The organism is Maribacter flavus (assembly GCF_008386635.1).
Taxonomy (GTDB): Bacteria; Bacteroidota; Bacteroidia; order Flavobacteriales; family Flavobacteriaceae; genus Maribacter; species Maribacter flavus.
In genome coordinates this window covers 173,015-403,700 of record NZ_VUOE01000002.1, presented here as the reverse complement: position 1 = coordinate 403,700, position 230,686 = coordinate 173,015, and the positions used below count along the sequence as shown (strand labels likewise).

The 230,686-nt window shown below is 41.6% G+C and carries 195 protein-coding genes and 3 tRNA genes (2 of these 198 cut by a window edge); 96 read left to right on the top strand and 102 right to left on the bottom strand.

The window, feature by feature from the left end:
- From F0361_RS12050 to F0361_RS12035, 4 genes are all read right to left on the bottom strand, one after another.
- Window positions 1–74, bottom strand: partial view of a hypothetical protein gene (locus F0361_RS12050; protein ID WP_154918842.1) — the beginning only. Its footprint begins 109 nt before the window's first position; only the first 74 of its 183 coding nucleotides appear in the window; it begins with the start codon at window positions 72–74; its stop codon lies beyond the left edge, outside the window.
- A 188-nt stretch (window positions 75–262) separates the two neighbouring features.
- Window positions 263–655 carry a hypothetical protein gene (locus F0361_RS12045; protein ID WP_154918841.1) on the bottom strand — a complete coding sequence of 131 codons (393 nt, stop codon included), beginning with the start codon at window positions 653–655 and terminating at the stop codon, window positions 263–265.
- Window positions 656–778: 123 nt separating this feature from the next.
- Window positions 779–1,306, bottom strand: coding sequence for a DinB family protein (locus F0361_RS12040; RefSeq protein WP_154918840.1), 528 nt, complete (start codon window positions 1,304–1,306; stop codon window positions 779–781).
- Between the two features lie 111 nt (window positions 1,307–1,417).
- On the bottom strand, window positions 1,418–2,248 hold the full coding sequence (locus F0361_RS12035; RefSeq protein WP_154918839.1) for an alpha/beta fold hydrolase: 831 nt from the start codon (window positions 2,246–2,248) through the stop codon (window positions 1,418–1,420).
- 105 nt (window positions 2,249–2,353) lie between these two features.
- On the opposite strand from F0361_RS12035, the gene F0361_RS12030 reads away from it, so the two are divergent.
- Window positions 2,354–2,959 carry an FMN-binding negative transcriptional regulator gene (locus F0361_RS12030; RefSeq protein ID WP_154920237.1) on the top strand — a complete coding sequence of 202 codons (606 nt, stop codon included), beginning with the start codon at window positions 2,354–2,356 and terminating at the stop codon, window positions 2,957–2,959.
- 2 nt (window positions 2,960–2,961) lie between these two features.
- Window positions 2,962–4,320, top strand: a complete 1,359-nt coding sequence (locus tag F0361_RS12025; protein WP_154918838.1) for a glycoside hydrolase family 113 — start codon at window positions 2,962–2,964, stop codon at window positions 4,318–4,320.
- Between the two features lie 86 nt (window positions 4,321–4,406).
- Here F0361_RS12025 and F0361_RS12020 read toward each other — a convergent pair whose 3' ends face one another.
- Window positions 4,407–5,459: an NAD(P)-dependent alcohol dehydrogenase gene (locus tag F0361_RS12020; RefSeq protein ID WP_154918837.1), complete on the bottom strand. Its 1,053-nt coding sequence runs from the start codon at window positions 5,457–5,459 to the stop codon at window positions 4,407–4,409.
- Window positions 5,460–5,618: 159 nt separating this feature from the next.
- Here F0361_RS12020 and F0361_RS12015 point away from each other — a divergent pair, with 159 nt between their 5' ends.
- Complete coding sequence (locus tag F0361_RS12015) at window positions 5,619–6,104, top strand: DoxX family protein (protein WP_154918836.1); 486 nt, start codon at window positions 5,619–5,621, stop codon at window positions 6,102–6,104.
- Here the strand turns inward: F0361_RS12015 and F0361_RS12010 are convergent.
- Window positions 6,101–8,260 carry a TonB-dependent receptor gene (locus tag F0361_RS12010; RefSeq protein WP_154918835.1) on the bottom strand — a complete coding sequence of 720 codons (2,160 nt, stop codon included), beginning with the start codon at window positions 8,258–8,260 and terminating at the stop codon, window positions 6,101–6,103. The genes F0361_RS12015 and F0361_RS12010 overlap by 4 nt on opposite strands.
- A gap of 217 nt (window positions 8,261–8,477) precedes the next feature.
- Here F0361_RS12010 and F0361_RS12005 point away from each other — a divergent pair, with 217 nt between their 5' ends.
- Both F0361_RS12005 and F0361_RS12000 read left to right on the top strand, forming a co-directional pair.
- Window positions 8,478–8,897: a DUF2141 domain-containing protein gene (locus F0361_RS12005; RefSeq protein WP_154918834.1), complete on the top strand. Its 420-nt coding sequence runs from the start codon at window positions 8,478–8,480 to the stop codon at window positions 8,895–8,897.
- A gap of 55 nt (window positions 8,898–8,952) precedes the next feature.
- Window positions 8,953–9,357 carry an iron chaperone gene (locus F0361_RS12000; RefSeq protein WP_246160878.1) on the top strand — a complete coding sequence of 135 codons (405 nt, stop codon included), beginning with the start codon at window positions 8,953–8,955 and terminating at the stop codon, window positions 9,355–9,357.
- Between the two features lie 23 nt (window positions 9,358–9,380).
- On the opposite strand, the gene F0361_RS11995 is transcribed toward F0361_RS12000, so the two are convergent.
- Window positions 9,381–9,860: a Dps family protein gene (locus F0361_RS11995; protein WP_154918833.1), complete on the bottom strand. Its 480-nt coding sequence runs from the start codon at window positions 9,858–9,860 to the stop codon at window positions 9,381–9,383.
- 122 nt (window positions 9,861–9,982) lie between these two features.
- On the opposite strand from F0361_RS11995, the gene F0361_RS11990 reads away from it, so the two are divergent.
- On the top strand, window positions 9,983–10,921 hold the full coding sequence (locus F0361_RS11990) for a LysR substrate-binding domain-containing protein (protein ID WP_154918832.1): 939 nt from the start codon (window positions 9,983–9,985) through the stop codon (window positions 10,919–10,921).
- Between the two features lie 78 nt (window positions 10,922–10,999).
- Here F0361_RS11990 and F0361_RS11985 read toward each other — a convergent pair whose 3' ends face one another.
- Complete coding sequence (locus tag F0361_RS11985; protein ID WP_138258500.1) at window positions 11,000–11,197, bottom strand: hypothetical protein; 198 nt, start codon at window positions 11,195–11,197, stop codon at window positions 11,000–11,002.
- A 185-nt stretch (window positions 11,198–11,382) separates the two neighbouring features.
- Between F0361_RS11985 and F0361_RS11980 the strand changes: the two genes are divergently transcribed.
- The gene (locus F0361_RS11980; RefSeq protein ID WP_154918831.1) at window positions 11,383–12,651 is read left to right on the top strand and encodes a D-alanyl-D-alanine carboxypeptidase/D-alanyl-D-alanine-endopeptidase; all 1,269 of its coding nucleotides are present in this window, start codon (window positions 11,383–11,385) and stop codon (window positions 12,649–12,651) included.
- A 148-nt stretch (window positions 12,652–12,799) separates the two neighbouring features.
- Here the strand turns inward: F0361_RS11980 and F0361_RS11975 are convergent, their stop codons facing one another.
- Window positions 12,800–13,387, bottom strand: coding sequence for an NUDIX domain-containing protein (locus F0361_RS11975; RefSeq protein ID WP_154918830.1), 588 nt, complete (start codon window positions 13,385–13,387; stop codon window positions 12,800–12,802).
- 73 nt (window positions 13,388–13,460) lie between these two features.
- Here F0361_RS11975 and F0361_RS11970 point away from each other — a divergent pair, with 73 nt between their 5' ends.
- Genes F0361_RS11970 through F0361_RS11955 form a run of 4 tightly spaced genes read left to right on the top strand, consistent with a single transcriptional unit; the run spans window position 13,461 to window position 17,973 of the window.
- A complete protein-coding gene (locus F0361_RS11970) occupies window positions 13,461–15,167 on the top strand; it encodes a DUF885 family protein (RefSeq protein WP_154918829.1) in 1,707 nt (568 codons plus the stop codon).
- A gap of 3 nt (window positions 15,168–15,170) precedes the next feature.
- A complete protein-coding gene (locus F0361_RS11965) occupies window positions 15,171–16,214 on the top strand; it encodes an aldo/keto reductase (protein WP_154918828.1) in 1,044 nt (347 codons plus the stop codon).
- 2 nt (window positions 16,215–16,216) lie between these two features.
- Complete coding sequence (locus F0361_RS11960) at window positions 16,217–17,617, top strand: Na+/H+ antiporter NhaC family protein (protein WP_154918827.1); 1,401 nt, start codon at window positions 16,217–16,219, stop codon at window positions 17,615–17,617.
- 2 nt (window positions 17,618–17,619) lie between these two features.
- A complete protein-coding gene (locus F0361_RS11955; protein ID WP_211361169.1) occupies window positions 17,620–17,973 on the top strand; it encodes a TIGR04076 family protein in 354 nt (117 codons plus the stop codon).
- A gap of 241 nt (window positions 17,974–18,214) precedes the next feature.
- On the opposite strand, the gene F0361_RS11950 is transcribed toward F0361_RS11955, so the two are convergent.
- Together F0361_RS11950 and F0361_RS11945 are read right to left on the bottom strand one after the other, a co-directional pair.
- Window positions 18,215–18,808 carry a gluconate 2-dehydrogenase subunit 3 family protein gene (locus tag F0361_RS11950; RefSeq protein ID WP_154918826.1) on the bottom strand — a complete coding sequence of 198 codons (594 nt, stop codon included), beginning with the start codon at window positions 18,806–18,808 and terminating at the stop codon, window positions 18,215–18,217.
- A gap of 4 nt (window positions 18,809–18,812) precedes the next feature.
- Window positions 18,813–20,513 (bottom strand): GMC oxidoreductase, encoded by a 1,701-nt coding sequence (locus F0361_RS11945; RefSeq protein WP_154918825.1) that lies wholly within the window; start codon window positions 20,511–20,513, stop codon window positions 18,813–18,815.
- Window positions 20,514–20,626: 113 nt separating this feature from the next.
- Between F0361_RS11945 and F0361_RS11940 the strand changes: the two genes are divergently transcribed.
- Window positions 20,627–22,195, top strand: coding sequence for a M81 family metallopeptidase (locus F0361_RS11940; RefSeq protein ID WP_154918824.1), 1,569 nt, complete (start codon window positions 20,627–20,629; stop codon window positions 22,193–22,195).
- A gap of 3 nt (window positions 22,196–22,198) precedes the next feature.
- Here the strand turns inward: F0361_RS11940 and F0361_RS11935 are convergent, their stop codons facing one another.
- The 3 genes from F0361_RS11935 to F0361_RS11925 all read right to left on the bottom strand — a co-directional run bounded on the left by F0361_RS11935 (window position 22,199) and on the right by F0361_RS11925 (window position 24,533).
- A complete protein-coding gene (locus tag F0361_RS11935) occupies window positions 22,199–22,852 on the bottom strand; it encodes a DUF2461 domain-containing protein (protein WP_154918823.1) in 654 nt (217 codons plus the stop codon).
- A 242-nt stretch (window positions 22,853–23,094) separates the two neighbouring features.
- Window positions 23,095–23,892 carry a TIGR00266 family protein gene (locus F0361_RS11930; RefSeq protein WP_138258511.1) on the bottom strand — a complete coding sequence of 266 codons (798 nt, stop codon included), beginning with the start codon at window positions 23,890–23,892 and terminating at the stop codon, window positions 23,095–23,097.
- A 185-nt stretch (window positions 23,893–24,077) separates the two neighbouring features.
- Window positions 24,078–24,533 (bottom strand): DUF4442 domain-containing protein, encoded by a 456-nt coding sequence (locus F0361_RS11925; RefSeq protein WP_154918822.1) that lies wholly within the window; start codon window positions 24,531–24,533, stop codon window positions 24,078–24,080.
- A gap of 194 nt (window positions 24,534–24,727) precedes the next feature.
- Between F0361_RS11925 and F0361_RS11920 the strand changes: the two genes are divergently transcribed.
- The 8 genes from F0361_RS11920 (at window position 24,728) to F0361_RS11885 (ending at window position 31,611) form a co-directional block, all read left to right on the top strand.
- Complete coding sequence (locus tag F0361_RS11920) at window positions 24,728–25,210, top strand: DUF4870 domain-containing protein (protein WP_138258513.1); 483 nt, start codon at window positions 24,728–24,730, stop codon at window positions 25,208–25,210.
- Window positions 25,210–25,662, top strand: a complete 453-nt coding sequence (locus F0361_RS11915; RefSeq protein ID WP_154918821.1) for a nuclear transport factor 2 family protein — start codon at window positions 25,210–25,212, stop codon at window positions 25,660–25,662. The genes F0361_RS11920 and F0361_RS11915 overlap by 1 nt, the downstream gene beginning before the upstream one ends.
- A 184-nt stretch (window positions 25,663–25,846) precedes the next feature.
- On the top strand, window positions 25,847–26,182 hold the full coding sequence (locus F0361_RS11910) for a PadR family transcriptional regulator (RefSeq protein ID WP_099545205.1): 336 nt from the start codon (window positions 25,847–25,849) through the stop codon (window positions 26,180–26,182).
- A 2-nt stretch (window positions 26,183–26,184) separates the two neighbouring features.
- Window positions 26,185–28,005: a PspC domain-containing protein gene (locus F0361_RS11905; protein ID WP_154918820.1), complete on the top strand. Its 1,821-nt coding sequence runs from the start codon at window positions 26,185–26,187 to the stop codon at window positions 28,003–28,005.
- A 120-nt stretch (window positions 28,006–28,125) separates the two neighbouring features.
- Window positions 28,126–28,857, top strand: a complete 732-nt coding sequence (locus F0361_RS11900) for a head GIN domain-containing protein (protein ID WP_154918819.1) — start codon at window positions 28,126–28,128, stop codon at window positions 28,855–28,857.
- Window positions 28,858–28,986: 129 nt separating this feature from the next.
- Window positions 28,987–29,997, top strand: coding sequence for a dipeptide epimerase (locus F0361_RS11895; RefSeq protein ID WP_154918818.1), 1,011 nt, complete (start codon window positions 28,987–28,989; stop codon window positions 29,995–29,997).
- A 5-nt stretch (window positions 29,998–30,002) separates the two neighbouring features.
- Window positions 30,003–31,052, top strand: a complete 1,050-nt coding sequence (locus F0361_RS11890; protein WP_154918817.1) for a PLP-dependent aminotransferase family protein — start codon at window positions 30,003–30,005, stop codon at window positions 31,050–31,052.
- Window positions 31,053–31,164: 112 nt separating this feature from the next.
- Window positions 31,165–31,611: a hypothetical protein gene (locus F0361_RS11885; protein WP_138258519.1), complete on the top strand. Its 447-nt coding sequence runs from the start codon at window positions 31,165–31,167 to the stop codon at window positions 31,609–31,611.
- A gap of 68 nt (window positions 31,612–31,679) precedes the next feature.
- On the opposite strand, the gene trxB is transcribed toward F0361_RS11885, so the two are convergent.
- Window positions 31,680–32,663: a thioredoxin-disulfide reductase gene (trxB, locus tag F0361_RS11880; RefSeq protein ID WP_154918816.1), complete on the bottom strand. Its 984-nt coding sequence runs from the start codon at window positions 32,661–32,663 to the stop codon at window positions 31,680–31,682.
- Between the two features lie 193 nt (window positions 32,664–32,856).
- Between trxB and F0361_RS11875 the strand changes: the two genes are divergently transcribed.
- On the top strand, window positions 32,857–33,555 hold the full coding sequence (locus F0361_RS11875) for a LytR/AlgR family response regulator transcription factor (RefSeq protein ID WP_154918815.1): 699 nt from the start codon (window positions 32,857–32,859) through the stop codon (window positions 33,553–33,555).
- A 6-nt stretch (window positions 33,556–33,561) separates the two neighbouring features.
- On the opposite strand, the gene F0361_RS11870 is transcribed toward F0361_RS11875, so the two are convergent.
- From F0361_RS11870 to F0361_RS11855, 4 genes are all read right to left on the bottom strand, one after another.
- On the bottom strand, window positions 33,562–34,689 hold the full coding sequence (locus tag F0361_RS11870) for a formylglycine-generating enzyme family protein (RefSeq protein ID WP_154918814.1): 1,128 nt from the start codon (window positions 34,687–34,689) through the stop codon (window positions 33,562–33,564).
- 222 nt (window positions 34,690–34,911) lie between these two features.
- The gene (gene fsa, locus F0361_RS11865; protein WP_138258523.1) at window positions 34,912–35,565 is read right to left on the bottom strand and encodes a fructose-6-phosphate aldolase; all 654 of its coding nucleotides are present in this window, start codon (window positions 35,563–35,565) and stop codon (window positions 34,912–34,914) included.
- 11 nt (window positions 35,566–35,576) lie between these two features.
- On the bottom strand, window positions 35,577–37,610 hold the full coding sequence (locus F0361_RS11860) for a transketolase family protein (protein ID WP_154918813.1): 2,034 nt from the start codon (window positions 37,608–37,610) through the stop codon (window positions 35,577–35,579).
- A 234-nt stretch (window positions 37,611–37,844) separates the two neighbouring features.
- Complete coding sequence (locus F0361_RS11855; protein ID WP_154918812.1) at window positions 37,845–38,405, bottom strand: YceI family protein; 561 nt, start codon at window positions 38,403–38,405, stop codon at window positions 37,845–37,847.
- Window positions 38,406–38,747: 342 nt separating this feature from the next.
- Between F0361_RS11855 and F0361_RS11850 the strand changes: the two genes are divergently transcribed.
- The gene (locus F0361_RS11850) at window positions 38,748–39,614 is read left to right on the top strand and encodes an MBL fold metallo-hydrolase (RefSeq protein ID WP_170258001.1); all 867 of its coding nucleotides are present in this window, start codon (window positions 38,748–38,750) and stop codon (window positions 39,612–39,614) included.
- A 12-nt stretch (window positions 39,615–39,626) separates the two neighbouring features.
- Entirely contained in the window at window positions 39,627–40,511 is an 885-nt protein-coding gene (locus F0361_RS11845; RefSeq protein ID WP_154918811.1) for a dienelactone hydrolase family protein, read from the top strand.
- On the opposite strand, the gene F0361_RS11840 is transcribed toward F0361_RS11845, so the two are convergent.
- Genes F0361_RS11840 through F0361_RS11830 form a run of 3 tightly spaced genes read right to left on the bottom strand, consistent with a single transcriptional unit; the run spans window position 40,508 to window position 47,302 of the window.
- Entirely contained in the window at window positions 40,508–41,398 is an 891-nt protein-coding gene (locus F0361_RS11840; protein ID WP_154918810.1) for a transglutaminase family protein, read from the bottom strand. The genes F0361_RS11845 and F0361_RS11840 overlap by 4 nt on opposite strands.
- 2 nt (window positions 41,399–41,400) lie before the next feature.
- Window positions 41,401–43,965, bottom strand: a complete 2,565-nt coding sequence (locus tag F0361_RS11835; protein WP_154918809.1) for a circularly permuted type 2 ATP-grasp protein — start codon at window positions 43,963–43,965, stop codon at window positions 41,401–41,403.
- 13 nt (window positions 43,966–43,978) lie between these two features.
- Window positions 43,979–47,302: a transglutaminase family protein gene (locus tag F0361_RS11830; RefSeq protein ID WP_154918808.1), complete on the bottom strand. Its 3,324-nt coding sequence runs from the start codon at window positions 47,300–47,302 to the stop codon at window positions 43,979–43,981.
- Between the two features lie 298 nt (window positions 47,303–47,600).
- Here F0361_RS11830 and F0361_RS11825 point away from each other — a divergent pair, with 298 nt between their 5' ends.
- The 10 genes from F0361_RS11825 (at window position 47,601) to F0361_RS11780 (ending at window position 56,123) form a co-directional block, all read left to right on the top strand.
- Entirely contained in the window at window positions 47,601–48,401 is an 801-nt protein-coding gene (locus tag F0361_RS11825; RefSeq protein ID WP_211361168.1) for a 3-keto-disaccharide hydrolase, read from the top strand.
- A gap of 23 nt (window positions 48,402–48,424) precedes the next feature.
- The gene (locus tag F0361_RS11820) at window positions 48,425–48,784 is read left to right on the top strand and encodes a DUF2200 domain-containing protein (protein ID WP_154918807.1); all 360 of its coding nucleotides are present in this window, start codon (window positions 48,425–48,427) and stop codon (window positions 48,782–48,784) included.
- 146 nt (window positions 48,785–48,930) lie between these two features.
- A complete protein-coding gene (locus F0361_RS11815) occupies window positions 48,931–49,320 on the top strand; it encodes a DUF983 domain-containing protein (protein WP_154918806.1) in 390 nt (129 codons plus the stop codon).
- Between the two features lie 8 nt (window positions 49,321–49,328).
- Window positions 49,329–49,961 carry a Crp/Fnr family transcriptional regulator gene (locus tag F0361_RS11810; protein ID WP_138258532.1) on the top strand — a complete coding sequence of 211 codons (633 nt, stop codon included), beginning with the start codon at window positions 49,329–49,331 and terminating at the stop codon, window positions 49,959–49,961.
- A 72-nt stretch (window positions 49,962–50,033) separates the two neighbouring features.
- Window positions 50,034–50,846, top strand: a complete 813-nt coding sequence (locus tag F0361_RS11805; protein WP_154918805.1) for a sulfite exporter TauE/SafE family protein — start codon at window positions 50,034–50,036, stop codon at window positions 50,844–50,846.
- Between the two features lie 127 nt (window positions 50,847–50,973).
- The gene (locus F0361_RS11800) at window positions 50,974–52,389 is read left to right on the top strand and encodes an MBL fold metallo-hydrolase (RefSeq protein ID WP_154918804.1); all 1,416 of its coding nucleotides are present in this window, start codon (window positions 50,974–50,976) and stop codon (window positions 52,387–52,389) included.
- Window positions 52,390–52,602: 213 nt separating this feature from the next.
- Window positions 52,603–54,012 (top strand): MBL fold metallo-hydrolase, encoded by a 1,410-nt coding sequence (locus F0361_RS11795; RefSeq protein ID WP_154918803.1) that lies wholly within the window; start codon window positions 52,603–52,605, stop codon window positions 54,010–54,012.
- Between the two features lie 335 nt (window positions 54,013–54,347).
- Entirely contained in the window at window positions 54,348–54,695 is a 348-nt protein-coding gene (locus F0361_RS11790) for a rhodanese-like domain-containing protein (protein WP_154918802.1), read from the top strand.
- Window positions 54,696–54,714: 19 nt separating this feature from the next.
- On the top strand, window positions 54,715–54,981 hold the full coding sequence (locus F0361_RS11785; RefSeq protein WP_154918801.1) for a heavy-metal-associated domain-containing protein: 267 nt from the start codon (window positions 54,715–54,717) through the stop codon (window positions 54,979–54,981).
- 137 nt (window positions 54,982–55,118) lie between these two features.
- Window positions 55,119–56,123 carry a c-type heme family protein gene (locus F0361_RS11780; protein ID WP_154918800.1) on the top strand — a complete coding sequence of 335 codons (1,005 nt, stop codon included), beginning with the start codon at window positions 55,119–55,121 and terminating at the stop codon, window positions 56,121–56,123.
- Between the two features lie 152 nt (window positions 56,124–56,275).
- On the opposite strand, the gene F0361_RS11775 is transcribed toward F0361_RS11780, so the two are convergent.
- The gene (locus F0361_RS11775) at window positions 56,276–57,127 is read right to left on the bottom strand and encodes a universal stress protein (protein ID WP_161598235.1); all 852 of its coding nucleotides are present in this window, start codon (window positions 57,125–57,127) and stop codon (window positions 56,276–56,278) included.
- Between the two features lie 157 nt (window positions 57,128–57,284).
- Window positions 57,285–58,166, bottom strand: a complete 882-nt coding sequence (locus F0361_RS11770; RefSeq protein WP_154918798.1) for a sterol desaturase family protein — start codon at window positions 58,164–58,166, stop codon at window positions 57,285–57,287.
- A gap of 202 nt (window positions 58,167–58,368) precedes the next feature.
- Between F0361_RS11770 and F0361_RS11765 the strand changes: the two genes are divergently transcribed.
- Both F0361_RS11765 and F0361_RS11760 read left to right on the top strand, forming a co-directional pair.
- Window positions 58,369–58,572: a YgaP family membrane protein gene (locus F0361_RS11765; protein WP_154918797.1), complete on the top strand. Its 204-nt coding sequence runs from the start codon at window positions 58,369–58,371 to the stop codon at window positions 58,570–58,572.
- Between the two features lie 157 nt (window positions 58,573–58,729).
- Window positions 58,730–60,037, top strand: coding sequence for an NAD(P)/FAD-dependent oxidoreductase (locus F0361_RS11760; RefSeq protein ID WP_154918796.1), 1,308 nt, complete (start codon window positions 58,730–58,732; stop codon window positions 60,035–60,037).
- Window positions 60,038–60,109: 72 nt separating this feature from the next.
- On the opposite strand, the gene F0361_RS11755 is transcribed toward F0361_RS11760, so the two are convergent.
- The gene (locus tag F0361_RS11755) at window positions 60,110–61,447 is read right to left on the bottom strand and encodes an OprD family outer membrane porin (protein ID WP_154918795.1); all 1,338 of its coding nucleotides are present in this window, start codon (window positions 61,445–61,447) and stop codon (window positions 60,110–60,112) included.
- A gap of 6 nt (window positions 61,448–61,453) precedes the next feature.
- Window positions 61,454–62,494, bottom strand: a complete 1,041-nt coding sequence (locus tag F0361_RS11750) for a c-type cytochrome (protein ID WP_154918794.1) — start codon at window positions 62,492–62,494, stop codon at window positions 61,454–61,456.
- Between the two features lie 198 nt (window positions 62,495–62,692).
- Here F0361_RS11750 and F0361_RS11745 point away from each other — a divergent pair, with 198 nt between their 5' ends.
- Window positions 62,693–63,220 carry a DsrE family protein gene (locus F0361_RS11745; protein WP_161598234.1) on the top strand — a complete coding sequence of 176 codons (528 nt, stop codon included), beginning with the start codon at window positions 62,693–62,695 and terminating at the stop codon, window positions 63,218–63,220.
- Between the two features lie 8 nt (window positions 63,221–63,228).
- The gene (locus F0361_RS11740) at window positions 63,229–63,825 is read left to right on the top strand and encodes a class I SAM-dependent methyltransferase (protein WP_154918792.1); all 597 of its coding nucleotides are present in this window, start codon (window positions 63,229–63,231) and stop codon (window positions 63,823–63,825) included.
- Window positions 63,826–63,882: 57 nt separating this feature from the next.
- Here F0361_RS11740 and F0361_RS11735 read toward each other — a convergent pair whose 3' ends face one another.
- Together F0361_RS11735 and F0361_RS11730 are read right to left on the bottom strand one after the other, a co-directional pair.
- Window positions 63,883–66,177: a TonB-dependent receptor gene (locus F0361_RS11735; protein ID WP_154918791.1), complete on the bottom strand. Its 2,295-nt coding sequence runs from the start codon at window positions 66,175–66,177 to the stop codon at window positions 63,883–63,885.
- Window positions 66,178–66,253: 76 nt separating this feature from the next.
- On the bottom strand, window positions 66,254–66,631 hold the full coding sequence (locus F0361_RS11730) for a hypothetical protein (protein ID WP_154918790.1): 378 nt from the start codon (window positions 66,629–66,631) through the stop codon (window positions 66,254–66,256).
- 195 nt (window positions 66,632–66,826) lie between these two features.
- On the opposite strand from F0361_RS11730, the gene F0361_RS11725 reads away from it, so the two are divergent.
- The 11 genes from F0361_RS11725 (at window position 66,827) to F0361_RS11680 (ending at window position 80,231) form a co-directional block, all read left to right on the top strand.
- Window positions 66,827–67,492: a peroxiredoxin gene (locus F0361_RS11725; RefSeq protein WP_138258549.1), complete on the top strand. Its 666-nt coding sequence runs from the start codon at window positions 66,827–66,829 to the stop codon at window positions 67,490–67,492.
- A 160-nt stretch (window positions 67,493–67,652) separates the two neighbouring features.
- Window positions 67,653–69,008 (top strand): cytochrome ubiquinol oxidase subunit I, encoded by a 1,356-nt coding sequence (locus F0361_RS11720; protein ID WP_154918789.1) that lies wholly within the window; start codon window positions 67,653–67,655, stop codon window positions 69,006–69,008.
- Window positions 69,009–69,018: 10 nt separating this feature from the next.
- A complete protein-coding gene (gene cydB / locus F0361_RS11715) occupies window positions 69,019–70,056 on the top strand; it encodes a cytochrome d ubiquinol oxidase subunit II (RefSeq protein WP_154918788.1) in 1,038 nt (345 codons plus the stop codon).
- 116 nt (window positions 70,057–70,172) lie between these two features.
- Window positions 70,173–71,627: an NAD(P)/FAD-dependent oxidoreductase gene (locus F0361_RS11710; protein ID WP_154918787.1), complete on the top strand. Its 1,455-nt coding sequence runs from the start codon at window positions 70,173–70,175 to the stop codon at window positions 71,625–71,627.
- Window positions 71,628–71,662: 35 nt separating this feature from the next.
- Window positions 71,663–71,800, top strand: coding sequence for a hypothetical protein (locus F0361_RS18720; protein WP_161598233.1), 138 nt, complete (start codon window positions 71,663–71,665; stop codon window positions 71,798–71,800).
- A gap of 218 nt (window positions 71,801–72,018) precedes the next feature.
- Entirely contained in the window at window positions 72,019–72,576 is a 558-nt protein-coding gene (locus F0361_RS11705; protein WP_154918786.1) for a YeeE/YedE family protein, read from the top strand.
- Between the two features lie 3 nt (window positions 72,577–72,579).
- Window positions 72,580–72,993 carry a DUF6691 family protein gene (locus tag F0361_RS11700; RefSeq protein ID WP_138258554.1) on the top strand — a complete coding sequence of 138 codons (414 nt, stop codon included), beginning with the start codon at window positions 72,580–72,582 and terminating at the stop codon, window positions 72,991–72,993.
- Window positions 72,994–73,142: 149 nt separating this feature from the next.
- Complete coding sequence (locus tag F0361_RS11695; protein WP_138258555.1) at window positions 73,143–73,985, top strand: universal stress protein; 843 nt, start codon at window positions 73,143–73,145, stop codon at window positions 73,983–73,985.
- A 407-nt stretch (window positions 73,986–74,392) separates the two neighbouring features.
- A complete protein-coding gene (locus F0361_RS11690) occupies window positions 74,393–77,482 on the top strand; it encodes a hypothetical protein (RefSeq protein WP_154918785.1) in 3,090 nt (1,029 codons plus the stop codon).
- Between the two features lie 2 nt (window positions 77,483–77,484).
- Window positions 77,485–78,708 (top strand): hypothetical protein, encoded by a 1,224-nt coding sequence (locus F0361_RS11685; protein ID WP_154918784.1) that lies wholly within the window; start codon window positions 77,485–77,487, stop codon window positions 78,706–78,708.
- Window positions 78,705–80,231, top strand: a complete 1,527-nt coding sequence (locus tag F0361_RS11680; RefSeq protein ID WP_154918783.1) for a glycoside hydrolase family 2 TIM barrel-domain containing protein — start codon at window positions 78,705–78,707, stop codon at window positions 80,229–80,231. The genes F0361_RS11685 and F0361_RS11680 overlap by 4 nt, the downstream gene beginning before the upstream one ends.
- A 51-nt stretch (window positions 80,232–80,282) precedes the next feature.
- Here F0361_RS11680 and F0361_RS11675 read toward each other — a convergent pair whose 3' ends face one another.
- The 3 genes from F0361_RS11675 to F0361_RS11665 are packed head-to-tail and all read right to left on the bottom strand — an operon-like array spanning window position 80,283 to window position 83,991.
- Window positions 80,283–81,512 (bottom strand): glycosyltransferase, encoded by a 1,230-nt coding sequence (locus tag F0361_RS11675; RefSeq protein WP_154918782.1) that lies wholly within the window; start codon window positions 81,510–81,512, stop codon window positions 80,283–80,285.
- A gap of 20 nt (window positions 81,513–81,532) precedes the next feature.
- On the bottom strand, window positions 81,533–82,810 hold the full coding sequence (locus F0361_RS11670) for an oligosaccharide flippase family protein (RefSeq protein ID WP_154918781.1): 1,278 nt from the start codon (window positions 82,808–82,810) through the stop codon (window positions 81,533–81,535).
- 38 nt (window positions 82,811–82,848) lie between these two features.
- Window positions 82,849–83,991, bottom strand: a complete 1,143-nt coding sequence (locus tag F0361_RS11665) for a response regulator (RefSeq protein WP_154918780.1) — start codon at window positions 83,989–83,991, stop codon at window positions 82,849–82,851.
- A 588-nt stretch (window positions 83,992–84,579) separates the two neighbouring features.
- Here F0361_RS11665 and F0361_RS11660 point away from each other — a divergent pair.
- The gene (locus F0361_RS11660; protein WP_246160877.1) at window positions 84,580–86,601 is read left to right on the top strand and encodes a tetratricopeptide repeat protein; all 2,022 of its coding nucleotides are present in this window, start codon (window positions 84,580–84,582) and stop codon (window positions 86,599–86,601) included.
- Window positions 86,602–87,180: 579 nt separating this feature from the next.
- Here F0361_RS11660 and F0361_RS11655 read toward each other — a convergent pair.
- The 7 genes from F0361_RS11655 to F0361_RS11625 form a co-directional block, all read right to left on the bottom strand.
- Window positions 87,181–87,891, bottom strand: coding sequence for a LytR/AlgR family response regulator transcription factor (locus tag F0361_RS11655; protein WP_138258563.1), 711 nt, complete (start codon window positions 87,889–87,891; stop codon window positions 87,181–87,183).
- A gap of 2 nt (window positions 87,892–87,893) precedes the next feature.
- Window positions 87,894–88,214 (bottom strand): Hpt domain-containing protein, encoded by a 321-nt coding sequence (locus F0361_RS11650; protein WP_154918778.1) that lies wholly within the window; start codon window positions 88,212–88,214, stop codon window positions 87,894–87,896.
- A gap of 1 nt (window position 88,215) precedes the next feature.
- Window positions 88,216–89,274, bottom strand: coding sequence for a sensor histidine kinase (locus tag F0361_RS11645; RefSeq protein WP_154918777.1), 1,059 nt, complete (start codon window positions 89,272–89,274; stop codon window positions 88,216–88,218).
- On the bottom strand, window positions 89,274–90,404 hold the full coding sequence (locus tag F0361_RS11640; RefSeq protein ID WP_154918776.1) for an FIST signal transduction protein: 1,131 nt from the start codon (window positions 90,402–90,404) through the stop codon (window positions 89,274–89,276). Before F0361_RS11640 ends, F0361_RS11645 begins: the two co-directional genes overlap by 1 nt.
- Window positions 90,361–92,775, bottom strand: a complete 2,415-nt coding sequence (locus tag F0361_RS11635; protein WP_154918775.1) for a PAS domain S-box protein — start codon at window positions 92,773–92,775, stop codon at window positions 90,361–90,363. The genes F0361_RS11640 and F0361_RS11635 overlap by 44 nt, the downstream gene beginning before the upstream one ends.
- The gene (locus F0361_RS11630; protein WP_154918774.1) at window positions 92,768–93,310 is read right to left on the bottom strand and encodes a heme NO-binding domain-containing protein; all 543 of its coding nucleotides are present in this window, start codon (window positions 93,308–93,310) and stop codon (window positions 92,768–92,770) included. Before F0361_RS11630 ends, F0361_RS11635 begins: the two co-directional genes overlap by 8 nt.
- Window positions 93,311–93,387: 77 nt before the next feature.
- Window positions 93,388–93,789, bottom strand: a complete 402-nt coding sequence (locus F0361_RS11625; protein WP_138258569.1) for a response regulator — start codon at window positions 93,787–93,789, stop codon at window positions 93,388–93,390.
- 293 nt (window positions 93,790–94,082) lie between these two features.
- Here F0361_RS11625 and F0361_RS11620 point away from each other — a divergent pair, with 293 nt between their 5' ends.
- From F0361_RS11620 to F0361_RS11570, 11 genes are all read left to right on the top strand, one after another.
- Complete coding sequence (locus F0361_RS11620; protein WP_154918773.1) at window positions 94,083–95,558, top strand: sensor histidine kinase; 1,476 nt, start codon at window positions 94,083–94,085, stop codon at window positions 95,556–95,558.
- Between the two features lie 179 nt (window positions 95,559–95,737).
- Window positions 95,738–97,510, top strand: coding sequence for a helix-turn-helix domain-containing protein (locus F0361_RS11615; protein ID WP_154918772.1), 1,773 nt, complete (start codon window positions 95,738–95,740; stop codon window positions 97,508–97,510).
- Between the two features lie 100 nt (window positions 97,511–97,610).
- Window positions 97,611–98,690 carry a serine hydrolase domain-containing protein gene (locus F0361_RS11610; protein WP_154918771.1) on the top strand — a complete coding sequence of 360 codons (1,080 nt, stop codon included), beginning with the start codon at window positions 97,611–97,613 and terminating at the stop codon, window positions 98,688–98,690.
- A 21-nt stretch (window positions 98,691–98,711) separates the two neighbouring features.
- Complete coding sequence (locus F0361_RS11605) at window positions 98,712–99,170, top strand: hypothetical protein (RefSeq protein ID WP_154918770.1); 459 nt, start codon at window positions 98,712–98,714, stop codon at window positions 99,168–99,170.
- Window positions 99,171–99,195: 25 nt separating this feature from the next.
- Window positions 99,196–100,068 carry an SDR family oxidoreductase gene (locus F0361_RS11600; protein WP_154918769.1) on the top strand — a complete coding sequence of 291 codons (873 nt, stop codon included), beginning with the start codon at window positions 99,196–99,198 and terminating at the stop codon, window positions 100,066–100,068.
- Window positions 100,065–100,451, top strand: coding sequence for a hypothetical protein (locus F0361_RS11595; RefSeq protein WP_154918768.1), 387 nt, complete (start codon window positions 100,065–100,067; stop codon window positions 100,449–100,451). The genes F0361_RS11600 and F0361_RS11595 overlap by 4 nt, the downstream gene beginning before the upstream one ends.
- Window positions 100,448–101,065 (top strand): CatB-related O-acetyltransferase, encoded by a 618-nt coding sequence (locus F0361_RS11590; RefSeq protein ID WP_154918767.1) that lies wholly within the window; start codon window positions 100,448–100,450, stop codon window positions 101,063–101,065. Before F0361_RS11595 ends, F0361_RS11590 begins: the two co-directional genes overlap by 4 nt.
- 217 nt (window positions 101,066–101,282) lie before the next feature.
- Window positions 101,283–101,927 carry a hypothetical protein gene (locus tag F0361_RS11585; protein WP_154918766.1) on the top strand — a complete coding sequence of 215 codons (645 nt, stop codon included), beginning with the start codon at window positions 101,283–101,285 and terminating at the stop codon, window positions 101,925–101,927.
- A gap of 91 nt (window positions 101,928–102,018) precedes the next feature.
- A complete protein-coding gene (locus F0361_RS11580; protein WP_154918765.1) occupies window positions 102,019–102,978 on the top strand; it encodes an alpha/beta fold hydrolase in 960 nt (319 codons plus the stop codon).
- Between the two features lie 162 nt (window positions 102,979–103,140).
- Complete coding sequence (locus tag F0361_RS11575) at window positions 103,141–103,746, top strand: hypothetical protein (RefSeq protein WP_154918764.1); 606 nt, start codon at window positions 103,141–103,143, stop codon at window positions 103,744–103,746.
- A 26-nt stretch (window positions 103,747–103,772) separates the two neighbouring features.
- Window positions 103,773–104,930, top strand: a complete 1,158-nt coding sequence (locus tag F0361_RS11570; protein ID WP_246160876.1) for a serine hydrolase domain-containing protein — start codon at window positions 103,773–103,775, stop codon at window positions 104,928–104,930.
- A 73-nt stretch (window positions 104,931–105,003) separates the two neighbouring features.
- Here F0361_RS11570 and F0361_RS11565 read toward each other — a convergent pair whose 3' ends face one another.
- Window positions 105,004–105,954: a DUF4382 domain-containing protein gene (locus F0361_RS11565; RefSeq protein WP_154918763.1), complete on the bottom strand. Its 951-nt coding sequence runs from the start codon at window positions 105,952–105,954 to the stop codon at window positions 105,004–105,006.
- 363 nt (window positions 105,955–106,317) lie between these two features.
- Between F0361_RS11565 and F0361_RS11560 the strand changes: the two genes are divergently transcribed.
- On the top strand, window positions 106,318–107,118 hold the full coding sequence (locus F0361_RS11560; protein ID WP_154918762.1) for a membrane metalloprotease: 801 nt from the start codon (window positions 106,318–106,320) through the stop codon (window positions 107,116–107,118).
- A gap of 628 nt (window positions 107,119–107,746) precedes the next feature.
- On the opposite strand, the gene F0361_RS11555 is transcribed toward F0361_RS11560, so the two are convergent.
- The 3 genes from F0361_RS11555 to F0361_RS11545 all read right to left on the bottom strand — a co-directional run bounded on the left by F0361_RS11555 (window position 107,747) and on the right by F0361_RS11545 (window position 109,664).
- Window positions 107,747–107,820 (bottom strand) — tRNA-Pro (locus tag F0361_RS11555).
- Between the two features lie 196 nt (window positions 107,821–108,016).
- Window positions 108,017–108,931 (bottom strand): alpha/beta hydrolase, encoded by a 915-nt coding sequence (locus F0361_RS11550; protein ID WP_154918761.1) that lies wholly within the window; start codon window positions 108,929–108,931, stop codon window positions 108,017–108,019.
- 19 nt (window positions 108,932–108,950) lie between these two features.
- Entirely contained in the window at window positions 108,951–109,664 is a 714-nt protein-coding gene (locus F0361_RS11545; protein ID WP_154918760.1) for a M15 family metallopeptidase, read from the bottom strand.
- Window positions 109,665–109,806: 142 nt separating this feature from the next.
- Between F0361_RS11545 and F0361_RS11540 the strand changes: the two genes are divergently transcribed.
- Genes F0361_RS11540 through F0361_RS11530 form a run of 3 tightly spaced genes read left to right on the top strand, consistent with a single transcriptional unit; the run spans window position 109,807 to window position 113,790 of the window.
- Window positions 109,807–110,928 (top strand): glycoside hydrolase family 130 protein, encoded by a 1,122-nt coding sequence (locus tag F0361_RS11540; RefSeq protein WP_154918759.1) that lies wholly within the window; start codon window positions 109,807–109,809, stop codon window positions 110,926–110,928.
- Between the two features lie 55 nt (window positions 110,929–110,983).
- On the top strand, window positions 110,984–112,762 hold the full coding sequence (locus tag F0361_RS11535) for an arylsulfatase (RefSeq protein ID WP_154918758.1): 1,779 nt from the start codon (window positions 110,984–110,986) through the stop codon (window positions 112,760–112,762).
- A 38-nt stretch (window positions 112,763–112,800) separates the two neighbouring features.
- Complete coding sequence (locus F0361_RS11530) at window positions 112,801–113,790, top strand: sugar phosphate isomerase/epimerase family protein (protein WP_154918757.1); 990 nt, start codon at window positions 112,801–112,803, stop codon at window positions 113,788–113,790.
- Here F0361_RS11530 and F0361_RS11525 read toward each other — a convergent pair whose 3' ends face one another.
- The 5 genes from F0361_RS11525 to F0361_RS11505 all read right to left on the bottom strand — a co-directional run bounded on the left by F0361_RS11525 (window position 113,791) and on the right by F0361_RS11505 (window position 120,312).
- On the bottom strand, window positions 113,791–115,416 hold the full coding sequence (locus tag F0361_RS11525; RefSeq protein ID WP_154918756.1) for a sulfatase family protein: 1,626 nt from the start codon (window positions 115,414–115,416) through the stop codon (window positions 113,791–113,793).
- 99 nt (window positions 115,417–115,515) lie between these two features.
- The gene (locus tag F0361_RS11520; RefSeq protein WP_154918755.1) at window positions 115,516–116,334 is read right to left on the bottom strand and encodes a sugar phosphate isomerase/epimerase family protein; all 819 of its coding nucleotides are present in this window, start codon (window positions 116,332–116,334) and stop codon (window positions 115,516–115,518) included.
- 11 nt (window positions 116,335–116,345) lie between these two features.
- Window positions 116,346–117,068, bottom strand: a complete 723-nt coding sequence (locus tag F0361_RS11515) for a gluconate 2-dehydrogenase subunit 3 family protein (RefSeq protein WP_154918754.1) — start codon at window positions 117,066–117,068, stop codon at window positions 116,346–116,348.
- Between the two features lie 4 nt (window positions 117,069–117,072).
- Entirely contained in the window at window positions 117,073–118,794 is a 1,722-nt protein-coding gene (locus F0361_RS11510) for a GMC family oxidoreductase (RefSeq protein WP_125222756.1), read from the bottom strand.
- Between the two features lie 141 nt (window positions 118,795–118,935).
- Entirely contained in the window at window positions 118,936–120,312 is a 1,377-nt protein-coding gene (locus F0361_RS11505) for a sialate O-acetylesterase (protein WP_154918753.1), read from the bottom strand.
- A gap of 144 nt (window positions 120,313–120,456) precedes the next feature.
- Between F0361_RS11505 and F0361_RS11500 the strand changes: the two genes are divergently transcribed.
- Window positions 120,457–121,833, top strand: a complete 1,377-nt coding sequence (locus F0361_RS11500) for a Gfo/Idh/MocA family protein (RefSeq protein ID WP_154918752.1) — start codon at window positions 120,457–120,459, stop codon at window positions 121,831–121,833.
- Here F0361_RS11500 and F0361_RS11495 read toward each other — a convergent pair whose 3' ends face one another.
- From F0361_RS11495 to F0361_RS11470, 6 genes are all read right to left on the bottom strand, one after another.
- A complete protein-coding gene (locus F0361_RS11495) occupies window positions 121,834–122,850 on the bottom strand; it encodes a LacI family DNA-binding transcriptional regulator (protein ID WP_154918751.1) in 1,017 nt (338 codons plus the stop codon).
- A gap of 154 nt (window positions 122,851–123,004) precedes the next feature.
- Window positions 123,005–124,321 carry a xylose isomerase gene (gene xylA, locus F0361_RS11490; protein ID WP_154918750.1) on the bottom strand — a complete coding sequence of 439 codons (1,317 nt, stop codon included), beginning with the start codon at window positions 124,319–124,321 and terminating at the stop codon, window positions 123,005–123,007.
- Window positions 124,322–124,342: 21 nt separating this feature from the next.
- Window positions 124,343–125,824: a xylulokinase gene (locus tag F0361_RS11485; protein ID WP_154918749.1), complete on the bottom strand. Its 1,482-nt coding sequence runs from the start codon at window positions 125,822–125,824 to the stop codon at window positions 124,343–124,345.
- A 269-nt stretch (window positions 125,825–126,093) separates the two neighbouring features.
- Window positions 126,094–126,714, bottom strand: coding sequence for a response regulator transcription factor (locus tag F0361_RS11480; RefSeq protein ID WP_138258596.1), 621 nt, complete (start codon window positions 126,712–126,714; stop codon window positions 126,094–126,096).
- 627 nt (window positions 126,715–127,341) lie between these two features.
- Window positions 127,342–129,054 carry a PorP/SprF family type IX secretion system membrane protein gene (locus F0361_RS11475; RefSeq protein WP_154918748.1) on the bottom strand — a complete coding sequence of 571 codons (1,713 nt, stop codon included), beginning with the start codon at window positions 129,052–129,054 and terminating at the stop codon, window positions 127,342–127,344.
- Window positions 129,055–129,185: 131 nt separating this feature from the next.
- Entirely contained in the window at window positions 129,186–130,439 is a 1,254-nt protein-coding gene (locus tag F0361_RS11470; protein ID WP_154918747.1) for a TolB family protein, read from the bottom strand.
- 262 nt (window positions 130,440–130,701) lie between these two features.
- On the opposite strand from F0361_RS11470, the gene F0361_RS11465 reads away from it, so the two are divergent.
- Entirely contained in the window at window positions 130,702–130,893 is a 192-nt protein-coding gene (locus tag F0361_RS11465) for a hypothetical protein (protein ID WP_154918746.1), read from the top strand.
- A gap of 174 nt (window positions 130,894–131,067) precedes the next feature.
- On the opposite strand, the gene F0361_RS11460 is transcribed toward F0361_RS11465, so the two are convergent.
- The 5 genes from F0361_RS11460 to F0361_RS11440 all read right to left on the bottom strand — a co-directional run bounded on the left by F0361_RS11460 (window position 131,068) and on the right by F0361_RS11440 (window position 134,918).
- Window positions 131,068–131,733 (bottom strand): Rossmann-fold NAD(P)-binding domain-containing protein, encoded by a 666-nt coding sequence (locus F0361_RS11460; RefSeq protein WP_154918745.1) that lies wholly within the window; start codon window positions 131,731–131,733, stop codon window positions 131,068–131,070.
- 3 nt (window positions 131,734–131,736) lie between these two features.
- Window positions 131,737–132,144 (bottom strand): hypothetical protein, encoded by a 408-nt coding sequence (locus F0361_RS11455; protein ID WP_154918744.1) that lies wholly within the window; start codon window positions 132,142–132,144, stop codon window positions 131,737–131,739.
- 14 nt (window positions 132,145–132,158) lie between these two features.
- Window positions 132,159–133,082, bottom strand: a complete 924-nt coding sequence (locus tag F0361_RS11450) for a helix-turn-helix domain-containing protein (protein ID WP_246160875.1) — start codon at window positions 133,080–133,082, stop codon at window positions 132,159–132,161.
- A gap of 55 nt (window positions 133,083–133,137) precedes the next feature.
- On the bottom strand, window positions 133,138–133,962 hold the full coding sequence (locus F0361_RS11445; protein ID WP_154918742.1) for an SDR family oxidoreductase: 825 nt from the start codon (window positions 133,960–133,962) through the stop codon (window positions 133,138–133,140).
- A gap of 125 nt (window positions 133,963–134,087) precedes the next feature.
- Window positions 134,088–134,918 carry a DMT family transporter gene (locus F0361_RS11440; protein WP_262713842.1) on the bottom strand — a complete coding sequence of 277 codons (831 nt, stop codon included), beginning with the start codon at window positions 134,916–134,918 and terminating at the stop codon, window positions 134,088–134,090.
- Window positions 134,919–135,181: 263 nt separating this feature from the next.
- On the opposite strand from F0361_RS11440, the gene F0361_RS18845 reads away from it, so the two are divergent.
- Complete coding sequence (locus tag F0361_RS18845) at window positions 135,182–137,164, top strand: alpha/beta hydrolase-fold protein (protein WP_211361167.1); 1,983 nt, start codon at window positions 135,182–135,184, stop codon at window positions 137,162–137,164.
- 18 nt (window positions 137,165–137,182) lie between these two features.
- Window positions 137,183–138,703, top strand: a complete 1,521-nt coding sequence (locus tag F0361_RS11430; protein ID WP_154918741.1) for a carboxylesterase/lipase family protein — start codon at window positions 137,183–137,185, stop codon at window positions 138,701–138,703.
- A 233-nt stretch (window positions 138,704–138,936) separates the two neighbouring features.
- Here the strand turns inward: F0361_RS11430 and F0361_RS11425 are convergent, their stop codons facing one another.
- From F0361_RS11425 to F0361_RS11380, 10 genes are all read right to left on the bottom strand, one after another.
- Window positions 138,937–140,742: a ribonucleoside-diphosphate reductase subunit alpha gene (locus F0361_RS11425; RefSeq protein ID WP_154918740.1), complete on the bottom strand. Its 1,806-nt coding sequence runs from the start codon at window positions 140,740–140,742 to the stop codon at window positions 138,937–138,939.
- Between the two features lies 1 nt (window position 140,743).
- Window positions 140,744–142,018, bottom strand: coding sequence for a ribonucleotide-diphosphate reductase subunit beta (locus F0361_RS11420; protein ID WP_138258602.1), 1,275 nt, complete (start codon window positions 142,016–142,018; stop codon window positions 140,744–140,746).
- Between the two features lie 695 nt (window positions 142,019–142,713).
- Window positions 142,714–144,141 carry a DUF1593 domain-containing protein gene (locus tag F0361_RS11415; protein ID WP_154918739.1) on the bottom strand — a complete coding sequence of 476 codons (1,428 nt, stop codon included), beginning with the start codon at window positions 144,139–144,141 and terminating at the stop codon, window positions 142,714–142,716.
- Window positions 144,142–144,338: 197 nt separating this feature from the next.
- A complete protein-coding gene (locus F0361_RS11410) occupies window positions 144,339–145,508 on the bottom strand; it encodes a type II restriction endonuclease (RefSeq protein ID WP_154918738.1) in 1,170 nt (389 codons plus the stop codon).
- Window positions 145,465–146,706: a DNA (cytosine-5-)-methyltransferase gene (gene dcm, locus F0361_RS11405; protein WP_154918737.1), complete on the bottom strand. Its 1,242-nt coding sequence runs from the start codon at window positions 146,704–146,706 to the stop codon at window positions 145,465–145,467. The genes F0361_RS11410 and dcm overlap by 44 nt, the downstream gene beginning before the upstream one ends.
- Before the next feature lie 676 nt (window positions 146,707–147,382).
- On the bottom strand, window positions 147,383–147,823 hold the full coding sequence (locus F0361_RS11400) for a nuclear transport factor 2 family protein (protein ID WP_154918736.1): 441 nt from the start codon (window positions 147,821–147,823) through the stop codon (window positions 147,383–147,385).
- A gap of 339 nt (window positions 147,824–148,162) precedes the next feature.
- Window positions 148,163–150,031, bottom strand: coding sequence for a feruloyl-CoA synthase (locus tag F0361_RS11395; protein ID WP_154918735.1), 1,869 nt, complete (start codon window positions 150,029–150,031; stop codon window positions 148,163–148,165).
- Between the two features lie 62 nt (window positions 150,032–150,093).
- Window positions 150,094–150,462 carry a DUF7009 family protein gene (locus F0361_RS11390; protein WP_154918734.1) on the bottom strand — a complete coding sequence of 123 codons (369 nt, stop codon included), beginning with the start codon at window positions 150,460–150,462 and terminating at the stop codon, window positions 150,094–150,096.
- A 4-nt stretch (window positions 150,463–150,466) separates the two neighbouring features.
- Window positions 150,467–151,051: a precorrin-2 dehydrogenase/sirohydrochlorin ferrochelatase family protein gene (locus tag F0361_RS11385; protein ID WP_138258606.1), complete on the bottom strand. Its 585-nt coding sequence runs from the start codon at window positions 151,049–151,051 to the stop codon at window positions 150,467–150,469.
- Between the two features lie 20 nt (window positions 151,052–151,071).
- Window positions 151,072–151,659: a DUF4202 domain-containing protein gene (locus tag F0361_RS11380; protein WP_154918733.1), complete on the bottom strand. Its 588-nt coding sequence runs from the start codon at window positions 151,657–151,659 to the stop codon at window positions 151,072–151,074.
- Window positions 151,660–151,931: 272 nt separating this feature from the next.
- Here F0361_RS11380 and F0361_RS11375 point away from each other — a divergent pair, with 272 nt between their 5' ends.
- The 4 genes from F0361_RS11375 (at window position 151,932) to F0361_RS11360 (ending at window position 158,240) form a co-directional block, all read left to right on the top strand.
- Entirely contained in the window at window positions 151,932–153,425 is a 1,494-nt protein-coding gene (locus F0361_RS11375; RefSeq protein WP_246160874.1) for a DUF1593 domain-containing protein, read from the top strand.
- A gap of 144 nt (window positions 153,426–153,569) precedes the next feature.
- Window positions 153,570–155,501 carry a tetratricopeptide repeat-containing sensor histidine kinase gene (locus F0361_RS11370; protein ID WP_154918732.1) on the top strand — a complete coding sequence of 644 codons (1,932 nt, stop codon included), beginning with the start codon at window positions 153,570–153,572 and terminating at the stop codon, window positions 155,499–155,501.
- A 32-nt stretch (window positions 155,502–155,533) separates the two neighbouring features.
- Window positions 155,534–155,752: a hypothetical protein gene (locus F0361_RS11365; protein ID WP_154918731.1), complete on the top strand. Its 219-nt coding sequence runs from the start codon at window positions 155,534–155,536 to the stop codon at window positions 155,750–155,752.
- Window positions 155,753–156,065: 313 nt separating this feature from the next.
- Entirely contained in the window at window positions 156,066–158,240 is a 2,175-nt protein-coding gene (locus F0361_RS11360; protein ID WP_154918730.1) for an alpha-glucuronidase family glycosyl hydrolase, read from the top strand.
- Between the two features lie 243 nt (window positions 158,241–158,483).
- On the opposite strand, the gene F0361_RS11355 is transcribed toward F0361_RS11360, so the two are convergent.
- From F0361_RS11355 to F0361_RS11345, 3 genes are all read right to left on the bottom strand, one after another.
- A tRNA-Pro gene (locus F0361_RS11355) sits at window positions 158,484–158,558 on the bottom strand.
- Window positions 158,559–158,584: 26 nt separating this feature from the next.
- Window positions 158,585–158,668: transfer RNA gene (locus F0361_RS11350), tRNA-Ser, on the bottom strand.
- Window positions 158,669–158,778: 110 nt separating this feature from the next.
- The gene (locus F0361_RS11345; RefSeq protein WP_154918729.1) at window positions 158,779–160,815 is read right to left on the bottom strand and encodes an HD family phosphohydrolase; all 2,037 of its coding nucleotides are present in this window, start codon (window positions 160,813–160,815) and stop codon (window positions 158,779–158,781) included.
- Between the two features lie 298 nt (window positions 160,816–161,113).
- Here F0361_RS11345 and F0361_RS11340 point away from each other — a divergent pair, with 298 nt between their 5' ends.
- Window positions 161,114–162,289 carry an acetyl-CoA C-acyltransferase gene (locus F0361_RS11340; RefSeq protein ID WP_154918728.1) on the top strand — a complete coding sequence of 392 codons (1,176 nt, stop codon included), beginning with the start codon at window positions 161,114–161,116 and terminating at the stop codon, window positions 162,287–162,289.
- A 16-nt stretch (window positions 162,290–162,305) separates the two neighbouring features.
- Window positions 162,306–163,055, top strand: coding sequence for a C40 family peptidase (locus F0361_RS11335; protein WP_154918727.1), 750 nt, complete (start codon window positions 162,306–162,308; stop codon window positions 163,053–163,055).
- Window positions 163,056–163,110: 55 nt separating this feature from the next.
- Here the strand turns inward: F0361_RS11335 and F0361_RS11330 are convergent, their stop codons facing one another.
- Complete coding sequence (locus F0361_RS11330) at window positions 163,111–164,373, bottom strand: tetratricopeptide repeat protein (RefSeq protein WP_154918726.1); 1,263 nt, start codon at window positions 164,371–164,373, stop codon at window positions 163,111–163,113.
- Between the two features lie 72 nt (window positions 164,374–164,445).
- Window positions 164,446–166,935 (bottom strand): DNA gyrase subunit A, encoded by a 2,490-nt coding sequence (gene gyrA / locus F0361_RS11325; RefSeq protein ID WP_138258628.1) that lies wholly within the window; start codon window positions 166,933–166,935, stop codon window positions 164,446–164,448.
- 258 nt (window positions 166,936–167,193) lie between these two features.
- Here gyrA and F0361_RS11320 point away from each other — a divergent pair, with 258 nt between their 5' ends.
- Window positions 167,194–169,746, top strand: a complete 2,553-nt coding sequence (locus F0361_RS11320; protein ID WP_154918725.1) for an ATP-dependent Clp protease ATP-binding subunit — start codon at window positions 167,194–167,196, stop codon at window positions 169,744–169,746.
- A 208-nt stretch (window positions 169,747–169,954) separates the two neighbouring features.
- Window positions 169,955–170,356, top strand: coding sequence for an STAS/SEC14 domain-containing protein (locus tag F0361_RS11315; RefSeq protein WP_154918724.1), 402 nt, complete (start codon window positions 169,955–169,957; stop codon window positions 170,354–170,356).
- A gap of 4 nt (window positions 170,357–170,360) precedes the next feature.
- Here the strand turns inward: F0361_RS11315 and F0361_RS11310 are convergent, their stop codons facing one another.
- Window positions 170,361–171,902, bottom strand: a complete 1,542-nt coding sequence (locus F0361_RS11310; RefSeq protein WP_154918723.1) for an NAD(P)H-hydrate dehydratase — start codon at window positions 171,900–171,902, stop codon at window positions 170,361–170,363.
- Between the two features lie 258 nt (window positions 171,903–172,160).
- On the opposite strand from F0361_RS11310, the gene thrA reads away from it, so the two are divergent.
- The 3 genes from thrA to thrC are packed head-to-tail and all read left to right on the top strand — an operon-like array spanning window position 172,161 to window position 176,853.
- A complete protein-coding gene (gene thrA / locus F0361_RS11305; protein WP_154918722.1) occupies window positions 172,161–174,602 on the top strand; it encodes a bifunctional aspartate kinase/homoserine dehydrogenase I in 2,442 nt (813 codons plus the stop codon).
- Window positions 174,603–174,604: 2 nt separating this feature from the next.
- Window positions 174,605–175,525 (top strand): homoserine kinase, encoded by a 921-nt coding sequence (locus F0361_RS11300; RefSeq protein ID WP_154918721.1) that lies wholly within the window; start codon window positions 174,605–174,607, stop codon window positions 175,523–175,525.
- Window positions 175,526–175,557: 32 nt separating this feature from the next.
- Window positions 175,558–176,853 (top strand): threonine synthase, encoded by a 1,296-nt coding sequence (gene thrC, locus F0361_RS11295; RefSeq protein WP_154918720.1) that lies wholly within the window; start codon window positions 175,558–175,560, stop codon window positions 176,851–176,853.
- Here thrC and F0361_RS11290 read toward each other — a convergent pair.
- Window positions 176,850–178,460, bottom strand: coding sequence for an aminopeptidase P N-terminal domain-containing protein (locus F0361_RS11290; protein WP_154918719.1), 1,611 nt, complete (start codon window positions 178,458–178,460; stop codon window positions 176,850–176,852). The genes thrC and F0361_RS11290 overlap by 4 nt on opposite strands.
- A gap of 126 nt (window positions 178,461–178,586) precedes the next feature.
- On the opposite strand from F0361_RS11290, the gene gcvT reads away from it, so the two are divergent.
- The 5 genes from gcvT to F0361_RS11265 all read left to right on the top strand — a co-directional run bounded on the left by gcvT (window position 178,587) and on the right by F0361_RS11265 (window position 182,491).
- The gene (gene gcvT / locus F0361_RS11285) at window positions 178,587–179,672 is read left to right on the top strand and encodes a glycine cleavage system aminomethyltransferase GcvT (protein ID WP_154918718.1); all 1,086 of its coding nucleotides are present in this window, start codon (window positions 178,587–178,589) and stop codon (window positions 179,670–179,672) included.
- A complete protein-coding gene (locus F0361_RS11280) occupies window positions 179,673–180,587 on the top strand; it encodes a glutaminase (protein ID WP_154918717.1) in 915 nt (304 codons plus the stop codon).
- 1 nt (window position 180,588) lies between these two features.
- Window positions 180,589–181,410 (top strand): sugar nucleotide-binding protein, encoded by an 822-nt coding sequence (locus F0361_RS11275; RefSeq protein ID WP_154918716.1) that lies wholly within the window; start codon window positions 180,589–180,591, stop codon window positions 181,408–181,410.
- A gap of 6 nt (window positions 181,411–181,416) precedes the next feature.
- Complete coding sequence (locus F0361_RS11270; RefSeq protein WP_138258637.1) at window positions 181,417–181,704, top strand: 4a-hydroxytetrahydrobiopterin dehydratase; 288 nt, start codon at window positions 181,417–181,419, stop codon at window positions 181,702–181,704.
- 79 nt (window positions 181,705–181,783) lie between these two features.
- Window positions 181,784–182,491, top strand: coding sequence for a YebC/PmpR family DNA-binding transcriptional regulator (locus tag F0361_RS11265; protein WP_154918715.1), 708 nt, complete (start codon window positions 181,784–181,786; stop codon window positions 182,489–182,491).
- Between the two features lie 492 nt (window positions 182,492–182,983).
- On the opposite strand, the gene F0361_RS11260 is transcribed toward F0361_RS11265, so the two are convergent.
- The 8 genes from F0361_RS11260 to F0361_RS11225 form a co-directional block, all read right to left on the bottom strand.
- Window positions 182,984–184,117, bottom strand: coding sequence for a type II secretion system F family protein (locus F0361_RS11260; RefSeq protein ID WP_154918714.1), 1,134 nt, complete (start codon window positions 184,115–184,117; stop codon window positions 182,984–182,986).
- The gene (locus F0361_RS11255) at window positions 184,117–184,584 is read right to left on the bottom strand and encodes a PulJ/GspJ family protein (protein WP_154918713.1); all 468 of its coding nucleotides are present in this window, start codon (window positions 184,582–184,584) and stop codon (window positions 184,117–184,119) included. The genes F0361_RS11260 and F0361_RS11255 overlap by 1 nt, the downstream gene beginning before the upstream one ends.
- Window positions 184,565–184,909, bottom strand: a complete 345-nt coding sequence (locus F0361_RS11250; protein ID WP_154918712.1) for a hypothetical protein — start codon at window positions 184,907–184,909, stop codon at window positions 184,565–184,567. Before F0361_RS11250 ends, F0361_RS11255 begins: the two co-directional genes overlap by 20 nt.
- Window positions 184,897–186,189 carry a hypothetical protein gene (locus F0361_RS11245; protein WP_154918711.1) on the bottom strand — a complete coding sequence of 431 codons (1,293 nt, stop codon included), beginning with the start codon at window positions 186,187–186,189 and terminating at the stop codon, window positions 184,897–184,899. The genes F0361_RS11250 and F0361_RS11245 overlap by 13 nt, the downstream gene beginning before the upstream one ends.
- Window positions 186,186–186,653 carry a hypothetical protein gene (locus F0361_RS11240; protein WP_154918710.1) on the bottom strand — a complete coding sequence of 156 codons (468 nt, stop codon included), beginning with the start codon at window positions 186,651–186,653 and terminating at the stop codon, window positions 186,186–186,188. The genes F0361_RS11245 and F0361_RS11240 overlap by 4 nt, the downstream gene beginning before the upstream one ends.
- Before the next feature lie 8 nt (window positions 186,654–186,661).
- Window positions 186,662–187,054: a hypothetical protein gene (locus F0361_RS11235; protein ID WP_154918709.1), complete on the bottom strand. Its 393-nt coding sequence runs from the start codon at window positions 187,052–187,054 to the stop codon at window positions 186,662–186,664.
- A 1-nt stretch (window position 187,055) separates the two neighbouring features.
- Window positions 187,056–187,772, bottom strand: coding sequence for a hypothetical protein (locus F0361_RS11230; RefSeq protein ID WP_154918708.1), 717 nt, complete (start codon window positions 187,770–187,772; stop codon window positions 187,056–187,058).
- Window positions 187,773–187,851: 79 nt separating this feature from the next.
- Window positions 187,852–191,427: a T9SS type B sorting domain-containing protein gene (locus F0361_RS11225; protein WP_154918707.1), complete on the bottom strand. Its 3,576-nt coding sequence runs from the start codon at window positions 191,425–191,427 to the stop codon at window positions 187,852–187,854.
- Between the two features lie 169 nt (window positions 191,428–191,596).
- On the opposite strand from F0361_RS11225, the gene F0361_RS11220 reads away from it, so the two are divergent.
- Window positions 191,597–192,187 carry a hypothetical protein gene (locus F0361_RS11220; protein ID WP_154918706.1) on the top strand — a complete coding sequence of 197 codons (591 nt, stop codon included), beginning with the start codon at window positions 191,597–191,599 and terminating at the stop codon, window positions 192,185–192,187.
- Window positions 192,188–192,230: 43 nt separating this feature from the next.
- Here F0361_RS11220 and F0361_RS11215 read toward each other — a convergent pair whose 3' ends face one another.
- The 4 genes from F0361_RS11215 to F0361_RS11200 form a co-directional block, all read right to left on the bottom strand.
- Window positions 192,231–192,701 (bottom strand): hypothetical protein, encoded by a 471-nt coding sequence (locus F0361_RS11215; RefSeq protein ID WP_154918705.1) that lies wholly within the window; start codon window positions 192,699–192,701, stop codon window positions 192,231–192,233.
- Between the two features lie 2 nt (window positions 192,702–192,703).
- Window positions 192,704–193,786, bottom strand: coding sequence for an RHS repeat-associated core domain-containing protein (locus F0361_RS11210; RefSeq protein WP_154918704.1), 1,083 nt, complete (start codon window positions 193,784–193,786; stop codon window positions 192,704–192,706).
- Window positions 193,787–193,795: 9 nt separating this feature from the next.
- The gene (locus tag F0361_RS11205) at window positions 193,796–194,155 is read right to left on the bottom strand and encodes a hypothetical protein (protein WP_154918703.1); all 360 of its coding nucleotides are present in this window, start codon (window positions 194,153–194,155) and stop codon (window positions 193,796–193,798) included.
- A 121-nt stretch (window positions 194,156–194,276) separates the two neighbouring features.
- Window positions 194,277–194,477 (bottom strand): hypothetical protein, encoded by a 201-nt coding sequence (locus F0361_RS11200; protein ID WP_154918702.1) that lies wholly within the window; start codon window positions 194,475–194,477, stop codon window positions 194,277–194,279.
- Window positions 194,478–195,035: 558 nt separating this feature from the next.
- On the opposite strand from F0361_RS11200, the gene F0361_RS18840 reads away from it, so the two are divergent.
- Together F0361_RS18840 and F0361_RS11195 are read left to right on the top strand one after the other, a co-directional pair.
- Window positions 195,036–195,194, top strand: coding sequence for a hypothetical protein (locus F0361_RS18840; protein ID WP_211361166.1), 159 nt, complete (start codon window positions 195,036–195,038; stop codon window positions 195,192–195,194).
- A gap of 1,489 nt (window positions 195,195–196,683) precedes the next feature.
- On the top strand, window positions 196,684–196,872 hold the full coding sequence (locus tag F0361_RS11195; protein WP_154918701.1) for a hypothetical protein: 189 nt from the start codon (window positions 196,684–196,686) through the stop codon (window positions 196,870–196,872).
- A gap of 77 nt (window positions 196,873–196,949) precedes the next feature.
- Here F0361_RS11195 and F0361_RS11190 read toward each other — a convergent pair whose 3' ends face one another.
- The 4 genes from F0361_RS11190 to F0361_RS11175 are packed head-to-tail and all read right to left on the bottom strand — an operon-like array spanning window position 196,950 to window position 207,073.
- Window positions 196,950–197,414: a hypothetical protein gene (locus F0361_RS11190; protein ID WP_154918700.1), complete on the bottom strand. Its 465-nt coding sequence runs from the start codon at window positions 197,412–197,414 to the stop codon at window positions 196,950–196,952.
- Window positions 197,415–197,420: 6 nt separating this feature from the next.
- Window positions 197,421–202,925: a DUF6443 domain-containing protein gene (locus tag F0361_RS11185; RefSeq protein ID WP_154918699.1), complete on the bottom strand. Its 5,505-nt coding sequence runs from the start codon at window positions 202,923–202,925 to the stop codon at window positions 197,421–197,423.
- 20 nt (window positions 202,926–202,945) lie between these two features.
- Entirely contained in the window at window positions 202,946–203,410 is a 465-nt protein-coding gene (locus F0361_RS11180; protein ID WP_154918698.1) for a lipocalin family protein, read from the bottom strand.
- 15 nt (window positions 203,411–203,425) lie between these two features.
- A complete protein-coding gene (locus F0361_RS11175) occupies window positions 203,426–207,073 on the bottom strand; it encodes an RHS repeat domain-containing protein (RefSeq protein ID WP_154918697.1) in 3,648 nt (1,215 codons plus the stop codon).
- Window positions 207,074–207,451: 378 nt separating this feature from the next.
- Here F0361_RS11175 and F0361_RS11170 point away from each other — a divergent pair, with 378 nt between their 5' ends.
- From F0361_RS11170 to F0361_RS11130, 9 genes are all read left to right on the top strand, one after another.
- Window positions 207,452–208,114 carry a response regulator gene (locus F0361_RS11170; protein WP_154918696.1) on the top strand — a complete coding sequence of 221 codons (663 nt, stop codon included), beginning with the start codon at window positions 207,452–207,454 and terminating at the stop codon, window positions 208,112–208,114.
- 90 nt (window positions 208,115–208,204) lie between these two features.
- Window positions 208,205–208,618 (top strand): general secretion pathway protein GspG, encoded by a 414-nt coding sequence (locus F0361_RS11165; protein ID WP_154918695.1) that lies wholly within the window; start codon window positions 208,205–208,207, stop codon window positions 208,616–208,618.
- On the top strand, window positions 208,615–209,100 hold the full coding sequence (locus tag F0361_RS11160; RefSeq protein ID WP_154918694.1) for a hypothetical protein: 486 nt from the start codon (window positions 208,615–208,617) through the stop codon (window positions 209,098–209,100). The genes F0361_RS11165 and F0361_RS11160 overlap by 4 nt, the downstream gene beginning before the upstream one ends.
- A gap of 1 nt (window position 209,101) precedes the next feature.
- Window positions 209,102–210,514 carry a GspE/PulE family protein gene (locus tag F0361_RS11155; RefSeq protein WP_154918693.1) on the top strand — a complete coding sequence of 471 codons (1,413 nt, stop codon included), beginning with the start codon at window positions 209,102–209,104 and terminating at the stop codon, window positions 210,512–210,514.
- Window positions 210,515–210,539: 25 nt separating this feature from the next.
- Window positions 210,540–212,711 (top strand): type II secretion system protein GspD, encoded by a 2,172-nt coding sequence (locus F0361_RS11150; RefSeq protein ID WP_154918692.1) that lies wholly within the window; start codon window positions 210,540–210,542, stop codon window positions 212,709–212,711.
- A gap of 14 nt (window positions 212,712–212,725) precedes the next feature.
- Window positions 212,726–213,919, top strand: coding sequence for a hypothetical protein (locus tag F0361_RS11145; RefSeq protein ID WP_154918691.1), 1,194 nt, complete (start codon window positions 212,726–212,728; stop codon window positions 213,917–213,919).
- A complete protein-coding gene (locus F0361_RS11140; protein WP_154918690.1) occupies window positions 213,906–214,418 on the top strand; it encodes a hypothetical protein in 513 nt (170 codons plus the stop codon). The genes F0361_RS11145 and F0361_RS11140 overlap by 14 nt, the downstream gene beginning before the upstream one ends.
- A gap of 385 nt (window positions 214,419–214,803) precedes the next feature.
- A complete protein-coding gene (locus tag F0361_RS11135) occupies window positions 214,804–215,715 on the top strand; it encodes a hypothetical protein (protein WP_154918689.1) in 912 nt (303 codons plus the stop codon).
- Between the two features lie 157 nt (window positions 215,716–215,872).
- Window positions 215,873–216,727 (top strand): hypothetical protein, encoded by an 855-nt coding sequence (locus tag F0361_RS11130; RefSeq protein ID WP_154918688.1) that lies wholly within the window; start codon window positions 215,873–215,875, stop codon window positions 216,725–216,727.
- A gap of 8 nt (window positions 216,728–216,735) precedes the next feature.
- On the opposite strand, the gene F0361_RS11125 is transcribed toward F0361_RS11130, so the two are convergent.
- The 11 genes from F0361_RS11125 to F0361_RS11075 form a co-directional block, all read right to left on the bottom strand.
- Window positions 216,736–218,355, bottom strand: a complete 1,620-nt coding sequence (locus F0361_RS11125; RefSeq protein WP_154918687.1) for a glucosamine inositolphosphorylceramide transferase family protein — start codon at window positions 218,353–218,355, stop codon at window positions 216,736–216,738.
- Between the two features lie 80 nt (window positions 218,356–218,435).
- On the bottom strand, window positions 218,436–220,751 hold the full coding sequence (locus F0361_RS11120; RefSeq protein ID WP_154918686.1) for a GumC family protein: 2,316 nt from the start codon (window positions 220,749–220,751) through the stop codon (window positions 218,436–218,438).
- Between the two features lie 165 nt (window positions 220,752–220,916).
- A complete protein-coding gene (wecB, locus tag F0361_RS11115; RefSeq protein ID WP_154918685.1) occupies window positions 220,917–222,014 on the bottom strand; it encodes a non-hydrolyzing UDP-N-acetylglucosamine 2-epimerase in 1,098 nt (365 codons plus the stop codon).
- Window positions 222,015–222,046: 32 nt separating this feature from the next.
- A complete protein-coding gene (locus tag F0361_RS11110) occupies window positions 222,047–222,940 on the bottom strand; it encodes a polysaccharide deacetylase family protein (RefSeq protein ID WP_154918684.1) in 894 nt (297 codons plus the stop codon).
- On the bottom strand, window positions 222,941–223,948 hold the full coding sequence (locus F0361_RS11105; RefSeq protein ID WP_154918683.1) for a GNAT family N-acetyltransferase: 1,008 nt from the start codon (window positions 223,946–223,948) through the stop codon (window positions 222,941–222,943).
- A gap of 27 nt (window positions 223,949–223,975) precedes the next feature.
- Entirely contained in the window at window positions 223,976–224,953 is a 978-nt protein-coding gene (locus F0361_RS11100; protein ID WP_154918682.1) for a GNAT family N-acetyltransferase, read from the bottom strand.
- On the bottom strand, window positions 224,950–225,672 hold the full coding sequence (locus tag F0361_RS11095; protein WP_246160873.1) for a WecB/TagA/CpsF family glycosyltransferase: 723 nt from the start codon (window positions 225,670–225,672) through the stop codon (window positions 224,950–224,952). Before F0361_RS11095 ends, F0361_RS11100 begins: the two co-directional genes overlap by 4 nt.
- Window positions 225,659–227,503: an asparagine synthase (glutamine-hydrolyzing) gene (asnB, locus tag F0361_RS11090; RefSeq protein ID WP_154918681.1), complete on the bottom strand. Its 1,845-nt coding sequence runs from the start codon at window positions 227,501–227,503 to the stop codon at window positions 225,659–225,661. The genes F0361_RS11095 and asnB overlap by 14 nt, the downstream gene beginning before the upstream one ends.
- 207 nt (window positions 227,504–227,710) lie before the next feature.
- Window positions 227,711–228,883, bottom strand: a complete 1,173-nt coding sequence (locus F0361_RS11085; RefSeq protein WP_154918680.1) for a hypothetical protein — start codon at window positions 228,881–228,883, stop codon at window positions 227,711–227,713.
- Window positions 228,884–228,951: 68 nt separating this feature from the next.
- The gene (locus tag F0361_RS11080; protein ID WP_154918679.1) at window positions 228,952–230,052 is read right to left on the bottom strand and encodes a polysaccharide deacetylase family protein; all 1,101 of its coding nucleotides are present in this window, start codon (window positions 230,050–230,052) and stop codon (window positions 228,952–228,954) included.
- Between the two features lie 29 nt (window positions 230,053–230,081).
- Window positions 230,082–230,686, bottom strand: partial view of a hypothetical protein gene (locus F0361_RS11075; protein WP_154918678.1) — the 3' portion only. 397 nt of this gene lie beyond the right edge of the window; the window shows 605 of its 1,002 coding nt (coding positions 398–1,002); the start codon falls outside the window, past its right edge; the stop codon is at window positions 230,082–230,084.

Genomic DNA, 230,686 nt, shown 5'->3' with positions numbered 1-230,686 from the left:
AAATGGAGATAAACACCCAATGCGATGCTTAAAATTCCAATTGCAAAAAGTAGATTTTGAGCAGGTTTTTTCATAAAGAATCTTTAATGGGTTAAAAACAAGTATGCCCTTTTGGGATAGGTGGATTGAATTGCTTGATTACAATGTTAGTTTATCTATAATTAAATCTCAAAATACCCCATAATTTTTTGATTCTGGCCAAAACTTGAAACTTTCTTTCAAATCTAATTTTTGGCATGATAGAAGGAAGATTTGCCTTAGGTCATTCTTGCACTAGGGAAGCATCGGTAAGTATAAGAGCATATGCTCCCTCCAATTCTGAGAGTGCATTAAAACGCCATACATCATCCACTATGGGCTGTTGTTCATAGGTTTTAATTAAGTCGCCATTTTCTGCCTTTCGGTAGAGAATTACCTTATCAAAAGCAATACCGCTGGACGGTTTCACAAATACGACCCAATCCACTACAGAACCTATAAATTGTTTTGTACCCTCTTTAATAACTACTTCACCGGCAGTTTCTGATATCCATATCAATTCAGTACTTGAATCGTTTTGAATATAAAACTCAGTACGTAAAACAGGTTCATCGTCAGACTCACATTGGGTGGACATTAAAAGGGGTGCCAAGAACAACACGTATATTTTCTTCATGGGACAACAAGTTTAACCTTATACAACTTAGTTCTTAAAACACTATCTAAAAACGTAAAAAAATTGTTATAAATACAAAAATTTAGAAATACGAAAGCTAAGATCCGGCGGCACTGCGAATGTTCAATTCCTCCTTTGTAGTCCAAAGTCATAAGGTGCATCCACCAATCGCTTGATAGTTGCCATTTGCCCGCAATGCCACATGGTATGTTTTATGTTCCAATCGATGACCTCAAACTTGGTTTTGGCCACGGGGTGTGGTACTTTGGTCGGTTCCACGGGTTGCCACAGGTCGGATTCTGACAACGAGTTGATGACCTCCAAGGATGTGTTTTGCATCCGTTGTAAATCGGACCAAAGGGCAGCTGGGGTCCAGGTTCCCTTCATTTCTTTTGCAAACGTATCGTAGCCACATAATTTGGTATACGATCGTAGGTCCAATTTTTCCAAAAGTTCCGGTAAATGCCCCACCGTGGTCATGATGGAATGGTAGTAGATACTCACGACCAGATGACCTATCTGCCAGCTAAGATTTGAGCCTAAAGCTTCGGGGATGATTTCCCATTTCTCGGCAGGAACGGAATCCATTAATTTATGGGTCCAATCATAGGCCGTTTCCGTTTGTTTATTGAGGATTTCAAGTTCGGACATTTGAATTGATTTACCAATCAAAGATATTTAAACTATTGTTTATGAATTAATTATAATTTTAATAAAAAAGAGCCTCTTAAAAAGGCCCTTTTTGCTTCTTAGGTATCCCACTTATCCTTTAAGGAAAGAAATCAAAATTTCGTTCAGCTCCTTCGCATGGGTGATGTTCAATCCATGGGGCGCACCTTTGATAATTTCATACGTATTATCAGCTATACCCTTGGCAGCCTGCTCCGCCGAAGTTTCAATAGGTACTGTACTATCGGCATCACCGTGTACGATCAATGTAGGTACGTCCACATTCTTGAGTTCCGATCTAAAATCGGTGTGCATCCATGCCAAGGCAGCCTGTATGGTACCTCTAGGCGAGGCATGCGAGGCCACGATAAAGTCATATTCCAATTGTCCCTCGCTGACCTTGTTCTTATTATCGTCATAATTGTAAAATCCTTTGTGAAAGGTCTTCAAGAATCCAACTCGATCTTTCTGCAAAGCATCCTTGATATTGTCCAAGACATTTTCGGGCACCCCGGCCGGATTATCGTCCTTCTTTTTTACCAATGGAATGATGGAACTAATCAGGGCGGCCTTGGCAATCTTATCGCTTCCATAATCCGTCAAATAACGCACCACTTCGCCCCCGCCCATGGAGAAACCTACAATAATGGCATCCGTCAGTTCCAGTTTCTCAATAATTGTATGCAGGTCACTGGCCAGGGCGGAATAGTCGTAATCGCCCCAAGGTGCGGAGGAAATTCCAAAACCCCTGCGGTCATAGGATATACAACGGTATCCTTCTTCAACGATTTTCCAAACCTGTTGCTCCCACGACTTTCGGCTCAAAGGCCAACCGTGAATTAAAATAACCGGTTGTCCTTCCCCGTAGTCCTCATAAAATATGTCAACAATTTCCTTTCCTTTTTTGTTCGTTATAAATGGCATCTTAGTTCTATTTTAAGTTTGGAGTAAAGTACCCTTTAAAAATAAATTTGCTTAACGCGTTCACTTAGATTGTTACCTGAATCAATGTTTTGCTACTTTTATGGTATGTATACGCCCAAACACTATAAAAACGAGGACCTTGCTAGCGTAAAGGAATTTATAAAAGCGAACAGCTTTGGAATTTTGGTAAATCAGGTCGATGGAAAACCTTGGGCCACCCATATACCCATGGAATTGGATACCGATGCCGATGGAAACGAGGCACTGGTGACCCATATAGCTAAGGCCAACCCTCAGTGGCGACATTTTACGGAGACTGATGAAGTGCTTTGCATCTTTAACGGTCCCCATTCCTACGTGTCCTCCTCTTGGTATGCCGATGAAGAAGTACCAACTTGGAACTATATCGCCGTGCATGTATACGGTCGAATCCGTATTTTATCGGAAGATGAAGTGTTGGCCTCCATGCATCGATTGGTGGACAAATATGAAAAGGATTCCAAGCATCCCATTTCGTTGCACGAGATGTCCCCAAAGACCCTGGCACAGATACGCGGTGTAGTCGGATTTAAAATTTTGATTACTGACATCCAGGCAACCTATAAATTGTCACAAGGTAGGGAACACGACCATTCCAAGATCATATCGGAGTTGAAGGATCGTGATGCGGGTGCCAGGGCAATTGCGGTTGAAATGGAAAAAAAGACGTAACAATGCAAAAGCGCGGTATACATTTGGTTTCGCTCTACCTATTCCTATGGGTAGCAACGTTTGTATATTTCCTGGTCCGGTTTTCCCGAAGAAATGAAAGCCTTTCTGAATATATCTCCTTTTTCTTTGAACTGGCCTCCCGCAAGTTCATCCTCATAGGTTTCCACATCCTTTTTCTACTTTGTTGCTTGCTTTATTTAGTACTTGTCCATTTTGTAAATGTGGGCAGAAAAAAAGGTAGTCGTACCGCGTGGCGTCAATTTTCATTCCGATTTTTACTGCCCATCGTTTTTCTGGTCGTTGGTTTTAAAACAGTGGTCTTCATCAATGCCAATGAGGGACATGATTTTCAATGGGACCATAGCGCCATGAACACATCGGTGAAGGCAAATCATTATTATGAAATTGACAAAAAGCACAGGGGCGCGAGTGTCTTTGGTTGGTCGGACAACAATACGGAAGCCATAGCGAATCTGATAAAAGCAAACGTGGAGTGGGTGGCCATCGTTCCCTTTTTACATCAGGAAAACGAAAGGACCTCCCAGATGGACGTTCCGGTATCCATGGAAACCTACAGCCGAAGGGATTCCAGCATCGTGAGGGCCATCAACGACCTGCACAATAAAAGACTCCACGTGCACTTAAAACCCCATTTATGGATGAACGAAGGTTGGCGGGCCAACATCCAATTAAAGGATGACCATGCTTGGGACCAATGGTTTGAAAGTTACCGAAAAAACATGCTCAAGTATGCCAAAATAGCCCAAGAAACGAACACGGAACTATTTTGTGTGGGAACGGAACTAAAAACTTCCATCAAGAAACAACCCGAAAAATGGAGATCAATCATTTCGGAAATCCGTACCCTGTATGATGGCAAACTCACCTACGCCGCCAACTGGCACGACGAATATGAGCACATCGATTTTTGGGACCAACTGGACTATATTGGCATACAGGCCTATTTCCCACTTACCAAAGAGGAGCATCCCACTTTGGAGAGCATCGAAAAAGGCTGGGACAAACATTTGGCCGCTTTGGAGGCCGTTCATAAAAAATATGGAAAACCCGTCCTTTTTACGGAAGTGGGCTATAAAAGTACCCCCGATGCTACCATAAAACCATGGGAATGGGGTTCCTATTTTAATAAGTATACCATGAAGAAATCAGACCAGACCCAACAACTGGCCTATGAGGCCATGTTCAAAAAGAATTGGGACAAGCCTTGGTTTGCGGGCATTTATGTCTGGGAATGGCAAAATAGGACCACTGCGGAAAGTGCAAAAACCGACCTTGATTTCTCCCCTCGTTTTAAACCTGCCGAAAATGTGATTGCCAAGTGGTTTGGTAAAAAACCTTAATCACACATTAAGACAATGGAGGTAGTAATAAATAAAAAAGACGGTTAAGGACCGTCTTTTTTATTTCTGAATGCTTCGTTCCTGAATCAGCTTTCCTTAAGCGATTTCATGTCGATAACGAATCGATATTTCACATCCGATTTTTGCAAACGGTCGTACGCTTCATTGATATCCTGGATATTAATCATTTCAATATCGCTCACCACGTTATGATCGCCACAGAAGTCGAGCATTTCCTGTGTTTCCTTTATACCGCCAATCAATGAACCTGCAATACTTTTTCTTCCCATGATCAATCCGCCGCCATGCAAAGGATCCAAAGGTTCCACAGCCCCAACGATGACCATACTGGCATCGCGCTTCAACAGGTTCAAATAAGGGTTCATGTCATGCCCAACGGGAATGGTGTTCAAAAGAAAGTCGAAGCTGCCTGCGTGTTTTTTCATTTCGTCTTCGTCTTTTGAAATGAGAACTTCATCCGCCCCCAATTTTTTGGCATCACTACTCTTGTCTGGAGAGGTGGTGATCATGACCGTATGGGCACCCATGGCATGGGCGAACTTGATACCCATATGGCCCAAACCTCCTAAACCGATCACGCCCACCTTATCACCCTTCTTTACCCCCCAATGGGCCAACGGGGAATAGGTAGTAATTCCCGCGCAAAGTAGCGGAGCGGCCGCTTTGGCATCCAAATTTTCAGGAATTCGCAATACAAAATCCTTATCGACCACAATGCTTTCCGAATACCCCCCAAAAGTATGTCCACCAAGGTGTTTATCCTTACTATTGTAGGTCATGGTGGCGCCATTCTCACAAAATTGTTCCAAATCATCCTTACATGAGCTACACGTTTTGCAGGAGTCTACCATACAGCCCACGCCCACCAAATCGCCTTTCTTAAAATTGGAAACGTTCTCTCCTACTTCCACGACTTTTCCAATGATTTCATGCCCGGGAACCACGGGATATTGGGAATTTTTCCAGTCGTTGCGTACCTGATGTAAATCGCTATGGCAAACCCCACAATATAGAATATCGATTTTGATATCATCAGGGGTGATATTCCGCCTATTTATTTCAAAAGGTTTTAAATCCGCCTCCTTTGAAGAAGCTGCGTATGCTTTTAGTGCCGTCATTGTTTGTGCTTTAATTTTTGTAAAGTTGAAAAAAATAAAGGGAGTTCGTTGATCTATATGCTAAAATCGTGGATGCATATTGTTCAAATTTCGTTTTACAATTCCTAAAATTTTGTTAAATTAAACTTAAGCTAACTTTTATTAATCAAACACTGACAGATGGTCCGTGTACGACAATTTTTCAAGAAAATTTTAAAACCTTACGAAGTGCAGGGAATACTTCCCAATATATTGTTATTACTTCCTAGGGTCATAATGGGCTGTTTATTAACCTTTATTTTCTCCAAGGAACTACTTGGCACCCCATGGGCAGATGAAGGTTTAGAGCTTTTACAGGTGGCGCCCTGGTTTGTGGAAAAAGTATCGAATTTTGGTATTCCCTTTAGTCTTATGCCAAAAACCTTTGCTTGGTCTGCAGGTTATACAACAGCCATGGGAGGTATTTTGTTGATTATGGGTGCAAATACCAGAATCACCGCCTTTTTTATCATTTGTATGATGCTGATAACCATCCTTTTTAGATCATGGGACGGCAGTTGGGATATTCTCCCCGTATTCAGCTTCTTTTGTTTCGGACTTTTCTTTTTGGGCTTTGGCGCCGGAAAATATAGTTTTGATTACTATTTTTCCAGATATGTTCTTTAGAGGTTGTTCAACTGATTGCTATTGTTATCCTGGCTGATGGTCCAAAAGAAACCGACAAAAAAGAAGGTATCCGCATTTGGACGGATGGTACGTCTTTCAAAAAACCCCAGATCATTGGGTGAATCCGCATATTGATATCCATTAACATTGTTGAATCCTGCCACATTGCTGATTGAAAAGTATAGGATTTTCTGTTGGGACAGTAAATAGGCCCAATTGATGCTCAAATTGTTAAAGGGTTTGGTTTTTTCACTTAGGTATTCGGTTTTGTTGGGGTCGTTGTACGGTCTTCCGGAACCATAATTGTACGAAAACCCTACCTGGGAACGCAAATCCTCCACCCAATATTTGGTAACCAGCGAGAAACTATGTTTAGGTGCAAAATTGGGAGTGGCCCTTTCCCTGAAATTTCGGTAATCCCTTTCGGTGTCCAAAAAGGAATAGGAAATCCAGTAGTCCAAGTTTTCGATACTTTTATTGTCCCGCCAGAAAAGGTCCAGCCCCGTTGCATAGCCGCCTCCGTTGTTATTGAATACGGAATTGAACCCGGGCATATCCGTATTGAACTTCACCAATCCGTCATAATTCTTATAATACCCCTCCGCCCTAAAGGTTTTCCCGTTATCCAAGTATTGATAATTTAGGATGTAGTGCGACGTTTTTTCGGCCTCTAGGTTCTGGTCAAACTTCAGGTACTCAGACCATGGGTTTTGATAGAAGTCCCCATAAGCCAACGAAAATTGTCCCTTTTCGCCACTTTTATAGGCCAATGAAAATCGGGGTGAGAGCGTGGTCTGGTCCAATAGCGCGCTGTGCTCCATGCGTCCGCCCAATTTCATGGCAAACCGATTGCTGAAGTAGACATCCGTTTCCGCAAAACCGGCCCATAATCCGTCGTCAAAACCATATTGAAAGGGGGCTACTCCAGCACTGCCGAAACTTTCATCAAAGTCTTGCACAAAATATTCCGTACCAAAATTCAATTGGAGTCGGTTCGTAAAGCTCTTTCCCATTTTGGCCTTGAGGTGTACGGCGGTTTCCTTGGAGTCAATCGCATTGTTCAGCACATTGATATCGTTGGTATCATTGGAGATACTTGCGCCCGTGGTAAGCGTCCATTCCTTATCGAAAAAATGTTTGTAGGAAGCGTTCAAGTACAAATTGTTGTTTTTCAGACTAAAAGGCACAAATTCCTCAAAATTGATATCGGCCTGCGCAATGTCCAAATTGGAATGATTGAAACCCGTATACAGCTTGAACATACTTTTGTCCCCCAGACTACGAAACACGGCCTCCCCGGAAATGGACTCAAAAGGTTTGTTCCATCGCATATCCTGATCGGAAGGTACCAACACTTGGTACGGGGCCAAATTGATATAATTGGCATTGATGCTCAGGGATTCTTGACCCCAAATTTCGGTATGGCCCAGTCCACCACCAACGGACATAAGGGAAATATCCGTCTTTTCCTGATCCGGGATATCCGTAGTGTTCAACAAAAGTACACTGGAAAGTGCCTGACCGTATTCCGCGGAATATCCACCGGTACTAAAGGTAATCCCCTTGAACAAAAAGGGGGAAAATCTACCCCGTGTAGGAATATTGTTCGCAGTGGCATTGAAAGGCTGAAAAACCCGTAGGCCATCAATGAAGACTTGGGTTTCCCCGGCGGCACCTCCCCGTACGAACAACCTACCGTCCTCGTTTACGGTACTGGTTCCTGGAAGCGTTTGTAGGGCGGCCACAAAATCGCCTGCAGCCCCTGCCGTGGTAACGATATCCAAAGGTTTTAATACCGAAGCCTTTGAATTGTCGCCCGCCTTGAAACTCCCGGCAGTTAGGGTAACCCCTGTAAGTTCGTTCAAAGCTTCGTACAAGGTTATCTTAAGGTCCTTCAAATAGGAAACGTCCCCCGCTTGGGAATACGTTTCATAGGAAAGCATGGAAACCAGTAAGTGCTGTGTGCCCGTTTCGGTGGTTTCAAAACTGAAACTACCTTGGGCATCCGTAGAGGCACCGTCATAGGTTCCTTCCAAATAAACATTTGCGCCTTCTATTGGACTGTTCTTTGCATCCAGCACCACTCCAGATACTACGGTTTGTGCAAAGGTCCCTGAGGTAATTAGTATGCATATAAACTGATATAAAATTCTCATGATGTTTTTATTCCGATTGATTACGGCACAAAACTCCCCAAATGGAAAAAGTTGTCAAACTTGGCTTGACCGAAGTGTGGAATTTCCCACCTGAACTGTTCCAAAAAAACAGGTCAACAACTCACTCCAAAAATTCAACAATTGGGTAGGTGCGTTTTTTTTGTGGTTTGGATATAACGCAATTTTGAGGCATCGAATAACTTTAAAAACCGAAAACATGAAAAAATTAGGATTTATTTTAGGATTGGTACTGACAAGCGTAATGACCGGATATGCCCAAGAAAAAAAGGGCGTAAACATTACCGTAACCATTGAAAACGTACTGTCAAGCGAAGGACAGGTCATTGGTTCCCTGCACTCCGCCGATACCTTTATGAAAGGGGCCGGAATCCAAAATCAAAGTGTGGATGCAAGCACAGGTGAAGTGACACTTACCTTTACCGATGTTGAACCCGGCACCTTTGCACTTATGTTGATGCACGATGCCAACGGCAACCAACGTATGGATTTTGAGCCAACAGGTATGCCCAAGGAAAGTTACGCCACAACAGGGGAATTGACCTATGGTCCTCCTAGTTTTGAAAGTTCCAAGTTTGAGGTAGTCGATACCGATTTGGAATTCAGGATACGGTTCTAAAATAAAACAGCGATCATAAACAAAAAGACTTCCATTTGGAGGTCTTCTTTATGGAATGAATTTCCTAATTTTAAATCTATATCCTAGATGGCACCTTCCTATTCCAACCATGATCAAGGCTTCCGATTTTGAGAGCTATGTTGCCCATTTTCCTATAGAAATACAGGAGCAATTACGGGTACTGCAGAAACTGGTCAAAGAAACCGCTCCTCAGGCCGTGGAAGGAATAAGTTATGGAATACCGGCGTACAAACTGAACGGGAAGCCTTTGGTATACTTCGCGGCCCATAAGAAGCATTTTGGGTTTTATGCCACCCCTTCCGCATATGCGGCATTTGAGACGGAATTGGCAGGCTACAATAAAGGGAAAGGTTCCGTTCAGTTTCCCTTTGACGAAAAACTTCCTTTGGGGCTCATAAAAAAAATGGTCAGTTATAAAGTTCGAGAACTTAATAACTGACCAATTCGCATGCTTTATACCCATTAAATGTCTTCTGCCAGCCAAGCCTTCATCATCCAAACCGTTTTTTCCTGTTCCGTAATGAAGTCGCTCATCATGGAATTAGTTCCTTCATCATCAGCCTCGCCCGAGACTTTTAAAATACCTCTTTCGATACTTAGCAATTCCTTTAACGAATTGACAATCAAACGAATTGCTTCATCATCCTTGGTAATATTCTTGCCTACAGGTACCGAGGCCATATCAATGTAGTCCTCGAAAGTATGCATAGGAACACCGCCCAAGGTTAATATACGCTCTGCCAACATATCTACTTTAGCGTTTGCGTCGGTGTATAACTCTTCAAACTTTAAGTGCAAGTCAAAGAATCTTTTGCCCTTAATATTCCAATGTATTCCACGTAAGTTTTGATAATACCTTTGAAAATTGGCCAAAAGCAAATTTAAATCCTTACTAATCTCTTCGGATTTGTCGGTTTCTAAGCCTATACTATTTAATTTCATATCTGTTTATTTATATATTAAGTTATCAATTACAATACTAAGTATAAAGATATTGAATAAAAATGACGATAGTCATAAATAATATTGATAGTTTTAATACCTTTATCATTAAAATCGTTAGCATGACAATTACCCAATTAAGATACGTATTGGCAGTCGCGGAATATCAAAACTTCACCTTGGCGGCAGAGAAAAGCTTCGTGACACAGCCTACTTTAAGTATGCAGGTTCAAAAACTTGAGGATGAGTTGGATGTACAAATTTTTGACCGTGGAAAAAAACCGATTTCGGTGACAGAAGTCGGCCAAAAAATTGTGGCCCAGGCAAAGAATATCGTCAACGAGGCTAACAGGATCAAGGATATTGTTGACCAGGAAAAAGGATATATTGGTGGTGATTACACCGTGGGCATCATCCCTACCATTATGCCCACCTTGTTGCCCATGTTCCTAAAAACCTTCATCAACAAATACCCAAAGGTGAACCTCATCATCAAGGAGCAGAATACCGAAACCCTGATCGAAAATCTCCAGGACGGCCATTTGGACGCTGCAATTGCCGCCACGCCCTTGGAGGTGGACACTATCATAGAGAGACCGCTATACTATGAACCCTTTGTGGGCTACGTCCCTAAAAATCACAGGTTGGGCAGTTATTCGACCTTGGAAGTAGAAGATCTGGATGTATCCGATATATTATTATTACAGGACGGCCATTGCTTCCGGGAAGGCGTATTAAACCTCTGCAAAGCTCCAAAAAAATTGGGCGGTGACCACTTTCAATTACAGAGTGGAAGCTTTGAGACCTTGATCAACCTGTCCAATGAAGGCCTTGGTATGACCTTACTTCCATTTCTAAATACCTTGGAATTGGAAGCAGATAAAAAAGAGAACCTAAAGTACTTTAAGGAACCATCCCCGGCACGGGAAGTAAGCCTAATTTATCATAAAAGCGAACTGAAAATACAAATTACGGAAGCCCTGCGAGATGTTATTTCTGGAGTGGTTCGTGGGGCCATTGCTTTTCAGGACGTAAAAATCATAAGCCCCCTAAACAAGTAATCAAATTCAAAGTGGTGGTTAGTAAACCTAGTTTATCCTCTTGGTTCAAAAAAAAGCCACTTTTCAGTGGCTTTTCGATTATTTATTAAGATACATTAAACTTGGTCTAAGTTCCGGTTTGTCATCTACGAAAGACTCCAACCAGACCTTTAATTCGGCTACCTCCTCGGGCAGCAATCTCTCAAGGGCCTTTTTAAGCTCCTTGTAAAACAATTTGGCATCAAAACTAACCTTTTGGAGTACCGTCTTACTGTACTCCAACATTGTTCTTTTCATCTAAACACGTTTTTAAATTAGTTGTTGTGTAAATTTAAACCCCAAAGCGAATATAAAATTGCATTCAAAAAGTTAAAATCGATTAAAAAATGTTAAACCGTCTTTGGAAATTTATTTTAGGAAAATACAAAAAGTAAAAACTATATCCTAAAATATTGGATAACAATAAAATACATAATAGTTACATGCGAAAAATATCCCTGCTATTGTTGCTCTCAGCCCTTGTATTTGGTTGCGCCAGCGTTAAAAAAAGAACGGAAAAATCGATTGGTACAACCTTGAATTCCCCTTTTTTTGATAACCAATTTACCGGGTTATTAGTCCTTGACCCAATTGCAAAGGATACCCTATATAGTTATAACAGCGACAAATATTTTACGCCGGCCAGTAACACCAAAATCTTCACCTTGTACACGGCCCTAAAAACATTGCCAAAACAGGCACCTGCACTTAGGTATCTTCAAAAAAACGACACTCTATTTTTTGAAGGAACGGGCGATCCCTCCTTGCTGCACCATTACCTAAAGGACAGTACAGCCTATTCGTTCTTAAAAAACAGCATAAATCTGGCATACCACTACTCCAACTTTCAGGATACGAGGATGGGTCCGGGATGGTCTTGGGACGATTTTGCTTGGTATTATTCCCCGGAGCGAAGTGCTCTACCTATTTTTGGAAATACGGTGATGATCTATGATACTCCGGATTATAAAGTAACTCCTGCCTATTTTAAGGACAGTGTGTTGCAAATCCAACATTCATGGAACCGAGAAGAGAAAAGGAACCTCTTTTATTTTGATTCGGCCGAAAGGGATTCCCTTGAAATTCCTTTTATAACCGATGCCAATACGGTTAAAAGTGTTTTGGAAGGTTTGTTTGCTAGGCCGATAACCTTGATCAATGAAATGCCCAAGGGGGAAAAGAAAACCCTTTACGGCATCGAGATGGATTCCTTGTATGTCCGACTCATGCATGAAAGTGATAATTTTATTGCCGAACAGTTGCTAATCATGGCCTCTGGCGTATTGACGGATACCCTGAACTCGGAAAATGCCCGAAACCATATCTTAAAAAACCAATTGAAGGACCTTCCCCAGCAACCCCGTTGGGTGGACGGCTCGGGATTATCAAGATACAACCTGTTTACGCCCAAATCCATGGTGTATGTGTTAAACGAGTTGTATCAAGAAGTTCCCGAAGAACGTCTTTTCAGTATTTTTCCAGCGGGCGGTGTTTCGGGTACGTTGAACTCTTGGTATGGCGGAGAGGAAGCGCCGTACATCTTTGCAAAGTCGGGAAGCTTGGGCAATAACTACTGTTTGAGCGGGTATCTCAGGACCAAAAAAGGCCGTTTGTTGATTTTTAGTTATATGAACAATCACTTTAGGCACTCCCCATCCGAAGTGAAAGAGCGAATGCAAACTATTTTTGAGGTACTACGGGAGGGGTATTAGGTGCTGGCTTTTAGCAATTAGCAATTAGCAATTAGCAATTAGCAAAAAAACACTTTTCATTTTTGTTTTTTTCAATTCCAACCTGCAACTTGAAACTTGAAACTAAAGACTATGAACTTTTAACTTTAAACTCCTAATCCCTAACTCCTTATACCCTTAACAACTTATTTAGCTGCGCATACTGCAACAGCATCACGGTCTTGGCATCGCGAATTTCACCTGTTACCATCATTTGCAAGGCCTTTTCGAAGGGAATTTCAAGAACTTCAATATTTTCGGTCTCATGTTCGGCACCGCCACCCTCTTCAATTTTCATGGCGTCTTCGTAGGCACCAACGAACAGATAGAGTTTTTGGGTCACGGAACCCGGGCACATATAGGTGACCAATACCTGCGTCACTTCGGTCAGTTGATAGCCCGTTTCCTCAAGGATTTCCTTTAAGATGCACTCTTCCGGGGTGAGTCCGTCCAGCAAACCCGCACAGACCTCCACCATCATTCCGTTCGTATTCCCATTGACATAGGTGGGCATCCTAAATTGGCGGGTAAGCACCACGGTCCCTTTATTGGTATTGTAGAGCAGGACGGCGGCACCATCGCCACAGTCATAGGATTCCCGTTTTTGAACCTCCCAGCTGCCATCGAACTTCTGATATTCAAAAGTGTATTTGTTAAGGGTGTACCAATTATCGGAAAGTATTTCGTGTTCAATATTTTTTATTCTGCTGTTTTCCATGTGCTAAATTTAACGAACATAATCCGCATAAATTGCTATCTTTCTCAACTAGACCAAACCTGTTTTTTATGCTATGAGGACCCAATTCGGCCATTGGCTATTATGTTTCCTATTTAATTTCTCCGTCTCAGCGCAAGATTTGGGGGAACGCTACCTAGCTGCTTGGAAGGCATTTTATCCTTCCGAAGCATTGGAAGCGGGTATGCGACCTTCTGTATTTCAATATGAGGACCTATCCCAAGAAAATATAAAACAATGGATTGGCTTCAACGAAAACTTTTTGGTCCTAATTGCCCAACCCACTGCCAATATTGACCCTAAAGACGGCAGGTTGTTACGTGTTCAGGCCCAATCGGAAATCGATACCTGGAAAAACCTCGCCAGACACACCCATTCCCTAAACTTGTATGCGAAGCTCATTTTGGATGCTATCCCATCGGTGGCAAAGGCCGATTATCTTCTGGACAACGAAAAAGTAGATATTATTTGCCATCGGCTTATAGCCATTGAAAAATTGGCGTCGGCTGCACAAATAAACCTGAAAAACGTTTCAAAAATCGATTTGGAGAGCGGTCTGGAAAATTTATCCGATGCGCTCACCTATCTATCGCAAGACAAGTATGAAAATTTGGGTTGGGATCAAATCTCCCAACTTTGTCCGGAAATGGCGAACGCGATAAAGAGTATCGAAGCCTTAAAAACTTTTGCCTTAGAAAGCTTGAAGGATACTTCGCTGCCCGATACTTCCATATTGGGAAAACAGGAATACGACCGAAGGTTAAAATTATATACGGACAGCGAACTGACTTCGACCGAATTGGCCCAAATGGCCCTTGACGAAATTGAATCGGTACGGAAACTCATCGCTCAAGTGTCCACACAGTACCTTATTGAGACCTATCCCACAAAAAACCTTCCTAAAACCGACTTGGAGATTATTGGTTCGGCCTTTGCCGATATGGAAAAGGACGCCCCTTTGAACAGTACGGATTATCTGGAATTTTGGCAAGAGCTGGCCGATAGGGCCGTTGATTTTATCGCAGCAAATGATATTGCCACCTTACCTAAAAATCAGACCCTACGCATTCAAACAGCGCCTGAAAGTGCAGGTCCCGCGGCCCGCATTGGTTGGGTGGCAAGTGCGCCACCGTTCGACCCCAACCCCATGACCACGCTCAATTTGCCTTCCATTCCGGATACCCTGCCCCAACAGGAACAGGTCGATTTTTGGGCTTCCTTCAACAAGCCCTTTAACCGTATGATCGTCATCCATGAGCTTTTTCCAGGGCATTACATGCAATTAAAAATCAGTCGGGAAACCCCACACCCCGTTCGATTGCTCTTTCCTTACGGGATTTATATCGAGGGTTGGGCCACATTTACGGAAAAAGTCCTCTTGGACGCAGGCTGGGAGGCTGAAAATAAACTCACTCTTTTGGCGCATCTGCGAAAACGCTTGGAAAATGCAAATAGGGCCTACACCTCCGTGCAGGTTCACTGTAACGGATGGAACCAGGAGCAGGTTTTAAAATTCTCCACCGAAACTTCCTTACTGGCCCCACAGTTCGCCAAAAGTCTTTGGGGGCGGATCATTAACAGCCCCTTGCAGCTTACCTCCTATTATTTGGGAGGGGCCCAATTCACCCAACTACTAAAAACGGAGAAAGAACGCCTTGGAGACAAGTTCAATTTGAAATTTTTTATGGATACCATTTTGAAATCAGGTCCCATACCCATCGACGAATTCTATGATATATTTGAAAAAACGAGCCCAAACTAAGCAATGGAACGAATAGCATTACAACCCGGATATACGATTTCAAGGGTAATCAAAGGTGGGTGGCACTTGGCTGGTGGTCATGGCACTATCTCCGAGGAGCAGGCCTTGGCCGATATGCGACACTTCGTGAAAGCGGGCATCACCACGTTTGATTGTGCCGATATTTATACCGGTGTGGAAGAGCTTATTGGCAAATTCCGAAAAAAATACGAAGCTGAATTCCGCTCGGGAGAGTTGTCGCCCCTTCAGATACACACCAAATATGTGCCGGATTACAAAGTCTTGGCAACGCTCAAAAAAGAGGATACAATCCGCATAATCGATCGTTCGCTCAAGCGCCTAGGTGTCGAGCGATTGGACCTGGTACAATTTGCGTGGTGGGATTACCAATTCCCAAAATATTTGGAAACTGCCGTCCACCTTTCGGAATTGCAAAAAAGCGGAAAAATACGATTTCTAGGGGTTACCAATTTTGATACGAAGCGCATTCAGGAAATACTTGATGCCGGTGTAACCATCGCATCGAATCAGGTGCAATATTCCGTATTGGACCATCGGGTGGAAAAGAACATGACCGCCCTTGCCCAAAAACACCATATTCCCTACCTCTGCTACGGCACCGTGGCCGGTGGATTTCTGAGCGACCGATATCTGAATGCACCGGACCCTGTTCCACCCTATGAAAATCGTTCCTTGACCAAATACCGATTGATCATTGACGAGTTTGGCGGATATGAACTCTTTCAGGAAGCCTTGCGGACACTTAAAAGAATTTCCGACCAATATGCGGTTGGAATCGCCGAAGTCGCATGTAAATATATCCTACAAAAGCCGATGGTAGGCGGGGTCATCGTAGGTGCCCGAAACCGGAATCATCTAGATAAACTCAAGAAATTGGACAGTTTTACCTTAACCCGGCATGACCTTGTCAAAATAGAAGCAATTGTTTCCCGAAGCAAAGGCCCCAACGGGCCCTTCTATGAATTGGAGCGCGACAAGACAGGCAAGCACGGTTCCATCATGAAGTACAACCTAAACGAGGACTAGCTTTGAAACTGGACGAAACACAGGAAGCGCTTCCTAAAATTGGGTTTTACGGTGGTACCTTAGGCACCTTATTGCCCTTTTTCGTCTTTGTTTCTGGAGTGATAATCATAGCACTTTCGGGAGCTCCGGACGAGCGTGGATTTTGGCCGGTACTGATGCTTTCCCTAGGCTTAGGTCTTATTTTATGTAAGGACAAAACCGCGTTTTCCCACGTGGTCATTTCAGGAATGTCCCAAAAAATAGTGATGATCATGATCACCGCTTGGATGTTGGCCTCCATAATAGGTGTACTTATGACGCTTACAGGTTTTGTAGAGGCGCTTATATGGCTTTCCGATCAGGTAAAACTTTCGGGTCCAGGGTTCATTATCGCTACCTTCCTCATTTGTTGCATTGTTTCTTTATCTACAGGTTCGAGTTTTGCAACCATATTGATTTGCAGCCCCCTGCTCTACCCAACTGGCGGTGTTTTAGGAGCACATTTGCCCACCTTGGCCGGAGCGATTTTGGGCGGAGCGACCTTTGGGGATTTTATTGCTCCAATTTCGGACACGACCATCGCCAGTGCCTTGAGTCAGGATGCAGAAATTGGCAAGGCCATTAAAAGCCGATTAAAATATATTCTGCCCGCCAGTTTGTTCGCCTTGGCAGCTTTTAGTTTCATGGCTTTCAACCATAACGTGGGTTCGAACAATGTGAATATTGGTGCCTTGGGAAGTCCTAAAGGACTCCCTATGATGTTGGTGCCTTCATTCATCATCTATCTTTTTTTAAAGGGAAAACATCTTTTGCACGGCCTTTTGATGGGATTACTCTTTGGAACCATATTAAGCCTGGCATTCGGACTTTTGAATCTTGAAAACGTAATTTCCTTGGACTTGGAAAATTTTACGACCAAGAGCTTTGTAATCGTTGGTATCAATAGGGCCGTGGGACTCAGTTTTTTTACCATACTCTTAATGGGCCAGGTAGCGACCTTAAAGGCCAGCGGACTTATGAACCGTTTGGTGGATTTTGCAGCAGCCAAGGCCAAAACCCAAAAGCATGCGGAAAGTTGGATAGTCACCGTAATGAGTTTGGCCGTACTTCTCACCACGCATAGCATTGTAGCGATTCTAATGGTATCCGACTTTACAAAAAAAACGGGCGAGCGTTTGGGAGTTTCCAAAATACGGCGTGCCAATCTTTTGAGCTTGATCGCCTGCATATTCCCCTTTGTAATACCTTATTTCATTCCCGTAATCTTGATGGCGAACATGACCAAAACGGGTCAACAATACGATATTCCGCAAGTAAGTCCCTTAGAAGTAGGATTGTTCAATTTCGTGTCCTGGGGCCTTTTGATTATGACACTCATAACCTTAATCTTTGGTTGGGGAAAATTTAACGAAAGACAAAATTAAAGATGACAACAGAAAATGAATTGAGAGATGATCAGTTTGAACTCTATGATTTAACCATAGTCGTTGAGAGTATTGGCGGTAATTGCACCTGTTCTATGAAAGTCGGGGATAAGTTTCACCTAAAAGGCGGAAAACTCTCTATGCCAGATAAATCCGATTTTTGTTTGTACGCCCTACAATCCACCCTTCCCCTCTTACCCACCAAACAGCGAAAAAACCATCCGGCCGACTGGATGGAAACCGATGCCCGTGTCGTCTGCCCGGATCCTGAGTGCAAGCTTATCATGCGCATAGACAGAAATAACCTGAGGATCCTAAACCACGATGATGTGAGCCCGATTAAATGGAAAAAATAAAGATGTAAACCGGTAGTTTTGAAGAAAAAGATTAAAGCGCTGTGAGATTTCAAAATTCAGAAATCCCAAGCACCAAATTCCAAAAACCAAATTACTTAATCAAGTCCGAAAAAAACATCCCACTTCCAGGTCAAAACCCTAATAAGTGAGGTGGATATTTTTAGAGAAAACGAGTATTGATACCTTTAGTTAAACAGGATATATTTCTACAAATTACAAAACAACCGGTACAAGTTTCCTATTACAGACTCCAACGATTACCTACTTCGGAAAGTGGTTTACAAGGCTCATAAGTTCCAGGAATGGGGTCATAGCTCAATACATTTTCTCCTATTTCCTCCGATGTAAAATAAGCCCAAATAGCCATGGATTTCATTGATCTGTAGAAACCAACAGGTTTTTGCTCCCCAACAGTAGTTCCCCAAACACCGGGATTGAATTTTGGAGAGCTCGCTTCTGCCTCTTTCAGTACGGCCGTTTTGTCGGCATTACTTAGTTCCGGAAAAATAGCTCCATAATTTTCCTTACAGGAAGCATTAAACTCGGCAATCGCATCTCGCATATTTTGTTGTCCTTCGGCATCATACGTTTGGGCAACAACTTTGTCTATGAACATATCGGCCTTTACATCCAAACCGCCGGGTGTATCGGTCGTAGGTAAAATAGTGTCTATTAAAGCCGAAATGGTCTTAGCCTCCTCCTCGGTAAAAAACTCGGGCTGCCAATCCAACCGGGTCTCTGTTTTACAAGATTGCAAAATGGAAAAAAGGGAGGGCATGGCAATTGTTGCACCTGCCAATAGGCCCGCTTTCTTAAGTGCTTTTCTTCTATCCATGATTTTAGATATTAAATTTTTTCAATTCGGATACTGCATGATCGGCCGCTCTTGCTGTCAGGGCCATATAGGTCAATGATGGATTCACACAAGACGAGGAAGTCATGCACGCGCCATCCGTTACAAAGACGTTTTTGGCCGCATGTACCTGATTAAATCCATTAAGTACGGACGTTTTTGGGTCCCTACCCATTCTTGCAGTTCCCATTTCATGTACTCCATATCCTGGCGGGTGTTCCTTATCAAATCCCATTACATCTTTGAGTCCGGCTGTTTCCAACATTTCAACTGCGTCCTCCTGAATCTGCTTGTTCAAGGCCTTTTCGTTCTCCTTAAATTCGGCATCTATGGTCAAGGTAGGTTGCCCCCATTTATCCAACACATCTTTATTAAGACTGATTTTGTTGTCATGATACGGTAGACATTCCGCAAAACCGGTAATGAAGAATTCCCAACCGCCCGGCTTCAATATACTGTCCTTAAAGTCGGCCCCAAAGGATTCTATATTCGCCGGATTGCCTCCACGGTAACCACTACCTTGGAAACCGAATCCACGTACAAACTTATCCGATTTAGATTTTTCATCAATATTTACATATCTAGGGATATAGATACCATTTGGCCTTCTTCCCTTGTAGTATTTATCCTCAAAACCTTCAACCTTACCTATGGCACCAACCCTGTAAGTATGATCCATTAAGTTATGACCCAATTCTCCGCTATCATTGCCCAAACCGTTCTCAAAACGCTTGGATTTCGAGTTCATCAAAATATGGGCGGTACTCAAGGCCGAGGCGTTTACGAAGATAATCTTGGAGTTGAATTCAATGACTTCACTCGTTTCCGCGTCAATGACCCGAACGCCTGTAGCCTTTCCTTTGGCGTCATCATAAATTACCTCTTGTACAATAGAGTAAGGCCTAATGGTCAAATTCCCCGTGGCATTCGCCGCTGGCAAGGTAACCGCATTACTACTGAAGTAGGCTCCATAAGGACATCCCCTACTACATCGATTACGGTTTTGGCACTGTCCCCTTCCATTATGGGGCTGGGTCAAATGGGCAACCCTACCAATAATCATGTTTCTACCTTCAAAATTCTTTTCTATTCGTTCCTTAACATGTTTTTCCACACAGTTCAGTTCCATGGGAGGAAGAAAATGACTATCGGGTAATTGTGGTAATCCTAAGGCTTCCCCACTAATTCCCGCAAATTTCTCCACATACGTGTACCAAGGTTCAATATCCTTATATCGTATAGGCCAGTCTACACCGTGACCATCTTTTGCATTGGCCTCAAAGTCCAAATCGCTCCAACGATACGTCTGTTTACCCCAAAGAAGGGATTTACCTCCCATTTGGTGACCCCTCAACCATAAAAACGGCTTCTCTTCCGTATAAGGATTGGCTTCATCATCCGCCCAAAAATGTTCGGTATCCTTGCCCACCCATCCTGATCGGATGTTCTTGTAATGCTTCTTTTTTTCTTCAGGAGTAAGACCTCCCCTATATTCCATATCCCAAGGATCCCAATTCATGGTAGGGTAATCCACCACATGTTCAACGATAGGTCCTCTTTCCAATACCAAGGTTTTTAGTCCCTTTTCACAAAGTTCCTTTGCTGCCCATCCTCCACTGATTCCTGATCCCACAACAATGGCATCATAGGTCATGTCCTTTTTTGCGTCTATATTAAAATTGGCCATAAAAAATATAAGTTAACCCAATAAAGATAGGATTAATCAGGAATATGACAATAAAACTGCATACGGCAAAAAAGAAAATAAGTGGTATTTTTAATGAAACTTAAGATTCCCATATGAAAAAAATTGTCCTCTTATTTGTCCTTTCCCTTTTTAGCTTTATAGGGTGCAAAAACCAATCCGAAAAGAAAACAGTACAAAAGGAGCTGCCAAAAATCGCTATTGCCGGTATTGGCATTGAATCCAGCACCTTTTCCCCGGCCCAAACGGGGGAAGCCGCCTTTCATGCCAAAATAGGGGATTCCATTTTTGGCAGATATCATTTTTTTGATGCTGAAACCGATATTCGAAAGCGGGCGGAATGGGTTCCTACCCTCTTGGGAAAATCACTTCCCGGAGGCATTGTGACGCGGGAGGCCTATGAATCCATGGTAGAAAAAACGGTGAGAATGTTGAAAGAGGGCATGCCTTATGACGGTGTTTGGTTCGATATTCATGGCGCCATGAGCGTTGTTGGCATGGAGGATGCCGAGGGTGACTTAATTACACGTATCCGAGAGGTAGTTGGCCCTGACGTTTTAATTTCAACCTCCATGGATTTACACGGTAATGTTTCGGAAACTTTGGCCAAACAGAGTGACCTTATCACTTGCTATAGAATGGCACCTCATGAAGATGCCCTAGAGTCCAAGGAACGTTCGGTTCGCCTGTTGTTAGAACGATTGGAAAACGGTAAAGGAAAACCCGCCTATAAAGCTTGGATTCCCGTTCCTATTTTACTGCCAGGGGAAAAAACAAGCACCCGCATCGAACCTGGTAAAAGTCTATATGCGAAAGTTCCAGAAGTCGCGGACCAAGAGGGCGTCATAGATGCGGCTATCTGGATCGGATATGCCTGGGCAGATGAACCACGAAACCATGCGGTAGTTATGGTCACAGGGGATGATAAAGAAAGGGTGACCCAAGGAGCTGAAAAGCTGGCAAATGCCTTTTGGGAAGTTCGGAACGAGTTTGAATTTGTAGCCCCTGTGGGTACGCTGGAAGAAAGTTTGGCATTGGCACTTAAGAGTGAAAAAAAACCTTTTATGATCAGTGACATGGGTGATAATCCCACGGCCGGTGGTGCAGGTGACGTAACATGGACCTTGCAACAGATTTTAAATCGGCCCGAATTTAAATCCGAAAATGATCCTTCCATTATATATGCCTCTATTCCTGGGCCACAATTGGTGGAAAAAGCTCTGGAAGTAGGCGTTGGCGGTAAAATAAGTGCAACCGCCGGAGCAGAAGTGGATGACCGATTTGCCCCACCCCTGGAAATCACCGGAACAATCGAATCAATAAAAGAGGGAGACCGGGATGCTGAAGTGGAAGTTGTGGTCAAGGTAGGAAGCGTACATGTGATTGTTACTAAAAAAAGAAAACCCTATCATCATAAAAGTGATTTCACCAATTTGGGCCTAAACCCTATGGAGACCGACATTATCGTAGTAAAGATAGGTTATCTGGTTCCTGAACTATATGATATGCGGGGTGATTGGATTATGGCCTTGACACCTGGTGGCGTGGACCAGGATTTAGAACGATTGGGGTATAAAAATATCAAACGTCCCATGTTTCCCTTGGATGCGGATATGGAAACGCCGGATTTAAGTGCAAGATTAATTCCGGCCTCCAACGAATAGCATTTAAACGGTAATGGCCTTGTTAAGATATGTTCGAAAGGGAAGCATTTCCTTATAGACACCGAAAACCTTTTCGTTAAAATTATCTTGAAACAGCAAGGTATTATCAAATTTTGCCATCACGGCAAAGGTCTTTTGTTTGATTAAATCGATATGGGGATGGTCCTCAGAAAAACCTTTGGGAGGCCTTGTGAGTTTTACGTCTTCTATCAAACCTCCAAAGGCATTTTTAAAAGAAGGCTTTTCCAAAATGTCGACCAATTCTTCTCCATTATAGTCGATGGCATCCCTAATGCTGGCCAATCTCTTGGGGTCCGGTCGCCATAACCCTCCGGCGAACATGGATTCCTCCATCCCAATTTCGATATAAAAATCGCCCGTGTTGGGCCTTTTATCCAAACCGGCACCAAAATGGTCCTTATAAATGGGTCGGTTTGGATGATATAGTAAATTATTATTGATACGGTTGATTCCCTTTTTACCTGGCGTATCATAATAATCATCATACTGCCGTAGAAGATTATCGTTCAGTTCATCAAGCCATCCAACGAATTCATTCCGAACTTGGTGATACCACTTTCTATTGGCATCCATCCATTCCTTATTGTTGTTTTTGTTGAGTTCTTGTAGAAAAGTAATTAAGTTTTTGAAATCCACTTGTTTCGTTGTTCGTTGTTGGTTGTTTGTATTTTGGACTTACGCTGTGCGCAATACGCTGATCGCTATTCTTGAATTTATATCTATTTATTGCTAATTGATAATTGTTTACTGCCAACTGCCAACTGCCAACTGCCAACTGCCTAAACAAACTACTCAGCACTCTGCACTCAGCACTCTGAACTAAAAAACTTGAACTTTTTACTGAATTTGAACTTGATTCTTGAGCTTGTATTTGAACTTTAAAATCGGTTATCCCCGTCCAACAAATCCCCTAAGGAACCAAGGATACTGCCTTCGCCCTTGTCCTTGCCACCTCGCGGGATTGCTGCCAATACCCGACCTGCCAGTCGGCTGAAAGGTAAGGATTGGATGTATACGGTACCCGGACCCCTAAGGGTAGCAAAAAAGAGTCCTTCCCCGCCAAAAATGGTATTTCGTATCCCACCGATAAATTCAATATCATAGTCCACATCCTTGGTAAACCCAACGATACAACCGGTATCGACTTTTAAAACCTCACCGGGACCCAACGTCTTTTTGGCCAAGGTCCCCCCTGCATGTACGAAGGTCATACCGTCGCCCTCCAATTTTTGCATAATGAAACCTTCACCCCCAAAGAGCCCGCGGCCCAATCGTTTTGAGAATTCAATTCCGACAGAGACGCCTTTAGCTGCACATAAAAAGGCATCTTTTTGACAAATGAACCTGCCGCCCAGTTCAGATAAGTCGATGGGCACAATTTTACCGGGATAGGGAGAGGCAAAGCTCACCTTCTTTTTACCTTGACCTATATTTAGGAAGGCGGTCATAAAAAGGCTTTCACCCGTTAGCATGCGCTTACCTGCCGAAAATATTTTACCCAATACGCTATTATCCTGGTTGCTACCGTCCCCAAAAATGGTATTCATCTTAATATCGGTGTCCATCATCATAAAGCTACCGGCTTCGGCTACGACGGCCTCTTGCGGATCTAGCTCTATCTCCACATATTGCATTTCTTCCCCAAAAATCTCGTAATCTATTTCGTGTGCGTTCATAGTTTGTAATTTTTTTATTTCCCGTGAAGTCGGGAATCTTTGTTTTTTCTTGATAGTTATTGGTTGTTAATTTGAAAAATTTGTTACAGAAGATTCTATATTGAATTCTATCAGAACATTATTAAAATAGTTTTGTGGAAATTTTTCAACTAACGACATGGATTATAAAACAAGAAGCTTTAATTCTATTGCTTCAACTTTACCGTCCACTCAAAATTAAAAGTACTCACCACTACCCCATCGGTATTCACACCAACCGATTTCATCCAGACCGTTTGTCCTTCTCCCGTAGCGATCGTTTTCTCCAAAGCTTCTTTGATGAGTATCCCATCCTCACATGTAAATGTGATTTTTCCAGTGGCCTTTTTGGAGAAATTGGCGTTGTTGTTGGCCACTAGCATGGAAATTTTTTTGCCCGTGGCATTAATCTGATCGATCATCATGGCCCCTGTGGAGAGTTCTGCGGCCATACCCTGCACTGCCCAAAACATGGAATTAAAGGGATTTTGATTGAACCATCTATGCGTAACCGTCACTACGGCCTTCTGCTGGTCCAAATATTTTAAACGTATGCCACACCACCAGGCAGAAGGTAACTTAAAAAAGGTGAACGTATTGAATTTACGGATGCTTACGGCCATTGTTGTTCTGTTTATTTTCTAAAAATATCGATAAAAATCAATATCCTAAAATGTTAATAAAAAGTTAATTTTAAGTACTATGTGTTGCATAGTACCATCTTTTAACTATATATTTGCATTGTAAGTTATTATGCAATCAATATATTCTTATAAAACCTAGTAACTTAAAATAGTATCAAATTAAAGAACGAACCATGACCGAATCACTATCAAAACACGAAAGAAACCTCTCCGCATTGATACATGCGAGTACGTTTTCCAAATTCTTTATCCCTTTTGGGAATTTTATTGTGCCATTGATATTATGGACAGCCAACAAAAAGGAATATGACTTTGTGGACCATAATGGAAAACAGGCCTTGAATTTTCAGATTAGCCTCCTACTCTATTCCATTGTTTTGGGAATTATTAGTATTCCCTTTTTCATAGGCTTTTTTCCAAACATCTTCGATTTCGATTTTTTTGGTTTCGGGCATTTAAACAAATGGAACAATCTTAACTTTCACTTGGATAGTGACGATTTTAGGTTTGGTACTTGGTTGGTACCTGTTGGAATTACAGGACTATTACAGGGCGCATTATTCGTAGTGAACATTGTCTATACCATATTGGCAACCATCAGAACCAATGAGGGACAAACTTTTCAGTATCCCATAACTATTAAATTCATAAAATAATGAATCTTTTGAAAATAATCATATATAGCATCGTTGCCTTTTTTACAAGCATGGCATTTGGGCAGGTTTCAAAGGATTCTGAACTGTATAGAACCATTCTGGAATTGGACAACACCTACTTCACCGCTTATAATACATGTGATATGGAAACACAGACGGCCATTTTTGACGAAGACTTGGAATTCTATCATGATAAAGGCGGTTTGGCAACGGACAAAAAAGCAATTTTAAAAAGTATTGAAAACAATATTTGTGGGAAGATAACCAGATCCCTGGTCGAGGATAGTGTAGAGGTCCATGCCATAAACGATTTTGGGGCAGTTCAGATAGGAATGCACACTTTTTTTAATAAAGAAGAACCGGACGCAGAATCAAAACCATCGAAGTTTATAACCATTTGGAAAAAGACGGACGACCATTGGCTAATGCACAGAGTAATAAGTTTACATTAAAATAATCAGGGTACTCATCACACCCATAGGAGTTTATGAATCAATCAAAAATCAATCAAGGATGTTTTTTCATCTCCCGATAGCTATCGGGAAAAAAACGAACCGTTAACCCATGCAGACCACAACAACGCGGACAGAGCAATCTCCACTTGGTAGGTGGCCGCATAAAAAAGAAAAAGACATTATGAATGTAGAAAATACAAAAGCGCAGATGCGTAAGGGAGTCTTGGAGTACTGTATCCTGTCCATTTTAAACGGACAAGACAAGTACGCCTCGGAAATCCTGGATACGCTAAAAGATGCCAAAATGCTGGTGGTGGAAGGAACCATTTACCCGCTATTGACAAGGTTAAAAAATGCCGGGCTACTCAACTATCGTTGGGAAGAATCCACATCCGGACCACCAAGAAAATATTATACCCTAACGGAGACCGGTAAACTTTTCCTAAAGGAACTGGACACCACCTGGGATGAATTGAGAAAAGCCACCAATCTGGTAACCAACACAAAAAACAGCTAACAATGAACAAGACAGTAAATATAAATCTAGCGAATACGCTATTCCATATAGACGAGGATGCGTACAACAAAATGCGTAGGTATTTGGAGAGTGTAAAACGCTCCTTTGCCAATACGCCGGGAAGCGATGAAATTTTAGCCGATATAGAGGCCAGGATCGCAGAACTTTTCTACGAAAAATTGGAGAACGAAAGACAGGTAATCACCCAAAAGCAGGTGGACGAGGTAATCGCCATTATGGGTCAGCCCGAAGATTATGTGGTGGACGAGGACATTTTTGAGGACGAACCAAAGTCCAAAACTACGGGTCCGGCCCCACGTGTAAAAAAGCTGTACCGTGATACCGAACAAAAATATGTAGCAGGGGTATCCTCGGGTCTGGCCCATTACTTGGGAATAGATCCGTTATGGATACGAATCCTTTGGGTCTTTTTGACCATAGGTTCCGGCGGAGGCTTTATCCTACTCTATGGACTTCTATGGATATTGATACCAGAAGCGACTACCACGGCACAAAAACTGGATATGCGGGGTGAAGCTGTGAATATCAGCAATATTGAGCGAAAAGTAAAGGAGGGTTTTGAGGACGTTGCGGATCGTGTAAAAAGTGTTGACTACGAAAAAGTGGGCAATACCGTCAAAAAAGGAGGCAAAACATTCTTTGATACCCTTGGGGACATTATTATGTTCCTATTCAAGATTTTTGGAAAATTCATAGGAATCTTATTGATTATCATAGGGGCTTCTACCTTGATAGGGCTGTTCGTAGGATTGATTTCCGTGGGGGTAATGGACATGGTGAACGTACCGGGCATAGACTTCTACAATGTGGTCAACTCCAGCAATATGCCCATCTGGTTGGTATCCCTATTGGCCTTTTTCGCCATTGGAATCCCGTTCTTTTTCCTGCTGTATTTAGGGTTGAAGATTTTGGTCAAAAACCTGAAGTCCATCGGGAACATTGCCAAATTCAGTCTCTTGGGCCTTTGGTTGATCTCCATCATCGTATTGATAATCTTTGGTGTTAGGGAAGCGGCATCGCATGCCTATTCCGGTAGCGATACCTCAGAACGGGAAATCTATTTTGAAAATACCCTGGACACCTTGGACATACGCCTGGCCACGTTCGACTATGACCGGGACCGTAAAATGCATATGGGAAATATGATTATCACCCACGATGACAATGGAGAGCGGATTTTGGTATCCGAAAACGTTCGGTTCAGGATTCGTAAATCTACCGATACCATTTTTAGGATCGAGGTGCGGCGGGAAGCCAACGGCCCCTCATTTGCAAAGGCCAAGGAAACTGCTGAAGCCATCGATTATGATTACACCGTGTCCGGCAATAGCCTAGTTTTGGACAACTATCTGCAAATACCGGGAGATAGTAAGTTCAATGACCAAGAAGTACGGGTAAATCTTTTTGTTCCCGTGGGAACCGTTCTTACCTATAATCGCGGGGAAGGTCGCAGTTGGGTCATGCGTGCCGATACAGATCGAGATACGAACGACTTGGACGGCTATACTTGGCAAATGGAAAACGATAACGAACTACGTTGCCTTGATTGCCCCGCCGATATGGAATTTGACGAAGGCTCCAACAACAGGGTGCGTATCAATGAAGATGGCATCGATATCAACATCAATGATACCGATGGGGAATCATTTAAAATGAAAATCGATGAAAACGGGGTCCGTATCAATGCGAAGGACAACGACGAAGAAAAAGTGGATATCAACATCGATGCAAATGAAAGCAAGATAGAGATACAGGCACAGGACGGTGATACTACGATGCGAAAGACCATTTCCAAGAATTAATTTCAAAGATTACAGTTCAGAAAGAGAAAACGACAGATCGGTAGCAATCATTTACTAAAAAGAATACAAAACATCAATTTTACATCAATCAAAAAAGCAACAACCTAAAAAACAACAATCATGACAACACTAGTTAGAGTAACCATCGCATTCGTACTTGCACTATTTCTTAGCTCCTGTGGCTTCGACATAAACTTTGGGGACTTTGGGTCTGGCAAGGCCGGGAACGGCGTAGTAGTGGAAGAATCCAGGGAAGTAACGGAGGATTTCAATGAGGTCCATGCTTCGGAAGGTATACAGGTCTATGTTACCCAGGCATCGGACTTTAGCATTTCAGTAGAAGGTGACGAAAATATTATCGACCTCATCGGTACGGATATTCGCAACGGAAAATTAAAAATCCACGCTATTGAGAACATTGGAAGGGCTACCAAAAAAGTTTTTGTTTCCCTACCGGAGATCACTTCCTTGGAAAGCTCCAGCGGGGCCCAGCTAACATCCCAAAACCTAATTAATGGAGACCATATCAATGTAGATTCCAGTAGCGGTTCCATTTTGAATATAGAGGTGAACGCCAATCACATGGACATAGATGCAAGCAGTGGCGCCAATATTGAAATTACAGGAAACGCCAAGCAAGTGTATGTAGACGGCAGCAGCGGTGCGAATATTAAGGCGAAGGACTTGATTTCCGAAGAATGCCGTGCCGAAGCCAGCAGCGGTTCCAACATCAGCGTGAACGTGTCCGACCTTCTTACGGCGGATGCCAGTAGTGGAGGCAATATATCCTATAAAGGCGACCCAACGGTGAAAAAGAACAAATCGGTTTCCGGAAGTGTACATAAGTATTAGAAACTGTCTTTCATCAATCAATCAACCAACGGACCCACTGAAAAATCAGTGGGTTTTTCTTTGTATTTCTCCCAATTTGGTCTTGGAAACCTGATTGGTCTTTTGCATCTTCGTGTAAAGATTTGACCCATGCAGATACAGCTTCAAAAACACATCCTTGCCCTGCGGCACACCTTCAGCATTTCTAGGGAATCCCATGATTTTCAGGATACCTTGATTGTGTCTCTTAGCTTAAACGGACATACAGGGTTTGGGGAGGCCACGAGCAATCCGTACTATAAAATTACCATAGAGAGCATGATGGCCGAAATAGAAGCCGTTCGAAAAGAGGTGGCGGCATATGATTTTCAAAATCCAGAGGCCTTCCATGGATTTCTAAGGGCAAGGGGCCTTTCCAATTTTGCGCTTTGTGCCATGGATCTGGCAGCCCATGACCTTTATGGAAAATTAAGGGGCAAGCCTTTATACGAACTTTGGGGGACACAAAACGACCGTTACCCACTTACCAATTACACCATTGGTATAGCGCCCGTGGTGGATATGGTGGCCAAAATGAAGGAAATGCCTTGGCCCATCTATAAAATCAAGTTGGGAACACAGGACGATGTCGCCATCGTACGGGAGCTACGAAAACATACCGATGCCGTTTTTAGGATAGACGCCAATTGTGCTTGGACGGCCAAGAAAACCATAGCAAATGCCCCGGTGCTGAAGGAACTTGGCGTGGAATTTCTGGAACAGCCCTTAAAGGCCGATGATTGGGAGGGTATGGAAAAAGTAGCACATCATAGTGTCCTACCCGTTATTGCCGATGAAAGTTGCATTTTGGAAACCGATGTGGAAAAATGTGCCTTACATTTTAATGGAATCAATATTAAGCTCACTAAGTGTGGAGGCCTCACTCCTGCCCTGCGCATGATTAAAAAGGGTAAAGAATTGGGACTAAAAGTCATGGTAGGATGTATGACGGAATCTTCCGTTGGTATTTCGGCCATTGCACAGTTATTACCACAATTGGATTACGTGGATATGGACGGAGCAATGCTTTTAAAGGAAGATATTGCCAAGGGCGTGGAGATACAGGAGAACGGAAAGGTCATTTTTCCGGAATTGGCCGGTAGCGGTATAACCCTATTATAAGCTTCATGGCCTTGTACATCGATTCATTTCCAGGAAGACAGATTACGGTAGCGGATGAAAAATACCTGTACTTTGGCGGGACATCCTATTTGGGGCTCCAAGACTATGAACCCTTTCAGGATCTATTTATCAAAAATATCCGGAAATACGGCACCAATTATAGTGCTTCCAGAAAATCCAACGTCCGGTTTTCGGTATTTGCACTGGCAGAGGACTATCTTGCAGATTTGGTGGGCAGTGAAGCCTGTATAACACAATCATCCGGTTATTTGGCGGGACAGTTTTTATCGGATTATATCCACAATAAATCCTACAAGCCCTTTTTTGCACCCAATACCCACTCTGCACTTTTCAGGAACAAGGTCAAGAACTATGTAACCTATGCCAGCTTGAACATAGCGCTGCGAAATTACCTGAATGAACCCAACGCCAAAACACCGGTACTTTTCATGGACGCCATTGATTTTTCAGGTGGTGGTTTTCCCAATTTTGAAAGTTTGAAAATACTTCCCCTAAAAGATATAGTCATCGTGGCGGACGATTCCCATGGCATTGGTATTATTGGAAATAACGGGAGCGGTGTCTATCGTTCTTTGGAGGCGTTGAACCCTAAAAAACTATTTGTATGTTGCTCCTTGGGAAAGGGGTTTGGGATACAAGCGGGCGCTATTTTTGGAAACAAGGAAGACTTGCTACAAATGGAAAACAGTTCGTTTTATGGCGGGGCAAGTCCGGCAAGTCCTGCCGCGGTGGCCACCTTTTTGGAAGCAACGCCCATCTATTATGAAAGACGAACAATACTGCAGGAAAATCTAGCCCGATTTTTGGAGAAGTTGGAATCGCTGAAGCATTTTAGGTACATGGATGGGCACCCAACATTTACCTTTCTAAATCCGAAGTTGGTGGAATTCCTTGAAATGCAAAAGATGGTGATTACCAACTTCAATTATCCCGATGATGCTTCAGACAATATGAGCCGTATTGTACTTTCTGCCTCGCACCGCTCTTCAGATATCGAGTTGCTTGTAAATACCTTAAATTCATTTAAACAGTAGAATCCAGATAAAACATTAATGAATATTTTGTAATTATTATATATAAATTTTGTTAAATTATTAATATTATTTGTATCTTTTATGGTATTAATAATCATTAAATAATTTGGCCATGAAAAAATTAATTGGGTCGGTTTTTTTGATGTTTATATTGGTTACCCTTACCAGTATTGCTTCCACAAAACTGCAAACACCAAATTCCCTGGAAGGGACTTGGGAGCTAATCAACCGATATAATTATGATGAACAAGGTGTTTCGGACACCTTACAAAACGTAAATGGATATCGGCAAGTAAAAATCTACAGTAAAGGCAAAGTAATGTGGACTCGCTACTCACCTGACGATCCAGTAGAATGGTTTGGATATGGGTCCTATACCAATACTGAAGACGAGTTGGAAGAGCGTTTGGAGTTTGCCTCCGCAGAAATGATGAAGGTTCAGGACACCGTGAAAGTCTTTAAGTTTGAACTGGTGTTGGACGAAAACAATTACAGCCAGATTACCTTGGACGATAACGGCAATAGAATTTATGCCGAAAATTATAAACGAATCGATTAGAAAAGCGGCATTTTTATGGAACAAAAAAGCGCCATTCATGGCGCTTTTCTATTTAGTTTAAATGATTCTCAAATATTATAGTTGTCCGCTACGGTCTCAGCTACGGAACCAATAGTGGCCAGGTAACGTTCCGCATCCAGGGCCGCCATACATCCCGTACCCGCCGCGGTAACGGCCTGTCTATACTCCTTGTCCTGGGCGTCTCCGGAGGCAAAAACCCCGGGAACATTGGTTTTGGTTGATTTGCCCTTGGTAATGATATAGCCCGTTTCGTCCATATCCAATTGACCCTTGAAAATATCCGTGTTGGGCTTGTGCCCAATGGCAATGAACAGACCGGTGATGGCAATCTCCTCCTTTTCCCCGGTTTGGTTGTTCACCATTCTAAGTCCTTCCACCACTTGGTCTCCCAGTACCTCGTCCACTTCCGTATTGTATTTTATTTCGATGTTCTTAAGGCTCTGCACCCTGTGCTGCATGGCCTTTGAAGCCCTCATGTAGTCCTTACGCACCAACATGGTCACTTTGTTACAGATATTTGCCAAATATGAGGCTTCTTCTGCAGCGGTATCCCCTGCACCCACAATAGCGACGTCCTGTCCCTTATAGAAAAATCCGTCACAAACGGCACAGGCGGAAACTCCGCCGCCGCGTAATCTCTGTTCACTTGGAATGTTTAGATATTTGGCCGAAGCCCCGGTGGAGATTATTACGGTCTCCGCCTCGATTATCTTATCATTGTCCACGGTAATTTTGTGGATATCGCCCTCTTTTTTTCCGAATTCCGCCTTGGTAACCATCCCAATGCGTACTTCCGTTCCAAAACGCTCCGCCTGCTGCTGTAACTGCACCATCATGGAAGGTCCGTCTATTCCTTCTGGATATCCGGGGAAGTTGTCCACCTCCGTGGTCGTGGTAAGTTGTCCGCCCGGCTCCATACCTGTATACAAAACCGGCTTTAGGTCGGCCCTTGCCGCATAGATGGCGGCTGTGTATCCCGCAGGACCGGAACCTATAATTAATGTTTTAACTCGCTCTATTGCATCCGACATAATAATACGCTTTCATTTAGTTCTACAAAAGTAAGTTTTTGGACAAAAACCTTACACCTAAGTTATCAAAAGTTTTCACAGGCTACAATTGTTCCCAAGGATGAAAACATGGATTGAACGAAACCTTAAAATAAAAAAGTGAACCTAGTTGAAAAAACCCCGTATATAAGGCAGAAACCTATTTGAAGCTATTATGAAAACACTGCATTGTGCTGTAGTGGAGGATTCTAAAACCCATCTCAAGATATTGGAAAAAAATATTGATTTGAATCCCCACCTTGAACTAATAAAATCCTTTAGAAACGGTAAAGAGGCAAGGGATTTTTTGAAACTTAACCCGATAAACCTGCTGTTTCTTGATCTAGAACTACCGGATATCAACGGATTTGAAGTTTTGGAACATCTTAATGGTGACTTTTCCACCATTGTAACCTCAGCAAATCCAAACTATGCCATAAGGGCCTTCGATTTTAATGTAAATGATTATTTATTAAAACCATTTTCCTTAGAACGATTTAACAAAGCAATACATAAGGTTATTACGAACATCAACCTTTCTAAGGAAATTGAAACTGATGAAAACAGTATATTGGTTCGATGCAATTTAAAGGAAGTTCGGCTAAAACCCAAGAACATTCTTTGGGTGGAGGCCTTGGGAGACTATATAAAGATTGTCACTCAAGAAAAGAAGTTAGTCGTACTCTCTTCCATGAAGGCCTTTATGGAAAAACTGCCCTATGACAAATTCTTACGAATACATAAATCCTATATCGTCAATATAGAAAAAATAGAAATGTATAATCATGCCCATGTTCAAGTAAGGGACAAAAGACTACCCATAAGCAGAAACAATAACCTCGCCTTGGACAAATTGCTCAATTATTGGAACTGACCGTGATTATTCAAGCATGGCTGCAGTGGCGACCGTCCTAAATCCCGTATGTTCCAATGAGGAATCCATACTGGAGCCCATCCTGGCGGAAACGCGATAGCTTGCGCAGTAGGAAGCGCTACATAAAAAAGAACCACCTTTGATTACCCTTTCCTTGGCCAAGGGGTTATTTGGAGTAAACGGGGCTTTGGCACCTTGTGGATTTCTTTGAACCATGCCCGAAGCTTTGGCCTCCTTATAATAATTTGTATTATACCAATCACTGGTCCATTCCCAAACATTGCCGGCCATGTCATATAGCCCATAATCATTGGGGGGATAGGACTTCACAGGAGCCCTCAATTCAAAGCCATCGGCTTTTGTATTCGTAACGGGAAATTCCCCTTCCCACGTATTGGCTCGGTCCTTTAGAACCGTAATATCATCGCCCCAAAAGAAGGTGGTTCCGACTTGTCCGGCTCTGGCTGCCAGTTCCCATTCCGCCTCGGTAGGTAGGCGTCTACCGGCCCATTCGCAATAGGCCATGGCATCTTCAAAGGAAATCTGAACCACGGGATAGTCGTCCTTACCTACAATGGAACTACCGGGACCATTGGGGTGTTTCCAATCCGCACCAATGGTCCAATTCCACCATTGTGAAAAATCATACAGATTGGGTACAGATGTTTTCGTTTTTTTAAAGGTAAGTGCCCCGGGCTGCAGAACCGAGTCATGGGGTTTCTCCGTGCCCTCCGGCACCTGTTTTTTTAACTCCTCCCAATCTATGGCTCTTTCGGCGGTCGTAATGTATCCCGTTTCGGAGACGAAATTTTTGAATTGGGCATTGGTGACCTCTGTAACATCCATAAAAAATCCATCCACCAACACATCAATGGCAGGTTTCTCATGCTGCATGGCCATTTTGTCCTGTTGAACGGCCCCTTGTTTCAATTGCCCGCCAGGTATCCAGACCATACCTTCCGGTGTGGAAATACTTTCTGGTTTCTTTACCAGTATACTAGCCGCTGTTGCGGCGATAGGACTAGGTTCATTTTCAGTTTTCGGGCCATCTGCAGGTTTTTTTGCCTCCTCTTTGCATCCTAAAAGAATTAGTGAGATTACTATCGGGATATAAACTATGAAGAATTTTTGCATCCTAAATGTATTAATCATCCGTAAATCTACATATTATGCCACAGGAAGACAATAGCAATACCTTATTACACCTAACAAAAAACACCTGGACAGGCCAGGTGTTTTTTTATGCTATTTTCAATGAAACCCTAATGGAGGGGTTTGTTGCTGTAAGTTAAATACCTCTACAAAAGAAAATGTTTAAATATCAAGATATTAACCTAATTTTAAACGTGTTAACTATTAGTTTCCTTTCTTGTAATCTTCCAAGAATTTGGCCAAACCACTATCTGTTAAAGGGTGCTTTAAAAGTCCTTTTATAGCGGATAATGGGCCCGTCATCACATCTGCACCTATTTTTGCACAATCCAAAACGTGCATTACGTGACGCACGGATGCGGCCAAAATTTCCGTTTCAAAGCCATAGTTGTCGTAAATCAAGCGGATATCCGAAATCAGTCCAAGTCCGTCCGTGGAGATATCGTCCAACCTACCAATGAATGGCGAAACGTAGGTAGCTCCTGCTTTGGCGGCCAATAATGCCTGTCCGGCAGAAAAAACCAACGTTACATTGGTTTTGATTCCTTTATCTGAAAAATACTTACAGGCCTTTACACCATCGGCGATCATGGGCAGTTTCACCACTATCTGCGAGTTCAAGGCCGCCAACTTCTCCCCTTCTTCGACCATTCCGTCAAAATCTGTGGAAATGACTTCCGCGCTCACATGTCCGTCCACCAAATCACAGATTTTTTTGTAGTGGTTAAGGATGTTCTCTTTTCCTGTAATGCCTTCTTTGGCCATTAAGGAGGGATTGGTAGTAACCCCATCCAGTACCCCCATATCCTGGGCCTCTTTAATTTCGTCGAGGTTTGCCGTATCTATAAAAAATTTCATCGTTCGTTATTTTATTTGTTTAAAAATTCTATCACCTCAGTATACACTTGATCTCCCGTAAATCCAAATTTTTCGTCCAAAACTGTTGCCGGAGCGGAATATCCAAAGTGGTCAAGTCCGAAAACCTTGCCATTTGGCCCTGCCAAACCTTCTAGGTTTACGGGCAAACCTGCAGTAAGTCCAAAAACGGGCTTATTGCTTGGAATCACTTTTTCCTGGTATTCCTTAGACTGTTGTCTAAAAATACCTTCGGATGGTATGGAGGCTATATTCACCCTAAGCCCTTTCTTTTCCTCCAACAGTTTGGAAGCGTCCATTAAGGTAGAAACCTCGGAACCATTGGCTATTAGTATTACATCCGGATCCTTGGATTCTTTGACCAAATACCCACCTTTTTCTGCACCAAGAGCAGCTTCATAGCGACTACCGGACTGCGCAGCAACGTCCTTGATATTCTGTCTGGATAAAATAAGCCCCGTGGGCGTCTTTTTGTTCTCCATGGCCATTTTCCAAGCAACGTTGGTCTCTTGCGAATCCGCCGGACGCAAGGCCACAAAGCTTTGCGCATGACTGTGGTTCTTCAATTTTTCCAATAATCGAATTTGAGCCTCCTGTTCAATGGGTTGGTGCGTTGGACCATCTTCCCCTACCCTAAAGGCATCGTGGGTCCAAACATACTTGACAGGTAATTCCTGAATTGCACTCAAACGTATGGCAGGTTTCATATAATCCGAGAAAACAAAAAACGTTGCCACAACGGGTATAACGCCTCCATGTAACGCAATTCCATTGGCAACGGCGGCCATGGTAAGCTCAGCTACTCCAGCCTGTAAAAAGGCTCCGGAGAAATCCCCATTTTTAAGAATGGTCGTCTTTTTTAGGAAACCATCCGTTTTATCGCTGTTGGACAGATCCGCAGAGGAAACAATCATGTTCTCCACGTTCTCAGCCAAATATGCCAACACATTCGAGGATGCAGCCCTGGTAGCCTGACCCTCCTTTTGGGCTATGGAACCAAAATCAAGTTCTGGTAACTTACCGTCAAAAAAGCCATCCAATTTACTGGAAAGCTCGATATTTTCTGACCTCCAGGCATCGATTTCCTTTTTCTTGGCATGTGCAGCGGCTCTTTTTCTTCCAAGGACATCCTCATAGAACTCGGCCACTTTCTTGAAAATCTCAAACGGATTTTCAACATCGGCACCCAAGTTTTTCAAGGTCATTTCATAATCCGCCCCGGTGTCACCAATAGGTTTTCCATGCAGTTCCGTATGACCTTCGTAAGGCGCACCATCAGCGGTGACACAGCCTTTGCCCATGATGGTCCTACCAATTATTAAGGTGGGTTTCTCCGTTTCCGCATTGGCATCGGCTAGGGCCTTTCTGATTTGGTCATGGTCATGACCATCAATAGTTACCACTTTCCACCCCCATGCTTCGTATTTCTTGGCGGTATCTTCCGAGGTTACCTCATCAGTCTTCGAAGATAGCTGAACATCGTTTGCATCGTAGAACATAATGAAATTGTTCAAGCCCAAATGCCCTGCCAAACGGCCAGCTCCCTGGGATATTTCCTCTTGAACACCACCGTCAGAAATAAATCCATATACCTTATGGTTCATCCAATCCCCAAAACGGGCTTGTAGAAACTTGGCCGCAATAGCAGCACCAACGCCCATGGTATGTCCCTGACCTAGTGGTCCTGAAGTATTTTCAACCCCTCTTGCCACATCAACTTCGGGGTGGCCGGGAGTCACTGAACCCCACTGTCTAAAATTGGCAATATCCTCTTTCTTATAGTTTCCCAGCAAATAGTATTGGGCATACATCAAGGTAGATAAGTGACCCGCATCCATGAAGAAGCGATCACGGAACGGCCAATGCATATCTGCAGGGTCATAATTAAAGAATTCGGAGTACAGAATATGCATAAAATCAGCCCCGCCCATGGGTCCGCCCGGATGTCCGGAATTTGCCTTTTCTACCATGGCTACGGCCAGCGCCCTAATGTTGTCCGCTGCCAATTGATCAATTTCCTGGTTCATGTATTAAAAGGTTGTTTGAATTTTATTTGTTGCTTTTAAACTTCTCGCCCCAAATATACCCCATTTGGAGCGCTATTTAAAATTAATATAGCAGATATAACAAATATTATGTGTAATATATACATTTAAAAAGCATGGTTTTTTACCAGTATTCTCATTGGTCTCTTTTGTGTAACTATTTGAACATAAAAAAACCCACAAAAGTGGGTTTAGTATTTGATCCAAAATGTTGTGTTATTGTTGTGCCATCTCCAAGTTAATCGTCAAATCGATTTCACTGCCAATAGCAGCACTGGCTTCACCAACTCCAAATTCAGTCCTATCTAGCGTACCAGTCAATTTGAGTCCGGCCTTAAGCTTTTGACTTCGTTGATCGGTAATGACACCGTTGACCTTTCCCTCTAGCTTAACTGGTTTTGTAACTCCGTGCATGGTAAGGTCTCCCATCATTTTAAAGGTATTATCACCTGTTTTTTCAACGGATGTTGTCTTAAAAGTCATTGTGGGATGGGCTTCTACGTCAAAAAAGTCGGCACTTTTTAAATGTCCGTCCCTTCTTTCATTGTCGGTATCAACACTAGCGGTATTGATAGAAACTTCAAAGGATGGGTCCATGAACGAATCTCCTGCAGTGGCGGAAATTTCGAATTCGTCAAAATTGCCATCCACCTCGGATATTAGTAAGTGGGTAACCGCAAAACCAATTTTTGAGTGTGCCTTGTCCGCGGTCCAAGTTGATTGGGCACCAACAGCCAAGCTAGAAAGAAGTATTAATAGGAATAGTTTGTTTTTCATAATGTTCTATAATTTAGTTGTTTGTTAAATGCATAGGACCCTAAAGAAATCGAATGGTTTAATATGAATATGTTAAATGTTTCATAATTAAATAGTATGCTATTCGACTAGTATTCAGTTTTTTAAACCCTTGCCACATCCAACCAACAAAATTCCTCCCACAACAGGAATTACCGTTTTAAAATCATAACTTTAGAAGCGATCGTAAAGAATAATTCCAAGAATGAATCACATTACGGTCCAATAGAATTTTCTTTTAGGGTATTTGTAAATGGGTTTGTTTTTTATAAAACCTCAAAGAAATTATTGTCGACCAATTGAAATTTATATCCAACGTAAACCATGAGAAAAATTAGACCCTTCCTTTTCGTATTTTTTATCTGTATGTCATTGACCTTTGCACAGCGTGATTTTAGTGAAGTAGACATAACCTCGGAAAAACTCACCGAAAACGTTTACGTACTTTTTGGTGCCGGAGGCAATATAGGACTGGCTATTGGTGAAGATGCCGCTTATCTCATCGACGACCAATTTGGGCCCCTGACCGAAAAGATTGTGGCGCATGTTCAAACGATTACGGACAAACCCATTAATTTCGTACTGAATACCCATGTGCACGGTGACCACACGGGCGGTAATGAAAACTTGGCCAATGCCGGAGCCATGATCATTGCCCACGAGAACGTTCGCAAGCGGATGGTTGAAGCCGATGAACCCAGACCCCAAGAGGCGTGGCCCGTTGTTACCTTTAACGACAAAATGACCTTATACCTCGATAACGGCAAAAGCGTGCACGCCATGCATGTGAATCCTGCCCACACGGACGGTGACACCTATTATTACTTTCCACAGGACAATGTCATCCATATGGGCGACAATTTTTTTAGCGGTCGCTACCCCTACATTGACTTGGGTTCTGGGGGCGACATCGATGGGTTGATATCCAACACCACAATGGCCTTGGAGCTTATTGATGAAGAAACCAAAATCATACCCGGCCATGGGTCCGTTTCCTCAAAGACCGATTTAAAGGAGTATACGGATATTTTGACTACCTTGAAGGAACGTATCATAGCAGCTAGAAGTGATGGAAAATCTTTGGAGGAGGTCCAAAAAATGGGAATTTCCAAAGAATGGGACGAAACCCACGGACAAGGCTTTATCAATGCGGACCGGATTGTTGAATTCATTTATAAATCTGCCGATTAAAAACTTAGTAATATGAAAGAGTTACGAAAAGAAGACATCAAACAGGAGGTATTTGACCTATATGACGATTACGCCCACAACCGGGTAAGTAGAAGGTTGTTCATAGACAAACTTTCCACCTATGCCGTGGGTGGTATTACGGTATCCTCCTTGTTGAGTTTTATATCTCCGGATTACGTTAAAAAAATTCAGATACAGGCCGATGACCCCAATTTAAAATCGGAATACATCCATTACAACTCGCCCAAAGGAGGTGGTTCCATCAAGGCCTTGCTTTCAAGACCGGCCGATGCAAAAGAACAACTCCTTGGTATCGTAGTCGTTCACGAAAACAGGGGGCTGAATCCGCATATTGAAGATGTGGGCAGACGTGCCGGACTGGCCGGATTCATTTCCGTTGCCCCAGATGCCCTTACCCCCCTTGGTGGCTATCCGGGCAATGACGACGATGGCAGGGAACTGCAGCGGAAGCGGGATAGGGACGAAATGCTGGAGGACTTCATTGCGGCCTTCGAATACCTCAAAAACCATCCGGAATGTAATGGCAACGTGGGTGTCGTAGGATTTTGTTTTGGCGGATGGATTTCAAATATGATGGCCGTTAAGGTTCCGGACCTTGGTGCCGCTGTACCCTTTTACGGAGGTCAGCCTACGGAGGATATCGATAAAATAAATGCTCCCTTGCTACTGCATTTTGGCGAATTGGACAAACGGGTCAATGAAGGTTGGCCTGCATATGAAGCAGCACTTAAGGAACATGGAAAGCAGTACGAAGCCTATATGTACGAAAACGCCAATCACGGCTTTCATAACGACACTACCCCAAGGTATGACCGGGAGGCAGCGGAGTTGGCCTGGAAAAGAACGATAGAGTTCTTTAAAAAGAAATTGTCCTAAGATACCCTCGCAATATCTACGGACACTTTAAGCTTGCTTTTTCCGCTTCCATAGACCACTCCTTTTAAGGGAGGTACGTCATAGTAATCCCTGCCCCAACCCACCACAATATGCTGGTCCTTGGGGATTTGGTTGTTCGTTGGGTCAAAATCAACCCATCCAAAACCGGGAATGAAGATGGAGAACCAAGCATGCGAAGCATCGGCACCCACTAACTTCTCCTTACCAGGCGGTGGTAATGTTTCAATATACCCGCTCACATAGCGTGCAGGCAGCCCCACTGATCGTATGCAGGCGATGGCAATCTGCGCGAAATCTTGACAGACCCCCTTTTTTTCTTTCATGACCTCTTCCACCGGTGTAGAGATACTGGTGAAGCCGGACACAAAATCGAAATCGGTATAAATACGTTGCATCAGCTCATGGGCGGCATCAAAAACGGACCGGTTTGCTTGAAATGAAAGCTCCGCATATTCCCTAATATTTTTATCGGTACGCCTAATAAATATGGATTCCAGTACAAACTGTTTCGCCTCCATGGTGGCAGGGTCATTTTCGTTCAGGGCATTGAGCGCCTGGGTCATGGTAATACTTCTACAGGCATCGGAAAAGAACGAATCATGTATGGTCCCATAGTGCCTAATAATCTTGCTCTTGGTCATAACCTTGAGGGTATCGTGCTCCGCTTGTATGGAAAATCGGGTTATATAATTTCCGAAAAAATCCAATCGCTCCGTGATCTCAGCAGGTTTGGGGCTGATGTTTATTTTATAGTCCAACAATTCCTGTCCGTCAGATTTTCGTGGCCTCAGCGTGGCGATATTATGGCAGTAATTGACCGGGGCATTGTATTTATAGGTGGTGATATGAGTAACGTTAAAGACCATGCTTAAATGGGAAATGACTGGGTGAACATTTGCGTCTGTCTATCCGTGTGGTTGAAATAGGTGCTCGTTAAGGATTGGGAAGTTTTATATAACAGATCGGAAAGCTCCCCGAGAAGACTGTCCAAATCCTCCCTGACCACATCGTTCTTGGATTTTGTCATGCACAATTTGTTCGATTCCGATAGTCGTAACTTGGAAAATGCGCTAAAAACATATTTCTGGTAACTGGTAAGCTGTTGGTCCTTTCTGGAGTGTGGCAACCGAGCGATATCCTTTTGAAGTCTTTTGATCATAAACGTGAGGGACCTTGCATATTCCACGTCCAAAATCACCAAATCCAGTACATGTTCCAATTGTATGTGCGACCGATAACTATATCTGTAAATATTCAAGCTTTCATGACTCGTAAGCAGATACTCCAAAAGATCATACTCTACCTGCGATTCATATTTTACGGCCAACAAGGAACGGCATTTGGATATGGTCAACATACTTTGTTCCAATTGCAGACCTATGAAATAAAGTAAAAGTCCTTGCTGTACCATGATACTTTCCTCGATAAGTCCCATAAAGGCGATTAAGCGGGTAATCAGTTGGTTCAGGACTTTTAGAATTTTTAGAATGGACGGATTCTCGTCCTCCAAAAAGCCCTGCCATAGTTTTTGGATGTTCTCAAAGACCCGCCACATATCCGAAGACCACAGGTTCCGAATGGAATAGTAGGAATTACTGAACATTCCAATAGTATGGGCCAAACTACCCACCCTGTTTTTGTCCCGAATAACAGAAAGCATTTCCTCATAGGGACTGTCCATGGCCGGATTGCCATCCTTGTTTTTTTCGGCAAAGCCGGGATAGGTGCCCGTTAAATGGGTAACGGTCTTTAAAAGTACTTGTAGTTTTAGGGCTTCCGGCTTTTCATCCCTGTTCTGCACCATGGCCAACTGACGCATTACCGTTCTTATAAATCGGGCATTTACGAGGGTTCTACCCACATAACGGCCGGCCCAATATAGGTTTTCGGCCGTAAGGCTTGGCAAATCGTCCAGACCGGATATGGCTATAGCCGATTTCTGTTCCCAATTTTTATTTTTATCCTCCTTAACCACTTGGTCCTCAACCACCCAAAAATCCTTGCTTGTACCTCCCCTTTGATTGGAAACCCGTACGGTCCTACTGTCCGGTGCTACCCGTACCAATCCGCCGGGCATGACACTGTATTGGTCGCCCGATGCAATGGAAAAAGCCCGCGTCACCACGTTTCTAGGCTCCAGGATGTTTCCCGATAGATTGGGCGCCGTAGAGAAATTGATTTGTTCTTGGGCCACGAACCTATAGGGCCTCTCCAATATTTGCGCTTTTAAGGACTCCAATTCGCTATCGCTCAAAAACTTGCCGAAATAAATGCTCTCCCTATTGGTGCGGTCTATGCGCTTGACCACCAAATTGGAGAGGTTATTTAGTACGTAGTTCTTTTCCTTTTCCTGCCCGCACCACCAGGAAGCAATTTGCGGAAGTATTAGATCTTCGTTTAAAAAGTATTTGGAAATGGCATGCATGAAGGGAATCAAACCGGGGTTTTCAATGACCCCGCTGCCTACAGGGTTAATGACGGATACATTTTTTCTTCGGACTACATCCAACAATCCTGCGACCCCTAGGTGCGAATCCTCCCGCAGTTCCAAGGGGTCCGAAAAGGCATCATCGACCCTACGCAATACCACATCTATCTTTTTAAGGCCCTGTAAGGACTTCATCCAAAGGAATCCATCGCGCACCACTAAATCATTACCCTGCACGAGTGGGTATCCTAAAAAAGATGCCATGTAGGCGTGTTCAAAATAGGTTTCGTTATGTGATCCTGGGGTAAGGATTACAATATTTGGATTGTCCTTTTTTCCGGGTGCGGCATGTATCAACATCTGATGGAACTCCTTAAAAAAGGTGGACAATCGGGTCACGTTCATTTTGGAGTACATCTCCGGAAGAATCCTACTTGTGGTGGACCGGTTTTCCAATGCATAGCCCATACCGGAAGGGGCCTCGGTCCTATCGTTCACCACCCAAAGACGACCGTCCGTTCCACGGGCCAAATCGGCCGCATAAATTGAAAGGAGCTTTTCCGTAGTATATTCGATTCCGGCACACTGGCGCAAAAACCCCCTGTGACCGTAGATAATTTCGTGCGGTATGATGCCGTCCTTGATCAATCTTCGTTCCCCATAGGCATCCTTCAGTACAAGGTTCAACAACTCCGCCCGTTGCTTTAGTCCGGCCTCCACATTTTGCCATTCGTTCCGGTGCATGACCAAGGGAACTACATTCAGGTTCCATGGCCTGTGCATTCCCTGCGGGTCATTGTATACGTTATAGGTGACCCCATTTTCCAAGAGCAACCAATCGATATCCTTTTGGCGTCCGGAAAGTCCGTTTTCTCCTAATTTATCAAAGCCCGTGAACAGCTTTTTCCAATAGGTCTTTACATCATTATTTGCGGTGAACAACTCGTCGTTCCCAAACTTTGTTTCATAGGTATTTAACCAGCTCGCCTTCGTAGTTGTGGACATTAAAATCTGCTAATTACTTCTTTCTTAAATCCGTTACATGCGGATATTCCGGATTTATAGGTATCTCTTTGTATGCAAATGTATTGGAAGCCGACTTAGGTTGTACCATTCTACCAGCAAAATTTGATGAAGGAACGACTTCCATCGGTACAACTTCACCTTGGGTATGGCCAAACTCCCAAAAACGGTTAATTCTTCTAGATTCCGCCTCATAACTATTTACCGGATAGGTATCGTAGGAACGGCCTCCCGGATGCGAAACAAAATAGGTACAGCCCCCAATCGATTTTTTGTTCCAGTCATCCACAATATCAAAAACCAAGGGTGTATCCACACCTATGGTGGGATGCAGGGCGGACCAAGGTTGCCATGCCTTAAACCGTACCCCAGCCACATATTCCCCTTTGGTTCCCGTTGGGCTTAATTCCACCTTGATTCCGTTGCACGTTAAGGTATAACGTTGTTCCGTAAAGTTTTTCAATTTTACCTGTACCCGTTCCAAGGAGGAATCCACATACCGCGCCGTTCCCCTTCCGGACATCTCTTCGCCCAGGACATTCCAGGGCTCAATGGCCATGCGTAGCTCCAATTGCATCCCGTTGATCTCAACCATGCCATACAGGGGAAACCTAAATTCAAAAAATGGGTCGAACCAATCCAATTTAAAGGGATATCCCGCCTCGTTCAACTGCCCCACTATATCCCTAATATCCTCTTTTACATAGTGTTCCAAAAGGAATTTGTCATGCAGTTCCGTACCCCAACGTACCAAATCATGTTTATATGGTTTTTTCCAAAACCAGGAGACCAAGGTGCGTACCAATAACATTTGCATCAGGCTCATTTGGGCGTGTGGAGGCATATCAAAGGCCCTAAGTTCCAGAATGCCCAACCGCCCAGAAGAAGAATCGGGCGAGTATAGTTTATCGATACAGAACTCGGCCCTGTGGGTATTTCCTGTGATATCAGTTAACAAATGCCTAAAGAGTCGGTCCGTCAACCAAAAAGGAACTTCCTTGTCCTCCGGGATTTGCGAAAAGGCGATTTCCAATTCGTACAAATTCTCCAAACGCGCCTCATCAACACGGGGCGCCTGACTCGTAGGTCCAATAAACGCTCCTGAAAACAGGTAGGAAAGCCCGGGATGGTGCTGCCAAAAGGTAAGCAAGCTGCGCAACAATTGCGGGTTTCGCAACAACGGACTGTCGCCGGGCGTGGGTCCGCCAAGGGTGACGTGGTTTCCACCGCCTGTACCGGTGTGCTTGCCGTCCAACATGAATTTTTCAGTACCTAGGCGCGATTTTTTCGCTTCCTCGTAGAGTTTAAGGGTATTTTCGGTCAGTTCCTTCCAATTGTTGGCAGGATGCACGTTCACCTCAATAACGCCCGGATCCGGGGTAACTTTTAAAACTTCCAATCGGTTGTCCCTAGGAGGTTCATATCCTTCCAGAATAACGGGCACTTGAAGCTCCTTGGCCGTTGCCTCGATACTGGCCACCAAATCCAAGAAATCATCGGCACTGTCCAAGGGAGGCAGGAATAAAAACAATTTATCCTCCCGTACTTCGGCGCAAATGGCGGTACGAACGTACGGATGTTTTTTATCGGAATTTATTACATCACTTTTCAACCGTTCATTCAAATCTGAGGCATACGGTTTTAGATGTGGTTTGGCCTCGAACAATTCCGGTTCTGCCGTGGGTTCCGAGGGTATCTCCGGATTTTTGGGCAGGGATTCCAACGGCAAACGCAGTCCTATGGGCGAATTCCCGGGACTTAAAAAGAGATGTGTTCCCCGAAATTTCCACGGATTTGTAATCCACCGATTCCCTTTTTTACTCAATGGCAATACATGCCCAACACTTTTCCCGACACCCTGTTCCAGCACTTCGCCCAATTTCTTACGTAAGGCAGAATCCTTTTCGTCGTATTTCTTTGGGTCGATATCCACGGGTAGTTTCCGTTCCTCCCACAAAAAGTAAAAGGCATCCTCGTAAGCCGGGATAATGGAATCATCAGGACACTTCAAATAGGTAGTAAGGGTTTTTAGAAATTTGGAGGTAATATCATTCGGCAGCTCATATTTTTTGGTGAAGGATGCCAATAAATCGGGTTCCTTCCAAATGGTATCGCCGTCCTTTCGCCAATGTACCCCGATCAACCACCTTGGGAGGGCCTCGCCGGGATACCATTTTCCCTGGGCATGGTGCAGCATCCCGCCTTTGCCAAAAGTTTCCAATAATCTGACCGAGAGGGAACTGGCCAATTGACGTTTATGCGCACCATCCGCAGCGGTATTCCATTCCTCGGATTCCATGTCGTCTATGGATACAAAAGTGGGCTCCCCTCCCATCGTGAGCCGTACATCGTTTTCCTGCAATTCTTCCTCCACGGCAAAGCCAAGGTTGTAAATGGCCTGCCACTGATCTTCCGTATACGGTTTTGTCACGCGGGGGGATTCAAAGATTCGGGTTACGGAATTCTCGAACTCGAATTGGGTTTCGCAGGGATCAGTGAGTCCATATACCGGAGCGGCACTTTCAAAGGATGGCGTACAGGCCAGTGGGATATGTCCTTCCCCCGCCAACAGACCGGAAGTGGCATCCAAGCCTATCCACCCAGCACCGGGGAGATATACCTCGGCCCAGGCGTGCAGATCGGTGAAATCCTCTTCGGGACCGGACGGACCGTCCAGGGATTTTTCATCGGCCTTCAACTGTACCAAATACCCCGAAACGAAACGGGCCGCAAGGCCCAAATGCCTAAGGGTCTGTACCAACAGCCAGGCAAAATCCCTACAGGAACCCAACTTTCTGGCCAAGGTTTCCTCGCAGGTCTGGACGCCCGGTTCCATACGGATCGTATAGTTCAAATACTTGTAAAGGCCTTGATTGAGACTCGTTAAAAAATCGATACTGCGTCTGGGTGTTTTGTCTATTTTGGATAACCATTCCTGTAACAGGGGCCCTTCTTCCGTAATTTCAAGATAGGGCAACAGTTCCTTTTTCAGTTCGGGTTTATAGGTGAAAGGAAAATTCTCCACTGATTCCTCCACGAAAAAATCGAAGGGATTGATGGTCTTCATATCGGCAATGATTTCCACATCAATGGAAAGTTCGTCCGTTTTTTCAGGAAAGACCAAACGGGCCAAATAATTCCCAAAGGGATCCTGTTGCCAGTTGAAAAAATGGTTTTCCGGCTTTATTTTGATCGAATACGCCTCAATGGGCGTTCTGCTATGCGGAGCCGGTCGCAGTCTAAATATGTGGGGGGACAGATTGACCCTTCTGTCGTATTTGTATCGGGTGTAATGTTTAATCGCTACTTTTAAAGCCATATACTTATAAATTTCAAGCCTAACTAAGATAAAAACTTAATTCCCAATTACAGATTTTTAGAAAGGTTTCCATTCTATTTTTATCCAAATCATAGTTCTTGGGATTATTTTTGAATTAATCATAATTTGTAACCCAGAACTAAATAAGTTAAATCAATACTTACTAAAGGAAAGAACCGATCTTGATTTCTTAGTGCGAATTGCTATCTTGTGATTATCAACGTAGGATCTAATTCTAGATTTGAAACCTTTTTGACAGTGGAAACATACGTGAAATAACCCTTAAATAGTACCATTCGTGAAAATAAAATTAGCCCTTGCGATAATCGCCTTTTCAACTTCAATACTAAGTTTCTCCCAAGAACCAGACTGGGAAAAACTATACAAGGAATCCCAAAAAACAGAAGTGTATGAACCCGTTCCTCCCAAAGTGGATGCCGGGAAATGCTACGGCGAGCCACCGTCCGATGCGGTTGTACTTTTTGACGGAACCGATTTAGAAAAGTGGACCTATGACAACCCTGAAAATTCCGAAACTTGGAAGGTGGAAAACGGCATTATGACCGTCAATAAAAAAGCAGGTAGTCTCACGACGAGAGACAGCTACCTGGATTACCAATTGCATTTGGAATACCTAATCCCTGAGAATATTACGGGCGAAGGCCAAAGCAGGGGCAATAGCGGAATTTTCCTAGCCTATCTGGGACTTGATGAAACCGGGTTGTTCGAGGACGGGTATGAAATACAGATATTGGACAACTACGATAACGATACCTACGTCAATGGCCAGGTAGGGTCTATGTACAAACAATCCATTCCATTGGCCAATGCCGCCAGAAAACCCGGCGAGTGGCAGACCTATGACATCGTTTGGAAAGGCCCACGTTTTAATGAGGATGGCACACTAAAATCGGCCGCAAGTGTTACGGCATTTCACAATGGGGTTTTGGTTCAGAACAATTACGAACTTAAGGGAATCACCCCTTGGATAGGCCCACCAAGCTATAGAAAACATGGCCCATCCCCTATCCGACTTCAGGCACACGGCGACCCCAGTGAACCGATAAGTTTTAGAAACATATGGCTCAGAGAGCTGTAACATAAAAATATCCACTATTTCCTATGTCCGAACCGAAAAAACACCGTATCTACACCATGTCCTTCGCAGGCGTATATCCCCATTATATTGCCAAGGCCGAAAAAAAAGGGAGAACAAAAGAGGATGTGGACACTATAATTTTCTGGCTAACAGGTTATGATAGGGAAGCCTTGGCCAATATTATTGAGAACAAAACAAATTTTGAGACCTTTTTTGACGAGGCTCCCAAACTAAATCCCAATGTTTCCAAAATCACCGGTGTCATATGTGGGTACCGCGTGGAGGAAGTTGAGGACAAACTGTTGCAAAAAGTACGCTATCTGGATAAATTGGTGGATGAACTCGCCAAGGGTAAAGCCATGGACAAGATTTTGAGGAAATAGGGATATTGGGATGCGTGAACCGTTTTTAGATTCATAGTTTTCCATAAAGAATGGGGTCGAATTTTAAATATCCGGCCGAAACCTCTGTAACAAAAGTTACCCAGATAACGGTTTATATAGTTTATTTTTGCAGTAAAATACACGGTATGTTCGGCAAAGGTTCCAAAATCTATAGTATTCTATTTTTAAAATGTCCTAGATGTCATGAAGGGGCTTTTCTAGAGGCGAACCCCTATAAATTGAGCAACTTCAATAAAGTGAAGGAGCATTGTCCCAAATGCAATCTTAAGTACAGCATAGAGCCCAGTTTTTATTATGGCAGTATGTATGTTTCCTATGCCGTAGGCGTAGCGGTTGCCGTTGCGGTATATGTTCTAACGTTGCTCTTGGGTCTTGATTTTAGTATTTTGGGAATATTTGGGGCCATAGTGACCGTTTTGGTCCTGACCATGCCCTGGATTGCGGCCGTGTCAAAGTCGATCTGGGCAAATTTTTTCTTCAACTATAATAAGGAAATTGCCGATAAGGTTAAATAATCTCATCAATGATACAGGAACTTACAGAAAGTTATGGGTCGATTTTTGAAAAGGATCTCATTAATGAAATCGTACAGGTAGGTACCTTTAAAGAAGTCCCCGAAGGATACAAACTCATTGAAATTGGTGATTACATCAAGGGAATGCCACTCTTGATTTCAGGAGCCATCAAAATCCTAAGGGAGGACAATGATGGGGACGAGCTTCTGTTGTATTATTTGGAAAAAGGGGACACCTGCTCCATGACCTTGGCCTGCTGTATGGGAGATTCCAAAAGTGAAATCAGGGCCATTACGGAAACCGATAGCAAGCTTATTATGGTGCCCATGCAAAAAATGGAGGAATGGACCGTAAAATACAAGAGCTGGCGAAATTTTGTGTTCAACAGCTATCACGAAAGGCTGAACGAATTGTTGAGTACCTTAGACAGTATCGCATTCGATAAAATGGATGCCCGCTTGATCAGTTATCTCAAGGAAAAGGCTAGAATCAACAAGGGGGACATCATCAACAACACCCATCAAGAAATAGCCTACGAACTGCATAGCTCCAGGGTGGTGATTTCCAGATTGCTAAAAAAACTGGAACAGATGGGCTCCATTGAGCTGCATCGCAACTACATTAAAATTTTGGATTTGTAATCCTTTGTAACCAATGTTACTGCAAGGCTTCTGTAGGTGCTATAGCTTCGCACCTGTAATTGTAAATGTTACATGGAAGTGCTACACATATTTGGTTACACCAGCGCGTTAATCATTGGAATATCCCTAGGTCTCATTGGCGGTGGAGGTTCCATTTTGGCCGTACCCGTACTGGCCTACCTATTTTCCGTAAATGAAAAAGTGGCCACGGCCTACTCCCTTTTTATTGTCGGGGCAAGTGCCTTGGTAGGCGGTTGGAAACAACATCTAAAAGGATATGTGGACTGGCGAACGGCGATTGTTTTTGGTATACCCGCTATTATAGGGGTAACCTTGGTAAGGCACTATCTCGTTCCCATTTTACCAGATGTTTTGTTTGAAATAGGTGATTTTCAGTTTACACGTCGCATGGGTATGTTCGGGTTGTTTGCAATCCTAATGATTCCTGCCGCATATTCCATGTTAAAAACAAAAAAGGAAGCCCCAAAGAAAGTGACTGGCGTTGTAAAATACAATTACCCCCTCATTTTGGCAGAAGGCTTGTTGGTTGGTGGTATCACTGGCCTTATTGGGGCCGGGGGCGGTTTTCTGATCATTCCAGCGCTCGTTATCTTGGCCAATGTAGAAATGAAGGTCGCCGTGGGAACCTCCTTGATCATTATTGCGGTAAAATCCTTAATGGGTTTCTTTTTGGGGGATGCGTTGACCATGGAAATCAACTGGTTTTTCCTTCTCATTTTTACAGGTCTTTCCTTTTTGGGAATCTTTATAGGTAGTTATATGGGCAACTTTATCGACGGTAATAAGCTGAAGAAAGGCTTCGGATATTTTATTCTGGTGATGGCCGTATTTATTTTCTATATGGAGTTCTTCACCGTTTCCTAGACGCGTTTTTACAAATTTTACCGCTTTTCCTTACATCGATAATTTTTCGGCTTATGTAACAAAAGTCACTTTTTTCTTTTGTTGGAATCCCTACTTTTAAAAAATGAACCATTAAATATCAGCAATTATGAAAGTAGAACAGATCTATACAGGATGCTTGGCGCATGCCGCCTACTATATTGAAAGCAAAGGTGAAGCCGCAGTATTCGACCCCTTGCGGGAAGTATATCCATATCTGGACCGGGCAAAAAAGGACAATGCGAAAATCAAATATGTTTTTGAGACCCATTTCCATGCGGATTTTGTAAGCGGACACTTGGACCTTCAAAAAAAAGCCAATGCCGAAATCGTTTTTGGACCGGGAGCAAAGCCTGCCTATGAAGCTATAACCGCGGAGGACGGACAAATTTTTGAAGTAGGCGATTACAAGGTAAAGGTGATACACACGCCAGGTCATACTATGGAAAGTACTACCTACCTCTTAATAGATGAAAACGGCCATGAACATGGAATCATTACCGGTGACACCCTGTTCATTGGCGATGTTGGAAGACCCGATTTGGCCCAGCATGTAGTATCCGAACTGACGGAGGAAAAATTAGCGGGCCATTTGTACGATTCCCTTCGAAACAAAATCATGCCCTTGAACGATGATTTGATCGTGTATCCCAACCATGGAGCGGGTTCCGCATGCGGAAAAATGATGAGCAAGGAAACCACTGATACCTTGGGAAACCAAAAAAAGGTGAACTACGCCCTACGAGCCGATATGACCAAGGAGGAGTTCATAAAGGAATTGCTTACCGGGCTTACCACACCACCGGGCTATTTCCCAAAGAATGTATTGATGAACATCAAGGGTTACGAAAGTTTGGACAACATAATGGACAGGGCCACAACCCCCTACTCGCCACAAGCCTTTGAGGCGGTGGCCAATGAAACCGGGGCCCTGGTTTTGGACACCAGGGATGCTGCGGATTTTGCGAAGGGCTTTATACCCAACAGCATCAACATTGGTTTGGAAGGAAGTTTTGCCCAATGGGTGGGTGAGATGATTCCAGACATCAAACAGGAGATTCTTCTAGTGACCTACGATGGAAAAGAGGAAGAGGCCATTACGCGCTTATCTAGGGTGGGCTATGACAACACCGTAGGCTTCTTGAAGGGGGGCTTTGAGGCCTGGAAAGATTCTGGTAAGGAATTTGAGATGGTCAACCGCATTTCGGCCACGGAACTGGAAAAAGCCATGAAAGACGAAATACCATTAATAATCGATGTTCGCAAAAAAAGCGAATTTGATTCCGAGCATTTGATCGGTGCGGTGAACATTCCATTGAATGAGATAAACCAACATTTGGCGGAATTTCCCAAGGAAAATACATTTGTGCTACACTGTGCGGGCGGTTATAGAAGTATGATTGCCGCATCCATACTGAAACAACGGGGATGGCAGGATTTTGCGGATGTAGAGGGAGGCTTCGCCGACCTTGCCAAAACGGCACTTCCAAAGTCGGAATACGTCTGTCCGTCCACCATGTTATAATTCATCGAGAACCATGATAAAGCCCCTTTTATAGGGGCTTTTTGTTTGCGCCAAATGTAACCTTTGTTACCAATTTAGTAAATTACAATTAGTAATTTTGTCTTCAATTAAAAACTGTGTATTCATGAAATGAGCCATAACAAGTCTTGATACGTATTGAGATGGTTATTGGCGAATTGCATCTGACCTAATAAAAACAATAAAAATAAACAGATGAAAGTTGAACAGATTTATACAGGTTGCCTTGCTCAGGGAGCTTATTATATAGAAAGTAAAGGAGAGGTGGCCATTATCGACCCGTTAAGGGAGGTAAAACCATATATCAATAGGGCGAAACTGGATGACGCAAAGATCAAGTATATTTTTGAGACACATTTTCATGCCGATTTCGTGAGCGGACATGTTACCTTGGCCAAGGAGACCGGGGCACCCATTGTATTTGGCCCCAACGCCAATCCCAATTTTGAAGCCATCATTGCGAAGGACAACCAGGAATTCAAACTGGGGGAGGTAACCATAAAGGTACTTCACACCCCCGGGCATACCATGGAAAGTACCACCTACCTACTGAAGGACAAAGATGGAAAGGACCATGCCATATTTAGCGGTGACACCCTGTTCTTGGGAGATGTGGGCAGACCGGACCTTGCCCAAAAAATGGGCGTATTGACGGAAAAGGACCTGGCCGGATTCTTGTACGACAGTCTCCGGGAGAAAATAATGCCACTCGCCGATGATGTAATCGTATATCCCGCCCACGGTGCAGGTTCCGCATGTGGAAAGAACATGATGAAGGAAACCGTGGATACCTTGGGAAATCAGAAAAAAATGAACTATGCCCTTCGAGCGGACATGACCAAGGAGGAATTTATCGAAGAAGTTACGGACGGATTATTGCCTCCGCCACAATATTTCCCCTTAAACGTAAAAATGAACAAGGAAGGATACGAGGATATCGACCAGATTCTTGAAAGAGGAACCAGGGCCCTGTCCCCAAAAGCCTTTGAATCGGCAGCCAATGAAACTGGAGCCATTGTATTGGATGTTCGCAATGCGGCCGACTTTGCCAAAGGACATATCCCACGATCCATATTCATAGGGCTTGATGGTAGCTTCGCCCCATGGGTGGGAGCCTTGATCGCAGATGTACAACAACCCATTCTATTGGTGGCACCAAAAGGTTTGGAAGAAGAAGCCGTTACCAGATTATCCAGAGTAGGTTTTGACAATACCCTTGGTTATTTGGAAGGCGGGTTTGAGGCTTGGAAAAAGGCCTCCATGGAATATGATACGGTTAGTCAGGTCGATGCTTCGGAATTAAAATCGCAGATGGAAAAGGAAAATATTCCTGTTTTCGATGTCCGAAAGAACAGCGAATATCTTTCCGAACATGTATTGGAAGCACATAACACGCCCTTGGATTATTTGAACGATTACTTGGCCGAATTTCCGGATAACGATACATTTTATGTTCATTGTGCCGGAGGTTACAGGAGCATGATTGCCGCCAGCATCTTAAAAAGTAGGGGCATCCATAACTTGATCGATGTAAAGGGCGGTTTTAAAGCCATCAATGAAGCCGGAATACCGGTTTCCGAATATGTTTGCCCATCTACTTTGTAAATTAATGTAAATCAAATACCTTCAAAGAACCTTTAGTTAGTTAGAGACCCACGGAAAGATTCATTTCATGATTTTTGTGGGTCTTTTTTTTACCTCAAAGGCCGGTATTCCTAAATTTTTCGATTTTTTTTCCTTGTGTAACTATAGTTACTGTGGGTGCCCGGATTACATTATACCTTTAGAGTACTATAGTAATACGACTGTAGTAACAAAAATCCGATCGATATTTAGGGATAGGTATTGATCCGATTGTTTTTAATTGGTTGGTTGTTTAAAGGAGGCAGGCCGGAAAGTCTGTCTCCTTTTAAAAATTCTCACTTTAAAATTTGTAACAAATGTCATTTCTAAGCGCACTATTTGGTTCCAAGAACACTACCGATACGGGAAACATCGTCATTTTGGACAAAAACGCATATGCCACTGCCATCAGCGGCCCAAAAGTACAGTTGGTGGATGTAAGGACCCCTTCTGAATATAACGGCGGACACATAAAAAAGGCCCTTAACATCGATTTTTTCAATGCCTCGAACTTCAGGACGGCTTTTGAGAAATTGGATAAAAATAAACCTGTATATGTTTACTGCAGATCCGGCGCTAGAAGCCAAAAGGCGGCAAAGAAGCTGGTAGCTATGGGTTTTAACGAAATTTACGATCTACGGGGAGGCTATAATTCCTGGAACTGAACATAATAAAAGTACTGGTATGAAGGCTACATTAGTGGTGCAGAACCTTAAATGTGGGGGCTGTGCAAAAACGATCATCAGTAAAGTATCTGAATTGGATTCGGTTTCCAATGTTTCCGTGGACGTAGAAACTTCCTCCGTTTCCTTTGAATACCAGGATTTGGACGATGCCCTACTGGTTAAGGAAAAGCTTTTGAAAATTGGATATCCGTCGGTGGATATGGAAAATTCAAAGATGGCACAATTCAAGTCCTATGTTAGCTGTGCTACAGGTAAAATGAAATAGCGCTTTAAAATGGTATTTTGATGCCGATGTTTCAATTGGAATGACCAGTAATCCATATCAACGAAGGGATATTTTTAGTCTTCCCACAAATACCTAGGAAGCGGGTGCAAGCCTATTTAATTCAAAAAATCAATCCGATGAAAAAAATCCTATTCATAATCTCGCTTCTATATTTAGCAAGCTGCAAGAATTCAGGGAATTCTGATAAATCGATTTCCGAGGTAGCAATAGAAAAGCCAGCATTTAACCAACAAGATGCCTTAAAGGGCAGGGAACTTATGGAAGCCAAATGCTATGTATGTCATGGTCCCGATGCCGGCGAGGATGCCCGGATTGCACCGCCCATGATCGCCATTAAGGCAAGATACCTCATGGACAGCCCCAATAAGGAGGAATTTGTGGATGCCATTTGGAACTTTGTGGAAAAACCCAGCTTGGAAAAAGGTAAGATGAAAGGTGCCCTAAAAAGGTTCGGGGTAATGCCCTATCAGCCATATTCGGAGGAGGATATCAGAATGATATCGGAGTATATGTTTGACTATAAAATTGAAGAACCCGGCTGGTTCAAGGAGCACTGGGAAAAAGGACACGGTTCCGGCAACTTTGAGCAGCAAGGAAAAGTGCTAAAGGAGGCGGACGCCCCTAAAAAATCGGCAAAACAAATAGGCTTGGAGATGGCCCAAAGTACCCAAAATGTATTGGGCAAGAACCTCATGGGAAAAATGCAAAAGGAAGGTTCGGTCGCGGCATTGAAGTTTTGCAATGAAAGGGCCTATCCGTTAACGGATAGCATGGCGATCGTACATAACGCCAAAATCAAAAGAGTTTCGGACAAGACCAGAAATCTTAGAAACAAGGCCAATGCCCAAGAAATGGAGCACATTGCCTTTTTCAAGGATAAAATTAGGGCAAATGAAGTTTATGAGCCCATAGTAATCGAAAACGGCGATAAAACACACTTCTACGCGCCTATTGTCACCAACGATATGTGCCTGAAATGTCATGGGAATCCATCTAAGGATATACCTTCAGAAGTGGTCTCCATATTAAACGAACGCTACCCTGAGGATGCCGCTACGGGATATTCCACCAATGAGGTACGGGGTATTTGGAGTATTACTTTTCAGAAGGAAGAGCCTTAAGAACGGCGGGGTTCAAAGGTGAAAGGATGAAAAATCTTTGACTTGGGAAAAATATACCTTTAACTTTAAACTCATTACCTTATTCTCTATTTCCTTGGCTACAAAAGTCCCGGTCCAGTCTGCGCTTCCTAATAAATCATGGCAGTGAACAATTAAAAATTAGCTTGGTTCAAAACCAAAATAGGAACATCTGCATGGTTTACCATTCCCTTGGTTTCAGATTTCCTAAATAAATCCAACAGTTTATCATGTTTTTTGGCTACAAGGCAAAGAAGATCTGCCCTACGGCTCTTAGTGAACAACCGGGCACCCATAGCGACACCTACCCCGTCCAGTTCAAAAAAATCACTGTTTTCTTCTTTTAAAAGAGTCTGTAGATAGGACTTGGCCGTAATTTGGGTGCCGCTCAACCCTTTTCGTTGCTCATCCAAGAACAGCACTGCAATGCGTGCATTATGATCCCTCCTAAGATCCAGCAAGGGTGCAAGTCCCTTTTCAGAATAGTCAACCTCGAAATCGGTAGCAAAGACCAATTCTTCGATGTTCTGGAAACTATAATTCTCTGGTACGGCTAGGACCGCCGCCAGTACTTTTCCCAAAAGGCTACTGGTATTGCTTCCCAAGGTCATCTCTTTAAGACCGGAGGCCCCTTTGGTACCCATGATTACATAATGAATGTCCTTTTCCTCAATAAACTTTTCAATAGTATTAAAAAAAGAGCCCTTTAGGGAACATGGCACGAAAGTGTGTTCCTCTGCTATGCCCTGTGCCTTAAGATCGGCCATGGTGGTCTCCAAACCTTCATTGGACTGCTCCAACAGTGATTTATTGATGGTCTCTGCCATCCTTTTGGTACCTATGCCAGTAGTACTATAGGGGACGGCCCCATCCATGACATTTACCAAATAAAACGTTGTGGTGTTCCCCTTAAAAAGATTTTGGGCGTAGGCAATTGCCTTTTGGGCATTGGGTGAAAAATCGGTGGGCAAAATAACATTTCTCATACTTGACATTTTTATTTAGCCACAAACTACTTAATTAAATAATACTAAAACCTGACAATTGTCATGTACACATCCTTGATTGGGAAAGTTAGTAGAACTATTTAATAATCATTAAAACTTACGTGATTGGAGTTTTATAACCTTCGTTAACAAGGACTTACCCTACCTTTTTCTTCCAGCGAAATCCATAAAACAATTGCCCAAAAAAATCTTTTGGTAGGGACTCCTCACCAGCAAAGCCAAGTTCCACGGTACCACTATCTTCTGGAACATAATCGGTTTTGAAAATATAATCCCAAAGACTTAAACTGATGCCGAAATTTACGCCATATCGCTTATCCGAGGGCAGGTTGTAGGCATGATGGTATAGATGCATCACCGGATTGTTCAAAAGGTATTTCAAGGGTCCCCAGGTAATCTTGATATTGGAATGATTCAAGTGCCCGATAGCAATGGCGAAAAAGTGGACAATATAGGCCTGTTCCGGCTCAAAACCACCCAATAGCATTACACCAAAGGTTTTTAGAGGCTTGTATAGGATGTTTTCCATCCAGTGATAGCGCAAATGTGCCGCAAAGCCCATTTCCTTAACGCTGTGGTGTACCTTGTGAAAATTCCATAGTACCTCATATCTGTGCAAAAGTATATGGGTAAACCATTGAACAAAATCCAAAATCAGGAAAAAAACGAACAATTGCGCCCAAGAAGGCCATGGGGTAAAATCTATTAGGGCCAAACTCTTGGCAGTAATGCCCATTTCTTCAAAGAACAACTGAAGAACTTTATATACCCCGCTGATGACAATCGCAAAAAGGAAAAAGTTGAAAAACATATAGAAGGCGTCCAGCCAAAAATCCTTTCTGAAAATACCCTGGTTCTTTCGCCAAGGAAAGGCAATTTCCAATGCCCAAACAAGCAAAGAAATCACCATGAGTCCCCAAAAATAATTGGTATACCAAGGAACCTCAAATAGGATGGATTTCCAGGTCCAGTTGAGGGTTCCCAAAAAAGCATCGTAAAAAGCTTTTAGATATTCCATCGTCCAAATTTATGAGGTCAAAGATAATTTCTTACTCCGTAAGGTTTGGTAACTTTGGTTACAAAACTTGACCGATAATATCACTATATTAGAGTCAATTTTGAATCGTAACGCATTAACTACCAAAATGTAACGGAAACATCACCGACTTGAACAGTTGGTTGGGATTTTAAAACAATAGAAACCAATTAAACTTTTAATCATGAAAAAAAATATGGGAAGTGCGGATAAAACCGTCCGAATCATTATTGCATTGGCAGTGTTTGCCCTGTACTATTTTAATGTCATCGGGGGAACCTTGGCCTATGTATTGATGGCCTTGGCCACCATTTTTGTGTTGACGAGTCTCGTCAGTTTTTGCCCGCTGTATACGCTCTTCGGGATCAGTACCTGCAAAACAAAATAATTATCATTTTAATCATTTTGTAAAGACCGATTTCTTCGTTAGAAATCGGTCTTTTTTATGACTGCTATCATATAAATTCAAGACTCTGTAACCTTTGTTACACAATTCGTAAAAAATACCCTATATATTTAACAGGTTGAATAAAAATTTACAATAAATGAGCTCACATCATCAAATTCTTGTTATTGGAGGGGGTACTGCCGGCATCATGGTGGCGTCGCAACTGATAAAGCAAAAGAAAGCCAAGGACGTAGCGGTTATTGAACCATCGGACACCCATTACTACCAACCCGCGTGGACCTTGGTGGGCGCAGGTGCCTATAATTTTGATAAGACCGCACGGCCCATGTCATCCATTATGCCCAAGGAAGCTACTTGGATTAAAGACAAAGCGACCGGGTTTGACCCTGAAAATAACATCGTTCAAACGGCCGCTAACGGAGACATATCCTATGACTATTTAGCAGTGGTTCCAGGATTGGCCTACGATTATAGCTTGGTTCCCGGTCTAGGAGAGGCCATGGACAAAGGCGTGGTGTGCAGCAATTATACGGACCCCAACCATACTTGGGACGTAATCAAAAACTTTAAGGGCGGCACCGCCCTATTTACCCAGCCCACCACCCCGATAAAATGCGGTGGGGCTCCCCAAAAAATCATGTATCTGGCGGAAAGCCATTTTAGAAAGAGTGGCGTAAGGGACAAAACAGATGTCGTTTTTGCAACCAGTGGAACGGTCATATTTGGGGTTAAGGAAGTGGCCAAAACATTAATGGAAGTTGTGGATAGAAAGGATATCAACCTGCGCTTTTACCACAAGTTGGTGGCCGTGGATGCCGATAAAAAAATTGCATGGTACGAACTGGGCAAGGATATAACCGCAGGTGGTTGTGTGGTAATGGCCGGTGAGGACGATGACCGACTTCTGGACGACTCCTTCCAATACAACTACAAGGACGTGAAGGTAACCGTTGATGGTAACCGCTACGGTATCCATTATGATATGCTCCATACGGCACCCCCTTCGGTGGCGCCAAAGTTCGTGAAGGATTCCATTTTGGTGAACGAGGCAGGCTGGTTGGATGTGGACCATAAAACCATGCAGCACAATACCTATCCCAATATTTTTGGATTGGGCGATGTGGCCGCTTTGCCAACGGCAAAAACGGGGGCTGCCATTCGCAAACAGGTTCCCATCGTGGTGGATAACATTGACAAATTGATGAAAACACAGTCCATGGGCTCCAAGGCCTACAACGGTTATTCCTCCTGTCCATTGGTCACCGACTATGGAAAAATGGTCTTGGCCGAATTCGATTACCACAACAATTTTACCCCCGATCCCAAGCTAAAGCAAATGTTCATCTCAGATTCTTCCAAAGAACATTGGAGACTTTGGATGTTAAAAAAATACGGACTACCCTATTTGTATTGGAACAAAATGATGAAGGGACAGGACGTTTAATAAATAAATTCCCCCAATATTAAGAAAAAGATGAGGCCAAAAACCTCATCTTTTTTATTTGGTCGAATCCTTCTAAAAATTGTAGTTGAGGATAAAATCCACGTGGAGCATATCCACCTTATTGAAGAAAAAGTTCGGGTTGTTGGGAATATCCCCGTTCCCTATTTTACTGGTAACCAATAGTTCTGGTTTTAAGTTGGTTAACCCCTTTATATTAAAAAAAAGGTCCAAGTTGATATGGGTGTAATCCGGTATGGCGTATTTGTTCCTTTCGGCATCGATAACGGATGGCTTCCAGTGCCTGCCCAAGCTCACAATCGACCTAATATCCAGATCATTTTTGAGGACAGGAAAGGTAGTATCATACGTCAATACAAGGGCATGATTTTTTGCTGTGCCCTCGCTGCGTTCCCGTTTCTGGAAACTAAACAGGTCTTCCCTGCCCCACTCGCGCGGAAACAAAAACTGTCCGCCGGGCAATATATAATCATAGCCCAATGAAATATTGGTTTTATTATGAGTATACCCCCATTGGAGCCCTAAAATATCCGAGGACGGCTGGCCGAAATATTGCAATTCATCCAAGGCATTTCCGCCGTTCCCTAACTTGTTTTGATGCAACCACTCGGCTTCCAGGGTCCATGCTTCGTTCAATCTGTATCGGGGCTTTACGTAAACGGTATTAAAGACATTGTCCACGTAATAGTTCCAAATACCCAATTGTAGGTTTTCCATGAGTTTTACATCGGAATTGAATAAAATAATATAGTCCGATTCCGTATTCCCAGCATAGCGGCTTTCCGCACCAAATATGGACCTTCCCACGGGATAAGTCCCTATGCTTTCCCCGATTCCAAAAAAACCTCCGGTAGATCTTGGCGCAATGGCATTGAGAATACCAAATTGAAACGTACTACCCGGATTTGGTTTATATCTATGCCAAAAACCTTGCACCAAGGTGGGTATCATCCTGCCATCCTGCGGGTTTATCATGGGCGTATTGATTTTCATACGACCTAAAGTGAAGTGGTGCTTTTTTATCTTATATTCCAAGTACAACTCGCCCAATAGGAATATTGCATCATTTTCAAGGTCCAAGCGGTCAAACTGTCCCTCCTCGTACCTACTCAACCTTCCCGTAATCCCATCCGGAACGGTCAAATCCTGAAGTCCCAGGTTGGTTGAATTATACAAGGCGGCGCCCACTGTAAAGTTGTTGCCTACATTCAACCGGTATTTTAAATGACCACCTGTGGCCAAGGCCCTAAAATCCTTTAAGTCGCCTTTGTTCGCGGTATGCATAAAATAATTTCGCCACTGTCCGGAAAGCTGTCCCTGCACAAAAGGCCTGGACGTATCTTGAGAATGGAGAAAGAGGGGCAGTATGAGTAAAATGACGATTTTTCGCATGGGCCCTTATTTCACCTTTTCAATATTGTAATTCTCTTTATAGTATTCCATTATGGGCTGAAAGGGACCAAAGTGATGCTGTTCCTGGGAAAAATTGTCCGCCCAGGGACCGTAAGAAGTGGACACGGGTTTTAGTTTCTTATCCGGATAATCGGCCTCCGTGTTCGCCTTTACCGGTCGGACAAAACTATTGATATAACCTGCGACGTGGTAGGCCTCTTCATCGGTAAGCTTCGGATTTTTGTAAGTGGCCAACCCAAAGGGCATGTTGCTCTTGATAAATTCCGCAGCCGTGATTACCCGATGCATACCAGCACCGTTGTTAAAGCTATCCGGGCCCCACAGCGGCGGATAGAGATAGCCTTTGGAAGTATCGGTTTTTTTGATTCCCTGCCCGTCGGCTCCATGACATACGAGACACTCCCTATCGTACACGGATTTGCCCTTCTCCAAATCGACCCGTACTTCCGGAATTTTAATTTTTGGAAAACCCTTGAACTCATTCTCCCGTTCTTGGGGCAAATCCTCCCCCAACCACTCCATGTAGGCCACAATGGCCAAGATTTCCTGGGAATCTTTTGGTAATTTTTTTCCGTTCATACTACGCTCCATACATCCATTGATGCGATCTTGTAGATCGCCCACAGCATTCGCCCTACCGCCAAATTGTGGAAAACGATTCGCTACGCCCACCCAAGACCCCGAACCTGCTTGGGTTCCAAATTGCAGATGGCAATTGGTGCAGGAAAGATTGTTACCGGCATATCGCTTGTTTGGGTCCGGGGCCTGTGGGCCAATATTTTCGGGAGATTCGGATACCAAAAGAAATCCGACTTTAACCCTTTGGGGCGTACTTCCGTCCTCCAAAGCGGCCAATACATTTTTGGGCCGCCATTCCGAATTAGAGACAGTAAGGGATACGGTTTTGCTAGGGATGGTAGTTTCGGTCCGATAGGTAAGCAATGTGATAAAAAGCACGGTAATCAAGGAGAGTACGGTGACAAAGAGCCAAAAAAGACGTCTTACCAAATATCCAAAATGCTCCATAACCTTATGCACAACCCTTTAAAAGACCAACGAAAATAATTGGTAACCTTAGAAAATACAGTAACAATTGTTACAAATAAACCCAAAATGAAACGATATTTTCGTAAACTTATCGAGAAATTTACAAAGGGATGGGAAGTAAATATTGGTCCCTTTAAAAGCAAATCGATCCAATTCCAAAAACTAGAAACAAACTATATGAAATCAGTATTAAGTCTTTTGACCGCCCTCTTCTGTATTGGAGTCTCCTTGGGCCAGGAATGGGAAACCCCAATTATTAAGGGCTATGGTAAGATCAAAAATTTCAAGGATGTGACCGTACAGCCCGATGCCTCCTTGGAGTACAAATTGGTATTCGATATTACCAGCGATTCTGAAATGGATGGCGTGAACAAGGGGCTTTGGAAAATAGCCAGGGTCATTAACATGTTGGGTTCGGCCGGTATTCCTTCGGATAAGGTACATATGGTAGCGGCCATACATGGGGCCGCCACCTTTGCCACATTGACCGATGCCAAACACCAGGAAATGTATAGCAAGGTCAACCCGAATACGGAACTGTTGCAGCTATTGAAGAAATATGGCGTTGAACTATTTGTCTGCGCACAGGCCACGGCTGCCCGGAATATCAGGGCGGAAGACCTCAACCCGAATACGGAATTGGCACTATCCGCAATGACCGTTTTGGCCAATTATCAATTGCAAGGCTATGCCTTAATGCCCTAGTTTTTTTGATGAAGGATTTTTGGAACCAGCGATATTCCGGGGAAACGTTCGCCTACGGGACGGAGCCAAACCAATTTTTTAAGCAAGAACTGGATAAACTGCAACCTGCATCCATTTTACTCCCCGCCGAAGGCGAGGGCAGAAATGCCCTCTATGCCCTTCAAAAAGGTTGGCAGGTACATTGTTTTGACTATAGCGAATCTGCCAAGGATAAGGCCCTCGATTTAATACATCCGTCCGGTTTTGACCCGGATTACCAAGTATGTGATGTTCTGGAGTATCGCACGGAAAAGCAGTTTGATGTGCTTGGGTTCAGCTATGTCCATTTTCCGATAGATATTCGGCATCAAGCACATCAACACCTACTTTCATTTTTAAGGCCGGGTGGCAAGATCATTTTTGAGGCCTTTTCAAAATCGCAGCTGGGCAAACCATCCGGAGGTCCCAAAAATTTGGACTTGCTGTTCTCCGTTGCCGAAGTCAAAAAAGAATTTACAGGAATCCGTTTTTCTTATCTTGAAGCACTGACCATAGAACTAAAAGAAGGCCTTTACCATGTGGGCGAAGCCTCTGTAATTCGATTTGTAGGTGAAAAAGGGAACTAATTTATAGTTCCCTTTTTCCATATTCCTTATTCTTATTTAAAATGTCCCTTTATAATTCTAGAATTTATACTGTAAAAAAGCGGAAAAATTCCTTCCGGGATCATTGATGGGCACATTGGTGAAACCTGCCTGATTATTGAAGGCGAAATTTAAGTGGTTGTTGTAGGAGGCATCCAACACGTTTAACATCGCCACGCCCAAGGACACATTCGTAACAGGAATTATGCCCAAACGAATATCCAAAACCTCGTAACCGGGAGTACTCCGTTCCCCAAAGGAAGGGGCGATATCATCCTGTCTGGACGTTATGGTATAGTTCACATTGGTCCAAAACCTATCCACCTCATAACCCAACCTGAATCGTGTATTCAAGGGAGGAACCAGTGGCAAGGATTCGTTCAAGTCCTTATTTTTTGCGTACACATAGGCCAATTCTGTCGTAAAATTGAAATGGTCCCAAAAGTCAAAGCCCACCATAGCCTCAAATCCTGTTTTATAGGCCTCGTCCAAATTGCGGAAGACTTTGGGATTGAGAGGTTCGTTGCCCGGCATGAACTTTCGGGTCAAGGTCTCATCTATGACCGGAACAATGTAATTTTCATACAATGAATAGTAAAAAGAAGTGCTATAGCTAAAAGCATCCAAGCTTTCTTCGGAAAGTGGTAGCCTACCTTTAAACCCAAGTTCGAACTGGTTGTTCACTTCGGCATCCAAATTAGGATTGCCTATATATTCGAAAGGATCCTGCCCCACCGTAAAATGATTGATGACACGTTCTATCATATTGGCGGAACGCACCCCCCGGCCATAGGCGACCTCCATGATAAATTCTGTGGAAGGTGCATATTTCAATGAGGTGGTAGCGCTGATATTGTGTTCGGTGCGCTTGTCCAAATTTGGATATAAGGCCGCGAAATCGGCCTCCGGGTCCTTGATTTCCGAGCGTACGTTGTCATACCGAACACCGGCTGTCCAAATCGTATTTTGGGTCAGGGAATACTTGCTTTCAGCAAATAGGCCAAGGTCGTTTATGTAGGAATCCTGCCATACCTTATCCACAAATTGCACGGGCGTTGGCAAGGGCCCCATCATGTTCCGTTTTACCAAACGGGTACGGGCACCGTCACGGGCAATATGCAAGAGGTCCAAACCTGTATAGAGTGAAAGCTTTGCATTGGGAACCAGCTTGAACTCCAGTTTTCCACCAGATGTGGTCGCGTCTATTTCAGAAATGGCTTCGGTCATCATGAACGAAGGCCTTTTGGTATTGGACATGATATGGTCCACATAGCTGTAGTAAGCCTTTGCAGTGACCTCTTTGAGCAATCCGCTACGTCCCGTCAATTTATAATCCAGGGAAAACATACTACTATTATCCTCGTCGGTATCCATGGGCAGACCTGCATGCAAAACATCCCTACCATAGGATTGTCTCCAATTGGCCTGCAACCTTTGGTCCTCGCTAAAATTATATCCGGCCCTTACCCCATATTCCAGACTCCTGAAGGAGGAGGGAATTTCCGTGCCATCGCCGTCCTGATAATTACCAAAATCCCTATACCCTATGGTTCCGCCAATATCATATTTTGAAGTAGCCTGTTGAATTTGGGCCGATGAAACCATAGAGCCCCCGTTGCTCTCATAACCTGCGTTTATTTGTCCGCTAAGACCATACATGGCCGATGGTTTTTGGGTCACCATGTTCACCACACCTCCAAAAGTAGCTCCATAGCGCACGGTGTAAGGACCCTTGATGATTTCTATCTTTTCTATTTCCTCAGGATTTACGTGGGTCGTTATGGGGTCCATTCTATTGGGACAGGCATGCATAACCTTTGTTCCCCCATCGAACTGAACGTTTAGCTGTTCATATTGCGCAGCCCTAAAACTGGGATCGATGGCATAGTTGCCACGTTTTATCAAGGAGAACCCATTGACATCCGAAAAAAGGTCGGCCACATTCCGTGGTTGGACAATTTTCCTCACATAGTCATTCGTTTGCATGGTAAGGACGGGGTCGTTCTGAAGCTGCCCCGTAACCAGGACACCCTGAATCTGGATGGGTGCCTCTTTTAGGGCAATCCGCATAATCTCGTTGGAGGGCCTTACCTCAATTTCCTTGGTCCCATATCCCATAAATGATATTACAAGGGTCTCTCCCTCTGGGTCCACCTGAATTCTGAACGTGCCGTAAGCATCCGTGTACGTGGAGCTGCCGCCCTTTATTTGTATATGGGCACCCGATAGCGTTTCGTTGTTGTTTTCAGATACTACCTGGCCTTTAAAATTTTGTGCATTGAGTAGGTTTGCCAGTAGCAACGCCGCTAGCAACCCAAAAAACTTTAGATTCATTTTTAAGCTTTAATAATTATACATAGAAGAGGTACCATGAGTCTTGGAAACTCCGGTAAGCGGAAATGGAAAAAACCTATTTCCAGGGAGGTATAACTATATGCTGGATGTACCTGAACCGGTATAAATTGATGTGACGAAACTTGTTCCTTCTTACAATTGGAAAAGTTTCAAAGCGCACGGACGATACGTTTTCCAAAAAGAGTATCGTTTCCGTTTTCAACCAATCCAAATTGATGGGTTCCCTTTCCTCCTGCTTCTTTTGTGCCAACATTTTGGAAAGGGCGCATTTACCATCGCATTGCAACTCCGGTCTTTCCTTGTTTTCGCAATAACGTTCTATAAAGTCTTCCGTAAAAAGCGCATAATATCCCAATGTGCCCGCAATTTTTAGGCTACTGGCAACGGTAATGGCCAAAAACAGGCAAGTTATACCCAAGGATTTTAGTTGCATCCGGCAAAAGTAAATCGACAAATAGTTTTACAAAGTGACTTTTGTCACAAAAGGGAAGAAAAATAAAAATGGATAAAAAAAGGAAAAAAGTTCAAAAAATGTTAAAAAGACAGCTATGTAACCCAGGTTACTTCGGAATGAAAATCGATAATATAAATTTATCAAAAATTAAATTAACAATAATAAATATCTATTATGAGTACTGAAAATGTCAATTCTGAAAATGTGAATCCCATGCCAAGAATTGGGGACCAAGCACCCGATTTTACAGCTATAACAACAAAAGGTAAAATCAAATTTTCTGATTTCGCCAAGGACAAATGGGTGGTGATGTTCTCCCATCCGGCCGATTTTACACCCGTTTGTACTACTGAAATGAGCGGTTTTGCCACTAGAAAGGGAGAATTCGATGCCCTTGATACAGAACTCTTGGGTTTAAGTATCGATAGCATTCACGCGCACTTGGGCTGGGTGCAAAATGTACGGGTAAACACAGGTGTCTATTTTGATTTTCCGATTATTGCCGACTTGGATATGAAAGTGTCCAAACTGTATGGAATGCTCCAACCCAATGAAAGTGAAACCGCAGCCGTACGTGCCGTATTCTTTATTGACCCAAGTAAAAAAATACGGTTAATAATGTATTACCCCTTAAATGTTGGTAGGAATATGGACGAAATCCTTAGGGCCTTGGAAGCACTACAGACTTCTGATAAGCATAAAGTGGCCATGCCCTTGGATTGGAAAAAAGGTGATAAGGTCATCGTTGGACCTCCAAAAACCTTGGATGAGCTGAATGAACGCATTAATGACGATTCCCTGGAAAAAGTGGATTGGTATTTAGCCAAAAAAAGCATTTAATCCTCATTACCATCGGTCGATTTAAGAGAGCCTGTTTAAATTGGCCGATTTTTTTTGGGCTTCATTTTGAGAAAGAACTAAATGTTAAATTTTCCAATTTGTAACCCATATTACAGAACAAAATATATCCCAGTTGTAATTTTATATCAAAGCTATCATCATGGATGTAGAGATTCTCGCCAGAATTCAATTCGCTTTCACAGTAGCCTTTCATTACATCTATCCACCCTTGAGCATAGGAATAGGCTTGATAATGGTGGTTTTGGAAGGACTGTACCTAAAAACGGGCAACAAACAATATGAGGTCCTAACTAGGTTTTGGTTGAAAATATTTGCCATCACCTTTGGTATTGGCGTGGCCACAGGTATCATTATGGAGTTTGAATTCGGTACCAATTGGTCCGTGTACTCCAAATATGTAGGTGATATTTTTGGAAGCGCGCTGGCCGCCGAAGGGCTCTTTGCCTTTGGTCTGGAAAGTACCTTTTTGGGCATCTTGATTTTCGGCTGGAACCGCGTTTCGCCAAAAGTGCACTTCATTTCCACGATCGGTGTTTTTTTGGGTTCCATGTTTTCCGCCATTTGGATCGTGGTGGCCAATAGTTGGCAACAGACCCCTGCCGGATATCACATTGTGGGCGAAGGTCTGAACGCACGGGCCGAGGTAACGGATTTTTGGGCCATGGTTTTCAATCCGTCGAGTATGGATAGAATAATCCATGTTTGGCAGGGTGCCTTTTTGGCCGGTGCTTTTATGGTCTTGAGCGTACATGCCTATTACCTTTTAAAGGGAAGGTATATAGAGATTTCCAAAAAGGCATTCAAGATTTCCTTGGCGATAGCAACGATCGTATCATTGATGCAATTGGTCTCCGGTCATAGTTCTGCGGATGGCGTCGCCAAAAACCAGCCCGCTAAATTGGCCGCAATGGAAGGTCACTATAATGCATCCGAAGCAGCGGATCTCTATCTATTTGGTTGGGTGGACAACGAATCCCAAAAAGTTACCGGTATGGGAATCCCTGGTGGATTGTCCTATTTGGTACATCAGGATTTTGAGGCGCCTATAAAGGGTTTGAATGCTTTTCCCAAGGATGAAATACCTACACAGGTCAATGCGGTATTTCAGTTTTACCATATTATGGTCTCCATTGGAATGTTTTTGATCTTGTTGACCCTTTATGCAAGCTTTTTGTGGTGGCGGGGTACTTTGTTCGAGAAAAAATGGTTGCTGCGCATTTTTATGTTTTCGGTATTGCTACCGCAGATAGCCAATCAGGTGGGCTGGTTTGCCGCGGAAATGGGAAGGCAACCTTGGGTGGTCTATGGCCACTTAAAAACCAGTGAGGCCTTTTCACAGGAAGTATCGGCAAATCAAATTCTTTTCTCGCTGATTTTATTTCTAGTCGTTTATGCCATCCTATTTTTATTGTTTTTGTACTCCTTGAACAAGAAAATAAAACACGGGCCCTATGAAGAGGCCAAAAACCCAGATGAATTTTTGAAATACACATAAACCCGACATGATGGAAACATTTCTAGGAATTGATTACCCCACTTTATGGTACTTGGTCGTTGGGCTTTTGTTTTCCGGCTATGCGATTTTGGAAGGCTTTGATTACGGTGCAGGTGCTTGGCATCTCTTTTTTAGAAAGGACTTGAGCAGGCGCATCGCCATAAACGCCATTGGTCCGCTGTGGGACGCAAACCAAGTCTGGTTGATTATAGGTGGAGGTGCCCTCTTCGCGGGCTTTCCTGTCATGTATGCAACCATGCTTTCGGCCATGTATATACCCTTCATGTTGTTTTTGATGCTGCTTGTGCTTCGTTCGGCCGCCATAAAATTTAGAAGTTCGGAAGAAATGACCTGGTGGCGAAAAACTTGGGATATCGTCTATTTTGTCTCAAATACGCTTATAGGTTTTCTTTTGGGCGTTGTTCTTGGAAACATTCTACAAGGCTTTGAGCTTCATGCAAATTTTGAATACAGGGGCGGAATCTTTTTTACCTTTTTAAATCCCTATGCGCTAATGACAGGCCTCACTACCTTATCCATTTTTATGACCCAAGGGGCGATTTTCTTGTTGTTAAAGACCGAAGGAAAGCTGCACGACAGGCTGTCCTACCTTCTGAAAAAGGGTATGGTATTCTTTATCATTAGCTTTGCCATTACCTCTTTGTACACCCTAACATTCCTTCATGGAGTAACCGATAAATTCAAGGAACAACCAATCTTTTTCCTTCTCCCCGTTATGGCTTTTTTGGCCGTTGCCAACGTTCCAAGATTGGTCTCCAAAAAAAAGTATTCCCAGGCATTGGTCTTTTCATCGCTGATCATGGCGTTTTTGTTGATGTTGGTGGCATTCCAGCTCTATCCAGTACTCCTACCCTCTACCATAGATCCTGAATACAGTGTAACCATTTACAATGCGGCATCCTCTCAAAAATCATTGGGCATTATGCTGACCATCGTTTTGATCGGAGCGCCACTTTTGGCGGGGTACTTTTTATTTTTATACAAAACCTTCCACGGAAAGGTAAAATTGGACGATACCAGTTATTGAGGTATGAGCAATGGCTGTTTTTTGAGGAGCACCAACTTTGGTGCTCTTTTTTTTGTGTAACATTTGTAACTGTGGGCAAACCGACTTGGTTTTATATTTAATGTAAAATTAAGACCATGTCCAAAATAGTCATATTAGGTGCCGGTATCGCCGGCCACGTTGCGGCGACCCACCTGCGAAGAAAACTGCCCAAAGAACATGAGGTAGTCGTAGTATCGCCCAACAGCAATTACCAATGGATTCCCTCCAATATTTGGGTGGGCATTGGAAGGATGCGATCAAAGGAAATCCTCTTTCCGCTGGAGCCCCTTTATAAGAAAAAAGGCATCGGTTACAAACAGGCAAAGGTCATGACCTTTTTTCCGGAAGGGGATTTGGAAACAGACAAACCTTTTGTAACAATAGAATATGTGGCCGGGGAAAAAAGGGGAAAAACCGAAAAGGTCACCTATGACTACCTAATCAATGCGACCGGGCCTAAACTTGCCTTTGAAATGACGGAGGGATTAAACCCCGGAACCAACAAGGCATATTCCGTGTGCACGTATTCGCACGCAGAACATGCTTGGCATGCACTTGATGATTTGATCAAGCAAATGAAGCAGGGTGTAAAAACGAAGATTCTCATTGGTACGGGCCATGCAAAATCGACCTGTCAAGGTGCCGCGTTTGAGTACATCCTCAATGTGGAACAGGAACTAAGGCGACACAAGGTTAGGGATAAGGCAGAGATAGTCTGGATATCAAACGAACCCAAATTAGGGGACTTTGGCATGGACGGAATGCTCCTAAGCTATGGAAGCAATATCATGAAATCCAGTGAAATGGTAGAAATGGTCTTTGAGGACCGGGGCATCCAATGGATTTTGGGGGCCGGAGTGAACAAAATAGAGGACGGAGTGGCGCATTACGAAAATCTGGAAGGGGAGTTCAAATCAGAAACCTATGACTTTGCTATGCTCATACCGGCCTTTTCCGGACACGGATTCAAAGCGTATGATAAAAATCAAAATGATATTACCGAAAAACTTTTCAATGGTTTTATGATCGTGGATGCCGATTATACACCAAAACCCTATGAGGAATGGAGCGTTCAGGATTGGCCAGAAACCTATCAAAACCCGTCCTACGCCAATATATTTGCTCCGGGCATCGCTTTTGCGCCTCCCCATGCCATTTCAAGACCTAGGGTAAGCAGAAACGGAACCACCATTTCTCCTGCACCACCAAGGACAGGAATGCCATCAGGAATTACCGCCAAGCTGGTAGCGGACAATATTATCGATACCATTAAGGGCAAAAAGGAACTCCACCACAAAGGTTCGCTCGGGAATATGGGAGCGGCCTGTATCGCGTCCGCTGGATACGGTATGACCCAAGGTAGTGGCATAAGCATAACCACTTATCCCATTGTGCCGGACTACAAAAAGTACCCGGATACCCAGGGAAGACAACTTAAAAAAACCTTTGGGGAAATAGGTCTGGCGGGCCATTGGCTAAAACTGGCACTACATTACGCATTTCTTTATAAAGCCAAAATGAGGCCGTTTTGGTGGCTCATTCCGGAATAACTATAAACTTTCAATTCAATCCAATCCTTGATGCAATGACACAACGAATTTCAAAATCCAAGCGCTTTTTCATGATGAACCCCGTTATCCAATTTTTTAAGTTTATTTGGTTGAGCCTAAAAATATTGGTCATCGTTGCGGGCGGCCATGGAAGTACCAGGAACATTTCTTGAAATGACTGAATTATTCGGTCACAATTGGATTCCCTGTTCCTAAATTAAATCAACTTCGGAGCATATACAAGTGATTTTCTTTGGACTGTTTACAATACACGAAAGTTTGGTTTTCCATACAGCATAGCTTTCCTATTGTGGGCCCAGGCAGTGATGTGTAACTATTGTTACATACAAAAACCTGATCAAAGTCATATATTTGTGCCATAATAGTTGCTATGGACTGGATTTATGAACCTTGGCCTTGGTATGTCTCCGGGCCCATGATCGCCTTGGTCATGTTTTTGTTATTGATGGTAGGGAAGAATTTTGGGATGTCTTCCAATTTAAGGACCCTATGTACCATCTGTGGTGCCGGAAAGAAATCGGATTTTTTTAGATTTGATTGGAAGGCACAACGTTGGAACCTGATAGTTGTACTAGGGGCCATTATAGGTGGCTTTATCGGTTCACATTTTATGACCACCGATGCCGCGGTCGCCATCAATCCAGATACGGTAGCTACCCTTAACGAATTAGGTTTTAGTAGTGCCGGAAAGGCCTATTTACCCACAGAACTATTTGATATGAATGCCTTGACCGATATAAAAAGTATTCTACTATTAACAGTTGGTGGTATTTTGGTCGGATTTGGAACACGCTATGCCGGAGGTTGTACTTCTGGCCATGCTATCTCCGGCCTTAGCAATCTACAATTGCCTTCCTTAATAGCGGTTGTCGGTTTTTTTATTGGAGGTTTGGTTATGATACATCTTATTTTCCCCTTACTTTTTTAAACTATGAGAACACTAGCGTATTTGTTTATCGGAATCATATTCGGAATCACCATGTTCAAATCTGAAGCGGCCTCCTGGTTCAGGATCTATGAAATGTTCAAATTTGAATCCTTCCATATGTACGGGATTATCGGTTCTACGGTAATCATTGGGATTATTCTGGTACAATTGATTAAGAGAGTTCCCATTAAATCTTTTTATGGGGAGACGATTCAACTACCGCCCAAGGCCAAAAGTTTTAGCCGATATATGATTGGGGGTATCCTTTTTGGATTGGGCTGGGCCTTGGCCGGTGCTTGTCCAGGACCCATGTTTACTTTGGTAGGAGTAGGTTATGTTCCCATCATTGTGGTAATCATCGCATCCATTTTCGGGACATTTTTGTACGGATTGATGAAGGATAGACTACCGCACTAAAGGTAGGTCATAAAACTACTCGTTTTTTCAATACTGCAAAACAGGAAAAACGTACAACCTATTAATTTTACGGTTGATTTGGTATGACTTTTATCATGCCCTAACCCAATAGTTTTGAATAGTTTGTAGGAAACCCAAAAAGTAAACCTATGACCATTCTTTACGCCACAGATTGCAATGAGAACTCGGTATCAGCTTTACGATATGCCCAAAAATTATCGCTTCAGCTGAACGCTCAATTGGTTCTTCTCTATGTGTACGATATTCCACCAGTAGCCGGAAGAACCATTAAAACTGAGGAACAGTTACAGCGTAGCCTCAAAGGAGAAAAATTGGAGCTGTTAACCCGATATTACAGGGAAAACGGGATAAAGGACCAACAAAAACTTTCAATCCACTTTTGGGCCGAATATGGTATTTCGATTGCCGATACCATTTTGGAATACGCCTTAACCTTAAACTGTGAACTTGTACTGGTGGGCATGAAGGACGAACATACCAAGAGAGGGATGTTCTCTGGAAATATTGCCAATAAGCTGCTCAAGAATGTCAATTGCAAATTATTGATCGTACCTAACACCTTTGAATATTCGACCATTACCTCGATTGCCTATGCCACCGATTTTGAGAACGCGGATGTCCGCGCAATTTCTGAATTGAAACAGCTTTTTCCTCACAAAGAAGTTACTGTTAAAATTGTCCATGTGACTACCGATGAAAACACTAAAGAAGGTGAACAAATGGAATGGTTCAAGGAAATCTTGCTTGAAAAAATACCAGGAGAAAGCATATCCTTTCACCTTATTAATGCCCAAACGGTACCCCTTGGGTTAAGGATGTTCATTGGTGATGAAAACTCAAGCATGATTGCATTATTGGAGCGGGAAGAGCAATCAGTTTTCAAAAGACTGTTCCATAAAGATTTGATTAAATCCATGGAATCGCAGATAAAAATTCCTATTCTTTCCATTAATCCTAAATCATTGAATTAATCAATTCAAACTATAGTATATCTGTACTATAACCTACTATACTGCAATTGATAGTAAGTATTAGGACAATATATTATTATTAGTACTCCTAAAACAAATCTGAATTCATGTATACTTTATGGTCTAGACAAAAGTTCAACGAAAGATCTACAATGCATTATTTTTTAAATTCATTGCTGTAGGCTTAAGAATTCTAATAAAGTTGGCTTCAACAAAAATGGAATTCTTCGGGAATAGTTTCTAAGTGGGCGTTAATCAAACTACTGATGGTTTAACTTTTCAATTAATCCTCGAAGGCGGATGGTGATTTTCTATAGATGAAAGGTTTTTTTTGATAGACCTATGACTACAAGAAACTACCACAATATATTTACTTTTATATTGTTATATTTTCCTACACCTTTAAAATGAAACAAAGGTCGAATACACTACTAATTCTGGCACTCTTTATTGGGGTGGGCTTTCACGGTTCTAGTATTTTCTTCACACTGGAATCAACCTATGATGCATTGATCCATTTGTTCTTTGCAGACCATTACGCCCAAAGCTGGTTTGAACCTTGGGATTACAGGTGGTATACCGGATTTACGGTACAGTCCTATCCTCCTCTGGTACATCAGACCATAGGCATTTTATCCTATTTAGGCGGTCTTAAATTTGGTATGTTTACTGTGGCCTTGATAGGAATAGTTCTCTTTATTACGGGTGCATACCGGTTTGGACTATTAATTACAGGTGATAGGAAAATCGCAGGGTACACCTCGCTCTTGGCTGTATTCTCATCAACCTTCATTGAAACCTTGCATATTTTTGGGCAATTACCCAGTATTTTGGCCCTATCTATATTACTGCATGCCTTACCGGAAATATATTTATGGATAAAATCCGGAAAACTAAGGTACTTGGCCACTAGTTTATCGCTAATTGCCGTAACGGTAACCTCTCATCACGTGACGCCCATTTTTGGAATGGTATTCTTCATATTTCCACTGATTGGTATGGTGGTTATGGATGCCACTAAAGATCAAGTACAGCATAATAGGGCTATCACTTTCAAGGTTTTCTGGTTTCAATTTAAAAAGCTTTTTTGGCGAATCGTAATTTTTGGATTTGGATCTCTTATTTTATTTGTTTTCTGTATTCTACCCTATTGGTTGAATTCAAAGAAAAACCCCATTACTCAAGTCCCCATACCCCATGGATCCAGGGACAATTTTCTAGAGGTTACATCATCGGGTCTGGTTTTCTTTCTTATTCCTTGGGGCATATTGTTGTTTTTACTTCCCTATATATTTTATAGGTTTTATAGTAAACGTTACCTTTTCTTTGGCTTGTCCTTTACCATCCTTACAATCTTGGGTACGGGTGGTACTACACCAATACCACGGCTGGCTTTAGGTGAAACCGCATTTAATATTCTAACCTTGGATAGGTTCACGCTTTGGGCAACCATTATGGCGCTTCCCATTTTTGGTGAATTTGTTTTTCGGTTGGTAGAAGGGGATTTAAGGGTATACATCCAAGACCGTTTTGGGTCCATCTACCACAAAATTGTTGGTGGGTCGATTGCTGGAGGTATTTTGCTCATGGTCGTCTTTACAATGAGCCTAGATTATTTTAGGCCATCCCAACCACAAAAAATTAACATGCTACCCATCGTAAATTTTTTAGGGCAGGACCAACATGATCAGTGGCGTTACCTACCTCTTGGCTTTGGAGATCAGATGGCTTGGCTATCTGCCCAAACCAATGCCATGACCGTTGATGGTAATTATCATTCGGCCAGAAGACTACCTGAACTTACAACAAGGGCCATTGAACGTTTGGAAAATTCTAAATTTAGGGGTGTTGAAGGTATTGGGTCGTTACAACAATTTTTAACCGTTCCTGAAAAATATAATTTGAAATATATCTTCTCAAATGACAAATTCTATGACCCAATTTTATATTTCTGTGGATGGCAACGCTTGCAACAATTAGAAAACGGTATTATGGTCTGGGAAAAGCTAAATGTTCCACCCATACCAGCTATTATATCAAAAGAGGACGTTTCCAATTGGTTAAAAATAATTTGGGGCATTATTCCTTTATTAACCGTTATTGTTGCGTTTATTATAAATATCCAATGGGTCTGGCTACGTGCTTTGAAGTCAAAAAAATTACCTGAAGGTTTGTTTTTGAAGTATGCCGTATCCTATGATAAATTTTCACCCAAAATTGTGTTTACAAGCCATATTTGGGCATTTTTCTTACTAATTGTATTTGCTTATGGTGGATATCAAGCTTATTTGAACCACGCAGAACAAATTGCCCCCAAAAATGTCTTAATGGCCTATTATGACGCACTGGATTTCAAAGAATTTACAAGGGCCTATTCCTATATTGACCCAAATGACCAGGTAAGCCTTTCCCAATATATGTTGGAAGTATCCGTAACTGACGGTATTTTAAGCTCGTATGCCAAATTGGATTCAATTGGCGTAGATATTATTGAAGAATCTGATAATTATGCAAAGGCCAATGTTCATACCCAATGGATTACCCCTTTGGAAAAAATAAAGAAGGATTATGAACACGACCTAATAAAGGTAAATGGTAAATGGTTCATACATGCCAAAGGTTTTGATAATGATTTACCTCCAGATCAATTCCTATCATCCAATGGCACAAGTTATTTTAATCATGGCAGAAGACGCATTACAACGCAACAAACAAATCATGAAGATGTATTGAAGCAACCGGTACTCGAGATATTAAAGGCAAAGCTGGTAAAATTCGACAACGGATACAGTATCATTGGAGAACTACAAAACGTTGACGATATTCCATCGGATGTGGTTCTTAAAGCCACGCTCTATAATGATGAAAACCAAGAACTGGCAAACTATAATGCAAAATATCAAATGAAGCATAAGTTAATGCCAAAGGAAATAACGAGTTTTAGGGTAGATTTTGAAGGTATAGCCTGGTCCTCCACCAAAGATACCATCCCCCCTACTTTTGACCCCGATGAATTTACACCGGTTTCGCTCTCAGAGCAACCTACAAAATTCAACTTACAGTGCGCCGGTAATTCCGCTACAACAGATCTCTACAAAAGCGTGGCCCTTCAAGAACTCCACATAGAAGAAAATTCAATTAGGGGTACCTTGTTCAATTTTGGCATCCAAGAAGTGACCATACCGCAGTTATTGCTTTCCTACTACAATTCTGATAAGGAATTGATATGGGTAGACCATCGTTTTTTAAAGGAAGGGGTCCGCATCCAAAGAAAACAGACTTTCGATTTTTCGTTAAACGACCTAAATGGAATTCAGACCATTAACAACAGTCTTGAAAACTGTTTTGTCAATGGATTACCCAATGCATCTATTTCCAGAAAGATGTTCCCTAACAGGATTCCATCACATCAGGAAAATCTTTTTCAACCTACTCCAGGACGCGGTTTTGATTTTATTAAAGTTGAAGTAAACGGTTACATAGGCAATCCAAGATAGTTTTGAAATTTATTAGGTACATAGCACTAGCAACTATCCTTTTGACAGGATGCAGGGAGAACAAATCACCTGTGGTCAGTAATGAAAATGGGTCGTTCCAACTATTGACACCAGTTACCGAAGTTGTGGCCGGTCACGCTATTACCGTAAAATTTAGGGCAAACGTAGTCGATGATGTGTATTTACTCTTGAACAATGCAACAGGTTCGACACTTGTGCCCCCTAATGTCGAAGGGGATACACTATCGTACACTTTTCCTTCATCATTCAAAAACAAAGCCGGAATTTGCTCATGGAATCTGGTTTACAACGGCTTATCTCACGAGGAGGGGCAATTAAACATACTCCCTAATAATTCGTATCCCGTTTTGGAGACCTATCTGGGCCCAAGAAGCATCTCTGCAGGTAATAGGGATTTCTCTATGTTGGTCATTGCACCCACAGATAGCTATGACAATCCTCTATTGGATAGTACCAGGATAGATTATAGTTTCCAGTTCAAGGAAGCTATTCAAAACGAGTTCGTTTATACCAAAAATCTTATAGGTTGGGAAAGAATATTTAGTCCAAAGGAATCCGGACAGATATTGGTAGCTGCATCCTATGATAATGTAAATAGCAAGGAATTTGTAACAAAGGTCTATCCATCCATTCCAACTGATTTTAGGATTATCTTTGAAAGAAACCATAAGTTTGCCGATGGCAATCAACAGATAGCCTTTATAACGGATATCATTAAAGATGAATTTGGAAATGTAATCACAGATGGGACCATGGTTACATTTAACATTGAAAGTTCAGAAAACATGATACTGCAAACAGTGGGCACCACGCTAAACGGAATCGCAAAAGGCAAAATATTACACCCAAATAAAGAACAGCGATGGAACGTGACCGCCTATGTAATTGGTGCTGCGCAGAGTAATACACTCGTTGTGGATTTTGAAAAAGCCATTAAGAGTTTTGACATCGAAATTTCAAAAGACAGCACTACGGTGTTCGTTAAGAACATGAAAAGTTTCATGCAACAATTGGTGCCAGACGGTATCCCCATTACAATGATTATCAGCAAACCTAACGGTGAACTTATAGAAACCAAAACAACCACTACTCGCTTTGGTAAAGGTTCTTTTAGCCTTACCAAAGACTTCTTAATAAAAGGCTCATATGAAATTAGAATTGAAAGTGCCGGCATTACTAAAACTGAAAACTTGGAGATAGAATGAGATTGAACCGTACCATCTACCAAACCTTACTTATTATATCTTTTTTGGCACTTAACGCTTTGATTATCTTTGGAATAAGCGCTGTTTGGTCCTATTTAAATTCGGGTGCCGACCGTTCAAAAATGCTCCACCTTCCTGAAAAGCTTACCGCTTCTTACTTACCAAAGGTTCAATGGAATTTGGAAAACAACGAAGGTCGCCCCATAGAGGAACAAACTTTAAACGAAATTGAAAGGGATTATGTAAAGTCTTGGCAGGTAAAAAGTATTGCTCTGGAAACAAATAATCGTTACGGTATTTCAGATTATTTTACAGACAGTGCCCGTGTAAAATTGTACGATTTAATCGAACTGAACCAATCCCAAAATATAACCATAAAGACAACTTCCATAAAGCATAACCCAAAACTAGAGTTTTACAGTGCAGACGGCAAACTAGCCGTTCTTACCGATCATAATGTGGAGCACTATCAAGAGACCTACCTACAAGATAGACTTCTACATTCTCAAAATTCTACGAACACCTATCAAATTTTACTTTTATTGGAGGATGGTTTTTGGAGAGTTCGTCATATGGTACAAATGGATGCGGGTAAGAAAAAAAATATAGCCAACACCATACAGAATTTGGATGAAAGTTTGCTCTCCAAAGTAAAAGGTGTCAATTACTACCCAAAGGACCATGCCTGGGATATGTTCGGGAGCAATTTCAAGGACAGCATTATTTACAAGGATTTTAAAAAAATTAAGGATTTAGGCCTTAATTCCATCAGGATTTTCGTGCCTTACGAGTCTTTTGGTAAAGCTGAGGTCGATAGCGTTAAATTGGGTCAACTTTCAACAACCTTGGATATTGCCCAAAAATTTAACCTAAAGGTAATTGTAACGCTATTTGACTTTTACGGGGACTATGGGATACAGGACTGGACCCTGACCCATAGGCATGCGGAGCAAATTGTTGAAGCGCTTAAAAACCATGAAGCCTTGCTAGGTTGGGACCTTAAGAATGAGCCGGATTTGGATTTTGAATCACGTGGTAAATCCAATGTACTAGCATGGCTAAGGAACACTTTGGAAGAAATCAAGGAATGGGATTCTGAGCATCCTATCACCATTGGTTGGTCAAATGCAAAGGCGGCCCAAAACCTGTCGGAAGAGGTTGATTATGTATCGTTTCATTATTATCTCGACCCTGATAATTTTACAGAGGTTTATTCGCTACTTAAAACAGCCGTACCGGATAAACCCATTGTTCTACAAGAATATGGATATTCCTCATATAGTGGCTTTTGGAACGCCTACATGGGATCAGAAAGGAAACAGTCCTCCTATTTTAAGAAAATACAAGAGGGCATTGAATCCCAAGGTATTCCAAGCATTTTTTGGACGTTGTATGATTTTGACCTTGTACCCAATTCCGTAGTGGGCCGATTACCCTGGAGAAAATCCAAACAAAAATATTTTGGCTTATTGGATAAAAATGGCAATCCAAAGGAAGTCGTAAAAGTAATAGTGGATAAATAAAAAAGGAGTGACCAACTGTGGTCAATCCTTTCATTTACAACTAATCAAAAATTAAACCGCCACTTTTTCTTCTTTAGTCAAGTCATTCAATTTAAAACCATTGGCCTTGGCCTTCTGAATGGCCTTAAAGTAATCTATGTACATCTGGGTAATTGAAGACATTGGGAGTGAACATGCAGCATTATAATTGGCCCTACCAAGGCTAACCCTGTATTGTTCGTCATTTAATATCTTCTCGATGGCATTGGCCAAGGAAGACGGATCGTAGGCATCAAAAAACTCACCTCTATATCCTTCTTCTTGAACTAGGGTACTAAGGTCTCCCAAATCTGGAAGAGCTACGGCATTTCCATAACTGCCTGCTTGGTGTAATACCCCTGAACTACCTGTTGTTGAAGTATACGGGAATACGGTTACCGCGCTATCGCCAAATAGCATGGGTACATCCTCTTCCGCTACATAGCCTGTAAATGTAAGCTGTTCCACATCATTATATTTCTCCTTGATGGCATCCAGATATCCCGGTGTATTTGGACTATCTGTACCCGCAATTACGATCTCAATGTCTTCGTTGCTTCGCTTTCTTATTAATTCTACGGCATCGATTAATATTTCGACCTTCTTATAGGTTCCGAACTTACCGAATGCCATAACTTTCTTTGGCCCTAAGGGAAGTTCAAAACTAGGCTCGGGTGGAGTTTCAAAAGATCCGTGTGGGATGAGGGCAACATTACGTACTTTGTATTTCTCCTCCAAAATACCAACATATTTGCTCATGGTTACGGCGAGAATATCCGAAGAAAGGACGAAGCGCATCAAAGTTGTGCCTATAAGATTATAGGCCCATTGTAAGAATCTATTCTTAGTAAACCCGGCATTTTCCAAATCAACTTTCTCCAAAATATTGTGTAGCAGCGAAATTGTTGGTATTCCCCTGGTCTTACAGATAAATGGAAGCATTAACCCCAATGCCGCAGGAATCTTCTTGTCCCCAAATTTTAAAAACTGAAGATTAAAAAGTACCGCATCTGGTTTTGATTGGGAAATAGCCTTATTGATGGTATATATATTTTTGTAACTATTAAATTTCCAACATTCCTTTACTGTTATCTTACAACCTTCCTCCTCAAAATCAATTTCCTTTGGTTGTTGGGTATAATCTGTAATCAAGATAAGCTCTGTCACTTCTTGCTGAAGCCTAAAGTGCTTCACCAAATAATAGCCATATTCGGTCAAGGTTACTTTACTAGGGGGGTACGCGGTTACGATTGCTAGTTTCATAGGGTATCAAATATTTCTGTTTATACTTCTTTTGTATTTACATCATTGCTCCCACGAGACGCACTGGTCTTGTTGGATGCAAAAAAGAATAGTATTTGTGCAAACAACAAAATCATCATTGCAAGGATTTGTACATGCACTACCATAGCCAAATCTGAGTGAAAAAAGGTAATCAAAAATACCTGTGACAATCCCAATACTCCAGAAAGTATTACAGGTATATACTGATTCAAGGATAGAAAATAGTAGGCAAAGATGTTGGACAAGGCAAAGAGCGACGTGGCCAGCGCATATTTCCATAGTAGACCTGAAATAGGGAGGTAGGACTCACCGAACATTACTGTAATAATGAACTCAGGCATCAAAGAACAGGCAATTACTATGGTTGCTGATAAAGCACCAATCAACAATACATATTTTAATAGGACAGGTTTGGTAGGCTCACCATCCTTTTGCTTTTGTATTACCGTAGGCATCAATAGCATTACGAACATCCAAGCCACAAAATATACCACCCTACCAATTAAGGCCAAGGATGAATAGAGACCTGCCTTATAATTATCAAAATAATGCTTCACCAACAAGATGTCACTATTATTGATTATTATCTGGGTAAGTTCATAACACGCAGTAAGGCCAATGAACACCCAAACCTCTCTAAGTTGTGTTCTGTTAAGATGAAAATTAGACCTGAAATTGGCCATTTTTATTCCGGATGGAAATAAACCAAAACAAAAGGATAATCCAATACCTAATGCTATTACAATCCCAGACTCAAAAGGCAAAAGCCATAAGGCAATGAATGTCAAAAGTAACCTACTCCACATCTCTGTCTGGTAGGTTGCTGCCAACTTGCCAAATTCCTGACGCCCTTGAAATCTCCCCCTATTGACACTCATTAGAAAATAAAGCGGCACGGCCAACCCAAAAAGAACAAAGATTAGTGAACTACGAGTTTGGAAAACATCTTGTAACTGACTGGAAAACAATATGATTAATACCCCGACTGTAATACCAAAAAAGGCGGCATACCTATACATGGTGTTCTTAAAGGCGATCCAAACATCACCTAAATAAACCACGGCAAATTTTGTCGTGGCCAGTTGAAAGGTCATTCCTATAAATGAAAGCACCAATAATAACGTTACCAACAGGGCGGCATCCGCAAAAGCACCGGGCCCCAGGATCCTACCCAACAGCAAATTGTAGAGATAATTTCCACCATTTACCAAAATGGCACTTATCATGAACATTTGTTGGGGCGAAACCTTTTTTAAAACCAGTTTGACGGAGGTCATTACTATTGTTGTATTGGGATGAATATTGAAGGTAGTTCCTATCTATACGAAATGGCTATTTTGGCTAATTGCCCCACAATCTTAACAGAATCCTTCATGGACAATTTGGAACCGTCTGCGTGAATCCAACGTTTTAACGGTTGTTCACAAATCATCTCCTTGGCTTTGGTTTTACCAAAATGTTTTCTAATCCTTATAAAGATTTCCACATCGAACAGCCATCTTGTTATAAAAGGTTTTTCAAACAATAAAGGGACCAAGGAACTCTTCATGACCTTGGCTCCGCATTGGGTATCATTAAAGGGCATTCTCAAAATGGTCCTGATAATTAGGTTAATGGTCATACTTATGATTTTCCTGGCAGACTCCTTGGTAATATTGGCCCCCATCCTACTCATTCTTGAACCACTCACTATTTCAAAATCTGATTGATCAAGCGTTTCCACCAAATCATCAAAATCCCTAAAATCTGTGGAAAGATCCGCATCTAAAAAGCCAATACAATCCAATTGCTGATCTTTGGCCAGGTGCAGCATACCTTGGCGAACAGCTTCGGCCTTACCACCATTTTTCTCACAGTCAAATACGCTTATATTATTGTCACTTTCCTCTTCTAGCTTCCTAAGTATTTCCAGGGTATTGTCCGTACTCCCGTCGTTAACAAAACAGAGATGGTAACCAAGGTTTTTATGGGCAAAGTCCTTGAATTCCTCACTCAATAATCGTTCTTCTTCATTATAACAGGGAATTACAACACCTACACAGTTCTTTTGTAAAATCCTGCTATCGTTTTTATGGGAGGTCGTTGTGGTTTCAATATTGGGCGCTCCTATAATTCGCTTTACCCTGGCGGCCATTTCATCCAAACTAATAGGCTTTTTCATGTAATCATCGATACCCAGTGTAAATCCAGAAATAATTGTTTCCTCTTGCGTATTACCAGACATTACCATTATAGGCACATCTTTCTTGGAATTTGTCTTTATCCGTTTTACGATGTCTAGACCAGACATGTCGGGCATGTTGATATCGACAAGGACAAGGTCCGGTTCAAAAGAATTGAACAATGCAATACCCTTTTCACCAGAATCGGCTATCATTACAGTATAACCTAATTCCTTTAATCTCCTTTCAACGGAAAGAAGAATTAGTTGTTGGTCATCAATCGCAAGAACTTTCATAATTTTAAAAAGTAATATTTAACTTACATTTAACGTAGTATTTTTCAAATATTTTATATCATATTATTTTTTCGTTGAAATACTACTTCACTATAGCTTTAGAGGACTAATTAAAAAAAGTTTAAGGGTAAGGCCATTCAAAACACGCTCATTTAGTATAACCCATCAAATTAGTATTAGTACCCAAAAGCCTTTGGGCTACCTTCTAATCAGGCACAAATAATTTAAAATGATGCTAATCTTATTTGGAGCCCTTCTTTTTCATAACATCTAAATAAGCTTACCACCCTTATGCATTAAGTATTTATTTCTTCAATTGCTAGTTTCACTGGGTACTATAATGTATAGTATCCATTTATTTTCTTCCACAAATATTCAGTTTCTTGATGTCCCAAATTCCTCAGCTTAGGTGGTTGATCCATAAGTATAGACCAATGGTAAATAACTTACTTCCAAAGTAAATCCCGGCATTATAATTTTATAACACCTTAATACACAAATAAAATAGGATAATCCACGTTAGGTATTAACAGTATAAATCTTACAATTTAAATGATTTGGAAATTATTCATATTTATTGTTGTTTTCATGACATTTACTTTTCTGCATTCACAAATGACAGAAGGGTTTACCTATCTGGACAATGGAGATTTTGAAAAGGCCGAGGCATTCTTTTTCGATTATTTAAAAACAAACCCCAACAACAAAACGGCAAAACTCTGTTATGCCAGAGCAGTTGGATTAAGTGGGGAACCTGAGAAAGCTACTTCGTTATTTAAAGACCTGTTGACAGAATATCCTGAGGATTTTGAAATACTGATAAACTACAACGAATCCTATTTATGGTCTAAGGAATATGAGCAGGCCAAACCACTATATGAGAGTCTCCTGAAAAAGTATCCCAAGGAATTTGTGGCTGTGTTAGGTTATGCGAATACCTTGAGTAACCTTAAGCAGTACGAAATCGCCCTCGAGTGGATTGAGAAAGCCATAGCATTGGATTCGACCAATAGAAGTGCCAGAACATCCAGAAAATATATAAGGCTAGGTTATGCCAATGAATTTGTAAATAACCAAGAATATGATAAGGGAGAGAAATTAATCCACCATATTTTTGAAGATTTTCCAGAGGACAAAGACGCACTTCTAAATCTAGCCAACCTATATCTCATAACCAAGGAAGTGGACCTTGCCAAAGCTACTTATTGGAGATACGCCACAACCCAGAAGGATACCATAATAGCGCGCAATGGAATTAGTCTTGCCGAACACATTGGAGAAAAGGACAAAGAAGCCCTTAAGGTAGCAACCCGCAACCTGACCGAAGTAAAAAATATTTACGATTTTGAATTAACGGAACGCACCAATGACCGTTACATACAGGCGTTGATTTGGAATGGGAAATTTCCGAAGGCCAAAAAGGAAATACGGGTACTGGAAGAAAAATATGGCACCAGGGACTGGCTTTCTGCCTTAAAGGCAACCTTAGGCCTTTACACGGGAGACCCCAAAAGTAGTATTGCCCATTATGATGTTATTCTGCAAAATGACAGCGCCTCGTTCGATGGTAATTTAGGTAAGGCCAATGCTTTATTTGCCGCAGACAAAATTATGCCAGCATACCAAATGGCATTCAAAACCCTTGATTATTATAAAAATCAAAAAGATGCCCTAGGATTTATAGAAAAGTTGGACCTCATGCATCTTCCAAATATTCAGGAACATGGGGCTTTCTCTTTTGATAATGGTAAAAACCAAGCTTATTTTACCAATACTACTGTAGAAATCCCTTGGTCCACAAAATTTAGGACACATCTGTCATACATGTATAGAAGTACCCAGAATACAGCAAGTGGCAATGAAGCTAGTTCCCATGTTTTACTTGCAGGTCTCCAATATAAACTGCTACCCAAGACAAACGTTATGCTGGCAATGGGTGTCAATAACAGTATTTCTATGAACGATAGGTATTCACAGCCTTTAATCGATGCGCAATTACAGCTTCAACCCTTTAAACTGCAAAATCTGAACCTAGTTTATCAACGGGAAATCCAAAACTTCAATGCAGATCTTATAGAAAGGGAAATCGTTCAAAACCACTACGGACTCAATTACAATTTAGGGACCAACTTTAATCTAGGATGGTATACCCAAGCTATGTATACCCTTCAGAGTGATGAAAATGTTAGGAGTCTATTATTCACCTCGTTGTACTATACCTTACTTAAAAAACCAGCGCTCAAAATGGGTGTAAACTATCAGTATATTACTTTTAAGGACCAAGTACCCATAGTTTATTTTAGTCCGGAACAGTACCAAGCATTTGAAGTCTTTGTCGATGTACGCGGGGAGTTTTCCGAAAAATTGGATTTCATGGCAAGTGCCGCAACTGGTATCCAAAAGGTAGAGGAAGACCCAGATACCAATATTTTTAGGGCAGAGCTTGGGCTGCAATATGAGGTATCTAACTACTTTAATCTTAAAATCTATGGGAAATATAGCAACATAGCATCTGCAACTGCAGCAGGTTTTGAATTCTCAGAGGTGGGCCTCAAATTCAAATGGATGTTCACAAAACAACCGTTATACCAAAAAAGTGTTGGCCAGTAGTACTTTTTAGATTGCTTTGATTGCTAACAATTGTCATAGAAGTTTAATGCAACGCAGTTCCTTAACCTACAACTTAATTCTTGTCTTTGAAATATATTGGACCTGTATCACTGGTATATTCTCCCAACAAAGTGGCCCTAGGTCATACAAAACCTTAAAAAGTAAGGGTTACGTTTGCTAGCAATAACTATTTTATGATGTGTAGTTTTTTGAATTTGACAAAAATCTACTTGGGAATCTTGCTCAAAATTTGAAGTTTTCTGGAATCTTGGTCTAAAAGGTCATTCAGCAAGCACTATTTTCTTTAAGAAAAGGATTCTAAGCTTCTTATATCAAAAGAAATTTAAATCAAGCTCATTAAGGACAATGTAATATTAAACACAACTATGGATAACATTCATTTTTAAGTCGATACAAGTTTCTTCATTGCCCCTATTATTAATACTATAGTTTCCATAATTTGATGATTTGAATTAATTATAACAAGCTTCCAAAGGTAGAACTTTGTTAGTGTTGAAGTCTTAAGGTATAGACAGTTGATATCTTTTCTTGGTTGGATACTAGGAAATTAAGGAAAACTTACAAGAGGTTGAGCCTACGCATTAATTCAGGACGATTTGAGCGGCTTATTGGTACTACATTTTTTTCAATAAGAACACTATTATCCTCAATATCAATAATTTTAGTAAAATTAATTATATAAGACCTGTGGATTTGCAGAAACAGCTTGTCCGGTAATTTTTCCTTAATTTTCTTTAAAGTATTATGTACCCTAAAACCCTCCTTTTCAGTTTTTATATCGATATAATCCCCTTTCGCCTCGATCACTAAAATCTCGTGGAACTTTAATTTGATCAACCTGCGGTCTATGTTAATGTATAGGTCTTCACCTACCGAGGTTTCTTCCGTTCTTTCAGGGCTATTCTTAGGTTGCTGGACCAACGTGTTTTTTACCTTTTGAATGCACTTTTCAAACCGTTCCAAAGTAATAGGTTTTACCAAATAATCAACGATACATTCATATTCATAGGCGGCTATGCCAAACTGGGTATCTGAAGTTGTCAATACAATCTTTGGTGGGCTTTTTAAGGTTTGTACAAAATCGACCCCACTAAAACCGGGCATATGTATATCCAAAAATACAATATCTATGTCCTGATGGTTTAAAAACTTGATGGCTTCAATGGCATTGTCAAACTCTTCGATGACATCAATGTTCGGCAAATTAGAACACAATTTTCTAACTATGGCCCTTGCCGCAACTTCATCATCAATTATAATGCAATTCATACTCAAATTATGTCTAAGTAGGTCTCCACTTTTTTTAGGATGGATTTAAATTCAGTTTCAGAGTTGGTACGCCCCTCCAATAGCTCCTTTTCATACCTTACCGCTACTTCGTAAGAATTATGAAGTCCTAATATATTAAACTTATGCTTAATCTTATGAACAATGTCCGCTGTCTGTTTTAACCTAGCGTTTTCAACATGATCGTAATACACTTCCTTTTCCAAAGGAAATTCTTCCTTTAAAATAGTAATAAATTGTTGTTTAAAATCCATATCGTCCCCGGAGAGCTGGTTGATGTATTCTAGGTTAGGCTGTTCTGTCATATCATTTCTTTAATGTAAAATAAAAAGTTGTTCCCCTATCCTCTTCGGATTCCAAACAAATTTCACCTTCATACAGTTCAATGATTTTCTTTACAATGGCTAAGCCTATTCCTGTGGAAAGAACATCATTTTCCAATTTTTTGAACATTTCAAAAACACCTTCTTGATGGCACTTTGGTATGCCCTTTCCGTTGTCGGCAATGCTGAACTTCCAAAAAGTGTCATCCGGTTCATAGTTTATGGAAATAATCCCATTTTCTTTGTCTTCGGTAGCCTTGACCGCATTGGTTATCAAATTCATGAACAATTGTTTCAATCTTTCTTTTTCAAAAGTCATGGTAGGGAGCTCTTCGCCAAACGTAACAGAAACATTTTCAGGAATATAAATAGTACGTTGAATTTCTTCAAGAAGATTCCTCAACTCAAAGGATACTGGCTGTTCTTGGGTCTGGCCCAAAGTAGCATGTTTTAGGATTCCCGATATTAATTTGTCCATCTTCTCCAGATTCTGGGATACTAAAGAGCAGTTGTTTTTACTTATATCCGAAAACTTTTCCTTCTCCTCGTCCACAATCCAGCTCATGAGGGCGTTTATATTTCGAATGGGGGATTTTAGATCATGGGAGACCATTTGGGCATAGTTATTCAAAGATTTATTCTGTTCCTCCAAATCCTTTAAAAGCCTATCCTTTTCTGCGGTCATGTCTGACATACGTGAGGCCAGGTTACTAATATTCTTGGCCAAATATTCTGCGTTAAATCCATTCTCTCCCTCTGTGAACAATACCTCCTTCTCCTGTAGATTCTTACTTAAACTTTCAATGGCACTTTCTAGGTCCGTCAAAATTGCCTTCTGACGAACGGCCTCTTTCTCCAGCCTTTGATTGGCCTCGAACAATTCTTCTGAACTTATGGTAGACGCCCTTTGTAGCATGTAAAATTTCTCGTCGAAATTTTCATATGATTTCTGGACAGCATCCAAAAATTGGGTCATTTCCTCAGTAAGGTGCTCCTCATTAGGTAAATATTTACGTAATTGTCTCTTTAACAAGGAGTGCATTATTCGCTAAATAAGGTTAGTGTCATCGTTTGATTGTGAAGCTTACATGAGTTATTTTGACTAAAGGGTGCCAATTCTCCATAAGAATAAAATCCGCCAATATAGGCATCACCACCAATTACGGACTTAACTTCCTCTATCTCTTCTTCCGTTCTTTGGTCCATGACTAATTTTCTGCCAATACAGCTGACCAAAAGGGCAAGTTCTGGAGATTTCAATCTATCCTTCATTGCCAACCTCCCGGCCTCATTGGCTCCATTGGCGATATCATCTACTGAGGACATCATCAATTGTACCTTGGAGCCCTGGGGTACGTCACCGGCCAAGGTCATGGTATTTTCCTTTTCATCTATATTTAAAATTGTCCTAACAATAGGTTCTGCATTTTCTGATGTCTTCACGCTTAATGGATACAAAAGGGCCGACTTGGGAAGATCCTTTGCCTTCTTACCCAAATACTTTACATATAGGTCCAAGGCAGGTTTACCATCCAGTTCAAAAAGTAAATTTCCCTGGGATCTTGTAATTATTCGCTGTGGCCCAAAAGGGGTCCATCCCCCATAATTGGCACTGGTCACCTCCAAGGTTTCACCATAAAACCCAATACCCACGATTTCACCCTCTTTTGGAGGTTCATTATACGAAGCCAACGTTCGTTCAAAACGATCGTCATCACCACATAATCCGCCCGAAAGACTTACACCAATTTCTTTTCCGTTCTCCAAACCAGTAATTAGTGCACTGCCATTGACACTACTACCGTCAGAAATGATAAACACATGTTTTAATCCTTCTTTGGGAAACTCCTTGATCAAACTATTGCCCAATGCTATTTCATCGTTTTGGTAGGTCTTCAGATTTTTGGATTTGACCAAAAAACTACTTTTCTCAAACTCTATGGCTGTCAGTACTACAGATTCCTCCATAACGGTATCATCCATAATTTCACCACTAGTACTTCCAAAGACCAAATGTCCATCCGGAAACAAATCTCTTATTTCTTCGTAAATAGTTCCATTTTCCAAAATAAACCTATTGCCAAAAACCAACACCAAAGGCCTGGTCAAGTATTTCTTATTATTAAACTCAAAAGGGTTGTTTTGCCTTTTTATTGCCTGTACAATTTTCATCTGATTGACTTACTAAACTTTTTTTAATGGTAAAATGGAAATCCGTTCCTTTCCCCTCTTCACTTTCTACCCAAACGTCACCCTCATACCGATCCACGATCTTCTTAACAATGGACAATCCTATGCCGGTAGATCTTTCGTTGTTCCCTATAGATTGAAAAATCTTAAAGATTTTTTTATGGAATTTTTCCGGAATTCCTACACCATTATCTTTAATGGAAAACTCCCAGAAATCATCATATTCACTTGCAGTAACCTCAACAACACCCACTTTCTTTTCAATATGAACCACTGCATTGCCAATGATATTTTGAAAAAGTTGGTACATTTTTGTTCTATCCGCTTGTATTACTGGTAATTTTTCAGGAACACTTATAGTAACATGTTCAGGGATATAAATGGTTTCCCTAATCTCCGATACCACTTCATTGAGGTTTACCGTTGAACTATCCAGTTCAGAACTATTGGCTGTGGAATATTCTAGGATGCCATGAATCAATTTATCCATGGAAGCCACTTTTTCCTGCATCATCTGTAAATTCTGTTTACCACCTTCATCGAGAATATCCTTGTAATCTTCATACAACCAAGTGGCTAAGGAACTAATACTTCTCAGCGGGGATTTTAGGTCGTGCGATACAATATGAGCGTATTCCTGCAATCCGGTATTGCTTATTTCCAATTCCTTTAAAAGTTTTTCCTTTTGGAACTCCAAGTTCTTTTGATCCGTAATATCCAAGTGAATCCCTATCGATCCAATGACAGTCCCGGATTCATTATATCTTGGTGCCCCGCTGATGAGCCAATGCCTATTTCTACCATCCTTGCTTTGCACCTCTATTTCGTAGGAATCCGATGCTCCGGACAAACGTCTCTTATTTTTGGAAGGAATTAATTCCTTATTGGAAACCTGTAAGATATCCCTGGCAACCTTGCCCACTAGTTCATGTTCCCTAAAACCACTCATTTGGCAAAAACTTTGGTTCACCATCTGAATAACATCATTATTGTCCACTTCCACAAGACCAAGGTTCATATTGGCAATAATGCTACTATACTTCTCCCTTTGGGCCTCTAGATTCTTTTTATAATTTTTACCGATGGTAACGTCATGATATGCCCATAGATGCCCTTTGTAAATACCGTCATTGTAAATTGGAATATAATCCCTTTCAAGAATCCTACCATCGATCAACTCAAGCTCATCCGAAAGAACGATCTCCCTCTGTTCTAGTATTTCCTCTATTCGTTTTACGAATGTGTCGGGGTTTTTAAAGTAAACCTTGCTCTGTTCTGCTGATTCGCTGCAATCCGCTCCTTTCAAATCTTCCGGATTTGCGGGAATGTTGAAAAGGTTACAGAACATTTTGTTGGTAAGTGCAATTTTTCGATCCTCATTCTCCAATAAAACTCCAGAATGTAGATTGGAGATTAGGGTGGAAAGTCTACTCTCCGATGCCTTCAATTCCATTTCGGCCTTTCGCTCCTTTGAAATGTCCTCAATAATACCTACCTGATAATTTATCTCCCCTTGATGGTTGGTCACGGCATTCATTCTGGTCTTGGTCAAAATGAACGACCCATCCTTTTTAAAGAATTTTTTAATGGCGGTAAACTCCTCCAAGATACCTTCGTTCATTTGATCGAGAAGCATACATGAATCCGATTGTTCTTCCGGGGCGGATATATCCTTCAAAGAAATATGCATGAGCTCATGATGGGAATACCCTAACATCTGCATGAATGTTTCGTTGGCCTTGATTATTTTATTGTCCTTCGCCAGCAGAATACCTAAAGGGGAGTTTTCCACGATTATGTCCAATTGCTTTTTCTGTTCCCCAAGCAATTCCTTTACTTCCATCTCCCCGGTAATATCCCTAATGATACCTTGAGCCGCAATTGGTTTTCTTTGGCTATTGAAAATGAGACTGGCATTAATTTGAACCCAAATTTCCATCTCTTGGGATATAATGATTTTCGCTCTATAGTTTTTTAAGGTGCCCACCTCTAATAAAGACTGCATGGATTCCAAGGTATATTGTTGAAAATCTGGGTGTATAAAACGTGCCAGATTTACATTCTCTTTGGTGTGGTCTTTTTGCAACAGTTCCTTCGCGGAAGTGTTCATATTGATAACATTGAACTGCAGATCCATGAGTACGTATGGATCTAAAATGTTCATGAAAACACCATCTAATTCTGATGTTTTTTCGCTTAAAAGATTTTCCAATTTGTTATTGGTCTCCTTTAAATGACGCGTTACGTCATAAAGCTCCTTGGATTTGTTTTCTAGAATTCTCTCTGCCTGTTGACGTGCTTTCTTTTGCCGTTCAAGGGCTTTTTTAAGAAGATTGATTTCCTTATTATCCATTTTGGACAATCTTAAATTTTACTTGGGTTCCATCCTCTTTTAGTAGATCATAAGTTACATCTGCCTTACCGTTAAAATGCTCAAAGGTCTTTTCTATTAGACCATGGGCTAGACGATAAAGGCCTCTTGAAGAGGTATAGATCATTGTTAAGGAACTATCTGTCTTTTCTAGAATTTTGAAGGAAGGCAACTCTGCATCTGGATACAGTTTTTTTACATGTACATGTATATGATCCTCAATGGAGTAAAGCAACCCCAAGGGACTATTGTAGTTTTGTATTACCTCTGGGTGGGCTCTGCCCAAGCTCGAAAAAAGATAATGGCCAAAAGTGTATATTAGGTCACCAGAGGGCACATTAACCTCTTTACTCAAAGCAGTAATAAGGCTGACCATTTCATTAAATTCGTAAGTTGCAATGGATGTATACACACCCTCGGACGGTAGATTGGATTTTTCTATGATTGAGTCCACTACCTCAAGTCCATAAGCATTCTCTACCATTTCCAAAAACTCTGTAAAAACAATTCCTTTCATGTTGCTGAATAATTCAGGTTAAATGTAAGAAAAGTAATACGTGCCGCTAAAATTTTGTTGTGAAATGGTCTTTTTAACTAGGCTTTCACCAATTCATTGATGTCCCAATACTCCAGAACGCGCTTAAGTTTATGCTCGTAATCCTCGTATTTTAAGGGCTTGATGACATAACCGGCGATACCGATCTTATAGCATTCCAACAAATCGACCCTGTTCTCGGATGTTGTGAGAACGATTGTTGGAAGGTAACGTAACTTATCATCCTCTTTAAGGATATTAAGAAACTCTATACCGCTCATTCTAGGCATGTTCAGATCCAACAAAATGATATCTGGCAACCTGTTTTCAGAATTAAGAAACTCCAGCGCCGCCTCTCCATTTTTTGCTTGGGTTATTTTATGATTTACCTCTAGCTTACTCACGGTGCGCTCCAACTTCATGATTTCTATTGTATCATCCTCAATTAGTAAAATGTGCATAAGTTTATGTTTAGAGTAACGAACAAATATCTTGTTAAGATACCATATTTATGAATCACTATCGGCGGATTACTTTTTAATGTAGACGAATGGTAAATTACCTAAGATAAAGGAATTGAAATAATTTCAGAATATTTATTCAACGGAATATTCCAACACCTTAAAATTAAGTTTAATTAATTTATACTAGGAAGAATGACAGAAGTTGGACAAAACCCTATGCACTCCAGACTCCAAAAAAATTGTGTGAATTATCCAAATATTCTATATTAAAACCAATTAGTTAAACAGGTATGGATTCCATGGAGGTACGGTATATCTCAACAATCGTTTTTACGGCCATCTTTAGTGTTTTTGGGATATATCATCTACTCTCATTCCTTGTTTTAAAGCATAGAATCCTACTTTATTATGCGATACTGATATTTGGTTTGACCCTCCATTGGAGCCTGTATCTCTTCATTGAAGGTCGTTTTGGTCCGAACATCGCTAATATCGCTTATCATGCCTCGTTGGTTACCGCCATGTTGACCACCTTTGGTCTATTGAAGTTTACCGAGAATTATTTGAATATTGATAAGGAGGGAAATCCACGGCTGTTCAAAATTTATAGTCTTCTGATTCTCTTGGTCATTGTCCTTCCCGTTTTGCACATTCTGAACATACTAACGGTAAAAAATCCTTTACTCTCTGAAATACTAGAGCTACTTGCCGCATGTACCGCACTGGTTACCTTGATAATAAACATAGTATCGGGATTTCTTTTGTTCAAAACAAAGAAGTTCAACACCTATTATTTGTATGCTAATACTCCTCTATTGATTTCGGGTGTTTTATATGTAGTTACTTGGTTTTTGATGAATCATTTTCCTATAAACACAGGATTCATAGTATTGGTAAGTGCTATCCTGATCACATTACAATTGATCTTATTTTCAATACTGATAGGCTTCAAGTTCAAGTTTTTGGAAGATGAGAACATCAAGATGCAGGTAGCGGCCAACGAACTTTTAAAAATTGAGGTCGACAAACAAACCGAAAACCTTCAAATTGCCAAACAAAAATTGGAGGACCAAAACGGAGAGTTGGTCAAAGTAAATAAACTAAAAAACAAATTATTCTCCCTGATTACCCATGATGTTAGGGCTCCCTTAATAAATCTAGGACAGATGGTTGACATTATTGAAAGTGAATTTGTCAATGAGGACATGAAAAAATTAACGGGTAAGCTAAAAAGCGATATTTCATATAAAATAACTATGGTCAACGGCCTATTGCAGTGGTCCTATAATCAATTGGAAGGGGTACAATTAAATAAGGAGAAATGTGATTTACAATCGATTTTTTCCACCATCAAAAAAGAGTTCGAGAAAATGGCCATGGATAAACAAATTGATATTTCGCTGGATACAGGTTGTGAGACCCTGCTTATTGACAAAAATATACTTTTGGTGGTTCTTAGAAACTTGACCTCGAACGCAATCAAGTTTAGTGAGAACGGACAAAAAGTGGTGATTTGGTCCAATTGTTTTTCTGGGGCCATTGAAGTGGGAGTTAAGGATTTTGGGGTTGGAATGGATATGGATTGGTATGAAAATCTGGAACAACGAGATGCCCCAAAGACAAGTTTGGGAACCGATGGAGAAAAAGGAACCGGCTTTGGCCTTATCATTGCAAAGGATTTTACCGAGATGAACGGCGGTACATTGCGCTGCGAGAGTACCAAGGGTGCCGGAACGAACTTTATCATGCGGTTTGTAAAGGAATAGGAGCCGTCCAACCAATTCATATACCCATCCAAAATCGCAGGAATTTTTGTAGTATAGAGTTTTAGTTGAAAAATAAAATATTAAGTTTATCCTTATGTTTTGTGTTTGAACCCTGGCAAGTGGCTATATTGATTTCTTTTGTATTTCCTCTTTGAGATGCCACCTTGCTTACCGAATTAATGAGTAGTACGCAGTCCATAGCAGTTTTACCTTTTGTCAATATGAGCAATGATATTGAGAACGAGTATTTCTGTGATGGAATTACGGAGGAGATTATAAATGCACTTACCAAAATCGATCAGCTCAAAGTAATTGCACGAACCTCTTCATTTGCCTTTAAGGGAAAAGACATCGATATACGCAAAATAGGTGGGCAATTGGGCGTAGATACCATTCTTGAAGGGAGTATCAAAAAGTCCGACAAAAGGGTCAGGATTACGGCACAGCTCATTGAAGTTGCCCAAGGTACCCATTATTGGTCCAAAAAATTTGACCGTGAATTGATCGATATTTTTGACTTGGAGGATGAGATCAGTCTAGCGATTGCGGACGAGGTCCGCAACAATTTTGGACATTTTGAAGTTCAGGAGCATTTGATCAATCAACCAACAAACAATATTGATGCCTATCAATTATTTTTAAAAGGAAGATCATTACAATTAAAATGGACCTCGGAAAGCCTTAACGAGGCCATAACCTATTATGATCAGGCCATTGCATTGGATAAAAATTATGCGAAAGCCTATTATGCCAATTTGCAATGCTACGGATTATTGGCCATGTGGGGGTATATGCCCTACCAAGAAGCTATGGATTTGGCCATTGGCAATCTTTTGATCGCCAAAGAAATAGACACTTCCTTGCCAGAATATCCGTTGTCTTTTGTTGGTAAGTTTTTTTGGGAGGAATGGGATTTTAAAAATGCGTACATCCATATCAATAAAGTCTTGGCCATTAATCCGAATCATATCGATGGTTTGGAAGCTATGGCGGAACTCTTCATTGCCCTCGGCTTTTTTGACGAGGCCTTAGTATATGCCAACAAACTTTTGGATGTAGACCCGCTTTCGGCAAACAATCATTACACTTTTGCCCATATCTGCTATTATCAAGGTCAATTTGACAAAGCCTTGGAAGTTGTAAACTATGCCTTAACTCTTAATCCGGAATTGGCCTTAGCGCATCATTTAAAGTGTTTTTGTTTGATATGGCTAAACCAAGAACAGCAGTTTGAAGAATTTATAAAAGAAACGCCACTAGTCCAAGAGAAAAAATTGTTGTTCCGACTCATCAATGAAAAGCCCGTTGAAATCCCGAAGGAAATTTTATCACTATGGTCAGCTAGTGAAAGTAACGAAACCATGCTTGTTCCCTATGACCTGTATGTATTGATCAATTCCGGCCATAAAGCGCTAGGTTTTTCCCGTTTAAAGGAAATGATCGACCGCAGACGTGGACAAATTATCAATTATAGGCAAGAACCTTTTTTAAAACCCTTACACGGGATAGCAGGTTTTTCGGATTTGCACCATTCCAACCTGTGCCTTTCGGATATTACACCCCCCGTGGAAGAGGAAGAAAAATCAACACCTTCTATATTAGATGCTACCCAGATAGAGGCATTAAAAGAGGAACTGTTAACCTATTTTGAGGAAGAGGAACCTTTTCTAAATCCGCAATTGAGTTTAAAATTTGTGGCCGATGTCCTAGGGTTCAACACCAATAAAATGTCCTACCTGATAAATACCGCCTTTGATCTAAATTTTAATGACTTTGTGAATTCATACCGACTAAAACGCTTTAAATCCATTGCCCTGGACCCCAAAAACTCACATTTGACCATTCTTGGATTGGCCTATGATAGCGGTTTTAACTCCAAAAGTGTATTCAATACCTATTTTAAAAAAATAGAGGGGATAACCCCTAGGGCCTGGATGAAGTCCAATTCATGATTCATCTTCCTTAGTTCGTTTCAGATTATAATTCAGAACGATTGATGTGTACTTACGGTCAATCTTTGCATCAAAATTATAAATCAAAAAACGAACAATTATGACAACTTTACACAAACGCTTAGTCGTTTTCATGGTATCCCTTTTAGGGCTTTTTACATCTTGCTCTAAGGAAGACGACACCACTTCACCCAATCCCAACGACACCACCATTGAAACTGTCCTCACCGATATCGGGTTTCAAGGCTATGCCATTGTTACCAAAAACGGCAAGGATTTGGTACGCCAGGGTTTTGGATGGGCCAATCAAAACACGGAATTGCCTCAAGGGCATAACCTAGGGTACCGCATAGGTTCGGTTACCAAAACACTGACTGCAGCGGCGGTAGTGCAATTGAAACGTGATGGGTTGATCCAAAGCTTTGATCAAACCTTGGATGAATTTGATACCGAATTCCCGAATGGTGATCAAATTACCATTGCACAGTTACTATCCCATCAATCCGGTATACCAGAGTATCAATTGTTGGCTGAAGGCGCTTACGAACAAGGGGAAACCTTGAATGAAGGGACTATTTATAATCTTATCAAGGAATTGATCCTTGAAAATGGACTCGATTTTACACCAGGGTCCAACAAACAGTATTGCAACTCAAACTATCTCATTGCAGCCTTGTTGGTGGAGCACCTATCGGGAATGCCCTATCACGAATACGTGCAGCAGAAAATTTTCAATCCGTTGGGGATGTCAGGATCCTACAAAGGGACGGATGAGATTGACGGCGATACCCATGCACAGGGTTATTTGAACGGAAATCCCAACAGTACATATCCCATGTCCATTCCTTTTGGGGCAGGCGATTTCAGTAGTACGCCAAGCGATATGGAAAGCTGGACCAATGCCGTAAAAACGGATTGGTTTACCCAAGCTGAAAAGTCGGAAATATTTGCCAAAGATGTTCCAAGTGGCTATGTGGATTTTGGCTTGGGATGGTTTACCACACAAGAGGGCAGTACCACCATGTACTGGCACGGTGGCGATATTAATGGCTATTGGAGTATGATCGGTTTTATACCGGAATATGATGCCACAATCGTACTGTTAAGCAATCAGCAAGACAATACGGGAACACAACGCAACACCATTATCGAACACGTATTGACCACAGTGTTTAATTAAAAATATTTCAATTATATAGACATGAAAAAATTAGTAGTATTATTTGCCTTTTACACATATTGTACAAATCCTGTTTTTAGTCAGCAAGACTATGAAGTTAAGGTCATAACAAGTGTAGAATCTATTGTTTCAAGCGGATTGGGCCGATCACGTATGCTTTCTTCCAACGATGATAGGGACTACAAAGAATTCACTTCTGAGCAAACAGAAGACGACAATTCCCGGAATACCTCCAAGAGAAAGGACATTAGGGTCAAAAACTTTGAAGAAACGAAGCTGTTGAACTTTTATAATTTGGGCGGCATACGCTTTCAAAATATTGTAGCGAACGATGCCTTGATTTCATCAAAACTGAAGGACATGCTTACGGAAGGTTGGGATTTAGTGTTCGTTACCAGTGCCGTGGAAAGTGACGCAGGCAAAAATGACGATAATGGGATTTTTATAACCCGATATATTTTTAAAAGAAAACTGGACTGAAAAACCCTTTAAATCTTTATTAGTGATGAAACATACCAACGTATTATTGGCAGGCGCTACAGGCTATTTGGGTGGTTTCTTATTGAAAGTCCTCATCGAAAGGAAAAATCAGGTTGTAGCCATTGTGCGCAATCCCGATAGCTTGCAAAATGACCATGAGAACTATTTGGAAATAAAACAGGCCCAAGTAACACGACCTGAAACCTTACGTGATATCTGTAAGGGCATTGACACCGTAATTTCTACGGTGGGTATCACTAGGCAAAAAGACGGTCTTACCTACATGGATGTAGATTATCAGGCCAATATGAATTTGTTGGAAGAAGCTAAAAAGGCGGATGTAAAGCACTTTGTGTATGTGTCCGCCATTAACGGGGACAAACACCGCAATCTAAAAATCCTAGAAGCCAAGGAAAAGTTTGTGGATGCTTTGAAAGCTTCGGGATTGCATTATACCATCGTACGGCCGAATGGTTTTTTCTCGGATATGAAGGATTTTTTAGAAATGGCGAAATCGGGACGTGTTTATTTGTTCGGTTCAGGCCATCAAAAATTCAATCCTATCCATGGCGATGACCTGGCAAGGGCCATTGTAGCCACTTTGGATGATGGTAACAAAGAACTGACTATTGGAGGTCCGGATGTTTTAAGCTTGAATGAAATAAGTGAACTCGCGCTAAAAACCTTAAACAAGCCCATAAAAATTCTGCATTTGCCAGATTGGTCCAGAAAACTGACCATTTGGTTTTTGCGAACTTTTACCAGTGTCAAAACCTATGGACCCATTGAATTTTTTCTCACCTTAATGGCAGAGGATTGTATTGCCCCCTGTTTTGGGATCCATCATTTGGAGGATTTTTATAAGGAAAAAGTTGAGACGAATATCGAACCAAATTGAAAAAAATAAACGTTTTCGGAAGAATTGCGCTGGGTATTGTAATGGCCTACGTTCTATTTCATTTACTTATCTTATTGCAATTCATTCCATCCCATGTGGTTTGGGGAGGAAAAATAGTGGAACCCAAAACAATCCTAATTTTAGAATGGATAGCGCTTTTGGTTATGTTGTTTTTAGGCAGTTTGATTCTAATGAAAACCAAAGTAATTCCCAACAAATGGCAAGAGAAAACCCTAAATAGATGGTTAATGGTGTTTTCGGTATATTTTATACTCAATACTCTTGGTAATCTGCTGGCAGAAACTATTTTTGAAAAATCGCAAGCCCTGCTTACCCTTATTTTAGCGCTAAGTTTATTTAAAATATCCAAAAGTAATCCATGAAAGCTCCGGACCCAAATACCCGATTCCCCTTACCAAACTACGATACGCTTTGTTTTCTGAAAAACATCGTTACAAATCCGAATATCATTGTTGGGGATTATACCTATTACGATGATTTTGAAGATGTTGCCAACTTTGAAAAAAACGTCAAATACCATTTTGATTTTATTGGGGACAAGCTCATCATTGGGAAGTTCTGTATGATTGCCTCCGGTGCTACCTTTATTATGAACGGTGGCAATCATCTCACCGAAGCCGCAACGGCCTATCCCTTCGCCATATTTGGAGGTGCCTGGGAAAACGCCATGGAGGGCAAAAGCTATCCCACAAAAGGGGATACCATTATCGGCAATGATGTATGGATAGGCCACGGGGCAACGATTATGCCGGGAGTGCATATTGGCGATGGAGCCATCATTGCCACAAAGGCGGTGGTTACAAAAAATGTAGCGCCTTACACCATTGTGGGTGGTAATCCTGCAAAACCAATTAAAAAACGCTTCTCCGAAGCTACCATTTCCAGATTGTTGGAACTACAATGGTGGGATTGGGATGTTGTAAAAATCACCCAAAATCTAGGGAAACTCACCAGTAATCCGGAAGCGTTGTTTTAAAAACCTACATAGTATGTTCCAGAGGGCTTAATACGTATTGTGTTAAGCCTTTTTTTGTGCCTATAATCTTGTATTTCCCCTTTAAAAAAACCTAGAAATAATAGGGAAAACAAAAAGGTTTGGAATCATAATTCAGGACGATACGCCTTCCTATGTACAGTTTCTTTGCCTCATCAATTCATTACAAATCAAAAACGAAAATTAAAAACACATTACAATGAAAAAACTATTCATCATCGGTCTAACACTTTGCACGTTAAGTGTTTTTGCTCAAAGTAACAAGGAATCTATATTGAGTAATGATTCCGATTATACCTACAGGGTAAGCTTTCCTGCCATCATCCTAGGTAATATTGGTAAAGGAGGCGAAAGAACCAATACCCAACATATTGAGCTTCATGTGAAGCGCGAATTGGATTCCAAAAACATCATCGGTGTAAAATTCGCCACTTGGAGATTGTTTCAGCCCATGGGCATACAGTGGTGGGATGGCCTTTTGGATAAAATAGATTCCGAAAGTGAATTCTATCCCGGCTACCTACGTGAAACCGGTATTGGGATTTCATACCAACGCATGCTTTGGAAAGGACTGTTCGCTACTGTAGAAGTGCTACCGCAATACAAAACCTATCTAGACCTGAACAACGAAAAAATAGCCAACGGATTCAAGCTCTACACGTCTTACCATCTAGGTTATCATATTGCTTTCGGAAAAAAGAAGCGCATTTTTATTGAGCCCCAGGTCCATTTTCAAAATTGGATGTTCGATACCAATACCCCGGACGCCTTTAAACAATTGGACAATCGATGGAAATCCTATTTCCTTTTTGAGCCTAATCTGTACGTTGGAATCAAATTTTAAAAATAATCCCAAAGCGATACAGTCCTCGATGGGACATCAAGTAAGACTTTGGAGTATAGTGATTTAACAACGATTTTCTAACTACTACACAATGAAATATCTATTTACAGCAATTTGTATTGTGCTATCCTCTACTTTAATCGCGCAAAGCCCTAGGCTTGATTCAAAACGTGTGGATACCGCCCAATTTGTAAAAATTGGGGACAGTAAGCAACTCATCAGTATCAAAGGGAATAAAAGCAAGCCCCTTATGCTGTATTTACATGGTGGGCCTGGAGCGGCGAGCGCATCCCACAGGGAACAAATCACCCATATTCTGGAAGAACATTTCTTGGTGGTCCATTGGGACCAAAGAGGATCAGGAAAATCGACGCTCGGTAATTTAAAAGCGCCCACCCTTTCGATTATGACACAAGATGCCGAGGACATCTTTGAATATCTATTGGAAGCGTTTCATAAAGACAAAATGATAGTGGTAGCCAATTCTTGGGGAACCGTTTTAGGGTTCCATTTGGCAACAGAATATCCAAATAAAATAGCCTCATTGGTGGCCATTAGTCCCGTATTGGATAATCAAAAAAGTCAAGATGCAACCCAAGCCAAACTGATAAAACACTACAGGGAACGGAACAATAAGGAAGCCGTTGGGCAACTTAAAGCTGTACATATACCTTATGAAAATGTTGAGGATATGGCCGTTCAATTTAAATGGATCAGTGATTACAAGGGAACTCCCATTCCAGCAAATGAATTTGTGCAATACATGAAATTCTTTAAGGAATGGGAGTCACAATGGATGCCCCTTTATAAAGAACTGTATAGCATTAACGCAATAAAGCATGGAACCCATTTTAAAATCCCAGTATATGTAATCATAGGAGAGGACGATTTAACCACTGGTTTTGAACTCACCCTAAAATTTTATAAAAAACTGGAAGCACCCAAAAAGCAACTGTTTCGGCTGAAAAATGTGGGTCATCAAATACCGATGTACAAATCCGTAGAAATGCAAAACTTGATATATAATGTCTTGGCGAAGGCAAACAAGTAATCAATCCAAAGTAAAAGGAATAGTTAGGTTTCAAATTATAATTCAAGACGATTTGCTTGAATAGGTATCCCAACTTTGTAACATCAATTTAAAACAATCAAAAAACGAACAATCATGAAATCAAAGATTCACGAATACCTATTAAAATTAAATAATAAAGGCATGAGTAAAACAATTAAAGAACAAATTTTACTAAAAATGGCTTGTGTAGCCTTTGCATTCGCATCAAGTGTTACATATGCACAAAACACACATTCTGTAACAACAACACAGAGGGACGGTTTCATCTTTGAATTCCAAGTAGGCGGCGGTATCATCGGTATAGAAGATAGTGCTGGTAATCAAACCTTTGACAAAGCTCAGGGGACCTTTGTTTTTCCAGATGTAAAGTTCGGCCACATGTTGAACGACAATCTCGCCATTACGGTCTCTTTACCGGGAAACATCTACGAATTTCAGGACAATGACAGACATTTTGGAGGCTTTATACCCTCACTTCAATATTGGGTAAAGGACCGTTGGTGGATTCATGGAGGTATAGGTTTGGCCGTAGATTCACCGGCACTCTACGACATTAAGGACAACGAAAATGATGATTGGAATTTTGGATGTGCCGTGATGGCCAGCACGGGCTATGAAATCTTCAAGAAGAAAAATTTTGCGCTGAACGTGCAGTCCAAGCTAGTAATGGGCAGGGCTTTTTTAGCAGGAGATGCACATAGGGACGCTGTAAGCCTTAACGTCGGGCTGGGGTTCAGTTGGTTCTAATAAAGGACCGTTTTAAATGAAGTATCTTGCAAAAAGAAAGCAATACCATGAAAAATAAGGTGATACGGACACTAATACTATTTGTTTCCATATGGACATTTGGTCAGCAGAACGGACCTCAAAAGATTGCGGAATTATTTGCGACAGCATTGGAAAAGGAGCCTATCAAAAGTGCTTTTCTGCACGTCTATTCAAAATCCAAAGGAATTGATCTTCGGTTGGCGGAAAGTACCGTGAATTCGGAAAATGCTTTAACAATCAATACTCCTTTTTATACGGCCAGCATTACCAAAATGCTCACGGCTACTGCTGTAGGCATGTTAAAGGACCAAAAGAAGCTGAATTTTGAAGATAAAATCGCCCAACATCTACCAAAATCACTGATTGAAAAGCTGCACGTATTGGATGGAAATGAGTACTCAAAAGACATTACCATAGCGCATCTTCTGCAGCATACATCAGGTTTACCGGACTATTTTACGGATAACACAATTGATGGTAGTCCCAATATCATTAATCAACTGTTAATGGATACCGATAGATTATGGTCTCCTGAGGAACTCATCCAGTTTTCTAAAGAGAAGATGGAGCCCCATTTTGCCCCGGGTGAGGGTTACCATTATACGGATACGGAATATGTGCTGTTGGCACTGCTGATAGAAAAGGTAAGCGGCCTTTCCTTGAACGAATTTTTTAAACAGCATATTTTTAAGCCTTTGGGAATGAACGGTTCATATATCAATCTAAAATCGTCGCCGTTGAAAAATGAAATGGCCATGGCCGAATTTTATGCTGGCGATGCGGAACTATCAACGCTAAAAAGTTTAAGTGCCGATTGGGGAGGCGGTGGTCTGGTCGCAACGACCCAAGATTTAACCCGATTCCTTCAGGGATTCAACAACGATGCACTAGTAAAGAAAGAAACCCGTCAGGACATGCAGCAATGGGTGTATGAATCGGTTGGAATGGATTATGGTTACGGACTTAGGAAAGTATCCTTTAAGGAGCTTTATAATAATGATTCAAATTTGGAAGTCATCGGCCACACGGGTAGTACCGCCTCCTTTTTATGGTACTGCCCTCAATTGGATACCTACGTATCGGGCACTTTAAATCAATTGGAAGCTTCAAAGGGAGCGCTAAATTTGGTGTATGAAATACTTAAATTAATCCAAAAAGAATGACATTATAGGTAATAAGTATTAGCCCCTTGCAATACAAGGGGCTAAAAAATAAATGATGAAACACTGAATTTGATTATTTCGTACCAGTTATCGTAACATTGGCACTTAGCTGAATAGCAGAAGTTACGGAGAGGGCCCCGAGATTAAGTCCAGTCGTCGATTCCACTTGCAAAAGTGAGTTAAAGCTAACCACGTCACCTTCCTCTTTATATGAGGCAAAGACCAGCTCATATTCACCTTCAGCCAAGAAATTCAGGCTGTATTCATTGTTCAGTCCACTTACTTCAGAACTGGTAACAGCATTTGCGAAAGTTACGTTGCTATCTCCCTTCCCATTTGTTTCCACTTCGGCATTAAATGCTCCTTTCTCATAGGCATATACAATAATTTTATCGGAGGTATTTTGGACATCGTTGGCAATTCCGGAAATCATTCCCGTAGTTTCCTTGTTAAGAGTACGTATACCTGCTGACAGCTCTGCCATTGTGACAAATTCAAAATTATTGGATACGGTTCCCTGTTCTTCCTTTATGGTCTTTCTTAGGTCAAAATCTATAATTATCTCATTGGTATTGGAGGCAAATATTTCATAAGAATCAGTGATACTTATTTTGTTGGAAGCGGCCTCCAGTTTATCCTTTTCTCCATTGACCAACTCTACATAACAGCCTGGGGCATTCCCCGAGGCATCCATATCATAGTCCAACTCCAATTCAATATTGGAATAAGAACCAGCTTCTAACTGCAAGTTTCCTAAAGTTTTAGTCTGTCCATTGACCAAGGCTGCCAAATCGAAGGTTGTTTTGTTAAAACCCTCTAAGGAGTTACCATCTACCTTAATGTCGGAAACCGTAACAAAGACCGCCTCAACATTGGCGTTATCGATTGGGGCATCTGTAATTTTGAAAGTGGTTTCATAAGATTCAGCATCCGTATCAGAAGCACCGTCATCATCCTTACTGCATGAAGCCATCAGGAATATGGTTGTAAATGCGATCGTTACTGTTTTCAAATGATTTTTCATGTCTATTAATTTTTATGATTTGGAATTATATAACATCCGAATTTAAATTTACCCTATATAAATAGTGTTAAAATTTTTGAAAGTAAACTTGACACCTCTATTCGACCTACTTAATCATTTGTTTTTTAATCCGTTAAGCCATTTAACTATTTTGGGCCTAAAATTCCTCTTTTCGAATCAGAATTTTTTAGACAAGCTAAATCCACAATAAGGAAAGATGCCAATATGTACCAATAACACTATAAATATTAGCGGCCATCTTTCTTTTTCCTTTTTGAATTGTTTTGGAAATACAATTTCAGTACATGAATCACGTTTTATTTATGTCGACTATTTGTTTGTCAAGCAAGTAATTCAATAACTATGGGAACTAAAAGTCTAAAATTTATTCTCCTATTATTCTCAGTTCTTATTTCCTGTTCAAAGGATACAGAAAATAGCACCGAAATTATTGAAGATGAGAATGGAAACCCCATCGAAGTGGACACTTCTGTAAATAAAAAAAGTGTAGGGGATTCGGCGAACGATCTTTTATCATCCGGTAGTTTTGAAAAGTTGATTTTGGAAATATTGTATGTGGGCGAACTGAACCCAACTTCTACAACTTTGGATAATTTTAAGGAATTCTTGGAAGCCCGGTTGAACAAGCCGAAAGGAATTGAAATTATTCTGCGACAAATTGAAAACGTAGACCAAGAATTTTATTCTATACAGGACATAAGAAATTTAGAGGACACCCATCGCAGTAAATTCAATGAGAAAGGTACGATTGAGGTAAGCGGAATCTTTATAGATGGCGAGTATGACCAAAATACCGAAAACGGTTCGGTATTAGGTGTGGCTTATCGTAATACCTCATTTGTAATTTTTGAGCAGACCATAAGAGAATTTAGCAATCAACCTTTGGCTCCCAGTTTGACCACTTTGGAAACAGTTGTGGTAAATCATGAGATGGGGCATTTACTCGGGTTAGTAAATGCTGGAACTACCATGCAGACAAATCACCAAGATATCGAGCATGGTAGGCATTGTACGAATGAAAACTGTCTCATGTTCTGGACAGCCGAAACAGGAGAAGGATTGCTTAACATGTTGACCGGAGGTTCCATTCCACCGCTGGATGCGCTTTGCATTTCGGACTTGCAGGCAAATGGTGGAAAGTGATAAATCAATTATCCTATTCAATAAAAAATATTTGGCTTTAGATGAACCTATTTTAAGGCCAATCCGCAGCCGACTTTTAGATAATTAGTAATCTATATTATTTTTTAGGTTGTCCATAAGCTTATTTTAAATGCCTCAAAATTTTTCATACTCATCCTAAATATAAATTCTATATTTTACGAAATATACCTAGGATATATTTGTTATTTAAAATTGAAATTTTAAAAAGTGGCTAATCAAAAGATTGATTTGGCAAGTCAAAAACACGCTCATAGCTAATTTAGCTTTGATTTTTTTCAAGAAAGTTGGATTTAAAGAATCCTTTATACCTCCAATGATGGTAATAAAAAAGTTGGAATTTTATTATTTCTAAAGCGGCAAAGTTTTGGAGAATCCTTTTACACCGCTATTGTTGCAAATTAAAGCTTCGCTTTAGTTTAGCTAAATGCGAAAGATTTTAATCTACTGGAGTAATGGATTTAGATAATCCTAAAAACCCTCATTGCAAATGACAAAGCGAAGGCTCCCGCCTTCGTACCTTTTGCTTTCAAATTCGTACACGAATTTTGTTTGGGACTCCTTTGAAAGCAAAAAGTGAACTGTTTTCACAGTTCACTTTAACATTCAGTCGGGATGACAGGATTTGAACCTGCGACCACTCGACCCCCAGCCGAGTGCGCTACCGGACTGCGCTACATCCCGAATTTCAATAAATAAACACCAACTTTTGGGTTGGTCCCGTAGTTTTTCAAATGACTTAGAACATCCTGTAGTGCAGTTTATCCTGAGCTTGCCTGCACTGAGCGCAGACGAAGTGTCGAAGGGCTACATCCCGAAATTGGATGGCAAAAATAAAAAAGTAAAATAGATTACTCCCTATCTTTTTGCAAATTTTAGCCTATCGCAGACTTTCTATCCATTCGAATAGTCGCTCTGTCCATCCCCTCAAGTGATTATCTTTCTTTGCCAAGGAGAATCCATGGCCACCTTTCGGGTAAATATGCATGGTAGCTGAGACACCGTTATCCTTTAAGGCTTGAAAGAACAACAAACTGTTTTCAACGGGAACCGCCCCATCATCCGTGGCATGCATCAAAAAGGTTGGAGGTGTATCCGCAGAAACTTGTTTTTCATTGGAAAAGTGTTCGATCATAACTTCGGACGGATTTTCACCAATCAAGTTTTTCTTGGACCCTCCGTGGGTCTTGCCTCCAAAAGTGATCACAGGATACCCCAAAGCCATAAAATCCGGTCTGGCACTTAGTTTATCCACTGTGTCCAAAGGCTCATACACCTTTTCATTGTAATGCGTCCCTAAGGTAGAGGCCAAATGGCCTCCCGCGGAAAAACCAATAATCCCTATTTTATCCGATTTGATATTCCAACCATCGGTCATACTGCGTACCAAGCGTATGGCGCGTTGGGCATCGATCAGGGGTACATTGTGCTTGTCCACTTGCGATACCTCGGAAGGCAATCGGTACTTAACCACAATACCGGCAATGCCTTTTCCATTTAAAAATTTCGCAATATCCGTTCCTTCCCAGTCATAAGCCAGAACCCCATAACCTCCACCCGGAAATATCAACATGGCTTCTCCGGTGGCATTGCGCTCAGAAGGCAAATACACCTCAATAGTGGGGTCTTGCACCTTACTAATAATGAGAATACCTTCCTCTCTATGAGTCTCTTTCTCGTCGCTCTTAATGCGGTTTGGTATTTTGCCGTTGGGCCAAAGGGGCATGATGGTATCCTGTGCGGAGATTGTCATACAAATTAAAACTATAACACCATAAAAAAGCTTCTTGATCATTTCCATTTTTTAAGTCAATTTATTCACAGTCCCAGGTAAAGTTGGCTATTTTATCGTTGGATGCGGATGACAGGTTATAGTGCCACCATTCCGTGCGTATCGACCAAAAACCATGCTTTTCCATTGTTTCCTTTAATAATTTCCGATTGTCCAAAATTTCTTGGGGAAGGTCCGTAGTATCATGATAGGCCCTTTTCCCGAAAAAATCAAAATCGGTTCCCATATTCAATTCCTTCCCCTCCATATCCACCAAGGTAATATCCACTGCCCCTCCTTTATTATGAATGGAACCCTTTACCGGATTCGCCACATATTGTGGGTTGGGAACAATCTCCCACATCTTGTACTGAACGGAATTGGGCCGGTAGCAATCGTAGAACTTTATTTTTACACCTTCCTTTAAAAAGTCCTTATTAGCGGCAATTAGGGCCTTCGCGGTTTTGACCCGGGTGTAGCATTCGGCACATTCATACACCTTAGCCTTTAAAAAGTTATTTTCAGTGGCATAGCGCATGTCATAGGCAAAGTCATCACTAAAGTCGGCCAACCTTATAAAGGTGGTATCTGCCAGACCTTCAAAACTTTTTAGTCGGATTTCCGGAACTGGTGCTTCCTCGATCACGCTCTCCTTCTTCTGGATTTTTTCGGGGATTGCTGACTCCTTTTCCTTTTTATCTCCCGATTTACAGGAAATAATCAATAGACAGAAAAGCATTCCAAAAACGTATTTCATACTTGCAATTATTGCGTTTAAATTACATCTAATTGAGAGAACTTCCTAAAAGCTGCTCGCCTTAAAAACAGTGTTTCAAATTTTTATGCCGATTCTTGCAATTATGCGTAAATTGAAGCTTGTGAAAAATCAAACCCAAATTATGTATTCAAGAATTTCCCTCGTTAGTATCCTTATCCTTTTTTTAGCCTGCAAAAACATATCCGAGGCAACCGAGGCAACTGGAGAAGAACCCGCTTCCAAATGGCTGTTAGGTTTTGAAAAGGTCGAAAAAAATCCGATCATGATACCGGATTCCACCTACATATTTACCGACCCCATTACCCAAAATGAGGTCCGATGGCAAAAGGCCGATGTCTTTAATCCAGGGGCCATTGTAAAAAACGATACCGTCTTTCTCCTGTTTAGGGCCGAGGACAACCCTGATGCCATTCTAGGCGGACGCACCTCAAGAATCGGGCTTGCCTATAGTACCAATGGTATTGATTTCACCAAATATCCGGAACCGGTTTTCTTTCCACAGGACGACGCATTCAAGAAATGGGATTATCCGGGGGGCATGGAAGACCCTAGGGTCGTAGAAACGCCTGATGGCACGTATCTTATGTACTACACCAGTTGGAATCAGGATGTAGCCCGACTTTCGGTAGCGTCTTCAGATGATTTGAAAAATTGGACCAACCATGGCCCCATATTTCAAAAGGCCTACGACGGTAAATTCTTGGATGTTTGGAGCAAGTCGGGTTCCGTGGTGACGGAATTAACCAATGGCCGTTTAATCGCCAAAAAGTTCAATGGTAAATACCTCATGTATTGGGGAGAACTTTTTGTAAATCTTGCCGAAAGTGAAAACGGCATAGACTGGACACCCCTACTCGATGAAAATGGCAAACTCCTTCATGTGTTTAAACCGACCTTGAACGAATTCGATAGTCACCTGACCGAACCTGGACCCCCCGCATTATATACAGAAAATGGGATTTTGTTGTTGTACAACGGAAAGAATCTTTCCGGCGAAGGTGCAACCGACCAATATCCAGAAGGCACCTATTGTGGCGGGCAGGTGCTCTTTGATAAAGAAAACCCAACCAAGATGCTAGAACGACTGGCAACCCCTTTCATTTGCCCCAGCTTGCCCCATGAAGTCAGCGGGCAATACAAGGCTGGAACCACCTTTATACAAGGATTGGTCTATTTTAAGGACCAATTGTTTCTGTACTATGGGACGGCAGATTCCATGGTGGGATTGGCGATTAAGAAGTAGATAGAAGTTAGGGATTAGGGGTTAGGTGATAGGAGTAAGTATTAAAAATTGATGTATGCGGCCAATTATTATTATTATCTGGTATTGCTGTTTCGGACTCTTATGGTGCTGCAAAGAACAGATTCAAGAGGCAAAAAAAAGCGATGAAGGAAGACCCAATATCGTTTTAATCATGGCCGATGACCAAGGATGGGGCGATTTGAGCTTTCATGGCAATACCAATCTGAACACTCCCCATATCGATGCCATTGCCAAAAAAGGGGTATCCTTTTCCAATTTCTTCGTACAACCTGTCTGCTCCCCTACTCGAGCGGAACTTTTGACCGGAAACTATTTTACCCGACTTGGGGTGCATGATACCTCGGCAGGCGGCGAGCGAATGGACATTGGTGTACCCACGATTGCCGAAATATTAAAAAACCATGGATATAAAACCGCCGCCTTTGGAAAATGGCATAACGGTATGCAACCTCCGTATCATCCCAACTCCAGGGGTTTTGATGAGTTTTACGGATTTGCTTCGGGGCACTGGGGCAACTATTTTAGTCCACTGTTGGAACACAATGGAGAATTGGTCCAAGGCGATGGTTTCTTGGCAGATGACCTAACCGATCGTGCCATTTCCTTTATTCAAACCCACAAAAATAAACCCTTCTTTGTCTATCTTCCTTTAAATACGCCCCACAGTCCCATGCAGGTTCCGGATACGTATTGGAACCGATTTAAAGACAAGGAACTGAACATGACCTACCAAAATCCAGAGGAGGAGGATATTACATTCACACGGGCCGCTTTGGCCATGGTGGAAAATATCGATGCGAATGTCGGTCGGGTTTCAGAACATTTGAAAACGCTTGGGTTAGAGGAAAATACGATAGTGGTTTATCTATCGGACAATGGCCCCAATGGATGGCGCTGGAACGGCGGATTGCGAGGTAAGAAAGGTGCTACCGATGAAGGCGGTGTTAAAACGCCCTTTTTTATCCAATGGAAGGACCATATCAAACCGGGTATTCAAGTAGACAGAATTAGTGGGTCCATCGATATCACCCCTACCCTATTGGGGTTGTTGGATATTACCGATACCGAATTTAAAGCCGATGGGATAAATTTGGCCCCGTGGATTTTCGAACCAAATTCGGCCTACAAGGACCGAATTATTTACAACCACTGGGCCGGTCGCACCAGTTTAAGAACCCAACAATACCGTTTGGATGATGAAAACCGATTGTACGATATGGTCAACGACCCCGGACAAAAATTGGATATTGCCGAAAAATTCCCCAAAATTCGGGATTCGCTGGTACTCCAAAAAAGGAAATGGCTGTCAAAATACCCACCGCTCACCAAGGAAACGGACGACCGACCCTTTACCTTGGGCCATCCCAATTTCAAGTTTACCCAACTACCCGCCAGGGATGCAATGGCAACAGGAGACATTGAGCGTAGTAACCGTTTTCCCAACAACACATTTTTTACAAATTGGACCCAAACCAAGGATTCCATTTACTGGGATGTAGAAACCTTAAAAAAAGGAAGCTATCAAGTTACCCTCTATTATACCATACCCGAGGGAAATTCAGGTGCCGAAATCATGCTACAACAAGGAAAAAATACCATGAGGACTACAATTTCAGCAGTACATGACCCTCCACTTAGGGGCATGGAAAACGACCGGGTGGAGCGTATGGAATCCTATGTAAAGGATTTTAAACCTTGGAATATGGGCGTAATGGAATTGGATACCGGTAGAATGCCGTTTGTCTTAAAACTAGACCGAATAAAAAGTACAGGCCCGGATGTCCGACTTTTGCAATTTGAACGCATAGAGTGAATCCTTTTTTCTATTTTGTGCTCACTTAAACCATTTTTATGTCGACCAAGAATATTTCCCGCAGAAACCTATTGAAAACAGGTACCCTATTCGCTGTCTCGGCTTCATCGGGATGGGCCTTTGGCAATACTTTTACACAAGAAGTCGGTTGGGGTGCACAGGAACCCAAACATTCGCTCCCGTTTAGGGTAAGCCTAAATACCTCGACCTTAATGGCATACCAACTTCCGGTTGATGTCCAGATTGAAAAGGTAATCGCTGCCGGTTTTGATGGAATTGAATTATGGATGCGGGATATCATGTCCTATTTGGAAAAAGGGGGCACCACGCAAACTTTAAAGGAAAAATTGCAGGCCGGTAACCTGAGATTGGAAAACATCATTGGTTTTTCGGAATGGTGCAGTGATGACCCTGAAAAAAGGAAATACGCCCTAGAACAACTCCGCAAGGAGATGAACATCATTAAGGAATTGGGCGGAGAACATATAGCGGCACCCGTTATGGGAATTTCCAAGTTAGAACCCTCTAAAATGGGCGAATATGCGGAACGTTATCGCGCTATTCTCGATTTGGAAGCGGAAACCGGGGTGATTCCCGTCCTAGAACTTTGGGGCATGGGAGCCCTGCACAAGGTGTCTGACTGTGCACAGATTATCATAGAAACAGGCCATCCCAAGGCGTCCCTGCTGTTGGATTTCTATCACGTGCACCGCGGTGGAAATTCATGGGATACGATCGATGTTCTCAACGGTGCCAAATTGCCCGTAATGCACATGAACGACTATCCCTATGAACCCACGTATGATAAATTGACGGATGCCGACCGTGTTTTGCCCGGGGAAGGCATTTGCCCGTACGATTCAATTGTTCCAAAACTGTATGAAGCGGGATTTAGGGGCGGATTTTCAGTAGAGTTGTTCAATAAAGGGTATTGGGATTCCATGGATGCCGATACCCTACTAAAAAAGAGTTTTGAAAATTCTGTATTGGTTTTGAGTTCGGCTCTGCAGAAGGCGGGGTATTACTAACTATTCCATTCTTAGAATCTCACTATCCAGATACCCGATCCGTTCCGCTTTGGCCTCAAAATTCAAATCTTTGGAAAGTGGTTTTACGTAGACCTTCCAAATGGAATCCTGGGGAAGTTTCCAAACAATCGTAGCGTCCGGTTGCGGGGAAATCAACTGGACGACGTAATCATTCATGGCAACTTCTAAGGGAGGTAAACGCTTTGCTTTTCCATCGGGGAGCCATTTGGCAATAAGTTCCCGCTCCGGGATTCCGCCCAAATCCTTACTATCCTTAATCCATTCATCTAAAATGTTTCGGTAGAAGATGAGCGTATCTTGCAAATCGGGATTTCCTGCGAGGTTGTCCAGTTCATAAGGGTCGTTTTGCAAATCGTACAATTCCTCTTCCGGTTTGGTGGAATGCAACCAAGCTGCCTGTTGTTCGTTCAAGGCTCCTTCGTTATAAAGTTTACGTAATGCTTGCATCATCGGCATTTGCTCGCGATAGGAAACGGGCAACGCGTGACTTAGTTCCGTATTGTAACTTTTAATGTATTTATAACGCTTGCTACGTACAGCGCGCAATCGGTCATAAATCTCATCAAACCGATCCGAAGTGTGAAAGGTGTATTTTGGTTGCTTTCCAACTTCATACATCCCAAATTGGGCAACACCCTGCATCACTTTTGGCGGTTCAATGCCTGCTAGCGAAAGTAGTGTTGGGGCATAATCTATAAAACTTATCAAACGGTCATCATAGCTTCCAGCATTTTTATTTTTAGGGAATTTTATGATCAAGGGTACTTTTACCCCGGTATCGTACAATGCCCTTTTATGACGGGGAAAGGGCCCTCCATGGTCCCCATAAAAGAAGATAATCGTGTTTTCATAAAGTCCATCCTCCTTTAATTGACCCAAAATTTTTCCTGCCTGATTGTCCAATCTTTTGAGATTGCTATAATTAACGGCCAAATCATGACGTACCACATCGGTATCAGGAAAATAGGGTGGTACATTCAATGCATTTGGGTCCACAAAAAGGGAATCCTTGCCCCTGTTCCAAATTTGGGACTCGTGGCACACAGCAAAATTGAACACGGTAAAAAATGGCTGACCTTCTTTACGTTTTCTCCAATGGCGTTCCCCGCTGCTCTCGTCCCAAGCCGCATCGGTCTTTTCAAAATTGTAATCCTCCTTAGGACCATTGGCGGTGTAATAACCAATTTTTCGTAGGTATTCTGGAAACATTTTCACTCCCTCCGGCACCACAGGGGAGTAGCTGGGCAAGCTATCCAATAGAGGCTCATTGATTGGCGCCCAGGGTTTATGTGTTCTCATATTATGGGTTCCCAAGGTCGTGGGATACATGCCAGTAATAATGGAGCTTCTGGCTGGGGCACACACGGGAACCGGTGCTACCGCATTGGTAAAGACCACCCCATCGGCTGCAAGGGACTCCAAATTTGGCAAGGATATCGTGGAATCCCCATACATGGGAAACCATTCCGGGGATTGGTCTTCGGCAACCAGCCAAACGATGTTGGGTAGGTCATGGGAGTCCATAGTTCGATTGACATTTTCCTTATCGGCACAACCAAAAAATAAAAAAGCTAGTAATGGGGTAATCAGATATTTAGGAGACATAGAATTAAATCGAGATTCCTATAAATATATGATTTTTACAAACAAAAAGCCGTTCAAAGTTTCCATTGAACGGCTTTGACTCAATATATTGATTTTGAACTATTTTAGGCTTTCCAAAAATTCTAGGCTTTGAGGAACTTGCTCCACCACCCGGCTTGATTCGTCCTCAATGAACATGTATTCCAGACCCAGTTTTTTGGCTTCGGCAACCACTCCGGCAATATCCACTTGACCGGCACCCAAAACGACGTTTGTCTCTACGTCCTCATGGCCGGTATTATTGCCCTTTACACCATGCTCCATGTCCTTTAAATGTAATAAAGTCATTTTCCCAGGATACTTTTTCATGAGCGCTACCGGATCGGCACCCCCATGTTGCGCCCAATACACATCAAGTTCAAAGGTAAAATCGGTCGCATTCTTGGCCATATAGTCAAAGAACGTACCGTCCTCATACGGTCTAAACTCATAGCCGTGGGCATGATAGGCCAAGGTCAAACCCGCTTCCTTCAAGCGCTTTCCGGCCGTATTGAAAACATCCGTGGCATGTTTGGTCTCTTCCAAGGCCCAATTGTTCCCATCATGGGGAACCCATGCGCACATGACATATTTAGCCCCGAAATCCTTGGCATTCTGGATGACCTTGTCCACATTTTTTTCCAAATCATTGAAATCCGCTCCAACGCTCACAACCTGTAAATCATGCTCCTTTAATAGACCTTGAAAGTCCTCTAAAGGCATTCCATAGGTACCGCCACCTTCAATCTTTGAGATTCCCCATGAATTGATGAGTTTTAGGGTTCCGGGAACATCTTCCTTAAACTGGTTTCTAAGGCTATACAATTGCAACCCGACTTCCTGGGCGCTTGCGCCGAACGCCATACATCCAATAGCAATTACCGTTAAAAGCTTCTTCATTTTCTTTGTAATTAGGTTAGAAGGTTTCCTTCATCGTCCCATTCCGCAATGACGTTTCGCTTGCTTTGGTCCACGCATTTAGCAATCCATTCCGGGTCATACGCTACGCCATGTTGGTCCAGCACATCCTGCGGAACACCGTCCCAGACATTGGGCTGGTTGCCCTTGTAGCCCAAATCCGCTATGCCCACTTTGGAGGTGTAGTAACCGGTAACCGTCAAGCCCCGCATCATGTAGAAGAATTGAATTTCCAAAGGTTGTTCGGATAATGGCTTCTCAGTATCATGCCAGCAAATGGCATCACAGATCTGTTTTTTCTGCTCCAAGGTGGCCGATTTAAACTCGGTTCCAAACTCCGTATTGCTCTTATGGTCCAACCACATGAGTCCGCCCAACAAGGTTGGGGCCATCTCCGGAATATCCTTGCCTATAAATTCAACTAACTCCGGTACTCCCGCCTCTATGGGTCCGCCATGGGGTTCTTTTGGCGGAAGGATAACCACGCTTAAAGCGGCAATGGTTTCCATTTCATGTTCGTTGAACAATTGCTCTGCCTGTAGTTTTTCCAAACGTTCCAGCTCTGCAGGGGTCCTTCCAAAATATGTATCGCTACTTTCCGTGATGGCCTGGTCTACGGCTTCCGTAGTTTCCGTTTTACAGGAATTGAAAACCAGTCCCGACCCTGCTGCTGCCCCACCAAGGAGTAGGGTCTGTAAACTCTTTCTTCTGTCCATCTTATTAAATATTTTGCTTTTTTAGTTGATCGATTATATAGTCCGATGCCCTCCAAGATAAGGCCATGATGGTCCACGTACAATTTTTGTCCGCTTGCGAAACAAAGGGTCCGGCATCTACAATAAACACATTATCGCAGTCGTGCAATTGCTGAAATTTATTAGTGACTGAAGTTTTTGGGTCATCACCCATACGTGTAGTGCCCACCTCGTGAATAATTTGTCCAGGGGCCAACAAGCCGTAGTTTTGGTCCTTTCCGGGTTTTTCGCTCAAGGGGATACCGCCCATGTTATGGATCAGTTCTTCAAAGGTATCCTGCATGTGCTTGGCCTGATTGATTTCATACTGTGAGTGCTTGTAATTGAATTTCAGTACAGGGATACCGTATTTATCGACGGTGGTAGGATCTATTTCGCATCGGTTTTCCCTGAAGGCGATGGCTTCCCCCCTACCTCCAAATCCAATGACCGAACCGTAGTATTTCTTTACGTCGTCCCGTAAACTATCGCCATATCCTCCCACTTTTAATCCGAAAAACTTGTTCATGCCGTTGGGATCAAAACCGAAACCGTAATTGGGTTGGCCCATTCCGCCCCAAACCTCAATGTGGTAGCCGCGGGGAAAATCCAACTTGGAGTTGTCTCCCCACCATGGGGAATAGACGTGCATACCTCCTACCCCGTCTTCGTTGTAGGACACTTTTCGGTTTAATAGGCCTGGAATGACGCCGGCAGCACTGGCACCCGTAGAGTCGTGTAAATACCTGCCCACAACATCACTACTGTTTCCAAGTCCGTTGGGATGCTGTTTACTTTTAGAATTTAGGAGTATCCTAGCGGAACTACAGGCGGATGCACCCAGAACGACGACCCGACCTTTTAATTTATATTCTTTTCTATCCTCCTTGTTGATGTAAGAAACTCCAGTCGCCTTGCCTTCCTCATTGGTAGTCACTTCGCGCACCATACAATTGACAAAGAGTTTTACCTTGCCTCCATTTTTTTGAGCCGGAAAGATGAGGCAACTTCCCGCAGAGAAATCGGCATAGACCTGACAAGAGCGTCCACATTGGCCACAATAGAAGCATACGCCTCGTTCGTTATTGATTCTTTTGGTCAACATGGAAAGTCGGCCAGGTATCACCGGAATACCTGTTTTCTTTGCCCCGTTGATATAAAACAATTCGTGCAACCTTGGTTTTGGGGGAGGAAGAAAAAAACCGTCTGGATCGTTCTCACGGCCTTCCTTGGTCCCAAAGACCCCAATGAGCTTGTCCAATTTGTCATAATAAGGTTTTATATCCTCATACCCTATAGGCCAATCATCGCCAAGACCGTCCCTTGATTTCCCTTTAAAATCCTTTGGTCCAAATCGAAGTGAAATACGCCCCCAGTGATTGGTACGTCCTCCAAGCATTCTGGCACGCCACCATTTAAACTCGGTTCCTTCCTCATGGGTATAGGGCTCTCCTTCCACTTCCCAATCGCCCCAAGACTGATCCCATTCCCCAAAGGCCCGATCGGTGCCGGCACCTCTTCTTGGCGAATCGTATGGCCATTTTAACTGGGTCATCGTTTTTGGGTCCGCTGGGTCAAAAAACGGACCCGCTTCAACAACGGCTACGTTCAGTCCTGCATCCGCCAATTGTTTGGTGGCCATTCCGCCACCGGCCCCGGAGCCTACAATAATTACATCATACACTTCGGAGGATTCTTTTATCTGCATAACTTGGTATTTGGTTTATAGTACAATTTATAGAATTATTCAAAATCTAATTAGCCATTTCTCTGTTTGGAAGTATAAATTCATGAATCCTGATGTTTTTGTACTCCATTTCTTGAAAATCCCGTACACCAATGAATTAAATTAAAGCTCCTCACTTATAAAAGTTGACGCAGGTAAACCAACCGAATTGAATAAATTTGGAATGTCCGTACTTCTATAAGCATATCGAACCATTTTTGGCTCCTTTGCCTCTTTTGCCTGTACGGTTACGATACCATTTTTGATTTTCGCCTTCGCCGGATACCAAGTTCCATCCGATGATAAAACCTCGAAATGCTCCAAGTTTTTTCCTTTCACGGTAAGCCCTTCATTATGTAAAAAATGAACCATTACTTTATCCCCGATAGCTTCGGCCTTATCGAACAAAGGTCCATAGACAGTTGTATCCAAAACATCATACTGTTGTTTAAGGGCAATGTTCGCCAAACGGATGCCCACATCCTTTTTATTTCTAGGATGGATATCGTCCACGGTACAAATATCACTGGTCATGGTCATACCCGTGTTGGGAAGTGACAAGGTCCTCCTTTGTTGATCACGAACGATGCCGCCTTCATATTCCCTTCCATACTTATAAGGAGCTATTTGCACATAATAGAATGGAAAATCATACCCCCACTTATCTCGCCAAGAATTTATAAGCGTGCCAAAGGTGTTTTCATAGCTTTCGGCATTGGCCGTATTGGATTCCCCTTGATACCAGAGGGTTCCGCTTATTTTAAAACTCGTTAAAGGAGCGATCATGGCATTGTACAAAATCGATTTTTCTATGGGCACCCAAGGGTTGGGCTTTATGAGTTCGTAGGCCTCCTGTAGGGCTGGGTTCTTATCGAACTCCTCTTCCGGTGTCCAGACTTCGGCACAGGAAGCTCCCCATGAAGAGTCTATCAATCCAATGGGTACGTCCATTTCTTCCTGAAGTCGTTCGGCAAAAAAATAGGCCACTGCACTGAAATCGGGCATGGTTTCTGGTGAACAAACCTGCCACGTCCCGGCCAAATCGTCCTGGGGATGATCGGCCGTTCTTTTTTCTACGGTAAAGAGCCTTATCGTAGGTTTGTTAGAACTGGCTATGGCCTCCTCTTTATTGTCCAATCCGCTATTGGCGCTCCATTCCATATTGGATTGCCCGGAACATAGCCACACCTCCCCGATCAAAATATTATCGAGTAGAATCTCATTGGAATCTCCTTTAAAGGCAATCTTATAAGGTCCTCCTGCACCGGATGTTTCCACGGATACTTTCCACTTGCCCGTTATCGGCGTTTTTACGGAATGTACCTTGGAATCCCAACCGGTTGAAATTGTAAATTCCTCACCTGGATGGGCCCACCCAAAAAAATCTACGGTAGCTTCCCGTTGCAAGACCATATTACTTGAAAATATACTTGGAAGGGTAATTTCCGCCTTCGCAATAGAAACACAGCAAACAAAAAATAGTAAAAACAGTCGCCTCATGATAAATTGTTAATTTAAACCTATCAAATATAAATATTTAATAAGGTTCAGATAATTTTTATGCCAACATGATGTGTTTTTTTGTTTTTATCTGATAACTTACACGAAACTTTTTCACAGTCCAGCATTCTTAAGAAACTATTTATGAACACTGAAAAACAATTTTTAGGTAGACGGAATTTTATCAAAGGTGCATCCGCCGCTTCCCTACTCCTATCCTCCATGGGCAGTTATGGATTCGAATTTTTTGCCGATGAAAAACCAAAAAAAGTAGCACTTATCGGAACCGGTTGGTATGGCACCAGCGATCTGTTCAAACTTATACAGGTTGCCAATGTGGAAGTGGTTTCCCTTTGCGATGTGGATTCGAATTTTCTTAACGATGTCGCGGAACAGGTTTCCCAACGCCAAAAGAACGGGAAAAAGCCAAAGATGTATTCGGATTATCGGGACATGCTCAAAAAAGAAAAACTGGACATTGTTTTAATCGGGACCCCAGACCATTGGCATGCCTTAATGTGTATTGAAGCCCTAAAATCAGGGGCACATGTGTATGTCCAAAAACCAATCAGCGTGGATATAATGGAAGGTGAGGCCATGGTGGCTGCCGCTAGAAAATATAACAGGGTGGTACAAGTTGGAACCCAAAGAAAAAGTACCCCACATTTGATCGATGTCAAAAGGGAGATTGTTGATAAGGGGCTTTTGGGCAAGATTGGCCATGTGGAGATGTGCTGCTATTATCACATGAGGGCCAACGGAAACCCTCCCGTACAACCGGTACCGGAATTTTTGGATTACGAAATGTGGACGGGCCCAGCACCTTGGAGACCCTATGACGGAATTCCACATAGAAGATGGTGGCGGACCTTTATGGAATACGGCAATGGCATTATGGGAGACATGTGCGTACACATGTTGGACACCGTACGATGGATGTTAGATTTGGGATGGCCAAAGCAGATAAGTTCCGAAGGTGGTATTTACATCCAAAAAGAAGGAAAATCCAATATTGCAGATACACAGACCGCAGTTTTTGAATATGATGACCTCAATTGTGTTTGGCAACATAGAAGTTGGGGAAATCCAGCGGACCCGGAATATCCGTGGGCCTTTAAAATCTATGGCGAAAAGGGCGTACTTAAAGGAAGTACCATGCAAGCCGATTTTATTCCATACAGAAACGGAGAGCCCATCCATTTCAATGTTCTTTACGAGAAAGAGAAATATCCCGAAGATTTAGTGGAAAAGGACAATGAATTGCATGCGGCGCCAGCTACTCGAAGACATATGATCGATTTTCTGGAAGCAATAGCGAATGGCACCAAACCTATAGCGGATATAGAAGAAGGCCACATTTCCACTGCGAGTTGTATCCTGGCAAACCTTTCCATGGAATTGGGAAGACCTTTGACGTATAATCCTAAAACACGTACGGTAGTTAATGACGTAGAGGCAACTGCAAAATTAACGCGTGCCTACAGGGGGGATTGGGAACATCCGCATCCTGATAGGGTCTAATTATTGTAATTTCTTTGTGGAATCCCGCACCAAAAGGCTTGTTTTGACTACTTTGGTTTCAAAAGGTCTGGTGGGTTCCTTTATACGCTTTATCAAAAGCTCTGCGGCTTTTTCACCAATGAATTTACCATGCTGACTCACCATGGTCAAGGAAGGCGTGACGTATTGTGACAACTGACCGTTCGTAAATCCTACTATGGACACATCCCCAGGAACATTATAACCGCGGGATTTTACGATGTGCAAAATTTTTACCGCCGTAATTTCATCCAAGCCCAGAATACCATCTATGGGTTTGTAGTTCAAAAGGAAGGACATGAGCAAATCAAGATCGTCCTTGGCGGTAAAATTGACCACCAACTTTTCATCGAACTTGATTCCCGCTTCTTCCAAGGCCTTTCTGTACCCAGCCAACCGCAACTTCCCTACGCTCGATTTGCCAATGGGAGAAACGAAAGCAACGTTTTTACATCCTATGTTCAAAAAGAATTTGGTCGTCTTATATCCTGCTTCAAAATCGTCTACGATTACCTTATCGCAGTCTATCAATTCGGATACCCTATCGAACAATACCAATGGTATTTGACTCTCCGTTATTTCCCGTAACCCCTCGATTTGTTCCTTCACCTGGGTTTCTTCAGCCAAAGAAATGATAAGACCATCTACCGTTCCCGAATCCAAAAACGCCAAGGTTTTGGACTCCTTTTCATGGGATTCATCACTTATGCAACTGATAATATTATAGCCATTTTCATTGGCCACCTTTTCAATACCATATAATACTTGAACAAAAAAGTAGTTCAAAATATTTGGAACGATGACCCCAATGGTCTTGGTACTTCGGTTCAGAAGATTTAAGGCCAGCTTATTAGGTTTGTAATGATGTTCCTTGGCATACTCCTGTATACGCTTCTTCAAATCCCTACTAATTTCATGGCTGTCGTTGACCGCCTTGGATACCGTAGAGATGGAAACATCAAAATGTTGCGCTATATTCTTTAGGGTAATCTTCTTCATTGTCCGATAATCAAATTTTGAATGCCATGGCGCTAGCGCCATGAACCAAATGAATATCTCTATCCTCACCTCGCTTGCTTTAAGCGAGACTGTTACTTAAAACCAAAAAGGTCTTGAAGCATATCAAGACCTTTTTGATAAAAAAATCCTTTGATTAAATATACTGATTTACAATATTTTCAAAAAGCTCTTGTTTGCCACTAACCAAAGGTAACTCGCCGTTCTCCTTGGCAATTTCGTACAAATCCTTCAAGTCCAATTTGCCTTCCTCAAATTCCTTCCCCTTTCCTGAGTCGAAAGAACTATACCGTTTTTTTCTCAAGCTTGAATAAGCAGAGGAGGAAATTATTTTATCCGCGGTTATCAAGGCACGGGCGAAGGTATCCGCACCACCAATATGTGCAAGGAATATATCTTCCAGGTCCGTAGAGTTTCTTCGGATTTTGGCATCAAAATTAATACCGCCTCCTTGAAGTCCTCCCGCTTCCAAGAATACCAACATGGCTTCAGTAGTTTCAAGGATATTGTTTGGAAATTGGTCCGTATCCCATCCGTTTTGGTAATCGCCCCTATTGGCGTCCAAACTACCCAGCATTCCTGCTTTTCCGGCAACCGCCAATTCATGTTGGAAGGTATGCTGCGCCAAAGTAGCGTGGTTTACCTCTATATTGATCTTGAAATCCTTATCCAATCCATACTCCCTTAGGAAACCAATGGCGGTAGCGGAATCAAAATCGTATTGGTGTTTCATGGGCTCCATAGGCTTTGGCTCAATGAAGAAATTTCCTTTAAACCCTTGGGCACGGGCATAATCCCTACACATGGTCAAAAACTGACCCATATGGTCCAATTCTCGGCCCATATCGGAATTCAATAGCGACATATAACCTTCCCTACCGCCCCAGAATACGTAGTTTTCACCATTTAGCTCCATGGTAGCGTCCAAGGCCATTTTAATTTGGGCACCTGCCCTTGCAACGACATTGAACTCGGGATTGGTCGCCGCACCGTTCATATAACGTGGATTTGAAAAACAGTTGGCCGTTCCCCAGAGCAATTTTTTACCGGATGCCTTCTGCTTCTCCTTGATATAGTCTACAATGGTATGCAATCTTTTTTCCGACTCCGCAAAGGTTGGACCTTCTTGAATTAGGTCAAAATCATGAAAACAGAAATAATCGAAACCAATTTTCTCAAAAAACTCAAAGGCTGCATCTGCCTTGTCCTTTGCCGCCTGTACAGGGTCAGAAGACTGGTCCCATTCAAAATTCTGTGTTCCCGGACCAAATGGGTCAGACCCTTGTCCACAGAACGTATGCCAATAGGCGATGGCAAATTTAAAATGCTCACGCATCGTTTTGCCCGCCACCACTTGTTCAGGGTTATAATATTTGAATGCCAAGGGATTATCAGATTCCTTGCCTTCAAATTTAATTGCATCAATTCCTTTGAAATATACTTTTTCTGCCATTATTACTGATTTATAAGTTGTTTACTTTGTTATTAATTCCAATTCCTTTTTCCAATGCTGGTAGGCTTTTTGATATTCCGCTTTATGTGCAAGCGGCTTAAATGTCATCACGTAATCGTTTTCCATGATAGCCTTCCCAAAAGCATCATAATCACCTTCCCTTAAAAGTCCGGCCCTAGCGGCCCCAATGGCCCCTGTAGTATTATAAATTTCTATATCATAGCCTATTAGGGTAGCCACCGTTTCCGAAAATATCTTGGACCTGAAAAGATTATCGTTACCAGCCCGCATGACGTTGACCTGAATACCATCGGATTCCATTATTTCCATTCCATAAACAAAGGAAAATGCGATACCCTCAAGGGCCGCCCTACAAAGATGCCCCTTACCATGATTATTCAAGTTTATATTTACCAACCTTGTACCAACTTCCTGATTGTTAAGCATTCGCTCCGCTCCATTACCAAAAGGTATGATAACCACACCATCAGACCCAACAGGAATCTCATTGGCCAATCTGTTCATCTCGTCATAGGAACCCACTCCTAAATTATTCAGCAACCACCTGTACTGGATTCCGGAACCATTTATACACAAGAGCTTCCCTATTCTTGAGTCGCTTCCCGGACTATAATTGACGTGGGCAAAATTATTTACCCTAGCACTTTCCTTTACGGATAGACTATCGGTAACGGCATAGACAACACCGGAGGTACCTCCTGTGGCCGCTACTTCACCCGGGTTAAATACATTTAAGGATAAGGCGTTGTTGGGCTGGTCCCCAGCCCTATACAAAATAGGTGTCCCTACTTGTAGTCCACTTTCCGAAGCACCCTTTTCATTTACCTTGGATTGAATACCGAAAGTGTCAACGATTTCAGGAACCAAATTGGCATCCAGACCATAGTAGTCCATCAAAAAGGTGGCAATATCCTTTTTCTTAAAATCCCAAAAAATCCCTTCCGAAAGACCGGAGACCGTTGTATTTATTTCACCCGAAAACTTCATTGCTATGTAATCCCCGGGTAACATAAACTTATAGATTTTAGAATATATATTAGGTTCATTGTCCTTTACCCATTTTAGCTTACTTGCCGTAAAATTGGAGGGGGAATTCAGGAGATACTCGGAACATTTGTCCTCACCTATTTCCTCAAAAGCTTTTTGACCGATAGGCACTGCACGACTATCGCACCAAATAATCGAATTCCTAAGCACTTCCCCGTCACTATCCACGAGCACCAACCCATGCATTTGGTAGGAAATACCTATACCAATTATATCTTGGGAAGAAATTCCGTGAGTTTGAATCAGATTTTTGATACCCTTGCAGGCATAGGTCCACCAATCCTCAGGATTCTGTTCCGCCCAACCATTTTTTATTGCCAACATGGACATCTCGGTCTCAGGCTCCTGTACCACATCCACACTTTTTCCAGTACCTGATTCCACCAAAGCGATTTTAATGGAAGAACTACCTATATCCAAACCTACATAATACATATACTGACTACTTTAATGCATTCTAATTTAGCCCTATAAAGGTACTATAATACAAGCTTTAAAAAGAATAGCACGGCTAAGATTACTTGTCAATAAGAAAGAACTTTCGAGTGATTATTTAGTATTAAACATCAATATGCTATTGATTTTTAGATATTTATATTTTTTTCGTGAATTACGAAAATTTATCGAAACCCTTTTCGTAAAGAAAAAGGCCCAAGGAAACCAGATTTGTTTCCAAGGACCTTTACCCAAAGCATAAGTAGGTATTATAGACTTTCAAGCTTGCTCAAAGCTTCGGACTTTGAATTTACGTCCAACTTTAGATAGATATTCTGAATGTGAAAATTGACGGCACTGGTAGTAACAAATAGTTTGTCGGCTATCATTTTATAGGTTGCCCCATTGCATAAATAGTCTACGATCTGATTCTCCCGTTCCGAAAAGAAACTATAGGATTTCCTATTGAAATTGGAGACAACTTGTTTAACGATATCGTTACTGATGGTTGCTCCTTCTTCCCTGACGCTGGTCAATGCATGGCTAAACTTGTCTGCAGACATGGGTTTGGTCAAATAGCCATTTGCTCCTTTTTTGAAACTTTTTTTAATAAGCTCGAAGTCATTGTTTTCACTGATCATCACCACCTTTACGTTCCAGTCCTTTTTTCTATATAACTGAATGGTTTCCAAACCGCTGGTTTCCTCCAGGTCAACCTCGGTCAACACAATGTCCGGCCTGGTTCTATTAAAATCCTTTAGTGCCTTATGGGGTGTGGTATAAATTCCCATGAGTTGAAAACCATCCACTTTTTTTAGGTAGTTTAGATAGCTAACATGTAAATGTTCGTTTTTTTCAACAATGATAAATTTTAAATCCTGAGTTTTCATAAGTAAGTTAAATTGTCCTGTTCGGTTTCTTTTGGAAACCAAATCCGGGGGTTAATAATTGGGTAAAATCTGGGTAGCCTACGGCCCTTATTCGCTAGGAAGTTTTTTTGGGCCCAGCCGAAAAAACATCCTTTCCAAATTGGGTACATTTGGAAATCAAACCGAAAAAATAAAGGTGTAGGGCGAAATTAATTTAGCGGCGATGCTGCTCTGTATCAAACAACGGTCGATGCCAAATAGGTTTCAAGATACATTTCAAAAAATAAAGCAAATTGAGCAAATGCTTTGGGCTTGTCGCTAAGAAGGATTGCCTGTGGGTAGCAAGCTGTAGGTAAAAATTATCCATAATCTGGGGGATTTGGGGTTAAAGAATGGTTTATTTCTGTTTGTTTCCGAAATATACTTCTTTAACAACTATACCTGACAATCTCCCTAATTTTTTCGTTCAAATACACTATTTGAGTGTAGTTCATCGAAAATAATAGCTTAAAATAAAAAGGAGGGGCCCCAGTTATCCCCCCGGATACTACCCCTCCTTCTGTCGACAATTTACTCAAACATAGAAATACTCAAACTTTTATATATCGATTCTAGTATGCAATCCTTGCTATATTTTTGTTAATCTTCTTAATATGAATCACTATCTTCAAAGGTGTTCGACACAGTGGCCGTGTGCTCGTCTACCTGCATAATCCACTTTTCATCATTGTACTTACCGCCTAGATTGGATACATAGGCATCATGCGCATCACTCTTATAATCATAATCCGCCAAATAGACGTAATACAGACCATTTTCTTTGTTGTAGAACTGTTGGGCGTTCAAGCCTTGGTCCTTTAGCTTTTGCATAAAGGCGTTCAAGTACTTTTTGTTGCTGTACACATTGGCAATAACATAGTAGCCAGATTTAACCCCCAACATATCCGCGCTTCCCAGCATTTTGATGGGCAGCTTGTTATATTTTTCGAAATCCTCCTCTGCGGCCCTACGTGCATGTTCCTCTTCCATTTTTTTGGCCGCTATCATGGTCCGCTCTTCTAATTTGAAATTTTGAAGGTTAGAGTCCACACTGTTCTTTATATCGTTGCGTAAAAGCCGTACGATGGTCTCGAACTTCTTTTCAAAAGCCAAAGTCCTCGCCTCCTCTATAGAATCCTGCCTTAGGATAAGCTCGTCAAGAATCAAACGGTTTTGGTAGGCCAGATCGTTCGGATTTATATTTTCCATAGCGTACGCCGCAACCGGATTGGTGATGGTCTCTTTTTCAGCTTCACGCTTTTCCTTTTTTCGAGTTTTATCACGCTCCGATATCAAATCGGCAATCTGCTCCTCATAATTCCGGACAATTGCATCTATCTTACTGTCCTCAGATCGATCTGCAATTGTAATGGACATGCCCTCATCCTTGAATTTGTAAGCCAAAGAAACTTCATGGTTCCACCCCAAATTGGATTCGTTCTGCGAGAGGTCCTTTTCTATCAAATATCCTAGGGACATTTTTTTGCTGAAGTTAAAGCCTACTCCGGCGGACATTCCATATTCTTGATCCAAAGTAGTCTGTAACCATCCATAATTGGGTAGATCCAACAGCAGGGAACCTAAATAGTACATGCTTCCATCCTCGTTTTTGCCCACTTGGGCCAAGGGCATCAATCGTGCGTCCTCAAAGAGCCCTCGGCCAGCGTTAAAGCTATGTGTGTACTGCATGGAGGCCTTTACGCTTCGGGTGGACAGGTTTGTCAAAAATTCATCCGTAGTTTGGTTGTATCGGAGTAAGTCCTGGGCATACAATCCAAAATCGAACTTTCCAATGGACAGGTTGATTCCCGGTTGTACGGCAATTTTACTCTCTTTTCTGGCATCGGATATTTCTGGATCGGCTTCGGAAATTACCACGCGGTTTTTATCCAGACCTTGATTAAAATAGGTAACGTTGGTTCCAAAGGTGAGCGTGCTTTTGTCACCCAATTTTACGGCAGTGGCGTAGTTGGCGTTGAAACCGAATTCCTGTACGACTCCAGACCATTGACTGTAAACACCAATTCCTATTGCGGTTCTGTCATTAAGCATATTGCTGAAACCAAGGAAGTAGTTTTGGGTATTGTCATCAAAAGTGGCGTATTGGTTCCTGTGCAAAATGTTGAGGTAGGATTTATTTTCCCTAACCAGTGAAAATGTAGGGTTGATCAAGTATCTATTATAGAACAGCTGATTGTGATAGGTGCTGCTCGAGTTCAAATTGGCATTCGATTCCTGGGCGAATCCAGCCATGCTTCCAACAAATAGGAACAGTAAAATGGGCAGTCCTATTAGTACCGATTTTTTTATAGCGAATTTCATTTGAGTAGGGTTAAAAGTTCAAGTAAATTGTGTCTTCAAAGGAATGGGGGTATCGAATTTTCCATGTTCCATAAATGGATTCCGATGTCCTTTGTTAGGTTCCGAATCTCTATATTTAGGGGATATATCAGTTAATGATCTTCTTCAAAAACGGATGTTGAATATTGGGTCCTCTCCTCGGTATTTAAAGCCTCCATCAACTGAAAGTCCCTGGCATGCTGTGTTTTTCCTTCCTGAGGGAACGAAAAGGCGACAAGTCCCGTCTTTCTTCCATCGCCTCCCCTATTGGACATCACATATCCCATTTGGCCGCTAGTGAACTGTATCGAGAAGTCGTCGCTTGGGCTGTTTATGGAACTGCCCATGTTCATGGCCAAACCAACGTTGCGTTTTTCCACTTCAACCATATAAACATCGAGCCCTCCATATCCTTGATGGCCTTCGGAGGCAAACACCAAGGTATTGCCTTCCATAACCTTTGGATACATTTCGTTTTTTGGGGTATTTACTTTGGTTCCTAAATTTTTGGCCACGCCTACCACACCATTTGTTTTTATGGTAGATACATAAATATCATACTCTCCAAAGGTACCGGGCATATTGGATGCAAAGAACAATCTGGTACCATCTTTTGAAATGGCCGGATGCAAGGCCGAATAATCATTGGGACACAAGGCCAGTTCCTTTATGGATTTCCATTCACCGTTTACCTTGTCCGCCCTAAAGATACGGTGAACTTTCTGTTTCTTTGAAAATAGGCCAGTTGTAGGTTTTACCATGACTTCCTTGCTGAAATAAGCAGTGTTACCATCCCTTGTTAAAACCATAGGGCTTTCGTAGTTTAATTCCCGCTCGTGTTTTACTTCCTGCTCTTTTACTACATAAGGCCTATCATTCCCAATTGAAGCCGTACTGTATTCCGAATTGATATATAAAGGCTTGAAGTAGCTCCTTCTCAATTGCCTCTTGGTTGAACTCATGGAAGCGTCCGTCATGTGATAGTCGGATTTTACCAGCTCCGTCCAGTTTTCATCGGTTTCGGCCTGTTTGGCCTCCTGTCCCAATTTGGACAGCGCATGATCGTACCGCTTTTGATAGGAGGCATCTAATTGACCATCGGCACTGATTTCCATCAACTTTTCGTACCAAAACAGCGCGGTCTCATAATTATGGGACAAAAAATGGGCGTTGCCCAAATCCTGATATATTTCCTTTTCAGTATAACCCAGGGATTTTAGGTCCTCATAGTTCTGTTGGCGCTTTTCCAACTCGCTCATACGAGCCGATTCATTGGAAACCGCCATTCCATTTTGGGCATTCAGCGTATAACATCCTATTAAAAGACTACACCCTATGACCATTTTGTAAGCTAACGTATTTCTCATAATACAGGTATTTGGGGTTCAACAGGTCAAAGTTCCCAAAAGATACCGTGCACTGACTTATTAAAAATTCATAGGTTTTACCCTTTTTTTGATGATTTCCTTAAAATTTTGTGTATTTCATCGAATAATTGTATCCGTTCATCCTAGAATTTCAGTTTCTAACTAAAAATTTTAATTAAGACATGGTTTATTTTTCTTAATTATTTGTTAATTATGTTAAAGGTTTGTAAATTGCTAGTACACAATACCAACACTATTTGATATGAGCACTTCTTCCAAAACAAACCCGAACATTAAATTACTTACGGACAACTTGGTTTTAATAATGTTCATTATAGCAGCCATGCTGTTCTTTCAGAACTACCATGAAATAGAAAATGAGATTTCAAGTGTTCTCCTTAATTCCCTGCACGACATTAACCATAGTATTGCCGAAACCAGGACAGGTAGGTAAAGTCATATAAGAGTACAAAATTATGGTTATTGAATAGTTTTAGGTGTCTCACTTAGGGGTTAGATGTTATAGTTAGGAACTGGTTTCATCTAAAAATTCCCTGTACTGAACTTAACCAATTCAACGGATTAGGTTACACTTTATACCCGATTTTCGACTAATTCTCTTTACTTGCTATTTATCCTTGCCCTTTAAATAATTCTTCAGGTCTTTATTCTCCAATATTTCATTTTCCGTCCCATTCATTCCTATTTCAAACATTGCTTTACCCAATTCAGTCGATTTGATACTAAAATTATTTCCCAAAAGTCTTAGGATTGGATAAAGATTTCGCATAACGCTATACATTACATTTGGTTCCTTTCTTTTTTCAACTGGATAAATATATCCTGGGCGGAAGGCGTAAAATTCCAAACCCAATTTATCAATTTGATTTTCAGCCATTCCCTTATAAAGGGCAAACGAAGTCCTACTTTTTTCGGTTCGGTCTGCTCCCGCTCCGCTGAGAAGACAGAGTTTTGCGTTTGGACTATTATCTTTTAGCATTTTGGCAAAACTTACCGCATAATCCACCGTAATTTCCTTGAATAGCTTATCTGATACACTACCGGTGTAAACGCCAATACAGAAAAAAGCACTATCAATATTCTTAAACAAATCCCGATGCTTGTCGTAATCCGTAAAATCATCAATAATTACCTCTTTTAACTTTAAGTGTGTAGTATTCGATTTCTTTCGAACTAATGATATTACTTCTCCAACATTTGAAGATGACAAAGAATGGCCTAAGATGATATTGCCAACCATACCTGATGCTCCTGCAATCAATACATTTTTCATAAACTAAAGTTTGTGCTTAAATCGGGATTTTGAAAGCGATGAAAACAGTAAAAATGCGGAAAGCAAAATATACAAGACCATTTCGGTAAAATAGGCGGTAAAACTCCATTGTTTGGACATAAATTCAAAAGTTTGTATGGTACATAAAACTGCGAGATTGGAAAAAAGCACTACCATAAGGTACGGTGTCCATTTCCATTTCAGAAAATACCCAAAAACAAATGTGCCGCCAGTAATCGTTATCAACAACCAATGGACAAATTGCACAGTCTTTGGGTAAGCAGCATTCTGTAAGTGGATAACAGGCGTAATTCCTGTGAAATATTCAAAAAAACCGCTCAATCCCCAAACTAACATTACCATTGTCCAAAGGAGCAACACAATTATCAAAATTTTAGATGCTATCTTCATTTCGTAAAATAGGTTTAATTCATACTTTGCCTAAATTCGTTAGGGCTCATGGCTGTTTTCTTTTTAAAGATTCTACTAAAATATTGTGGATACTCAAACCCTAATGCATAAGCAATTTCACTTGCACTTTCAATGGAATTTAACAGTCTGTTTTTTGCCTTTTCAATGATGTATTGATGAATATGGTCTTGGGTGCTTTGCCCTGTTTCCTTTCGCAGTAGGTCGCTTAGATACTTGGGCGACATATTCAGTGCTTCTCCGCAATACTGAACAGTTGGGATTCCAAATTCCAATTGTTTTTCTTGGTAGTAATACGCTTTTAATAATTGCTCAAATTGACTTGCTATATCCTGATTTAGATTGGTTCTGGTGTAAAATTGTCGGTCATAAAAACGAACACAATAATTCAATAACAAGGTTATGTTTGAAATTATCAAGGTTTGACTATGAGTGTCAAGGTTGATGCCAATTTCCCTTTCGATTTTATCGGCAATAGCTGCGACTGTTTTTCGTTCTTCATCGGATAGGTGTAAGGCTTCGTTCGATGCGTATGAAAAGAAAGAATACTGTTCAATTTTCTTTCCTAATTCCGATTTTCGAATCAAATCTGGATGAAAAGCTAAGGTCCAACCATGGCTTATTTCGGCCTTTTCAGTTTTTTTAAATTCCATTACCTGGTTTGGCGCAGTAAAAATTAATGTACCATCCTGATAGTCATACGAGTTTCTACCATAATTTAAAATAGTATAAGCGCAATTGTCTTTGAAACTAATCTGATATAACCCAATTGAATACCTGAAATTATCGACTTCCAAATCATTTAGCGCATCCCCAATTCTAAATACAGAAACAAGTGGATGTTTTGGCTTTACCAATCCTAAAAACTGATGAAGTTCTGATATCGTTTCAATCTTTATAAAGTCTTTCAATACACTCACTTTTATCTAAAAAAGCACATTTAATTTTAGGAATTTAAGTGTGCCTTTCCAATGCTTATTTTATGTTTAGATTCGTTTTCATCATACTGAGGAACTCAGCATCGTTCATCGTTCTTCTGGCTTCTAATAAATGCTCGGCATCCTGTCCCGCTATATATCTAAGAGTGCTTGTTCCGTCAGTTGCGGCATTGTAAATTACATCTGCCACGAGTTCTGGACTGTTTCTGTTATCAGCACTCATTAGTTGTTCAAAAGTAGTCATAACCCCTGATGCAAATTCGTTGTATTCCGTCAATTCATTATTGTGCTGAAAATCCATCGAACGACCGGAAAAATCTGTTTTTATGCTGCCCGGTTCTACTATTTTTACCTTTACTCCAATGGGTCCCAATTCGTATTGTAACGATTCTGAAAAACCTTCAACAGCAAATTTTGTGGCATGATAAAGTTGCATCATTGGAAAGGTTGTTTTACCGCCCACGGATGATATATTGATGAACATACCGTCCTTATTTTTTCTAAAATGCGGCAATACAGCCCTTGTCACATCAAAAAGCCCAAGTACGTTTACATCAAACTGTCTCGTAATATTTTCCCTCGCTACAGATTCAAAAGTGCCCAGTATACCATATCCGGCATTATTTAAAACGACATCAATTTTTCCAAACGTATCGATTCCTTCTTCGATTGCATTTGTGATACTTGTTAAATCTTGAACATCCAGTTTGGTTACTAAAACGTTATCTAAAGATGTTAATTCATTTTCTTTTTCAGGACTACGCATAGTAGCAATAACATTCCAGCCTTTTGCCTGAAACTTTTTCGTCGTAGCTTTTCCAATGCCTGATGATGCTCCCGTTATTAAAATTGTTTTGCCCATATTCTTTAATTAAAATTAATACAATGAATTATGAAGCCAAGTTAGGGCACCAAAAAAGAGTGAGTGTATTCAAATAGCCAAGTGTTGTATACTTTTTTCTTAAAAAAGAATGGCCCTACTCCTAACTATTTTTTTCCAACAAATAAATTGGCCACCAAGGCACCAATAATCATCAGGATTCCCAATAGACTAAAAAAGGAGTAGAAGTCCCCAAACCAAAATATGCCTATAGTCAGCGTAAAAATTACCTCAATATATTTCAGCGGAGCGACCAGGGTCGTTTTGGCCACTTGAAAGGCCTTGGTCATGAACAATTGACCAAAAAAACCAAAAAAACCTAGGCTTAACAACAAGAACCAGTCATTTCCCTTTGGCAGCATAAAATTATTTATGCTCAACAAGCCTCCTATCAGGGTGGCGGTAAACATAAAATAGTTCACCACCACCAAGGGATGATCCCCATTACCGATCCTGCGAATCAGCACATAGACCAGCCCACTAAATACGGAGGCCGTTAATACCAATAACAGACCCGTTGTATCCAAATCTTCCCCAAAACCCTTTATGACCAAAACACCACAAAAGGCTATTAAAAAAAGTAACCATTGTACGGCCCGCAACTTTTCTTTCAACCAAAAGACCGCAAAAAAGGTGGCAAAGATGGGGGCGATATATCTTAAGGAAACGGCAGTGCCCACAGGGATGTATTTTAAGGACATGAAAAAAAGGCTCATGGCCGTTAAGCCTGCAAACGACCTATAGAGCATGAGCTTTTTGTTGTTCCCTAATATGGGTATGCCTTTTATAAGAATGTAGGAGGTAGCCAAGAACAGCGAGCCTATGGACCTGAAAAAAACGATTTCAAACGTGGGAAAATGGTTCAGATACTTTACGAATGCGTTCATCAAGGTGAACGAGAACGTACTAATGACCATGTACAGGACGGCTTTCTTCAAAGGCTGGTTTTGCTTTGTGCAAAGTTACGGGAAGGAAACCGGATAACATATGGGTCCCGATAATTTCAAGGATTTGAAAGGATTAAAGTGCCTTAGTAAGGTTAAAATTATATGCCAACAACCCATATTTTTTAACGGTTGACAATAAATTCCGAACAAAATCACCTTAAATTGAATTTAAAGTCCTAAAAACAAGCAAGTATGAAAAAATCGATATATTATTGTAACATTTTGAGACAATAAATTTTAAACAAGGGATATTGATGTTACCAAAAAATAGTGCCATACTAATTCTGTTCTTCGCCTGCGCCCAATTGGCCATAGGTCAAGAAGTAATACAATTATTTGATGGAACCGCACCAGGCTCTGAGACATGGGATTGGAACGAAGGTCTGAGCGAAAACAACCTTTTTAATACCAAGGTCGTCTACAACGTCACGGATCCTACAATCACTGCCTATCTACCCCCCAAGGCTTTGGCGAATGGAACTGCGGTAATCGTTGCACCGGGTGGAGCCTTTCATACCCTAAGTATTCAATCCGAAGGTATCGATGTGGCCAAATGGCTCAATAGTAAAGGAATCGCGGCTTTTGTTCTAAAGTATCGGGTAGCGAGAAGCTTTACCGATGACCCCGTAAAGGAACTCATGGGTAAAATGAACGATTTCGAGGCGCTGGACAAGGAAAACGAACCTATCATCCCACTTGCTATGAATGATGGACTAAAGGCCATGGAATATGTTCGGAAAAATGCCGAAAGCATGAATATCGACCCTGAAAAAATCGGGTTTATGGGCTTTTCGGCCGGTGGCACCTTGACGATGTCGGTTCTGTACAATTCCAATGAGAGCAACCGACCCAACTTTGTTGCGCCTATCTATGCCTATGAACCGGCAATCATCGGTTCTGAAATACCATGGGAAGAGACCCCCATCTACATTGCTGTGGCAAGCGATGATCAACTGGGCATGGTACCGTACAGTATCAATATTTACAACAAATGGTTCAAGGCCGGGCAACCCGCGGAACTTCATATTTATGAGAAAGGAGGGCATGGATTTGGCATGCGAACACAAAACCTGCCGACCGATACATGGTACGAATCCTTTGGGGCATGGCTGAAAATGCATGGATTTATGGAAGGTTCTACCAACCTCTCCCCGTTTCAAAGACCCACTAGCCCAAATGACTCCCTACGATCCGTTTTATTGAATGCGGACAAGAAACTGGAATTTAAAATTTATGCCCCAATGGCGGAGGAAGTATCCGTTTCCGGGGATTTCCCAAATGGCTTTCCGGGAATTGCATTGAAAAAGAATTACTTGGGTGTTTGGTCCGGTCAGACAGAAAATGAAGTTACCCCTGATATTTATACGTATGACTTTACCGTGAACAAAATCAAGACCTTGGATCCTAAAAATACCCTGGTCAAGGAAAGTCTGAACGGTTTCTCAAATCTTGTAGAGATTGAAGGAAAGGAAAATGACTTTCAAACCAGAAAGGATGTTCCGCACGGTCGAGTCGAAAAAGTTTGGTATACCTCCAAAACTTTGGATGGTGCCCAAAGACGGCTACATGTCTACCTCCCACCTATGTACGATCGATTAAAAAAGAAGGAAAATCTTCCAGTCCTGTATTTATTGCACGGTGGAGGCGATAATGATGCATCCTGGACCACAGCGGGCAGGGCCAACGTGATTTTGGATAATCTGTACGCCGAAGGAAAACTGGCCCCCATGATCGTGGTAATGCCCAGCGGACATACCGGTAAAGAAGGATTTTTCATGGGTGCGGGACCACAACAAGATCCCTTTTGCGGGGATTTGCTAAACGAAATCATCCCATTCATAGAAAACACGTATCCCGTTTCCACAAAACGTTCTGACAGGGCTATTGCCGGACTTTCCATGGGAGGTGTACAGACCTTGAACACCGCACTTTGGAATCCGGAATTGTTCGGTTATGTGATACCTATGAGTACCGGCTATTTTTCTCCAAACATCAAGGAAATAAAGGAAAATTATGCCGATGTAATGGAAAACGAAGAAATCAATCGGTTTGAACTTTTCCAAATTTACATGGGTGGCGAAGCCGATATCGCCTACCAAAACAACTTGAACATGATGGCCATGTTCGACGACTTCGGAATCAAATACAACTATACAAATAGTGAAGGTGGCCATACCTTCCGGGCATGGCGACGAAATCTACACAATTTTGCGCCCTTACTGTTTAAAAAGAAATAATGCTTAAACGCGATAAGGATGAAACTAAAGAATTTTGGTGTACTACTCGTCTTGCTTACGTATGGAGTACAAGCCCAAACCATACAGACGAAAGATGGAATGGTAAAAGGCTACACCAGTAACGATATCCAAATTTTTAAGGGAATCCCCTTCGCCCAGCCCCCAGTAGGAGATTTGCGATGGAAGTCGCCACAACCTGTAACCCCGTGGGAGGGCGTAAAGGAATGTACCGAATTCGGGCCCAGTCCCATACAGAACAAACCGGAACCTTTTCTATGTTGGACCGAAGAATTTATTGCCAAACCTGAGCCCTTGAGCGAGGATTGCCTGTACCTGAACATTTGGACGCCCGCAAAATCCGAAACCGAAAAACTGCCCGTTTTTGTCTGGATCTATGGGGGTGGATTAAGTTCAGGGTCGGCCAACTGCGATATTTATGACGGTGCCCAGATGGCGGAACAGGGCGTTGTTTATGTCAGTATCAATTATCGTGTTGGGGTCTTAGGGTTTATGGCGCACCCAGAATTGAGTGCGGAATCCGGCAATAATGCCTCTGGAAATTACGGTTTCATGGACCAACTTCAAGCCCTGAAATGGGTGAAAAACAATATTGAGGTCTTTGGCGGCGATCCTAACAATGTGACCATTGCAGGGCAATCTGCCGGATCCTTTAGCGTGAATGCCCAGATTGCCTCTCCTTTGGCATCGGGATATTTTCATAAGGCCATTACCCAAAGCGGAGGGATTTTAAGCGGTCGGTTGATGCAAGATCTAGTATCGGCAGAGCAGCAAGGTCTGGCCTTCCAAAAACTTGCCGGCGCTTCTTCCCTATCGGATTTACGAAAAATACCTGCGGACGAACTTCAGAAAACAAGTTCACAACGGGAAGCGGGAAGGTTTGGGGTGGTTTTGGACGACTACTTCCTGCCGACCGATTTGCTACAGTCCTTCAAGGATGGGAAACAGAATCAGGTTTCCGTACTATCGGGTTGGTTGCCCGGTGATGCGGCCCTCTTTCCCGTAAACGATATTACCTCGGATTCCTTCAAAGAACAGGTTTTTAAGAATTATGGGGATAGAACGGGTGAATTTCTGGAGTATTTTCCCGCCAACACCAATGAAGAGGCCGCCGAATCCCAAAAGAAATTGAACCTTTTGAATTTCGCGGGTATACCTAGTTACCTGTTGGCCAAATACATGGACAAGGACGTATGGTTGTATGAATTTACCCATGTTCCCACGGACAAACCTGGTTTTCCCAATTATGGGGCCTTCCATACCTCAGAAGTGCCTTTTGCCCTTCATACCTTAGATCAGTGGCAACGGGACTGGAAGCCTGCGGAGCGTACCTTGGAAAATCAAATGTCCGGTTATTGGGTCAATTTTGCCAAAACCGGGAATCCAAATGGGGAAAACTTACCAAACTGGGAACCTTATGATTTGAATACCGGAAATATAATGGTTTTTGATACGGGTGATTTAGGTATGCAAAACAGATACAAGGACGAATTTGAGTTTTTAACCCGTATCATGCAATAGAAAATCTATTACGGCTTCAAACTACTGCAAACACACGCTTTTTTACTGTTTTTTAATTTCACCATAGCGGTGCTATGCTTAAATTAAGAAAACACTTGTGTTTATTGTATTTTGAACCCTCATGACGATGTCCTAATGCATAATCCGGGTTTGCCGAATTGATTTTTTCGTTTTGGCTATGATATAAAAAGGCCCGCTTTCCTGCGGGCCTTTCTTAATTTATAACTCATGGACTATGCTTCACAACTAGCACAATCTTTCTTCTGCTTGAACTTCTGTGCCGCGTTCATACTATGTTGATAGTACAATGACTTCAAGCCCAGTTTCCAAGCCGTTACATGGATTTTGTTGATTTCCTTCACAGGCATTTCCGGGTGGACGATGATGTTCACGGATTGCCCTTGGTCAATATGGTTCTGCCTATTAGCCGCTTGATAAATGATATCCATTTGGTCGATTTCGGAATACGTCTTGAACACGTCTTTCTCCTCTTGGGTCAAGAAATCCAGGTGTTGCACGGAACCGTCAAAATCCCGGATACTTCTCCAAACTTCGGTGGTGTTCTTTCCTTTTTCTTCCAAAAGCACTTCCAAATATGGGTTTCTGATCGTGGTTTTTACCTTTGCGATATCCTTTACATAGGTGTTGGACCAGATGGGTTCGATTCCTTGTGAAACCTGACCCAAAATGAATGCTGAAGATGTTGTAGGTGCGATGGCGTTCAAGGTCGCATTACGTCTTCCATAACCTTTTAGGACGGCTGGTTCCCCAAATTTCTCCGCCAACTCCTCGGATGCTTTATAGGACTTATCCTTAATTGTCTTGAAAATCTCACTGTTCAAATTATAGGCTTCCCGACTATCGAAGGCCAACATTTTGGACTGTAGGAAAGAATGCCATCCTAAAACCCCAAGACCCAAGGCGCGGTTGTCCTTCGCAAAATTATAGGCACGTTCCATAAACAGGAAGGTCTGGCGGTCCTCTCTGCTATCGGAATCACGGTAGGCCTCCAATTTTTCGCAGAATTCAGTAATCACGGCATCCAGGAAGTATACCATAGTTTCCACGGCATCGGTATTTTTCCATTTATCGTAATGCAAAAGGTTTACGGAGGACAATACACAAACGAAAGACCAATTGTCATTGGAAGGCAACATGATTTCCGTACAAAGGTTACTGGCGTAGATAGGCAGGTTTTTATCCTTGAATACATCTGCAGCACCGTTGTTCGCATTATCCTTGAAGAAGATATATGGGTAGCCCATTTCGCCCCTTCGCTGTAATACTTTGGCCCAGATAGCCCTTTTATCGGTATCGCCATCTACCATCTCCTGCATCCATTCGTTGGTAACCGTTACCCCGTGGGTCAACTCTTGAATAGGATTTCCTTCCGTTCCGATTTCCAAGAACTCCTTAATATCCGGATGCTCCACAGGTAAATAGGGTGAAAAACGACCGCGACGTACGGAACCCTGACTAACGACATCCACCATGGATTCAAACAATTGCATGATATGCACGGCACCGGAAGCCTGACCGTTGTTCTTAACCTCTGCCCCGCGATGTCTGATTTTTCCGAAATAGCCAGATGTTCCTCCACCTAATTTGGACATCATGCCCACTTCTGATTGGGTGTAAAGGATGTTTCCCATATCATCATCGATGTGCGACCCAAAACAACTGATAGGCAATCCCCTCTGTTTACCAAAGTTAGACCATACAGGTGAGGCCAACGAGAAAAAGCCTTCGCTCATGTAGCCATAGAATTTATCGGAAAATCCTGGAATCTTCAGAATAGCCTCTGCCCTATCGGCAATTTCACGGATTCGTTCCTCCGGGGTAACTCCTTTTGTAAGGTAGCCCGATGCCAAAAAATTTCGGCTATGGTCGTTCAACCAGGCAAATCCCTTTCCTTGCCCCTTCTCTTCGGACAAGTTCTTCAATGCCTCTTTTCTGGCTTGCACCAGTTGGTCTGAACCCTTTAATACTTTTCCTTCTTGTACTACTTCGTTTTGTAGGTTTAGTTTTGTCTCGTTCATGTTAAAATAAGTCGTCGCTGGTTATACTTTGTGTTCTTTTGCTATAGTTGATAGATCTTTTCACGAAAAAGTCTCCGTGTTTGGTACCGATAATCTCATCGTCAAACCACTCGGTCTGCGCCAATAAATTTTCGTCTACCTCAAATATTTTGTCGATTCCTATGCTGTCCAGGGAATCGTTGAATCGCTTTTTAATGAACTCTTTTACCAAAACCTTAGGCAAAAAGTCGATTTCTCCTGCCTCAAAAATCCAATCGATGATATCACTTTCAGCTTCGAAAGCATCCTTACACATATCCTGAACCATGGCGTGGTATTCCACATCGAACCAATCCGGATTTTCATCCTTTATGATATTAATGATGTCGATACCAAAATCCCCGTGGATCTGCTCCTCTTTGGAAGTGGCCTCCACCACATTAGAGATACCCTTCAACATGTTCTTATATTTGTTAAAGGCCATGATGATCAAGAACTGGGAGAACAGGGAAACGTGTTCAATGAACAGGGAGAATAAAAGGATGGATTCCGCATACTCTTTATTGTCCTCGCTCTTTGCATTCTTGAGGGCGGTCTCCAAATAATGGACACGCTTCATAATAACGGGCTTCTTCTTCAGGGTTTTGAATTCTTGGTTCAAGCCCAGGATTTCCAGTAGATGGGAGTACGCATCGTGGTGCCTCACTTCACTTTCGGCAAAAGTGGCGCCTACGGAACCTATTTCAGGCTTGGGCATTTTGTGATAGATATCGCCCCAAAAACTTTTTACGGCTACCTCAATTTGTGAAATGGCCAACATGGTATTCTTGATGGCACTACGCTCGGTATCATTAAGACGGGTCTTAAAGTCCTGTATATCACTGGTAAAATTAAACTCGGTATGAATCCAATACGAATGTCTTATTGCCGGTACATACTCGTACAAGGCAGGATATTCGTAGGGTTTTAGGTTGATGCGTTTCTCAAAAATGTTCGACTTTCTTTTTTGGGCCTGTTCGTTTCTGTAAAGGATGTAGGCCTTGGCCACTTCAAAAAAGCCACCTTCCATTAATTTCTTCTCCACAAAGTCCTGGACTTCCTCTACGGTAGGTTTGTAAGCGTCATCTGCCCTTTTTCTCTCCAGCAGCGCCGAGTAAACGGTTTCTGAAATTTTTTCGGCATCACCGGGACCACCAAGTTCCACTGCGGTCATTGCCTTCAAAATTGCATTCGTTATCTTCTCTAATTGAAAGGGTTTAGTGGTAAAGTCCCTTTTGATGACTTCCGTTATCTCCATGTTAATAAAAGGTTAAAATGAAACTATTTTCGAGAGGTATAAAGGTCAAATTTTTAACCCTTAAATGGTAGGTGGGACGTTTTAGTTTTTCAACAGTTTTATCAACAATTAAAAACCCGAACTGAATAAAAAAGCAAAAATATAATTTTTAAATACCTGTTTTTCAGTTATTTAAAAACAAACAAATAAAGTTACAAATTACCTTGAATACCCGGCAGCACTCAATTTAGTACGTCTTAGGGTTACAATTATAATCGATCTAAAGGCCTTCAAAAGATATAAAAACCTATACCCCTAAAATAGTGGCAAATAGGACCTGTATAAATGCGCGCCCATCCTCTAAATTTTTACAAATTGATGTATTATAAATTTTAAAAAACAAAAATAATCCTCCTGTATTTTTTTGGTCAATAGAAATATATCCACTGTACATGGGTTTGACCAATAGGATTTTTTTTGTTATTTCCGGCGTTTGATTGTTGATTACGTACTTTTCGATTTTCTTCTAGCGTCTTATGTATGCGTTACATCTAAATTTGTGTCCCAAATGTTCTAAAAAAGAGACATTATCAGTTTTATGTTTCATTGGTAAGACGTAACACATCACTAGGTATGCAAAATTGTAAATGCCCTATACCGTAATAGAGTCCCAAAAAAAACGAATGGCACAGCTTCTACTCCCTTAGCCAGGTCCGCTATTTAGGCTCAACGGTAACGATAACCCGTTTGTACCTTGTTAAGGAAGGGCTGCCTTTATCGGAGAGCTTTAAAATAAAATGAAGGGTTTCCTTTTTATCCACTTCAGGTGCCGTAAGGTTCACGATATGAACGTTCTCCGCCCCCATATAGATTTCCTTTTGATACGTACTTTCCTCTGGATAGTGAAACCATAAATAACTTAGGTTATCCCTATCTGGGTCGGTAGAATTAAAAGCATCCAGACTGAAAGCTTCGCCCGATTTTACGGTAAATTCCTCCGGATGGGTCAAACCGGGAACCGGCGGGTGATTCGCTTCTTCGTATGGCATCAAACACCAGTCCATACGCGCGGCAAAATCATTTTGAAAATCATCCCGCCACCGCCACAAGGTGGCCTTATTATTCTTGAACGTTAGGGTGTCTCTTTTTACGCTTCTCCCATATTGTTGGGGCACATAAGGCGTATACGTATCATCGACATTCGTCCAAATAGCCCGGGTCTCGGGAGCAATGGTTACCACCGAACTTCCTTTTTTGGTCTTGTCAAATTCCGGTTTATAAAGCGCATATCGGCCGCCCCATGCGCCCCATTCCGGATGTTCGGGTGCATTGAGTCCGTTGGGTATCAAGGACAAAAAAGCAGGCGTATCCCCTTCCATGCCCCAGGCCACATCGGGATATTCCGCACCTAAGGGCCCATGGTCCTGCTGAATATTTTTAGTAATCCAAGCATTGCTTATGGTGCTGTTATCGATTCCGTTGACATACGTATTGATTCCCGTCCAAGTGGCCGAGGCATAGTGATCTCCCGGGGAAACTATATAAAACAGCTCCGGAAACGTATTGCGTATCCAAAGGCCGCTGTCATCCTGATCGGAAATGGTATATACCCGCAGTTTTGAGATCATCCGCTTCGCTTCGCTCTTACTTTTCGTTTGTTTTATTTTATGGAGGGATTGCGCCAAGGTATTTACACCGCCCCAAACCGAAATCCATAACGGGCGATCATCCTTTTCTTCCAAGACCTTAATGATCCATTCGGAACCCTCGGAATCTTTACCGTCGCCTACACCGTCCATACCGTACACCGGAAGTCCCTTTTTGATCAAGGATAATAGTTCTTCCGATTCCGGATAGCCAGATTCGTGCTTTAACAAGTTGGGTTGTACTTTGCCATATCCTCGGATGACCCTGGCAATGGACTCCGGATGTATTTTGTTTTGCATCCAGCAGGAGGTGGTTGCCACCAGTCCCTTGATATCAATTTGATTGGAATAGAGCAGCAAACGCACCAAGGACTGCGTATCATCTGGATCGGCTTCAATATCCGTTAGGATAATGACCCTGTTTTTTTGATGGGTTTGGGCAAGCGATAAATTGCTGACGAGCAAACAAAAGGAAAGGAACCATAAAAACGTCTTCATAGAAGTAAAGTTACCGGTGCAGCATAAGAATTCGTACACCTTTTTAGTATTGATTAAGTTGGTCTAATTTTATACATGGATGCTAAAGTTAACAAAAGCGAAGTAACAGCATTGCTGTTTCTTTGCCTTAAAAATTTGGTGGGCGTTGTGGGTAGGAGAGTTTAGGAAGAAGCATTTTTGGTGAGCTTACTCTTTGTCTAATCCTGTGTTTCGTTCACTCTTTTTACAAATTGTTCCAAGATCATAATATCTGCTCGATATTCAGGTGGAAAACTTGAAATATATGCTTTTGGAACCACCAACTGCACATGGTATTGTTTCATTTCTTCAAGTTGGTTCTTTGATATTCCTTGTTGAAGAGTGAACAAGTGTTTTGTTTTTATCCTATCGGCCTCGTTCAAAATCTGGCGCCAACGGTCTTTGCAGGTTGTTTTTGATGCCAACAGAATCAAATTATTCTCATCAAAATCAGGGTTATTGTAAGCCTCAATATTTGGAAATAAGAAATCTGGTTTTTTGTTATTTTCTGTAGTTATTTGGGTTTGAAATATTAGCTCAGAAATTCTAAAAACTTCTTCCAAATGGTGCTCAAGGGATTTACCTGCACGACTTTTTCTCCTATTTAGAATTGTATTTGCTGAAACAACCAATTCTTCGACTGATGAAAAGGGCTTTTTAATCAATGCAGAATATCTGTCATTTTCCAATGTCTTAAAAAGGTCGTATTCCGTTTCAAGCCATTTTAGGATTTGTTTATCTGGGTTTGATTTAATTTGGGCTGGTGTTATGCCATAGGAATTAATATAGCAATTCCGAGCATTTGTTGCTATTTCTAACGTAGGCGGAAAATCTACAGCCAATGCATTGATGTATTGCATGAAGCATTCAATTAGTCTGTTCTCAGCGGTTTGAGCTAACTGTTTTGGAATTATCCCGTTAGTTTCAGTTGATGAGATGTTTAAAGCAGTAAAAAAGTCTTCGATGTCTTCATCACTACTTAAAACAAATGCCTCAAAGTAATCATTGGACTTTTTGGCAATTACAAGTAAGTCACCGACGTTATCATCGGTTAAATAAGGAAAACCTTTGCCGAAACGAGTTAGACGATACTCATCTCGAGTACCTTTACCGTAGTAAATAAATCTGCTTGTTGTTTCAAAATCATCCTGCCATTTAATTGTTGCGAAATGATCTTTGTTTGAGCCTTTTTCCCCTGCAGTATCAAAAAATAAAGGCCAAGAACTCTTGTGCAAATGAAAACCAGCTTGATGAGCACCAGTTGAACCCGTATCATTTGGCTTAATAAACTTACTGAATGCTATTTCAGACTGCTGTGCTGATTGAATGGCTTTTTCTAACAGGCTCATCTATTTTTAAAAGTTCTTTTACAATGTTCTTGCCAATAGCCTGTATCAAAGGCATAGCAACAGAATTGCCAAATTGTTTATATGCTTGATTGTTAGAAACCGGAATGATGAAATTATCAGGAAAACCTTGAATTCGTGCACATTCCCTAGGAGTAAGACGTCTAGGATTTTTTCCTCTTTGCGGAATTAAGATTTCCGCTCCGTCTTTATAATATCTTGCGCTTAAAGTTCGAGAAACACCATTTAGATCTGTTAAACCAAATCCAAAACCGTTCCCTTTGGCTTGATGTTTTCTTTTGTATTCCTGGAGATAGCTCCAAAGTTTGTCGGACAGAGTATATTTTGATTCTACACTTTTTTCTAAAATATCTCGAATTGCCAATTCCTCTTCTGGTGGCTCAGGAAAATAAAAATTTTCCTTTCCATGAAAAACTGATTTTTTGAAACCCACAATAATAATTCGCTCACGATGCTGAGGAACATAATTTCTAGCATCCAAAACTTTGTAATGAATTGAATAGCCTAATTCCGTCAGTGTTTCTGTAATTACTTTAAAAGTTTTCTTTTTATCATGAGAAACAAGGTTTTTTACATTTTCTAACATAAAAACCTTGGGTTTCTTATGCTCTATTATTCTAGCGATATCAAAGAATAATGTTCCTTGAGTTTTATCAAGAAATCCATGTTGCCTACCCAAAGAGTTCTTTTTGGAAACTCCAGCTATCGAAAAAGGCTGGCAAGGAAAACCGCCTAACAAAATATCGTGATCTGGAATTTCCTTTTCTGAAATTTTAGTTATGTCCCCAAAAGGCACTTCGCCAAAATTGGCTTCGTAAGTTTGTTTCGAATATTTATCCCATTCACTCGAGAAAACACACTTTCCTCCATTGTTTTGGTAGGCAAGTCTAATTCCACCAACCCCAGCAAACAAATCAATAAATTTGAATTTAGGATTCTTAGGTGGCGGAAAAGGAATATCCCATTCAATTGGCAGATAATATTGAAAATCCGGCTCTTTGAGAATATTATTTTCCTCGTGAAGTTCTGCTAAGTATTGTTCAGCAATTGGCTTGAAATATTGGGAAACACCATTTTTGTGGTTATGAAAATAGTGCGTTAAATACGCCAAATCGTTGTCAGTTATTTTGTCAACTTTGATTTGTAACTCCTTTTTTATATATGAATATTTCTTTCCCATCTTAGTCGTAAAGGAACAAAATTCCAAAAGCAATTCACAACATTTTTATACGGGATTGTTCACAATCTTGTTAACGATTAGTGGGCTGTGCACAATGTTTTTTAGATTTTTCTTTTCCTAAACAATTTAAGGACTAAAAAAGGAGGGGGAGTAATTTTAATTTTTACCTGCAATATAAATATTCTTACAAAAAGGGTAGTACGGTTTTAGGTAAAAGTTGGATTTAGTTGTTGGTTATTACAAGTAAAATTTGTCAATTCGAGTGAATTTTGCGGGTCCGGCTCGTAAAATTAGTATCGAGAATAAAATTTTACATTTCAGAATGCCGTTCTCGATACAATTTTCTATCGAAAATCACTCGAACTAACATTTTTTGGTTTCAGGTTGTTTTGAGTTCTTGCTTCGAGTCACTTCGACTCCCTTCGGCTACACTTCGGCTTGCTTCGACTCCGCTCAGCACAGGCCGCTCAGTGACGACAATCAGTGCAGGCTGCACAGTCAGTTATCTAGGGAGGGTCTTTGCCTAAAGGCTTTAGAAAACAGTTTTTTTATGGTTTATGGCATTTTCCTGTCCTCCGTAAGTGAAGCTTGTTATAAATCCAGACTTTGCTATCAGCCATTCACACGCCATAAGCTATAAGCATGTTCTGTGTCTATATTATATTAATTGCCTAGGCTATTCAACACCTATTTTTGATGACTGTCTCGCTGCCAATTGCCATACATTTTTATTTTTAATCCAAACATTGGTAAATCTCCTCGGTATCCATTCCTCACTGTTAGGATTCATATCAGAAGGCTGTTGTAGCTCTTTACCCATTACGACTGCAATGTCTTGATTGAAGGTTATATTTTCAATGATTCGTTTAACTGCGGGAAATTTATGTCCGCTTTTCATAAGCGCAACAATATCTTTGGGAGTAACAATTTTTCCATTTGGATTGTTTACTACGTAGTTTTCAGACCATATTTTCAGTAATGCGGTCGTGTCTCCCTTATCGAGCAATTCTGTCCAATGTTTTTCTAGTTTTCTGATTTCCATTTCATCAATTGATTGTCCAAAAGCAAGGGTAGTAATGAGCGTACAATTGATAAAGAAAAGACATAATGTTTTCATAATTCAAATAGTAAGGAGTGAAATTTCTTATTCTTATTTGCAATATAAAAATACTAGAAAGAAGGGAAGTACGGTTTTGGGTAAAAGTTGGATTTAGTTGTTGGTTGTTGGTTGTTCGTTGTTGGTTGTTGGTTGTTACAAGTAAAATTTGTCAATTCGTTTGAATTTTGCGGGTCCGGCCTGTAAAATTAGCCCGCCCTCCTTTCGGGCACGTATCGACAATCAAATCTTATTTTTCAGCATGCGGTTCTCGATACAATTTGCTATCGAAAACCACGGGAACTGCCATACCAAAAACTACGAGGGGCCATAAAGGACCAACGGTACATTCTTGGTCCGCTAGTAGTCCGTTTCCAAAATACCGGGTTCCAAGTTGTGCCCATATAGTTTGGCCACCAAGGAACTCCTGTGCTTTAAGAAGACATATTGGTTGATGGATCCCTTTTCCGTTATTTCTCCCTTTTCGGGTGAAAGTTCAAAATCGGCAATGAGGGCACGCTTTATCTTTGTGGAACTGCCGGTACTGTTTTGGGCAAGGGTATCCAGCATTTCCTGTACACAGTCCCGTATGGGGAGGGAATGCGCTGCATTGAAGTCGGTCGTTTGAAGTCCGCCGCCCAAAAAATCCGCACAATATCCCAGATTCAGGAATAAAACGGCCCCCACAAAATCTTGGTCATGCCCCGTGATGACAACATCCTTTACCAGACCTTTGCCTTGGGCTATAATGTTATTTCGGAGATTCCCCACATTTACCCAGGTTCCGGTACTTAACTTAAAATCTTCGGCTATCCTACCATCGTAGCGCATGCCTACATTGGGGTCACGCTCATCAATGAATTTTAAAGCCTCAGAGGTTTTATAAAATCCTTCCCGGTCAAAAGCATTGACGGTGGCCACCTCATTTTTCCAGTAGCCCGGCGTGATATTGGGGCCCTTGAACCTGGCTTCCCACCTATCCCCCATGGGTACCAGTTTCATTTCCAGACCCGGAACCGGCACCCCCAAAAATCCGGCCTTGCTGTCATACTCGGTGCAAAACATGGCAGACGGGCTAGATTCCGTCATCCCAAAACCGGATGAAATCAAGATCCGCTTTCCCGTAGTCTGTATGGAAAGTCTGTCAAGTTCGTCCCACACTTTTTGTGAAATACTGGCTCCGGCATAAAATAGCATCTTCAGTCTGGAAAAGAACGTCTGCCGTAAACCTTCATCGGTATTTAAAAAGGGCAAAAGCTCCTCAAACCCTTTAGGTACGTTGAAATAAACCGTTGGGGCAAAACCCTTTAGATTTTTAATGGATTGCAGCATTCCCGTTGGGGTCGGGCTGCCCTCATCGATATACAGGGAACCTCCATTGTACATGACCAACCCAAAATTATGATTGCTACCAAAGGTATGGTTCCAAGGCAACCAATCCATCAACTGCAAGGCACCGTTCTGCACAAAGGGAAAGGTCTGGGTAATCTGCTGCCAATTCGCCGTAAGGTTACCGTGGGTATTCATGACACCCTTGGGCAGCCCTGTGGAACCACTGGTGAACAATACCTTTGCCAAGGTATCCCTACCTATTTTATCGTAGGCTTCCGCAACCTTGGGTGTCGATTTGGTTTTTACGATATCCTCGAAACGGTCCGACTCCGGCATCCCATTTTCAACAAAAACCAATCGGGTATTACGGGTGTTGCCGGCTACGCCATCCAACGCCTTTTTATAGGCATTTCCATCCTGAACAAAAATCAATTCGGGGTCCAGAATATCCAAACAATGCTTCAGTTTTTCAAAACTATCCGATTTCAAGGAGTATGCGGGACTGATAGGCGCATAAGGTATCCCGATATGCATAGCGGCCAGTGCCAATAGTCCATGTTCAATACTATTACCGGAAAGCAGGGCAATTGGCCTATCTTTTGAGGTCACGGTTTCCAAAAGATACTGCGCGATTCCCTGAATTTTCTGCCAAGCTTGCATATAGGTCAGCGTTCTCCATTCTCCGCCACCCTCGCGCTGGGCCAAGAAAATGGCATTAGGTGTTGTATGTGCCCAAAATTGTAAACGTTCGGTGATTTTTTTTGGGTGTTGCCCCAGAGGAATTTTGGATTTAAGATAATTGACGCCCTTTTCCCCGACCCGTCTCTCTATATCAACGGAAATTGTTGGTACCTCCAAATAGGGAATGTTATCGGTCACCCAGGTCTGTTCGCTCATAACATAATTGAATTGGCCATCTGCCTGACGGTCCAGAGGGGGTAAAAATAGGCAATCAAGCCCTATTTTGACAATTTCGGGTTTGGATAATTGTCAGATTGGTCTTCATCGGTATTATCCATACATACAAAATCCTTTTCCAATAAAAGCGACAAGGTGTTGCCGTTTGAAGTTTTTATTTCCGAGCTGAAACCCACTATTTCGTTCTTGGGCCATGCCGAACTTTTGTCCTTGTTCAGATACATGGTGATGGTGTCGTTTACATAGTCGGCATGTAATTCTTGTATGGCCTGATCCGCCTTAATCGCGTACACAAAGGTCCTTTCACCAAAGAGGGTCTCCTCTTTGTAATATCCCGTTTGCGCCAACGTTTCCACTTCACTTTTTGTGAGTCGATAGCGCACCGTATTCCCTTGGATTCTAATTTTCATAAGTTCATTTATTCTTCTTTTCAACCAAACCTTTGGTGAATTCGTTTAAGGTTTCCACTTTCTCCTCAAAATCGCCTTTGATAGTTTTTCTGAATTCATTGAGATTTTTGACCAAATCATCAATATTCTCGGGGATGACGTCCTCAAAAAACTGCCGGAGCCTTTTGGCGGTCGTGGGGGATTTTCCATTCGTGGAAATCGCCACTTTTACGTTCCCCTTGGTGACGATACCTCCCATGTAAAAGTCACAAAATGGAGGGTTGTCCGCCACGTTCACCAAAATACTTCGTTCCCTACAATCATGGTACACTTGCTCGTTCACGGCAACATTATCCGTCGTGGCAACGACCATATGCTTGCCTTCCAAATAACTTGGGTCATAGTATTCCTTATGCATCACCACTTGCGCAGTTTGGGCCAATTGCACGGTCTCCTCCCGAAACATGGGGGAAACCATTTCCACCTGCGCATTGGGGCTCGATTTCAGCAAAAAGGTCAATTTCTCCAAGGCCACATTGCCTCCGCCCACGATCAATATTTTTAGGTTGGAAACCTTTAAAAAAATAGGATATAGTTCATTTCGCTCCATATGCTCACATTTATTTTCATTTATGACAAGGCCTTTTCCACGAACTCCTTGGATGTTTGTGACAAAGGGAGTTTCAATGCGGCCTCCTGTCCTTTTTCCGACATTTTTCGCCAGGTCTTTTGTAAAATATCCACCACCTTTTCCTCTGGATGCTCCCTGGCAAAGGGCTCAAAGTAAAATTCCAAAAAGACCAAACAAATGACATCTTCCAAGGTTTGGGTTTCTGCGTTTCTTTTCAATTGCTTTTTTTCCAACAGAAATTTCACCTTGTCTATTGTTTCCGAATCATATCCAACTTTTTCCAATATTTCAGAGGCTTTTTCGGCATGAAACTTTTTAAGGTCCTGCCGCCACTTCAAATAACCTGTCCGATTCATTTCATAGGATTCCCTAGGAATTTCCCATCTACAAATGTGTTGAGCCCTTACCGTTAAGCGCAAAACTTCTGAGGCATCAGGGGCAAATTCGTTGAGTTTTTCGGTCATCCTAATGGCATACAGCACTTCTTTGGGATATTCCCTTCCCATGAAAAGCTCCTTGTTTGGATCCTTTGAGTTTGCAAGGTCAAAGAGCTCAAATGCCTTTAATAATTTGTTGGAAGTTGCCATAATCGGAATTTTAGACTAAGATACGATAATGATTCGTCGCTGTAAATGGACCGAATAAACTAACTGGATGCCTCTGAAAATACCTATAATATGTCTTTTCTAAAATTTGAATTTTCATATCTTTTCAAAGTCGGAGTTTACGCTTCCATAAAACATACTGAATGACAATACATTACCGCATGAAACCCTAATCGAGGGATTTGTTATGCTATGTTAAATACCTCTATAAAAAGAAATGTTTAAAATCAAGCAATTAATCCAATACTAAACGTGTGAAAAATATCCTATTACTTTCTCTAGGTTTGGCCTTTATCACTATGGGTTGGGCCCAGGAAACCATGAAAAGAACCATTGTGACCACCGATGGTGAAATTGACGATGTAGATACCTTCATCAGGTACCTCCTCTACTCCAATGAATTTGAAACCCAGGGTTTGGTCTATTCCAGCTCCATGTGGCATTGGAAGGGTGATGGTAAGGGTACTACATTCACGTCCGAAATGGAAATGACCAAAAAAATCTATGGCAAGGACCTTACGGACCTACGATGGCCGGGAACCAATTGGATACAAGAGCTTTTGGCGGAATATGCCAAGGTCTACCCAAACCTCATAGGCCATGACAGCAATTATCCTTCCCCGCAAGAATTATTGGACTTGGTACGCGTGGGCAATATCGATTTTGAAGGGGAAATGGCCCAACGTACAGAAGGTTCAAAATTGATACGAGAAAAGTTGCTTGATGATGACGATAGAGAGCTGTTTTTACAAGCATGGGGAGGTACCAATACCATTGCCAGGGCCTTAAAATCCATTGAGGAAGATTACAAGGACACCCGGGACTGGAAAGATATCAAGGAAAAAGTCTCTAAAAAAGCCATTATTTATACCATTATGGACCAAGATGCCACCTACAAAAACTATATAGGACCCAATTGGCCGAAGATTAGGGTTTTCTACAACGCGAATCAGTTCTGGTGTTTTGCCTATCCTTGGAAACAAGTGGTTCCCAAAAGTCAGCAACCTTTTTTAGAGGGAAGTTTTATGGGCGCCAATATTATCAATGACCATGGTCCCCTTCTAAAAAAATATTATTCCTATGGGGACGGACAAAAACAAGAAGGAGACCCCAATCATTTTGAGGGCGATATCACTAAAATTGCCAACACGGAACGCGGGAGTTTCTCCAAATATGACTTTATATCGGAAGGCGACAGTCCCGCATTTTTACATTTATTGGATGTAGGATTGAACAACTACGAAGACCCTTCAAGAGGTGGATGGAGCGGTCGATTTGTGCTTTCCAAGGATAACCCGTACCGATATGAGGATGGGGACCATGCGGCTGACCTAAATCCCGAAACGGGCAAGATGGACAAAAGCTATCCCCAAACCCGATGGATAAAAGCCATGCAACTCGATTTTGCCGCTCGTGCGGATTGGTGCGTCAAAACCTTTGAGGAAGCCAACCACGCACCTGAAGTTATCATAAAAGAAGGGCTTTCCATTACCGCTAAAGCGGGTGAAATCTTCAACATTCACGTTGCTTTAAATGACATTGACGGGCATCCCGTTTACCTGAAGGCCTGGTGCTATGACGAGGCGGGTGACGGTCATGCCGAGGTTAAAGTGGAGAACGCTATCGTTACCGTACAAATACCCAAAACGGCCAAAAAAAAGAATCAATTTCATATTATTGTTGAAGGGACCGATACGGGATTTCCAGCATTGACACGATATCAAAGAGTCATTGTTTCTGTATTGTAGCTCAAAATGCGAAAAATTAACTTTTCAAAAATGTGTTTCTTTAGGGCAACGAAACAATATTGATTTATATTAAACGGTTGAAAATACTATTTTAAGAGGGCAACCGTTCAGTTATAAATAATTTCCTACAAATCCCCCGGAAATATGAACATTTTTGGTTTTCTAACTGGAATACGGTCCAGGAAATTCATTTTCCTATTAATTCTATTGATAGGAACAATTGTACGCTCGCAAACCATAAAGGAACTTGAATATTTACTGACCCAACCAGAGCTCACTTCCAAGGAAAAAATTGAAATTCTTTATACCCTTAGTAGGGAATTGACGTACGTAGATAATTTAAAATCATTAAAATATGCCGAAAAGGCGTTGCAGTTATCTATAGAATTGAAGGATGAAACAGGTATAGCCTACAGCTACAGGATATTATCCAGTATATATGCCATAAATGATAATTATTTTATGAGCACTGAATATATTCATAAGGCCATCGATATTTTTGAGAAAAATTCCAACAAGGAGGGATTGGCGAACTGTTATATTTCCATGGGACATATCTATCGCAGTCTTAACAATCGCTTACAAGAAATAAATTACCACAAAAAATCATTCGAGATTTTCAAGGATTTGGGTATCACCGAAAGAATAGGGGTATCGGCCCATAATCTAGGAGAAAGCTACTATAACAACAAAGACTTGGCCGAGGCCGAAAACTTAACCCGGTATGCCATTAAAATAAACGATTCCATACGTAATCTACCCGTTCTTTCAAGTTGCTTTAAAGTTATGGGACTTATAAAGGTAAACGATGACCAAATCGACTCCGCTAAACATTATTTTAAAAGTATACTCAAGATTTCCGAGGAGCTAGGTAAAAACTCCCAAAAGGTTGCGACAGTGGAGGCAATGCTTCAACTAGCCCAAATTGCCAAAAACGAAGGCGATTCAAGTCTTCAATATTCTTACTTGGAAAGCACCGAGGCATATTGCAATAAATTTCATTTGAACCAGCCCTTATTAAGGGTATATAAAGACTTACAGGCTTTTTATTTGGAACGGAGCAACCTAGAAAAGGTAAACTACTATTTCAATGCCCATAATGAACTCTCTGAATCCATTAAAAGAATTCAACTGGAAGATAGAAATAGGTTGACGCAAAGTATGGCCTCTATACATACATTGAACAGAACCACCCAAGCTTTGGAAAAGGAAAATGCCGCGCAGGCCTCAACGATAGTATATAGAAACATTAGTATAATCATAATTCTCTTATTTCTTATTGGATTCTTCCTTGTTTTAAGAAAATTGAAACGCATCAACAAAGAACTAACGGAGCAAAATGAAACCATTCAAACGCAAAAAGAAGAACTACAGGAACTAAACGCCACTAAAAATAAATTCTTCAGCATTGTAGCACATGACCTTAGAAGCCCTTTGACCTCTTTAAAATCCTTCATTACTGTTCTGGTTGATCATCTAGATTTATTAAGCAAGGAGGAGATATTGAATATGGGAAAACAACTAAGTTCATCTGTTGATAATACACTAAAAATGACGGATAATTTGATTATCTGGGCCAAATGTCAAATGAACGTGCTGGAGGACAGAACGGAACTAATTTCTTTAAAGGAAATAATTGATGAAGTGACGGAAATTTTTATGGTGATAGCATCTAACAAAGGGGTAGCTCTTGAAACTTCCGTAATAGGTAATCCAAAATTTATGGGAGATAAGAACCAAATTGAGTTTGTAGTTCGAAATTTGATAAATAACGCCATAAAATTTACTCCCAAGAATGGCATTGTCAAACTATCCGTTACCCATACTTTCAAGGAAATTAAGATCATAATATCAGATACAGGAATCGGTATGACCCCTGAATTCAGAAAACAGTTATTTTCGGTACAAAAACCAAAAGGAAGGAACGGTACCAACGGTGAAAAAGGAAGTGGGCTTGGACTGGTACTCAGCTCAGAATTCATAAAAAGGAACCATGGTGATATACATGTGGATAGCGTTGAGGATAGAGGAACTACGATTACTGTAACCTTTTCCGAAAATCAAAAAGTAGCCTAGGTATACAAATCCCTATCTTCAAAAAACAATTGATGTTATCTAGAGACTTAAAAAGTAGCATGTTTCGGGTTGTCATCATGTTGCCCAGGACAGTAACGAAATCCCTGTTAAAAACCTTTGATTATAAGAAATTCGTGAATGTGGACGAAATAATTTTAGGATGCCCTAGTCCTTACAAAATTGGTAAAGCCTCTGCTACGGCCACTACAGGTATCCAAGGTTTCCAATCCATAGGATTATGCGGATTTTGAAGCAAATAGGGACTGGGTTTATAAATAAGGTCATAGGTGAATTCATAAGCCTTATCAGTAGCCTACTCATTGTTTTCCGTTTTACCAAAATTCCCAAAGGATATATAATCCGAATAGGAAAATCAACGAAAAGCTTTTAGTTAGCTTCATAAAAAAAGGGAATTATTGTACCGTTGTACGGGGGGTGGGACCATTTTTTAATCACCATATTTTGTCTTTCCAAAATATATTGTGTGAATACTATTAATTAACTTGTTTAACCCGCAAAGAATTAGCAATTTGGCATAAATTGAATACTTCTAAAATACATCAAATGAAACTATGTAGGTTTTTTCTAATATTCCTATGCTTTTACAACTTAGAAACAAACGGTCAACAATTAAATGATTATAAGCTCTGGCTGAAATATGAACAAATTACCGATTCCAAATTATCGGCTTCCTACAAAGATATAAGCTCCAAAATAGTTGTTGGCGAGAGCACGCCTTCGCTACTTAATGCCAAAGAAGAACTAGCGCTGGCCCTGCCTCAAATGCTTGGTACGGACATCGAGTTTTTGAGTGCGATCGATAAGGGCAACGCCCTGATCGTGGACGTTTATCAGAATCTACCGGTAGACCTTAAATCGGCCGTATCCAAGGAAATGATGGATGTAAAAGGCGATGGTTTCGTTTTGAAATCTGTCAAATTAACAAATAAAAAAGTTACGGTAATCACCGCCAAAACGGATCTTGGGGTTCTTTATGGTACATTCAGATTTCTACATCTTATGCAGTCCCAACATCTCCTCGATGATTTAAAAGTTGTAGACAATCCTAAATTGGACATTCGAATGCTCAACCACTGGGACAATCTGGATCGTTCAGTGGAAAGGGGCTATGCGGGATTCTCACTTTGGAACTGGCAAAAATTACCTGAATATGTAGACCAACGCTATATTGACTATGCCAGGGCCAATGCCTCCGTTGGAATAAACGCTACCGCACTTACCAATGTTAATGCAAACGCCTTGATTCTTACGCCCATGTATCTTGAAAAAGTAAAGGCCTTGGCAGATATCTTCAGGAGCTATGGCATCAAAGTATATTTGACAGCACGTTTCTCCGCTCCTATGGAAATCGGTGGACTGGAAACTGCGGATCCCTTAAATGCCCAAGTACAACAATGGTGGAAAGATAAGGCCAAAGAAATATATACAATCGTTCCAGACTTTGGTGGTTTTTTGGTTAAGGCCAATTCCGAAGGACAGCCCGGACCCCAAAATTATGGTAGAAATCATGTTGACGGTGCCAATATGATGGCAGAGGCCGTAAAACCTTTTGGGGGCAATGTCATTTGGCGTGCCTTTGTGTATTCAGAACATGACGATACGGATCGAGCAAAGCAGGCCTATGACGAGTTTTTACCGTATGACGGTAACTTTATGGACAACGTTTTGGTGCAGGTAAAAAATGGCCCTATAGACTTTCAACCAAGGGAGCCCTTTCATCCTATGTTCGGTGCCATGAAAAAGACACCGCTAATAATGGAGTTTCAGATAACCCAAGAATACTTGGGGTTCAGCACTCATTTGGTGTATTTGCCCAAACTTTTCGAAGAAGTCTTGGACGCCGATACTTTTCAGAAAGGGGAAGGTTCTACTGTAGCAAAAGTCATAGACGGAAGCCTCTATGGGAACAAACTGACAGGTATGGCGGGAGTCTCCAACATTGGTACTGATATCAATTGGACAGGCCACCCTTTTGCACAGGCCAATTGGTACGGTTTTGGACGTTTGGCCTGGGACCCTTACCTAAGCGCGAACACCATTGCAGAGGAATGGCTAAGGGCCACCTATTCCAATGAAGAGGAATTTGTGGATCCGATAAAGGAAATGATGCTAGATTCTAGGGAAGCGGTAGTTAACTATATGAATCCGCTTGGTCTGCACCACATATTCGATACCGGTCACCATTACGGACCGGGTCCTTGGGTCGACAATCTAGGTAGACCGGATTGGAACCCTGTTTATTATCATAAAGCCGATTCATTAGGAGTTGGTTTTGATAGAACGCCAAGCGGAAGCAATGCCACAGAGCAATACGCATCCGAAATTGCCGTGCAGTATAATGACCCAAAAACCATACCTCAGGAATACCTGTTGTGGTTTCATCACCTACCTTGGGATTATAAGTTGGAAAATGGTGAAATTCTTTGGGATGCCATCGCATTAAAATATCAGGAAGGTGTGGACCAAGTAACACAAATGATCAAAACATGGGATCGCATGAAACCTTATCTTTCTGAAAATGAGTACAAAGAGGTGTCCATGTTATTGGAAATCCAATTGAAGGAAGCAAAATGGTGGCGAGATGCCTGTCTCCTCTACTTTCAGACCTTTTCCAATCGTCCTTTGCCCACAGGTGTAGAAAGGCCCACGAAATCCTTGGAATATTTTAAATCCTTAAAGTTCCCATTTGCACCGGGAATACGTCCTAGATGGGATTAAATTATTGATGTAAGTTAGAAACAAGGTACTACGGCTACGGATTGGCGGCCAAAGATTCCTGTTAGTTCTATACTAAAAAACCTCAGTTTTTAGATGTGATTTTTGTATGCAGATCAAAATGGTAAATTGTACTACCTCAAATACTGAATTTCAAATTTCGAATTGAATATATATTAAGTATTTTGTAGAGTACAAATAAAAAGAGGTTTACAAAAAATAATTTGTAAACCTCTGATAATCAAGTCGGGGTGGCAGGATTCGAACCTGCGACCTCCTGCTCCCAAAGCAGGCGCGATAACCGGGCTACGCTACACCCCGAGGCTATCTTAAATTAAAAGAAATTGCGGAGAGAATGGGACTCGAACCCATGCGACACTTGCGCGTCGACAGATTAGCAATCTGCTCCGTTACCACTCCGGCACCTCTCCTATAATCTATTTCCAGGAACGTTCGCTCAAATTGCGGTTGCAAATGTAAATTTTACCATAGAAGCACGCAACTATTTTACTAGGTTTTTTTAAAAAAAATAAACGGTCTGTCATTCAGGATATTCTACCCTTAAATGGTAAATGTTGGTCAGTTTTTGCTTGAAGATTTTCTTGATGATTTCAATCTCCTTAAAGGTGATGTTCGCATTTATGAACTGATTGGCTTTCATTTGTCCTGCAATTATCTTATCTACAAATTCATCAATCATGGTATAGGTGGGATCCTTTAGGCTTTTTGAGGCTGCTTCTACAGAATCTGCCATCATCAATATGGCCGTTTCTTTTGAAAATGGAAGAGGGCCTGGATATTTAAAATCCTCTTCATTGATATTTATTTCCAAGTCCCTCTGCTTCTTATAAAAATAGTAAACGTATGTAGTTCCATGATGGGATCTAATAAAATCGATAATACGATCAGGTAATTTATTTTTTCTTGCTATCTCTATGCCCTTTATAACATGTCCAATAATAATCTTGGCACTTTCTCTAGGAGTGATTTCGTCATGGGGGTTCACATTGGTAATCTGGTTTTCGGTGAAATAGGTAGGGTTGTTCATTTTACCTATATCGTGGTAGAGTGCCCCTACCCTTACCAACATGGCATTTGCCCCAATTTCATTGGCCGCGGATTCTGCGAGATTGGCTACTTGAAGGGAATGGTTAAACGTACCAGGGGCTTTGTTGGATAATTCTTTTAATAACTTTGAATTGGTGTCCGAAAGTTCCAACAAGGAGACGTCGGATACTAGACCAAAGACTTTTTCATAAATATAAATCAAGGGCTGTACGAACAAGGTTATCATACCATTGAGTAAGAAAAGCCCTAGTGTATACCATGAGATATTACTGAGGTTGCCTTCGTGTATTATGTGAAATGCCAAATACCCCACTACATAAATAGAAATAATCTGTCCTATAGAAATAAATAGATTGGCCCGTTTATACAATTCAGAAACTGTTAAAATGGTAACAATACCCGTAATAATCTGAAGGAAGATATATTCAAAACTATTGGGTACTACAAACCCTAAAATCAGTACGGTCAGTACATGGGCGAATAGCCCCAATCTCGCATCAAAGAAGGTTTTTAGAATTAAGGGTAGTATACATAACGGCACTACGAACACCAAGGAATCATCATACTTTACAACCATGGTTGTGATAAAAACCATCAGGAGGATATTGAAAAAAATGAAGGTTACTTTTGTATTGTTGCCATAGATGGCTGGTCTGTATTTCTTCAGAAAAAGCAAGAGCATTAAAAGTACCAAGGCCACCAATACGGTATACCCAATAAGTATGATATAATAATTGTGAGCTGTCCATAACTCCGATTCATATTCCGACTTCAAAGACTCCAATACTTTCAGATTTTCGCCTTCTACAACCTCGCCCTTGGCAATAATTAGTTTACCTTCATCTACGGTACCTCGAGTGTAACTTATCTTAGATAAAGCGTCCTCCCGGCTCTTTTGCGTGAGGCTAACATCGTAACTGACATTTGGCTCAATAAGCTCAAAAAACAGGTCTTGAAATTCTTGGTTCAAATGGGGAATATTCTCTTCCTTCAGTTTCTTTTGAATCAAATTCCCAACATCAGAAAGCCTGTAAAACGAGGAAAATTGTTTTTTCGCGGCCGCGTTGTTCTTAACCAAAAAAACAGAACCGCCCCTAATCTGTTTAGCACTACTATCCAGTACACCATTTTGGTAGATGGAATCTAAAAGGGTTTCACCTATTTTTTTTAAAAAATCCTTTTGGGCATTTGTGTAAGCCGAATTACCAAAAATGCTCTGGAAAGAATTATCATATTGCTCGTAAACCCTGCTAACCTGCTGATGGTCGTACCTAAAATATTGTCCGCTTGTCTCTTCTATTTGCTGCTTTTCCTGAGCAATCTCGGAATCGGATTTTTTTATCGAAAAATCAAAAGGTGCATATAAGGTTTCAAATTGCCATGGTTTCCCTTTTTGAAATTCATACTTGAACTTTCCGCCTTTAGGAAAAAAGAAAACAATAAATCCTATGGAAACAAAGTATAGGAAGTACTTGTATATAAGGGATTGTTTTTTGTAAAGGTTGTCCAAACGTTCAATTTTTGCGTAGCTATTCCAAAAATAGAAAATATAAATGTACAATAAGGAATTAGGTCAATAACCAAGGTTTTGGTTTAGAATTTAGTAATTTCGTTTATATAAATTTGAAAATACATGAAATGAGCGATAGGGATCCTTGATACTTATCAAGATGTACCGATAGCTATCAAGATGGCGAAATCAAAGTTTCAAAAACTTTTGAAAACAAAGGATAATGATATGAATAATTACACCCGCCTGAACGTTAGATCATGACAGATCCATTTTTAAAAAGCAATAAAAATATAAGATGAAAGAGGTTGTTATAGTTTCTGCGGTACGAACGCCAATAGGAAGTTTTATGGGTGCCTTGTCCACAATTCCTGCTCCTAAACTTGGTGCCGCCGCGATAAAGGGAGCCCTAGAAAAAATCAATTTAAAGCCGGATATGGTGGAAGAAGTTTTAATGGGAAACGTTGTACAGGCGGGCACGGGACAAGCCCCTGCAAGACAAGCGGCTCTTTATGCAGGAATTCCGGATACCGTACCGTGTACCACGGTGAACAAAGTTTGTTCCTCCGGAATGAAGGCCGTGATGCAGGCAGCCCAAGCCATTGCCCTAGGAGATGCCTCCATCATAGTAGCGGGAGGAATGGAGAATATGAGTTTGATTCCGCATTATGCTTACTTGAGATCACCGGTGAAATTTGGTCCGTCATCCATGGTAGACGGAATGCAAAAAGATGGTTTGGTAGATGCCTATGATCAAAATGCTATGGGCGTATGTGCGGATGCCTGTGCCGTTGAATATAAGTTTTCAAGGGAAGACCAAGACGCTTTCGCCGTACAGTCCTACAAAAGGTCTGCAGAAGCTTGGAAAAAAGGCCTTTTCAAAAATGAAGTTGTTCCCGTAACGGTACCTCAGCGACGTGGGGAGCCATTGATCGTTTCCGAAGATGAGGAATACAAGAACGTTTTCTTGGATAAAATCCCAAATTTAAGACCGGCATTCTCCAAGGATGGTACGGTAACGGCCGCGAATGCCTCCACCATCAATGATGGCGCCGCTGCCCTGGTATTGATGAGTGCCGAAAAAGCAAAGGAATTGAACCTAAAACCTTTAGCCTCCATTAAGGGCTATGCCGATGCCGCACAAGAACCAAAATGGTTTACGACCGCACCTGCCAAAGCTTTACCAAAGGCTTTGAATAAAGCAGGGCTTACACTTCAAGATGTTGACTTTTTTGAGTTTAACGAAGCTTTCTCAGTAGTAGGTTTGGCGAATATGAAGATATTGGGTCTTACCGATGTAAATGTAAATGTTAATGGTGGTGCCGTTTCTTTGGGACACCCATTAGGATGCTCCGGAGCACGGATTCTTGTAACACTAATACATGTTTTAGAACAAAAAAATGGAAAAATTGGTGCAGCAGCTATTTGCAATGGAGGCGGTGGTGCTTCTTCCATGATTTTGGAGCGAGCCTAAACATCCTAGAAAATAGATGCAATACGGTATTTGCCCACTAAGTGTTATTCCTTTGAGAATATCGCCCGAAGAAGCTTCGGAAATGACGAGCCAAGTACTCTTTGGAGAGCATTTTAAGATATTGGAATCCCGCAAATATTGGTCAAAAATCAGAGTTTCGTCGGACAAATGTGAGGGATGGGTGCCAAATAATCAAGTACATTTTATCACCAAAGAGGAATTTATATTAATTGAAGAAAAACAGCCAATTTTTGCTACAGATCTCTTAAGCTTTGCAGAACATCCAAACGGCACACCGATTTCAATAATTTTAGGTTCCTCAATCCCTTTGACCAAGATTCTTAAAGTAACGGTTGAAGGAAATAAGACCGAAGGGAAACAAACAAAAAAGCACATAATCAATACAGCATTAAAATACTTAAATGCGCCGGAATTAAAAGGTGGTAAAACTCCATTTGGTATAGACGCCTCTGGATTTGCACAAATGGTCTATAAAATTAACGGCTACAATTTATTACGCACCGCACAGGAACAGGCGAGACAAGGGGAAGCTTTAAGCTTTATAGAAGAATGTGAACCTGGAGATTTGGCCTTTTTCGATGATTCCTACGGACATATCAATCATGTTGGTATCGTAATGAAAAATAATTTTATCATTCATGTAAACGGTATGGTACGAATAGACAGGATAGACCATACCGGAATTTTTAATTACGATCTTAGAAATTATTCGCATCAACTAAGGGTCTTAAAAAGAATCCTATAAAAAAAAGGGTCCTAAAATTATTGGACCCTTTTTATAATTTATGTTGTTTAAAGAATTATTCCCCTAGCAACTTTTTTATTCTCATGAAGTTTTCATTATCGCCCATAGCACCATAGATGTTCTTCAACTGCGTTAATATTCCTTGATTGTCTGGGTTTGTTTTTAATGCGGTTTCCAAAATATCGGCTCCCTGAGTGAAGAAATTATCCTTTTTTGTTTTAAGCTCGTCATACTTGGCAATGTCGGCTCTGCTATTACCCAAAGAATTCATTTCGTCAATCAAAGCGTTACCCTGATTAACATAGGTAGTGGAAAGGTTCAAATAGGCGTTAGTGTAACTAGGATTGATTTCAATTGCCTTTTTGTATGACTCTCTAGCCTCCTCAAAATTCCCTTGCTCCATGTTGATTACACCTACATTATAGTGTAAGTCTGCATTATCAGGTGCCAATGCTATCGCTTCAGCCATTAATTCCTTGAATTTATCCTTATCGCCCAATTTAAAATATAGGTTAGCCTCGTTCAATATAAGGTTGACATCTTCTGGGTCATTAGCTCTAGCGGCTTTATATGCCTCTAAAGCTTTGTCATCCTCTCCTAATTGGGTGTAGATTAGTGCAGTATTTTTTACGATTTCAGCTTTTTTGGAAGGTGTTTTCTCATCAACTGGATCTTTATAGGTTCCAGATTTTACCATTAGGTCACGTTGCGTTTTGTCCATAATTTCCTGCTCACCGGTTTCAGTATTGGTGGCCTTATATACGATACCGCTACCATCGTAACCTATTTCTTGAAGCTCATTGTAATATTCCAAAGCTTTTTCATAGTGTCCGCCGTTCACGGCACTGCTTGCAGCATAGTACAAATATGTAGTATCCTTTGGGCTGATTTTATAGCTCATATAAAGCTTATCGGCAGCGGATTCAAACTTTTGTTGTTCGTTATCGGATACTGCGGAGTTTACCAAATCTGCAGATATACTTGCCATATACTGGGTTGCCTCGTTGGAGTATTTACTTTTACCGGATTGCTCTTCTATTTCCAATACCTTTTGGAAGGAATTGGCCGCAGGCTCAAATGCGGAATCATCTCCTTTTTTGGCCAAATCGGCATACACTTTTCCCCTTGTATAATAATATTGGGCCTGCATTTTTTCGTCTGCGCCAGAAATACTACCCATGGCGGCTTCAATAGAGGTTTTAGCAGCTGCCACGTCCCCGTCTTTCAATGCCTTTTCGGCATCCTTTATTTCGTTTTTTTGGGCTAAACCGACCATTGCAATGGACATTGCCGCTATTATTGAAATCTTAGTTTTCATTTTTGATTCTATTAATTATTAATTAGTGTTAAATATCTTTCGGTGCAAATTTAATCAATTCCCATGCCAATTTTACTCAGGGTTCACTTCAATGTCATTAATATCGGTCCCGTCCAAGTCATCTTCTTCCTTCATAACCTTTGCTACGGCCGCGATAGAGTCATTACCTTTTATGTTGATTAATCTCACACCTTGCGTGGCCCTTCCCATAACCCGAAGGTCCTCAACGCTCATTCTTATGGCTATTCCGGATTTATTAATAATCATAAGATCATCGGAATCCGTAACATTCTTGATTGCGACCAAATTACCCGTTTTTTCGGTAATGCTGATGGTTTTTACTCCTTTTCCACCACGGTTTGTAATCCTATAATCCTCGATACTGGACCTTTTGCCATATCCATTTTCGGAAACAACAAGGAGCTCATCCTCAAAATTATGAACGGAAACCATTCCAATTACCTCGTCTTCATCGCTGTCTAGGGTAATACCACGTACACCGGATGCACTACGCCCCATAGGTCTTGTTTTACTTTCCTCGAATCTAATTGCCTTACCAGATTTTAGACCCAAGAAAATTTGGCTGGTACCTGTCGTCAATTTTGCCTCCAAAAGTTCATCGCCCTCCCTAATGGTTATGGCATTGATACCGTTCTGTCTTGGACGGGAGTACTGTTCCAACAGGGTTTTTTTGACGACACCCTTTTTGGTAGCCATTATAACATAATGACTGTTCACATACTCCTCATCCTTTAGATCCTGCGTACAGATAAATGCCTTTACGGTATCATCCTGCTCAATGTTGATTAGGTTTTGTATGGCCCTTCCTTTGGAAGTTCTGCTTCCCTCGGGAATTTCAAATACCCGCATCCAGAAACACTTTCCTTTTTGCGTAAAGAACAACATGTATTGATGGTTGGTCCCCACAAAAAGGTATTCCAAAAAGTCCTCGTTTCTTGTAGATGAGGCCTTTTGACCAACACCGCCCCTATTTTGTGTCTTATATTCCGATAGTGGGGTTCGTTTGATATAACCGGCCCTTGAAATTGTAATAACGACTTGTTCATCAGGAATCATATCTTCCATGCTCAAGTCCCCACCGGCAAAATTTATTTCTGATCGTCGCTCATCACCATATTTTTCCTTTACCTCAAGAAGCTCTTCCTTGATGATTTGCATTCTCCGCTCTTTTTTGGCGAGAATATCCTTTAAGTCGGCAATGGTCTTAATGATTTCCTCATATTCGGAACGCAACTTGTCCTGTTCCAGACCTGTCAATTGACGCAGTCTCATTTCAACGATTGCCTTGGCCTGAATTTCTGTAAGCTTGAATCGCTCCATGAGGTTTTCACGGGCCTCATCTGCATTGGAGGAAGCACGAATAATGGCGATGACCTCATCGATATTGTCCGATGCAATAATCAATCCTTCCAAGATATGCGCCCTATCTTCGGCCTTTTTCAGCTCAAATTCGGTCCGTCTAACAACCACCTCATGACGATGCTCCACGAAATAGTGGATCATGTCCTTTACGTTCAGCAATTGTGGCCTTCCATTGACCAAAGCAATGTTGTTTACGCTAAAGGAAGTCTGTAAAGCGGTATACTTAAAGAGCGTATTTAGCACAATATTGGGTATCGCGTCCCTTTTCAACATGTAAACGACGCGCATACCTTTTCGGTCAGATTCGTCCCTAATGTTGGAAATCCCCTCTATTTTCTTCTCGTTGATAAGGTCGGCCGTCTTTTTGATCATATCCGCCTTGTTCACCTGATACGGAATCTCGGTAACAATGATACATTCACGCCCTTGAACCTCCTCAAAATGAGCCTTCGCCCGCATGACTATTCTACCTCTACCCGTATGAAATGCCTCTTTTACGCCGTCATATCCATAAATTATACCCCCGGTTGGAAAATCCGGAGCCTTTATATGGGTGATCAACTCATCAACTTCTATATCGTTGTTGTCAATGAAGGCCACCGTTCCGTCCACTACCTCGGCAAGATTGTGCGGGGGCATATTTGTGGCCATACCTACGGCAATACCCGAAGCCCCGTTCACCAATAAATTCGGGATACGCGTAGGCAATACCGTGGGTTCCTGTAAGGAATCATCAAAATTCAATTGATGGTCTACGGTATCCTTATCGATATCCGCCAACATTTCATCAGCAATCTTACGCATACGCGCTTCCGTATATCGCATCGCGGCCGGACTATCTCCATCCACAGACCCAAAGTTACCCTGACCATCGATCAACATATAGCGCAAACTCCAATCCTGGGCCATTCTTACCATGGTGTCGTAAACGGAAGTATCGCCGTGCGGGTGGTATTTACCCAATACCTCACCCACAATACGTGCGGATTTCTTGTGGGCACTTGTACTCCTTACCCCAAGTTCGTGCATTCCAAAAAGTACCCTTCTATGTACTGGTTTTAGACCGTCTCGCACATCTGGCAGTGCCCGTGACACTATGACCGACATTGAGTAATCAATGTAGGCAGATTTCATTTCTTCTTCTATGTTGATAGGAATCAATTTTTCTCCTTCAGCCATGGTAAATTTTTAAATGTTTTTTATTCGTAAAAAAGCATGCCAATATACGGAAAATAGAGGGGTTGAAAGAACTGAACCAAGTATTTATTCAATATTTTATTAACATAAAACCTGGGTGCATTGGTTGATAATTATACCGACATGTAGTTTGATTTGGTTAACTTTTTTCGTCATTTAGAACAACTTTAACGAATATAGGTACGGTATTTGCCCATGATTCATTGATATTTAGTAATTTTATAGTTGATAATTCAATATATGGACGACAATTTTTCACCTAGAGTAAAAGATGTAATTGCCTACAGTAAAGAGGAAGCTTTACGGCTTGGTCATGATTTTATTGGGACAGAGCATTTGATGTTGGGCCTTTTGAGGGATGGCAGTGGAAAAGCAATAAGTATTTTGGATGCCCTGGACGTAGACTTAGATCATTTACGTAGAAAGGTCGAAATACTTAGTCCTTCCAACCCAAATGCAGGGAACGTTCAAAAAGACAAGAAAAATCTTCATTTGACGAGACAGGCGGAAAGAGCATTGAAAACGACCTTTTTGGAGGCAAAACTTTTCCAAAGTTCTTCGATCAATACGGCGCATTTACTGCTTTGCATCCTACGCAATGAAAATGACCCTACGACCAAACTTCTGCACAAGTTGAAAGTGGATTACGATGGAGTCAAGGAACAATTCAAGTTTATGATCACCAGCGATGACGAAATCGTGGATTCACCAACTTCTGAATCCTTCCCAAGTGATTCCGATGAAACCAATGAAGGTAAGGAAAGTACTTTTGGGACCAATTCTGGGAACAAAGGCTCCAAAAAATCCAAAACCCCGGTTTTGGATAATTTTGGAAGGGACCTTACCCTAATGGCCGAAGAAAACAAATTGGACCCCGTTGTTGGTAGGGAAAAGGAAATAGAGCGGGTTTCCCAAATTTTAAGTAGAAGAAAAAAGAACAACCCACTGCTGATCGGTGAACCCGGTGTGGGTAAAAGTGCCATTGCGGAAGGTTTGGCCTTACGCATTATAAACAAAAAAGTATCCCGTATCCTTTACAATAAAAGGGTAGTAACCTTGGATTTGGCTTCCCTCGTGGCTGGTACAAAATATCGTGGTCAATTTGAGGAACGTATGAAGGCAGTAATGAACGAATTGGAGAAGAACGATGACGTTATTTTGTTCATAGACGAAATCCATACTATTGTGGGCGCTGGAGGTGCTACTGGTAGTTTGGACGCCTCCAATATGTTCAAACCTGCCTTGGCAAGGGGCGAGATTCAATGTATAGGGGCCACTACCTTGGATGAATACAGACAGTACATTGAAAAGGATGGTGCCTTAGAGCGTAGGTTCCAGAAGGTTATCGTTGAACCTACCAGCGTTGAGGAAACCATCGAGATATTGCACAATATTAAAGGTAAATACGAAGACCACCATAATGTCAGCTACACGGATGAAGCCATTGAAGCTTGTGTAAAACTGACAAGCAGATATATGACCGATAGATTCCTTCCGGACAAGGCGATTGATGCTTTGGACGAGGCAGGATCTAGGGTACATATCGTAAATATGGACGTACCAAAACAGATTCTTGAACTTGAGAAGAAACTGGAAGATGTGCGGGAACTAAAGAATTCCGTGGTCAAAAAGCAGAAATACGAGGAGGCCGCCAAATTGAGGGACGACGAAAAAAGGCTCGAAAAAGATTTGGCCATAGCCCAGGAAAAATGGGAAGACGAAAGCAAGCTTCACAAAGAGACCGTTACCGAGGACAATGTAGCCGATGTGGTTTCTATGATGAGCGGCATCCCCGTTAATAGAATTGCGCAGACAGAGAGCAACAAATTGGCAGGATTGCCCAAGCTCATAAAAGCGAACGTAATTGGACAGGACGAAGCAGTTGCCAAGGTATCGAAGGCCATTCAAAGAAATAGGGCCGGTCTAAAAGATCCTAACAAACCTATTGGTTCCTTCATATTCTTAGGACAGACAGGTGTTGGAAAAACACAGTTGGCCAAGGTTATGGCGAAAGAACTTTTTGATTCCGAGGATGCCCTTATACGCATCGATATGAGCGAATACATGGAGAAGTTCGCCATATCAAGATTGGTAGGTGCACCTCCGGGATATGTTGGCTACGAAGAAGGTGGCCAATTGACCGAAAAGGTGCGCAGGAAACCCTATTCCGTTATTTTGTTGGACGAGGTCGAAAAAGCCCATCCAGACGTATTCAATATGTTGTTACAAGTGTTGGATGATGGTTACCTTACCGATAGTCTTGGTAGAAAAATCGACTTTAGGAATACCATTATTATCATGACCTCCAACATTGGGGCACGTCAATTAAAGGATTTTGGTCAAGGTGTCGGGTTTGGAACTGCGGCCAAAAAGGAACAAGCGGATTCCCATCAGAAAGGTGTCATTGAAAATGCGCTTAAGAAGGCCTTTGCTCCGGAATTCTTGAACAGAATCGATGACGTTATAGTATTCAATCCTTTGGAAAGGGAGCATATACATCAAATTATCGATATCGAACTTTCCAAATTGTACAAACGTATCAAAGGCATTGGTTACGAATTAGTATTGTCAGAAACCGCGAAGGACTACATAGCCGAAAAAGGCTTTGACAAGCAATACGGGGCAAGACCTTTAAAAAGGGCCATCCAGAAGTATATAGAGGATGCCTTGGCCGAAGAAATTGTCAATTCCAAATTGGAGGAAGGGGATACCATTACTATGGATTTGGATGCGAAAAAGGAGGAGCTTACCATTAAAATCGATAAGCCCCAGGAATCTCCAAAATCCGAATAAGTAAAATACAAATTCCAAAAATATGAAAGGGCATCCTAGTAGGTTGCCCTTTGTTTTTTTAATGCAATACCACAGCCTTCGTAAGAATTAAAACACAACCCTTTACGCCGCTTCGTATTACGTGCGATATTTACGCTTTTAATCTAATAATTTATTCCGTGGAGGATAATCGGTATATTTTCGTTCCAGACACTATAATGAATATAAAATGAAGGTAGGATCTGTGAACAAAAAGATCATCGTGCGCGAGTACAACCTGGAGGTTGGAAAAATTCAGGTTTTTGACGATTATATGGTATCCATTTTTGATGAAGGAGCCACGTTAACTTTAGAGAGGGCATATCAAATCATTGGGATTTCTGAAATCCATTTTAGGGATAAAAACTTCGGCTTTATCAGTCTAAGAAAAAATTCCTATGCCATAGACCCCACGATATACAGCTATTTAAAAGAATTGGAAAACTTGAAGGCATTTGCTATCGTATCGGTAAAGGAAATCGATATGCACAATTTCAAGATCGAAAAACTCTTCTATAAAAAGCCGATGAAGTTTTTCATTGAATATGACAATGCCCTTAAATGGGTCAAGAGAAGGATCAGCGCCAAGTAAGGGTCTAGCCATCCTTTTCAGAGGTATCCGGACGCTCCTCCGGTACCTTGAACAAATCCAAAAAAGCACTTCCAATGCCTTCTATAATATCCGAAGCAATCAATGCCTGATATCCCGTATTTTCTACGGATATATCTCCTGATTTTCCATGGATGTAAACCCCAAAAATAGCCGCTTGCAAACTGGAATAGCCTTGTGCGATTAGTCCGGTAATGATACCGGTAAGGGCATCACCACTGCCCGCGGTGGCCATCCCTGGATTTCCAGTAGTATTGATGTACCCCCTACCCTCAAAAAAAGTGATGCTGTGAGCTCCTTTGACTACAAGGACAACTTTTCGCTTATCCGTAAACTGCCTTACCTTTTCCAACTTTTCAAAATCGTCCTTCCACTTCCCCACTAACCGCTCCAATTCCTTTGGATGTGGTGTTAAAATGGAATTCTCCGGTATAAAATCCATCAGGTCCTGATTCTTGGAAAGGATGTTCAACGCGTCCGCATCCAAGACAAGTGGTAGTTTATTTGCCTTTAAGAAATGCTCCAATGCCTTACCGGTTTTGTCATGTATACCCATTCCTATTCCCAAACCAATGACCGTTGGCTTCATGTCGAATTCAATAGCTTCGATCGCCTCTTTGCCATTTGTTAGGACCATCACCTCTGGTATCGCTGTCTGTAAAATTGCATATCCGCACTCCGGAACGTACACCGTCACCAAACCGCTGCCCGCTTTCAATGCGGCCCTGCTCGTCAAAATGACCGCGCCGATTTTTCCATAACTACCTCCTACAATCAGAGCATGCCCGTAGGAACCCTTGTGCGAGTATTTTGTCCTAGGCCGATAAAACTGAAGTACCTCGTTCTTCGAAATCAATTCGAAGTCCGTTTTCTCGTTCATCAAGAATTCCGCATCCAGGCCAATATCCAAAACCTCCCATTGTTCCACATATATTCCGGTTTCGGGAAGAAAGAAAACCAATTTTGGTACTTGAAAACTTAGCACATAATTGGCCTTTATTACAGCTTCTTTGTCCTCTGGAACACTGTCCGTAAACAACCCGGATGGAATATCCACCGAAAGGATAAACGCCTTGGAAGTATTCAAATGCTGGATTATTTTTGCTACCCAAGCATCGGGCGTTCTGTTCAACCCAATCCCAAAAATGGCATCCACGATAATATCGTTAGGATGAATTTCTGGCATATTACTATCGGCATCCATATAAATGGGCCAAATTTTCCGGTCTTTCAATCGGTCCAAATTTGTCAGGAAATCCTTGGATCGTTTATCGCTATACTTAACAACGTACACAGCAATATCATATCCATGCTCGAACAAGTGCCTGGCAAGCGCAATACCATCGCCCCCGTTATTCCCAATGCCACAAAACAGATGGATCTTTACCGGTGCCCCCTGCATCCTAACGTGCATCCAATTAAAGATTTGGGTAGCGGCCCGCTCCATAAGGGCATCACTTGTTATCTGTTGTTTTTCAATAGTAAATGTATCGGCTTTATAAATTTGGGCGGCGGTAAAAACCTTCATAATAGCTTTGGATTGAATTAAAAAGTAACGATCCCATAAAAAATTGTGGAAACGTTTGAATAGCTAGCCAAATGTACTACTTTTGAGCCTCATCAAAGTAAATATCCCAAAAGGACATAATGCTTGTATCCAATACAATAAAAAACCAATTTCTTACACGTACCGTGTACACCACCCCTATGGGGTAATAATTATACACCTCCGTTATAGTGTTTTTCAACACGATTCCCATAAAGTCAATTTATACATTATTCTAGCATGAAAGTCTTGAAATTTGGCGGCTCTTCCGTAGCCAGCCCAGAAAATATCATAAAAATCAAAAACATCCTTTTGGCCTACAATGATCCGATCATTGTAGTGGTATCCGCCTTTGGAGGAGTGACGGACCAACTACTTCAAGCAGGTGAGATGGCGGCCAAGGAACAAACCGGATATAAGGATATCCTCAGTGAAATCGAGACCAGACATTTGGATACCGTTAAGGAACTGATTCCCATAACCGCGCAAAGCAAGGTGCTTAGCAAGGTAAAGTCTGAATTGAACATCCTGGAAACCCTATTGGAAGGTGCTTATTTTATTGGTGAGATTACACCTAAGCTTTCCGATAAAATCGTAAGTTTTGGGGAACTGTTATCGTCGTATATCATCAGCGAGTATTTGGCTTCGGAAGGTCTGGACGCCGTTTACAAGGACAGTCGGGAACTGATCAAAACCTTTAAGCTCGCCGGTAAAAATGTGGTGGACTTTACGTTGACCGATACCAATTGCAAGGAATATTTCAAAAACAACGGGGCTTTCATAACCGTTTGCCCGGGATTCATTGCCACTTCCAAAAATAATGACATAACCACATTGGGCAGGGGCGGTTCCGATTATACCGCAGCCATCTATGCCGCCGCTTTGGAAGCTAATGTTTTGGAGATTTGGACGGATGTGAGCGGCATGTACACGGCCAATCCAAAAATGGTAAAGCAGGCCAAGGCAATCACCCATATTTCCTATGAGGAAGCCATGGAACTTTCGCATTTTGGTGCCAAAGTCCTGTATCCTCCAACGATACAGCCTGTTCTGTCCAAAGGCATTTCGATACATATAAAAAATACCTTCAAGCCCGAAGAAGAAGGCACCCTGATAACCAAATCTAGGAACGAAGGCGGAAAGACCGTACGCGGTATCAGCCACATTGGCAATATGGCGCTACTTTCCTTGGAAGGTCCAGGAATGGTGGGTATACCCGGAATTTCAAAACGATTTTTCGAGGTTTTGTCACAGGCCGATATCAGTGTCGTGCTCATTACCCAAGCCTCTTCAGAGCACTCCATCTGCGTAGGGGTTTCGGCGGATGATGTTGAAAAATCCGTTGAAGTCGTAAACGAGGCGTTTGCCTACGAAATAGAAAGGGGAAAGATCAAGGAAGTGATACCGGAAAAGGGACTGGCCATTGTGGCCCTCGTAGGCGACAACATGAAGAGCCACCAAGGACTCAGTGGAAAAATGTTCAGTACGCTGGGTAAGAACAATGTGAATATTAGGGTGATTGCCCAAGGTGCATCGGAACGTAATATATCCTGTGTCATCAACGAGAAGGATGTAAAAAAAGCACTTAATGCCCTTCACGAGGAGTTTTTCGAGGAAAACGTAAAGCAGCTCAATCTTTTCGTCATGGGTGTTGGAAACGTTGGAGCCAAGTTCCTGAACCAAATAAAATCGCAGGAAAAATATCTAAAAAAGAATTTAAAGCTGAATGTTCGGGTGGTTGGCATATCAAACTCCAGAACCATGCATTTCGATGAAAAAGGAATTCCGTTGGATACGTGGCAAGATACTTTGTCGACCGGACAAAAGGCAGATAAGCAGCTTTTTATCGATAGGGTCAACGACCTCAATCTCCGTAACAGTATTTTTGTGGACAACACGGCGAGTGCGGAAATAGCTGGCACCTACCCAGATTTTTTGAGCAACAGCATATCCGTGGTAACGTGCAACAAAATTGCCTGTTCATCGGAATACAACAATTATGCACGCCTAAAATCCCTTGCTAGGGAATACAACGCGCCGTTCCTGTTCGAGACCAATGTGGGTGCAGGACTACCTATTCTGGACACCTTGAAAAACCTCATCGCTTCAGGGGACAAGGTGCTTAAAATTCAGGCGGTTCTGTCAGGTAGCTTGAACTTTGTATTTAATAATTTCAATGACTCCAATACCTTTCACGACATCGTAAAAAGGGCCCAAGAAGAGGGGTACACGGAGCCCGACCCAAAGATAGACTTAAGTGGCATCGACGTGATGCGTAAAATTCTCATCTTGGCTCGCGAAAGCGGTCATGTTTTGGAAATTGGAGACATAAAGAACAATTCCTTCTTGCCCAAAGAAAGTTTGGACACCAGGAACAACGATGATTTCTTTACATCCTTGGTAAAGTATGAGTCGGATTTTCAGAAAATATATGCCGATGCCAAAGCTAAAAACTGTAAGCTCAAGTATGTGGCCCAGTTTGAAAATGGCAAAGCCAGCGTAGGACTACAGGAAATTCCCGAAGGCCATGATTTTTATAACCTGGAGGGAAGTGACAATATCGTTTTGTTCTTTACTGAAAGATACAAGAACCTACCCCTGATCATCAAGGGCGCGGGAGCAGGTTCCGATGTAACGGCGTCGGGTATTTTTGCGGATATTATTAGAATAGGTAACTTTTAATTATGGACGAAGTAAAGGTGTTCTGCCCGGCGACAATCGCCAATATTTCCTGCGGGTTCGATGTTCTTGGCGTTGCCTTGGATTCAGTAGGGGATGAAATGGTCGTTCGAAAGACCTCCAGAAAAGGAGTTTTCATCACCAAGATAGAGGGACAGAATTTACCCCTTGAAACAAAAAATAATGTTGCTGGTGTCGCAGGACTCGCACTATGGGAAAAAGCCGATTACGACGGTGGCTTTGAAATCGAAATACATAAAAAAATAAAACCTGGAAGCGGTATTGGAAGTAGTGCGGCAAGCTCAACGGGAGCGGTTTGGGCCATGAACCATTTATTGGGAAACCCCTTTTCAAAAACCGAATTGGTCACCTTCGCCATGGAGGGAGAACGCCTGGCCAGTGACGTAGCCCATGCAGACAATGTAGCTCCGGCCCTGTTTGGCGGTTTTACCCTGGTACGAAGCTATTCCCCTTTGGACATTGTACCTATAAAAGCACCCGAAGAATTGGTTGCAACGGTCATACATCCGCAAATCGAGATAAAGACATCGGACTCCAGAAAAATTTTAAAGACCACGCTATCCCTTCAAACCGCCATAAAACAATGGGGAAATGTAGGCGGATTGATTGCCGGTCTGTTGCAAAATGACTATGGGTTGATAGGTCGTTCCTTAGAAGATCATATCGTTGAGCCCATACGCGCTATCTTAATTCCTGGTTTTGATAAAGTGAAAAAAGCATCATTGGAAGCCGGAGCATTAGGCGCCGGTATTTCAGGGTCTGGACCCTCCATTTTTGCATTGAGCAGAGGAACGGAAAATGCGAAAAAGGTGGCCGTTGCCATGAAAGAAGTGTATGAGGAAATAGGTGTGGAGCATGATGTCCATGTATCCAAAATTAACCATGAAGGTGTACGGACAATTTAATTCCGTGGCCTAAAGAAATATAAGTCAGCACATTGAAATTCTACAGTCTAAATAAAAAAGCCCCTGACGTTTCCTTTAGAGAAGCAGTTATTAATGGCATAGCACCGGATAAAGGGCTTTACTTTCCAGAAATCATTGAACGGCTACCCCAAAGTTTCTTTGAAACCATCGAGGACCTTTCAAATCAGGAAATAGCGTTCAATGCCATCCATCAATTCGTTAATGATGAAATCCCGAACGATGTACTTCGCGAGATTCTAAAGAATACGTTGGATTTTGAGTTTCCCGTCGTTGAAATCGATAAGAACGTCGCTACCTTGGAACTTTTTCATGGGCCCACCATGGCGTTCAAGGATGTAGGTGCACGCTTCATGGCGCAATGTTTGGGCTACTTTTCTAAAGACGAAAAAAATGAGGTCACCGTTTTGGTGGCCACCTCTGGAGATACGGGAGGTGCCGTAGCCAATGGATTTTTAGGGGTGGATGGTGTAAAGGTGGTGATCCTTTATCCAAGCGGAAAGGTGAGTGATATCCAGGAACGTCAATTGACCACCTTGGGGCAGAACATTACGGCCTTGGAAGTGGAAGGTACTTTTGACGATTGTCAGACGATGGTCAAGACTGCTTTTCTAGATGAGGCACTTTTAAGTAACATGAAACTGACCTCGGCCAACTCGATCAATGTAGCCCGATGGCTTCCACAGTTATTTTACTTTCTGTTCGTCTATAAACAAGCAAAAAGTAAGGGAAGGGAAATCGTCTTTTCAGTACCTTCCGGGAACTTTGGGAATATATGCGCCGGTATGGTTGCCCAAAAGTTGGGAATGCCGGTAACCCATTTTATTGCCGCCACCAATGTAAACGATACCGTTCCACAGTTCATGAAAACACGGAGCTATGACCCCAAACCTTCAACGGCGACCATCTCAAATGCCATGGATGTGGGGGACCCGAGTAATTTTGTGAGAATACGACATTTGTTCGAGGACGATTTTGACATTTTAGAGCATCACCTCTCCTCCTACTCCTTTACGGACATTCAGACGAAAAAAGCACTTTTGGATATCTATAAATCTAGTGGATATATTGCCGACCCACATGGGGCCGTGGGCTATTTGGGATTAAAAAAGTATCAGGAAAAACACCCGGATACCTATGGCATCTTCTTGGAAACCGCCCACCCCGTGAAATTTTTGGATGTGGTGGAAGAGACCATTGGCAAAAAACTTCCCCTGCCCCCACAAATCCAAAAGGTAATGGACAAGGAGAAAAAATCGATAAAAATCAAGGCCTATTCGGATTTAAGCGAATTCCTTTTGAACCGTTAATCCAGCTTTGGCAATTGAAAATCGTCCAAAGGACTGGGCTGTTTCATCATGGCCTCGATAGCTTCGGTCGTTCGCGGAGCCATAGCCGATAGATTCACCGGACCTTCCTCCGTGATGAGAATATCGTCCTCTATACGTACCGCGATGCCCCACCACTTTTCGTTGCAATCGCTGCCTTCCGGAATATAAATACCGGGCTCTACAGTGATGACGGTATTGGCCTGAAACGGACGGTAGGTACCTTGGTCATGCACATCCAAACCTAAATAGTGGGATGTACCATGCGGAAAATAGGTCCTCGCCTCACTGGCTTCCTTGATGATACCCAACTTCATCAATCCATTCTCCACGACCTTCAAGGCGGCCTTTCCGGGAGCCTGAAATTCGGCGCCGACTACACTGGCCTGTATCCCTGCCTCTTGGGCCTCATATACAATATCGTAAACGGCCTTTTGCTCAGGAGTGAATTTCCCATTGGCGGGAATGGTTCGGGTAACATCGGCCGTGTAGCCATGATATTCCGCTCCCAAATCCATCAAAACCAGATCATTGCCCACCTCCATTTTATTATTTTCAATGTAGTGCAAAATACATCCGTTATTGCCGCCCCCCACGATGGAAGGATAGCCTTCATACTCAGCCCCATATTTCTTATAGACGTACTCATGGACGCCTTGGATTTCCGTTTCGGACATGTTGGGGTGCATCGCTTTCATCACTTCTATTTGACCCACTGCGGAGATTTCTATGGCCTTTTTCAATAATTTCAGTTCCTCCGGGGTCTTGGTTTCCCTGAGCGTGGCCATTATTTCTGAAATCATTTTTGAGTCCAAATTGTTGGAAGCCAACTCTAAATTTACTTTTTCCTTTACTTCCAGCCTCTTTGATTCATCGGTGGCATTCACGAAGTCCGTCAGGAATTCATCGTCTTTTAGGTTTTCATAAAATGCTAAATACCTACCCACCGCCTTAACTACGTTTTCTGCATTATTGGGTGTTACCGATTGGATCATTGCGTACAGGTTCTGCTTTACCGGGTCATAATCCGATGGATAATTGGCCTTTAGTTTAAAGGTTTTTATAAGGTCGAACAAATCGGCCTTTCCCCTTTTGTCCCTATAATCATTCTCAAAATCAAAAAAGGAAACGGTATCAAAGGATTTGAAATCGATAGGGACATCGGCAAAATCACTGCCATTGAAAACCTTGTCAAACCCAAGTTGCTCCCGTACCCCTTCCACACCCAAACGCTTTCCGGTCCATTGCTCCTCTTTGGCATTTCGCTCCTGAACATAAATCATTTCATTAAATTCCTGTACATCGATATCCTTCTGCATATCGGAGAAAATAAGCAATACGGCATTGGGTTCCTTATAACCGGTGAGATAATAAAAATTGGGATCTTGATGGTAGATATAATCCACATCATTGGCCCTGTTTCGCTCGGCATTGGCAAAAAAGACCAAGACACTGTTCGGCGCCATCAATTCCCGGACTTTATCCCTTCTTTCTTTATGGAAATCCGATGACAAATAGTCTTGTGGAAGGTTTTGAGAGTTTACCGTTAATATAGAAAGGATAGCAATCCACAGCACAGATAATTTCATAAGTATTCTTTAAAGTTAAAAAAATAGGAACGAACAAGGTACTATAAAATTTGGGGAAAACATACGATGCCCTTGGAATGCTATCCTATTTAATTCCCTTAAATTTGCCATGCATAATTCAATACGATGAAAAATACAGCCTTAACAAAAACTCATGAGCAATTAGGGGCCAAAATGGTACCTTTTGCAGGATATAACATGCCCGTTTCTTACGAGGGCGTCAATGTGGAACATGAAACGGTTAGAAACGGTGTTGGCGTCTTTGATGTTTCGCACATGGGTGAATTTTTGATCAGCGGTCCCCGCGCTTTGGACTTGATACAAAAAGTGACCTCCAACGATGCCTCCAAATTGACCATTGGCAGGGCGCAATACAGTTGTTTGCCCAATGAGACCGGTGGTATTGTGGATGATTTAATCGTTTACAAGATCAAGGAGGAACAATATCTTTTGGTGGTCAATGCTTCCAATATAGATAAGGATTGGGCCCATATTTCGAAGTATAATACTGATTTTAAAGCAGAAATGCGAAATCTATCCGATGATTATTCGCTGCTGGCCATACAAGGTCCAAAAGCAGTGGAAGCCATGCAATCCCTGACTTCCGTTGACTTGTCACAAATCAAGTTCTACCATTTTGAAGTGGCCGATTTCGCCGGTATCGAGTATGTAATCATCTCGGCAACAGGGTATACAGGTTCAGGTGGTTTTGAAATCTATTGCAAGAACAGCGAGGTACAGCAAGTTTGGGACATGGTTTTTGAGGCCGGGGCAAATTTTGGCATCAAACCGATCGGTTTGGCCGCTAGGGACACCTTACGATTGGAAATGGGTTACTGCTTGTATGGAAACGATATAAACGATGAAACTTCCCCTATTGAAGCAGGCTTGGGATGGATAACCAAGTTCACCAAGGATTTTGTCAATAGCGAAGCCTTGGAAAAGGAAAAAGAAAAAGGGCCCAAAAGAAAGCTTATTGGTTTTGAGTTGGACGAACGGGGAATACCAAGGCACGACTATGACATTGTGGATGCCGATGGAAACAAAATAGGCATCGTAACCTCTGGGACAATGTCCCCTTCTTTAGGAAAGGGTATCGGATTGGGGTATGTCCCGACCGAGTTTTCTGGAATCGGAAGTAAAATCCATATCCAGATTCGAAAAAATTCAGTACCGGCCACAGTTGTAAAACTACCTTTTTACAAGGGTTAAATGCCAGATTTCAAAAAGATACTACATACCATTTACGAGAAGACAAAGCAGTTGTCCGATACGGGAAGGGTTGCCACCTATATTCCTGAACTGGCCTGTGTACCGGAGGATAAATTTGGGATTTGTTTATTGGATATTGAAAAGGAATCGTATCAAATCGGGGATTTTGACGAGCGTTTTTCCGTGCAGAGTATCTCCAAAGTGCTCACATTGGCCATGGCCATGGGGCTCATTGGTGAGAAAATATGGGACCGTGTGGACGTTGAACCTTCTGGAGATCCCTTCAATCATCTCTCCCTTTTGGAACAGGAAAATGGAATCCCTAGAAATCCGTTGATCAATGCAGGAGCCATTGTCATCGCGGATATTTTGGTAAGCGAGCTCAAAAATCCCAAGAAGGAATTTTTGGAGTTTGTACATAAAGTCAGTGGCGACACTTCAATTTCATACGATGAAAAAGTGGCCCATTCAGAAAAAGCGACCGGATTTAAAAATTATGCTGCCGCAAACCTTCTAAAATCCTATGGCAACTTAAAAAACGATGTCATCGAGGTATTGGATTTCTACTTTTACCAGTGTTCCCTATCCATGTCCTGTACCCAGCTTTGCAATACGTTCTATCTGTTCATAAACCGGGGCAAGTGCCTACAGAATCATGATTTTTTGACCGTAAGTCAGGTCAAACGGATCAATGCCATTATGCTTACGTGTGGCTTCTATGATGAGGCCGGTGAATTTGCCTTTGAAGTGGGGCTACCCGGCAAAAGTGGTGTGGGTGGTGGAATTGTGGCACTGTTACCAAAAAAATTCTGTGTCGCTGTCTGGTCACCGGGCCTAAACCCCAAAGGAAACTCCACTAGGGGCATGGCGGCACTGGAGCGACTAACTACATTATCCAATTTATCAATATTCTAGTTTGGAGAAAAAGAAGGTCTTAATACTAGGGGGAAGCGGGTTCCTTGGCAACGCCATTTACAAGGAACTATGCAATTACTTTGACACCTATGGCACCTATTTCAATGCACGGAGGTCATTTGAAAACAACCAACAATTTTTTCAGTTCAATCTGGAGGAAGACGATATTTTCGAGATACTGGATACGGTTAAACCACAGATAATCATCTCCGCCATACGAGGGAATTTTGCTGCACAAATAACCATGCACCAACATCTGGCGGAGTATATTGGCCAACAAAATTGCAAACTCTATTTTTTATCGTCGGCGAACGTTTTTGATGCCTACAGTAAATATCCTTCTTATGAAAATGACAAAACTCTTTCTGAAAGTATTTATGGCCGATTAAAGATAAAAATAGAGAATATGCTCATGCGATTGCCAAAGGATAAAATGGCCATTTTGAGAATCCCTATGGTATTTGGAAATGGTTCGCCAAGGGTACGGGAAATGAAAAATCTCATCCTTAATAATGAACCTGTGGAGGTTTTTCCTAATTTGATATTAAATGTGACCAACGATGACAGGCTAACGCAACAAATTCATTATCTTATCAATAGAAATAAAACGGGAATTTTCCATCTTGGAAGTACGGATTTGGTACACCATGAGGATTTTATAAAGGAAGTTTTGGAACGTGTGGGTACCTTCAACCCAATAATTAAAAGGGTTTATACCACCAATGAGGACAGGTATTTGGCAGTGCTTCCAAAATCGAACTTATTGCCCAAAAATTTAAGATTTACCTATCAGGAAATTATAGACCATCATATTATTAAATAATAACATATGGAAAAATTTACGGACAAACAGATTTATGATTATTTAGGCCAGTTGGACGGCTGGGAATATGTAGACGGAGCCATTGAGACCACTTTTGAATTCAAGGATTTTAAGGAAGCGTTTTCTGTCATGACACGAATAGCCTTTGAATGTGAGGCCCAGGGCCATCATCCTGATTGGAGCAATGTGTATAAAACGGTCAATATTCGGTTAAGTACCCATGAAGCTAATGGCGTTACAGAAAAGGACTTTGTACTGGCAAGAAGCATCGAGGATATTATTGAGAGTGATTAACCGTATACTATCAAAGACCGGTTTTCGGCTTTAACATTTGGGATTTTTGCTAAATTTGCCAGCATTAAAGAAATAGACTATGGGAAGAGCTTTTGAGTTTCGGAAAGCACGTAAAATGAAGCGATGGGCCGCTATGTCCAAGGCCTTTACCCGGATCGGGAAGGACATTGTAATGGCCGTTAAGGAAGGAGGTCCGGACCCTGATGCCAATTCAAGGCTACGGGCGGTGATCCAGAATGCGAAAGCGGTCAACATGCCCAAGGACAACATTGAACGGGCCATTAAACGTGCAACTGACAAAAACCAAGGCGATTATAAGGAAGTACTCTTCGAAGGTTACGGTCCACATGGAATTGCTATATTAATTGAAACCGCAACGGATAATAACACCAGAACAGTTGCCAATATCCGAAGCTATTTTAATAAATGTGACGGAAGTTTGGGAACCTCCGGCTCCGTGGAATTTATGTTCGACCATACCTGTAATTTCCGGATTCCTGCAGAAGGTATCGACCCCGAAGAGCTGGAATTGGAAATGATAGATTTTGGTGCCGAAGAAGTCTTTGTGGACGATGACGGTATTTTAATCTACGCTCCCTTTGAAAGCTTTGGTGCGATACAAAAAGAATTGGAAAATAGGGGAATTGAAATCCTATCCTCCGGTTTTGAGCGCATCCCCCAGGTCACAAAACCTTTAAGCGAGGAAGAAGCCGCCGATGTGGAGAAGCTCCTAGAGAAAATTGAGGAAGATGATGACGTCCAGAACGTTTTTAACAACATGGAATAATTTTTTTTCAATTGATATTCAAATAGTTACACGTGATGTTAAAAATTTGGGAAAGTACATCACACACTTAAAAAGCAATAAGCCTCACCAGAATTGAAAATTAATTGAACCATCTTTATTTCAATGACTTACAAACTGTTAATTATAGAAACTCTTTAGTACAATTATCCAAAAATTAGTAACAATAATGCCAATTTCTGCCTAAATCAAGTCAAATTTTGATGCTGAATTTATTGGTAGGTCAAACGACGGAATACTACTATTTTGATTCCCATTTCTTGAGGAACAACCTACTAAATGGAAAAATTTTAGCCCATAAAGTTTTGTTGGATTAAGGTGATGTTATTAAGATTGGAAACCAATGCTAGTTAAGCCATCCCTAACAATTGTGAGCAGTTAAGAATCTTTGTTTTGACATGTTTTTAAGCATATAGTCAATCTCAAAAAATACTTTTAGGTATACAATTCAGTATATCCCAAAACATTTAAATTTTACGCCACAATACTGCTCAGTTTAAACATCGGCAAGTACATGGAAACCAAAATCACCCCAACAAAAATACCAATTACCACGATAATTATGGGTTCCATAAGGGTGGACAGAAGTTTTGATTTTTGTTGTACTTCCATGGCGTATTGATGACTCAGGCGTTGGAAGATATATTCTGTCTGGTTGGTCTCTTCAGCAACCTTGACCAAGGAAATCATTTTATTATCAAAAATGGAACTTTCGGACATACTTTGATGCAAACTCTTTCCCTTCAGAATATTGTCCTCTACATCCACCAATGCTTTATTGAGTGGATAATAGCCAATCATCTTGTTCACCAATTGAATACTGTTGAGCATGGGTACTTTAGAGGATGTCAAAAGTTCTACGGCTTGGGTAAATTGGGAGAGATAGACCGAGGTAATAAAAGATCCCAGATAAGGTATCTTCCTTAAAAATTTGTCCTTGTTGGTTTTGTACCATTCCTTTTTGGCATACACACTTCTCAAAAGCACCAGTAGCGCTAAAATGGAAAGTACCAACCAACCGTATTCTTTGATTCCATTGGAGGCTCCAATAATCATTTTGGTAATACCCGGCAATTCCACCCCATTCTGCTTAAAAATATCCTCGAACATGGGTACTACCATTCGCAACATGAATACAACAACCAACACTGCCGTACAAAGAATGATTATAGGGTAGGTCAACGCATTTAACAACCCTCGTCGTTGCTCGTTTTTAACCTGATAGAATTTACCCAATTCCTCTACGATTCGGGGTAACGTACCGGTCTCCTCCCCTATTTTTATGGAATAATATTCGTATTCTGAAAATTCCTTTTTATTCTTTAAAATCTCAAAAAAACTGTTTCCTGCAATCAGTGCATCGGAAATTTCCTCGAAGAACAAACTGAGTTTTTCCTTTTTTTGGTTTTCCTTTATCAAGGTAATGGCATCCTTCAACTGGATTCCGGCCTTCAGCAACACGGCTAATTCCGTATAAAAGTCTTCCTTCTTCTTGTTTCCAAAGAAGGAACCAAATCCGACCTCCTTTTTCAGGAGGTTTTGTAACCAATCTTCCTTTTGGTTGAGTTCCTTATTAGAAATGCTATGTTCCAGTTTAAATCCGTTCATTAGCGTAAGTTCATGTAGGTAGTTGGTGTATTCCTTTTAAAGACGAATATCTCAGCATTTCCCGTATCCTTAGTCGTTTTTATGGACAAGGCATCGACTTCGCCTTGTGTCACTTTCTGATTTTCAAAATAGAATTCTATCGTCTCAATGGCCAATTCTACGTTGGTACCTACTAAAAGGCTATCCCTTACCGAATATTTCCTTTCCTCCATACCATTGTTAAAATATAGTTCTTGTCTTTTACTATCATAATAGACGGAATTCGCTTTGGAAAAATCCATCCAGAGGGACTGTCGCATTCCCACAATATCATTTTTGACTTCGTAAATGTTTTGAATGCCATTCATTTGTCGTTGGACCAAATTAAGAACGGCAAAAGCCATACCAACCACCACCGAAGTAATGATAAGCACCACCATCATCTCCTGGAGTGAAAATGCCTTTATTTTATAGATTCTGTCCTTCAATTAGTACCGATTTTGAAATCTCCTTATTGGTTCTTGTATTAAACGCCTTTATTAAAAGGCGATTATCCTTGGTATTCCCCTGATTGGAAATTTCAATCTCCCAGTCTCCAAACGTCTCCAAAAATGGAACTTCCAGTGCCCGATGATGGATGGCGTATTCCAATTGGACCAAACGTTCCGCTACTTTTTCAGTGTTATTTCTGATGTTATTGGTCACGATGTTATTCAGCACCAAACTGGATACCATAAAGATGATGACGATCAAAACCGTGGCCACCAAAGTTTCCATTAAGGAGGATGCCTTTATTTTCTTTAATAAAGCCATTGCATCAGTTTTTTGTTTTGTACCCTATCAACCAAAGGAATACCCACATAAGCTGCCGAAAGCTGGGTACTATTGATGACACCGTTATATAAATGGTTCTGATAGATACTCCCATTTTCCAAGGCAATGAAACCGTCCGTAGTGACCATTCCTTGAACGGTCCCTTTTAATTCCAGGTTCTTCGTGGCGTATATTTCCCCTTGGATCAATGCATTGGTCTCCACTTTTATTTGTGGCGAATACTGTCGTTCCTCATTTTCTTCCAAAGCCATAATGAAACCCCGTATTTCCGAATTTTTACCGATGAACACTTTTGGAGGCCGATTCATTACATCGGCACCGGTATTGCTTGATAAATGCATTTTATTATTGGTGGAATTAACCGCCAATACAGATGGATAGAACAGGTTACATTTTTGGCCGACTTCAATACTTTCGGTGGCAATCGCCTGAAAATTACCTACGACCCCGTCACCGATTTCTATCTTGGGTGCCAACAAAATAAGGTCATGCAATCGTGCGGTGGAGTGAATCTTTATTACTTCATCGGCCACAATAACAATATTCCCCATTAGGCTTATATTTTCTACGATAACCTTTCGTCCTTTATAAATCTTTGTTTCTTCCTGAAATGAATTTTTTAGGCCTTCTTTTGGCAAACTTTGTAAAAGAGTTCCTTCCGGTTTAAAGTTGTTTTGGGTCCATCGTTGCATCTGTTGCAAAAACTCGGTATCAAGCTTTGGTAAATTGGAATCGCTCTTCAAACTATTGCCATAAATCAACCTTGGAAGGTGGTATGAATTCCCTCCAATATTCCCCATTTTCACCCCCTGTTGGGGCAAGTAGGCCGTGCCCGTAATTTTTGCATTTCCGGCCAGTACCACTGGTCTTTGGTGGTCATTGACATATAAGGCGGGTAATTCTTCTAGATATTTGCCTCCTATTAGACCTATTTTGGTAAAGGTGGTATTTCCATGAGAGGCTGTAACGGCTATCTGCTCCAGTAGCCCCCAAAAACTCTTTTTTACCCGAATGTCAATAGGAAGATCGCCAGGCTTTTCTATCTCAATTTCTTCATTGGGTTGCGTGGGTTTTGAGAGGGAGGCCTGCATTCCGTAATCCACACTCTGTAAAACCTCTACCCATATTTTGGATGTATTTTGGAAGTGCTGTTGGGTATGGGAAAGCAATAAAAAAGATAATAAAAGTAGGGCCACCACCGCACCCACAAAAAGTACGAATTGCAAGGCCCCTGCTTTTATTTTTTTATAAAAAATCATTGGGTCAGCGAGATTTCATCCGTAATTCCGTTGTATCGTACCCTGATGTAGGTTTCCGTACCCTGTAGTAATTTTACTTCATTGTACGATCCGTTCACCTCCATCATTTGTTGGTTCCCATCTATGGTTACAAAGTAAAGAGTGCCGTTTTTCTCACCTGTGGAAACAAACCCTGTGTACTGAATATTCCGTTTAGGGGTTTCCTTTTTGATTTTTGGGGTTACCACCTTGACCGACTTGGGTTTCGGTTTTTCAAAAGTCCCCAAAAAGGGATCTCGGTAATCGGCAACGATGGTAAATTCCTTTCGCTTCTTGATTTCAACAGGTTTGAATTTCTTTACTTCAGGCACATTTTCCGATTCGTCCGTGGTAGGGTTTATTGCACGAACCACCTGAAACCCTATGATACCCCAAACGGTCAATACCAAGGCCAAAAGTAAATATGTCTTTTGCTGCTTTTTCACCTGGAAACCTAATTTTTTGTACTCTCCACCCAGAATCGATGGGTTTTAAATGGGGTGTCAAAATCACTGTTCATTCCTTTTACACGCCACTCATAGCCATTGTCCAGGAGTGGTTTTACAAAGCTTGAACCCCTATAGGTACTATCTACCACCACTAGGGTGTCTATTACGATTTGGGCCGCATTCTCAAAACTGGGTTGGGCCACTTGAACATGATAGCTATGGGCCTCAAAAACCTCCTCCCAACTGAATCGCACATCGCTTTGCATGACTACAACACTATCGGAAGGGGCCAATAAGTTCACTTCTTGGTCGGATATATCCTTTACCTCCAAGAGTTCTTCACAACTACTCAAGAAAATGATTCCTATAAATAGTAGAATGGACAAAATTGGTCTCATATTATAGTTTTAAATAGTTGAAGGTATCATCCAGTTTTTTCGCTTTGTTCTCCGTACCCTTTGAGCAAGCCTGACCGTTTTCAAGTATCGTCGCGATTTCCGCTTTGTACCGTTGGTTCAATTGCCAACAAAACCCTGCGGTTTCAAAGTCGAAAATTTCCAAGGAATGGGTATGTACTTCCGTAAACTGTCCCTTGTTTTTCACTTCCAAGTAAAACCGATTTCCTTTTTGGATAAGCTGAGCCTGCGACGCCATTTTCAGGATAGGTTCCTGAGATGTATCTGCCACCAGGGAAACTTCGGTCAACAATTCTAGACTGGCATCGTCCTTTAAATACTCTAGCGTAACCTCGTTGGCTTCACTGTTCAACGCTTCTTTGAAATGAATGAAATCAGTAATCCTTAGTTTGAAAAATCTGGCAACCGATTCCAAGCTATCGTTATATTCCAAAAACAGGGGCTCCCCCACTTGTTCTTTATATTTTTTGTATTTATGAAACGATGCTTTTGTGAAGGGAACCGATTGTACATCCACGGATATAGGATTACTCAATTTGGGTTGACCGACTTCCCGAAAACTTTTGGTGAATACATCGTCCGTCGTCTCGCCAACCACACCCAAACTAAGGGTCTGGTTTTCAAAGGACTGCCATTTTTTTAGGCTAGAACAGGCCATGATAGAAACACATATAGCCAGCAAAGAGAGTTTTTGCTTCATTGGTTAAGATTTGGTTTGGAGTTCTATAACGAAAAATCGTACAAAGTGTTGTATTTTTTTCGATGAATATGGGTGATAGTTAACGTTTTAACGTAAAATGCCCCGTAAAGACCTGGTTCTGGTCATAAACAAAACGGAACCAATAGTCGGAAGCTGGCATGGGTTGACCCAAATAAGTGCCATCCCACCCTTCTGAGTTTATAGGTAATTGCTTTAAAAGCTTCCCATACCGGTCGTAGATAAAGAGCTGGGCATCGGTATACATTTCTGCTCCAATGATGTGCCAAAATTCGTGCACATTATCCCCGTTGGGCGTAAAGAAACGTTGATAGCCCATGGCGGTCACCTCCTCCGTTAGCGTCCTACAATCGTAAATATCCCGAACGTAGACCGTGTACTGCCCCGGAAAGACCCTAAAACTGCTGGAAGATTGGTAATTCTCTCCATCGATGGAATATTCAAATTCGCCCGTTCCCGTGGCCAACAATTCCAGTTGCACTTCATCCGAAAAACCGTTTAAATCTACCTCCAAGGTCTCCGGTGCTCCCGAAGACACCACCTCAAAATAGGCCGTGTTTTCACAGGTAATCCCGTTGGTTGTCTGAGTAACCGTTAATGAATAATCTCCTAAATTGGTAATGTCCAAGGTTGCTTGGTTCCCTATTTCAGTTCCGTTTGCATCCCTCCAACTGTAACTTTCAAATACACCTCCATCGATGACCAAATCTGGACTATCCGGACAAATAACATAGCGTTCCTCCATGTCCATTTGTGGCAATGGGTTCACGATTAGGTTGAAACTGGTGACATCAAAACAACTTTCCAAATCGGTGTGCTGGACACGTGCCCAAAGGGTTTCGTTTAGATTGGTGTTTCGATAATCGGCCTTGGAAAGTGGCGACAAATCGTTCAATGCATCGTTTTCGGTACCATGGTAGCTAACATCATAATACAAGGCATCCTGACCATTCAAAATTTCTACATCCTTTTCGGAAAGGTCAAAATAGTAGCGTCCCGCTTCTTCTGTATCACAAATAATGATATCCGATGCGGTATAAGCAGTTGGGGTATCGAACACCTGTAATTGAAAGGATGATACTGAATAGCATTGGGCATTGTTCGCATTTTCCAAACGGAAAAAGATGGTCTGTGGATTGCCTGTATTTTGGTAATTACCTATAATCCCATTTTGTGACGTTTCAGCATCCGTTTGCGAAGTATAAAAGGAAACGTACGTTCCTGTAGTTCCTTTCAAAATCTCATTTTCCTTTTCGGATAGATCGAATAAAAAGAATCCGTCATTATTATCGTCGCATACCTGCCAATCGGCCACTTGTGGTATCACGGGCGTATCGTAAATGTTCAGATTAAAAAGTGTAGTGTCATAACAGGACGTATCCGAAGCATTTTCTACCCGTACATATATCATATTTTGATAGGCATTGCTTAAATAGGAACTAGCGTTCAAGGGATTCATTCCACTATCTGCATCCGCTTGGGATTCATGATAGCTTAGGTTTAAACTATTCGGGTTTTGGGTTCCAATAATTTCGATCTCTGTTTGTGTCAGGTCAAAAATCGCTTGCCCATCATTGTTATCATCACAAAGGGAAAGGTCGGTCGGTCGGTTGGCCGTTACTCCGGGAATCACTTCAATATTAAAACTTCCCGTTCGGAAACAATCTGTATAGATGCTATTCTGAAATCTAACAAATATGGTTTCGGTAACCGTGGTGTTCGTGTAATTTACAGGTAAGGGATTTGTCCCTGCATCGGCATCCGCTTGCGTGGGGAAATACAGGATTTCGAACTTTGTTTCGTCCTGACCGTTGAAAATCTCTGTGTTCTTTTGGGAGAGATTAAATGTGAAAAATCCGTCCGTATCATCATCACAGACCGTCCAATCCGTTATGGTATCCATTAGCGGGGCTTCCCGGGCAATGATATTGAATTGGGTGGTGGCATAGCATTGTACGTTACTTCTATTTGATACACGTATAAAAACAGTGGTGGTCCCATATTCGAAGGAATGAATGGGTTCCAAGGCATTGACATTGCTATCAGCATCGGCCTGGGTCAAAAAATAGTCGACCCTAAAATCATTGGGGTCTTGTATACCTAAAACCGTTGAATTAAAAGAAGGCATGTCCAAGTTATAACTTCCGTAGGAGGTACATCCTATCAAATCGCCAGGGGCATAAGCCACTGGAGTTTCATAGATAGTGATCTCCTTGGTTTCAGTTTTCGTATCAAAAGCCGTAGTCACGGTAACCCTTACAGTATATGTTCCCGGGGCCATAAATACATGGCCCGGTTCTTCCACTGTAGAAGTAAAACCGTCTCCAAAATCCCAAAATACGGAAACTACGGTATCAGTACTGTTCAATTCAAATTGAGTGGTATCTCCAAGGCAGGTGTTCTGGTATAGGAACCCAATATTAAAAAAAGAAGAAATAAAAGTGGGTAGACCAACGGTACCTGTATTACCATTCAAAGGTACAGACTCAATATTAATGGATAATAAAGCCGCATCTTCGTTAGGGTTTTCAATGACCGATAATGCCCCCGCGAAAATTCCAGGGTCGGCAAACCGTTCGCTATCCTCTAAGGTTGGAAAATATATCCTTCCATCTATGGCCAATTGTAACGCACCTGCATAATGGCTATAGGGCATTTTATGTATCAATTCCTTTGATAAACCAACATCCGGACTGTCCAAGTCGAACTGATAAATTTCACCACTATCCAATTTATCAGGAACATGTTGACCAAAACCAATGTCTATATATAATTTGCTGGAATCCGGGGAGAATTCAACCCCATATGGTCTAAAAAATTCAGAGAGCAATCTAGGGTTGTAGGGGCGCCCTGTTGCAATATCAAAATCATACAGATATACCCCGCCATTACTGATTTGATACGGAGGATTGGGAAAAAGATACTCCAGAAAAGCAACGGCCAACTTTGTACCGTCCGGTGAAAACTTCATATAACCGATACAACTATTAATTCCTACCGATACATCTTGTGCACCCAAAAGGGTAGGTTCTATTACTGTTTCAACAGGAACTGGATCAAGTCCATTCAAATCTATGGTATATGTATAAAAAGTATTTAAGTGCCTAGTTAAAACCAAATATTCCGTATCCGATTTTTTTATTGCCGTTAGTTTTTCCTCTACCCTAGGCAATAGCTCAATATTCTTTTCCGTTCCTACAATATCTCCATTTCCTCCGTCGAGTGTCATGTCTACAACGGAATAATTAAATCCCTCACTTGTGAATAAGTGATAATTCGCCATCACAGTAAAAACGTAATATTTGTTTGTATCCCCTGGATGTGGTACAATAATAGCCGACTGGGAACTACTCGAATGCCCTAAAAGACCATCACCATTGGGCATTACTTCATTGTTTCTGTTCCAAACAAAGTTACCGTCAGTATATAACAATAGATTACCATCCGGTGTGGACATGGTCGCACATCCTTCTTGGATAGAGTGCGAGCCATTGTTCAAGGCTACAGGTACACCGCTATTAAAATCAAGACCTGCGTTTTCACCGAAATACCATATGGAACCTTCTCTTTGGGAAAAACCTAAAGAGCTGAAAAAAAGGATGATGGTCGAAAAAATGAATTTTTGAAAATTTTTCAAGTAGGCTATATGATAGGTTAATTAAAACTATTTATTTTTAACGTATAATCCTACAGATTATTAGTATTTACGATTATATGCTCGCATTTTCGGTTGTCTTTCTGAAATAATGTTTTCTGTTTTATATCATAACAAATATGGCTGACTTCCTAATAAAAATGTTATCACTATGTCCCAAGACAAAAAAAATATATACATCCTAAACATTCGGAAGCTGCTTAAGAACAATTGGGTCGTTACCGTAATCGGCGGGGTGCTGTCCGTACTGGTTCTCCGTCTTATCGATTCTTTCTTTATCGACGACTTTCTTTGGGACGGTATCAAAAGCGGTCTTAACGCCGTGATGGGTTTCTTCAATAATGAGTATTCCGTAAAACTGTATTTTCTGATACTGCTGCCCATTCTGGGCATAGCTGCATTGATAGGGATCCTCTATTTGATTTCCCTTTTTAGACCCAAGGCGAACAAGGAATCCAGGTTCGAAAACCCGGATTGGGACGTTTACAGGAGGGACGTTTTCGACGGCATACAGTACCGGTGGGGCTATAGCTTGAACAGGGGCAGTACCAATATCATAAACATTATGGCATACTGCAATAAATGCTCCTGTTCTTTGGTAGACCATATATGCCCGAACTGTAAAACGGATTACAATACCTACATGCCCGGCACTCCTAATCTAAAACATCCGAGCGAGGTCGAGGCCCTTATCATCCACCGTATAGAGAACAATCTCTTTGAAAGACCTGTTGGGCTCTAGGGCATAAAAAAACCACTCCGAAGAGTGGCTTTATTTGTAAAATTTAATCTGGATCCCCCGGGACCTTAAAACGGTTTTTTGAGCAGTTGTAAAAAACATTTTGAGATCTTTTAGGATATGTACCCACCTCTTGTAACTGGCATTTCCAACTCAGATTATTTTCAATTTGCCTAGGTGGCAAAAACTTAGATATTAAAATTGTATCCCCAGCAATATCAGTAGTAAAAACATACGACCTGTAATCTCTATTGAACTTATTTTTATATTTTAAGATTAATTTCCGTTCAAATTCCTTTATTTCACTTACTTTATCGACTTCTATCACAAAGGGCTTGACAACATAGCCAATGGTTGTTTGATTGCTTTTAACCTCATAACTTCCACATTGAGTAGTTTCAACAGTAATTTTATTGTCGCCAATACTTTCATTTATCAATTTAGTCGAATTGCATGATAAAAACAACCCTAATGCTATCATGAATAAAACTGATAAAATAATTCTTCTATTTACCATCTTTAAAATCTGTTTAAGAATCGATTGATTATTAATATAGCATGAACTTCAGGCATAGTGGACGCATTTTGATTAGAAAGTAATGTTGGTGGTGGTTGTAAAGTACCCGAACTGTTAAGTATTGGCCCTTGATAATTCCCGTTATTTTCGGTATAGTGAGTCCTTAAGGGTAATCCATTTGCGCCCCGTAATACATTTTCATAGTACATTGCGTTGTACTCGTCAACTCCTCTTTCATTCGAACCGCTACCAAACCAATTCACATTAGCAACTCCCTTTAGAGAATATTTATGTGCCATCTCGTGCCCTAGTACAGCATATCCAGGAGTGTTCCCTGATTTTCCTCCTTGCAATACCTTTTCACTAGTACTGTAGTCACCATTATAATAAATGTTTAAGTCCTTTGGCACTAGCCTGTTATCTTTACCACTTCTATATGTATTTTTATTAGGGTCGCCATTTTTCACAAAGTGGTCGAAGTTATCGTTGGCCAAATTGGAAACGATTTCATTACCCAATACGTTTTCTCGGTTTTTGTTTAAATCTCCAAGTACCATATCAGCAAATTTGCTCGTCTCTCCTGAATACTGCTTCCCATCCGCTCCATTCCAATACTTATTTGCAGCATCGTAGGTGAGAGTAACTTTTTTTCCAAAAATTCCAAGAAAACCTGTCCTAAAACTTACTCTAATACTATCCCCCTTTACTTCTTGAAAGGTTATAGGGTTATTCTTTGTAAAGTGATATGGTGACTGGTCAAAGTACTTCTCCGCAAACCTATCCACTTTATTAAACCTTCCTATAGCGGGGTCGTAGTCCCTCCATTGGAATGCGTAGGTATTTTTTCCGAGCTCCTCCTCCTTTTCCTGTCCTTGGTATGTCTGGTAGTTGTTTTCCTGACCGTTCACCACATTATTGTACCCTTTATGTTCAAGCCCGAAGGGATAATAATTGTTCTCCTCAACAATCTCCGATCCAGTTACCTCTATCCGGATATCGTCGAACCAGACCGTTCCGCCCCCGTTGTTGTCTATCCGGATATTCAACTTTTTGATATTCAATGGTACGGAGACGGTCTTCTCCATATACTCCCATTACCCGGTAGTGGTACTTCTAACGGATGATACCTGGGTGAAATAACCCGCTTCCGTTTCCGTTTTCATGAAAAGAAAAATATCGGCAGTGGGCCCGTCACTGTACACCCATCCGGAAAAGGTGTAATCGGTCGCATTTGCATTGTCTATCGTTGTCCACGTATCGCTCTGGACGAATTTTTCGCCCGTTGCCAACTGTACAATTTTTCCAGAGTACTCCCCGGACATACTAAAAGTACTGTCGTAATCCGTTATGGTCCCACCAGTGTTCCATCCATTGGCACTCTCAAAACCATCGGTAAAGATTCCGCTGTCATTAATTTGTCCGTTCCCGTCAGTATCAGAATAGGACAGCCGCACGTTCCCTAGTTTTAATCTATCTTGGCCACTTTTTCAGAGCGGTCGCGTTTCTTGGCCAATAGCTCCCTAAAAAATAGACTTTCAGTATTTTAAAGAACATCCATGGTTAAATATAACGCAATTATTCCCGTTTTCTTTTCCACTCATAGTATTTTGATAACCCAAGTTTGCCACCTATTACCAATGAAATCGGTATGGCCACTGGGGTAATGATCTTCTCGAAGAAGTCACCTATAGTCTCGACCTTCTCAATTGGCAGTATTGATAGGTATATTACCAGTGCCAGCGAGAAGATCAAGATTCCTAACAGATTTTTGTTCATGGTTACAATTTTTAATAGTACGCCTTCCTTAAGCGTTAAAACTTTTCAGTTTAGTGGTTTCAAGCTATATTTTTTGATTCCCATTTAAAAGGACATCACCTTTCGACCTTCTGTTGGTCAATGTACTTATAGGGGTTCGCTAAAAAAAGAACAAAAAAAACCACCTTACGTCCGGCAAGTAAACACAACGGTTTTGGAAGTCGTGTAACATGAACAATGGTAAATCCGTAGTTACGAAAAAAAATTCGTCCTAAAAGCTCCTCATATAGAATACTTCTTATATCGGTGCTGCCATCGTTCGACTTTTTCTATCTTTATACATTGGAACTTTTAAAGGACATTTCCGTAAATCTTCTTTCCGATGGCATTTCATTTGCTCTTGGTGGGGTAGCTATGTTTCTTTTTTCCCTTTTAAAAAAAATCCTTTTTTCGGAATTCAGGACACAAAAACTTCCCACGTGTCATTTTCGAACGGCTTAGTTTATTGATTCGCATGCAATTATATTTTAGGTTTGAATCCCCGAAGGTTTGAACCTCTGACCTACCGCCCCGCATTTAATGGTATTAATTTTGGTAAAATCTGGAATCTACAGATTTCGGGATTCGGCCACTTGGCGGCGTACTTTTTCTGGAAGGGAGGGTTATGAAAAGAACGATTTAGAGGCCGTAAGTACTTGGTTAATCGTTTTTTCTTATGAAAGGCAAGCGGCGATTTAACATCAGGCAAGAGTGAGAAATTTGTGGCTAAGCACACACATCTTGAACGAGTCATTTACCCAATAAAAAGGCCGCCCGTAGGCGACCTTTAAAAATGCCCTAGTTGGGCGTTGAACGCTTGTGCGCCGGTACTTTGATAGTCTTGTTCCCAACTTTCCTGGTATGGGCAGGTACTGAGACTATCTTTTTCCCTTTTTCTGTTTTGGCCATAATATTATGTATTTAGCCTTGGCCTCATACCATAGAAGAGAAGCCATCCCCTTGAGGATTTTAACTTTTGTAAACGGATGGCACTTCGTATATTTGGTCCGTCAAGACAACAAAGTACCAACTAATCAGGCTAGCTAAAATCCTCTTTACGGCCTGATTTTTCCTTTTTAGGACTCCTACAAATTTACGAAGATTTCAAGTACGCTCTTTTTGCAGTTATTCGGTTTTATCAACAGCAAAACGTTGACTATTCGTTTTTTTTGATATGTCCTATCAGGGAATTATTGGTCCGGCAAATTTAATTTTCTTCTTAAAGCCTTACAAAAACCTTAATTTTTTCAGAGATTTTCGGTGTTTCAAACAAGCAATGCAAGATGGCCATTTTCTATGGTTTGCTTATGCCACTTTATTTGCGTTAAAATCGCTTATTAGGATAAACATAGTTGGTGTAAAATATCACTTCAATTTGAAAAAGTATAAATAAGCTTACAAGGGTTTTCCAAAATTGAAATTCACAGAACGGGGGTTGCAGAATTCTCATTATGGATTCATCTCATAAAAAACATAACATTGCTGCACTGGAAATTCTTTATAGTTCGAATGCGGATTTAATGGTCAGAACCTGGCAATGGCGAGGAAAACGTCTGACCAATCGACAATAGCAGTCGTAGTATAATGTGATTTCTTATTCCCATATTTTATCATCCTCGATATTAATCATCATCAAAAGGTACAAAATCGTTAAATACCTATAATCGTAGAGCCTAGACTTCAAATAAAGCTGTGCGAAGTTTGAAACTTTGCACTCCTTACTTTAATACTTTGCTCCGAAGTCACAGACTTCGCAGAGCAGGGGGTAAGGAAAACGTCTTACCAATCAACTATATTAGACTTAGCATGATGTGATTTTCCTTATTTCCATATTTTATCATCCTAGATATAAGTCATCATCGAAATGTACAAAATCGTTAAATACCAATAAACGTAGTGCTTAGACTTCAAAAAAGTTGTACGAAGTTGCAAACTTCTCATTTATCGCTTTGTTAAGTTGCTTAGAAGTATCAGACATCGCAGAGCGTGAGTTCATCAAGAAAAAAAGGACCCAAAAAACCGCCTCATAGGGCGGTTTTGTTCTATATCATATTTTGGAGTTTCATATTTGTACACTATACCCTGAATAATAATAGGTCCTAGACTTCACGGAACGAGGTTATTGACTTAAGGGCCACTCGAAAGGATTCGTGCGGCAGCTTAGGCCTCCGCCGATGTACTGCAGAAGGTGGCGGGCGCACTTGGTATCACGGCCGATTTTCTGATGAACGGCGGCAATGCCGAACAGCTCTCCGACAAGGAACTGCTCGAACAGTTCAAGGAGGTCGAGCGCATGGACGAGGACGACCGATCCACCGTTAAAAAATTGATTGATGCCTTCATCACCAAGAAGAAGGTGCAGAAGCTGGCAGGGTAGCCAACAAAAAAGCCAGTCCTATTATCGGAACTGGCTTATATAAAGATTCAAAAAACCTTTTTAATAGAACTCAATAATCATTCTTGCCCAAAGAAGGTCTTATAATTTTCAAAAGCGTTTGAGTTCAGGATGTTGTTACAAATTGCTTGGTAATCCAATGGCAGGACATATAGTTCATTATCAACAATCATAAATCCGTTTTCTTTGCAAAACTCAAGAATCTCAGTGATAAACTTACCATAATCGGTGGTGAAGTTTATCCTAAAAGTTATGGAGACTATGGCGTTCTCTTCAGTAATTATTTTTATACAGTTACCTTCATTTTCTCCATAAATTTTGAGACTATCCGACCAACTTTCATCTTCTCCAAAATTTTCCAGTAGATAGGGTTTCAATCTAACTAACTCTATATTTTGTCCAATCCAAAACAAGTCTTCCTCGAAGAAATCATCTTCCAAAAAGGACTTTAGATTTAATCCTTCAAATAAGAGGTGCTCTCCTTTTTTAGGAACAATAAAATATTCATTTTGGTAAACGGACATAGCTAGTTAATACTTTATATAGTTTAAATAACCTGGATTATTCCCTGGCTGGACAATCTCCATACCTGCCTTATAGGGTACTTCTTTAACTGGCACGTTTTTGATGCCTAGTCTTTTTGCAATATAAGCCCTATGGTGGCCATTTTGGATAAATCTTTCACCGTTCTTTACAGCAAATTCTATTGGGGTTGTAATTCCATTGGCCTTAATATCATTTACTAAAAGTTGGAAATTTCGTTTTGAAAGCGTGATGGATTGGGTTGCCTTCAAATCAAAAGGGCTTAGTTTATCAACTACACTCTCGACCTGTTTGGCTCTTTTTGCCCACCACAACGACTTTAAACTTGAAAATCCTTTGGCAAGCCACTGAAATGCTAATTCACCCGAAACGGTAGCTATACCAAGATCTGTAAACGTATGCCCAGCACCTTCAGGTCTCCAAATCGAGTAATCCATGCCAGCAAAAATTTCTTCAGTTACACCCTTTTCAGCCCTAAATGATTCCTGTCCATCTATACTGACAGTATCAAAATCATCATCTGTTTTTATGATATCCACCCTTTTATTTTTGTTGTCAATCTTTATTATGTCTTGAGGGCCTTCTCCAAAGTGGTCTTGGGTCTCACTAATCGCTCTTTGATAGTCTTTGGTTTCTTCACCTGTCTCATTATTCCTATATACTCCGTTGTCTAGATAGGACCAACTATCAGCACCGCTTGGGTCTGCCCAATAAATCGGATTATTGTCAAATGCAGAATAAGTAGAATATTCAAAGTGCGTGACAGGATCCATAGAAGTCCATCTAGCAATGGCAGGATCATACTGCCTCATATCCATTTCGTAAAGATTCAATCCCAGACTTTCGTTCCACTCTTTGCCATTATAGGTCATGTAATTGTTCTTCACGCCCTGCACGCTGCCGTTGTAGCCCCTGTGCTCGAGGCCGAAGGGGTAATAATTTCTTTCTTGGAGTATCTCGGAGCTGTCCACCGAGCCATCGTTGTCGATGTCCTGATAGGAGAGTCTTACATTGCCCAGGTGGTCCTTGTATTGGTACACATAGTCGTAGCCACCACTTCCATTGGGAGTAACGTAGCCTTCCGGTTGGCTGAAGAACTGCAACGTGCCGTTCTCATAGACATGATTCCCCGCATAGTGCGTGGTGGTAGTCCCTAAAGATTTTTCCAGTTTCGTACCCATGGCATCGTAAATATAGGAAATCGTTCCCGGTTGATAACCACTTACCACAACATTTGTAGGAAGATTCAGGTGGTTATAGGAAATCCCATTGGTCTGGATCCCCTTGTTTAAATCCATGGTCATGTTTCCGTTATCGTCATAGCCATAGTCGTTACCAGTGTTCGTACCATCAATAAAACCATAGGAGTCATTACCGGCATCGGCCACCCTTACAAGCTTGTTTCCAGTATCGTAGTCATAGTCCAGCACGTCCATGTTTGGATAGGGTGATCCGTTTTGCCAACCAAACCTGGAAAGGGTCATTATATTCCCATTTTGGTCATAGCTGACATTGCTCAGGTTATAGTTTCCTGTATTGTCGATCCCTGAGGTGATACGGTTAAGGGCATCGTATCCGTATCGATACCATTTTATTGAACTATCCGTATTGGCCGTTCGCCATTCCGTTTCCGAGATATTGCCATTGAACAGCCCCGTTCCCCCGTGGGAAGCAGTGTTATAGTTGATGCCAAAGGCGAAGAGGTCCCCACCCATATCGCCGGGATCGTTTATGCCCTTTAGCCAGCCCCTTACGTTGTATGTATAATCAACTGTCTGCAACGGCGTGGCGGCAGGTCGCGGCCCGTCACCGTTGAACTTTAAATTGGCAATACTACTACCTACTTCATGCATTGAGGCATCTATAAGTAATGGAACTACGGATGAAAGTGTGAGCGAATGAAATGTAACTCCATTGTGCTTGTATTCAAGAACATTTCCCTTACGCTCAAGTCTAAGTACATCTCCCACATTGTAGTTACCAAAGGTTCCAAGGGTCACCCCGTCCTTATATGCGCGGATACTACCGTCATACCTTGTGTAAATTGCATACTCGATAGTACTGAAGTTGGCATCGGGATTGTCCGAGGAGAGCCCTATCATAATAGAAGTATTGGTATCCACGGCCTCCCATTCCACATATCCGTCCCCGTCTATGAAATTGGCCGAGGCAAATCCATTATTCCAGCTACCCGTGGCAGCCGTATTGGTGATGGTTGTTCCGTTCAAGGAAACGTTGACCATATCCGTTAGGTACAGTGGCTCGTCCTTGGCAGTGCCCCCGACCGACTTACCGATCAATTGGCCCAATGGGTCATATTCGTTACTGGAAATGGTATTCACGGTTCCATCCAGGTTCTGCGTATGAACGGTGGGCCTGCCCATATGGTCGTAGGCATAGCTATCTATAGTGATGATATCGGTATACCCTGTCCGTTGGTGAACGGATTTGTTCTGGAGTACCTTTCCGGCAAAATCCAGTTCGCTCTCTACAAGATCGGTGGTATCCAAATAATCGTTGGTACCCTTGGTCCAAATCGACCTTCCCTTTTCATCATAACCGAACATGGTCGTAATCCAATCATCGGTCCCCAGGACTCGTACTTTCGTTCCTGTTGCCAAACCTTTCACTTCGAGGGTCGTGGCCTGGCCCAAAACGGTGACCGGTAGGCTCAATCCAGGCCTGTCAAAAGTGTAGCTGTCATAGTAATTTATCGTCAACAGGTCGTCTATACCCGTATTTGGGAAAGCATCGTTACTATAATAAATCACGGTATTGTCCAAGCTTCCCTGTGTGGAGCTCTTGGTCTCGTACTGTGTAGTAAAACCGTCCGCACTGGTCTGCAAAGCGGTTCTGTTACCCGTATTGTTGACAATCCCCGTATAGGCGACCCTGCCATGGGCATCATATTTCGTGAACAGCCATTTATCATCATCGGCCAAGTTGGGATCTTGGGTCATGATGGGCTGGTCCAGCTTATTGTATACAATGTATTCCCATCCTTTGCCCGGTATTTTCTTTTCCACCAGCCTGTTCCTCTGGTCGTAAACGTACTGGTAACAGAGTTCCGATAATTCCGTGGCGTCTACCCCGTTACCGGTGTCCACCTTTGGTGGTATCACATAGGTAAGGTTCCCATAGTCATCGTACACGTAATAGGTGTCGTGCGGGATCTCCATTTCATTTGAACTTATAAGTCCGTTTCCATCAACATCCGAGTCCCCATAGGTTCGTTTGAGAACTACCCTTCCGGATTTGTCCTTGAACTCTTCCGTTGTATGGTTCTTCGTGGCCGTACCGGGATGGTTCTCGTCCTTGGTCACCGTTTTGTACAGTCTTCCCGGGGCATAATATACCGCACCGTTGCCATGTACCAAGGTGGGTACATAGGTATTGTTCCCAGGGACCGTAGTAACCTCCATCTGAAGTACCTCGTTCGCGGAATTGATCTCGTAGCCGAACTCTATTTCCTTATCTCCGCCTAACCTCCAATCATGGCCCGGTGCAGCCTGTTTTAGCACGCGGTTCAAGGGCGAGGCCTCGAATTGCTTCCGGGAAAAGGGGTTGGGGTCGGCAGGATTAATGTCACTGGGATAATTCAGCTCGTAATAGTCGTCCGTTGCCACGGCCGCACCCGTCCTGTAGGAACCTATGGCCCCATTCACCTCGTTATAGGGAAGCCACTCCATTTCCATACGCCCGTAGCCGTCATACCCCACATGGGTAACTATATCCTTTCGTTCCGGGGAGGCCTTAATTGCTATCTGTTGCATAGGTCTTCCCAATCCGTCAAAATATGCGATTTGCTCGATAATGTCCCTGTTACTCGAAATCTCGGAGTTGGTTGTCATAGATTTTTGATAGGTACGCGTATAAACATAGTTTTCATCACTTGGAACGGCAATCGAATGATCGCACCCATTATTTGAACCCTGTTCCGCGGGACAGGCATCCGAGTTATCCAATACATACCCTGTGGGCTGTGAGCAACTGGACAGCGCCGTGGCAGGGTCACCGAATCCGTCCCCATCAAAATCGGCATACCATGTAGTGGCCTGTTCGACGGTAATTTGAACGGATGTTGTGTAGAGTGTTCCACAGGATGTAACACCTCTCCTGTACCATGTTGTGCCAATGATCTCTGAAGGGGTATACGTGGTGGCAGTTGCACCTGTAATATTGTTCCATGTAGAATTATTCGTTGATGACTGCCATTGGTAGGCATATGTACCGTTACCACCGGTCGCCAAGGATGTACTGGCAATGGCACTTAGTCCTTCGCCGGAACATATGGACTGTGTGCCGGAGATACTACCGGCGACCAAAGCCGGATTCACCGTTACCTCGATATTGTTCGAATATTTATTTTGACTGCATGAGATGGCCACGCGTCTATACCATCTGGTAGTGGTAAGCCCTCCCGGTGGGTCATATGTACTAGATGTTGCCCCGCTAATGGTCGTCCATCCACCAGTCCCGGTATTTGAATATTGCCATGCGTAGGTATAGCTGTTATTCCCGCCCGAAGGAGAAACGCTGTTACCAAGGGTCGCGGGATCTCCTCCATAACAAATGGTCTGTGTTCCATTGATGCTTCCCGGATTTACGTCCGCAAGCACCTTGGCCTGCACCCCGGCAGTATATTGTACCATGGTACACGAGGTCACTTTTTTTCGATACCACAAGGTCGAAGTGGCACCGCTCGGCGGGTCATAGGTAGCTCCAGTAGCACCGGAGATAGTGACCCAACCACCTGTTCCCGTGGTCGAATACTGCCATGCGTAACTATAGCTAAGATTACCACCACTAGGATTAACGGATGCCGTAACAGGTCCTGGATTACCCCCATAACAGACCGTGGCTGGGCTTTGCAGGGTGCCCGCGTTCAAAGCCGGCGCCATTGTTACCTTTACGGTATTCGAGTATTTGATCTGTGAACAACTGGTGACCTTCCTACGGTACCATCTACTTCCTGTTAAACCCGTCGGCGGATCATACGATGAAGCGGTTGCCCCGCTGATGGTAACCCAACTGGAATTGTTATCCGAATAATACCATTGATAGGAAAAACTACCGTTCCCACCGGTCGCGGAAGCCGAATTGCCCAATATTGTGGGGTTCGCCGGCGATGTACAAACAGTTTGCGCACCAGTTATACTTCCACCGTTTAAGGTGGCACATACCGTTACATCTCTTTTCCGGTTGTAGACATTATTGAATTCGTCCCCTATGGTCGCATAAATTCTAGTTCCGCCAGAATTGTTGAATTGACAGTTCGCACTATTTGCGGAAATCCCTCCTATCGTAGCCCCATTGTTAGCGCTCCAATTGATATAGGCTATGTTGGACCCGCTTACTGTATAGGTCTTGGTCTCGCCCGTCAAGGCACTGGTTGGGCCGTTTAAGGAATATTGTCCACTTGCGGACCAAACGCCCATAAGTACGATACCTAGGCTCAAGGCCCATTTGTTGAATATTGTATGTTTACCCATGATTCAGAAATTTGAGTGGATTAAAGGTTTTTGGTTAAATGAAGTACGGGTATCATCGGTTCGAACTCATCCTTTGATGCCTGTCCCAGCAATAGCTTATTATTTGTTACCGCTAGTACCTGTTGGATCCATTCACTACCGCTCTCACTTCTTATAGTGAGCGTGTTTCCACTCAATTCCCATAGGCCCTTTACCTCGTTCCCGGAACCGTCCGTTTGTTGGAACATTCCCGTGGGATGGAACGTCAGGGTCCTTCCCTCGATTCCCTGGGAAAGCTTCGCCCCTATCTCGGGGGAGGCACTTATGATCTCCCTGTTCTCCTTAGAAATACCCGCCATGGTGGATTTTGAATCCGCGCTCCATGTACCTACAATGGAAGAACCATCGAAATTTTGTGCGTGACCTTTATAAAAGATTAACAATAGTGCAAAAAGTGTAAATACTTTTAAGGCTTTTTCAAATCGTATTATATATATCTTGTTCATATTCTTGGTATTGGTTTAATTCTGCCCTTTGTAGTGGTAGTTATAATCGGTTAATAGTTTTTGTTGGTTGTCCTTTACTTCTTTGAGTCGGTTAAACTCATCGTATTCGTAATACGAGGTATTACCTCTAGTGTCCGTCATACTTGTTACTCCTATAGTAGGATCATAGGTATAACTGGTCATCAAAGCATCTTCAGGCAATGCGTTTCTTAGATTTTGTAAGGAGGCACGTAAGGCATTCTCAGCGGCTATGGTTCCATTATCGGAGTTAGAGGCGGAAACACAACTAGAAATTTGGCTTTGAAGGGCCGTAGCTTCGTTTTCATCAAAATTTTCAATCGTTGCAATTGGAAATTGTGAGGAATACCCCCAAATGTAGTAGGTAATCGGTCCATTTATCTTTTTGGTTGTTTTTATATTACCTCCAGAATAATATTCAAACTCACCTCTACTGTCATCACTTTGACCTCCCTTGGTTGTAATTATTTCAGTTGGCATGATAGCATTACCGAATACGGAAAAGTTCTTCTCAACCGTGCTAATTTCTGACTCATCCAGTTCGCCAGGATTCTTTTTTATTTCAGTGCGAACTACCTCAGAAATTCTGTTATCACTTATTAGGTTGGACGAAGCACTTACCAAATTGTCGTGAGGATAAAAATAAGTGGTTTCAATCTGGTCCCCTTTACTATCTGAAGTCACCTTTTTTCTAGGTAGATACTTTGGGCTCGTTTCCAGATTGTCATATGTCGTAGTTTCTTCACTTACCAATGTATCTATTAGATTACCACTATTATCATAAAATTTGGATTCCCTTTTGTAATAGTTTATACCTCCATAGGCACCTGCGGTTGAAGAAACCCTAGCTTTGTAGGGAGAATATTTTGGGTCCATATAACCCAAGTATCCATAACTTTGATAGTTCGTTATATGATCGGATAACGGACACATATTTCCTAACGACCCTCCATTTTGTCCATTTGGATCACACTCGAAGGTGTTCAAATATTCCAAGGTTACAAAGTCATCTGACGTACCCTGAATATTATCAGTTCCATTATTCTGCTTAAAAAAAATGGTTTTCTGAAAATTATCGTTCTCGACATACGTGACCAAGGATTTTATATTTATAGGTCTTTGAAGCGTTTCGTAATAATCGTACTCCTCATAAATTAGCTCCTTTGTGCCACCTTCCATACCAATACTCTTGGAGGAAAGGTTACCCACTGAGAGACTCGGGATATACCAGTTTTCATATGGGGGTGAAGGCATAGGTGTACTGCCCTTAGAACCTTTATAAAAATTATGCCGTGTTTCGCCAAGTTTTTCATTAGCTGAATTGACCATGGATTCGGTTACGGACGAATAGGTAACATAAGGCTCGCTCCCTTTGGCATACGTTCCATATCTTACAAGTTGTGATTTGAATCCGTTTTCACTTTCATTGGCCCTAAAGGAATGCAGTATTGGTTTATAGTTAACGGTACCCGTACTCTCATCGTTATCGTTATTGTAGCTCACAATTTTTTTTGTTGCTATATTGCCACTAGAGGTAAAGTCATTAACCGATGAGATTCTTTGCCCTCCAATATCCCTATTTGCCCAAACTTGATTTGTGACCTGTCTTGAGATTGAAACAGAGGCACTTATTGAAGGTGATTGATTTAAATTTCCTAACAGCAATAGCGCCTTATACTTACCTGGTGTTAAATAGACCGTTTGGTTACCTGAAGAAAGCATTGGCATTAATCCTATTACGTTTCCACTTGGACCATTAACAAAATCACAATAATTATTATAAGGTGATGGAATATTCAATGGATCAACCAAATAAAACTCTACGTCATTATTGCTGGAAACTAAGGATATCACATAATCATCCGCTTCTAACACATTAAAACTTTTGATGACTATCCTCGGGTCGAAAGGCGCTATGTATTTATCATCACACAAAACACCTTGATCATCTCTATATAGGTCCGGGGTAGTAGGACTAGAGGTAGTTAGATTGGCCGCCATTACCGCATCCTGAAAAGTATTCGTTGAGGACGAGTAAACTTCGTGACCTTCGTAACCAAACTCTGTGTAACCACCTGTGGGATAAACGATTTTATTCAAAGTGCCAATTTTGCCGTATGAATTATTGGGCTCTCGATCAGCCCCACCAAAAACATAATTATCTACCGCTACGGTTTCATAAAGGGTTGTATTATTTCCGGCCCCGTTATAATACCCAAAATAGTCTTGGGCGAAGGAGTCCCTTGGTGGTAAACCATCTGGATTTATATATTCAAAAAAGTAGTTTTGATAATCTATCGCATCACTCCCCTTTATGGAAATCCCATTCATTTTCAATCGTATGTCATAGTAGGACTTTCCTGTACTAAAAATATTCGCATTTGAAAGGCCATCTGAATTGAAATAATGGTTGTTGTCAAATTCAATTGACTTGATCACACCTCCTTGCCAATCATAAATATCGATGGATGCCAATCTTTTATTCTTGTCCGTGATATCAACATCCTTTCTTGTACCCCTGTTGAGTCGTACCATTTTTTTTGTGTTCAAGAATATTTCGTAGGGAAAACGTTGCTTTACGCTTGATACAACATTGGTTACGTTCAAAGGGGAGGCCGGTGCAGGATAATTATAGGTATTCGGCAGAATCTCCGTTACCAAGGAACCTGCAGCAGATGCAAAGGATTGCAGCGATTCGAAGCCCTCATCTTGATAAGTTATATCAAATGTATCCTTTCCATTTTTAGAAACTATTTGGGTAAGGTTCCATGCGGAAATATATTCGGTAATCGCATCACCCATCAATTCTCCTTGATCTGCTGATTCATTACGCCTGTCTGTTAGCTCATTATCAGAAAAGACATATTTAGTGCCATCCTCATTGGTTATGGTCCAAGTAGCTATATGTATGGGTGTATCACTTGTGGTATATTCAATTTTGATGCGAGGGTTGTTCAGTGCCTTTGCCGTAAATCCGCTTGTTGTAGGATTTTTTTCCAGAATTACGGTTTCATTTAGTCCAGGCGCACTTAACTGATAGTAATCTATCTGAGCGTCCACCCAATTAAAGTTTACGTCGAATAGGTATTGGATATAATTTTGAGCACTTGTATCATTTGGGAATGTTGGATTGGAAATAAACGAAGCGTAATTATCAATGTAGTTTTGAGATATCTGTTGCGTAGCAACATCGTTAAACATTGTATCATATGTACCTGTAATGTAGTCATCAGGCAATCCATTAGTAATACGGGTTATCTTTCCTCCAAGATTTAGGTTCCAAGCCAATCCCACCCATGTGGCCATTTGTTCTACCTTAATGCCTGAAGCGTCATACGTGAGCGCTAGCGGCAAAGAAAATTCTCGTCCACTTAGGGTATGCAGAGGGATGTTTATTTGAGGAGTGCCAGTATATAGACTTACTTCTGTGTTGCCATATTTTTCAAATGCTGCAGCTTCCGGAGATTTGACTTCATTATACACTTTTGCCAGTTCTCCTTTAAAAATATCCTCCTCCTGAGCTAAGGAAACATTATGGGCAAGAAGATAAATAGAAAGTACCCAAATGATGGAACTATGACTTCTTTTCAGAATACCATTTAAAGGTTTTCCAATTTGAAAATGAGATTGATTGAATGCTTTCATAAGCTTGATACAATTTATATTGATGAGTTATCCGTTTGAAAAATTTGGTTTCAAACAAATCAATTGTATCATTGAAATTCAACCTAATACTTTTCGGTAAAGGGTAGAAAAGACCTACATATGAACTAAAAAATCGATGAAATACTGGAAAAATAAACCATTCATCGAAAAAGGAGAAAATAATCGTAAGAGGAGTTATGATGGGAAAACCATTGTTTTGTAAGATTTTTCTTATTTTTATTTATTGTACCTAAAAAGTTAAACTTTATCAATTCTTCACTAATAACTCCAAAGAAGTAACAGATACCTAAAATTATCAGAATTCATTAAAATATTATTAACGGCTTCCCGTTTTTGGCATATAGATTTTATGAATTTATGCTTGTAAACCATCTATTAATTATCGATGATCACCCAATGGTAGTTAAAGGATATTGCTACACATTGGCCGGCATACAAGAGGATTTAAACCTAGTCTTCCATGAAGCCAACAGTTGTGATAATGTCCTTCAGAAAATGAATGATTCAGATTCGGACTTTTATCAAATAGCTCTTCTGGACATTTCCCTTCCAGCCTCCACCTGCGGTATTGCTGTTGGAGGTGAGGATTTAGGGCTTCGAATTAGGTCTAAGTTCCCAGAGACTAAAATAATCGTCCAAACGGGATTGAATGATATTAGTGTTATAACAAATGTGTTCCATTCCTTGAAGCCAGAAGGTTTCTTGATTAAATCGGATATAGACGAAGATGTCTTGATTGAAGCTGTTTCCGCTGTTGTTCGAGGCAAAAACTACTACAGTCCCAGTGTACGACATTTGTTAAGTAACCAGAATTTTGAGGATGTATATGTGGATTCCTTAAACCGAAAAATATTGTACCATCTATCCCTTGGATTTAAAATGAAGGAACTTCCAGATTACATTCCACTTTCTTTACCAAGTATTGAACGAAGAAAAAAAGATTTAAAATCACTCTTAGGTGTTGCTAACGGCAGTAATCAAGAACTATTACACGCAGCAAGAACCAAGGGTTTCATATAATTAAATATATAAAATAGGATTTATACTACTTTTTTTACAATACAATTCTGATGTCACAGTTATAGAAACATCTTTCAAACCAAATCGAACATGAAAAACCTGCAAATAAAACGAAAAATTCCCGCGCTGAACCTTCAAGAAACCTTAATAGTTCTGGCAATTATAGGGATTCTCTTGTTGTTGGCCCTGCCCAATCTCATGCCCTTGATTACGAAGGCAAAAAGTATTGAGGCCCAGACCCAGCTAAAGGCTATCTATAATGCCCAGACCACACACAATTACATGTATAGTAAATACTCGACAGACTTAAACGAAATCGATTTTATTGCCCCCAAGACCGTCAAGGAAAATGGCACGGCCAACTACCGTTATGAAATTCTGGAAGCGGACAACAGTACCTTTCGTGCCAGGGCGGAGGCTGTAACGGATTTTGACGGTGATGGTGTTTTAAACGTTTGGGAAATAGATCAGGAAGGGAATCCAAAACAAATTGTAAAGGATTGATTTTTCTTCTAAAAATAGCATTAATACTGGGTCTTGCCCTAATATTCCTTCAGGACCTTAGGAACAGGGAAGTTTGGTGGTTCCTTTTTCCCTTAGTTGCGTTTTTGATGGGTGGCATCCACCTACTATCCTCCGATTTTGAGGTTACCCTTTCACATTTTTTGATTAATAGTATTGTCATTACGATCATAGTGGCAGTACTTGGCCTATACACACGCTTTATACACAGAAAGACCTTTTTAAATGTGAGCTTTGGTCTAGGGGACTTGCTTTTCTTCTATGCCTTTGCGCTAGGATTCCCAACGGTCACGTTCATTATATTGTTCGTGGCTTCCATTTTGGTAGCCCTACTTTGGTCCCTCGTTTATTTAAATAGAAACTCCAAAGGCACTATTCCTTTAGCTGGACTGATGAGCAGCTTTTTGATCTTGGTGTATGCTTCCAGTTTTTTTATGTCAACCACTACCCTTTTTATAATCTAAAATGATACAGGAAAGTTCCCAAATACCGATACAATTGCTTCAGCGGATAACTTCCGAACAGGCCTTTCATTACCGTATAGTGCCCCATCGTACTACGGAAAAGGGATTAATTCTAAAAACGGACAGTAACCGAATGGAGGAGCTACTCTCCGAATTAAATATCATTTTGGGCACCACGGTACATTTGGAACAATGTCAAACGGATGAGCTCCAGCGTTTGTTGACCTCCAACTATCGAAAATCACAACCCACTTCCTCGGGAGTATTACATTACTCCGAGGATTTTTTGGAAAAGATTCTGTTGGATGCGAAGCATATGGGAAGTAGCGATATCCATTTTGAACCTTATGAAAACCGATGTAGGGTGCGTTTTCGACTGGATGGTAAACTCATTGAACAGTTTACAATTCCATTGGACAAATACCCTACGATGGTGAATAAGGTAAAAATCAAGGCCGATTTGGATATTTCGGAAAAAAGACTACCTCAGGATGGCAGGATTTCAATACAAACGAATGGCAGTGAATTCGATATTCGGGTTTCAACCCTGCCCGTACTTCATGGCGAAAAATTGGTGCTCCGGATTCTTAGCAAGGATACCACGATTATTGATTTGGACCGATTGGGTTTTTCTGCGGATGAATTGCGCTTATACAGAGAGGGTCTGAAACGTCCCAGTGGTATCATCTTGATTTCAGGGCCTACGGGATCGGGGAAAACGACAACCTTATACGCCACTTTAAAGGAACTGAACAAGACGGAGGACAACATTCTAACCTTGGAAGATCCTATTGAATACACCCTGGATGGAATCAATCAAGTACAACTCAAGGAAAATATTGGTTTGGACTTTGTCCGAACCCTTAAGACCTTTCTCCGCCAAGATCCTAATATCATCATGGTCGGTGAGATTCGGGATGCCGAAACCGCCAATATTGCCATCCGTGCCGCCCAAACGGGGCATTTGGTGCTATCTACCATCCACACCAATTCGGCCTGGGGAACCATTTCCCGACTTATCGATATGGGGGTACCTTCCTTTTTGATTTCCAGTACCTTGAACATGAGCCTAGCCCAACGCTTGGTGCGAAGGCTTTGCCCTAATTGTAAAGAAAAACAAGCCATTGACACCGCCCAATTCCCAACAGGTTTTGAAATTCCCAAAGATTTGAAAGACCATTACGTTGCCCAAGGTTGTAATGAATGCCATCATACAGGGTATCAAGGAAGGGAAGCGGTCTATGAAATAGTACCGATCACTAAAAACTTACAGGCCAGCATCCGTGAAAACCGTCTGGAAATTGACGACCTGCTACAAACCATGGAATGGTCCACATTAAGCGATAATGCCATTCAACTCATTAGAAAGGGGATTACCTCCGTGGACGAAGCCTTTCCATTGCTAACCTCCTAATACATATTAGGACTTAACCAACACCATGAAACACCTACTCTATATATTTCTTCTCTTATGCTGTCTGCGGATTTCCGCTCAGGAATCCCGGCGCATCGAACAGATAAAAAACCAACTGGAAGTACTTGCCATCGATAATTCGGAACTTAAGGAAAACCTGAAACTGGAGTTTAACGTGAGCAATGTCACCTTACCCAATTTTTTACTGGCTGTTTCCAAGGTGCATGGTTTGAACCTTTCCATTGCCCCGGATATTTCGAATATCAATCTTGTCAACAATTTTTCCAATGTAACGGTAAGCGACCTTTTGGTCTATCTCTGCAAGGAATACCAGTTGGATATCGAGTTTACGGGAAACATTATGGCCATTAAACGCTATACACCTACCAGAGAACCTCCTTCTGAAAAGGAAATAGTGGCAGCCTACCAGCCTAACAACGACCTTTTGACCCTAGATCTTCAAAACGACCCCTTGGACAAGGCCTTTCGTAAAATCATGGATGTTTCGGGAAAGAACCTGTTGTTCGCCACGGGAATGGAAAAGATTAATTTAACCCTATATCTCTCCAATGTTCCGTTTGATCTTGCTATGGAAAAATTGGCTACGACCAATCAATTAGAATATACCAAATCCAAGGATGGATTCTATTTGTTCGATTCGTTTCAGTCCGTCGGTCAAGGCCCCGCTACCAAAAAGCGTTTGATTACTAACAATCTGGGATATCAGGTATTGGATACGCTACGCCAACGATTGGATGTCGATTTCAAGAATACCTCCATAGCCCAAATATTGGAGGGCCTTAAACAAGATTTACGCCTGAATATCTACACGGCCAGTCCCTTGGAGCAAGCGGGATTGGTTACCTTTAATGCTAGGGACATTCACTTGGATGATCTGTTCGACCACATCTTCACCGGTCAGGTTTCATCGCCTACAGCCGAAACCCCTGATGCACAAAATGGGGCCAATCGTACTATTCGAAATAATATCCCTGCGCCCACCAACACGGGTGGAGCTGTTCATTTTACCTATAAGAAAATGGACGGAATCTACTTTTTCGGTACCTCGGACCAATTGAGCCTTCGCAGGGTGGAAGTGGTACAGATGATGCACCGTTCGGTCGAACTTTTGGGAAATCCATCGCAAGTACGAAGTACACGGGCATCGGGTAGAACGCAAGAAGGAAATATCAACTTTTTCGGGGCAAACGGAGGCACCTCCGGAGGTATTCAAGCAGGAGGGTTTGGTAATCAGCGAAACCTAGATACCCGTAGCGACGATGGTTTTGGTAATTATCAGGACGGCGCAGAGGCCATCGTTAGTATCATTCCGGACGAAATCAAGGACGATTTAGATATTAGGGTTGATTATGAACTCAACAGCTTCTTTATCAGCGGACCCGCCTCGAACATCAACCGATTCAAATCCTTTATCAAGGAAATCGACAAACCTGTACCTGTGGTTTTGATCGAGGTAATGATCTTGGAAGTCCGTAAATCGGCCACCGTTGAGACGGGTATTAGCTGGGGGATTGGCGATGGTCCGGTAGACACCCAAGGCAAATTGTTCCCCAGTGCGGATGTCACCATGGGGGCCAATACGGTCAATAAGATTATAGGCGGCTTCGATGGTTTCGGATCCTTTAATATGGGAAAGGTCATCCCCGAGTTTTTTGCGAATATCAAGGCCATGGAGGAAAATGGTAATCTCAAAATTCGGTCTTCCCCTAAGCTTTCTACCCTGAATGGGCATCGGGCCAATCTTTCCATTGGGGAGACGACCTATTACGTTGTGACCAACCAAAGTTTCTTTGGCTCACAGATACCTACCTCCTCCGAAATCCGAAATTATGTACCTATAGACGCCGAATTGGCCATTGGCATCAAGCCTTTGGTATCGGGCGATGGACAGGTGACCTTGGATATCAATGTAATCCAATCCGATTTCAGTGGAGAACGTATTGAGGAAGATGCACCTCCGGGACTAACCTCTCGGGAATTCAGTTCGATTATCCGTATGCAGAACCAAGATCTGGCCATTTTGGGCGGATTGGAGGAAAAGGTCAAGAACGATTCTGGCAACGGGGTGCCGTTATTGGCACGGGTTCCGGTCATCAAGTGGTTGTTCAGTCAACGCAGACGTGAGGATACCAAACAAAAATTGACCATTTTAATTAAACCAACGGTCATTTACTAGTGCTACAAAAGTTATTGACATATCTGAAGGAGGGTCACACCTATGAGGGTCTCGAAATTCTCGAAGAAGAAGGTCGGGAGGTCTATTTGGCACTTAGGGTTGTCAATAAAAAGGGGAACCTTCTTATTGAAAATAGCCAACGATTTGAATCTTTAGAGAAGATGTCCAAGGAAATTGATAGAAAGGCCCCGGTCTTTGCCTGTATCAATACCCCAGCCGTTTTGACCAAACGTTTGGAGAAATCGGGCGAAAGCTCACCTGCCTCTTTGGTAAATCAGGCGTTTCCAAACTTGGACCATACTGATTTTTATTACCAAATTTTGGAACAGGAATCCATTTCTATGGTCAGTATTGCCCGTAAACAAACCGTGGAATCACTTTTAAAGAGATTACAGGATAAAGGAATCCGGACTTTTTCAATTTCCTTGGGGCTTTCTACCGTCCGTTCTATAATACCTCATTTGAAAGAATCCCACGTTCAAACGGCCAAATGGCAGTTAGAGTTACAGAACGGTCAACTGCAGGGTTGTAGTCAGGAAACAATCAATTATTCCAAAGTTCATGAAGTAAACGGGCTCTCTCTCTCCTCGAATGATATCCTATCCTTCTCCCACATATTAGGGTACTTGGGGAGGACTGTTCCTTCAAACAATTTTACCGGATTGCTACAATCATTAGGCAACCAATACCAAAACCAACGATTGTTTCAAACGGGCATTCGGTTTGCCCTAGGTTTTTTCATCGTGTTGTTATTGGGAAACTTTCTGATTTATCAGCATTACTTTGGTAAAGTTGAAGAATTGAACTCCAGTTTGGAAGCCAATGGGTCTCGAAAAGGTGCCTTACAGGAACTGAGGCTTTCCGTTGAAAGCAAAAGGGAACGGGTGGAGATGTTGCAAAAATCCTCGAGTTCCAATGCCACCGCCTACTTGGATGCGCTCGCGATATCCCTTCCAAATAGTATCCTGTTGGAAGGTATGACCTATCGCCCTTTGGAAAAAACGGTTCAAAAAGACAAGCCAATTTTATTGGAAGATTCCAGTCTCGTTGTATCGGGAATATCGAAAGATAGCGAAGAGTTTTCGCAATGGCTGGAGAAACTGGAAGAACAAGAATGGATAGCTAACGTGGAAACCTTGGATTTCGACTATGCTTCCTCGGATGCCTCCCAGTTCACTTTAAAAATAAACATCGATGGCCTTAGATAAACGAAATAAAGCATTGTTAGTAGGTATTTTGCTTTTGTTGGTAGCTAGTTATTATTTGGCCATTGACAAGACTTTTGCCGTGCGAAAACAATACCAAGTTTTGAACAAGGAAGTCGGACAGTTTTCCAACCTACCCCAAAAGTTAGGGATGCTAGAGCAGCAGAAAGTGTATTATGATTCCATTTTGACCTCGATGGATATGAAGGACACCTCCTTCCAAAACAATCTGTTAAAGGTTCTAAACCAAGAAGCGGAAAAACAACAGGTACAGGTCATGGATTTTAATCGGCCCCATACGTTTGTCGAAGGGGATACCCGATACGATACCTATCAATTTGTACTAAAAGGAAACTTCAACCAAATGTTGCGTGTGCTCCATGCTTTGGAACAAAATGGAAATTATGGCGAGCTATCACATGTAAATTTTGAGAAGAAAAAGGATTATCGATCGCAAAAAGAGTATTTGGAGGCCACCGTTTTTTTAATGGGCATAAAATGAGAAAGATATGAAATGCTAGTTTTTTTTCAGTTCTGAGGTTCAACATTATTTGAATATCCAATATTGCAAATACTGTATAATGCAAATTCTTTAATCACAGAAACACTACAGTAGCTTATATTTGCATTGGGAAATATCCCTAAATTTATTTTAAATTTCACAACGAGCAGGTTCTTTTACAAGGTTGATATACCAAGATTAATAGGAAATCGGTCATGTATTTAGGTTAAATTTTCGAACAAATGCCGAACAAAAAGAATTTTATTTTACATTAATCATTTGATTATCAACAATTTAATTAAAATAAAATGATAGACAGAACGTTTATCATACCATGGAGGAATAATACTAACGCCAGTTAACCAATCAAGAATTTTTTCGGGTGATGAAAATGATTAGGCAATTCCTGATATTAGTAGCAATAGCTTTAGGAATTACTTTCTTTGTTTTCTCACCAAACAATACTAAAGGAGGGAAATCCAAAAAATTTGCATCCGAAGAAATAGCTCCGGTGGCCCAATATCAGAACCCTGCTCCCACGTTACTTTTTAAATCCGGATTTGAAGGCGTTTCGCTAAGTGCACCACAGGAAGGTTACCAGTATTTGACAGGAAAAGACACCGAAACGGGATTTTCCTGGCCGCTATTTATTTTGGGTTCCGACTTTAGTGGCATTCATCGGGTAAATGACGATAATGGTAAAGCGATTTCAAATCGCTTGGAAAGGGCTCAAGGGCCAAACGGAGCTATTACCACCACGCTGTATCAGGAAGTATCCTATGACGTTCAGGTGACACAGACCCCGTATCAAATAAATCATATACAACAGAATCCCAAGGAATTGTACATAAGCTACTGGATGAAAACGGACACCGTATCGCTGTTGGGAAATGATGAATGGCGTGCGCTTTGGGAATATAAGACAAAGAACTATGCGGAAAACAACGGTTTTAGAATGATCGCCTACATGGCAAAGGACATTCAGGGAAAACCCTTATGGTTGTTTCAGGGCGACAGAAATCCGCAAATGCCTGTTTGGCAAGTTGAAAACTATAAAATTCCCTTGATTATGGGCAAATGGTTCAAGCTGGAATTTTTTCTGCGTTGGAGCAATGATTCCAACGGATACGCTTCCATGAAGGTCAACGACCAACTTATTGGGGAACATTATGGTCCAACGACCTATAACGCTGACCCCATGGATTTTATAATGCTCACCCAGGTTTACGGAAATTCGCACCCCATGTACCAATGGGTGGACGACCTGCAAATTTGGGATGGCGTCCCTACCCCCTAATCCCTAATATAAATTGCGAGTCAGGCTAAAAGGTCATTTGACGGATATATAGGCAATCAAAAAGAAACGATTGATTTTAGGTTGTTGATATTATTTATATTTGAAAAAAATTGTTACGCTCCGATGTCGTTGATGTTGGAGTATTCTATAGCCCATTATGAAAACATTAGTGCCATATATTTTGGCCTTGCTACTGGTCGCCTCCTGCAATAAGGATGGAGGTACCGATTCACTTCCATCCACACCGCAATTATTGTTCCGTTCCGGTTTTGAGGCGAATACCTATGTGGATGAAGTAAAGGAGGGTTATCAAGTCATAAGGGGCAAGGATGATGAAACAGGATTTACCTGGCCTATCAATATCCTGGGATCGAATTTTGCCGGTATCCATAGAATTGAGGATGATGGTGGTCCTGCCATTCAGAACTTTATGGATACTGTGGTAGGTGTAGACGGTAACCAGACCACTACCCTCTTTCAACGTGTCAATTATGACATTGGTGTAACCCAAACACCGTATCAAATAAATAATGTTCTGGAAAATCCAACAGAACTTTACATGAGCTATTGGATGAAAATCGATGATACCTCATTAAATGGTCCCGATAATTGGCGCGCCATTTGGGAGTATAAGACAAAAAAATACAATACAAGCAGCACAGATGGTTTCCGTATGATCGCGTTTATCACCACGGATGACAACGGAACAGCCCACTGGCTGTTTCAAGGGGATACAAATCCAGCTGAACCAATATGGCAAGAAAGGAACTATCAAGTGCCCATACCTAGGGAAGAATGGTTCAAAGTGGAGTACTATTTAAAATGGAGCGAAGATTCAGATGGTTATGCTTCCATGCGGGTGAACGGAAACTTGGTAGCGGAGCATTACGGTGCTACTACCAACAGAGGCGACAATTTGGATTTTATCATACTTACCCAAGTTTATGGAAATACCCACCCAATGCATCAGTGGATAGACGATGTTGAGATTTGGAGCGGATTGCCCCAATAATCATTGCCTTAGGATTTCATTTTTAATGAATTACGGTAGGCTGCATCAAAAACAAAGGCTTTTTTGGTTTGATGTAGATGGTGCATGGCCATAAGGCCTTTGTCAAAAGTTGGATGGTAAACTGCCGTCACCGCTTCTTCATATTCCTCTAAGCTCAACTTTTTGATTTGATTGATATTCAGTGCCCTACCATAAATCCCATCCTCATTTCTTTGTGAAGGTCTAAAGGGTACATTGCCCTTTTTGAAAATACCACCCCCGTTGCGCGCTACACGGGCATCAATAATTACCGGGTTTTGGCGATGGGGAACCAACTCCTTCAGATGTAGTGAATCTACCCGATAGATGAATAGTTCACTGTTCATGGGTGACGCCCCGTCCGCCTGTTTATTAATGAAGAGCCACCGTTGATTGTCGGCATCTTTGTAAAAAAGTGGGTCGGCCACAAGTTCCCCTTCAAAAGCGGTGCTGTATAGTTCCCAAGAAATGGGAAAATCGACAGCCCTGTAAAGCTCCAACCTTTTATTCGCCGAGGTTTCCGGCATCAAAAAAATATCCTCTCCTTCCCTGAATATAAAAGGAAAGGAAAGGTGATAATCCATTACCATTACATCTTTGATGTGCTTCAAGGTATTGTCTTCCAAAATTCCACACGAAATTTTTCCTCTTTTTGTATGATAGGAATAGTTTTCAAAAAACACATAATCCCTCCCTTCGTGTTCAAATAGAAAGGGATCGGCCCAGAATTCGTCCTTGGGCATTGGGACCGACTTAAATTTGTCCAACGAAGCGGTTTCAAAATCGCCATAACCTAAAAAAAGTGACCATTTTTCCGGCCGTATTCCAAAAAAAGCATTCCCCAATTTCTCTAATGCCTTGGCCCCTAATCCATAATAAAATCTACCCATATACCTAAAAACATCCGAAAATCCTGGATATTTCATATTTGGAAGTTGGGAATCGGGTTTTAAGGAAATAGTCCGATTGTCATCAGACAGGGCATTTAATTCCTTCAACACCATGGAAACGGCACCCTCTGTTACCGTTCTAGATGTTTCGGACATGGACCATGCCCGGTTAAAATAGCACGTACTTCGTATGTTACAACGATCTTGGTTGTTGTCCGCAATGGTACATAAAGTTGCCCCGATACCCGAATCGCCCTCCAAAACCTCCCAAAACCCGATGGGACCGCGTCTATTTTGTTCGGCATCGGAAAATAGTATATTCCATACGCCGTTTTTGGATGCATCAATATCTTCTTCCGATAGCAAAACATCGGTTAGGTTTACGATAACCTCAAAATCAGGGTTTTTAGGACCATCTTTCCTTAAGGAGGCTACATTGATGGTTGTAATAGAAGGATAGGTACTTTTTAAAAAATCCGATGTAACCGATATTGGTTGCATGGTGTTCAAGAGTTTTTTTTCGAAAACCAAATGAAGATTTAAAAGCGTTCCGGCGAGCGAATTTATAGTGGAATTTGGTGCGGTTTCTCGTTTGAAAGCTTGGTCCAAGTAAAGAAACACCGTTTCAAAGTTTTGGTTTTCCACGACACTCTTGACAAATCGCTGCTGCCAATTGTACATTGGTGCATCTGTAGAATAAACGAATCCAACTTTTTTCACCAAAGTTCCTTATTTAAAAAAGGGTTATATCTGCCTAGGCAAACTCCTTGAATTACACCTATCACTGTTGAAGAAGGCAATTAGCCATTATAGCCATACGCATAGCCATAATTGTACTTCCTATGCTTGAGGTTACCCACGGCGTTCACTACATAGGCCATATTTTTTAGCTTTTTGTTTTTGTGCAATTCCTTTGAAAATTGCAATAGGTTTTTGTCCGTCATACCTGAACGCAACACAAATAAGGTGACATCTGCAAGGTCCGAAATAAGGAAGGTATCCGTAACCAACATTGTAGGTGCGGTATCCATTACAACATAATCGTAACTTCTTTTGGCTTCCTCTAAAAATTCAGCAAAACGCTTATTGGAAAGTAGCGCAGGGGCACTTTCTGGAATAAACCCACTTAGGTAAACGTGGTGATTAAAGTTTTTCTTAAAACCGAATTGGATACCATCCTGAAAATCAAACCAAGCATTTTTTAAATAATCCGAAAGCCCAGGTGAATTCCTATCCAAATCCATATAACTGTGCAACTTTGGATTGCGGAGATCCGCCCCAACCAATAGAACCCTTTTTCCCAAACTGGCATAGGCCAACGATAAGTTAAGGGCGGTCATGGTCTTACCTTCTTCCTTGATCGCGGAAGTCACAAAAACGACTTTTCCACCTTCCTTTTTGGGGACTAGGTAATCTGTATTGGTGCTTAAGATTCGGTACGATTCCGCCAATGCAGAGCCCTCTTGGAATCCGTGCATATTCTTTTTGTACTTAAAAAAGGGAATCTCTATCAATGTGGGTATCTCCGGATTGATTTTTTCGATTTCCTCCCTACCTTGGACTTTGGTATCCATGGAAGATTTGAAAAATATGAAGGTAAAGGGCAAAATGAAACCCAATAGCAGTGAAACTGGATACACCAACACTTTTTTGGGCCAAACGGGTTTAAGTCCACTAACACTGTAGTCGATTACTTTGATCGATGAGGCGGGTGCCGCATAGTCAATGGCCGCTTCCTCCCGCTTTCGCAAGAGCAATAAATAAAGGTTTTCCTTGATATTCTGCTGTCTTTCAATAGATCGAAGAATTCGCTCCTGTTCCGGTATTTGTGAAAATTCAGAACCGGCCCTACTCTTTTCCTCATTGTAGGTGCGCAAGGAAGTTCTCATCTGTGCCTCGTAAACCCCAACTGTCTTAAGGATGTTATCCCTGGCAAAATCCAATCGCTCCGAAAGGTTTTTGAGGTTCGGGTGGTCCTTGCCTACGGAAAGCATTAATTTTTGGCGTTCCCTGGCCAACTCGTTATAATCCTGGACCATAGTGTTCAAAGCCTGGTTCGCTAGACCTATATCCGCCGCCAAAAGGCCGTAGGCCTCATCTGAGTACAACGACTTCTTTAAAATGCCAATCAAAGATAGTTGTGTTTCTAATCGTAATACCTCACTCTCACTAATCGTCCTCTTACTCAAGCTCGCGTTGGCATCGGCCTGTATATAGGAAAGGTCTTCCAATTTCTTAAAGTCCTCCTTGCTCAATTCGATGGAATCCAATTCCGTGGACAAATCCTTGAATCGTTGGTCAATAAGGGATAATGTGTGTTGGGCCACAAGTTGTTTGTCCTCCAAACTGTTGCTATCGAATTTGTAAACGATGGCATCCAAAATTGCTTCTGTACGTTGCGTACTGTTGCCTTTCATGGAAAGTGTTATTACATCGCTTTGTTTTTCAGATGTTCCAATTTTCAATGCCTCTGACAATAACATGGTGGCCTGTCTTTTTGAACGTAGCACTGCTCGGTATACAATATCTTTATGGCTATTTACATGGTCAATATCTCCCAAAATGATCCGAAAGGGCAATTTAAATTCCCGGTCACGTTCTTCCTCATAAGAAACAAGGTAGAAGTTACCATCGGAATCCGTAATATTGAATCCTGCGGATGTCATTTCTATTTCGTAGATCAATGGATTGGAGATTTCCTCATCATCCATAAGCTTTTGCAAAACGAAAGGAGCCGTCCAAATTTGGGAAAACACCAAGTTGTTGGACTGGTAATAATCAATATCCAGTCCCAATTCGTCCACAACCTCACCTAAAAGTCGGTAAGATCTTAAAACCTCTATATGGTTTTCCAGGTTCAACCCAAGGTTTGGGTTGTTTACGACCCTATCATTGGGTATGATTTTGGGTTCCTTGGCATCATCCAAAATTTTGATCTTGGCCTCTGTATAAAAGGTCTTAGGTGCATATTTACTATAGTAGTGCCCCAGCACTAAAAAAATGGCACAACTAACCAAGAACCATGGCCAAAACCGAGTGTATTTCAAAAGTATGTCTTGGATGGAAACGGTTTCGTCCTCCTCCTTAAAATCTAAGATATATGGCCTTTCACTCATAATGTACGTGCAATCTTTTAGATACACTTAATGAAAAAACAGAACTCCAATAAACGCTGCATACCTCTATTTTAGGATACTGTTTGATTATATTGAACCGCAGAATTTTAGTAATTTTTTGCAGGCTTCAACGGACGAAGCTACGGATAATTGCCTGCCGTCTAATTATAATTCGTTCAATCCCAATATATTTTCGATAATACGGGGGGCCGTGGCGCCATCCCAAAGCGGTGGAATACTACCCACCTTCCAATTCCCGGATAGCAATTTTTCCATGGCGGGCCTAATGGCCTTTGGATCAGTACCCAAAAGTTCGTTGGTTCCAATGGTAATCGTTTCAGGTCGTTCCGTATTGTCCCTAAGGGTCATACAAGGAATACCCATCACGGTGGTTTCCTCGGTAATACCACCGGAATCCGTAACAACGGCCATGGCGCGTTCTACCAGGTAATTGAATTCCAAATATCCCATAGGTTCCACCAAATGAAGGCGTTTGTCAGCAATTTTAAGTCTTTCCAAAACTTTCGCCGTTCTAGGATGTACGGGAAATACCAAATCATAGGGTGCAGAATGCAGAATGATCTCATCGATGAGGGTCTTCAAATTCGCTTCCTCGTCTACATTGGCCGGTCTATGTAAGGTCATGACCATGTAACTTTTATCCTGCAATCCAAGCTCGTCCCAAAAAGCCGGTTTTCTAAAACGGGGGCGCTGCTTTAAAAGCGTATCGATCATTGTATTACCTACATAGAAAATTGTTTCAGGATTTGCCCCACTTGCCAAAAGGTTTTGGTTCGCCAATTCTGAAGTGGTAAAATAGTAATTGGTGATGGCATCGGTCAAAAGCCTGTTGATTTCCTCGGGCATACTCCAATCATTTGATCGTATTCCGGCCTCTACATGGGCCACTTTTGTATGGAGTTTTTGGGCTACTATTGCACAGGCCATGGTAGAGGTGACATCGCCTACAACCAAGACCAAATTCGCGGGGTTTTCCAAGAGTTCCTTTTCAAACTTGAGCATGATCGCTGCCGTCTGTTCCGCTTGCGTACCTCCACCAGCAGCAAGGTTTACGTGGGGTTCCGGAATTTGAAGTTGCTCAAAAAAACTACCGGACATTTTCTCGTCATAGTGTTGACCGGTGTGAATCAGCCTATAATCAATTTTTATGCCTTTGTCCTGGGCCTCCTTCAATGCGTGAATAATTGGTGCAATTTTCATGAAGTTGGGTCTTGCACCTGCAATAATGGTTATTTTTTTCATCTTCAAATTTCTTCGGTTGGATATAGTCTTTTTTAGGCCCTTGTTGACAAAAGGGAGACGCACTCTTGTTCCGCCGCTTCCAATTCCACAGTGGCTACCTTGGCCCAATCTATTTGCCTTATCGCGGTATCCAGGTCCACAAATTCAAAGTCCTGGATCCATCGCTCCAATTTTGACTTGCAATTTTTAAGGCCGACATACGACTTGAATTTTCTGAATGGAGAAAGACCCTGTAGAATGGGCTGTCCATGATCAAAATCCCTTGGGTGGAAATAGGTCATTATGTAATCCGAATTTTTACTGAATTGCTTGATAAACGGATATGGAAATAACCTAAAATATCCTCCACCCGAAAAGATAAGTTGCCGACCCATTACAGGGTGCGTATTAATAGGGAATTCCTTTAGCTCCACACCGTTGTATCTAAGTAGGGAAGGTTTACTTGTCCCGTATTCGGATAGTCCACCATGACCTCTCTTGGCAGCAAACACGGAGGAATCGACCGTGATACCCAATTCATATAAAACCTCAAATGCCCACTTATTGCTTTCAGTAATGGAAAAACCGGGAGCCCTGAATGCGCGGACTTTTTTCCCGGTACAATCCTCCAGAGTCTTTATGGATTTTTCTACGTCCTTTTTAAAAGTCTTTCTATCCTGTTCGTAGGCCAATTGATGTAAATGGGTATGACTACCAATTTCATATCCCTTTGAGGCAATTTCACGCACCACCTCAGGGAATTTTTCTGCTATCCAACCCACAACAAAAAATGTTGCGCTCAGGTTTCCCGTATGTAATATATCATGGATGGTTTCCATATTTTGATGGATCCGCGTTTCAAAATTGGCCCATTCCTTAGGGGTTTTTGTATACGGATTGTCCAAAATATGATACCACTCTTCAATGTCAAAAGTCAGAATATTCATCTAGTAAACGTATTTTGAAATATAGTGCCCAAAAAATACCGAAGATTTTAAAGGCTGTAATTTCCAGATTTTTGTTAGAAATGTCATTTCCTTCAGAGATGCTCCCACAGGCTCCGAATAATTATAATAAATGGGAAGCTCCAAGGGGTTCCACTGTTTTTTAAACCGATGGTTGTTGCTCTCTTTCGTAGACCTACCAAAAGAGAAGTAGTCATACTTTCCGATGGAGTTTTTCATCATTTCCCAACAGATCAGGGCATGTAGATTGTGTTTGTCATAGGCACAATCCGTGGCAGACCAGCAGATTTCATTAAAATTCAGGTAGGACAAGGAAAATCCGGCAGCAATCACTTTGTCACCCTCGTTAATTACGGTAATGCCCGCCTCACCAAATTGATAGTATTCCAAGAGGTTTTTGTAAAAAATCTTACCTATGGTAGGAGACCCAAATTTCAACATCTTTTTACTGTACAAATCATAAAAATCATCCAACAGTTCCAAGCCGCCTACCCTGACCGAAAAATCCAGATTTGAGGCCTTCCGAAGCTTTTGGCGCAGTTTGGATTTGAAGGTCATTATCTGTTCCTTGACCGTAGGTTGTAGTGGTACGACACAGCTGATTTTTTTATCGAATACCTCCCCCGTCAATTTTTCAAAAGATCGAACCTCGAACTTTTTGGTAGGGAGCATCTCGGATACTTTATACTTCCTTTTAACAGTATGTTTTAAGAATGGGCCTCCATAGGAAAAATGGGGCATTGAAACCAATTTCCTCCCTATTTGAACGGTTGGAAAAAGCCCTATCACCTCACCATGTTCCTTTACTGCATAGTTAAAGGACTTATACCCAAAGCTTTTCTCCAATATTTCGCCCAAGGATGGGTTATGCGCAATGGTTACCATTTGGTGTTCCTTTTCATGTTCCAAAAAGGAATTCCAAACGTTTGTATCCTGGCACAACTCCAAAACAGCACGTTGATGAACTGTATCATTAGGGTTATTGGTCATTTTATTTTTTTTGGTTTCCATTCGCTGTCAATACACATATTTGGAGATGTATTTCCCAAAAAGAACGGATGTTTTAAATGGCTGGAGCTTCCAGAGCTTCGTTAAAAACGTGAATTCCTTAATTGACTTTCCTACGGAATGGGAGTGGTTAAAAAAGAGTGGCAATTCTATGGGGTTCCATTGTTTTTTAAATCTATGGTTGGTACTATTGACCGTGGACCTTCCCATGGAAAAATAACAGTAACCATTTGCAATGGAGTCCTTAATGATATTCCAGTATAACAAAGAGTTTACATTATACTTGTCATACTTTTTGTCTGAACTTACCCAGCATAGTTCATTAAAATCCTTATAACATAGCGTTAGTCCGGCAGCCGCAACATTCCCATTGGAATATATTGCGGAAATTTGGGCCTTGCCATGTTCATAATCCGACAAGAGGTTCCTAAAAAAATCCTTCCCCAATGGAGGCGAACCTTTTTGGAACATTCTTTTTGAATATATTTTATAGAAATCGTCCAGCAGCTCCAAGCCTCCATGCTTCGTTTGAAAATTTCTCTTTCTCGCTTGTCGTATCTTTCTTCGGGCCGATGAGGATATGTTCATAAACTGTTCTTCCGGACAATTCTTGAGTTTTACCTTGGACAAGATCTTATTGGCATAAAAATTATCCGTCACTTTCTGTAGCCCCCTTACTTCAAAACTGGTTTCGTTCAAAAGGTTGGAAACTTCCAGATTTTCCTTGGACTTGGAACAAAAAATAGGACCACCATATGAAAAATGGGGCATGGATACCAGTTTTTTACCCACCTTTACAGCGGGAAGGACACCAATGATCTGGTCATCCTTCATGATAAACATATTCTCTTCCTTGTAACCAAAGGTCTTGGCTAAAATGCGTCCCAAGGAAGGGTTGTGGGCAATGGTAACAAGCTGTCGTTCCTTCTCCTCCTCGAGGAAACCGTTCCAAGCTTTAAAATCGGATGCTTTTGCGAGATGTATCATAGCCTGTTCAATATTAAATTCATAAAAAAGGGCAATACCCTAATATCTCTCATTACACGCTTCTTGGGTTCTTTCATGGTCCTGTAAACACCCTCGAGGCCATTTTTGATCCACCATTCCGGTGCCCTGTGAACTTTGCCGGTAAAAACATCAAAACTTCCGCCTAGTCCTTGATAGACGGCAGCATGTAGCTTCGCCATCTCTTCCATCAAAAGCTCCTGTCTGGGGCTGCCCATGGCCACAAAGACCACATCGGGGCGTTTTAAAGCAATCTCTTCCAATAGGTCTTCCTTTTCTTTTTGATCTTTTAGAAAACCGTTACGGTATCCCACTAGGTTCATATTGGGATACCGTGTCTTTAAAAGCTCCACCGTTTTGTTGATAACCGTATCTTCCCCACCCATGAGAAAAAAACTCTTGCTGTCATGGTATTTGGCCACAATATCCAACCAGAGCTCGCACCCAGGAATCTTTTGCGCCTTTTTATGTCCCTTCCTGTTGAGGGCCCAAACGGCCCCTACGCCATCTGGATAGCCAACGTTTCTGTTGATAATTTCTTTTGAAAGTTCCGTGGCATGATGGATTTTTTCCGCATTTACGGCTACCAGGATATTCTTGTTCTCGAATACGTAGTCCAGTAGTTCCTCGCGCGAATTGGGAACGGCGGTCTTGACCCCGTTCAACATTTCCCAAACCATATTTTTTTTAGTTAGTGTCATTAGATTCGAACCAATAATAGATGCTCAGTAATAGAAAAATTTGTTTCTCCTTGTTATATCCCGATGCGTGATCGTGTAGAATTTTAGTTACGGAGGATAGGTTGAATACCTTTGAAAAGGCCGAAGAGGAATCTAACAATAACCTTTTTAAAGTTTCCATTTCTTCCCTGAACCACCTATTGGTAGGGGATTGAAAACCTTTCTTCTTTCTGTTGATTATCTTTTTTGGCAATAATTTTTCAGCATAGGCCTTGTGTATCAATTTTCCTTCACGGTAATTGACCTTTCGTTCCAAAGGAAGTGATTCCATAAAACGCACCAATTCCAGATCCAGCATGGGAACCCTACATTCCAAGGCAAAGTTCATCGTTATTTTATCCGTATAGTTCAAAAGGTCGTCTGAGAGGTTGAGACGGGTATCCAGGGCCATCATTTTTTCGGTCGGATGGTTACGGGATTTACAGTCCAATGTAGCATAAAAATGACCGATCAATTCTTTACTGAGATTGTCTTCTTTACCAAGTAATGCCTGTATCTCCTCTTTGTCAAAAATTTCATATACCGAAAGGAACCGCTCCATTTCATTGGCAATTTCCATGGTCTTGGCCCCACGGATCAATTGATCGTTCTTGGTTCCCAAAAGTTGAAATGTGGGTTTCAATACGGACCTTATCGGGGATGGCAAATGTTCCCTGATAATTTCCGAACGGTATCGGGTATATCCCCCTAAAGGTTCATCGGCACCTTGACCTGTCAATACAACCTTTACATGCCCCGCAGCCAACTTGGCCAAGTAATACATGGGTATCATGGAAGTCGTTGCCAAGGGTTCTTCCACAATACGGGAACACTCCTTTATCAAGCCGAGAAAATCATGAAACGAAATCTTCTCCACGTGATGTTCAAGGCCCAAAAGTTCAGCAGTTTCCTTGGCATCGGCTATTTCGTCCTCTTCGAACTCCCCTTCAAAACCGATGGTAAACGCCTTCAATTTTCCGGTATAGTGCTTTTTTGCAAGTGCCGCGATCATGGCGCTGTCTATGCCGCCACTCAATAATACCCCAACTTCAACATCTGATAACAATTGTCTTTTTACGGATGCTTCCACAATATCTCCGTAGGCATCCACCAATTCCTTTTTACCGCCTTTTATGGTTTTGGGCAATTGGGAAGCATAAAAATGGGATTCATGGGTGATTTTGGCATCGGAAATATCCCAAATAATACTATGACCGGAAGGGACTTTTTGAACATTTTTAAAAAGTGTCCTAGGAGCGGCATTGTATCGCAATCTCAACAAACTGGCCAGTGCCTGTCCATCAAATTCATTCTCATTCAGGAGTGCCTGAATCGGTCTAATTTCAGATGAAAAAACAAGTCCGTTCTCACTATGGGAATAATACAAAGGTTTTACACCAAAAGGATCCCGAGCTAAAATCATTCGCTTCTTCGCCTTATCCGCAAAGGCAAAGGCAAATATTCCATTAAGGTCAGCAATGCCTTGCTGACCAAAATTGATTAGATAATACAACAGGGTTTCACTATCTGAATGTCCCTTAAATTCCAAATTCTTGGGTAACCGTTGTCTTAATTCTTGATGATTGTAGATCTCACCGTTAAAAATGAGGACATAATTTCCGCATGGGGATACCATGGGCTGATGCCCCGCGGGACTCAAATCGACTATGGATAACCTGCGATGTCCAAAATGAACATCGTGTTCGCCTATTTGGAACCTTTCAATACCAAAATCATCCGGCCCCCTATGCGCAATCAAATCGAGGATATCCTCCGAAAAGGGTATGTTTACCGATCCTAAAATTCCGCACATATAGCTAGTTTGTTAGTGTTTTCATGCAAAGGTTACCAAGGACAAAGAAAATTCATCGTAACGGCAATAACATAAAAACACGATTAAACACCATAAGCGATGGACAAAATGAAGTTGGACAAAAAATCACGGTTCCAAAGCCCGGAATGCCGCTAGACGAACGACCCTTATTCACCACAAAATGAACACCATCGAGACTGGAAAGCTTTATTCTTGAAAAAGATGGAATGTCGATAGCGCATATAAATAGGGCATTTTGGCCCAACGTAAGGTGTTCTTGTTTTTTCGGAAATTGAACATATCAATGACCGAATAAATAGCATCCCCTTTACAAAATTTCAAGTCTATGGAAGCTGCCAATTTTTTGGCAAAATCAAGATCTCGCAGTAACACGGCCAAATGTAAAAACTCCGCGTTATCGTACAGATCGTATTTTATAATGGAGGGTTTATTGCTAAGGCTAAACCTTTTGAAAAGTCCGTCCTTGGATGCGTAAAAATGAAGCTTTAAATAATCATAGCCCATGTTTGTGGTTCTCTCAGCTTCCCTTAACGGTACAATTTGATGGGTTTTATCGATATTCTTGAGCACGAAACAGCTATGGAAACAATCTATAAAGGAATCTTCATCATCGGGCGAATACAACCATGAACCATCACTACGTTGCCTTTTTTGAATAAAGTTGTACAACTTGCCAATTTTTTCCTTGATAGCATCTTCTTTATCGGGGAAATAGCCTAAAAAAATAGCATAGGCGTACATGGTGTAGGAAACCGAATTGGTGACCAGTCTGTCCTTGGACGGGCCGTAGGAGGTGGCCATTTCGGTATCATTTTCATAAAGGACCTTTATGTCGTTTTCATAAAAATCAAATATGCTTTTTATGTGGCGGATATAGCTCGTATCCTTGGTTATTTGCACATAGGTATGTATCGCTTCCAGGGCATAGGGGGTGTGGGTACTGAACGGCGTGTTCTCATTGTAGTCCAATCCCTCGCCGGCGGCCCATTTAAAGCCTAATCCCCAACAGAGACCGGCATAGCCTTTACAGGTGTTCTCAAGTAGCCAGTCCAAATGCAATTTGGCTACCTGTATGTATGATTCCTTATGTTCAATTTTATAGAGATTCAAAAGGGTAAGTGCCGCCATCGCCCTTGCGGTTGGGTACTCCCTTCTTTTGTATCCGAGCCGGGTATTGTTGTTTAGGAAATGGTCAAATAGTGTTAAAGCGGCTGCGGGAAGTATTCCCAAATACTTGTTTTTATTGAACAGGGACTTTACCTGTATGCCCAAATCGGTCATCCATATATCATACGGGTCGTAACATGACAGGTCATTGGTTTGACAACATTTCAAAATACATTCCCTATCTACAGCCATTGATAAACTATTGGTTGGTACCGATTAAATTGCGAATAAAATGCTTCTCATTAAGAGCCTGATCATTTTTATGATTTAAAAAGAGGGTTAAGCTTTCCCTGCTTTATGTGTTCAACCAAATCTGAAGTTGTTATAAATTCAATATTTTCATAATTGGAGGTTAGGTGCTTCATAAACTTATCAATGTCTTGAAACACATTTTTAAAATCTTTGGTATGGGTCTCCAATACCATTAGTTTATAGTCATAATCATTTTTCATTACCAGATCGTACGCCCTCCTGAACGTTTTTTTTAAATACCAATAAGGCTGTTTGTTCATTTTCAAGTTGGTTTTATAGGGCATACGCAAAGAATGTATGCTGTCTCTATTAAAAACTGGGTTAAGCTTAAGGACTTCATTAGGTATGCCATAGATATCCAAATCCTTGTCATTACGCTCCATAAAGTTCCTATACTTTACATGAATGACATACCGTGCCAAATCTATCCAGTTAAGATAAGTAGGTGTCATGGGAACAATGGTAATATCCATCTTATCCCCTATACTATTTATATCTTCCTTTCTACAATAATAGGGCGATATTTCGCTTTCCATACCTGAATAATCCAAATCCAGAGCAGGCAATACTAAATCCTTTGTTGGACCTAAGACTATTTTAACCCCTTGATCTACAAACGTATCATATAAAAAATGGAAAGGCTGTAAACCCCAAGATCCTGCCTTAAAGGAATTGAATTCATTCTGATATCCAGCATTGACGATAACTTCCCGTAGGCGTTTTGCCCCATTCAGAAAAATCTTTTCCTGATCCTCTTTGTCCAATTGGCCAATATTCCATTTATCAGTTACATAAACCTGACCATTCTCTATTCTCGCATTTGCCCATTGGGAATGAAGGTGTAGCTGGACCTCCATATCATTTTTTAAAAGGTGTACAATGGTTGTCTCTATCAATTCTGCCTGAAATCTGAAATCTTTAAATCCAGCGTTTTCATTAAGAAACAACCAATGGGCCATATCAATGTAAAACGTGGATTTGGCTTTGTATTCCTTTAATATTTCGCAATAACGTACCACTGGCAAGTAAACTCTGTGCATTACATGTCCGGTGCCGTTGCCAAAAATCTCGGTATCATCCTCCATTAATAGATATACTTTATCCTCCATGATTCTTCGTATTAGTCCAGGTTCCCAATTTAATTAACTTTTACTTTGTTAGTAATTTCCCTTGTGCGTGCCAATAGCCAAGGGTGCATTTCATAGAACATTTTTCCTTTTGTATTATCTACGGACTTCACAGTACCAGATGCCAGTAAAGACAGTGATTTTACGATTCTTTTGCCTAGGCCCAAATAAATATCCCTTTTTAGCCTATTGGCGGAAATCAATGTATAGCACAGAATGCTTCCAGAATCTATTTTGGGACTTATTAGGTGATTGGTGACAATCATATTGGCACCAAACAGTTTTGAATAGTCCAAGGTAGACCTTCCCTTGAACAGTGGCAACGCCCCCCAGTGGTCATTGATCAGGCCCTCTGGAAACTGATCGATCAAATTTTGATGGATGATAAAGCCTAATTTATGAAAACCCATGTCATAGGTTTTGGGTGTCCTTATACTTTTCAGGAATCGCTTGTTTGGTATGTTTATTTCAAAATAGTTTGCCCGACCAAAAAACCATCGGTATACCATAGAGACCAAGGTATTATTAAAGAGGTGTTTTAAAACTCTGTTTGGATGATATTTGATATTTAGCACATCTACACAGACCCCTAGCCTTTTTAAGGCTTTAAAAGCAT

Bases quoted from the DNA above. Each gene is read 5' to 3' on its own strand.
- F0361_RS11950 (WP_154918826.1), bottom strand. From the start codon at position 18,808: ATGGATAGAAGAAAAGCACTTAAGAAAGCGGGCCTATTGGCAGGTGCA.
- F0361_RS11565 (WP_154918763.1), bottom strand. From the start codon at position 105,954: ATGAAAAATCATTTGAAAACAGTAACGATCGCATTTACAACCATATTC.
- F0361_RS11785 (WP_154918801.1), top strand. From the start codon at position 54,715: ATGAAGGCTACATTAGTGGTGCAGAACCTTAAATGTGGGGGCTGTGCA.
- F0361_RS11180 (WP_154918698.1), bottom strand. From the start codon at position 203,410: ATGAACAAGATATATATAATACGATTTGAAAAAGCCTTAAAAGTATTT.
- F0361_RS11530 (WP_154918757.1), top strand. From the start codon at position 112,801: ATGTCGACCAAGAATATTTCCCGCAGAAACCTATTGAAAACAGGTACC.
- F0361_RS11745 (WP_161598234.1), top strand. From the start codon at position 62,693: ATGAAATCAGTATTAAGTCTTTTGACCGCCCTCTTCTGTATTGGAGTC.
- F0361_RS11845 (WP_154918811.1), top strand. From the start codon at position 39,627: ATGAAAGAGTTACGAAAAGAAGACATCAAACAGGAGGTATTTGACCTA.
- F0361_RS11700 (WP_138258554.1), top strand. From the start codon at position 72,580: ATGAGAACACTAGCGTATTTGTTTATCGGAATCATATTCGGAATCACC.
- F0361_RS12035 (WP_154918839.1), bottom strand. From the start codon at position 2,248: ATGCCATTTATAACGAACAAAAAAGGAAAGGAAATTGTTGACATATTT.
- F0361_RS11640 (WP_154918776.1), bottom strand. From the start codon at position 90,404: ATGAAAATTGTACAGGCAATAAAAAGGCAAAACAACCCTTTTGAGTTT.
- F0361_RS11120 (WP_154918686.1), bottom strand. From the start codon at position 220,751: ATGAGTGAAAGGCCATATATCTTAGATTTTAAGGAGGAGGACGAAACC.
- F0361_RS11885 (WP_138258519.1), top strand. From the start codon at position 31,165: ATGAAAAAATTAATTGGGTCGGTTTTTTTGATGTTTATATTGGTTACC.
- F0361_RS11475 (WP_154918748.1), bottom strand. From the start codon at position 129,054: ATGAAATTCGCTATAAAAAAATCGGTACTAATAGGACTGCCCATTTTA.
- F0361_RS11215 (WP_154918705.1), bottom strand. From the start codon at position 192,701: ATGGTAAATAGAAGAATTATTTTATCAGTTTTATTCATGATAGCATTA.
- F0361_RS11740 (WP_154918792.1), top strand. From the start codon at position 63,229: ATGAAGGATTTTTGGAACCAGCGATATTCCGGGGAAACGTTCGCCTAC.
- F0361_RS11575 (WP_154918764.1), top strand. From the start codon at position 103,141: ATGAGTAAAACAATTAAAGAACAAATTTTACTAAAAATGGCTTGTGTA.
- F0361_RS11465 (WP_154918746.1), top strand. From the start codon at position 130,702: ATGAGCACTTCTTCCAAAACAAACCCGAACATTAAATTACTTACGGAC.
- F0361_RS11995 (WP_154918833.1), bottom strand. From the start codon at position 9,860: ATGAAATTAAATAGTATAGGCTTAGAAACCGACAAATCCGAAGAGATT.
- gcvT (WP_154918718.1), top strand. From the start codon at position 178,587: ATGAAAAATACAGCCTTAACAAAAACTCATGAGCAATTAGGGGCCAAA.
- F0361_RS12010 (WP_154918835.1), bottom strand. From the start codon at position 8,260: ATGAGAATTTTATATCAGTTTATATGCATACTAATTACCTCAGGGACC.
- F0361_RS11485 (WP_154918749.1), bottom strand. From the start codon at position 125,824: ATGTATTATGTAGGTTTGGATATAGGTAGTTCTTCCATTAAAATCGCT.
- F0361_RS11915 (WP_154918821.1), top strand. From the start codon at position 25,210: ATGAATCTTTTGAAAATAATCATATATAGCATCGTTGCCTTTTTTACA.
- F0361_RS11395 (WP_154918735.1), bottom strand. From the start codon at position 150,031: ATGAGCGAACAGACCTGGGTGACCGATAACATTCCCTATTTGGAGGTA.
- gyrA (WP_138258628.1), bottom strand. From the start codon at position 166,935: ATGGCTGAAGGAGAAAAATTGATTCCTATCAACATAGAAGAAGAAATG.
- F0361_RS11965 (WP_154918828.1), top strand. From the start codon at position 15,171: ATGGAACGAATAGCATTACAACCCGGATATACGATTTCAAGGGTAATC.
- F0361_RS11250 (WP_154918712.1), bottom strand. From the start codon at position 184,909: ATGGCTTTATTAAAGAAAATAAAGGCATCCTCCTTAATGGAAACTTTG.
- F0361_RS11850 (WP_170258001.1), top strand. From the start codon at position 38,748: ATGAGAAAAATTAGACCCTTCCTTTTCGTATTTTTTATCTGTATGTCA.
- F0361_RS11140 (WP_154918690.1), top strand. From the start codon at position 213,906: ATGGCCTTAGATAAACGAAATAAAGCATTGTTAGTAGGTATTTTGCTT.
- F0361_RS11425 (WP_154918740.1), bottom strand. From the start codon at position 140,742: ATGAACGAGACAAAACTAAACCTACAAAACGAAGTAGTACAAGAAGGA.
- F0361_RS11765 (WP_154918797.1), top strand. From the start codon at position 58,369: ATGAAAAAAAATATGGGAAGTGCGGATAAAACCGTCCGAATCATTATT.
- F0361_RS11360 (WP_154918730.1), top strand. From the start codon at position 156,066: ATGAAACTATGTAGGTTTTTTCTAATATTCCTATGCTTTTACAACTTA.
- F0361_RS11365 (WP_154918731.1), top strand. From the start codon at position 155,534: ATGTTATCTAGAGACTTAAAAAGTAGCATGTTTCGGGTTGTCATCATG.
- F0361_RS11505 (WP_154918753.1), bottom strand. From the start codon at position 120,312: ATGAGGCGACTGTTTTTACTATTTTTTGTTTGCTGTGTTTCTATTGCG.
- F0361_RS11110 (WP_154918684.1), bottom strand. From the start codon at position 222,940: ATGAATATTCTGACTTTTGACATTGAAGAGTGGTATCATATTTTGGAC.
- F0361_RS11155 (WP_154918693.1), top strand. From the start codon at position 209,102: ATGATACAGGAAAGTTCCCAAATACCGATACAATTGCTTCAGCGGATA.
- F0361_RS11165 (WP_154918695.1), top strand. From the start codon at position 208,205: ATGAAAAACCTGCAAATAAAACGAAAAATTCCCGCGCTGAACCTTCAA.
- F0361_RS11760 (WP_154918796.1), top strand. From the start codon at position 58,730: ATGAGCTCACATCATCAAATTCTTGTTATTGGAGGGGGTACTGCCGGC.
- F0361_RS11550 (WP_154918761.1), bottom strand. From the start codon at position 108,931: ATGATCAAGAAGCTTTTTTATGGTGTTATAGTTTTAATTTGTATGACA.
- F0361_RS11920 (WP_138258513.1), top strand. From the start codon at position 24,728: ATGACCGAATCACTATCAAAACACGAAAGAAACCTCTCCGCATTGATA.
- F0361_RS11840 (WP_154918810.1), bottom strand. From the start codon at position 41,398: ATGGTCTTTAACGTTACTCATATCACCACCTATAAATACAATGCCCCG.
- F0361_RS12000 (WP_246160878.1), top strand. From the start codon at position 8,953: ATGAATTTCCTAATTTTAAATCTATATCCTAGATGGCACCTTCCTATT.
- F0361_RS18845 (WP_211361167.1), top strand. From the start codon at position 135,182: ATGTTACCAAAAAATAGTGCCATACTAATTCTGTTCTTCGCCTGCGCC.
- F0361_RS11245 (WP_154918711.1), bottom strand. From the start codon at position 186,189: ATGATTTTTTATAAAAAAATAAAAGCAGGGGCCTTGCAATTCGTACTT.
- F0361_RS11080 (WP_154918679.1), bottom strand. From the start codon at position 230,052: ATGGAGGATAAAGTATATCTATTAATGGAGGATGATACCGAGATTTTT.
- F0361_RS11300 (WP_154918721.1), top strand. From the start codon at position 174,605: ATGGACGAAGTAAAGGTGTTCTGCCCGGCGACAATCGCCAATATTTCC.
- F0361_RS11320 (WP_154918725.1), top strand. From the start codon at position 167,194: ATGGACGACAATTTTTCACCTAGAGTAAAAGATGTAATTGCCTACAGT.
- F0361_RS11860 (WP_154918813.1), bottom strand. From the start codon at position 37,610: ATGAACCAGGAAATTGATCAATTGGCAGCGGACAACATTAGGGCGCTG.
- F0361_RS11835 (WP_154918809.1), bottom strand. From the start codon at position 43,965: ATGTCCACAACTACGAAGGCGAGCTGGTTAAATACCTATGAAACAAAG.
- F0361_RS11525 (WP_154918756.1), bottom strand. From the start codon at position 115,416: ATGTCTCCTAAATATCTGATTACCCCATTACTAGCTTTTTTATTTTTT.
- F0361_RS11495 (WP_154918751.1), bottom strand. From the start codon at position 122,850: ATGAAGAAGATTACCCTAAAGAATATAGCGCAACATTTTGATGTTTCC.
- F0361_RS11430 (WP_154918741.1), top strand. From the start codon at position 137,183: ATGAAACTAAAGAATTTTGGTGTACTACTCGTCTTGCTTACGTATGGA.
- F0361_RS11630 (WP_154918774.1), bottom strand. From the start codon at position 93,310: ATGAAAGGAATTGTTTTTACAGAGTTTTTGGAAATGGTAGAGAATGCT.
- F0361_RS11380 (WP_154918733.1), bottom strand. From the start codon at position 151,659: ATGGCAACTTCCAACAAATTATTAAAGGCATTTGAGCTCTTTGACCTT.
- F0361_RS11130 (WP_154918688.1), top strand. From the start codon at position 215,873: ATGAAAACATTAGTGCCATATATTTTGGCCTTGCTACTGGTCGCCTCC.
- F0361_RS12015 (WP_154918836.1), top strand. From the start codon at position 5,619: ATGGTCCGTGTACGACAATTTTTCAAGAAAATTTTAAAACCTTACGAA.
- F0361_RS11460 (WP_154918745.1), bottom strand. From the start codon at position 131,733: ATGAAAAATGTATTGATTGCAGGAGCATCAGGTATGGTTGGCAATATC.
- F0361_RS11620 (WP_154918773.1), top strand. From the start codon at position 94,083: ATGGATTCCATGGAGGTACGGTATATCTCAACAATCGTTTTTACGGCC.
- F0361_RS11855 (WP_154918812.1), bottom strand. From the start codon at position 38,405: ATGAAAAACAAACTATTCCTATTAATACTTCTTTCTAGCTTGGCTGTT.
- F0361_RS11635 (WP_154918775.1), bottom strand. From the start codon at position 92,775: ATGGATAATAAGGAAATCAATCTTCTTAAAAAAGCCCTTGAACGGCAA.
- F0361_RS11985 (WP_138258500.1), bottom strand. From the start codon at position 11,197: ATGAAAAGAACAATGTTGGAGTACAGTAAGACGGTACTCCAAAAGGTT.
- F0361_RS11410 (WP_154918738.1), bottom strand. From the start codon at position 145,508: ATGAGCCTGTTAGAAAAAGCCATTCAATCAGCACAGCAGTCTGAAATA.
- F0361_RS11795 (WP_154918803.1), top strand. From the start codon at position 52,603: ATGAAAGTTGAACAGATTTATACAGGTTGCCTTGCTCAGGGAGCTTAT.
- F0361_RS11590 (WP_154918767.1), top strand. From the start codon at position 100,448: ATGAAAGCTCCGGACCCAAATACCCGATTCCCCTTACCAAACTACGAT.
- xylA (WP_154918750.1), bottom strand. From the start codon at position 124,321: ATGGCAGAAAAAGTATATTTCAAAGGAATTGATGCAATTAAATTTGAA.
- F0361_RS11200 (WP_154918702.1), bottom strand. From the start codon at position 194,477: ATGAACAAAAATCTGTTAGGAATCTTGATCTTCTCGCTGGCACTGGTA.
- F0361_RS11940 (WP_154918824.1), top strand. From the start codon at position 20,627: ATGAAAAAAATTGTCCTCTTATTTGTCCTTTCCCTTTTTAGCTTTATA.
- F0361_RS11945 (WP_154918825.1), bottom strand. From the start codon at position 20,513: ATGGCCAATTTTAATATAGACGCAAAAAAGGACATGACCTATGATGCC.
- F0361_RS11385 (WP_138258606.1), bottom strand. From the start codon at position 151,051: ATGGAGCGAAATGAACTATATCCTATTTTTTTAAAGGTTTCCAACCTA.
- F0361_RS11445 (WP_154918742.1), bottom strand. From the start codon at position 133,962: ATGGGCAAAACAATTTTAATAACGGGAGCATCATCAGGCATTGGAAAA.
- F0361_RS11725 (WP_138258549.1), top strand. From the start codon at position 66,827: ATGAGTACTGAAAATGTCAATTCTGAAAATGTGAATCCCATGCCAAGA.
- F0361_RS11815 (WP_154918806.1), top strand. From the start codon at position 48,931: ATGTTCGGCAAAGGTTCCAAAATCTATAGTATTCTATTTTTAAAATGT.
- F0361_RS11310 (WP_154918723.1), bottom strand. From the start codon at position 171,902: ATGAAGGTTTTTACCGCCGCCCAAATTTATAAAGCCGATACATTTACT.
- F0361_RS11905 (WP_154918820.1), top strand. From the start codon at position 26,185: ATGAACAAGACAGTAAATATAAATCTAGCGAATACGCTATTCCATATA.
- F0361_RS11580 (WP_154918765.1), top strand. From the start codon at position 102,019: ATGAAATATCTATTTACAGCAATTTGTATTGTGCTATCCTCTACTTTA.
- F0361_RS11390 (WP_154918734.1), bottom strand. From the start codon at position 150,462: ATGAAAATTAGAATCCAAGGGAATACGGTGCGCTATCGACTCACAAAA.
- F0361_RS11610 (WP_154918771.1), top strand. From the start codon at position 97,611: ATGACAACTTTACACAAACGCTTAGTCGTTTTCATGGTATCCCTTTTA.
- trxB (WP_154918816.1), bottom strand. From the start codon at position 32,663: ATGTCGGATGCAATAGAGCGAGTTAAAACATTAATTATAGGTTCCGGT.
- F0361_RS11330 (WP_154918726.1), bottom strand. From the start codon at position 164,373: ATGAAAACTAAGATTTCAATAATAGCGGCAATGTCCATTGCAATGGTC.
- F0361_RS11910 (WP_099545205.1), top strand. From the start codon at position 25,847: ATGAATGTAGAAAATACAAAAGCGCAGATGCGTAAGGGAGTCTTGGAG.
- F0361_RS11625 (WP_138258569.1), bottom strand. From the start codon at position 93,789: ATGCACATTTTACTAATTGAGGATGATACAATAGAAATCATGAAGTTG.
- F0361_RS12025 (WP_154918838.1), top strand. From the start codon at position 2,962: ATGCAAAAGCGCGGTATACATTTGGTTTCGCTCTACCTATTCCTATGG.
- F0361_RS11975 (WP_154918830.1), bottom strand. From the start codon at position 13,387: ATGGAAAACAGCAGAATAAAAAATATTGAACACGAAATACTTTCCGAT.
- F0361_RS11105 (WP_154918683.1), bottom strand. From the start codon at position 223,948: ATGACCAATAACCCTAATGATACAGTTCATCAACGTGCTGTTTTGGAG.
- F0361_RS11805 (WP_154918805.1), top strand. From the start codon at position 50,034: ATGGAAGTGCTACACATATTTGGTTACACCAGCGCGTTAATCATTGGA.
- F0361_RS11680 (WP_154918783.1), top strand. From the start codon at position 78,705: ATGAGATTGAACCGTACCATCTACCAAACCTTACTTATTATATCTTTT.
- F0361_RS11150 (WP_154918692.1), top strand. From the start codon at position 210,540: ATGAAACACCTACTCTATATATTTCTTCTCTTATGCTGTCTGCGGATT.
- F0361_RS11270 (WP_138258637.1), top strand. From the start codon at position 181,417: ATGGAAAAATTTACGGACAAACAGATTTATGATTATTTAGGCCAGTTG.
- F0361_RS11470 (WP_154918747.1), bottom strand. From the start codon at position 130,439: ATGAGAAATACGTTAGCTTACAAAATGGTCATAGGGTGTAGTCTTTTA.
- F0361_RS11705 (WP_154918786.1), top strand. From the start codon at position 72,019: ATGGACTGGATTTATGAACCTTGGCCTTGGTATGTCTCCGGGCCCATG.
- F0361_RS11730 (WP_154918790.1), bottom strand. From the start codon at position 66,631: ATGCAACTAAAATCCTTGGGTATAACTTGCCTGTTTTTGGCCATTACC.
- F0361_RS11755 (WP_154918795.1), bottom strand. From the start codon at position 61,447: ATGCGAAAAATCGTCATTTTACTCATACTGCCCCTCTTTCTCCATTCT.
- F0361_RS11535 (WP_154918758.1), top strand. From the start codon at position 110,984: ATGCGGCCAATTATTATTATTATCTGGTATTGCTGTTTCGGACTCTTA.
- F0361_RS11600 (WP_154918769.1), top strand. From the start codon at position 99,196: ATGAAACATACCAACGTATTATTGGCAGGCGCTACAGGCTATTTGGGT.
- F0361_RS11820 (WP_154918807.1), top strand. From the start codon at position 48,425: ATGTCCGAACCGAAAAAACACCGTATCTACACCATGTCCTTCGCAGGC.
- F0361_RS11605 (WP_154918770.1), top strand. From the start codon at position 98,712: ATGAAAAAATTAGTAGTATTATTTGCCTTTTACACATATTGTACAAAT.
- F0361_RS11780 (WP_154918800.1), top strand. From the start codon at position 55,119: ATGAAAAAAATCCTATTCATAATCTCGCTTCTATATTTAGCAAGCTGC.
- F0361_RS12020 (WP_154918837.1), bottom strand. From the start codon at position 5,459: ATGACGGCACTAAAAGCATACGCAGCTTCTTCAAAGGAGGCGGATTTA.
- F0361_RS11455 (WP_154918744.1), bottom strand. From the start codon at position 132,144: ATGAAGATAGCATCTAAAATTTTGATAATTGTGTTGCTCCTTTGGACA.
- F0361_RS11540 (WP_154918759.1), top strand. From the start codon at position 109,807: ATGTATTCAAGAATTTCCCTCGTTAGTATCCTTATCCTTTTTTTAGCC.
- F0361_RS11890 (WP_154918817.1), top strand. From the start codon at position 30,003: ATGGCCTTGTACATCGATTCATTTCCAGGAAGACAGATTACGGTAGCG.
- F0361_RS11750 (WP_154918794.1), bottom strand. From the start codon at position 62,494: ATGGAGCATTTTGGATATTTGGTAAGACGTCTTTTTTGGCTCTTTGTC.
- F0361_RS11290 (WP_154918719.1), bottom strand. From the start codon at position 178,460: ATGAAATTATCTGTGCTGTGGATTGCTATCCTTTCTATATTAACGGTA.
- F0361_RS11185 (WP_154918699.1), bottom strand. From the start codon at position 202,925: ATGGGTAAACATACAATATTCAACAAATGGGCCTTGAGCCTAGGTATC.
- F0361_RS11670 (WP_154918781.1), bottom strand. From the start codon at position 82,810: ATGACCTCCGTCAAACTGGTTTTAAAAAAGGTTTCGCCCCAACAAATG.
- cydB (WP_154918788.1), top strand. From the start codon at position 69,019: ATGGAAACATTTCTAGGAATTGATTACCCCACTTTATGGTACTTGGTC.
- F0361_RS11735 (WP_154918791.1), bottom strand. From the start codon at position 66,177: ATGAATCTAAAGTTTTTTGGGTTGCTAGCGGCGTTGCTACTGGCAAAC.
- F0361_RS11895 (WP_154918818.1), top strand. From the start codon at position 28,987: ATGCAGATACAGCTTCAAAAACACATCCTTGCCCTGCGGCACACCTTC.
- asnB (WP_154918681.1), bottom strand. From the start codon at position 227,503: ATGTGCGGAATTTTAGGATCGGTAAACATACCCTTTTCGGAGGATATC.
- F0361_RS11135 (WP_154918689.1), top strand. From the start codon at position 214,804: ATGAAAATGATTAGGCAATTCCTGATATTAGTAGCAATAGCTTTAGGA.
- F0361_RS11710 (WP_154918787.1), top strand. From the start codon at position 70,173: ATGTCCAAAATAGTCATATTAGGTGCCGGTATCGCCGGCCACGTTGCG.
- F0361_RS11220 (WP_154918706.1), top strand. From the start codon at position 191,597: ATGTCCCAAGACAAAAAAAATATATACATCCTAAACATTCGGAAGCTG.
- F0361_RS11335 (WP_154918727.1), top strand. From the start codon at position 162,306: ATGCAATACGGTATTTGCCCACTAAGTGTTATTCCTTTGAGAATATCG.
- F0361_RS11520 (WP_154918755.1), bottom strand. From the start codon at position 116,334: ATGAAGAAGCTTTTAACGGTAATTGCTATTGGATGTATGGCGTTCGGC.
- F0361_RS11170 (WP_154918696.1), top strand. From the start codon at position 207,452: ATGCTTGTAAACCATCTATTAATTATCGATGATCACCCAATGGTAGTT.
- F0361_RS11190 (WP_154918700.1), bottom strand. From the start codon at position 197,414: ATGTCCGTTTACCAAAATGAATATTTTATTGTTCCTAAAAAAGGAGAG.
- F0361_RS11085 (WP_154918680.1), bottom strand. From the start codon at position 228,883: ATGGCTGTAGATAGGGAATGTATTTTGAAATGTTGTCAAACCAATGAC.
- F0361_RS11955 (WP_211361169.1), top strand. From the start codon at position 17,620: ATGACAACAGAAAATGAATTGAGAGATGATCAGTTTGAACTCTATGAT.
- F0361_RS11545 (WP_154918760.1), bottom strand. From the start codon at position 109,664: ATGAAATACGTTTTTGGAATGCTTTTCTGTCTATTGATTATTTCCTGT.
- F0361_RS11235 (WP_154918709.1), bottom strand. From the start codon at position 187,054: ATGAGACCAATTTTGTCCATTCTACTATTTATAGGAATCATTTTCTTG.
- F0361_RS11775 (WP_161598235.1), bottom strand. From the start codon at position 57,127: ATGAGAAATGTTATTTTGCCCACCGATTTTTCACCCAATGCCCAAAAG.
- F0361_RS11970 (WP_154918829.1), top strand. From the start codon at position 13,461: ATGAGGACCCAATTCGGCCATTGGCTATTATGTTTCCTATTTAATTTC.
- F0361_RS11370 (WP_154918732.1), top strand. From the start codon at position 153,570: ATGAACATTTTTGGTTTTCTAACTGGAATACGGTCCAGGAAATTCATT.
- F0361_RS11515 (WP_154918754.1), bottom strand. From the start codon at position 117,068: ATGGACAGAAGAAAGAGTTTACAGACCCTACTCCTTGGTGGGGCAGCA.
- F0361_RS11665 (WP_154918780.1), bottom strand. From the start codon at position 83,991: ATGAAAGTTCTTGCGATTGATGACCAACAACTAATTCTTCTTTCCGTT.
- F0361_RS11675 (WP_154918782.1), bottom strand. From the start codon at position 81,512: ATGAAACTAGCAATCGTAACCGCGTACCCCCCTAGTAAAGTAACCTTG.
- F0361_RS11265 (WP_154918715.1), top strand. From the start codon at position 181,784: ATGGGAAGAGCTTTTGAGTTTCGGAAAGCACGTAAAATGAAGCGATGG.
- F0361_RS11900 (WP_154918819.1), top strand. From the start codon at position 28,126: ATGACAACACTAGTTAGAGTAACCATCGCATTCGTACTTGCACTATTT.
- F0361_RS11830 (WP_154918808.1), bottom strand. From the start codon at position 47,302: ATGGCTTTAAAAGTAGCGATTAAACATTACACCCGATACAAATACGAC.
- F0361_RS11690 (WP_154918785.1), top strand. From the start codon at position 74,393: ATGAAACAAAGGTCGAATACACTACTAATTCTGGCACTCTTTATTGGG.
- F0361_RS18840 (WP_211361166.1), top strand. From the start codon at position 195,036: ATGGTATTAATTTTGGTAAAATCTGGAATCTACAGATTTCGGGATTCG.
- F0361_RS11420 (WP_138258602.1), bottom strand. From the start codon at position 142,018: ATGGAGATAACGGAAGTCATCAAAAGGGACTTTACCACTAAACCCTTT.
- F0361_RS11645 (WP_154918777.1), bottom strand. From the start codon at position 89,274: ATGCACTCCTTGTTAAAGAGACAATTACGTAAATATTTACCTAATGAG.
- F0361_RS11720 (WP_154918789.1), top strand. From the start codon at position 67,653: ATGGATGTAGAGATTCTCGCCAGAATTCAATTCGCTTTCACAGTAGCC.
- wecB (WP_154918685.1), bottom strand. From the start codon at position 222,014: ATGAAAAAAATAACCATTATTGCAGGTGCAAGACCCAACTTCATGAAA.
- F0361_RS11870 (WP_154918814.1), bottom strand. From the start codon at position 34,689: ATGCAAAAATTCTTCATAGTTTATATCCCGATAGTAATCTCACTAATT.
- F0361_RS11810 (WP_138258532.1), top strand. From the start codon at position 49,329: ATGATACAGGAACTTACAGAAAGTTATGGGTCGATTTTTGAAAAGGAT.
- F0361_RS11315 (WP_154918724.1), top strand. From the start codon at position 169,955: ATGAAGGTAGGATCTGTGAACAAAAAGATCATCGTGCGCGAGTACAAC.
- F0361_RS11500 (WP_154918752.1), top strand. From the start codon at position 120,457: ATGAACACTGAAAAACAATTTTTAGGTAGACGGAATTTTATCAAAGGT.
- F0361_RS11095 (WP_246160873.1), bottom strand. From the start codon at position 225,672: ATGACACTAACTAAAAAAAATATGGTTTGGGAAATGTTGAACGGGGTC.
- F0361_RS11790 (WP_154918802.1), top strand. From the start codon at position 54,348: ATGTCATTTCTAAGCGCACTATTTGGTTCCAAGAACACTACCGATACG.
- F0361_RS12040 (WP_154918840.1), bottom strand. From the start codon at position 1,306: ATGTCCGAACTTGAAATCCTCAATAAACAAACGGAAACGGCCTATGAT.
- F0361_RS11100 (WP_154918682.1), bottom strand. From the start codon at position 224,953: ATGATACATCTCGCAAAAGCATCCGATTTTAAAGCTTGGAACGGTTTC.
- F0361_RS11875 (WP_154918815.1), top strand. From the start codon at position 32,857: ATGAAAACACTGCATTGTGCTGTAGTGGAGGATTCTAAAACCCATCTC.
- F0361_RS12030 (WP_154920237.1), top strand. From the start codon at position 2,354: ATGTATACGCCCAAACACTATAAAAACGAGGACCTTGCTAGCGTAAAG.
- F0361_RS11990 (WP_154918832.1), top strand. From the start codon at position 9,983: ATGACAATTACCCAATTAAGATACGTATTGGCAGTCGCGGAATATCAA.
- F0361_RS11175 (WP_154918697.1), bottom strand. From the start codon at position 207,073: ATGAAAGCATTCAATCAATCTCATTTTCAAATTGGAAAACCTTTAAAT.
- F0361_RS11650 (WP_154918778.1), bottom strand. From the start codon at position 88,214: ATGACAGAACAGCCTAACCTAGAATACATCAACCAGCTCTCCGGGGAC.
- F0361_RS11770 (WP_154918798.1), bottom strand. From the start codon at position 58,166: ATGGAATATCTAAAAGCTTTTTACGATGCTTTTTTGGGAACCCTCAAC.
- F0361_RS11560 (WP_154918762.1), top strand. From the start codon at position 106,318: ATGGGAACTAAAAGTCTAAAATTTATTCTCCTATTATTCTCAGTTCTT.
- F0361_RS11800 (WP_154918804.1), top strand. From the start codon at position 50,974: ATGAAAGTAGAACAGATCTATACAGGATGCTTGGCGCATGCCGCCTAC.
- F0361_RS11510 (WP_125222756.1), bottom strand. From the start codon at position 118,794: ATGCAGATAAAAGAATCCTCCGAAGTGTATGATGTAATTATTGTAGGC.
- F0361_RS11280 (WP_154918717.1), top strand. From the start codon at position 179,673: ATGCCAGATTTCAAAAAGATACTACATACCATTTACGAGAAGACAAAG.
- F0361_RS11210 (WP_154918704.1), bottom strand. From the start codon at position 193,786: ATGGAGAAGACCGTCTCCGTACCATTGAATATCAAAAAGTTGAATATC.
- F0361_RS12005 (WP_154918834.1), top strand. From the start codon at position 8,478: ATGAAAAAATTAGGATTTATTTTAGGATTGGTACTGACAAGCGTAATG.
- F0361_RS11400 (WP_154918736.1), bottom strand. From the start codon at position 147,823: ATGAAAACATTATGTCTTTTCTTTATCAATTGTACGCTCATTACTACC.
- F0361_RS11980 (WP_154918831.1), top strand. From the start codon at position 11,383: ATGCGAAAAATATCCCTGCTATTGTTGCTCTCAGCCCTTGTATTTGGT.
- F0361_RS11480 (WP_138258596.1), bottom strand. From the start codon at position 126,714: ATGAAAACTCAGGATTTAAAATTTATCATTGTTGAAAAAAACGAACAT.
- F0361_RS11260 (WP_154918714.1), bottom strand. From the start codon at position 184,117: ATGAACGGATTTAAACTGGAACATAGCATTTCTAATAAGGAACTCAAC.
- fsa (WP_138258523.1), bottom strand. From the start codon at position 35,565: ATGAAATTTTTTATAGATACGGCAAACCTCGACGAAATTAAAGAGGCC.
- dcm (WP_154918737.1), bottom strand. From the start codon at position 146,706: ATGGGAAAGAAATATTCATATATAAAAAAGGAGTTACAAATCAAAGTT.
- F0361_RS11340 (WP_154918728.1), top strand. From the start codon at position 161,114: ATGAAAGAGGTTGTTATAGTTTCTGCGGTACGAACGCCAATAGGAAGT.
- F0361_RS11925 (WP_154918822.1), bottom strand. From the start codon at position 24,533: ATGGCCGTAAGCATCCGTAAATTCAATACGTTCACCTTTTTTAAGTTA.
- F0361_RS11415 (WP_154918739.1), bottom strand. From the start codon at position 144,141: ATGAAGACGTTTTTATGGTTCCTTTCCTTTTGTTTGCTCGTCAGCAAT.
- F0361_RS11660 (WP_246160877.1), top strand. From the start codon at position 84,580: ATGACATTTACTTTTCTGCATTCACAAATGACAGAAGGGTTTACCTAT.
- F0361_RS11230 (WP_154918708.1), bottom strand. From the start codon at position 187,772: ATGAAGCAAAAACTCTCTTTGCTGGCTATATGTGTTTCTATCATGGCC.
- F0361_RS11930 (WP_138258511.1), bottom strand. From the start codon at position 23,892: ATGAACGCACACGAAATAGATTACGAGATTTTTGGGGAAGAAATGCAA.
- F0361_RS11655 (WP_138258563.1), bottom strand. From the start codon at position 87,891: ATGAATTGCATTATAATTGATGATGAAGTTGCGGCAAGGGCCATAGTT.
- F0361_RS11585 (WP_154918766.1), top strand. From the start codon at position 101,283: ATGAAAAAACTATTCATCATCGGTCTAACACTTTGCACGTTAAGTGTT.
- thrA (WP_154918722.1), top strand. From the start codon at position 172,161: ATGAAAGTCTTGAAATTTGGCGGCTCTTCCGTAGCCAGCCCAGAAAAT.
- F0361_RS11615 (WP_154918772.1), top strand. From the start codon at position 95,738: ATGAGTAGTACGCAGTCCATAGCAGTTTTACCTTTTGTCAATATGAGC.
- F0361_RS18720 (WP_161598233.1), top strand. From the start codon at position 71,663: ATGACACAACGAATTTCAAAATCCAAGCGCTTTTTCATGATGAACCCC.
- F0361_RS12045 (WP_154918841.1), bottom strand. From the start codon at position 655: ATGAAGAAAATATACGTGTTGTTCTTGGCACCCCTTTTAATGTCCACC.
- F0361_RS11695 (WP_138258555.1), top strand. From the start codon at position 73,143: ATGACCATTCTTTACGCCACAGATTGCAATGAGAACTCGGTATCAGCT.